Annotated in this window: 222 protein-coding genes, 13 tRNA genes, 3 pseudogenes, 1 riboswitch and 1 other annotated feature (2 of these 240 only partly in view); of the genes and pseudogenes, 106 read left to right on the top strand and 132 right to left on the bottom strand. The window is 46.5% G+C overall.

Annotated features, from left to right (window positions below; genetic code table 11):
• The 3 genes in view from murA to rlmH are tightly spaced (at most 47 nt apart) and all read left to right on the top strand, a layout consistent with a single transcriptional unit that may run on beyond the window.
• Positions 1 to 1,015 carry the 3' portion of a UDP-N-acetylglucosamine 1-carboxyvinyltransferase gene (gene murA / locus NOG13_RS03680; RefSeq protein ID WP_283110928.1) on the top strand. It extends 269 nt beyond the left edge of the window, so 1,015 of the gene's 1,284 nt are visible here — the last part of the coding sequence; its start codon lies beyond the left edge, outside the window; its stop codon occupies positions 1,013 to 1,015.
• Between the two features lie 47 nt (positions 1,016 to 1,062).
• Complete coding sequence (locus NOG13_RS03675; RefSeq protein ID WP_283110927.1) at positions 1,063 to 1,857, top strand: MBL fold metallo-hydrolase; 795 nt, start codon at positions 1,063 to 1,065, stop codon at positions 1,855 to 1,857.
• A 9-nt stretch (positions 1,858 to 1,866) separates the two neighbouring features.
• Complete coding sequence (rlmH, locus tag NOG13_RS03670; RefSeq protein ID WP_283110926.1) at positions 1,867 to 2,346, top strand: 23S rRNA (pseudouridine(1915)-N(3))-methyltransferase RlmH; 480 nt, start codon at positions 1,867 to 1,869, stop codon at positions 2,344 to 2,346.
• A gap of 44 nt (positions 2,347 to 2,390) precedes the next feature.
• Here rlmH and NOG13_RS03665 read toward each other — a convergent pair whose 3' ends face one another.
• Genes NOG13_RS03665 through asd form a run of 4 tightly spaced genes read right to left on the bottom strand, consistent with a single transcriptional unit; the run spans position 2,391 to position 5,662 of the window.
• Positions 2,391 to 2,852 carry an ACT domain-containing protein gene (locus NOG13_RS03665; protein WP_283110925.1) on the bottom strand — a complete coding sequence of 154 codons (462 nt, stop codon included), beginning with the start codon at positions 2,850 to 2,852 and terminating at the stop codon, positions 2,391 to 2,393.
• Between the two features lie 12 nt (positions 2,853 to 2,864).
• Positions 2,865 to 3,617, bottom strand: a complete 753-nt coding sequence (gene dapB, locus NOG13_RS03660) for a 4-hydroxy-tetrahydrodipicolinate reductase (RefSeq protein WP_283110924.1) — start codon at positions 3,615 to 3,617, stop codon at positions 2,865 to 2,867.
• A gap of 26 nt (positions 3,618 to 3,643) precedes the next feature.
• Positions 3,644 to 4,534 (bottom strand): 4-hydroxy-tetrahydrodipicolinate synthase, encoded by an 891-nt coding sequence (gene dapA / locus NOG13_RS03655; RefSeq protein WP_283110923.1) that lies wholly within the window; start codon positions 4,532 to 4,534, stop codon positions 3,644 to 3,646.
• Between the two features lie 48 nt (positions 4,535 to 4,582).
• A complete protein-coding gene (asd, locus tag NOG13_RS03650) occupies positions 4,583 to 5,662 on the bottom strand; it encodes an aspartate-semialdehyde dehydrogenase (RefSeq protein WP_283110922.1) in 1,080 nt (359 codons plus the stop codon).
• Between the two features lie 156 nt (positions 5,663 to 5,818).
• A riboswitch (Lysine riboswitch) is annotated at positions 5,819 to 5,993 on the bottom strand.
• 124 nt (positions 5,994 to 6,117) lie between these two features.
• Between asd and queA the strand changes: the two genes are divergently transcribed.
• From queA to NOG13_RS03615, 7 genes are all read left to right on the top strand, one after another.
• Positions 6,118 to 7,143, top strand: a complete 1,026-nt coding sequence (gene queA, locus NOG13_RS03645; RefSeq protein ID WP_283111144.1) for a tRNA preQ1(34) S-adenosylmethionine ribosyltransferase-isomerase QueA — start codon at positions 6,118 to 6,120, stop codon at positions 7,141 to 7,143.
• Positions 7,144 to 7,173: 30 nt separating this feature from the next.
• The gene (gene tgt, locus NOG13_RS03640) at positions 7,174 to 8,304 is read left to right on the top strand and encodes a tRNA guanosine(34) transglycosylase Tgt (protein ID WP_283110921.1); all 1,131 of its coding nucleotides are present in this window, start codon (positions 7,174 to 7,176) and stop codon (positions 8,302 to 8,304) included.
• Between the two features lie 64 nt (positions 8,305 to 8,368).
• Entirely contained in the window at positions 8,369 to 8,695 is a 327-nt protein-coding gene (yajC, locus tag NOG13_RS03635; RefSeq protein WP_283110920.1) for a preprotein translocase subunit YajC, read from the top strand.
• Between the two features lie 80 nt (positions 8,696 to 8,775).
• Positions 8,776 to 9,186 carry a TIGR04086 family membrane protein gene (locus NOG13_RS03630; RefSeq protein WP_283110919.1) on the top strand — a complete coding sequence of 137 codons (411 nt, stop codon included), beginning with the start codon at positions 8,776 to 8,778 and terminating at the stop codon, positions 9,184 to 9,186.
• A gap of 406 nt (positions 9,187 to 9,592) precedes the next feature.
• Positions 9,593 to 10,156, top strand: coding sequence for a stage II sporulation protein M (locus NOG13_RS03625; RefSeq protein ID WP_283110918.1), 564 nt, complete (start codon positions 9,593 to 9,595; stop codon positions 10,154 to 10,156).
• Between the two features lie 20 nt (positions 10,157 to 10,176).
• Positions 10,177 to 11,067, top strand: a complete 891-nt coding sequence (locus NOG13_RS03620; RefSeq protein ID WP_283110917.1) for a tyrosine recombinase — start codon at positions 10,177 to 10,179, stop codon at positions 11,065 to 11,067.
• Between the two features lie 12 nt (positions 11,068 to 11,079).
• Positions 11,080 to 11,919, top strand: coding sequence for a YesL family protein (locus tag NOG13_RS03615; RefSeq protein ID WP_283110916.1), 840 nt, complete (start codon positions 11,080 to 11,082; stop codon positions 11,917 to 11,919).
• A 1-nt stretch (position 11,920) separates the two neighbouring features.
• Here the strand turns inward: NOG13_RS03615 and NOG13_RS03610 are convergent, their stop codons facing one another.
• From NOG13_RS03610 to NOG13_RS03580, 7 genes are all read right to left on the bottom strand, one after another.
• Entirely contained in the window at positions 11,921 to 12,919 is a 999-nt protein-coding gene (locus tag NOG13_RS03610; protein ID WP_283110915.1) for a tyrosine recombinase XerC, read from the bottom strand.
• A gap of 93 nt (positions 12,920 to 13,012) precedes the next feature.
• Entirely contained in the window at positions 13,013 to 13,759 is a 747-nt protein-coding gene (locus tag NOG13_RS03605; RefSeq protein ID WP_283110914.1) for a DUF6873 family GME fold protein, read from the bottom strand.
• Positions 13,760 to 13,771: 12 nt separating this feature from the next.
• On the bottom strand, positions 13,772 to 14,959 hold the full coding sequence (locus NOG13_RS03600) for an ABC transporter permease (protein WP_283110913.1): 1,188 nt from the start codon (positions 14,957 to 14,959) through the stop codon (positions 13,772 to 13,774).
• Positions 14,956 to 15,990 carry an efflux RND transporter periplasmic adaptor subunit gene (locus tag NOG13_RS03595; protein ID WP_283110912.1) on the bottom strand — a complete coding sequence of 345 codons (1,035 nt, stop codon included), beginning with the start codon at positions 15,988 to 15,990 and terminating at the stop codon, positions 14,956 to 14,958. The genes NOG13_RS03600 and NOG13_RS03595 overlap by 4 nt, the downstream gene beginning before the upstream one ends.
• Before the next feature lie 277 nt (positions 15,991 to 16,267).
• Complete coding sequence (gene radA, locus NOG13_RS03590; RefSeq protein WP_283110911.1) at positions 16,268 to 17,638, bottom strand: DNA repair protein RadA; 1,371 nt, start codon at positions 17,636 to 17,638, stop codon at positions 16,268 to 16,270.
• Between the two features lie 65 nt (positions 17,639 to 17,703).
• Positions 17,704 to 18,432 (bottom strand): N-acetylmuramoyl-L-alanine amidase, encoded by a 729-nt coding sequence (locus NOG13_RS03585; RefSeq protein ID WP_283110910.1) that lies wholly within the window; start codon positions 18,430 to 18,432, stop codon positions 17,704 to 17,706.
• 100 nt (positions 18,433 to 18,532) lie between these two features.
• On the bottom strand, positions 18,533 to 19,786 hold the full coding sequence (locus NOG13_RS03580) for an acetate/propionate family kinase (RefSeq protein ID WP_283110909.1): 1,254 nt from the start codon (positions 19,784 to 19,786) through the stop codon (positions 18,533 to 18,535).
• A 60-nt stretch (positions 19,787 to 19,846) separates the two neighbouring features.
• On the opposite strand from NOG13_RS03580, the gene NOG13_RS03575 reads away from it, so the two are divergent.
• Positions 19,847 to 21,163, top strand: coding sequence for a tRNA(Met) cytidine acetate ligase (locus tag NOG13_RS03575; protein WP_283110908.1), 1,317 nt, complete (start codon positions 19,847 to 19,849; stop codon positions 21,161 to 21,163).
• A 28-nt stretch (positions 21,164 to 21,191) separates the two neighbouring features.
• On the top strand, positions 21,192 to 22,121 hold the full coding sequence (locus NOG13_RS03570; protein WP_283110907.1) for a hypothetical protein: 930 nt from the start codon (positions 21,192 to 21,194) through the stop codon (positions 22,119 to 22,121).
• A 45-nt stretch (positions 22,122 to 22,166) separates the two neighbouring features.
• On the opposite strand, the gene NOG13_RS03565 is transcribed toward NOG13_RS03570, so the two are convergent.
• The 3 genes from NOG13_RS03565 to NOG13_RS03555 all read right to left on the bottom strand — a co-directional run bounded on the left by NOG13_RS03565 (position 22,167) and on the right by NOG13_RS03555 (position 26,168).
• Positions 22,167 to 22,859 (bottom strand): redox-sensing transcriptional repressor Rex, encoded by a 693-nt coding sequence (locus NOG13_RS03565; protein ID WP_283110906.1) that lies wholly within the window; start codon positions 22,857 to 22,859, stop codon positions 22,167 to 22,169.
• A 106-nt stretch (positions 22,860 to 22,965) separates the two neighbouring features.
• Positions 22,966 to 24,174, bottom strand: coding sequence for an NADP-dependent isocitrate dehydrogenase (locus NOG13_RS03560; RefSeq protein WP_283110905.1), 1,209 nt, complete (start codon positions 24,172 to 24,174; stop codon positions 22,966 to 22,968).
• Positions 24,175 to 24,230: 56 nt separating this feature from the next.
• Positions 24,231 to 26,168, bottom strand: a complete 1,938-nt coding sequence (locus NOG13_RS03555) for an aconitate hydratase (protein ID WP_283110904.1) — start codon at positions 26,166 to 26,168, stop codon at positions 24,231 to 24,233.
• Between the two features lie 335 nt (positions 26,169 to 26,503).
• Here NOG13_RS03555 and NOG13_RS03550 point away from each other — a divergent pair, with 335 nt between their 5' ends.
• The 4 genes from NOG13_RS03550 to NOG13_RS03535 all read left to right on the top strand — a co-directional run bounded on the left by NOG13_RS03550 (position 26,504) and on the right by NOG13_RS03535 (position 31,046).
• Positions 26,504 to 27,298, top strand: coding sequence for a ClpP family protease (locus tag NOG13_RS03550; protein WP_283110903.1), 795 nt, complete (start codon positions 26,504 to 26,506; stop codon positions 27,296 to 27,298).
• A gap of 152 nt (positions 27,299 to 27,450) precedes the next feature.
• Positions 27,451 to 29,889, top strand: a complete 2,439-nt coding sequence (locus NOG13_RS03545; protein WP_283110902.1) for an FtsK/SpoIIIE family DNA translocase — start codon at positions 27,451 to 27,453, stop codon at positions 29,887 to 29,889.
• Positions 29,882 to 30,820: a ComEC/Rec2 family competence protein gene (locus tag NOG13_RS03540; protein WP_283110901.1), complete on the top strand. Its 939-nt coding sequence runs from the start codon at positions 29,882 to 29,884 to the stop codon at positions 30,818 to 30,820. The genes NOG13_RS03545 and NOG13_RS03540 overlap by 8 nt, the downstream gene beginning before the upstream one ends.
• A 19-nt stretch (positions 30,821 to 30,839) precedes the next feature.
• Positions 30,840 to 31,046, top strand: coding sequence for a hypothetical protein (locus NOG13_RS03535; protein WP_283110900.1), 207 nt, complete (start codon positions 30,840 to 30,842; stop codon positions 31,044 to 31,046).
• Between the two features lie 41 nt (positions 31,047 to 31,087).
• Here NOG13_RS03535 and NOG13_RS03530 read toward each other — a convergent pair whose 3' ends face one another.
• Positions 31,088 to 32,233: an FtsW/RodA/SpoVE family cell cycle protein gene (locus tag NOG13_RS03530; RefSeq protein ID WP_283110899.1), complete on the bottom strand. Its 1,146-nt coding sequence runs from the start codon at positions 32,231 to 32,233 to the stop codon at positions 31,088 to 31,090.
• A 135-nt stretch (positions 32,234 to 32,368) separates the two neighbouring features.
• Here NOG13_RS03530 and NOG13_RS03525 point away from each other — a divergent pair, with 135 nt between their 5' ends.
• The 5 genes from NOG13_RS03525 to upp are packed head-to-tail and all read left to right on the top strand — an operon-like array spanning position 32,369 to position 36,306.
• The gene (locus NOG13_RS03525) at positions 32,369 to 34,036 is read left to right on the top strand and encodes a formate--tetrahydrofolate ligase (protein WP_283110898.1); all 1,668 of its coding nucleotides are present in this window, start codon (positions 32,369 to 32,371) and stop codon (positions 34,034 to 34,036) included.
• A gap of 21 nt (positions 34,037 to 34,057) precedes the next feature.
• Entirely contained in the window at positions 34,058 to 34,483 is a 426-nt protein-coding gene (gene tsaE, locus NOG13_RS03520) for a tRNA (adenosine(37)-N6)-threonylcarbamoyltransferase complex ATPase subunit type 1 TsaE (protein ID WP_283110897.1), read from the top strand.
• On the top strand, positions 34,480 to 35,190 hold the full coding sequence (gene tsaB, locus NOG13_RS03515) for a tRNA (adenosine(37)-N6)-threonylcarbamoyltransferase complex dimerization subunit type 1 TsaB (RefSeq protein WP_283110896.1): 711 nt from the start codon (positions 34,480 to 34,482) through the stop codon (positions 35,188 to 35,190). The genes tsaE and tsaB overlap by 4 nt, the downstream gene beginning before the upstream one ends.
• Positions 35,187 to 35,630 (top strand): ribose 5-phosphate isomerase B, encoded by a 444-nt coding sequence (gene rpiB, locus NOG13_RS03510; protein ID WP_283110895.1) that lies wholly within the window; start codon positions 35,187 to 35,189, stop codon positions 35,628 to 35,630. The genes tsaB and rpiB overlap by 4 nt, the downstream gene beginning before the upstream one ends.
• 43 nt (positions 35,631 to 35,673) lie before the next feature.
• Entirely contained in the window at positions 35,674 to 36,306 is a 633-nt protein-coding gene (gene upp, locus NOG13_RS03505) for a uracil phosphoribosyltransferase (protein WP_283110894.1), read from the top strand.
• Positions 36,307 to 36,364: 58 nt separating this feature from the next.
• Here upp and ispE read toward each other — a convergent pair whose 3' ends face one another.
• From ispE to NOG13_RS03485, 4 genes are read right to left on the bottom strand one after another with little or no spacing between them, the layout of a single operon-like run.
• Positions 36,365 to 37,231, bottom strand: a complete 867-nt coding sequence (gene ispE, locus NOG13_RS03500; RefSeq protein ID WP_283110893.1) for a 4-(cytidine 5'-diphospho)-2-C-methyl-D-erythritol kinase — start codon at positions 37,229 to 37,231, stop codon at positions 36,365 to 36,367.
• Complete coding sequence (locus NOG13_RS03495) at positions 37,231 to 38,406, bottom strand: aminotransferase class I/II-fold pyridoxal phosphate-dependent enzyme (protein WP_283111143.1); 1,176 nt, start codon at positions 38,404 to 38,406, stop codon at positions 37,231 to 37,233. The genes ispE and NOG13_RS03495 overlap by 1 nt, the downstream gene beginning before the upstream one ends.
• A complete protein-coding gene (locus NOG13_RS03490; protein ID WP_283110892.1) occupies positions 38,402 to 38,887 on the bottom strand; it encodes an Lrp/AsnC family transcriptional regulator in 486 nt (161 codons plus the stop codon). Before NOG13_RS03490 ends, NOG13_RS03495 begins: the two co-directional genes overlap by 5 nt.
• 22 nt (positions 38,888 to 38,909) lie before the next feature.
• Positions 38,910 to 39,722 carry a histidinol-phosphatase HisJ family protein gene (locus NOG13_RS03485; protein ID WP_283110891.1) on the bottom strand — a complete coding sequence of 271 codons (813 nt, stop codon included), beginning with the start codon at positions 39,720 to 39,722 and terminating at the stop codon, positions 38,910 to 38,912.
• A gap of 240 nt (positions 39,723 to 39,962) precedes the next feature.
• On the opposite strand from NOG13_RS03485, the gene NOG13_RS03480 reads away from it, so the two are divergent.
• The 11 genes from NOG13_RS03480 to NOG13_RS03430 all read left to right on the top strand — a co-directional run bounded on the left by NOG13_RS03480 (position 39,963) and on the right by NOG13_RS03430 (position 50,497).
• Positions 39,963 to 40,232, top strand: a complete 270-nt coding sequence (locus tag NOG13_RS03480; protein ID WP_283110890.1) for an ACT domain-containing protein — start codon at positions 39,963 to 39,965, stop codon at positions 40,230 to 40,232.
• 24 nt (positions 40,233 to 40,256) lie between these two features.
• Complete coding sequence (locus tag NOG13_RS03475; RefSeq protein WP_283110889.1) at positions 40,257 to 41,615, top strand: PFL family protein; 1,359 nt, start codon at positions 40,257 to 40,259, stop codon at positions 41,613 to 41,615.
• A 149-nt stretch (positions 41,616 to 41,764) separates the two neighbouring features.
• Positions 41,765 to 42,082 carry a hypothetical protein gene (locus NOG13_RS03470; RefSeq protein WP_283110888.1) on the top strand — a complete coding sequence of 106 codons (318 nt, stop codon included), beginning with the start codon at positions 41,765 to 41,767 and terminating at the stop codon, positions 42,080 to 42,082.
• Positions 42,082 to 43,167, top strand: a complete 1,086-nt coding sequence (locus NOG13_RS03465; protein WP_283110887.1) for a V0D/AC39 family V-type ATPase subunit — start codon at positions 42,082 to 42,084, stop codon at positions 43,165 to 43,167. Before NOG13_RS03470 ends, NOG13_RS03465 begins: the two co-directional genes overlap by 1 nt.
• Positions 43,164 to 45,113 (top strand): V-type ATP synthase subunit I, encoded by a 1,950-nt coding sequence (locus NOG13_RS03460; RefSeq protein WP_283110886.1) that lies wholly within the window; start codon positions 43,164 to 43,166, stop codon positions 45,111 to 45,113. Before NOG13_RS03465 ends, NOG13_RS03460 begins: the two co-directional genes overlap by 4 nt.
• Positions 45,114 to 45,170: 57 nt before the next feature.
• Positions 45,171 to 45,620: an ATP synthase subunit C gene (locus NOG13_RS03455; protein WP_283110885.1), complete on the top strand. Its 450-nt coding sequence runs from the start codon at positions 45,171 to 45,173 to the stop codon at positions 45,618 to 45,620.
• Positions 45,621 to 45,648: 28 nt separating this feature from the next.
• The gene (locus NOG13_RS03450) at positions 45,649 to 45,957 is read left to right on the top strand and encodes a V-type ATP synthase subunit F (RefSeq protein WP_283110884.1); all 309 of its coding nucleotides are present in this window, start codon (positions 45,649 to 45,651) and stop codon (positions 45,955 to 45,957) included.
• 33 nt (positions 45,958 to 45,990) lie between these two features.
• Entirely contained in the window at positions 45,991 to 46,587 is a 597-nt protein-coding gene (locus NOG13_RS03445; RefSeq protein ID WP_283110883.1) for a V-type ATP synthase subunit E, read from the top strand.
• Positions 46,588 to 46,610: 23 nt separating this feature from the next.
• Entirely contained in the window at positions 46,611 to 48,371 is a 1,761-nt protein-coding gene (locus NOG13_RS03440) for a V-type ATP synthase subunit A (RefSeq protein WP_283110882.1), read from the top strand.
• A gap of 49 nt (positions 48,372 to 48,420) precedes the next feature.
• Complete coding sequence (locus tag NOG13_RS03435; protein WP_283110881.1) at positions 48,421 to 49,881, top strand: V-type ATP synthase subunit B; 1,461 nt, start codon at positions 48,421 to 48,423, stop codon at positions 49,879 to 49,881.
• Positions 49,874 to 50,497 (top strand): V-type ATP synthase subunit D, encoded by a 624-nt coding sequence (locus NOG13_RS03430; RefSeq protein ID WP_283110880.1) that lies wholly within the window; start codon positions 49,874 to 49,876, stop codon positions 50,495 to 50,497. Before NOG13_RS03435 ends, NOG13_RS03430 begins: the two co-directional genes overlap by 8 nt.
• Positions 50,498 to 50,663: 166 nt before the next feature.
• On the opposite strand, the gene NOG13_RS03425 is transcribed toward NOG13_RS03430, so the two are convergent.
• Positions 50,664 to 51,428 (bottom strand): helix-turn-helix transcriptional regulator, encoded by a 765-nt coding sequence (locus NOG13_RS03425; RefSeq protein ID WP_283110879.1) that lies wholly within the window; start codon positions 51,426 to 51,428, stop codon positions 50,664 to 50,666.
• A 101-nt stretch (positions 51,429 to 51,529) separates the two neighbouring features.
• Here NOG13_RS03425 and NOG13_RS03420 point away from each other — a divergent pair, with 101 nt between their 5' ends.
• The 3 genes from NOG13_RS03420 (at position 51,530) to lacZ (ending at position 59,430) form a co-directional block, all read left to right on the top strand.
• Entirely contained in the window at positions 51,530 to 52,954 is a 1,425-nt protein-coding gene (locus NOG13_RS03420) for a family 43 glycosylhydrolase (protein WP_428849325.1), read from the top strand.
• 279 nt (positions 52,955 to 53,233) lie between these two features.
• The gene (locus tag NOG13_RS03415) at positions 53,234 to 56,227 is read left to right on the top strand and encodes an ABC transporter ATP-binding protein/permease (RefSeq protein WP_283110878.1); all 2,994 of its coding nucleotides are present in this window, start codon (positions 53,234 to 53,236) and stop codon (positions 56,225 to 56,227) included.
• A gap of 143 nt (positions 56,228 to 56,370) precedes the next feature.
• On the top strand, positions 56,371 to 59,430 hold the full coding sequence (lacZ, locus tag NOG13_RS03410) for a beta-galactosidase, LacZ type (protein WP_103090659.1): 3,060 nt from the start codon (positions 56,371 to 56,373) through the stop codon (positions 59,428 to 59,430).
• Between the two features lie 303 nt (positions 59,431 to 59,733).
• Here the strand turns inward: lacZ and NOG13_RS03405 are convergent, their stop codons facing one another.
• The 13 genes from NOG13_RS03405 to glnA all read right to left on the bottom strand — a co-directional run bounded on the left by NOG13_RS03405 (position 59,734) and on the right by glnA (position 78,068).
• Complete coding sequence (locus tag NOG13_RS03405) at positions 59,734 to 60,921, bottom strand: IS256 family transposase (RefSeq protein ID WP_135661204.1); 1,188 nt, start codon at positions 60,919 to 60,921, stop codon at positions 59,734 to 59,736.
• A 239-nt stretch (positions 60,922 to 61,160) separates the two neighbouring features.
• Positions 61,161 to 62,699, bottom strand: coding sequence for a glutamine-hydrolyzing GMP synthase (gene guaA / locus NOG13_RS03400; protein ID WP_283110877.1), 1,539 nt, complete (start codon positions 62,697 to 62,699; stop codon positions 61,161 to 61,163).
• An 11-nt stretch (positions 62,700 to 62,710) separates the two neighbouring features.
• Positions 62,711 to 64,537: a glutamine--fructose-6-phosphate transaminase (isomerizing) gene (gene glmS / locus NOG13_RS03395; RefSeq protein WP_283110876.1), complete on the bottom strand. Its 1,827-nt coding sequence runs from the start codon at positions 64,535 to 64,537 to the stop codon at positions 62,711 to 62,713.
• A 70-nt stretch (positions 64,538 to 64,607) separates the two neighbouring features.
• Complete coding sequence (locus NOG13_RS03390; RefSeq protein WP_283110875.1) at positions 64,608 to 65,885, bottom strand: adenylosuccinate synthase; 1,278 nt, start codon at positions 65,883 to 65,885, stop codon at positions 64,608 to 64,610.
• Positions 65,886 to 66,000: 115 nt separating this feature from the next.
• On the bottom strand, positions 66,001 to 67,434 hold the full coding sequence (purB, locus tag NOG13_RS03385; RefSeq protein WP_283110874.1) for an adenylosuccinate lyase: 1,434 nt from the start codon (positions 67,432 to 67,434) through the stop codon (positions 66,001 to 66,003).
• A 17-nt stretch (positions 67,435 to 67,451) separates the two neighbouring features.
• Positions 67,452 to 68,909 carry an amidophosphoribosyltransferase gene (gene purF, locus NOG13_RS03380; protein WP_346347664.1) on the bottom strand — a complete coding sequence of 486 codons (1,458 nt, stop codon included), beginning with the start codon at positions 68,907 to 68,909 and terminating at the stop codon, positions 67,452 to 67,454.
• On the bottom strand, positions 68,906 to 69,613 hold the full coding sequence (gene purC, locus NOG13_RS03375; RefSeq protein WP_283110873.1) for a phosphoribosylaminoimidazolesuccinocarboxamide synthase: 708 nt from the start codon (positions 69,611 to 69,613) through the stop codon (positions 68,906 to 68,908). The genes purF and purC overlap by 4 nt, the downstream gene beginning before the upstream one ends.
• 76 nt (positions 69,614 to 69,689) lie before the next feature.
• Positions 69,690 to 72,905 (bottom strand): carbamoyl-phosphate synthase large subunit, encoded by a 3,216-nt coding sequence (gene carB, locus NOG13_RS03370; protein ID WP_283110872.1) that lies wholly within the window; start codon positions 72,903 to 72,905, stop codon positions 69,690 to 69,692.
• Positions 72,902 to 73,978, bottom strand: coding sequence for a carbamoyl phosphate synthase small subunit (locus NOG13_RS03365; RefSeq protein WP_283110871.1), 1,077 nt, complete (start codon positions 73,976 to 73,978; stop codon positions 72,902 to 72,904). The genes carB and NOG13_RS03365 overlap by 4 nt, the downstream gene beginning before the upstream one ends.
• A 49-nt stretch (positions 73,979 to 74,027) precedes the next feature.
• On the bottom strand, positions 74,028 to 75,248 hold the full coding sequence (locus NOG13_RS03360) for an LL-diaminopimelate aminotransferase (protein ID WP_283111140.1): 1,221 nt from the start codon (positions 75,246 to 75,248) through the stop codon (positions 74,028 to 74,030).
• 59 nt (positions 75,249 to 75,307) lie between these two features.
• Positions 75,308 to 76,141, bottom strand: a complete 834-nt coding sequence (gene dapF, locus NOG13_RS03355; protein WP_283110870.1) for a diaminopimelate epimerase — start codon at positions 76,139 to 76,141, stop codon at positions 75,308 to 75,310.
• A gap of 13 nt (positions 76,142 to 76,154) precedes the next feature.
• A complete protein-coding gene (locus NOG13_RS03350) occupies positions 76,155 to 76,697 on the bottom strand; it encodes an ANTAR domain-containing response regulator (RefSeq protein ID WP_283110869.1) in 543 nt (180 codons plus the stop codon).
• Between the two features lie 39 nt (positions 76,698 to 76,736).
• Positions 76,737 to 78,068, bottom strand: a complete 1,332-nt coding sequence (gene glnA / locus NOG13_RS03345; protein WP_283110868.1) for a type I glutamate--ammonia ligase — start codon at positions 78,066 to 78,068, stop codon at positions 76,737 to 76,739.
• A 291-nt stretch (positions 78,069 to 78,359) separates the two neighbouring features.
• Here glnA and gdhA point away from each other — a divergent pair, with 291 nt between their 5' ends.
• Complete coding sequence (gdhA, locus tag NOG13_RS03340) at positions 78,360 to 79,691, top strand: NADP-specific glutamate dehydrogenase (RefSeq protein WP_283110867.1); 1,332 nt, start codon at positions 78,360 to 78,362, stop codon at positions 79,689 to 79,691.
• 55 nt (positions 79,692 to 79,746) lie between these two features.
• Here the strand turns inward: gdhA and NOG13_RS03335 are convergent, their stop codons facing one another.
• The 11 genes from NOG13_RS03335 to yfmF all read right to left on the bottom strand — a co-directional run bounded on the left by NOG13_RS03335 (position 79,747) and on the right by yfmF (position 94,371).
• The gene (locus NOG13_RS03335; protein ID WP_283110866.1) at positions 79,747 to 82,434 is read right to left on the bottom strand and encodes a YfhO family protein; all 2,688 of its coding nucleotides are present in this window, start codon (positions 82,432 to 82,434) and stop codon (positions 79,747 to 79,749) included.
• An 84-nt stretch (positions 82,435 to 82,518) separates the two neighbouring features.
• On the bottom strand, positions 82,519 to 83,754 hold the full coding sequence (gene tyrS / locus NOG13_RS03330) for a tyrosine--tRNA ligase (protein WP_283110865.1): 1,236 nt from the start codon (positions 83,752 to 83,754) through the stop codon (positions 82,519 to 82,521).
• Between the two features lie 56 nt (positions 83,755 to 83,810).
• Positions 83,811 to 84,052: a binding site (T-box leader), on the bottom strand.
• Between the two features lie 30 nt (positions 84,053 to 84,082).
• Positions 84,083 to 85,768 (bottom strand): DNA repair protein RecN, encoded by a 1,686-nt coding sequence (gene recN, locus NOG13_RS03325; protein WP_283110864.1) that lies wholly within the window; start codon positions 85,766 to 85,768, stop codon positions 84,083 to 84,085.
• A gap of 4 nt (positions 85,769 to 85,772) precedes the next feature.
• Positions 85,773 to 86,222 carry an arginine repressor gene (gene argR / locus NOG13_RS03320; RefSeq protein WP_283110863.1) on the bottom strand — a complete coding sequence of 150 codons (450 nt, stop codon included), beginning with the start codon at positions 86,220 to 86,222 and terminating at the stop codon, positions 85,773 to 85,775.
• A complete protein-coding gene (locus NOG13_RS03315; RefSeq protein ID WP_283110862.1) occupies positions 86,219 to 87,082 on the bottom strand; it encodes an NAD(+)/NADH kinase in 864 nt (287 codons plus the stop codon). The genes argR and NOG13_RS03315 overlap by 4 nt, the downstream gene beginning before the upstream one ends.
• Complete coding sequence (locus NOG13_RS03310) at positions 87,079 to 87,894, bottom strand: TlyA family RNA methyltransferase (protein ID WP_283110861.1); 816 nt, start codon at positions 87,892 to 87,894, stop codon at positions 87,079 to 87,081. Before NOG13_RS03310 ends, NOG13_RS03315 begins: the two co-directional genes overlap by 4 nt.
• A complete protein-coding gene (gene dxs / locus NOG13_RS03305; RefSeq protein WP_283110860.1) occupies positions 87,875 to 89,749 on the bottom strand; it encodes a 1-deoxy-D-xylulose-5-phosphate synthase in 1,875 nt (624 codons plus the stop codon). The genes NOG13_RS03310 and dxs overlap by 20 nt, the downstream gene beginning before the upstream one ends.
• 12 nt (positions 89,750 to 89,761) lie before the next feature.
• Positions 89,762 to 90,613: a bifunctional methylenetetrahydrofolate dehydrogenase/methenyltetrahydrofolate cyclohydrolase FolD gene (gene folD / locus NOG13_RS03300; RefSeq protein WP_283111139.1), complete on the bottom strand. Its 852-nt coding sequence runs from the start codon at positions 90,611 to 90,613 to the stop codon at positions 89,762 to 89,764.
• 44 nt (positions 90,614 to 90,657) lie between these two features.
• Positions 90,658 to 91,755, bottom strand: a complete 1,098-nt coding sequence (lgt, locus tag NOG13_RS03295; RefSeq protein WP_283110859.1) for a prolipoprotein diacylglyceryl transferase — start codon at positions 91,753 to 91,755, stop codon at positions 90,658 to 90,660.
• Between the two features lie 43 nt (positions 91,756 to 91,798).
• Entirely contained in the window at positions 91,799 to 93,091 is a 1,293-nt protein-coding gene (gene yfmH / locus NOG13_RS03290) for an EF-P 5-aminopentanol modification-associated protein YfmH (RefSeq protein WP_283110858.1), read from the bottom strand.
• Entirely contained in the window at positions 93,091 to 94,371 is a 1,281-nt protein-coding gene (gene yfmF, locus NOG13_RS03285; protein ID WP_283110857.1) for an EF-P 5-aminopentanol modification-associated protein YfmF, read from the bottom strand. Before yfmF ends, yfmH begins: the two co-directional genes overlap by 1 nt.
• Before the next feature lie 289 nt (positions 94,372 to 94,660).
• Here yfmF and NOG13_RS03280 point away from each other — a divergent pair, with 289 nt between their 5' ends.
• Entirely contained in the window at positions 94,661 to 95,551 is an 891-nt protein-coding gene (locus tag NOG13_RS03280) for a DMT family transporter (protein WP_283110856.1), read from the top strand.
• A gap of 51 nt (positions 95,552 to 95,602) precedes the next feature.
• On the opposite strand, the gene NOG13_RS03275 is transcribed toward NOG13_RS03280, so the two are convergent.
• From NOG13_RS03275 to dpsA, 4 genes are read right to left on the bottom strand one after another with little or no spacing between them, the layout of a single operon-like run.
• Positions 95,603 to 96,874, bottom strand: a complete 1,272-nt coding sequence (locus tag NOG13_RS03275) for an O-acetylhomoserine aminocarboxypropyltransferase/cysteine synthase family protein (RefSeq protein WP_283110855.1) — start codon at positions 96,872 to 96,874, stop codon at positions 95,603 to 95,605.
• Between the two features lie 34 nt (positions 96,875 to 96,908).
• A complete protein-coding gene (locus tag NOG13_RS03270; RefSeq protein WP_283110854.1) occupies positions 96,909 to 97,406 on the bottom strand; it encodes a putative signal transducing protein in 498 nt (165 codons plus the stop codon).
• A 56-nt stretch (positions 97,407 to 97,462) separates the two neighbouring features.
• Positions 97,463 to 98,053: a dipicolinate synthase subunit B gene (locus NOG13_RS03265; protein ID WP_283110853.1), complete on the bottom strand. Its 591-nt coding sequence runs from the start codon at positions 98,051 to 98,053 to the stop codon at positions 97,463 to 97,465.
• A gap of 6 nt (positions 98,054 to 98,059) precedes the next feature.
• Entirely contained in the window at positions 98,060 to 98,917 is an 858-nt protein-coding gene (dpsA, locus tag NOG13_RS03260; protein WP_283110852.1) for a dipicolinate synthase subunit DpsA, read from the bottom strand.
• A gap of 205 nt (positions 98,918 to 99,122) precedes the next feature.
• Here dpsA and murC point away from each other — a divergent pair, with 205 nt between their 5' ends.
• The 4 genes and pseudogenes from murC to NOG13_RS03240 all read left to right on the top strand — a co-directional run bounded on the left by murC (position 99,123) and on the right by NOG13_RS03240 (position 101,704).
• Complete coding sequence (murC, locus tag NOG13_RS03255; protein ID WP_283110851.1) at positions 99,123 to 100,505, top strand: UDP-N-acetylmuramate--L-alanine ligase; 1,383 nt, start codon at positions 99,123 to 99,125, stop codon at positions 100,503 to 100,505.
• A gap of 45 nt (positions 100,506 to 100,550) precedes the next feature.
• The gene (locus NOG13_RS03250) at positions 100,551 to 100,784 is read left to right on the top strand and encodes a hypothetical protein (protein ID WP_283110850.1); all 234 of its coding nucleotides are present in this window, start codon (positions 100,551 to 100,553) and stop codon (positions 100,782 to 100,784) included.
• Between the two features lie 248 nt (positions 100,785 to 101,032).
• Positions 101,033 to 101,137, top strand: a pseudogene (locus NOG13_RS09530) (class I SAM-dependent methyltransferase); the annotation flags it as partial.
• Between the two features lie 252 nt (positions 101,138 to 101,389).
• The gene (locus NOG13_RS03240) at positions 101,390 to 101,704 is read left to right on the top strand and encodes a hypothetical protein (RefSeq protein ID WP_283110849.1); all 315 of its coding nucleotides are present in this window, start codon (positions 101,390 to 101,392) and stop codon (positions 101,702 to 101,704) included.
• Positions 101,705 to 101,942: 238 nt separating this feature from the next.
• On the opposite strand, the gene NOG13_RS03235 is transcribed toward NOG13_RS03240, so the two are convergent.
• The 4 genes from NOG13_RS03235 to NOG13_RS03220 form a co-directional block, all read right to left on the bottom strand.
• Positions 101,943 to 102,016: transfer RNA gene (locus NOG13_RS03235), tRNA-Cys, on the bottom strand.
• An 8-nt stretch (positions 102,017 to 102,024) separates the two neighbouring features.
• A tRNA-Gly gene (locus tag NOG13_RS03230) sits at positions 102,025 to 102,100 on the bottom strand.
• Positions 102,101 to 102,106: 6 nt separating this feature from the next.
• Positions 102,107 to 102,182 (bottom strand) — tRNA-Phe (locus NOG13_RS03225).
• Between the two features lie 6 nt (positions 102,183 to 102,188).
• Positions 102,189 to 102,265: transfer RNA gene (locus NOG13_RS03220), tRNA-Asp, on the bottom strand.
• A gap of 261 nt (positions 102,266 to 102,526) precedes the next feature.
• On the opposite strand from NOG13_RS03220, the gene NOG13_RS03215 reads away from it, so the two are divergent.
• The 35 genes and pseudogenes from NOG13_RS03215 (at position 102,527) to NOG13_RS03045 (ending at position 134,495) form a co-directional block, all read left to right on the top strand.
• Positions 102,527 to 102,697: a DUF3970 family protein gene (locus tag NOG13_RS03215; RefSeq protein WP_283110848.1), complete on the top strand. Its 171-nt coding sequence runs from the start codon at positions 102,527 to 102,529 to the stop codon at positions 102,695 to 102,697.
• Positions 102,690 to 103,484, top strand: coding sequence for a ParA family protein (locus NOG13_RS03210; RefSeq protein ID WP_283110847.1), 795 nt, complete (start codon positions 102,690 to 102,692; stop codon positions 103,482 to 103,484). The genes NOG13_RS03215 and NOG13_RS03210 overlap by 8 nt, the downstream gene beginning before the upstream one ends.
• Positions 103,481 to 104,434 (top strand): ParB/RepB/Spo0J family partition protein, encoded by a 954-nt coding sequence (locus NOG13_RS03205; RefSeq protein ID WP_283110846.1) that lies wholly within the window; start codon positions 103,481 to 103,483, stop codon positions 104,432 to 104,434. The genes NOG13_RS03210 and NOG13_RS03205 overlap by 4 nt, the downstream gene beginning before the upstream one ends.
• A gap of 391 nt (positions 104,435 to 104,825) precedes the next feature.
• Entirely contained in the window at positions 104,826 to 105,884 is a 1,059-nt protein-coding gene (locus NOG13_RS03200; RefSeq protein ID WP_283110845.1) for a DUF6017 domain-containing protein, read from the top strand.
• 12 nt (positions 105,885 to 105,896) lie between these two features.
• Complete coding sequence (locus tag NOG13_RS03195) at positions 105,897 to 106,166, top strand: septation protein SpoVG family protein (RefSeq protein WP_283110844.1); 270 nt, start codon at positions 105,897 to 105,899, stop codon at positions 106,164 to 106,166.
• Positions 106,153 to 106,767 carry an Ig-like domain-containing protein gene (locus tag NOG13_RS03190; protein ID WP_283110843.1) on the top strand — a complete coding sequence of 205 codons (615 nt, stop codon included), beginning with the start codon at positions 106,153 to 106,155 and terminating at the stop codon, positions 106,765 to 106,767. The genes NOG13_RS03195 and NOG13_RS03190 overlap by 14 nt, the downstream gene beginning before the upstream one ends.
• 52 nt (positions 106,768 to 106,819) lie before the next feature.
• A complete protein-coding gene (locus tag NOG13_RS03185; protein ID WP_283110842.1) occupies positions 106,820 to 107,713 on the top strand; it encodes a hypothetical protein in 894 nt (297 codons plus the stop codon).
• Between the two features lie 53 nt (positions 107,714 to 107,766).
• Positions 107,767 to 110,247, top strand: coding sequence for a DUF8195 domain-containing protein (locus NOG13_RS03180; protein WP_283110841.1), 2,481 nt, complete (start codon positions 107,767 to 107,769; stop codon positions 110,245 to 110,247).
• 164 nt (positions 110,248 to 110,411) lie between these two features.
• On the top strand, positions 110,412 to 110,681 hold the full coding sequence (locus NOG13_RS03175; RefSeq protein WP_283110840.1) for a hypothetical protein: 270 nt from the start codon (positions 110,412 to 110,414) through the stop codon (positions 110,679 to 110,681).
• Entirely contained in the window at positions 110,681 to 111,082 is a 402-nt protein-coding gene (locus NOG13_RS03170) for a prepilin peptidase (protein WP_283110839.1), read from the top strand. The genes NOG13_RS03175 and NOG13_RS03170 overlap by 1 nt, the downstream gene beginning before the upstream one ends.
• An 11-nt stretch (positions 111,083 to 111,093) precedes the next feature.
• Positions 111,094 to 111,819 (top strand): Flp pilus assembly protein CpaB, encoded by a 726-nt coding sequence (gene cpaB, locus NOG13_RS03165; protein ID WP_283110838.1) that lies wholly within the window; start codon positions 111,094 to 111,096, stop codon positions 111,817 to 111,819.
• Positions 111,791 to 112,474: an AAA family ATPase gene (locus tag NOG13_RS03160; RefSeq protein WP_283110837.1), complete on the top strand. Its 684-nt coding sequence runs from the start codon at positions 111,791 to 111,793 to the stop codon at positions 112,472 to 112,474. The genes cpaB and NOG13_RS03160 overlap by 29 nt, the downstream gene beginning before the upstream one ends.
• Positions 112,471 to 113,799 (top strand): ATPase, T2SS/T4P/T4SS family, encoded by a 1,329-nt coding sequence (locus NOG13_RS03155; protein ID WP_283110836.1) that lies wholly within the window; start codon positions 112,471 to 112,473, stop codon positions 113,797 to 113,799. Before NOG13_RS03160 ends, NOG13_RS03155 begins: the two co-directional genes overlap by 4 nt.
• Before the next feature lie 250 nt (positions 113,800 to 114,049).
• Positions 114,050 to 114,742: a type II secretion system F family protein gene (locus NOG13_RS03150; protein ID WP_283110835.1), complete on the top strand. Its 693-nt coding sequence runs from the start codon at positions 114,050 to 114,052 to the stop codon at positions 114,740 to 114,742.
• A gap of 12 nt (positions 114,743 to 114,754) precedes the next feature.
• Complete coding sequence (locus NOG13_RS03145; RefSeq protein ID WP_283110834.1) at positions 114,755 to 115,621, top strand: type II secretion system F family protein; 867 nt, start codon at positions 114,755 to 114,757, stop codon at positions 115,619 to 115,621.
• On the top strand, positions 115,618 to 116,037 hold the full coding sequence (locus NOG13_RS03140) for a DUF4320 family protein (protein WP_283110833.1): 420 nt from the start codon (positions 115,618 to 115,620) through the stop codon (positions 116,035 to 116,037). The genes NOG13_RS03145 and NOG13_RS03140 overlap by 4 nt, the downstream gene beginning before the upstream one ends.
• Before the next feature lie 4 nt (positions 116,038 to 116,041).
• Positions 116,042 to 116,515, top strand: coding sequence for a hypothetical protein (locus tag NOG13_RS03135; RefSeq protein ID WP_283110832.1), 474 nt, complete (start codon positions 116,042 to 116,044; stop codon positions 116,513 to 116,515).
• Between the two features lie 15 nt (positions 116,516 to 116,530).
• The gene (locus tag NOG13_RS03130) at positions 116,531 to 116,947 is read left to right on the top strand and encodes a single-stranded DNA-binding protein (protein WP_283110831.1); all 417 of its coding nucleotides are present in this window, start codon (positions 116,531 to 116,533) and stop codon (positions 116,945 to 116,947) included.
• The gene (locus tag NOG13_RS03125) at positions 116,941 to 117,198 is read left to right on the top strand and encodes a hypothetical protein (protein WP_283110830.1); all 258 of its coding nucleotides are present in this window, start codon (positions 116,941 to 116,943) and stop codon (positions 117,196 to 117,198) included. Before NOG13_RS03130 ends, NOG13_RS03125 begins: the two co-directional genes overlap by 7 nt.
• A 1-nt stretch (position 117,199) precedes the next feature.
• Positions 117,200 to 117,412: pseudogene (locus NOG13_RS09495) on the top strand (hypothetical protein); the annotation flags it as partial.
• Between the two features lie 258 nt (positions 117,413 to 117,670).
• Positions 117,671 to 119,176 carry a DUF3991 domain-containing protein gene (locus tag NOG13_RS03115; protein WP_283110828.1) on the top strand — a complete coding sequence of 502 codons (1,506 nt, stop codon included), beginning with the start codon at positions 117,671 to 117,673 and terminating at the stop codon, positions 119,174 to 119,176.
• On the top strand, positions 119,177 to 119,329 hold the full coding sequence (locus NOG13_RS03110) for a hypothetical protein (protein WP_283110827.1): 153 nt from the start codon (positions 119,177 to 119,179) through the stop codon (positions 119,327 to 119,329).
• Between the two features lie 6 nt (positions 119,330 to 119,335).
• Entirely contained in the window at positions 119,336 to 119,626 is a 291-nt protein-coding gene (locus NOG13_RS03105; protein WP_283110826.1) for a hypothetical protein, read from the top strand.
• 102 nt (positions 119,627 to 119,728) lie between these two features.
• The gene (locus NOG13_RS03100) at positions 119,729 to 121,150 is read left to right on the top strand and encodes an IS1182 family transposase (RefSeq protein ID WP_283109454.1); all 1,422 of its coding nucleotides are present in this window, start codon (positions 119,729 to 119,731) and stop codon (positions 121,148 to 121,150) included.
• A 56-nt stretch (positions 121,151 to 121,206) separates the two neighbouring features.
• The gene (locus NOG13_RS03095) at positions 121,207 to 123,363 is read left to right on the top strand and encodes a VirD4-like conjugal transfer protein, CD1115 family (RefSeq protein WP_283110825.1); all 2,157 of its coding nucleotides are present in this window, start codon (positions 121,207 to 121,209) and stop codon (positions 123,361 to 123,363) included.
• Between the two features lie 16 nt (positions 123,364 to 123,379).
• Entirely contained in the window at positions 123,380 to 125,254 is a 1,875-nt protein-coding gene (locus tag NOG13_RS03090) for a pLS20_p028 family conjugation system transmembrane protein (RefSeq protein WP_283110824.1), read from the top strand.
• Complete coding sequence (locus tag NOG13_RS03085; protein ID WP_283110823.1) at positions 125,251 to 125,568, top strand: DUF5592 family protein; 318 nt, start codon at positions 125,251 to 125,253, stop codon at positions 125,566 to 125,568. Before NOG13_RS03090 ends, NOG13_RS03085 begins: the two co-directional genes overlap by 4 nt.
• Positions 125,561 to 126,256, top strand: a complete 696-nt coding sequence (locus NOG13_RS03080; protein WP_283110822.1) for a TraC-like domain-containing protein — start codon at positions 125,561 to 125,563, stop codon at positions 126,254 to 126,256. Before NOG13_RS03085 ends, NOG13_RS03080 begins: the two co-directional genes overlap by 8 nt.
• Positions 126,257 to 126,270: 14 nt before the next feature.
• Complete coding sequence (locus NOG13_RS03075; protein ID WP_283110821.1) at positions 126,271 to 128,178, top strand: VirB4 family type IV secretion system protein; 1,908 nt, start codon at positions 126,271 to 126,273, stop codon at positions 128,176 to 128,178.
• A gap of 1 nt (position 128,179) precedes the next feature.
• The gene (locus tag NOG13_RS03070; protein ID WP_283110820.1) at positions 128,180 to 129,172 is read left to right on the top strand and encodes a hypothetical protein; all 993 of its coding nucleotides are present in this window, start codon (positions 128,180 to 128,182) and stop codon (positions 129,170 to 129,172) included.
• Positions 129,173 to 129,306: 134 nt separating this feature from the next.
• Positions 129,307 to 129,687, top strand: a complete 381-nt coding sequence (locus tag NOG13_RS03065) for a hypothetical protein (RefSeq protein ID WP_283110819.1) — start codon at positions 129,307 to 129,309, stop codon at positions 129,685 to 129,687.
• The gene (locus NOG13_RS03060) at positions 129,659 to 130,108 is read left to right on the top strand and encodes a hypothetical protein (RefSeq protein ID WP_283110818.1); all 450 of its coding nucleotides are present in this window, start codon (positions 129,659 to 129,661) and stop codon (positions 130,106 to 130,108) included. Before NOG13_RS03065 ends, NOG13_RS03060 begins: the two co-directional genes overlap by 29 nt.
• An 11-nt stretch (positions 130,109 to 130,119) precedes the next feature.
• A complete protein-coding gene (gene mobP2, locus NOG13_RS03055; protein WP_283110817.1) occupies positions 130,120 to 131,361 on the top strand; it encodes a MobP2 family relaxase in 1,242 nt (413 codons plus the stop codon).
• Positions 131,354 to 132,376, top strand: a complete 1,023-nt coding sequence (locus NOG13_RS03050; RefSeq protein ID WP_283110816.1) for a peptidoglycan DD-metalloendopeptidase family protein — start codon at positions 131,354 to 131,356, stop codon at positions 132,374 to 132,376. Before mobP2 ends, NOG13_RS03050 begins: the two co-directional genes overlap by 8 nt.
• A gap of 919 nt (positions 132,377 to 133,295) precedes the next feature.
• Positions 133,296 to 134,495 (top strand): ISL3 family transposase, encoded by a 1,200-nt coding sequence (locus NOG13_RS03045; protein ID WP_283110037.1) that lies wholly within the window; start codon positions 133,296 to 133,298, stop codon positions 134,493 to 134,495.
• A 153-nt stretch (positions 134,496 to 134,648) separates the two neighbouring features.
• Here NOG13_RS03045 and NOG13_RS09490 read toward each other — a convergent pair whose 3' ends face one another.
• The 6 genes and pseudogenes from NOG13_RS09490 to NOG13_RS03020 all read right to left on the bottom strand — a co-directional run bounded on the left by NOG13_RS09490 (position 134,649) and on the right by NOG13_RS03020 (position 139,567).
• The gene (locus NOG13_RS09490) at positions 134,649 to 135,038 is read right to left on the bottom strand and encodes a LacI family DNA-binding transcriptional regulator (protein WP_428849324.1); all 390 of its coding nucleotides are present in this window, start codon (positions 135,036 to 135,038) and stop codon (positions 134,649 to 134,651) included.
• A 119-nt stretch (positions 135,039 to 135,157) separates the two neighbouring features.
• Positions 135,158 to 135,646 (bottom strand): annotated as a pseudogene (locus NOG13_RS09485) (LacI family DNA-binding transcriptional regulator); the annotation flags it as partial.
• A gap of 183 nt (positions 135,647 to 135,829) precedes the next feature.
• Entirely contained in the window at positions 135,830 to 136,936 is a 1,107-nt protein-coding gene (locus NOG13_RS03035) for a uridine kinase family protein (protein ID WP_283110814.1), read from the bottom strand.
• Between the two features lie 183 nt (positions 136,937 to 137,119).
• Positions 137,120 to 137,560 (bottom strand): GNAT family N-acetyltransferase, encoded by a 441-nt coding sequence (locus tag NOG13_RS03030; RefSeq protein ID WP_283110813.1) that lies wholly within the window; start codon positions 137,558 to 137,560, stop codon positions 137,120 to 137,122.
• A gap of 81 nt (positions 137,561 to 137,641) precedes the next feature.
• On the bottom strand, positions 137,642 to 138,661 hold the full coding sequence (locus NOG13_RS03025; RefSeq protein WP_283110812.1) for a M42 family metallopeptidase: 1,020 nt from the start codon (positions 138,659 to 138,661) through the stop codon (positions 137,642 to 137,644).
• A 69-nt stretch (positions 138,662 to 138,730) separates the two neighbouring features.
• The gene (locus NOG13_RS03020; RefSeq protein ID WP_283110811.1) at positions 138,731 to 139,567 is read right to left on the bottom strand and encodes an EFR1 family ferrodoxin; all 837 of its coding nucleotides are present in this window, start codon (positions 139,565 to 139,567) and stop codon (positions 138,731 to 138,733) included.
• Between the two features lie 198 nt (positions 139,568 to 139,765).
• Here NOG13_RS03020 and NOG13_RS03015 point away from each other — a divergent pair, with 198 nt between their 5' ends.
• Positions 139,766 to 140,623: a patatin-like phospholipase family protein gene (locus NOG13_RS03015; RefSeq protein WP_283110810.1), complete on the top strand. Its 858-nt coding sequence runs from the start codon at positions 139,766 to 139,768 to the stop codon at positions 140,621 to 140,623.
• A 151-nt stretch (positions 140,624 to 140,774) separates the two neighbouring features.
• Here NOG13_RS03015 and NOG13_RS03010 read toward each other — a convergent pair whose 3' ends face one another.
• From NOG13_RS03010 to NOG13_RS02920, 19 genes are all read right to left on the bottom strand, one after another.
• On the bottom strand, positions 140,775 to 141,731 hold the full coding sequence (locus NOG13_RS03010; RefSeq protein WP_283110809.1) for a 2-hydroxyacid dehydrogenase: 957 nt from the start codon (positions 141,729 to 141,731) through the stop codon (positions 140,775 to 140,777).
• Positions 141,732 to 142,250: 519 nt separating this feature from the next.
• A complete protein-coding gene (locus tag NOG13_RS03005) occupies positions 142,251 to 142,499 on the bottom strand; it encodes a phage holin family protein (protein ID WP_283110808.1) in 249 nt (82 codons plus the stop codon).
• Positions 142,500 to 142,535: 36 nt separating this feature from the next.
• Complete coding sequence (locus NOG13_RS03000) at positions 142,536 to 142,814, bottom strand: hypothetical protein (RefSeq protein WP_283110807.1); 279 nt, start codon at positions 142,812 to 142,814, stop codon at positions 142,536 to 142,538.
• Between the two features lie 27 nt (positions 142,815 to 142,841).
• Positions 142,842 to 143,711: a GH25 family lysozyme gene (locus NOG13_RS02995; RefSeq protein ID WP_283110806.1), complete on the bottom strand. Its 870-nt coding sequence runs from the start codon at positions 143,709 to 143,711 to the stop codon at positions 142,842 to 142,844.
• A complete protein-coding gene (locus NOG13_RS02990) occupies positions 143,708 to 143,860 on the bottom strand; it encodes a hypothetical protein (protein WP_283110805.1) in 153 nt (50 codons plus the stop codon). The genes NOG13_RS02995 and NOG13_RS02990 overlap by 4 nt, the downstream gene beginning before the upstream one ends.
• 278 nt (positions 143,861 to 144,138) lie before the next feature.
• Positions 144,139 to 144,918, bottom strand: a complete 780-nt coding sequence (locus NOG13_RS02985) for an acetyl-CoA carboxylase carboxyltransferase subunit alpha (RefSeq protein ID WP_283110804.1) — start codon at positions 144,916 to 144,918, stop codon at positions 144,139 to 144,141.
• Positions 144,915 to 145,784 (bottom strand): acetyl-CoA carboxylase, carboxyltransferase subunit beta, encoded by an 870-nt coding sequence (accD, locus tag NOG13_RS02980; RefSeq protein ID WP_283110803.1) that lies wholly within the window; start codon positions 145,782 to 145,784, stop codon positions 144,915 to 144,917. The genes NOG13_RS02985 and accD overlap by 4 nt, the downstream gene beginning before the upstream one ends.
• On the bottom strand, positions 145,781 to 147,121 hold the full coding sequence (gene accC / locus NOG13_RS02975; protein WP_283110802.1) for an acetyl-CoA carboxylase biotin carboxylase subunit: 1,341 nt from the start codon (positions 147,119 to 147,121) through the stop codon (positions 145,781 to 145,783). Before accC ends, accD begins: the two co-directional genes overlap by 4 nt.
• Positions 147,103 to 147,549: a 3-hydroxyacyl-ACP dehydratase FabZ gene (gene fabZ, locus NOG13_RS02970; protein WP_283110801.1), complete on the bottom strand. Its 447-nt coding sequence runs from the start codon at positions 147,547 to 147,549 to the stop codon at positions 147,103 to 147,105. Before fabZ ends, accC begins: the two co-directional genes overlap by 19 nt.
• A 66-nt stretch (positions 147,550 to 147,615) precedes the next feature.
• Positions 147,616 to 148,047, bottom strand: a complete 432-nt coding sequence (accB, locus tag NOG13_RS02965) for an acetyl-CoA carboxylase biotin carboxyl carrier protein (protein WP_283111138.1) — start codon at positions 148,045 to 148,047, stop codon at positions 147,616 to 147,618.
• Positions 148,047 to 149,288, bottom strand: coding sequence for a beta-ketoacyl-ACP synthase II (fabF, locus tag NOG13_RS02960; RefSeq protein ID WP_283110800.1), 1,242 nt, complete (start codon positions 149,286 to 149,288; stop codon positions 148,047 to 148,049). The genes accB and fabF overlap by 1 nt, the downstream gene beginning before the upstream one ends.
• 41 nt (positions 149,289 to 149,329) lie before the next feature.
• Complete coding sequence (locus tag NOG13_RS02955) at positions 149,330 to 150,427, bottom strand: NAD(P)H-dependent flavin oxidoreductase (protein WP_283110799.1); 1,098 nt, start codon at positions 150,425 to 150,427, stop codon at positions 149,330 to 149,332.
• 28 nt (positions 150,428 to 150,455) lie between these two features.
• Positions 150,456 to 151,196 carry a 3-oxoacyl-[acyl-carrier-protein] reductase gene (gene fabG, locus NOG13_RS02950; protein ID WP_283110798.1) on the bottom strand — a complete coding sequence of 247 codons (741 nt, stop codon included), beginning with the start codon at positions 151,194 to 151,196 and terminating at the stop codon, positions 150,456 to 150,458.
• Positions 151,183 to 152,112, bottom strand: coding sequence for an ACP S-malonyltransferase (locus NOG13_RS02945; RefSeq protein WP_283110797.1), 930 nt, complete (start codon positions 152,110 to 152,112; stop codon positions 151,183 to 151,185). The genes fabG and NOG13_RS02945 overlap by 14 nt, the downstream gene beginning before the upstream one ends.
• Positions 152,100 to 153,047, bottom strand: coding sequence for an enoyl-[acyl-carrier-protein] reductase FabK (gene fabK, locus NOG13_RS02940; RefSeq protein WP_283110796.1), 948 nt, complete (start codon positions 153,045 to 153,047; stop codon positions 152,100 to 152,102). Before fabK ends, NOG13_RS02945 begins: the two co-directional genes overlap by 13 nt.
• Positions 153,044 to 153,271: an acyl carrier protein gene (locus tag NOG13_RS02935; RefSeq protein ID WP_283110795.1), complete on the bottom strand. Its 228-nt coding sequence runs from the start codon at positions 153,269 to 153,271 to the stop codon at positions 153,044 to 153,046. Before NOG13_RS02935 ends, fabK begins: the two co-directional genes overlap by 4 nt.
• 22 nt (positions 153,272 to 153,293) lie before the next feature.
• The gene (locus tag NOG13_RS02930) at positions 153,294 to 154,259 is read right to left on the bottom strand and encodes a beta-ketoacyl-ACP synthase III (protein ID WP_283110794.1); all 966 of its coding nucleotides are present in this window, start codon (positions 154,257 to 154,259) and stop codon (positions 153,294 to 153,296) included.
• On the bottom strand, positions 154,260 to 154,625 hold the full coding sequence (locus NOG13_RS02925; RefSeq protein WP_283110793.1) for a MarR family winged helix-turn-helix transcriptional regulator: 366 nt from the start codon (positions 154,623 to 154,625) through the stop codon (positions 154,260 to 154,262).
• Between the two features lie 393 nt (positions 154,626 to 155,018).
• Positions 155,019 to 155,366 carry a winged helix-turn-helix transcriptional regulator gene (locus NOG13_RS02920; RefSeq protein ID WP_283110792.1) on the bottom strand — a complete coding sequence of 116 codons (348 nt, stop codon included), beginning with the start codon at positions 155,364 to 155,366 and terminating at the stop codon, positions 155,019 to 155,021.
• A 100-nt stretch (positions 155,367 to 155,466) separates the two neighbouring features.
• On the opposite strand from NOG13_RS02920, the gene NOG13_RS02915 reads away from it, so the two are divergent.
• The 4 genes from NOG13_RS02915 (at position 155,467) to NOG13_RS02900 (ending at position 159,620) form a co-directional block, all read left to right on the top strand.
• Positions 155,467 to 155,784: a nitroreductase family protein gene (locus NOG13_RS02915; protein ID WP_283110791.1), complete on the top strand. Its 318-nt coding sequence runs from the start codon at positions 155,467 to 155,469 to the stop codon at positions 155,782 to 155,784.
• An 88-nt stretch (positions 155,785 to 155,872) separates the two neighbouring features.
• Complete coding sequence (locus NOG13_RS02910) at positions 155,873 to 157,060, top strand: IS256 family transposase (RefSeq protein ID WP_135661204.1); 1,188 nt, start codon at positions 155,873 to 155,875, stop codon at positions 157,058 to 157,060.
• Between the two features lie 103 nt (positions 157,061 to 157,163).
• The gene (locus tag NOG13_RS02905; RefSeq protein WP_283110790.1) at positions 157,164 to 158,321 is read left to right on the top strand and encodes a hypothetical protein; all 1,158 of its coding nucleotides are present in this window, start codon (positions 157,164 to 157,166) and stop codon (positions 158,319 to 158,321) included.
• Between the two features lie 99 nt (positions 158,322 to 158,420).
• Entirely contained in the window at positions 158,421 to 159,620 is a 1,200-nt protein-coding gene (locus NOG13_RS02900; protein WP_283110037.1) for an ISL3 family transposase, read from the top strand.
• A gap of 912 nt (positions 159,621 to 160,532) precedes the next feature.
• Here NOG13_RS02900 and NOG13_RS02895 read toward each other — a convergent pair.
• The 29 genes from NOG13_RS02895 to NOG13_RS02755 all read right to left on the bottom strand — a co-directional run bounded on the left by NOG13_RS02895 (position 160,533) and on the right by NOG13_RS02755 (position 182,528).
• Positions 160,533 to 160,606 (bottom strand) — tRNA-Cys (locus NOG13_RS02895).
• A gap of 8 nt (positions 160,607 to 160,614) precedes the next feature.
• Positions 160,615 to 160,690: transfer RNA gene (locus NOG13_RS02890), tRNA-Gly, on the bottom strand.
• Between the two features lie 6 nt (positions 160,691 to 160,696).
• Positions 160,697 to 160,772: transfer RNA gene (locus tag NOG13_RS02885), tRNA-Phe, on the bottom strand.
• A 6-nt stretch (positions 160,773 to 160,778) separates the two neighbouring features.
• A tRNA-Asp gene (locus tag NOG13_RS02880) sits at positions 160,779 to 160,855 on the bottom strand.
• Between the two features lie 3 nt (positions 160,856 to 160,858).
• Positions 160,859 to 160,935: transfer RNA gene (locus tag NOG13_RS02875), tRNA-Val, on the bottom strand.
• Positions 160,936 to 161,044: 109 nt separating this feature from the next.
• Complete coding sequence (locus NOG13_RS02870; protein WP_283110789.1) at positions 161,045 to 161,791, bottom strand: class I SAM-dependent DNA methyltransferase; 747 nt, start codon at positions 161,789 to 161,791, stop codon at positions 161,045 to 161,047.
• Positions 161,788 to 162,108 (bottom strand): YerC/YecD family TrpR-related protein, encoded by a 321-nt coding sequence (locus NOG13_RS02865; protein WP_283110788.1) that lies wholly within the window; start codon positions 162,106 to 162,108, stop codon positions 161,788 to 161,790. The genes NOG13_RS02870 and NOG13_RS02865 overlap by 4 nt, the downstream gene beginning before the upstream one ends.
• A gap of 207 nt (positions 162,109 to 162,315) precedes the next feature.
• Positions 162,316 to 162,897 (bottom strand): ribosome biogenesis GTP-binding protein YihA/YsxC, encoded by a 582-nt coding sequence (gene yihA, locus NOG13_RS02860; protein WP_283110787.1) that lies wholly within the window; start codon positions 162,895 to 162,897, stop codon positions 162,316 to 162,318.
• An 11-nt stretch (positions 162,898 to 162,908) separates the two neighbouring features.
• Positions 162,909 to 165,359 (bottom strand): endopeptidase La, encoded by a 2,451-nt coding sequence (lon, locus tag NOG13_RS02855; RefSeq protein ID WP_283110786.1) that lies wholly within the window; start codon positions 165,357 to 165,359, stop codon positions 162,909 to 162,911.
• Positions 165,360 to 165,432: 73 nt separating this feature from the next.
• Positions 165,433 to 166,746, bottom strand: a complete 1,314-nt coding sequence (gene clpX / locus NOG13_RS02850) for an ATP-dependent Clp protease ATP-binding subunit ClpX (RefSeq protein WP_283110785.1) — start codon at positions 166,744 to 166,746, stop codon at positions 165,433 to 165,435.
• 14 nt (positions 166,747 to 166,760) lie between these two features.
• Positions 166,761 to 167,348 (bottom strand): ATP-dependent Clp protease proteolytic subunit, encoded by a 588-nt coding sequence (locus NOG13_RS02845; protein WP_283110784.1) that lies wholly within the window; start codon positions 167,346 to 167,348, stop codon positions 166,761 to 166,763.
• A gap of 58 nt (positions 167,349 to 167,406) precedes the next feature.
• Positions 167,407 to 168,750 (bottom strand): trigger factor, encoded by a 1,344-nt coding sequence (gene tig / locus NOG13_RS02840; protein ID WP_283110783.1) that lies wholly within the window; start codon positions 168,748 to 168,750, stop codon positions 167,407 to 167,409.
• A 92-nt stretch (positions 168,751 to 168,842) separates the two neighbouring features.
• Positions 168,843 to 169,535 (bottom strand): metallophosphoesterase, encoded by a 693-nt coding sequence (locus NOG13_RS02835; protein ID WP_283110782.1) that lies wholly within the window; start codon positions 169,533 to 169,535, stop codon positions 168,843 to 168,845.
• Between the two features lie 4 nt (positions 169,536 to 169,539).
• Positions 169,540 to 171,042 (bottom strand): threonine synthase, encoded by a 1,503-nt coding sequence (thrC, locus tag NOG13_RS02830; protein ID WP_283110781.1) that lies wholly within the window; start codon positions 171,040 to 171,042, stop codon positions 169,540 to 169,542.
• A 96-nt stretch (positions 171,043 to 171,138) separates the two neighbouring features.
• Positions 171,139 to 171,504, bottom strand: a complete 366-nt coding sequence (locus NOG13_RS02825) for a YraN family protein (RefSeq protein WP_283110780.1) — start codon at positions 171,502 to 171,504, stop codon at positions 171,139 to 171,141.
• A complete protein-coding gene (gene rnhB, locus NOG13_RS02820; protein WP_283110779.1) occupies positions 171,497 to 172,111 on the bottom strand; it encodes a ribonuclease HII in 615 nt (204 codons plus the stop codon). Before rnhB ends, NOG13_RS02825 begins: the two co-directional genes overlap by 8 nt.
• A gap of 2 nt (positions 172,112 to 172,113) precedes the next feature.
• Positions 172,114 to 173,022, bottom strand: a complete 909-nt coding sequence (gene ylqF / locus NOG13_RS02815; RefSeq protein WP_283110778.1) for a ribosome biogenesis GTPase YlqF — start codon at positions 173,020 to 173,022, stop codon at positions 172,114 to 172,116.
• Positions 173,019 to 173,603: a signal peptidase I gene (lepB, locus tag NOG13_RS02810; protein WP_283110777.1), complete on the bottom strand. Its 585-nt coding sequence runs from the start codon at positions 173,601 to 173,603 to the stop codon at positions 173,019 to 173,021. Before lepB ends, ylqF begins: the two co-directional genes overlap by 4 nt.
• Positions 173,604 to 173,700: 97 nt before the next feature.
• Complete coding sequence (rplS, locus tag NOG13_RS02805) at positions 173,701 to 174,045, bottom strand: 50S ribosomal protein L19 (RefSeq protein WP_283110776.1); 345 nt, start codon at positions 174,043 to 174,045, stop codon at positions 173,701 to 173,703.
• A gap of 199 nt (positions 174,046 to 174,244) precedes the next feature.
• The gene (locus NOG13_RS02800; protein ID WP_283110775.1) at positions 174,245 to 175,645 is read right to left on the bottom strand and encodes an oxaloacetate decarboxylase subunit alpha; all 1,401 of its coding nucleotides are present in this window, start codon (positions 175,643 to 175,645) and stop codon (positions 174,245 to 174,247) included.
• A 12-nt stretch (positions 175,646 to 175,657) separates the two neighbouring features.
• Entirely contained in the window at positions 175,658 to 176,059 is a 402-nt protein-coding gene (locus NOG13_RS02795) for a biotin/lipoyl-containing protein (RefSeq protein ID WP_283110774.1), read from the bottom strand.
• A gap of 22 nt (positions 176,060 to 176,081) precedes the next feature.
• The gene (locus NOG13_RS02790) at positions 176,082 to 177,431 is read right to left on the bottom strand and encodes an acyl-CoA carboxylase subunit beta (RefSeq protein ID WP_283110773.1); all 1,350 of its coding nucleotides are present in this window, start codon (positions 177,429 to 177,431) and stop codon (positions 176,082 to 176,084) included.
• 15 nt (positions 177,432 to 177,446) lie between these two features.
• Positions 177,447 to 178,247, bottom strand: coding sequence for a pseudouridine synthase (locus NOG13_RS02785; RefSeq protein WP_283110772.1), 801 nt, complete (start codon positions 178,245 to 178,247; stop codon positions 177,447 to 177,449).
• Between the two features lie 30 nt (positions 178,248 to 178,277).
• Positions 178,278 to 179,414, bottom strand: coding sequence for a D-alanyl-D-alanine carboxypeptidase family protein (locus NOG13_RS02780; protein ID WP_283110771.1), 1,137 nt, complete (start codon positions 179,412 to 179,414; stop codon positions 178,278 to 178,280).
• 51 nt (positions 179,415 to 179,465) lie between these two features.
• A complete protein-coding gene (gene ytfJ, locus NOG13_RS02775; protein WP_283110770.1) occupies positions 179,466 to 179,888 on the bottom strand; it encodes a GerW family sporulation protein in 423 nt (140 codons plus the stop codon).
• 34 nt (positions 179,889 to 179,922) lie between these two features.
• Positions 179,923 to 180,525: a hypothetical protein gene (locus NOG13_RS02770; RefSeq protein WP_283110769.1), complete on the bottom strand. Its 603-nt coding sequence runs from the start codon at positions 180,523 to 180,525 to the stop codon at positions 179,923 to 179,925.
• Positions 180,522 to 181,088, bottom strand: coding sequence for an SMC-Scp complex subunit ScpB (gene scpB / locus NOG13_RS02765; protein WP_283110768.1), 567 nt, complete (start codon positions 181,086 to 181,088; stop codon positions 180,522 to 180,524). The genes NOG13_RS02770 and scpB overlap by 4 nt, the downstream gene beginning before the upstream one ends.
• A 6-nt stretch (positions 181,089 to 181,094) precedes the next feature.
• Positions 181,095 to 181,820, bottom strand: a complete 726-nt coding sequence (locus NOG13_RS02760) for a segregation and condensation protein A (RefSeq protein WP_283110767.1) — start codon at positions 181,818 to 181,820, stop codon at positions 181,095 to 181,097.
• A 15-nt stretch (positions 181,821 to 181,835) separates the two neighbouring features.
• On the bottom strand, positions 181,836 to 182,528 hold the full coding sequence (locus NOG13_RS02755; RefSeq protein ID WP_283110766.1) for a site-2 protease family protein: 693 nt from the start codon (positions 182,526 to 182,528) through the stop codon (positions 181,836 to 181,838).
• A 258-nt stretch (positions 182,529 to 182,786) separates the two neighbouring features.
• Between NOG13_RS02755 and rpmB the strand changes: the two genes are divergently transcribed.
• Positions 182,787 to 182,975, top strand: coding sequence for a 50S ribosomal protein L28 (gene rpmB, locus NOG13_RS02750; RefSeq protein WP_283110765.1), 189 nt, complete (start codon positions 182,787 to 182,789; stop codon positions 182,973 to 182,975).
• A gap of 70 nt (positions 182,976 to 183,045) precedes the next feature.
• Here rpmB and plsY read toward each other — a convergent pair whose 3' ends face one another.
• The 10 genes from plsY to hisH all read right to left on the bottom strand — a co-directional run bounded on the left by plsY (position 183,046) and on the right by hisH (position 192,263).
• Complete coding sequence (gene plsY / locus NOG13_RS02745; protein WP_283110764.1) at positions 183,046 to 183,756, bottom strand: glycerol-3-phosphate 1-O-acyltransferase PlsY; 711 nt, start codon at positions 183,754 to 183,756, stop codon at positions 183,046 to 183,048.
• 4 nt (positions 183,757 to 183,760) lie between these two features.
• Positions 183,761 to 185,092: a ribosome biogenesis GTPase Der gene (der, locus tag NOG13_RS02740; RefSeq protein ID WP_283110763.1), complete on the bottom strand. Its 1,332-nt coding sequence runs from the start codon at positions 185,090 to 185,092 to the stop codon at positions 183,761 to 183,763.
• Positions 185,093 to 185,295: 203 nt separating this feature from the next.
• On the bottom strand, positions 185,296 to 185,478 hold the full coding sequence (rpmF, locus tag NOG13_RS02735) for a 50S ribosomal protein L32 (RefSeq protein WP_283110762.1): 183 nt from the start codon (positions 185,476 to 185,478) through the stop codon (positions 185,296 to 185,298).
• A gap of 45 nt (positions 185,479 to 185,523) precedes the next feature.
• Positions 185,524 to 186,018 carry a YceD family protein gene (locus NOG13_RS02730; RefSeq protein ID WP_283110761.1) on the bottom strand — a complete coding sequence of 165 codons (495 nt, stop codon included), beginning with the start codon at positions 186,016 to 186,018 and terminating at the stop codon, positions 185,524 to 185,526.
• 132 nt (positions 186,019 to 186,150) lie between these two features.
• Positions 186,151 to 186,567: a hypothetical protein gene (locus NOG13_RS02725; protein ID WP_283110760.1), complete on the bottom strand. Its 417-nt coding sequence runs from the start codon at positions 186,565 to 186,567 to the stop codon at positions 186,151 to 186,153.
• A 69-nt stretch (positions 186,568 to 186,636) separates the two neighbouring features.
• Positions 186,637 to 187,977 (bottom strand): glucose-6-phosphate isomerase, encoded by a 1,341-nt coding sequence (locus tag NOG13_RS02720; protein ID WP_283110759.1) that lies wholly within the window; start codon positions 187,975 to 187,977, stop codon positions 186,637 to 186,639.
• Between the two features lie 122 nt (positions 187,978 to 188,099).
• Positions 188,100 to 189,248 carry a D-alanyl-D-alanine carboxypeptidase family protein gene (locus NOG13_RS02715; RefSeq protein ID WP_283110758.1) on the bottom strand — a complete coding sequence of 383 codons (1,149 nt, stop codon included), beginning with the start codon at positions 189,246 to 189,248 and terminating at the stop codon, positions 188,100 to 188,102.
• A gap of 110 nt (positions 189,249 to 189,358) precedes the next feature.
• A complete protein-coding gene (locus NOG13_RS02710) occupies positions 189,359 to 190,780 on the bottom strand; it encodes an IS1182 family transposase (RefSeq protein ID WP_283109454.1) in 1,422 nt (473 codons plus the stop codon).
• 98 nt (positions 190,781 to 190,878) lie between these two features.
• On the bottom strand, positions 190,879 to 191,640 hold the full coding sequence (gene hisF, locus NOG13_RS02705) for an imidazole glycerol phosphate synthase subunit HisF (protein WP_283110757.1): 762 nt from the start codon (positions 191,638 to 191,640) through the stop codon (positions 190,879 to 190,881).
• Positions 191,640 to 192,263 carry an imidazole glycerol phosphate synthase subunit HisH gene (gene hisH / locus NOG13_RS02700; protein ID WP_283110756.1) on the bottom strand — a complete coding sequence of 208 codons (624 nt, stop codon included), beginning with the start codon at positions 192,261 to 192,263 and terminating at the stop codon, positions 191,640 to 191,642. The genes hisF and hisH overlap by 1 nt, the downstream gene beginning before the upstream one ends.
• 151 nt (positions 192,264 to 192,414) lie before the next feature.
• On the opposite strand from hisH, the gene NOG13_RS02695 reads away from it, so the two are divergent.
• Positions 192,415 to 192,999: a manganese efflux pump MntP gene (locus tag NOG13_RS02695; RefSeq protein WP_283110755.1), complete on the top strand. Its 585-nt coding sequence runs from the start codon at positions 192,415 to 192,417 to the stop codon at positions 192,997 to 192,999.
• 64 nt (positions 193,000 to 193,063) lie between these two features.
• Here the strand turns inward: NOG13_RS02695 and NOG13_RS02690 are convergent, their stop codons facing one another.
• Together NOG13_RS02690 and NOG13_RS02685 are read right to left on the bottom strand one after the other, a co-directional pair.
• Positions 193,064 to 193,393, bottom strand: coding sequence for a DUF1540 domain-containing protein (locus NOG13_RS02690; RefSeq protein ID WP_283110754.1), 330 nt, complete (start codon positions 193,391 to 193,393; stop codon positions 193,064 to 193,066).
• A gap of 73 nt (positions 193,394 to 193,466) precedes the next feature.
• The gene (locus NOG13_RS02685; protein WP_283110753.1) at positions 193,467 to 194,108 is read right to left on the bottom strand and encodes an ECF transporter S component; all 642 of its coding nucleotides are present in this window, start codon (positions 194,106 to 194,108) and stop codon (positions 193,467 to 193,469) included.
• Positions 194,109 to 194,302: 194 nt separating this feature from the next.
• Between NOG13_RS02685 and NOG13_RS02680 the strand changes: the two genes are divergently transcribed.
• From NOG13_RS02680 to NOG13_RS02630, 11 genes are all read left to right on the top strand, one after another.
• Positions 194,303 to 195,790 (top strand): DUF6056 family protein, encoded by a 1,488-nt coding sequence (locus NOG13_RS02680; RefSeq protein ID WP_283110752.1) that lies wholly within the window; start codon positions 194,303 to 194,305, stop codon positions 195,788 to 195,790.
• A gap of 118 nt (positions 195,791 to 195,908) precedes the next feature.
• The gene (locus NOG13_RS02675; RefSeq protein ID WP_283110751.1) at positions 195,909 to 197,084 is read left to right on the top strand and encodes a hypothetical protein; all 1,176 of its coding nucleotides are present in this window, start codon (positions 195,909 to 195,911) and stop codon (positions 197,082 to 197,084) included.
• Between the two features lie 2 nt (positions 197,085 to 197,086).
• A complete protein-coding gene (locus NOG13_RS02670) occupies positions 197,087 to 198,151 on the top strand; it encodes a glycosyltransferase family 2 protein (protein WP_283110750.1) in 1,065 nt (354 codons plus the stop codon).
• 49 nt (positions 198,152 to 198,200) lie between these two features.
• Positions 198,201 to 199,391, top strand: coding sequence for a glycosyltransferase (locus NOG13_RS02665; RefSeq protein WP_283110749.1), 1,191 nt, complete (start codon positions 198,201 to 198,203; stop codon positions 199,389 to 199,391).
• Between the two features lie 119 nt (positions 199,392 to 199,510).
• The gene (mnmA, locus tag NOG13_RS02660; RefSeq protein ID WP_283110748.1) at positions 199,511 to 200,629 is read left to right on the top strand and encodes a tRNA 2-thiouridine(34) synthase MnmA; all 1,119 of its coding nucleotides are present in this window, start codon (positions 199,511 to 199,513) and stop codon (positions 200,627 to 200,629) included.
• Entirely contained in the window at positions 200,617 to 201,756 is a 1,140-nt protein-coding gene (locus NOG13_RS02655; protein WP_283110747.1) for a cysteine desulfurase family protein, read from the top strand. The genes mnmA and NOG13_RS02655 overlap by 13 nt, the downstream gene beginning before the upstream one ends.
• A 46-nt stretch (positions 201,757 to 201,802) precedes the next feature.
• Positions 201,803 to 202,729, top strand: a complete 927-nt coding sequence (locus NOG13_RS02650; RefSeq protein WP_283110746.1) for a dipeptidase — start codon at positions 201,803 to 201,805, stop codon at positions 202,727 to 202,729.
• A gap of 134 nt (positions 202,730 to 202,863) precedes the next feature.
• Positions 202,864 to 203,760 carry an EamA family transporter gene (locus NOG13_RS02645; protein ID WP_283110745.1) on the top strand — a complete coding sequence of 299 codons (897 nt, stop codon included), beginning with the start codon at positions 202,864 to 202,866 and terminating at the stop codon, positions 203,758 to 203,760.
• A gap of 160 nt (positions 203,761 to 203,920) precedes the next feature.
• A complete protein-coding gene (locus NOG13_RS02640) occupies positions 203,921 to 204,766 on the top strand; it encodes an MYG1 family protein (protein ID WP_283110744.1) in 846 nt (281 codons plus the stop codon).
• A gap of 26 nt (positions 204,767 to 204,792) precedes the next feature.
• The gene (locus NOG13_RS02635; protein WP_283110743.1) at positions 204,793 to 205,749 is read left to right on the top strand and encodes an NAD(P)H-dependent glycerol-3-phosphate dehydrogenase; all 957 of its coding nucleotides are present in this window, start codon (positions 204,793 to 204,795) and stop codon (positions 205,747 to 205,749) included.
• A 58-nt stretch (positions 205,750 to 205,807) separates the two neighbouring features.
• Positions 205,808 to 206,653, top strand: coding sequence for an Mrp/NBP35 family ATP-binding protein (locus NOG13_RS02630; protein WP_283110742.1), 846 nt, complete (start codon positions 205,808 to 205,810; stop codon positions 206,651 to 206,653).
• Between the two features lie 871 nt (positions 206,654 to 207,524).
• On the opposite strand, the gene NOG13_RS02625 is transcribed toward NOG13_RS02630, so the two are convergent.
• On the bottom strand, positions 207,525 to 208,715 hold the full coding sequence (locus NOG13_RS02625; protein WP_283110741.1) for an IS256 family transposase: 1,191 nt from the start codon (positions 208,713 to 208,715) through the stop codon (positions 207,525 to 207,527).
• Positions 208,716 to 208,834: 119 nt separating this feature from the next.
• Here NOG13_RS02625 and NOG13_RS02620 point away from each other — a divergent pair, with 119 nt between their 5' ends.
• From NOG13_RS02620 to NOG13_RS02610, 3 genes are all read left to right on the top strand, one after another.
• A complete protein-coding gene (locus tag NOG13_RS02620; RefSeq protein ID WP_283110740.1) occupies positions 208,835 to 209,209 on the top strand; it encodes an HD-GYP domain-containing protein in 375 nt (124 codons plus the stop codon).
• 234 nt (positions 209,210 to 209,443) lie between these two features.
• On the top strand, positions 209,444 to 210,649 hold the full coding sequence (locus NOG13_RS02615; RefSeq protein ID WP_283110739.1) for a ComEC/Rec2 family competence protein: 1,206 nt from the start codon (positions 209,444 to 209,446) through the stop codon (positions 210,647 to 210,649).
• A gap of 47 nt (positions 210,650 to 210,696) precedes the next feature.
• Positions 210,697 to 210,897, top strand: a complete 201-nt coding sequence (locus tag NOG13_RS02610; protein ID WP_283110738.1) for a DUF3006 domain-containing protein — start codon at positions 210,697 to 210,699, stop codon at positions 210,895 to 210,897.
• Positions 210,898 to 210,912: 15 nt separating this feature from the next.
• Here the strand turns inward: NOG13_RS02610 and NOG13_RS02605 are convergent, their stop codons facing one another.
• Positions 210,913 to 211,725, bottom strand: coding sequence for an alpha/beta fold hydrolase (locus NOG13_RS02605; RefSeq protein WP_283110737.1), 813 nt, complete (start codon positions 211,723 to 211,725; stop codon positions 210,913 to 210,915).
• Positions 211,726 to 212,003: 278 nt separating this feature from the next.
• Here NOG13_RS02605 and NOG13_RS02600 point away from each other — a divergent pair, with 278 nt between their 5' ends.
• Positions 212,004 to 213,011 carry an inorganic phosphate transporter gene (locus NOG13_RS02600; RefSeq protein WP_283110736.1) on the top strand — a complete coding sequence of 336 codons (1,008 nt, stop codon included), beginning with the start codon at positions 212,004 to 212,006 and terminating at the stop codon, positions 213,009 to 213,011.
• 139 nt (positions 213,012 to 213,150) lie between these two features.
• Here the strand turns inward: NOG13_RS02600 and NOG13_RS02595 are convergent.
• Positions 213,151 to 213,227: transfer RNA gene (locus NOG13_RS02595), tRNA-Met, on the bottom strand.
• A 376-nt stretch (positions 213,228 to 213,603) separates the two neighbouring features.
• Between NOG13_RS02595 and NOG13_RS02590 the strand changes: the two genes are divergently transcribed.
• Positions 213,604 to 214,032: an Hsp20/alpha crystallin family protein gene (locus NOG13_RS02590; RefSeq protein ID WP_283110735.1), complete on the top strand. Its 429-nt coding sequence runs from the start codon at positions 213,604 to 213,606 to the stop codon at positions 214,030 to 214,032.
• A gap of 49 nt (positions 214,033 to 214,081) precedes the next feature.
• Here NOG13_RS02590 and rd read toward each other — a convergent pair whose 3' ends face one another.
• Positions 214,082 to 214,243, bottom strand: a complete 162-nt coding sequence (gene rd / locus NOG13_RS02585; protein WP_283110734.1) for a rubredoxin — start codon at positions 214,241 to 214,243, stop codon at positions 214,082 to 214,084.
• Between the two features lie 179 nt (positions 214,244 to 214,422).
• Between rd and NOG13_RS02580 the strand changes: the two genes are divergently transcribed.
• A complete protein-coding gene (locus NOG13_RS02580) occupies positions 214,423 to 214,788 on the top strand; it encodes an ArsR/SmtB family transcription factor (RefSeq protein WP_283110733.1) in 366 nt (121 codons plus the stop codon).
• 50 nt (positions 214,789 to 214,838) lie between these two features.
• Here NOG13_RS02580 and NOG13_RS02575 read toward each other — a convergent pair whose 3' ends face one another.
• From NOG13_RS02575 to NOG13_RS02555, 5 genes are all read right to left on the bottom strand, one after another.
• Complete coding sequence (locus tag NOG13_RS02575; protein WP_283110732.1) at positions 214,839 to 217,490, bottom strand: cation-translocating P-type ATPase; 2,652 nt, start codon at positions 217,488 to 217,490, stop codon at positions 214,839 to 214,841.
• A 190-nt stretch (positions 217,491 to 217,680) separates the two neighbouring features.
• Entirely contained in the window at positions 217,681 to 218,415 is a 735-nt protein-coding gene (locus NOG13_RS02570) for a FadR/GntR family transcriptional regulator (RefSeq protein ID WP_283110731.1), read from the bottom strand.
• A 99-nt stretch (positions 218,416 to 218,514) separates the two neighbouring features.
• Positions 218,515 to 218,940: a hypothetical protein gene (locus NOG13_RS02565; RefSeq protein ID WP_283110730.1), complete on the bottom strand. Its 426-nt coding sequence runs from the start codon at positions 218,938 to 218,940 to the stop codon at positions 218,515 to 218,517.
• Positions 218,941 to 219,090: 150 nt separating this feature from the next.
• Positions 219,091 to 219,166: transfer RNA gene (locus NOG13_RS02560), tRNA-Thr, on the bottom strand.
• A 5-nt stretch (positions 219,167 to 219,171) separates the two neighbouring features.
• Positions 219,172 to 219,248, bottom strand: a tRNA-Asp gene (locus NOG13_RS02555).
• 220 nt (positions 219,249 to 219,468) lie between these two features.
• On the opposite strand from NOG13_RS02555, the gene NOG13_RS02550 reads away from it, so the two are divergent.
• Both NOG13_RS02550 and sigE read left to right on the top strand, forming a co-directional pair.
• A complete protein-coding gene (locus NOG13_RS02550) occupies positions 219,469 to 220,290 on the top strand; it encodes a sigma-E processing peptidase SpoIIGA (RefSeq protein ID WP_283110729.1) in 822 nt (273 codons plus the stop codon).
• Between the two features lie 60 nt (positions 220,291 to 220,350).
• Entirely contained in the window at positions 220,351 to 221,073 is a 723-nt protein-coding gene (gene sigE, locus NOG13_RS02545; RefSeq protein WP_283110728.1) for an RNA polymerase sporulation sigma factor SigE, read from the top strand.
• A gap of 3 nt (positions 221,074 to 221,076) precedes the next feature.
• Here sigE and NOG13_RS02540 read toward each other — a convergent pair whose 3' ends face one another.
• Together NOG13_RS02540 and NOG13_RS02535 are read right to left on the bottom strand one after the other, a co-directional pair.
• Positions 221,077 to 221,631 carry a DNA-deoxyinosine glycosylase gene (locus NOG13_RS02540; RefSeq protein ID WP_346347663.1) on the bottom strand — a complete coding sequence of 185 codons (555 nt, stop codon included), beginning with the start codon at positions 221,629 to 221,631 and terminating at the stop codon, positions 221,077 to 221,079.
• A complete protein-coding gene (locus NOG13_RS02535) occupies positions 221,571 to 222,908 on the bottom strand; it encodes a CCA tRNA nucleotidyltransferase (protein ID WP_283110726.1) in 1,338 nt (445 codons plus the stop codon). The genes NOG13_RS02540 and NOG13_RS02535 overlap by 61 nt, the downstream gene beginning before the upstream one ends.
• Before the next feature lie 126 nt (positions 222,909 to 223,034).
• Between NOG13_RS02535 and sigG the strand changes: the two genes are divergently transcribed.
• The 3 genes from sigG (at position 223,035) to NOG13_RS02520 (ending at position 227,900) form a co-directional block, all read left to right on the top strand.
• Entirely contained in the window at positions 223,035 to 223,805 is a 771-nt protein-coding gene (gene sigG, locus NOG13_RS02530; RefSeq protein ID WP_283110725.1) for an RNA polymerase sporulation sigma factor SigG, read from the top strand.
• A 97-nt stretch (positions 223,806 to 223,902) separates the two neighbouring features.
• Positions 223,903 to 224,199: a YlmC/YmxH family sporulation protein gene (locus NOG13_RS02525; RefSeq protein ID WP_283110724.1), complete on the top strand. Its 297-nt coding sequence runs from the start codon at positions 223,903 to 223,905 to the stop codon at positions 224,197 to 224,199.
• A 401-nt stretch (positions 224,200 to 224,600) separates the two neighbouring features.
• The gene (locus NOG13_RS02520; protein WP_283110723.1) at positions 224,601 to 227,900 is read left to right on the top strand and encodes a helicase-related protein; all 3,300 of its coding nucleotides are present in this window, start codon (positions 224,601 to 224,603) and stop codon (positions 227,898 to 227,900) included.
• Positions 227,901 to 227,947: 47 nt separating this feature from the next.
• Here the strand turns inward: NOG13_RS02520 and NOG13_RS02515 are convergent, their stop codons facing one another.
• Positions 227,948 to 228,493 (bottom strand): DUF6143 family protein, encoded by a 546-nt coding sequence (locus NOG13_RS02515; protein ID WP_283110722.1) that lies wholly within the window; start codon positions 228,491 to 228,493, stop codon positions 227,948 to 227,950.
• Positions 228,494 to 228,685: 192 nt separating this feature from the next.
• The gene (locus NOG13_RS02510; protein WP_283110721.1) at positions 228,686 to 229,309 is read right to left on the bottom strand and encodes a phospholipase D family nuclease; all 624 of its coding nucleotides are present in this window, start codon (positions 229,307 to 229,309) and stop codon (positions 228,686 to 228,688) included.
• A gap of 194 nt (positions 229,310 to 229,503) precedes the next feature.
• On the opposite strand from NOG13_RS02510, the gene NOG13_RS02505 reads away from it, so the two are divergent.
• Positions 229,504 to 229,588, top strand: a tRNA-Leu gene (locus tag NOG13_RS02505).
• A 157-nt stretch (positions 229,589 to 229,745) separates the two neighbouring features.
• On the opposite strand, the gene NOG13_RS02500 is transcribed toward NOG13_RS02505, so the two are convergent.
• Positions 229,746 to 230,686, bottom strand: partial view of an ISL3 family transposase gene (locus tag NOG13_RS02500; protein WP_283110037.1) — the 3' portion only. 259 nt of this gene lie beyond the right edge of the window; 941 of the gene's 1,200 nt are visible here — the last part of the coding sequence; its start codon lies off the right edge, out of view; it ends in the stop codon at positions 229,746 to 229,748.

The following is a 230,686-nucleotide window of genomic DNA, read 5'->3' as shown; positions in this document are numbered from 1 at the left end:
CCATATGCGTGGTTCTTATTATTTGATGGGCGCACTCCTCGGGCGTTTCCATCATGCAGTAGTAACGATGCCCGGTGGCTGTGACTTTGGTGTAAGGCCCATTGACCAGCACCTGAAGGGATTTGCAGCACTTGGCGCAAAATACCGTATCGAGGGCGGTATGGTCGACATTTATGCAGACAAATTAGTTGGCAACAGCATTTACCTGGATGTTGCCTCTGTTGGTGCGACCGCTAATATTATGTTGGCGGCTGTTCGCGCTGAAGGAAATACCATCATTGAAAACGCGGCAAAAGAGCCGCACATTGTCGACCTTGCAAACTTTCTGAATTCAATGGGCGCAGATATTCGCGGCGCGGGAACCGACGTAATCAAGATCTTCGGTGTTTCCAAACTGAACGGTACAAACTATTCTATTATTCCTGACCAGATAGAAGCTGGAACTTATATGGTTGCAGCAGCTGCAACCTGCGGAAACGTGCTTGTTCGCAACGTTATTCCGAAACATCTTGAGTCTATTTCAGCCAAGCTGGAAGAAATGGGCGTAACGGTTGAAGAATACGATGATTCCATTCGCGTATGCAGGAATGGAAAACTGCACAAGTGCAATATCAAGACAATGCCGCACCCGGGCTTTCCGACAGATATGCAGCCTCAAATTGCCGTGCTTCTTTCCCTCGCCGAAGGGACAAGCATCATAAACGAAAGCGTATGGGATAACCGTTTTCGTTATGTTGAAGAATTGAAGCGCATGGGTGCTCAAATTTCCGTAGATGGCAAATTAGCGATTGTGGAGGGAATTGATCACTTTGATGCAGCGCCTGTAAAAGCAACTGACTTGCGTGCAGGTGCCGCGCTTGTAATTGCCGGTCTTTGCGCACGCGGTGTTACACAGATTGAAAATATTCAACAAATTGAGCGTGGATACGAAAATATTGAAGGAAAGCTTCGCAAGCTCGGTGCAGATATACGACGTGTTCACATTCCTGAGCCTGAGGCTGCACAGGCAATCTAATAACAAAAGGATTGGTTGCTGCCAATCCTTTTTCTTTTGGGGGAAATATGGCCAGATTTTGTCCGCTTTTCAGTGGAAGCACTGGAAACAGTTATTACATAGGCTCGGCAACTGACGGAATTCTGATTGATGCCGGCCGTTCTGCAAAACAAATATTAGAAATGCTCAAAGCCTGTGACATTGACCCCGCTAAAATTAGGGCAATTTTTGTTACACATGAGCATTCCGACCATGTGTCAGGACTGCGTGTTTTAGCCTCGCGCTTAAAAATCCCCGTTTACGCTTCGTCAGGCACGCTAAATGCGCTCCAAAAAATGGGCTGCGTGAACGACAAAATCGAGTCCTTTGTAATTCCAAAAACAGGGATTGAAGCAGCTGGGATGAAGATTTCTCCGTTTCCGATTCCTCATGACAGTGCAGAATGTTCCGGCTACCGCATTGATTTACCGGATGGCAGAAAAATAGCTCTGTCCACAGACTTGGGCTATCTTTCGGAGGAGGTTCGGCGTTCTCTGGAGGGCTCAGACCTTGTTGTGCTCGAATCGAATCATGATGTAAGAATGTTGGAAAACGGACCATATCCGTATGTTTTGAAACGCCGGATTCTATCGAAAACCGGACATCTTTCCAATGACGACTGCGCTGCCGAACTGGAATATCTTGTTCGCAATGGTTCAACGCGTTTTGTACTCGCCCACTTAAGCCGGGAGAATAACACACCAGAACTTGCCTTCCAGACTTCGCTTTGTTCTCTGCGCATGTCCGGAATGAAGCAGGGAATCGACTTTGAACTGTATGTAGCTCCGATTGCAAATACGGAGACCCGTACGATTGTTTTTTGAGAAATTGCCATGATGAAGCTTCATTTGATTTGTGTCGGAAAATTAAAAGAATCTTATTGGCGCGATGCGTTCGCCGAATATGAAAAACGGTTAGGGCAATTCTGTAATTTCAGCTTGACGGAACTGCCGGAATGCCGCCTTCCGTCAGACCCTTCCGCAGCGCAGATTGCTGCTGCTTTGGAGAAAGAAGGGGAGTGGATTGAAAAAGCATCAACCGGCTCCAAGGTAATTGCTTTATGCATTGAAGGGAAACAGTTCTCTTCCGTTGAGTTTGCCGAAAAAATGGAATCTTATGGTGTTCAAGGTTATGGCTCAATTGATTTTATTATCGGGAGTTCTTTTGGGTTGAGTCAACGTGTGAAAGAAAAAGCCGATCTACGAATTTCTTTCTCTCCAATGACATTTCCGCATCAACTTGCTCGAGTTATGCTGATGGAACAGATTTACCGCGCTTTTCAAATTATCAATCACGGAAAATATCATAAATAAAGCTCAGCAGTAATCTGCTGAGCTTTTTTGTATTCAATTCAGTTTTACGCGCTGAATTTGCTTTTCAGAGCCTTCACCGTTTCCGGTGCATCCGCAGCCGTAACCAAAAGGGAAATATCAACTTCAGAAGTCGTAATCAGTCTGATATCGCAATCAACACTAGCAGCAGCTGCAAAGACTTGTGCAGCAAGCCCCGGTGCGTTCACCATATTCGGGTCATAGACGGAAATTTTGCAGTTTCCGCTGCTTACAATCGCTTTTACACGGACTTTGTCGCGAAGTTCAGATGTAAAGCTAAGTATCTTGTCAAGGTCAGCATCTGCGATTGTGAAGGACACAGAAGTGTTTGAACCTTGGGACGGCGCTAAGGAAATCATGTCAACGTCTACACCGAGCTGGCCGATTTTCTGAAATACATCAGCAACAAAGTTCAGTTCCGGTGGGCAATCTTGCAGGACAATCAGCGTGATGTCTTCTTTTACGGATACTTTTGGTGAGAGTGCCATGCAAAAGACCTCCTATTTTAATAAATCAGGCATACTGTAAAGTCCTACGCCTTGACGTGACAAAAACTTAGCCGCATTCAAGGCGCCCAAGGCAAAAATATCGCGTGACTCCGCTCTGTGCGACAATGTTATCACTTCGTGCTGACCGGCGAAAATCACATCATGTTCTCCGACAATCGTACCGCCGCGGATGGAATGAATTCCAATGTCAGCTTTGTCTCTAGGCTTACGCTGTGAATGGCGATCATAGACATAGTGCATCTCTTTGCCGAGTGCGGAAGAAATACCATCGGCAATCATAAGTGCTGTACCGCTTGGAGCATCCAATTTCCTGTTGTGGTGTTTCTCAACAATTTCGATATCAAAACTGTTTCCGAGAACCTTTGCGGCAGTTTTTGAAAGCTCAATCAGCAAATTCACACCGAGTGACATATTTCCGGAGAAAAACACCGGAATCTGTTTTGACGCAAGCTTAATTTTACTGATTTGCTCTTGCGAATAACCTGTTGTGCAAAGAACAGCAGCAACGCTCTTTTCAAGGCAGAAGTCCAACAGCGAGTCCAGTAGGGAAGGGTTTGAAAAATCAATCAGGACATCCGCCTCTTGCGTAATTTCCTTGGGTTGGCTGAAAATAGGGAAATCTGAAATCGCGGTGTTTTTGATATCAATTCCTGCTACAATTTTACAATCGTCCATGCTTTTCGCGCAGGATGTGACTGCAGCACCCATGGAGCCACAGCACCCGCTTAAAATAATTCTAAGCATACCTCTTGAAACTTCCTTTTTAATATTCAGGCAAGCAATCCGTATTTTTGAAGAGTCTGGCGAAGCTTGGCTTCATTTTCTTTACTGATTTCAGTAAGGGGAAGGCGGCATTTGCCGCAGTCCCAACCAACCATATTCATCGCAGCCTTAACCGGCATCGGGTTGACGTCGATGAACAAAGTGTTCATTACGTCGAGATACTTTAAAAACAGCTGCCTGCTTTCTTTCTCATTCCCTTGGAAATCGAGATGACAGATATCGCTCATAACTTTTGGAATTATGTTCGCACTGGTTGAGATGACGCCCTTTCCGCCGATGGAAAGAATCGGGAGCGTCAGATTGTCTTCGCCGGAATAGATGGCAAGATTCTCGCCGCACAACGCCGCGGTTTTAGCAGCCGCTGCAAGATCGCCGTTTGCCTCTTTTGTTCCCACAATATTGGGATGTTTGGAAAGCTCAAAATAGGTCTCCGGCATAATATTACATCCAGTTCTGGATGGGATATTATATAAGATAATCGGGAGGTCAACGTGGTCAGCAATGTAAGTAAAATGCTTCACAAAACCAACCTGTGACGTTTTATTGTAATACGGCGTTATCATCAGAAGGCCATCGGCGCCGACACTCTGTAGGTCTTTGGAAAGCTCCAGCGCATAAGCAGTGTTGTTGCTTCCTGAACTTGCAATTACAGGAATCTTCTTAGCGACACGCTTGACAATGAATTCAACGACCTTACAGTGCTCTTCGTGGCTCAGCACTGGTGATTCACCTGTTGTGGCGCAGGCTACAATCGCATCGGTACCATTCTGAAGATGATAATCTACGAGCTTTCCGAGCGTATCATAATTGATAGAACCGTCCGCATGCATCGGCGTAACCAGTGCCACGGCGGAACCGGTAAACAATTCTTTTTTCATGTTCATAGCCTCCCCGTAAGGAATCGGGTTTATCGTTGCAGACAGAGATTAATCGAGGTAACCTTTGGCACAGAGAAGTTCTGCCATCAGAACACCGCCGCCGGCTGCACCGCGCAGGGTGTTGTGAGAGAGACTGACAAACTTGTAGTCATACTGGGTATCCTCGCGGAGTCTGCCGATGGAAATAGCCATTCCGTTTTCAAGGTTGCGGTCAAGTCTTGCCTGCGGGCGGTCATCTTCATGGAAATAATGCAGGAACTGTTTCGGGGCACTTGGCAGTTTCAGCTTTTGAGGCTCGCCGCTGTAATTCTCCCATCTTGCAATGATTTCTTCCACCGGAATTTTCTTTTCCATCGAAACAAAGACCGCCGCCGTATGGCCGTCGGAAACGGGGACACGCAGGCACTGCGTTGTGATATCCGGCTTTACGGCGTTAACAATAATGCCGTTTTCAACATGCCCCCAAACCTTCAATGGTTCATTCTCAGATTTTCCTTCTTCACCCCCGATAAACGGAATTAGGTTGTCAACCATTTCAGGCCATGTCTTAAAAGTTTTTCCTGCACCTGAAATTGCCTGATAAGTGCATGCAAGTACTTTTGTAACGCCTAAATCAAGAAGGGGCGTAATTGCAGGCACATAACTTTGGATGGAACAGTTCGATTTTACAGCAACAAAGCCACGTTTTGTTCCAAGACGTTTGCGCTGTGTCTCAATGACAACAGCATGATCCGGGTTGATTTCAGGAATAATCATCGGAACATCGGGGTCACCACGGTGTGCACTGTTATTCGAGATAACCGGACATTCCAATTGAGCATAAGCATCTTCTAGCTCTTTCGTTTTCTGTTTATCCATATTTACGGCGCAGAAAACAAAATCTACACTCTCAGCAATCTTCTTTTTGTCTTTTTCTGCGTCATATACAACCATATTTTTAACGCGCTCGGGAAGGGGAGTGGTCATTTGCCAACGACCGCCAAGGGCCTCTTCATAAGTCTTTCCGGCGGAACGTGAACTTGCTGCAAGCACGGCAAGCTGAAACCACGGGTGGTTATCCAGCAAGGTGATGAAGCGCTGACCCACCATGCCGGTTGCACCGATCACTCCTACGCGATACTTCTTCATATTGTGAAAACCTCCTATAATATTCTATGATAATATTGGAAGAAAAATCTGACAATATTCCAAGATAATAGATAATAAAAAAGCCGGTTCTAAAACCGGTCATCATTTATGGAGAATAAATACAAATCGAACGATGCTGCAACTCTTGCAGCACATTGATTTGATAGCGCTCCATCAATAAATGATGACAGTCGGGACACTATTCGCATCACGACCAGGCAAACGCAATCCGTCAAGCGTTCCCTTCGGCAGAATTTCCTTTCACAGCCATTCCTCGACCCACGGCGGTCTCCCGGCAGCTAATCATAAATTCTGCGCCTCTATCTACGGGATTATTAAATTAAAAATATAATACCATGTGTTGCTATTAGTTGTCAATTTATTTATAATAGACTGCGGGTAAAAGGTAAATTATAAATAGGAGATTATATAGAATGGGATTAAACCTAAATGAAATGAAAACAAGCGACTTTTATTATGACCTTCCGAAAGAATTGATAGCACAAACGCCAGTGGAGCCGAGAGATTCCTCTAGGCTTCTTCTTTTGAATAAAAAGACCGGGGAAATCGAGCATAAGCATTTTCGCGATATTATCGACTACCTGAACCCCAACGACTGCCTTGTGCTGAATGACTCTCGTGTTCTGCCTGCAAGATTATTCGGTATTAAAGAAGATACCGGAGCAAAAGTAGAATTTCTTCTGCTCAATCACAAGGAAGGCGACGTGTGGGAAGTCCTTACAGGTCCGGGCAGGCGCGCAAAGCCCGGTTCACGTTTCACTTTCGGCAACGGTGAACTGAAGGCAGAAATTCTCGACATTGTCGAAGACGGTAACCGTCTTGCTCGCTTTACCTACGACGGCAACTTCTATGAAATTTTGGACAAGATTGGTCAGATGCCGCTTCCGCATTATATCAAATCGGAATTGAAGGATAAGGAGCGCTATCAGACGGTTTACTCGAAAGAAGTCGGTTCTGCCGCTGCCCCAACGGCTGGATTGCACTTTACACCTGAGCTGTTGGAAAGGATTCAGAAAAAGGGAGTCAAGCTCGCCTTTGTAACGCTTCATGTCGGCTTAGGCACCTTCCGCCCGGTAACCGTGGAAAAAATTACGGAGCATAAGATGCATTCCGAGCATTACTTTATGCCAAAAGCATCTGCGGATATTATCAATGAAACAAAGAAAAACGGCGGTAGGGTCATCTGCGTCGGAACAACAAGCTGCCGTACCCTGGAAGGTGTCGCGGCAAAAGAGGGATGTATCAAAGAGAGCGCAGGCTGGACCGATATTTTCATTTATCCCGGTTTTGAGTTTAAGGCTATGGATGGATTGATTACGAATTTCCATTTGCCGGAAAGCACGTTGATTATGCTTGTTGCAGCGCTAGCCGGGTATGATCACACGATGAATGCATATCGTGTAGCTGTTCAGGAAAGATATCGCTTTTTCAGCTTCGGCGACGCGATGTTTATTTATTGATTTTTTGGGAAATGCGGTGTTTTTGATTCCATGTATCGCTTAATAAAATTGGAAGGTAAAGCAAGGCGCGGAGAATTTGTTACTCCTCACGGAACGATTCAGACTCCTGCATTTATGAACGTAGCAACCTGTGGTGCAATTAAAGGTGCCGTTTCTGCGCTGGACCTAAAAGAACTAAAATGTCAAGTCCAGCTTTGCAACACATATCACCTTCATTTGCGCCCGGGCGACGAAATCGTGAAAAAGCTCGGTGGACTTCAGAAATTTACCCGCTGGGACGGCCCAATTTTGACCGACAGCGGCGGATTTCAGGTTTTTTCCCTTGCGAAGCTGCGTAATATCACAGAAGAAGGAGTCACCTTTGCTTCTCATATCGACGGCCACAAAATTTTCATGGGGCCCGAACAAAGCATGCAGATTCAATCAAACCTAGGCTCCACAATTGCCATGGCCTTTGACGAATGTGTCAAAAATCCCGCAGAATATGACTATGCCAAAGCCTCTTGCGAGCGCACCATACGTTGGCTTTACCGCTCCAAGAAGGAAATGGACCGTCTCAATGCTCTGCCGGACACAATCAACAAGAAACAGATGCTGTTTGGCATCAATCAGGGAAGCACATACGAGGACCTGCGAATTGACTGCATGAAACGAATTCGGGAGCTTGATTTGGACGGATACGCAATCGGCGGGCTGGCAGTAGGTGAGAGTGCAGAAGAAATGTACCGTGTGATTGAAGCGGTGGAGCCGGAAATGCCTGCGGACAAGCCCCGCTACCTGATGGGCGTAGGCACTCCCACAAACATTCTTGAGGCTGTTCGGCGCGGTGTTGACCTTTTTGACTGCGTTATGCCTACACGAAACGCCAGACATGGGCACGCCTTTACTTGGGAAGGTTGTCGCAATATGCTCAATGCAAAATATGAGCTGGATGAACTTCCTTTGGATCCACAGTGCGACTGCCCAACATGCAGAAACTTCAGCCGGGCTTACATTCACCATTTGTTTAAGAGCGGAGAAATGCTTGCAATGCGCTTATGCGTGATGCATAACATTTACTTTTACAATACTCTGCTGGAAAAGATCAGGGAAGCACTTGATGCAGGTAATTTTGAGAGCTTTTTTGCCCGCTATGTAAAAGTACTTGGACAAAGAATCTGAAATTGCTTGCGCCTGGTCAGAATTATTGGTATAATCAAAACATCATTATGGAGGTGTAAACTTAATGTCTTTTCATTATCTGGCCGCCGCAGCAGCAGATTCGTCCACAAGCATCTGGGTTGCAATAGGCTACATGGTCTTTTTCTTCATCCTTCTATATGTTCTGTTGATTCTGCCGCAGAACAAGAAGAAGAAAAAAGAAGAAAAGATGCGCAACAGCATCCAAATTGGTGACGAAATCGTGACAATCGGCGGAATCGTCGGCAAAGTCGTTGGTATTAAAGAAGACAACGAAGCGTTCATCATTGAAACCGGTACTGACCGTTCAAAGCTAAAAATTAAGAAATGGGCAGTCGGAAGCGTTCTTACAATTCATGACGACGCAGATTAATCTGCTCCAAACCTTTATGAATATCAGCCGCTCCCTAAGAATATCTATTTGTATGGATTATTGAAGGGGGCGGCTTTTTCATGAGACAATCTGGTGCTTCCGGCCAAAAAACGGTACTTCTCACTATCCGTGCTGTGGTAATCGGTTCTGTTGTAGGAGCATTGGTGTGTGCCCTTCTTCTCGCTTGCCTTGCTTTTGCCTTTGTTTCTGCGGAAAGTATTCCTCATAATTTTCTTTCAGCATTCATCATAGCTGTAACCATAATCAGTTCCTTTGTGGCTGGAATCGTAACGGTAAAATTTACAAAGCAAAGAGGCCTTCTTTGCGGAAGCGCAGCCGGGCTGCTTCTATTTTTAATTTTTTTCGTTGCCGGCGTTGCAGTTTCACAGGGTCACACCAGCGCAGAAGTGTTCATGCGGTTAATTATGATGCTGCTTTCCGGCGGAATCGGCGGTCTGCTTGCCGTTAACGGAAAATCCCGCCGAAAATAACCTTTTCCTAAAGATTATAGCGTGCTATAATAATGTTCAGCAAAACTCCCATAATCACAGGACAAAAACTGTTGGGGCTGAGTATAAGCTCAGGCTTTTTTACTCTGCTTGCACAGTGCTTGCACAGTTCGGAATATGAGATAATATTAGCCATTACGCTGATAGGGGACAGAAGGCTGTCCCTCAATTTATTCTTGCGGGAAATATCTGGATGCTCCGGCGAAAAAATTTCGTGCTGACATAGAACCGCTTTGTCCAACATACATTTTATCAGTATATTCCGGAAGGAATGAAATGTATGAGCGTCTTAGCGATTCATTTCCCGCATTACAGACCGCATTATAGAAAATATGGCAGAAAGTCCAGTTTCATGGATTTGTGCAACGACATAAAGCAGGCAATCATAATGAATAAAGCGATTTGCCTGCTAGCTCTTTTACTCCTTGCAGGCATGACAGTAGGTGCGGTTGTATCTCGGAACGCCGGTTTCCGGTCAATCAGCCGCCTCGACTTTTTATTTGCGGGCAATTTCAAAGCAAGATTGGATCAGCCGTTTGTAACAATCTTCTCTGCTTCATTTGCCTCGGCTTTTCTGTTTATTCTGGCTTGTTTTCTCTGCGGGCTTTCGATATGGGGGGCGTTTTTACTGCCTGCCATTCCATTTTTTCGAGGCTTTGGCCTTGGGCTTACGTCCGGATTTCTGTATGCAACGTACGGATGGAAGGGGTTTCTATATAATTTATCCGTAATACTTCCCGGAGCCTTTTTGTGCTGCATAGCCATTTTGCTCGCCACTCTGGAAGGAATGCGCTATTCCCGGTCACTCGCGCTTCATAAAGTTTACGCACCCGGCGGGAAGCCAATCAGAACTTATATAACCCGTTTTGCCGGATTTTTAGGGTTTGCTTGTGTTGCAGCGATTGTAGACACTCTGATGTCTGCGCTGTTTGGGGGATTTTTTTCGTTTTGATAAAGGGGGAGAGAGGGGTTATGGTAGATCATCTCTCGGAATTTGAAGATTATCTGCGAAATAAGAAGTCTGTTTCTGTAAATACGGCAGGTTCTTATCTTCGCGATCTCAAACAATTTTTGTTGTTCTGTGAAAACATTCATATTGAGCCGTATTTGATAAATAAAGAATGTATGTTAAAATATATTGAGTATCTGTCCAATCAAGGCAAATCGGATGCTACCATCCTTAGAAATATCGCTTCGCTTCGCTGTTATTTCGGTTTTCTTCTTGCATCAGGAAAAGTCACATCAAATCCTGTTGAGCAAATCGTTTTGAAGAGACCCGAAAAAAAACTTCCTCAGATATTAAGCGGAAACGAAACAGAGCTGCTGCTTTCCCAACCGGATACCAAAACTCTGAAGGGCTGCAGGGACAAGGCTATGCTGGAACTGCTTTACGCAACCGGTATCCGCGTTTCAGAGCTTATTTCCCTTAATATTGACGATTTGGACCTGAACGCTGGAATTTTACATTGCCGCGGAAACAAATCGAACCGTGAAATACCCGTTTATGCGGCCGCTGTCAACGCTGTTTCCGATTATTTGCTTCGGGTTCGCCCCAAAATATCGTCCCCAGAAAGTGGACAAGCGCTTTTTCTAAGTGTAAACAACCGAAGAATGACAAGACAGGGTTTTTGGAAAATCGTCAAACAGTATGCGAAACAAGCGAAGATTTCCAAGGAAATAACTCCTCACACTTTGAGACATTCTTTTGCTTTGCATCTGCTGGAAAACGGGGCAGACTTAAAAGATATACAAGTTATGCTTGGACATGCGGACATCTCTTCGACGCAAATCTATGTCCGCATGATGAATGATCATTTTAAGGAAGTCTATAATCATTGCCATCCAAGGGCAAAATTAAGTTAGGAGTGAAAATCAATGGGCTTGCTGTTTGGAAATTATGACAAGCCAGGGCCTGGCGTTCCAAAGAACGCTCCGCCGTTAAAACCTGTGCCGCGTTTCTTTTCAATTTTACAGCGAAAGTTTTTTGATCTGGTTAAATTAAACCTTCTTTTCTGTATACCGGTTGCTGCTGTAGCAGCGCTTTGCTACTTCGTGTCTACAATCACACCAATCGTTGCGATTGACCTGCTTCCACTGATTCTTCTTTCTCCATTCTGTGCAGGATTGACCTTTGTAACGAGAAATTACGCTAGGGAAGAGCACGCCTTTATTTTTTCGGATTTCGTGGACGCAGTAAAAAACAATTGGAAGCCATTTTTGGTAAATGGAATTCTTGTTTATGTTTTCACGAATATAATGATTGTTGCAATCAGCTATTACCACAATCTTAGCTCCCAGAACATAATTGGTACAATTGCTACAGTCCTTTGTATTGTAATATCCTATATCGTGCTCTGCAGCCAATATTATGTTCCTGTTATGATTGTCACGTTTGATTTGAAACTGACCCAAATTCTCAAAAATTCCTTGATTTTTGCGATTATTGGTCTGTTACCCAACTTTATCACAACGCTTCTTTTGGCTCTTTTGGTCGTATTATATTTCGTTTCAATTATTATGCCTCTCACAATCATTATCATGGTCTGCTTCACAATTTTCCTGGTTTTTGCCTATTGCTCTTTTCTCATTAACTTCGCAGTATATCCGCTCGTGGATAAAATGATGATTCAACCGTACCTGAAAATGCAAAAAGAAAACAAAAAAGATGAATCCGAAGATGAAGAAGTGGAATCAGACTTCGTTGACCGCATCTGATTCACTCATCGGACTTCTCGCGGCGCTTTTGCTTTACACCTGACAAGGGGTTTGACTTTGCAGCTTTAGCCATCTGTTCATTGGAAACATGTGTATAAATTTCGGTGGTCCCAAGGTTTTCGTGGCCGAGGATGTCTTTGAGAATTCGGATATCGACATGACCATGCTGATACATAAGGGTGGCTGCGGTGTGACGCAGTTTATGAACTGAGTAGCCGGGGCCGCCCAAATCGATTTGGGCAAGGTATTTTTTCACTATGTATTGCACCGTCTTAGCGCTAATTCTTTTGCGTTGACCGCTGATAAAGAGAGCTTTTTTATCAATTACTCCGTCTCTTGGCCGAACAGCAAGGTACTTTTTCAGCGCGTCGATACATGCGTCGTTCAAGTAGACCATGCGTTCTTTGTTGCCTTTGCCGGTAATTTTTATGGTTTGAGTGCTGAAATGAACATCATTTAAATCAAGATTAACAAGCTCCGATAACCGCATACCGCAGTTCAGAAAGAGCGTTATGATGCAATAATCGCGTTCGCGGTTTTTTCCATCAATTTTTGATAGTAATTCTAGGCACTGTTCCAAAGTCAAATACTTTGGCAGTGCTTTTTTTAATTTTGGCGTTTCCAGCTCCTGAACAGGATTTTTGCTCAGTTTGCCGGTTTTGTTTGTAAGGTAGTTAAAAAAGCTCCTTAGGCTTGAAACTTTTCTGGAACGAGTAGCAACGCCATTTTTTCTTTCCGTAGCAAGGAAATTCATATATTCAAAGACTTGTGTTAAATCAATTGTTTTAATGAAATCCAAGTCTATATCGTCGATCTTGATTTGTTCAAAATCAACATCTTTCGGAACAAGACCACGTTTTAGCTTCATGTATCGGAAAAAAGTTCTGAGGTCTAAATAGTACTCGGAAACAGTCTTCGGAGATTTTCCTTTGATCGTACCGATATATCCGAGAAACTCCCGAATAATCGGCGGTGCTTCTTGAAATGGATCGCAGCTCATTTTTCGCAAGATGCCTCCCCTAATTTATACAAAATATTTATTTTGTATAATCCTATTATATTTTTTCTCCCGGAGCTTGTCAAATAAAAAAATTCAAAACTCCATTAATGGGATAATTCCCCCAATGTCTGTCAACGGAATATCTGCTAAAACAACCGGTTCAATTTTTCTGGCTTCCAGAAATTTTTTGATAGATGGATAATCCGGATGATCCTGAATTCTTCCGCAAAACGCAATTTTATGTTTGCTGATTTTGCCGCACGCTCCACCGATAAAACCATACTGAAAACCTTTGAGTCTGATAAATCCCTCTGTTATTTTCAGAACTTCGATTCCAGCCTGCGCTGCCGCCCTCGCAATGCCACTGTCTGAAGTTATAATCGAATTTTCATCAACCACCGCTGCTGAACATTTTGCGTATCCCTGTTTTACGGAAATGATTCGATATTTCTTGGCTATTATGTAATCGAAAATTTCCTTCCCGATTGTTAATTGATTAACAATTGCCTTTTTGCCGAGTAACAGTGCATTCAGTCTCACATCATCTGGATATGGACTTGAAATGACGTATGGCAATTCTGTAATTCTGAAATCGTACTGCAGAAGGTTTTGCTTCAGCCTGCCTGTTCCGGCAGAAAGAAAGAGATTGCACCCACCGGCATGAAAAATATGTAAATCGGAATGACCGGCCAGCCATTCCGATTTACCCCTTTCCGGCAAGACGGGAATTGTTTGGATTCCACATTGATGCAGAGCATCAATCAATTCTGGATATGTACCGGAAACAGCGGCAAGGCTAACCTCTGTTTCCGGTAAACCTGGATTTTCAATATAATGCATTTCTCGACCCCATTACTCATGTCTCAACGCGTCAACCGGTTTCAGCCGCGAAGCCTTATAGGCAGGATATACACTAAATACCGTTCCCGAAAGGACCGCAAACGCTGCTGCCATCAACATAATATCCGGCCGCAATGAGAGTGAAGTATGAAAAACCAAAGAAAGAATCCATGAAACACCACAGCCAATAATAATACCACCAATGCTGCCGACTAGCGAAAGCAGCATCGCTTCAAAAAGGAACTCTGTCATAATGGCAAGCCGGCTGGCTCCCAACGCCTTTTTAATTCCGATTTCTTTGGTTCGCTCCGTTACGGAAACTAGCATTGTCGTCATAATGCTGAGGCTTGCTACAACAAGTGAAACGGCACCTACCGCTGAAAGAATCAGAGTTACAATGCTAAGAATCTGAAGTAATCCATCCTTTTGCTTAGCAAGATTCGTTGACACAAAACCGTCGGTAGTTCCCTTTTCAATATCCAGCCTTTTCACAATCATATTTCCGACTGCCTCAGATTCCGCCGTGCTTTTTACCTTTACTGCAATATCATCAAAATCACTTCGCTGGTTTAACATTTGAACTGTTGTGTATGGCACATAGATGAAGCTGGGGATGTAATCCCCCAAGGCATTTTCCAAGAGCCCCGTTCCGGTTTTGATAATACCGACAACCGTAAATTCCTGCATGGATCCGCCAAAATTGATATTAACCTTTTTTCCGACGATGTTGCTTCTGGAATAGGCCTTCTTTGCAAACAATTCGTCGACTAGGCAAACCTGAGCACAAATGCTGATGTCCCTTTGAGTAAAAAGCCGCCCATACACTGCCTGTAACGATACAACACTGCCGGCGTTGCTGTCGATTCCCCACAGAACCGCATCCGTTGTGATATTTCTCACGGAAACTTCTGTGCTTGTCATCATTACCGGTGTTGTCATCTCAACCTCGCGGAGCCGATTAATCATGGCAAGGTCCTGACTATCCAAGACCGCGTTTTCACTTTTTCCTGACGGCGATATAAAAATCCCGCTCAATCCAAGGCTTTCCATTTCCCCGGTAACTGCCGTTGCACCGCTTTGGCTGATGCTTGCAATAATCACTACAGACGCCACTCCGATTGTAATTCCTAGAATCGTCAGAAGTGTTCTGACCTGTTTTCTGCCAAGGTTGCGCAAAGCACATTTCAAATAATCAATCATGCTGCGCTGCCGCCTTTCGTTATCTTCGCAATGATAACTTTTTGGCCTTCTGAAACATCATCTGGGTTCATAATAACGACGTCGTTTGCCTTTAGGCCGCTTTTTACCTCAAAGCCAGTATCAAATTCCTTACCGGTAACTATGGGAACTCGTTTTACTTTTCCGTCAACAACACAGAAGACATATTCTTTGTTATCGGAGTCCTCACGAACGGCTTCATAAGGGACACATAATACTTTGTCGTTTTTTGAGGTTGTGATCTTTGCTTTTGCCGTAAACCCCGGTTTTACATCTTCTCCCGGGTTATCCACGCTTGCAATTACTTCAACTACAGTTTTCTGCCCGGTTGTCGTCATTGCCTGTTCGGCTGTATCGGCAATGCTGACGATAGATCCGCTGTACACGGAATTCTTGAATCCGACGCCCGAAATTTGAACCTTTTGCCCTTGTTTCAGGTCGGCAACCTGCGATTCGTCCACCGTAAGGCGAACGCGCATCCCCTTATCGTTTTTGATCTTCACAGCGGGAGCATTCGAGCTAATGTAGGACCCTTCGTAAGATACAGCAAGATACTCCACTGTTCCGGCGTTTGTTGCAGAAATGGTGTAAGACTTCTGAGTGTCTTCCATAGCTTGCTCAGCCGCTCCTATCGCCGAAGAAGCAGAGCTTATTCCACCGCTTTGTAAGTACTTGTAGTATTGCTCATACACACCTTGGGCCTTTGCCGCAGATGACTCCGCTGTAGCGGCAGCAGTTGCATTGGGAATAATATCCATAATAGCTTGGCCCGCAGATACGGTATCCCCCACTTTTACGTAAAGCTTTGACACGATTCCAGGCTTGATGGCGTAAATGCTGTTTCCCGGATATTCCTCCACCGTTCCTGTGCAGGTTACGGTATCCTCCACCGAACACGGTGTTACTTGGTATGCAGAGACGCGAATCATCGACTTCTCTACCGAACGGCCAGCGGCGACGATTGCTATAATTGCAGCAGCTGTAAAGGTGAAAAGCATTACATACTTTCTCATTCTCATTCCTCCAACCTCATTCCTCCGACATGCTTATTCTTTGATGGAGGAGGAAAAATATGAGCGGCTATTCCTGTTTTTACATGAATAAATTTGTTTGCCTGCTCAAAACTAAAAATGAGGTGAAGAAAAATGAGTATGATTCAGTGTGATATTGATTGCCTTTATCAAAAAGACGGTTATTGCCAGCTAGAAATGCCATCCGCCATCACGAATTATACTGGAGATGGCTGTGTGCACTGTATAAAAGTAACACCTCGATCTCAAATTGAAAATTCTACTTCACAGCAGCCTCAAACGCCTGCCTCACATCTTTAACTCCAACCAATTCTATATGCTCAAAACGGCGTCCAATGCGGCTGAGGCAATGGTAAGGTAAAATACATTTTTTAAACCCTAGGCGGTCAGCTTCACCGATTCGCGCTTCAACATTGGTAACGGAGCGCAATTCTCCAGCGAGACCAATCTCTCCAAAAGCAATCGCCTCACTGTTGATCGGCTTGTCTTTAAGGCTCGAAATAAGCGCAAGTGCTACCGCAAGATCACCTGCTGGTTCGTCGAGCCTTAAACCGCCGACAACATTTACATATGCGTCAAGGTTTGCAAAATAAAAGCCCTCACGTTTTTCCAAAACGGCCAGAAGCAGAGACATTCGGTTGTAATCAAACCCAGTAGCCATTCTTCTGGGATTCCCGTAACCGGTCGCCGTTGCAAGACCCTGAATTTCTGCAAGAATCGGTCTGGAACCTTCTATCATAGCAGTTACGCATGTTCCCGAAACACCAGTGGGACGTCCAGAAAGAAGCGCTTGTGACGGATTCTCAACTTGATGGAGCCCATCCTCTGACATATCAAAGACTCCAATCTCATTTGTGGAGCCAAAACGGTTTTTCACAGCCCGTAGGATTCGGTAAGACATCTGCCTGTCCCCTTCAAAGTAAAGAACCGTGTCAACGATATGCTCCAAAACCTTTGGACCGGCAATCACTCCGTCTTTATTGACATGTCCTACAAGGATTGCGGGAATTTCCAAAGATTTCGCCACCCGCATAATTGCGGCGGTACATTCCCGTACCTGAGAAACACTCCCCGGAGATGAATTCAGTTCAGCGAGATTCATCGTCTGAATTGAATCAATCATTACCAAGTCTGGCTTGTCCGTTTTTATTTGTTCAATAACATTTTCGATGTCCGTTTCTGTCAAAAGATAAAGATTTGAATTCTCTACCCCAAGGCGAGAGGCACGCAGCTTAATTTGTCTGGCAGATTCCTCACCGGAAACATACAGAATTTTCAGCTTTTTTCCTAAGTAGCCGCAAATCTGCAGCAGAATAGTCGATTTTCCGATTCCCGGCTCGCCGCTCACCAAAATCAAAGAACCTTTTACAATTCCTCCGCCCAAAACGCGGTCGAGCTCACTCATTCCGGTGTGGTATCTTTCCTCATCGGTGACGCTGATTTCAGAAATCGGTACCGAGTGCACAGCGGAACTCTGCCGTGAAGAGGAAGATTTTATTGAGCGAACTGGTTCACGGATTTCTTCTTGCATCGTGTTCCATTTTCCGCAATCCGGACATTTCCCCAACCATTTAGGAGATTCAAAACCGCATTCGGAACATACATAAACGCTTTTCGATTTTCCGGTCATTTTCCAGCCTCATTCCCGCCAATTTGATAACTCTATTATATTCGGCGCCAGACGGAATTACAAGGTTAGCTGGCGTTGGAGAAATAGTCCAGCACTCCGCAGTAAATACAGAAAGCCATCTTCTTTTGGTATACTTCCTGATTTAGCTTTGCGGCTTCCTGTTCATTTGAGAGAAAGCCGCACTCCACCAAGACTGCCGGAACATTTGTATTCCAAAGAAGATAGATAGAGCTTGTCGCCGGTTTTATCGTTCTAGTGTTATTCTTTTGAAGCTGCCCTACCACTTGGCAGCGAATAGCTTCGGCGATATCCTTGCTTTTTTCGTTATTTGTTGAATAAAAAACCTGTGTGCCCCAATATTGACTTTGCTCGAAAAAATTCTCGTGGATGCTGATAAAAATGCAGTTCCCCTGCGACTGAATCAGTTTCAAGCGATTATGAAGATCGCTGACTTTTCGCTCATGGACGGTATTTAGCGGTTCTGAAAGAGAAGTGTCCGTTGTTCTTGTCATAACCACACGGTACCCGGCCGCTTTAAGCAATTGCTGAAGATCTTTTGCAATTGCAAGATTGATATCCTTTTCCGCCTTTGGAGATTTTCCAACGGCTCCTCCATCTTCCCCACCATGCCCTGCGTCAATTACAATCGTCTGTGTATGTTTTTCCGCTTCTGCTGCGGCCATTTTGCTGAGATTCCTACAGGCAATGAAGGAAAGCAGCAAAAATGCGAGGCAGCAAAGGATCAATGCAGCAATTGGCACGGCATTGTGATTCTTTTCTTTCAACGGAATCACCTCGGGTAATTATATGCTCGTTTTTAATTGCTATATGCGGTATTCCTAGAGACAAAAGAAAAGGCGCCGGCCGAAGCCGACGCCCATAGATGCCGAATTTTCAGACATCTTCCGGATCAACATGAGTTCTGTCAGGAGTAGAAGCGTAGTGAAGTTTCTCAACGATCGCCTTTGTGTCACGCGCAATGACAAGCTCTTCGTTAGTGTTAATGACATACACCGGAACAACGGAATCGAAAGTGGAAATCTTTCCTTCTTTTCCGTGAATATATTCATCATTCAGAATCGGATCAATCTTTACGCCGAGATATTTCAGATAACGGCATACGCCATAACGGATTTCAGGCTGATTCTCACCCAGACCTGCGGTGAATACAATGCAGTCCACACCGTTCATGGCAGCTGCGTAAGCACCGATATATTTTGCAATCTGGTAAATCTGCATCTCATGTGCCAGAATTGCCTTCGGATCGCCTTCAATTTCCGCTTTCGTTACATCGCGGTCATCGCTGAGGCCGCAGATTCCATAAACGCCCGACTTTTTGTTGAGGATCTGATTCATTTCCTGCGGAGTGAGGCCCTCTTTTTCCATCAAGAAAGTGATAACGGAGGGGTCAAGTGCTCCGGAACGTGTGCCCATCATGAAGCCGTCGAGCGGAGTCAGGCCCATGCTCGTATCAATGACCTTGCCGTTTTGAATCGCGGCAATGGAGGAACCGTTGCCAATATGGCAGGTAATCATTTTAATGTCTTCCAGCGGCTGATGCATCAGGTGTGCACAATGGTGGCTGACATAGCGGTGGGAAGTACCGTGGAAGCCATAACGGCGAATCTTATATTTCTCGTAGTACTCATAAGGAATTGCATACAGATATGCTTTCGGAGGCATTGTTGAATGGAAAGACGTATCGAACACAACGCACTGCGGCATATCTGCGCCGAACACTTCACGGGACGCGAGAATAGCATCAACTTCCGGTCCGTTGTGCAGCGGTGCGAGCGGAATCAGGCTTTGAATCTGGCGAATCACTTCATCGTTGACCAGAACGGATTTGTCAAATATAGCACCGCCCTGCACGATTCGGTGGCCGATAGCGGAAATCTCGGAAAGGTTTGAAATAACGCCCAACTCAGGGTCTACCAAAGCCTCAGTAACAAGTTTGAACGCATCTACATGGTTTCTAATCTCAGCGTTCTTTTTCATGGAACGGCCGTCGCTGGTTTTGTATTCAATCCGAGAGCCTTCCGCTCCGATTCTTTCACAGATACCCTTTGCAATCATCTTCTCTGTGTCCATATCAATCAGCTGATATTTCAGAGATGAGCTTCCAGCGTTAATTACCAGGATTTTCATTTGTTTCCTCCTACATTGATTTGATTAACTTTCAATATATTTTTGAGATTCATAACTATTGTGAATCTGAACAGCCTATTGAAAGAGTTAACATTTGCTAGTAAAATAGAACGAGTAAAATGGAAATTGACAACGCCAAATACTATCATAATACAAGCATGGTGCAAATTCAAGGAGAATTCTCATAAAATGACGATTGCCGGTATTATTGCCGAATATAATCCGCTTCATAACGGGCATGCTTTTCTTCTTCAGGAAATGCGAAACCTCGGTGCAGATTGCGTCGCCGTTGTCATGAGCGGAAATTTTGTTCAACGCGGTGAAGCGGCAATCCTTTCAAAATGGGCCAGAACTCGAGAAGCTCTTTCTTGCGGTGCAGATCTCGTTGTGGAGCTGCCTCTTCCCTGGGCTGTTTCTGGAGCACAACACTTTTCGCTTGGCGGAGTTTTCCTTCTTTCCGCACTCGGAGTTGACATAATCGGCTTTGGAAGTGAATGCGGCGATATTGGGAAACTTTCTGAAGCCAAACAAGCTTTAGTCTCTCCCCTTCTGCATGAGCAAATGCAGAAATATCTGCAGCAAGGTATGACATTCGCTTCAGCACGTCAGAATGCTGTTGAAAATCTCTTTGGCAGCGAAACTGCACTTCTGCTTCGCAAACCAAACAATGTACTTGGCATAGAATATCTTAGCGCGATTCAACAACTTGGGGCATCTCTGAAACCTTTTACCGTAAAAAGAGTATCGCTTTTCGACTCAAGCAGTGATGAACCGGATGCTGTTGCTTCTTCCTCTCAAATTCGCAAGAAAATTGTAGATGGAAGCTCAGTTTCTCAATATATGCCGGTGCAAGCCTATCAAATTTTAAAAGAAGAAATCTCATCCGGAAGAGCACCTGCAAGCCTTTCGTTTGTGGAACGCGCGATGCTTTCTTCATTTCGGCAGATGGATCGCGTCGCTTTTTCTTCTCTTCCGGACATCAGCGAGGGACTTGAAAACAGAATTTATGCCTCCGTTCAAACTGCCGGCAGCATGAGTGATTTGCTCAAGACTGCAAAAACTAAACGATATCCGATGGCGAGAATTCGCCGAATACTTCTCTCGGCTTTTCTGGGAATTACAAAAGAAGATGCCAAAGGCCTTCCCCCATATCTAAGAATCCTTGGCATTGGAAAAAACGGCGATAAGATTCTACGTCGTGCAAAGGAACAGAAGAAACTGCCAATCATCTCGCGATTTTCAGATACGGAACAGCTTAACCCTCGAGCACGCCGAATCATGGAACTTGAAAATAAATCAACCGATTTGTACTCCCTATGTATGCCTCAAGCAGGACCGTGCGGACTAGATCGATCTACAAAAATCATTGTACTGTAATATCTGTGTACTGAAAGGGTGCATCCCATTGGAAATCGAAGAAATTGATTATAAAAATTTCGGAAAATGTGTGCGTATGACGAATGGCATTATCGATGCCATTGTAACAATAGACTACGGACCCCGCATCATTTATTTCGGTTTCTGCGGAAAAGAAAACATTTTCTATGAGGATTCGGAACGCAGCCATCGAGTGTTATGTAAAAATGCGGAGGATAAAGCCGACTCACAGAACGTGTTTTATCATTACGGAGGACACCGGCTCTGGCTCAGCTCAGAGCGTTCCGCACGAACGATTATCCCTGACAATTCTCCGGTTGTTTACAGTATTTTTTCCGACAGTGTACGTTTTGCGACACCAAAGCCGAAAAACGCAGTTTTTCAAACCGGTTTTGAGGTTTTTATCAGCGAAGACACAGCGGATATTATGGTTTCTCACACCGTTAAGAATGTTTCCAAAGAAGCTCAGCCTTGCGGCTTGTGGCCGATTACCATGCTCGAAGGAAACGATGTCGTCATTCTGCCCCAGAATGCTGACACGAGCGATGATTTTCGTCCAAACAGAGCACTGGTTCTCTGGCCCGGTACCCAGCTGCATGATGATCGAATTTTCATCGGCAACCGCTTCCTTACCATCAGAAAGGATGCTGAAAATTCTGCTCCGTTGAAAATAGGCTGCAACAATGTTTTCGGCTGGGTTGCATTTGTTGGACCACGCTACACATTCTTGAAGCGATATGTTCATGATGTGCAGGCCGTCTATCCGGATTTCGGCAGCTCATGTGAAATCGGTGTTCAAAAAGATTACACTGAGATTCAGTCTATGAGCCCAATGTATCGTGTTGAACCTGGGCAAGAAATTAAACATGTGGAGAACCTTTCCGTATATCTCACCACGGATTGTCTCAATGCAAAAGATGAGAATGCGATTGCAAAATATATGGAAAACCTAAAGTAAAAAAATCCCTGTTCACTTGATGAACAGGGATTTTTGCTTAGCCGATTAATCAGCCGACAGTTCTGTTTGATTTTTTTGTTTCTGCTCCATTTCCTGCTTCTTTGTTCTGCCGTTGCAGATACGGTAGCAAAGCGTCATCAGGCTGTCGTTTAAGTGAACATTCTCTACAATCGTATCCGGGTATTCAAGCGAAATATCATAATGGCTGAAATTCCAAAAGTTCCGAATGCCCAATTGATAAAGAACCTTGCCAAGCTCTTCCACAGCACTGCGCGGAACGCAAAGAACAGCCATCACAGGCTTCTCTTTTTTGCAAAATTTTTCCAGATTATTCACATCTTGGACCTGCAGCCCACCGATCGTCATGCCTATTTTTTGAGGTGAGTTATCGAAAATTCCAATCAAGCGGAAACCATCTGCTTCAAATGCCATGTGGTTGGCAATTGCCATTCCGAGGTTACCGGCTCCCAGCAAAATCGTTTTATAGCCACTCTGCAAACCGAGAATTTTACCGATTTCATCGCAAAGCTGGCTGACTATATAGCCATACCCCTGCTGACCGAAACCACCGAAACAGTTAAGGTCTTGCCGTATCTGCGAAGCTGTAAGCCCCAGTTTTTGCGATAGTTCCGTAGATGAGATTCTGGTGACTCCAGACTCTTTCAAATGATTTAGAAACCGATAGTAACGCGGCAATCGCCGAACAACAGACATTGAAACATTCTCATGCCTCAGCATAATCATACCTCCTAAGGGAAATGATCCATCTTTACAGCCGCGGTCCGAATCTAGTTTCGACTGAAACTGTAACTTTATTTTCTTAGTAGCAAACTGCGCAGACTTCTTACAGTGCCTGCAATCTCTTGTCAACTTCCCTCAGGAAAGTTTCCGTGTCAACTTTCTGAATATTCGGCAAAGTTGATATGGCTGCAAGGTCGCCTGTCATGACGCCTTCTTCAATCGTCTGAATGGATGCTTTCTCCAGCTTTTCCGCAAAAGCAGAGAGATCCTGAAGGCCGTCAAGTTCTCCGCGCTTCTTCAACGCTCCCGTCCAAGCAAAGAGTGTAGCCATGGAATTTGTGGAAGTGGATTCACCCCTGAGGTACTTGTAATAATGGCGCTGCACCGTTCCGTGAGCTGCTTCATACTCATAAACACCGTCCGGTGAAACAAGCACACTTGTCATCATGGCCAAACTACCGAACGCCGTAGCCACCATGTCGCTCATCACATCACCGTCGTAATTTTTGCAGGCCCAGATAAATCCGCCGTTTGAACGTACAACACGGGCAACCGCGTCATCAATCAGAGTGTAAAAATACTTGATACCCGCTTCTTCAAACTTCTCTTTATAAGTAGAATCATACAGCTCATTGAAAATATCCTTGAATCTGTGGTCATATTTTTTGGAAATTGTATCCTTTGTCGAGAACCAAAGGTCTCTCTTGACATCCAGTGCATACTGGAAGCATGATTTCGCAAAGTTTTCAATGCTCTTATCAAGATTATGCTGGCCCTGAATAATGCCGGGTGATTTGAAATCATGAATCAGAGTTCTGGTCTCACTGCCGTCGGCGTTGGTAACAACAAGCTCCGCCTTAGCTCCGGCCGGAACTTGCATCTCAACACCGCGGTAAACGTCACCGTAAGCATGGCGCGCTATAATAATCGGTTTCTTCCATCCGGGTACAAGCGGGGTGATACCCTTCACAAGAATTGGGGTACGGAATACGGTGCCGTCCAGGATGGCACGAATCGTGCCATTCGGCGATTTCCACATCTCCTTGAGGTTGTACTCCTTAACACGGTCTGCATTTGGTGTAATGGTCGCGCACTTTACAGCAACGCCGTACTTCTTTGTTGCCTCAGAAGCATCAACCGTGACTTGGTCATTTGTTTCATCGCGGTGCTTTAGGCCCAGGTCGTAATACTCTGTCTTAAGGTCGACATACGGCTCGATGAGGATTTCCTTAATCTCTTTCCAGATGACGCGCGTCATCTCATCTCCGTCCATTTCGACAAGAGGGGTGCGCATTTGAATTTTTTCCGCCATATTCATTTCCTCCGAAAAACAGTATGATTAGTGCTAGGAATACAGAACCATGTTCATTACTTGCCGGAATGTTCGCGAGTATAGTCGAGCAAACCTCCCGCAAGAACAATCTCACGCTGGCGATCACTCAGCATAGCTTTTACTTCAAACTTTGTACCCTTGGTGAGGTTATTGACAAAAATTCTGCGTTTTTCCGCAATTGCTTTGCGAATATCGGGCAGTTCCAATTCATCCATCTGGTCAACTGCGTCATAATCGCTTTCGTTTACAAAAACGAGCGGAAGGATGCCTGCATTTGCCAAATTTGCACAGTGAATTCTCGCAAAGCTCTTCACGATGACAGCTTTAATTCCCAGATAAAGCGGTACCAATGCTGCATGCTCACGGGAAGAACCTTGCCCGTAATTGGAGCCGCCGATGATAATGCCGGTTCCATGCTGTTTGCAGCGCTCAGGGAATGACTTGTCGCAGACCGAGAAGCAGAACTGAGACATATATGGAATGTTCGAGCGGAACGGAAGGATTTTTGAACCCGCCGGCATAATGTGGTCCGTTGTGATGTTGTCTCCGACTTTCAGAAGTGCTTTGGCCTTAATATTCTCAGGCAGCGGAGAGGTTTTGGGGAAGTCTTTGATATTGGGGCCGCGAAGGATCTCGACCGAATCAGCTTCCTCCGGAGGAGCCGGCGGCTCGATCATATTGTCATCAATATCAAACTTCTCAGGCATGGAAATCGGTTCTTCATGACCGAGTGTTCGCGGGTCTGTCAAAACTCCGGCGATTGCCGATGCTGCCGCTGTTTCCGGGCTGACTAGATAAATCTGAGCATCGGCGGTTCCGGAGCGTCCCAAGAAATTACGGTTGAACGTGCGCAGAGAAATGCCTCCGGAATTCGGAGACTGTCCCATACCGATGCAAGGGCCGCAGGCACATTCCAGTACACGTGCGCCTGCATCAATAATATCCGCCAAGGCACCGTTCTTAGCAAGCATATGAAATACCTGTTTGGAACCTGGTGAAATGGTGAGGCTCACATTCGGAGCAACGGTTTTGCCTTTCAGAATGGAAGCCACACGCATCATATCACGATAAGACGAGTTGGTGCAGGAACCGATGCAGACTTGGTCAATTTTTATTGGGCCAATCTCCTCAACCGATTTTACTGCATCCGGGCTGTGCGGGCAGGCAGCAAGCGGTTTCAGACTAGAGAGGTCAATATGGAGGACTTCATCATAATGAGCATCCGGATCCGGCTGAAGTTCCACCCAGTCTTTTCCGCGTCCCTGTGCTTCCAAAAAGCTCTTTGTAATTTCATCGGACGGGAAAATTGATGTTGTTGCGCCAAGTTCTGCACCCATGTTTGTAATGGTTGCACGTTCCGGAACCGAGAGAGTCTTGACGCCTTCCCCGCCGTATTCAATGATTTTGCCTACGCCGCCTTTTACAGAGAGAAGGCGAAGCACTTCCAGAATAACATCCTTTGCGCTAACCCAATCCGGAAGTTTTCCGGTCAATTCAATATAGACGATTTTGGGCATGGTGATATAGTAAGGGCCACCGCCCATCGCAACTGCAACGTCAAGTCCGCCGGCTCCCATTGCAAGCATGCCGATTCCGCCGCCCGTAGGGGTATGGCTGTCAGAGCCAATCAGGGTTTTCCCCGGGATTCCGAAGCGTTCCAGATGAACCTGATGGCAAATTCCGTTTCCGGGGCGTGAGAAATAGATGCCGTGCTTCTTTGCCTCAGACTGGATGAAACGATGGTCATCTGCATTTTCAAAGCCTGATTGCAAAGTGTTGTGGTCGATATAAGCAACAGAAAGTTCGGTTTTTACACGAGGCACGCCCATGGCTTCAAATTCGAGATAAGCCATCGTTCCAGTAGCATCCTGCGTCAGAGTCTGGTCAATTTTCAGGCCTATTTCCTGGCCGACAACCATTTCTCCGCTGACCAAGTGATTCTTAATGATTTTTTGTGCTAACGTCAAACCCATCGGGATTTATCTCTCCTATCGCTGAATTGAAAATAATATCATCACTGCAAATCTACCAAATAACAAATTCAATTATACTACAAAATTTGCTTATAGGCACTATCACGTTTGTATGACAACCTAAAACATAAACATAATTGTTATTATGTAATAAATTCATCTTATTGTCAATGTCTTAACATTCTGCCCTGAATTTTTTCAGCCCTTTTTAATTTATTGATGAATCCATGCACGGATGATATAATGTTTTGTAGCAGTTGCTTTCCATTTATTTTCCAATTCGTGTATGATATCAGCCTTCGATGGCAAAATAGAGCCATCGGGAGGTTGAGACAATGATACAGAAGGAAAATAATAACAATGAAGTGAAAAACAACACAGCTACAAATATAAAGGGAGATACACAATGCAGCAGCAACCAGAATCAGCAGGTTATTGACACCGGCTCCATCCTTACCAGTGACGGAAGACATACCATTCATTGCCTAACAATAATTGGGCAAATTGAAGGTCACACGGTTCTGCCGTCACAAGACAAGGCTACAAAATATGAACACGTAATTCCGCAGTTGGTTGCAGTTGAGGAATCTCCTGACATTGATGGTCTACTCATTATCATCAATACCGTCGGCGGCGATGTGGAGGCGGGGTTAGCCCTTGCCGAATTGATTGCCGGAATGAGCAAGCCAACGGTTTCCATCGTACTCGGTGGCGGGCACTCCATCGGTGTGCCGCTTGCGGTTTCAGCAAAACATTCATTTATCGTGCCAAGTGCAACCATGACCATTCACCCGGTTCGCATCAACGGTATGATGCTGGGTGTTCCGCAGACGATGGATTATTTCAAAAGAATGCAGGACCGCATTACGAAATTCATTACGGACCACTCTCACATCTCTCCCGAAAGAATGAAAGAGCTTATTGAAAACACCAATGAACTTGTTCTTGACATTGGTTCGATTCTCGACGGCAAACAGGCGGTAGAAGAAGGTCTGATTGATTCTCTCGGTAGCCTTTCGGATGCGATTAAGTGCTTATACAAGATGATTGACGAAAGGCGAGCGGCTGAAAAGGAAAATCAACCTTCTTCTCCCGATAACGGAACGTTGAGATTTGCCGGTAGGAATTGACAATTTGGCGGTGCAAGCCGCCGCTTACATAGAATCTGAGAATGAAAAACCAAAAGGTGGTAAAAATGGCCCAAACCAAAAAAAGAAAGACAAGCAAAACGCCATCTGCCGCACAAAAAAGAAAGACGTCAGCTCGGGCAAATGGAAATAAAATGCAGGATTTACAGGCTGTACGTCAAAAAAATCAGCGGCATGCAATTATTCAGTTTGCAGTGGCAATTCTCATGGGCTGCTTTGTTCTGATTTCCGGTGACCATATTTGGCGCTGGTGCCACAATTTATTGCTTGGTTTGTTCGGAAACTGTGCCATTCTTTGGCCGATTCTCTTGCTTTACATATCAATTATCACATCGCTTGAGAAAAGGACGGAACGGATCACCTCCAGAATCATACTCATGTCATGTACCATTATTCTGTTCTGTGCAACGGTCTATGCTTTTTCCATTTCTTCGCCAGTGACCTTAAAATCAATGCCTGAAAAGTTGATTGCTCTGTATGGCAACGATAACTCACATACTTCCTCTGGTCTTTTCGGCGGCCTGCTCGGAATTCCGCTTGTCTGCGCTTTCGGTATGCTTGGAGCACGAATTTTTTTGATTCTTGCTCTGTTTGTAGTGTTGATGATTCTGACCGGAACAACACTGGTCCAATTGTTCAAGACAATTTCAAAACCGGCGGACACCGTCGTAAACAACATCAATACTGCGCGTGAAAAGAAACGGATTGAACGCAACCGTCTCAATGCTGAAATCGACATTCCGCTTGATGATGAAATGCCTGCGCATCCTGTACATTCTCCGTCGGTTCAAAAAGAGGAAAAGCCGAAAAAGAATGCCGCAATCGAACACCTGAAAAAGGTGTTCTCGATTGGCGACGGAACAGAGATGCCATCAACCAATAAGCAAGAACCGGAAGCTGCTCCCGTCAATTATGAACCTGCACCGGACATCAGCCCGCAACTTCCTGCAAAGCATGAGATAACTCCCCCAGCAGTTTCTGCGGAGACCCCTCAGCAAGAGAAAGTTGCTTCTGTCCCAGCAGTTGAGCAGTCTGCTCCTGAACCGATCCAAGACGGGCAATATCATATTCCTCCCCTTTCCATGCTTGAGACAACAAAAGGCCCTGCTCAGGAAGATATTCAAAGTGAAATTAATTTCATCGGGAACAAGCTTGTTGAGACACTGCAAGACTTCGGGGTTAAAACTTCTTTTATAGGTTACAGCCGCGGCCCTGCAGTTACCCGCTACGAGCTTCAACCTGCAGCCGGCGTAAAAATCAGCAGGATTACCAATCTTTCAGACGACCTCTCTATGAATCTTGCCACAGCGGGAATCCGTATTGAGGCACCGATTCCCGGCAAAGCCGCTGTCGGCATTGAAGTTCCGAATAAAAAGACCACAGTCGTGCGAATGCGGGAGCTCATTGAAAGCAACAGCTTCCGATCCTCAAAAAGCTATTTGACCGTTGCTCTTGGGCGCGATATTGCCGGTGAAACCGCGATTGCCGACTTAGCCAAAATGCCCCACCTGCTGATTGCAGGTGCCACGGGTTCCGGTAAATCGGTGTGCATCAACTCCATGATTATCAGCCTACTATACAAATCCACACCGGATGATGTACGCTTTCTGATGATAGACCCGAAAGTTGTTGAACTCGGAATTTACAATGGTATTCCCCAGCTTCTCGTACCGGTCGTTACCGACCCGAGGAAAGCTGCCGGCGCGCTTAGTTGGGCTGTCACAGAAATGTTGAAACGTTACAAAACCTTTGCAGCAACCGGAGTCCGCGACCTGAAAGCCTACAACGCCTATGCTGCTGTCCACGATTACAAGGCCGAGGACGGGCAGCCATTGGAAAAGATGCCGCGCATCGTTATTATCATTGACGAGCTTGCCGACCTGATGATGGCTGCACCGAGCGAAGTGGAAGATTCCATCTGCCGTCTTGCACAGATGGCCCGTGCAGCCGGAATGCATCTTGTCATTGCAACGCAGCGGCCTTCTGTTGACGTCATTACCGGAACGATTAAAGCAAATATTCCGAGCCGAATCGCGTTCGCCGTGTCGTCTCAGGTTGACTCAAGAACAATTCTGGATATGGGCGGTGCCGAAAAGCTGCTTGGACATGGTGATATGCTGTTTTCCCCTGTCGGCTCACAGAAACCGAAACGTATTCAAGGATGTTTTGTGAGCGACAGTGAGATTGAATCCATTGTTAATTTCGTCAAGAAATCGAAGGAAGCGGAATACAGCGAAACCATCGTACAGGAAATCGAACGCAATGCGGTTGAAAAAGGCAGCGACAGCAAATCCGACGCCTTGAATGAAGATACCGACCCCATGCTTCCGGAGGCAATTAAATATGTCGTTGATTGCGGACAAGCTTCCACCTCTTCCCTGCAGCGTCGTCTGCGCCTTGGTTACGCACGTGCAGGCCGCCTAATAGACCAGATGGAGCAAATGGGTATCATCGGCCCGCAGGAGGGTTCAAAACCTCGCCAAGTTCTGATTACATACCAGCAATATCTGGAAATGACGATGCAGAAGAACGATGCTGCGGACGCCACAAAGGTCTCGGATACAAATGGGTGATAACCACATAAAAAAGCGCAGGTGGAGGCAGCTTGTTTTAATAGTACTGTTCGTACTGGCACTCCTGTCCTGTGCTCTGGCTTTTCTCTTTCCCGGGGATGCGTCTGAAAACTGGAAAAAAGTTTTTCAGTTTTTCGGCCTTGGCAGGTTCTCTGACTGTGCCGATGGCTCACCGCTTGCCGTTCATATTCTGGATGTCGGCAAGGCAGACAGCATTTTCATCGAATGTAATGGTCATTACATGCTTGTGGACGGCGGAACGGTTGACCGCGGCAAGCAGGTTTCTTCCTATCTGAAAGGCCGAGGTGTTCAGTCTTTGGACTGCGTTGTAAATACGCACCCAGACAGCGACCATATCGGAGGCCTGAAAGAAATTTTTGAAAGGTTCCGCGTTTCGCGCTACCTATCACCCTCGCTTCCTCCTGCCCTGCTTCCCAAGTCAACAGAGTATTTGGACGTACAGGCAGCACGAAAAAGGGCAAATCTGAAAGAGGAACATCCCGCGGCAGGCACTTCTTTCTCGGTTGGGCCAATGCGCGTGTCCGTTCTCGGGCCAATTGCAGCCGGAACGAACACAAACAATAATTCCATTGTTCTCAGGCTGTCCTTTGGTGAGACTAGCTTTCTTCTGATGGGCGACGCGGAAAAAGAGGAGGAAATGAGCCTGCTTGCCTCCGGTGTAGACCTTTCCGCAACAGTCCTGAAAATCGGTCACCACGGGAGTGACACATCAAGCAGTGAGGCGTTTCTGCGAGCTGTAAAACCGAAATATGCAGTCATCTCGGTCGGCGATGATTCCAATAATCTGCCAAAAGTCGCCGTTTCCAAACGATTATCGGACAATGGGATTACCGTTTACAGGACAGACCTCAACAAAACAGTCATTTTTCTCTCTGACGGAAAATCTGTATCCGTGAAAACAGAGGAATAATATATAAGGGGATTTTATGATGAAAACACTGAAAATCGAACGCATGGAAGGCAACTACGCAATCTGCACGGACAAAGCGCAAGCAAATAAACATAAGGACAAAGATAAGCAAAGATATTTCGGCATCCAGATTTCCGAACTTCCAAAAGGCGCTGCTCCCGGAGATACCATTGAAATTGATGAAGAAACCGGAACCCTCACCATCGTAAAGGCAGTAGAGAAATAAGCAAAAACTGGGTCAGGAAATCGTGTTTCCTGACCCAGTTTTTATCTGTGCAGAATCGAAATTTTTGTTGGATTCATAGGATGCATATGAACATTTTCGACAAGCCCCAGACCGAAATAGAGGCATGCTGCTGAAGAACCGCCTGCACTGAAGAACGGCAGCGTTACACCCATAACAGGAAGTAAATCCAGACACATTCCAATGTTGACAATCATTTGCGCCGCAATCATGCCGAAGAAGCCCATGCAAATGGAACTTCCGAGCAAATCGGGACTTTTGCGCGCAATTCTAAGGGTTCTCAAAAGCAGTAGAAAGAGTAGAAGAATAATCAGACAGCAGCCAATAAAACCAAGTGCTTCACCCGCTGTGGAGAAAATCATGTCGCTCTCTTTTTCGGGAACCATTCCGCTCTTTACACGAGGAGCATTATTCAGCCCTCTACCCCACAGGCCGCCGCTTCCGATGGAAATGCGGGCCTGCTTTTGCTGCCAGATAATATCCTTCAAGGAATCATCGGTCGAGTCCAGATGATATGCCCCGAGCATTCGCTGTTTTTGGTAATCCTCCAAAACATATTTCCAAGCCAGCGGCAAAGCGGCAGCGATGATGGCAAACAATGCGACGAAGTAACGAAGCTGAATCCCCGCCCCAAAAGACATGGTGAGGAACATAAGGAAGAAAATCATTCCGGCGCCGTCGTCACCCTGCAAATGCGTTAATGCCATTGGTATAAGCGCGTGACAAGCAAGAAGAAAAACATGCAGCGGAGATTTCAAAAGCCCCCGCTCTTTCAGAACGGACAAATGTTTTGAAAAAGTAACCATAAAGCCGATTTTTACCAATTCACTGGGCTGAAACGAGGTACTTCCGAGCATAATCCATGCTCTTGCGTTTACACCGCCGGTGTTTGTGACAGCTCCTCCGAACTTCACAGTATACAGCATTAAGACTACGCACAATGCGGCAATGATATACCAAATTGCTGCCAAGTCATGATAATCAATCAGTGAAATGATAATCGCTCCGGTATAGCCGATCAGAACCGCTACAATCATCGTAGAGAAATAGCTTTTTGACGGGAGCGAATGAAGCAAAATAAGGCTATAAGCTGAAATACCTATTGCAATTAGCCAATATATCTTGTCTGTTTGTTTGATGTAATTTCCCACAGATCTTAAAATCCGCATGACTTCACCTCTTCGCTTTATTATAGAAGAAATCTGATGGACATGCAAGAAATACAGCAATTCATCCGCACTTATTTCCTGAAACTTTGAATTGTGATATACTTAAAATAATTATGGATAATTGGAGGATATCGGATGTTGTCGGATATTGAAATTGCGCAGCAGGCAAAACTCAAGCCGATTACCCAAATTGCGGCAGAATTAGGGCTTCATGACGAAGATTTTGAACCGTATGGAAGATACAAGGCAAAACTGAATGACTGCCTTTATAATCGCCTCTCGTCTAAGAAAGACGCTAAGCTGATTCTTGTCACTGCCATTAACCCCACTCCCGCCGGCGAAGGAAAAACCACTGTCTCTATTGGACTTGCCGAAGCTATGGCGAAAATTGGAAAGAAAGCCGTTCTCGCTTTGAGAGAACCGTCATTGGGTCCGGTTTTCGGCATAAAAGGAGGAGCAGCCGGCGGCGGCTATGCTCAGGTTCTCCCAATGGAGGAGATTAACCTTCATTTTACCGGAGATTTTCATGCAATTACCTCTGCGAACAATCTTCTTTGCGCCCTTTTGGACAACCATATCCAACAGGGAAATTCCCTCGGAATCGACCCGCGAAGAGTTCAAATTTCTCGCTGTATGGATATGAACGACAGGCAGCTACGCGGAGTCATCGACGGCCTTGGCGGAAAAACAAGCGGTGTTCCGCGGCAGGACAGCTTCTGCATCACGGTAGCGACCGAAGTGATGGCCGCCTTCTGCCTCGCCTCCGACTTGATGGATTTAAAAGCACGCCTCGGCCGAATTCTCGTCGCATACACATTTTCGGGTGAACCGGTTTATGCAAAAGACTTGAAAGCCGAAGGCGCAATGGCCGCTCTACTGAAAGATGCCATTAAGCCGAATTTGGTGCAAACTTTGGAAGGTACTCCGGCAATCATCCATGGCGGTCCGTTCGCTAACATTGCTCATGGGTGCAATTCCGTCCGCGCAACCCGCTTCGCCATGAAGCTTGGTGATTACTGCATTACTGAAGCAGGGTTCGGTTCCGACCTCGGCGCTGAAAAGTTTATGGACATTAAATGTCGTCTCGCTGGAATCAAGCCAAGCGCTGCAGTTCTTGTAGCAACAGCACGCGCCCTAAAATATAACGGAGGAATTCCTAAGGCAGAAACCGCAAATGAGAACCTTGACGCTTTGCGAAAAGGAATCGTAAACCTCGGCGCTCACATCAACATTCTGAAGAAATTCGGCTTACCGGTCATTGTGGCAATTAACCGGTTTGAAACTGATTCGGAGCGTGAATTAAGTTTCATGGAAGAATATTGCAGAGAAAACGGCGCAGAATTTTCTCTGTGTGAAGTATTTGCAAAAGGCGGTGCAGGCGGCGTAGATCTTGCCGAAAAAGTCTGCAAATTGGCTGACAAGGTGTCTTCTTTCCACCCCATCTATCCGGATGATGCTCCGATTAAAGAAAAAATTGAAACCATCTGCCGTGAAATTTACGGCGCCGACGGGGTTGACTACTCCAGCAAAGCGGAGAAATCTTTGCTGGAAATCGAAGCTCTCGGCGGGCAGCATCTGCCGGTCTGCATTGCAAAGACCCAGTATTCCCTCTCCGATAATCCGAAATTGCTTGGAAGGCCAACCGGTTTCCGCGTAAGCATCCGTGACCTGAAACTGAACAACGGCGCTGGCTTTGTCGTTGCATACGCTGGAGACATACTAACCATGCCTGGCCTGCCGAAGCATCCCGCGGCAGAAAACATAGACGTTGACAGTAAAGGAAATATTACAGGGCTTTTCTAAGCCTTAGGTGAATGAGCGAATATGTATGAATTAATAACGAAATCACCCGCTGAGACCGAAGCTTTCGGCAAAAAACTCGGCGAATTGCTAGGGCCCGGCTCAGTGGTTGCTCTCTTTGGCGAAATGGGTGTCGGCAAAACAGCATTGACACGTGGAATCGCTGCCGGCCTTGGCATTCCGGAGGGAGTGTCCAGTCCTACCTTTGCGCTTGTCCATCAATATGATGGGCGTTTGCCTGTGTATCATTTTGACATGTACCGCGTAGAAACCTGGGATGATCTTTATTCTACGGGTTTTTTCGATTATCTTGACAGCGGCGGAGTCATCATTATTGAATGGAGCGAAAATATTGAAAACGCGATTCCCGAAAATGCCATTCGGATACATTTGAAGCGCGGGAAAAGCGAAAATGAACGCATCATTTCCTGCGAAGGAGTAGATTTATGATTATTCTTGCGGTTGATTCATCGGCTGTAGCGGCTTCCGCCGCACTTTATGAGGATGGAAAAATTCTTGGCGAATTTTATTGCAACACAGGTTTGACACATAGCCAGACATTAATGCCGATGATAAACGGCCTTCTGAAAAACAGCAGAATTCCGCTGGAACGTGTGGATTTATTTGCTGTTTCAGCCGGGCCGGGTTCCTTTACCGGAATCCGAATTGGAATTTCCACTGTAAAGGGACTTGCTTTTCCAACAAATAAACCATGCATCGGCGTTTCAACGCTCGAAGCAATGGCTTGCAACCTTTCTCACCTTGATGCAACAATCTGCGCTGTTATGGACGCAAGGTGCAAACAAGTTTACAACGCTATCTTCCGCTCTACAGGCGGAAAGCTGGAACGTCTAACAGAAGATCGGGCCATCTGCGCAGAAGATTTGGCTCACGAATGTGAAAAATATACTAAACCGTTGATTCTTGTTGGTGACGGCGCAAATTTGTGCTATAATGTCTATGGCTTTCAGGCACAAGGTGCTCGGCTCGCACCGGAACCACTGCTTTTTCAGCACGCCAGTGGAGTTGCAAAAGCAGCAATTTCTGCTTATCAGAACGGTCTGGCTGTTTCTGCTGATGCACTGATGCCCATATACCTTCGTCCCGCGCAAGCGGAACGAAATTTAAATAGAAAACGGAGGAATACATTGCTATGATTGCACTTGGAGCAGACCACGGCGGTTATAAACTAAAGGAAGCAATCAAGAAATATCTTGACGAAAACAAAATCAAATATACAGATTTTGGCACAAACGATGAAACATCGGTTGACTATGCTCCGATTGCCGCAAAGGTTGCTCATTTTGTTGCGGACGGCAAAGCGGAAAAAGGTATTCTTTGCTGCGGAACCGGAATCGGCATGAGCATTGCGGCAAACAAGGTAAAAGGCATTCGTGCCGCTGTCTGCGCTAATGCTTACTGCGCTGAAATTACGCGTCATCACAACGATTCCAATATTCTTTGCCTCGGCGGCCGGGTTATCAACGAAGAGCAAGCAGTTGAATTTACCCGCTTGTTTTTAGAGGCTCCTTTCGACGGTGGCCGTCACCAGAGACGTGTAGATGAAATTGCCGCCATTGAACGCGGAGAATTATGAGAATTAATGCAGGGAATTATAAAAATTAACGGAGGCAAAGAACATGGAAAATCAAGTCGTAGTTATGCGGCATCCGCTGATACAGCACAAATTAACCTATCTTCGTGACAAGAACACAGGCTCCAAGGAGTTTCGTCAGCTTGTCAGCGAAATCGCAATGCTGCTTTGCTATGAAGCTACTCGTGACCTTCCTTTGGAAGAAACAACAATTGAGACACCTGTTGCGAAAGCTACCACAAAAGTCATTGCAGGACGTAAACTCGCTTTTATTCCCATCTTGAGAGCCGGCCTCGGAATGGTTGACGGTGTTCTTTCGCTTGTTCCAGCAGCAAAAGTTGGCCATATTGGTCTCTACCGTGACCCTAAGACCCTGAAACCAGTGGAGTATTACAGCAAACTGCCTCATGATATTGATCAGCGCGACGTCATTGTTCTCGACCCGATGCTGGCTACCGGTGGTTCATCCATAGATGCTGTAACCATCATTAAGCGCAGCCATCCGAAGAGCATTAAGTTCATGTGCATCATCGCGGCGCCCGAAGGGATTAAAGCTTTTACGGAAGCTCATCCGGATGTGCAACTCTATTGCGCAGCAATTGACGATCACCTGAACGAGCATGGTTACATTGTCCCCGGCCTCGGAGACGCTGGCGACCGAATTTTCGGTACTCTCTAATTGCTACATTAACTAAGAAAGCGGCGATTTCTGGAATCAGGAACGCCGCTTTTGTTGTTTATGAAATAATCTCTTGCTGAGGTACAGGGTGACAGGAATAAACAAGGGAATATTTTTTTCGGAGAGATTTACAACAGGTCTCAGCTTTTTCATATTCACAGAACAGACCAAAAACAGCGGAACCGCTTCCGGACATGCATGTTCCTTCGCAACCGTACCGCAGCATTTGCCGCTTAATGTCTGTTATCTCCGGCGGAACACCCGCTTCTTCAAATGCATTTCCGAGGGCTTTGCCAAGTCTTTCAAGATCGTTGGTCTTTAGGGCCTCAAGGACCGAAGGCGTATGCCGTTCTTCGCTGTTTCCTTTTTTATCATAAGCACTGTATGCTGCTTTCGTACTGATTCCGACATCAGGCCTGCAAATGACAATATGGCAATCAACCATCGGCGGAAGCTGTTCTATGTTTTCTCCGATACCGGTAACATGAGCTGTCCCGCCTTCAATGCAAAACGGAACATCGGCGCCGGCAGAAATTGCAATCTTTCTCAACTGCTCTGCTGTCAAGTTTGTACGGTATAAGCGATTTAACAGTTTCAAAGCGGCTGCGGCGTCCGCGCTGCCTCCGCCAAGGCCAGCCTGTCTCGGAATCTTTTTCTCAATTGAAAACAGCAGTCCGTCCTTTTGCGGAACTCCTGTTGCTTGAAAAAATGCCTTTGCCGCACGAAAAACCGTATTCTCTTCCCCACACGGAACATCATTTTCATTACAGATTATCTGTAAACCACCCGACTCGCTTCGCGTGAGAGAAACCATATCAAAAAGGGAAACGCTTTGCATTACCATATCAAGAGTATGGTATCCGTCCGGTCTTCGTCCGATGATGTCCAGAGACAGGTTGATTTTAGCAGGGGCAAGTAATTCCATTATTTGCCCACTCTCTTTTTCACGAAATGTTCCATGCGAGACAGCGCTTCCATGATATGCTTTGTGGAATAGGAATAAGATACACGCACATATCCTTCCCCGCAGTCGCCGAAGGCATTGCCCGGAACAACTGCCACACGCTCCTCACGAATCAATTGCTGACAAAACTCTTCCGACGTGAGTCCCGTACTCTTGATGCACGGGAAAACATAGAATGCGCCTTCCGGCTCAAAACAGGTAAGCCCCATGTCATTCAGCCCGCTGACAATCAGGCGGCGGCGCATATCATATTGCTCACGCATTTCAATAATGTCGTTCTCGCCGTTTTTCAAGGCCTCGATTGCCCCGTATTGTGCGGTAGTCGGAGCGCTCATAATGCCATATTGATGCAGTTTTGTCATTTGCTTGATAATCGGCTCCGGAGCTCCCGCATAGCCAAGCCTCCAGCCTGTCATGGCAAATGTTTTGGAAAACCCGTTGATTGTTACCGTGCGCTCACGCATTCCGTCAAGGGAAGCAAAAGCCACATGGCGGGAGTCTCCGTATGTCAATTCACTGTAAATCTCATCGGAAATCACCATCAGGTTATGTTCTTTGACAACCTCTGCCACCGCTTCTAAGTCGCTTCGATGCATAACCGCTCCGGTTGGGTTGTTGGGGTAAGGCAGAATCAAGATTTTCGTTTTCGGCGTTATCTTCTGCCTCAGAGCATCTGCTTTCAGGCGGAAGTTATCTTCCTGCTTTGTTTCCACAATCACCGGAATACCTCCGGCCATTTGTGTCAACGGCTCGTAACAGACAAAACTCGGCTGCGGAATCAATACCTCATCGCCGGGTGTTACGAGGCAGCGAAGTGCAAGGTCAATTGCCTCGCTCCCGCCGACGGTTACCAACAGCTCCGTTTCCGGGTTATAATTAATATGATAATGCAGATTAATGAATCGACTGATGGCGGAGCGAAGTTCTATGAATCCGCGGTTGGGAGAATACCATGTTTTACCCTCTTCCAGGGAATCAATTGCCTCCTGGCGGACATGCCACGGTGTCATAAAATCGGGTTCGCCGATTGAAAGAGAGATGACATCGTCAAATTCGCTTGCAATGTCAAAGAATCTACGGATACCCGACGGCTTTAACGCCGTCACCCTAGAATTCAGGAAATGCTCATAGTCAATCACCGAAGACACTCCTTCGCTCATCCTGCTCATCGGCTGAATTCAGGATAACATTATCGTCTTTATATCTCGTAAGGATGAAATGCGTTGCCGTGGAGAGTACGGAGTCTAATGTAGAGAGCCTTCTCATGACGAACATGGCAATGTCCTGCATGCTTTTCCCGCGGACCTTTACAGCAAGGTCGTAACCCCCAGAAACCAGATACACGCTTTCGACCTCATCAAATTGCATAATGCGGTTTGCGATTTCATCAAAGCCGCGGTCACGCTTCGGGGTAACCCGCAGTTCTATCAAAGCGCTTGCTTTGTTTTTATCCACCTTTTCCCAGTTGATAATTGCTTTATAGCCGCGGATGATGCCTTCCTTCTCGTAACGGGCAATTTGCTCTGAAACTTCTTTTTCAGACATATTCAGCATAGAAGCAATCTGGCTAACCGTCAGACGTGCATTTTCGCTGAGCAAAGAAAGTAACTGATTCATAACACAACATCCTCCTTAATATTTATCCGATTGGCAGTGATTTTGGTTCATGAGAATCATAAATCATGTAGTGGCGGAAACCTGCTCTATACAAGATATCCATTCCCTGCTCGATTCCCGCGCCGACGTCAGCCCAACGGTGTGCGTCGGAACCAAGCGTGACGAGCTTTCCTCCCAGTTCGCGATATCTTTCGAGAATCGGCAAATCCGGAAGTGACGTATTCAGGCTCTGGCGAAAACCGGAGGTATTGACTTCAAGGGCTTTGCCTGTCCGAATCAGTGCTTTCAGCACCTCATCAATTCGTCCATCCCAGCGCCCCTTCTGAATGGCAATATGATGCTCGCCAACAATATAGCGCCACGGATAAGTCAAATGGGCAAGAGAGTCAAACCTTCCCCATTCGATGATTTCGAGAATCTCATCAAAATATCTTTCCAGCAGGTCGTCCACATCTTCGTATATGTAGTTCAAGCAGTAGAAATCCTGCTTCTTTCTGATATTATGGACCGATGCAAGCACAAAGTCAAATTTACAGGAATCCAAAATCTCATTTGCTGCGCTTAAGTTTTGCATCGCCTGTCCTAGTTCAATGCCGGTATATACATGAAGCCTTCCGCCAAACACGGCAGCGGCCTTTTTGGCTTCAAAATACGACTGAATCGAAGATTTATCGTACCCCTCTTCATGGAAAGCGTTACATTCACAATGGTCTGTTATCGTCAGCGCATAAAGCCCTAGCCTAACGGCGTTCTCGCACATCATCATTGCAGTATCACAGCCGTCTTTGCTGCAATTGGTATGTACATGACTGTCTGACAAATATCTGTATTTCATTGTTTCCTCCGTGTCTTTCATTTTCGAGTACCTTGATGGACGAATCTTATACTTTTTTATATACTAACATAATGCGAGAAAATAATATAGAGATAAAATTACATTTTCACGAATTTAGGTCCGATAACTTTTTTCAGCATCATTCATGCAACCTCCTTGTCAATTCCTTGACAAAAGCATCCCTAGTGCTCATAATAGTAAAGATTCATAAATTATACCGATATATTGGAGGTTCAGCCCATGCGCGCCGTAATCACAGTAATAGGAAAAGATATGGTAGGAATTCTGGCACGTGTCTCCGCAATCTGTGCTAAGAACCAGGTTAATGTGATAGAAGTGACCCAATCGGTTTTACAAGATCTTTTCGCAATGATTATGCTTGTTGATATCTCCAAATGCACGGTTCCGTTCAGCCAGCTTTCCGACGAGCTGACAAGCGTTGGCAATGAAATGAACCTTAAGGTTCATGTGATGCACGAAGATATCTTTAACTCTATGCATCGAATCTGATTCTATCTGAGGAAGTGCCGTTTTATGATAAACTCACATGACATTTTGGAAACAATCCAGATGATCGACAACGAAAATCTGGATGTACGAACCATTACGATGGGAATTTCCCTTCTGGACTGCATTGATTCCGACATAGAGAAAGCCTGCGACAAGATTTACGACAAAATTTGCCGCTATGCCGGGAAGCTGGTTGAAACGGGAGAATCCATCAGCAAAGATTTCGGAATTCCGATTATTCATAAACGTGTTTCGGTTACGCCGATTTCCATGCTAGCTGCTGCTTGCCCCGGAAAAGATCCAATACGTTTTGCCTTAACGCTCGACCGCGCGGCGCGTGCAATCGGTGTCAATTTCATTGGCGGCTATTCCGCTCTGGTGCACAAAGGCTTTTCTCCGGGAGATTACGCCCTCCTGCAAAGTATCCCGGAAGCATTGAGCCGAACGGAGTTCGTTTGCTCCTCCGTTAATGTCGGAACGACAAAAGCAGGCATCAACATGGATGCCGTAGAAAAAATGGGACACATTGTTCTTGATACTGCAAAAGCGACGAAAGACCAAAACTGCATTGGTGCTGCTAAACTTGTTGTTTTCTGCAATGCTCCGGAGGATAATCCGTTTATGGCAGGGGCCTTCCATGGCACTGGCGAGCCTGACTGTGAAATCAACGTCGGCGTTTCCGGCCCCGGTGTTGTGCGTGCTGCCTTGGCAAAAGCACCCGACTGCGACATCACGGAAGTAGCCAATATTGTAAAGAAAACGGCATTTAAGGTTACGAGGATGGGCCAGTTGGTCGCGCAGGAAGCTTCCAAGCGTCTCTCGGTTCCGTTTGGAATTGTGGACCTGTCGCTTGCACCGACTCCTGCCGTCGGCGACTCTGTCGCTCGTATTTTGGAAGAAATGGGCCTTGAAAGCTGCGGTGCCCACGGAACTACCGCTTGCTTAGCACTTCTGAACGACGCGGTGAAAAAGGGCGGTGTCATGGCTTCTTCCCATGTCGGCGGTTTGTCCGGTGCTTTTATTCCCGTCACGGAAGACGCAGGCATGATTGACGCTGCACGCCGTGGCTCGCTTTCCATCAATAAATTGGAAGCAATGACAGCTGTTTGCTCGGTCGGTCTGGATATGATTATCGTTCCCGGCGATATTACACCGGAGATTATTTCGGGAATCATCGCAGACGAAGCGGCAATCGGCATGGTAAACTCTAAGACCACCGCAGTACGACTGATTCCCGCAATTGGCAAATCAGTCGGCGAGGAGCTGAACTTCGGCGGACTTCTCGGCGGTGGGCCTGTGATGGACGTTAACCGGTATTCCCCTCTGAAATTTATTCGTCGTGGCGGTCGTCTGCCGGCACCTCTCCAAAGCCTCAAAAATTGACCATTCATTTGTTTCTCATTTTTTGGCATTATGTTGAGATTCATCCATGCCGTTTTTTGTTTTACTGGTAATTATAATCAATTGAACTTGAATTCCAGATTGGTACGAGATATAATATTATTCGCCATAATTCGGAGGTGACAAACAATATGCAGAATCTTTTGAAGCAAATCGTCGAAATGGATCAAAAAGCGCGTGAGATAACCGATTCTGCGCAGCTTAAAAAAGCGAACTCCGAAAAAGAAGTCGAGAAACTGAAAGAAGAACTTCGACGCAGTTATCTCGAAAAAGCCCGTCGCCGCATTGAAAAAAATGAGCCTCTGGAACGTGCGGCCGCAGAAAAAGAATGGAAAGAAAAAAACAGTAAGAACGAAGCCCTTCTCAAAAAAATCAATGATCTGTACGCTGCAAACGGCGACCGGTGGGTTGATGAGATAACGAAGCGCATTATTGGGGGTATTTCTTGATGTTTGCTGCCCTGTCTTCCAACGTTATTTTGGCAAAAGCGCGCACTATGTATGGCAGAAGGCTGAAAGAAGCAGATTACAGTGAACTCTTGAAATGCCGTTCTGTTGGTGAAGTGGCAGGATACCTGAAAAACCACACCGTTTATGGCAAAGCATGCGCCGGAATTGCAGAAAGCGAAGTTCACAGAGGTGAACTTGAGTCTCGGTTAAAACAAAAACTAATGGATGACTATGCATCACTTTGCAAATATGAAGCTCAAGTGGATAAAACTTTTTCTCGGAGTTTTATCCAGCATGATGAGATTCAGCTTCTTTTGGATACTGTGATGCGTCTGAATGCAAAGAATCCGGTAAAAGAAGATCATTATTTTCCTCCTTACCTTCTTCACGGCTCACAGCTTAACCTAAATGCCTTAGTACGTGCAAAAAATGTTGAGGACTTAAAAAATGTAATCCAAGGCACGCCTTATGAAGAGCTGATGGGCCCGTTTTTGGAAGATGAAAACGCTCAAATTGACTACACCGAATTGGAAAATGTTCTGTATCGTTACCATTATTCGGGACTTATGAGAACAATTTCAAAGCATTTTTTCGGAAACGCCAAGAAACAGCTTTTAAGCATTTACCAGTCTAAACTTGATCTGAGCAATTATGTCCGAATTGTCCGTATGAAGATACAGTACGGAACAGATGTTGAAACCGCAAAAAAAGCACTTCTTCCAACCGGAACTTTTTCAAAGGAAACCCTTGAAAAAATGCTGCAAGGCAATACCGAAGAAGAAATTCAAAGTGTGCTGGAACACATGGAGCTTGGACGGAAAGCGCTAAGAGTACGGCATGTATATCTTGATGAGATTCCCGACCGCATGAATTACGAACTTTGCCGGCATTATATTGATTTTTCGATTTATCCGGCCGTAGTCTTGATTTCCTACATCTTCCTGAGCCAGACAGAAATCAGCAATATCGTAACAATCATAGAGGGCAAGCGCTACGGACTCGAAGCGGAAGAAATCAAGAAGCTTCTGATTCTTGAGGGGCTCAATTTCAATAAAGTCGGCCAGACAACACAGAAAAGGGCGTGATTCCACTGGCTGTCATTAAAATTAAAGTTTTAAATGTAATTGGCAGGATGGACGAACTCAGCAAGGTTACGGAGGCTCTTGGAAGCACGCGGGTCTTCCACCCTGACAATGCTTTGTCGTTTTATTCCAATGCACCCGGTTTTTCTCCGGTCAATGACACCAATCCCTATGCAAAATCTCTTTCACAGATTCAGGACGCTCTGAAGCTGATTGAGAAAGATTCGGAAACCTCAAAGCTCCATTTTCCGGAACATGCTGTTTTGCCAGTAGAAGATTGGGAAGCATATGCGAATAATTTCTCTGGTACAATCAATGAGTATTTGGAAAAAAAGAACAAGCTGAAAGCAGAGATTGATCAATACAAAGCTGAAATCTCGAAACTGCAGCCTTTTGACGCTCTCGACGTTAATTTTGATGAATTGAGGAGCTGTCGGTATGTAAAATTTCGTTTCGGCTCCCTCCCCGAGGAAAATCTGCAAAAGTTAACGGAATCCGATCATCCGTTGGCTATTTTTATCCCAAGCAAAAATGAGCACTCTTTGTGCTGGGGAGTCTACTGTGCACCGATTGGGGAGATTCAAGAAGCAGACCGCTTCTTCTCAAGTCTTCTTTTTGAAGCTGTTCCGCTCGACGAATACAGCGGCACACTAAAATCGCGTATCAACGAGCTGTCGCAAAAAATAAAGCAGGCAAAAAAATCTCTTTCCGATATAGATGTTTCCATTAAAAATTATTGGAACCAGGAAAAGAAAACTCTGCTTGGCGTATACACTTGGCTGGTGGAAAAGCAAACATATTTTGATATTCGCCGATATGCCGCAAGATACGGCAAGAGTTTTATCTTAACCGGATGGATCCCAGCAGATAAAGAAGATATCGTACGACCTGTCTTAGACCAGCTCGAAACGGTCAAATATGCGTTCGATGACGCAGAAGACCCCGAGGTCTTGCCACATTCGCCTCCCGTTCAGTTGTCGAACAAAAAGCTTTGGAAGCCGTTCGAATTTTTCGTGCACGTGTATGGTTTCCCCTCTTACAATGAAATGGATCCTACCATCGTGATCGCTCTCACATACACGGTGTTCTTTGGCTTTATGTTTGCTGACCTTGGTCAGGGGCTGTGTGTTGCACTCGTCGGGCTGTATCTTTGGAAAAAGAGACATTCCGAACTCGGTGCAGTGATGATTCCTTGCGGAATCGCTTCTGCGATTGTGGGAACAGCGTTTGGTTCAGTTTTTGGCTTTGAAGATGCATTGAACCCATTCTATCAAACTGTTTTCGGATTAAAGACAAAACCGATTTCCGTGATGGAACAAACAAGCGATGTTGTAACTTTTTCGATTGGTCTTGGAATGTTTATGGTTCTCATAGCCATTCTGACGAATATCATCGCATGTTTGAAACGTCATCAGTATACCAATGGTTTGTTTGGCCCGAACGGTGTTGCCGGATTTGTTTTCTACGCCTCCGTAATCTTCGGTTTCGGCGGAGAAATTCTAAACAAATGGCATATCATCTCCCCCGCTTTCATCGTCTGCTGCATTGTACTTCCGTTGGTACTGATGCTGTTCCGAGAGGTACTTGGCGGACTTATGGAAGGCAAGAAAGACTGGAAACCGGATAGCTGGGTCGAGTTAATTATGCAAAGTTTCTTTGAAGTTTTTGAATTCGTTCTCAGCTATGTTACCAACACCATCAGTTTCTGCCGAATCGGCGCTTACATTCTTGTTCATGCAGGAATGATGATGGTTATTTTCACGCTTGCCGAAAACACTGGCATCTTTTCCATCTTTATTATTGCCTTTGGCAACATCTTTGTAATTGCTTTGGAAGGACTGCTTTCCGGCATTCAGGCACTTAGGCTGGAATTCTATGAAATGTTCAGCCGCTTCTATGATGGTTCCGGACGACCCTACAAGCCTGTTGTAGTGGGTCAGGCATCTTAACTTAGCGCAATTTTAAATTGCTATATTAAAAAATTATTGATTTTTGGAGGAACAAAAATGAACACTATTCTGCTTTGCGTAGGAATCCCTGTAGCTTTTCTAGTCGCATCCGTCGCTCTTGCCATTCGTGCCGTGAAGAAAGGTACGAGCAGGAAGAAAGCTGTTTTAACTCAGATCATCTCTTTTGCGGCAGTCTGCGTGATTTCGATGGCAATCCCGATGTCCGCATCTGCTGAAACAACAACAGCTGCTCCTCAGAATAGCACTTCCACTTCTCAGCAGGCAACGGATAACTCTAAGGGTATGTCTATGTTTGCTGTTGCTCTTGCTGACGCTGTTGCTTCCATCGGCGGTGCAATCGCTATTGCTACTTCCGCTCCTGCAGCAATCGGTGCAACCGGTGAAAATCCGCAGGTCTTCGGTAAAGCTCTGGTCTTCGTTGCTCTTGGCGAAGGTATTGCAATTTTCGGTCTTCTGCTCGGCATCTTGATGCTGCAAAAGATTTAACCAAACACACGGAAACGGGGAATCGGCTATGCGCTTTTATTTAATCAGCGACAATGTTGACACGCAAGTTGGGATGCGCCTTGCAGGAATTGAAGGCGTGGTAGTTCATACGGCTCAAGAGGTTCAGAAGGCATTGGATTATGCTGTAAATCAGGAAGACATTGCTGTCGTTCTGATTACGGAAACTCTTCTTTCGCTGTGCCCGACTATGGTGTATGATATCAAGCTGAATATGCGCCGTCCGTTGATTGTAGAGATTCCCGACCGCCATGGCAACGGATGCACAAAGGATACGATTACCCGTTATGTGCGTGAGGCAATTGGCGTAAAGATTTAACTTCTCTGCTCAGAGAGAAACAGGGGTGCTCAAATGGCTGATATTGATGGCAAAACGGATAAATTTTCCGCTGCAATAAATCATTACGCGGAAGAACAGCGCAGAAAAATTGAACAGGATATTCAGGAATATAAAGAAAAAGAGCTGCAAAAAGCTGAAATGAAAGTTCTGGAGGAATGCTATCAGCTCATCCAGAGTGAGCTTGCACAGATGCGAGCGAAAATTGCGCATGAAAACGCAATTCGTGAGATAGAATCCCGCCGGAAAGTTCTTCAAAGACGTAATGAGATTACTGCCGAAGTCTTTGAAAAAGTGAAGCAGAATCTCAAAGCGTTTACGGAGAAAGAAGCATATCCTGCTTTCCTTCAAAAGACAGCCGCTAATTTTGCCAAAACATTTGGGCGTCCCGGGGTTGTGATCCGTTTGAGAGCAGCAGATGCCAAATACGAATCCTTAATTCGAGACGCTTTTGGCTTTGACTGCACTTTCATGGAGGATAACTCGATTGAAATCGGCGGATTGAAAGCTTCTCACCCGGAAATGGGAATTTTTGCAGATGAAACGCTCGATACCCTTATGACGAATCAGTACGATTGGTTTGAAGCAAACTCCGGCATGGCTATCCTCTAAAACGGATTTCTGGAGATGAAGTAATGGAAACTCAAGATTTAATTTATGGAATTAACGGGCCTGTCGTGACTGTTCGTAATTCCCGCAGTTTTTCCATGATGGAAATGGTATTTGTGGGCAACGAACGTCTTGTCGGCGAAGTCATCGGTGTTTCGGATAAAGTAACAACCATTCAGGTTTACGAAGAAACAACTGGCCTTCGCCCCGGAGAACCCGTTTACGGAACTGGAAGCCCGATGAACGTAACCCTTGGCCCTGGACTTCTCGACAATATTTTTGATGGTATTGAGCGGCCGCTGAAAGAAATTGCGAATCAGACAGGACCCTTTATTTCACGCGGAAGCAGTGTTCCGCCTTTGGACGAAACGCGTGAGTGGGACGTCACCGTCATGGTTAAGGTTGGCGACCAACTAAAGGGTGGGGATCTTTATGCACAGTGCCCCGAAACACCGGTTGTTCTGCATAAATGTATGGTTCCCCCTTCCCTATCCGGTACGGTTACAAAAGTAGTTCCGGACGGAAAATACCATGTAAATGATACCATTGTCGAGTTAACGGATACCTCTGGCAAGGTGCACGCACTTTCTCTTTGCCAGAAGTGGCCGATTCGTACTCCAAGGCCTGTTTCCCAGCGCTTGCAGCCTACCGTTCCGCTGATTACCGGTCTGCGTGTTATTGATACCCTCTTCCCGATTTCAAAGGGCGGTACTGCCGCAATTCCTGGCGGATTCGGAACCGGTAAAACCGTTCTGCAGCACCAGCTTGCAAAATGGTGCGATGCTGACATCATCATTTACGTTGGCTGCGGTGAACGCGGAAACGAGATGAGCCAGGTTCTGGATGAGTTCTCCGAATTGGTTGACCCGAAATCCGGCAGGCCTCTTACCGAGCGAACAATCTTAATTGCAAATACCAGTAACATGCCTGTTGCTGCTCGTGAAGCATCCATTTATACCGGAATTACACTTGCCGAGTATTACAGGGACATGGGTTACCATGTCGCCATTATGGCAGACTCAACATCCCGTTGGGCAGAAGCGCTTCGCGAGATTTCCGGCCGTTTGGAAGAGATGCCTGCGGAAGAAGGTTTCCCGGCCTACCTGCCGAGCCGTCTTGCTGAATTCTACGAAAGAGCCGGAATGACGGAAAACCTGAATGGGACCGTCGGTTCTGTTACCATTATCGGCGCTGTCTCTCCTCAGGGTTCCGACTTCTCCGAACCGGTAACACAAAACACCAAGCGTTTTACCCGCTGCTTCTGGGCTCTGGATAAAAGTCTTGCATATGCTCGCCACTACCCTGCAATCAACTGGATGCAGAGTTACAGCGAGTATTTCACAGACCTTGATCCTTGGTTCCTTAAGAACGAGGGAAAAGAGTTCATCCAGTACCGAAAGCAGATTAGCGTAATTCTCCAACAGGAAAACAAGCTGATGGAAATTGTCAAGCTGATTGGTTCGGATGTTTTGCCGGACGACCAGAAACTGACGATTCAGATTGCGGCTGTGATACGTATCGGATTTTTGCAGCAAGATGCACTGAGTCCGATTGATTCTTATGTTCCACTGGAAAAGCAAAAGCTGATGATGAAGGTTATTCTTCATCTCTACAAAAAGTCAAAAGAACTCTTGTCCGCCGGCATTCCTATTTCAAGCATCACTCAAACCGGTTTGTTTGACAAGCTGATTCGTATGAAAAACGAAATTCCAAGTGACAAACTTGAAATGTTCGACGAATATTTGAGTGATATTGATAAGACTTTTGCCGGTATTGTTTCTGCATAATCAGTGCAAAAGCAGTTAACGAAATTCATCTTTTGGAAGGCGGTAGCACATGATTCTTGATTACATTGGAGTGAAAGAAATCAATGGCCCGTTGATTGTCCTCGACGATATAGAGAATGCCTCATATGAGGAAATTGTCGATATCCGCCTCGATGACGGCACCATGCGCCAGGGCAGAATCGTTCAAATTGACGGCAAGCGCATAGTTGTTCAGGTTTTTGAAGGAACACGCGGGATCTCGCTGACCAACACCCGGACAAGATTAATGGGCCATCCTATGGAAATGCCGCTTTCCCCGGAAATATTGGGACGAGTCTTTGATGGTTCCGGCCGTCCGATTGATGGTCTCGGAGACATTTTCCCTGTGAAAAAGGCAAATGTCAACGGAACCCCAATCAACCCTGTTTCCCGTTTATACCCGAAAAACTACATCAACACCGGCATTTCAACCATTGACACGCTTATGACCCTAATTCGCGGCCAGAAGCTGCCGATTTTTTCCGGTTCGGGTATGAAGCACAACGAGCTCGCTGTTCAGATTGCAAGGCAGGCAAAAATCAGTGACGAAGAAAACGGCAACTTTGCAATTGTGTTTGCCGCAATGGGCGTTAAAAACGACGTTGCAGATTATTTCCGCCGTTCTTTTGAAGAATCTGGAATTCTTCAAAAAGTCGTTATGTTTTTGAACCTTGCAGACGACCCGATTATCGAAAGAATTTTGACTCCGAGATGTGCCCTTACCGTTGCCGAGTATCTCGCATTTGAACTTGGCATGCACATCCTCGTAATTATGACAGACATGACATCCTATGCAGAGGCTCTTCGTGAGTTCAGTTCCTCTAAAGGCGAAATTCCGGGAAGAAAAGGTTTCCCCGGTTACCTGTATTCAGACCTTGCCTCTCTGTATGAACGTGCTGGAATGATTCGCGGCAAACCCGGTTCTGTTACACAATTGCCGATTCTCACCATGCCGAACGACGACGTTACACACCCTGTGCCTGACCTTACCGGTTACATCACAGAAGGACAGATTGTGCTGGACCGTTCGCTGGATGCCTCTGGTGTATATCCGCCTGTATCGGTTCTGCCTTCCCTTTCCCGTTTGATGAAAGACGGTATCGGTAAAGGATTTACCCGTGAGGATCACTCCGTACTGGCCAACCAGCTCTTTGCTGCATACGCAAAAGTTATGGACGCTCGTTCTCTTGCTTCTGTTATCGGTGAAGAAGAACTCTCGCCGGAAGATAAGCAGTATATTGAATTCGGCAAGCAGTTTGAAGAAAAATTTGTGGAACAGTCCCCCACTGAGAACCGTACGATCGAGCAAAGCCTTGACCTTGGCTGGGAGCTTTTGACCCTATTGCCTAAGCAAGCGCTTGACCGTGTTAGCCCCGAATTCCTTGAGAAGTACTATGAACCGGCTGTACTGCGCGTAAAGCAGAAAAACGCTGAAGCTCATAAGAATATAAACGAGGCAAAATCCGGAAGAGAGGCGGCTGCAGGTGAGTAATCAGATCGTCCCTACCAAGGGCAATCTTCTGGCAACGAAAAAATCCCTGGAGCTTTCCTTAACTGGTTTTGAGTTACTAGACCGCAAGAGAAATATTCTCGTTCGCGAAATGATGGCCTTAATTGACCGCGCGTCCAGTATTCAAGGTAAAATCGACAAGACGTATGAAGAAGCCTATGCACTTCTCCAGCGTGCTAATATTACTCTTGGAATCTGCAGCCAAATGGCACAGACTGTACCCATTGAGGATGGCTTAAATGTCGCCTACCGAAGTGTTATGGGTGTTGAGATTCCCATGGTGTCTCTTGAGAAAAAAGAGATGATTCCAGCACCATTCGGTCTCCACTCTTCTAACATATTGTTGGATCAGGCGTATGAAAAATTTACAGAAGCAAAGCAACTTACTGCTGAACTTGCCGAAGTTGAAAACAGTGTTTACCGGTTGGCTGATGCTGTAAAGAAAACTCAGAAACGTGCAAACGCACTGAAAAATATTATGATTCCGCGTTTTCAGAGCACTGTAAAATTCATTACGGATGCTTTGGAAGAGAAGGATCGCGAGGAGTTTTCACGGCTTAAAGTAATTAAAAAACAGAAAACAAATAAAACTGCTTAACAAAAAGCACACAGCGCTAAATGAGCTGTGTGCTTCTTTTATGGATTTAATCAAAGAAGTGAATATGCGAGATGTTACAATAAATCAATTTTTGCTTAGGAATCATCATTGTTCCCCCGCCAGTTTTATGTTAAAAGATATTATATATAATAGCCTTTCCTATTTCTTACTGCTTTCTAAATGCGCCAGGAGTCTTACCAACGTTCTTTTTGAACTGTCGGCAAAAGTGCTCAACATTATTGTACCCACACTCTTCGGCTACTTCTGCAACCGTTTTATCGGTATATTTCAGAAGATCCATAGCCACGCGAATACGGCATGCAATTACATCTTCAGCGCAGGAAACATCAAATGTTTCGCGGTAAATCTTCTGGAAATACCCTGGGCTTAAGTGCAGCTGTGCCGCCATTTCACTTACCTTCCATGGTAGCTCAGGATTTTTATAGATTCTTTTCCGAAGTTCAATCAGGTCATTATAATGTGCGGGATTTTTCTTCTGCCGATACTGCAACGTAGCTTCATAAAGTTTCGTAAATAAGATGCGAATCAATTGATTGATGATGTGGGTACTTTCTTGACCCGGAAAATAGTTTTCCCATGTAAGCAGACAAAATAAGCTATGACAATACTCCGGGTCCGGAATTGGAAACGGGACATTCTTGATTGGAAAAGACGATACATAAAGCTCGTCGGAATCAAATCTCAGCCAGTCGTTTTCATACCCTCCCCCAACCGCGTGGTAATATATCTTTGAACCCGGACTATACAAAATCACAGAATGCTTGGGATACTCAATCAGCTTGCCTTCCACCCAAAACACTGCCGGAGTATGAGTTAGCAGCAAAAGATAACAGTCATGGCCTTTGGGCTGGTCAAACTCAAAGGAAGACGGGTGATGTGCATTATGGTCCACATACCTGATATGATTCATAGGTGCACCTCAAAAAGCAGCGAAATTAATTAAAGTATATCAGATCTTATATGGAATGCAACTTTATCGCCATTTCTTTTAACTTGAAAGGATGAACGAAAATGATGACAGACAATCAGTGCGTTAACCCCTATCTGCCTTCTTGGGAATATGTTCCTGACGGAGAACCACATGTTTTTAATGGACGTGTCTATGTTTACGGTTCTCATGACCAATTCAACGGCTATGTTTTTTGCCAGAATGACTATGTCTGCTGGTCTGCACCCGTTGACGATTTAAGCAACTGGCGTTATGAAGGCGTCATCTACAAAAAAACACAAGACCCCTTAAATGCAGACGGCCATATGTGCCTCTATGCCCCGGATGTTACGAGGGGTCCCGACGGTAGATACTATCTCTATTATGTTTTAGATAAAGTTTCTGTTGTCTCTGTCGCTGTCTGCGATACCCCCGCCGGCAAGTATCAGTTCTACGGTTATGTACATTACAAGGACGGTACACGTCTTGGCGAACGAGCGGGCGATGAGCCTCAGTTTGATCCGGGCGTGCTGACCGAGAACGGAAAAACTTATCTCTACACCGGTTTTTGCAGCCCCTTTGACACCTCCCGGCATGGTCCCATGGCGACCGTTCTTGATTCCGATATGCTTACCGTCATTGAGGACCCGGTCTTCATTCTGCCAAGCAAGCCCTACAACAAAGAGGGCGGAGACTATGCAGGACACGAATTCTTTGAGGCTTCGTCAATCCGCAAAATAAAAGGCAAGTATTACTTTGTTTACTCCTCGATTGTGATGCATGAGCTTTGCTATGCGGTCAGTGACTACCCCACCCATGGCTTTAAGTATAAAGGGGTAATCGTAAGCAATTGCGATGCGCACATTGACACCTATAAGCCTGCGGACAAACAGATGTATTATCCCGGCAACAACCATGGCGGTATCACAGAAGCAAATGGCAACTGGTATATTTTCTATCACCGTCATACGAACGCCACAAGCTACAGCCGTCAGGGATGCATCGAGAAAATCAATATTCTGGAAGACGGCACAATTCCTCAGGTTGAAATCACATCCTGCTGCGGCATAAAACCTTTGATTGGCCGCGGTGAATATCCGACCTATATCGCTTGCAATCTGGTTCCCGGACTGCAAGAGGGCAAAAACGGATTCCGACTTCCGCCGTGGGTTGAGGGCGTATATCCGAAAATTACGCAAGACGGAAAAGACGGCGACAAGGAAATTGGTTTCATCGCAAACATGAACAACGGTGCTATCGCCGGCTTTAAGTATTTCAAATTTGAAGGAGTAAAGCGTGTTTCCATTTACACCCGAGGCTACGGAAAGGGTGTTTATGAAGTCAGAACATCTTGGGACGGCGATGTTTTAGGAGAAATCGCTGTTGATTTTACGGATGTTTGGACAAAATTCTCAGCTGACATCGCAATCCCGGACGGCGTTCATGCGCTTTATTTCACCTTTAAAGGCTCCGGTAGTTCCTCCTTCAGATCCTTTGTCCTCGAATAATTTATTTCTCCTATGTTGCCAACGGGAAAACCTGAGATTCCATGTGAATCTCAGGTTTTTAATATTTATCGGTAGCTACATTTGCTATCTCAAGAAGCAAATTTCTTGCTTGTACTTTCCTTACCTTGTTTTCTCAAACTGTCCGTATATTTTCAGTTTGTTCACAGTTTCTTCATAGATATTGCCTCAATCGCTAACTATAATCTAATAGTGTTATGCAAACACTTGCCGTATGGGGCAGGTTTCAGATACAAAAGTGGTAAGTCAGGAGGAAAGAATTTGCTAGAACTAAGGAAGATAACGAAAACTTATCCAGGCGGAGGCCAAGATGTTCAGGCTTTGAAAGGAATCGACTTGAAATTTCGCGACAGCGAATTTGTCTCGATACTCGGTCCCTCCGGCTGCGGTAAAACAACCCTTCTAAATATTATCGGAGGTCTCGATCACTATACTTCCGGCGACCTTATCATCAATGGAAGGTCCACCAAGGAGTATAAGGACAGGGATTGGGACGCTTACCGAAATCATTCAATCGGTTTTGTGTTTCAAAGCTATAATTTAATCCCGCACCAGACAATACTGTCCAATGTTGAACTTGCTCTCACGTTATCCGGTGTTCCGAAAAAGGAGCGGCACAAACGGGCAAAAGAGGCGCTGGAAAAAGTCGGCCTTGCAGATTATCTTCGGAAAAAGCCAACGGAACTATCCGGCGGACAGATGCAAAGGGTTGCCATTGCGCGCGCAATCGTGAACAATCCCGATATCATTTTAGCGGATGAACCTACCGGAGCACTGGATACTGAAACCAGCATTCAGGTTATGGATATCCTGAAAGAGATTGCCAAAGACCGCTTAGTTGTCATGGTAACCCACAATCCCGACCTGGCAGAGAAATATTCCACGCGAATCGTTAAAATGCTTGACGGCAAGATTATCAGTGACAGTATGCCGGTGACGGATGAAGAGATAAGTTTGGAAGTCGATAAGCCACGAAAAGAAGAAAAACGCAAAAAGAAGAAACCTTCTATGTCCTTTGGGACTTCCTTCGGATTGTCCCTTAGGAACCTATTCACAAAAAAAGGCAGAACAGCCTTAACCAGCTTTGCCGGTTCCATCGGCATTATCGGCATAGCATTAATCTATGCCGTTTCTCAAGGCACTACCTCATTTATTGACTCCGTGCAGGAGGAAACCCTTACTTCCTATCCATTAACAATTGAAGCACAAAACGTCGATGTATCTTCCCTGCTCAAAACTTTTATGGGAAAAGCGCAGTCTATTTCCAAGCATAAAAATGACGCTGTTTACCAAAAAGCAATGCTCTATGAAATGGTAAATGCAATGAACTCCCTCGAGACTCAAAAAAATGACCTGAAATCTTTCAAGAAATATATCGAAAAAGAACAGGCAAAGAAAGGCAGCAAGCTCAATACTGCACTAGCCGGCGTACAGTACACCTATGACGTCGAACTTCCAATCTACACCAAAAACGTAGACGGTACGATTATACGTTCGGATACGGAATCTTTGACGCTGGAGCTTATGAAAAAATATGTCGGTGTGGACATGTCCTCTATGCTAGAACTGCGCAACAAAACCGTTTTTGGCAGTACTCCTTCCATAATGTCATCATCGTCGGATTTGTGGAAAGAATTGATTCCAGGCAAAAACGGAAAACTTGTCAGTGAGACAACCCAAAAACAGTACGACTTGATTTACGGAAGCTGGCCTACAAGATATGATGAAATCGTTTTATTCGTCGACAACAACAACGAAATAGACGATATGACGTTGTATGCCTTAGGATTAAAATCGGAAGAAGAAATTAAGAAGCTCATGGAAGCGGCTGTCAATAAAACAACCGTGGACTATAAGGAACAAAAATGGTCCTATGAAGAAATCTGCAATATGGATTTCCGCACCATATTAAGCTCCGACGCCTACACCTACGATGAAAAAACCGGAACCTATACCGACCTTCGTAAATCGGAAGCTGGGCTGAAATATCTATATGACAACGCGCTGAAACTTCATGTTGTGGGAATTGTAAAGCCCAATAAAAAATCCATTGCATCCCAAAACAAAAGCTATATTGGATACACAAGCAAACTCATGGAATATATCATTCAGCATGCAAACGAATCCGACGTTGTAAAAGCTCAAAAGAAGAATTCGAATACGGATATTTTCACTGGTCTACCATTCAAGGATACCGAAGGAACCGTGTCAACAGAGAAAAAAGCAACGGATTTCAAAGAATATATTTCCTCTCTTGATACCTCCGGCAAGGCCTCTGCTTATATCAAAATCAAAAGCATTCCTTCCGATGATGCCATGGAGCAGTTTGTTTCCGGTACCCTTTCAAAAATGACCCGTGCCGATATGGAAGCTGCAATTGCACCAGCAATGGCAAAGCAGATGGGCGTCGATGAGAAAATGGTTGGTGAATATATCTCTTCCATGAGTGATGATGACCTGAAAAAGTCGCTCACTCAGGCTTTAAAAGAGCAATACCGCACGCAGTATGCCTCACAGGTGAAAAAGAAGATGAGTTCTATGACGAATGAACAGCTTGCTGCTGCTCTTGATAGGGAACTAGCGAAATATACGGACGAAATGTGCGCCAAATATTATGATGAGGTACTGCAATTTTCAGATTCCACCTATGAAGACAATCTTATAAAGCTTGGTTGCGTTGACCTTAACAGTCCTGCATCCATTAACCTGTATGCTTCTTCCTTTGCGAACAAAGATATTATTGAGGACGCTATTGCGGAATACAATAAAACCGTTGATGATATTAAGGAAATCACATATACTGATTATGTAGGGCTTTTGATGTCGTCGGTAACAACGATTATCAATGCCATCACCTATGTTTTGATTGCTTTTGTTTCGGTATCTCTGATTGTTTCATCAATAATGATTGGTGTTATCACGCTGATATCCGTTCAGGAGCGTACAAAGGAAATTGGTATCCTGCGTGCTATCGGCGCTTCAAAGAGAAACGTATCCAGTTTGTTTAACGCAGAAACCGTAATAATCGGATTTACTTCCGGCCTTCTTGGAGTTGTGATTACCTATCTGCTCTGTATCCCAATCAATTCGCTCCTGCATAACCTAACGGGTCTTGAAAATCTCAACGCAACTTTGCCGGTACCGACAGCTATCGCTCTGATAATTATCAGTATGCTTCTAACCTTGTTTGCCGGTATCATTCCATCACGCAGCGCGGCCAAGAAAGATCCGGTTGTTGCCTTAAGGTCAGAATAATCCATCCATGCGGATTCCTAGCTTGCTAATATATTTATATTGAATAACTCTATTTGGTAAATTATAATTTAATTAGCTACTTATTGCCTATAAGTATATTGTCAATCAAATCGAATATTAAAACTGTATAAGGAGGTCTATACATGCTCTGTGTAGATAAGTATTGGGAAAATCCCGATATACTTCATGTAAATTGCGAAAAACCCCATGCCTACTTCATACCCTATGAAAACGAAGCAAAAGCAAAAAAAGGCATCCGCGGAAATTCCAAATACTTCAAAAGTCTGAATGGAAGCTGGAAATTCAAGTATCATGATTCCGTACATATGGTTGAGGATGGATTTTATGCGGAAAATTTTGATGCCTCCGGCTGGGATGATCTGATAGTCCCCTCCAACTGGCAAATGCATGGTTATGACAAGCCACACTATACCAATGTAAACTACCCTTACCCTTGCGACCCACCTTATGTTCCGGACAGCAATCCGGCAGGTCTGTATATTCGTGATTTCATTATCAAAGAAGCAGATAATAAGGATTTGTATCTGGTTTTTGAAGGTGTGGATTCCTGCTTCTATGTATGGGTAAACGGCAGGTTTGTCGGATACAGCCAGGTAAGCCATATGACTTCCGAATTTAACATATCTGAGTATGTCAAGCCGGGAAACAACCGCCTGGCCGTAATGGTGCTTAAATGGTGCGATGGAAGCTACCTGGAGGATCAGGACATGTGGAGGCTTTCCGGTATTTTTAGGGAGGTATACCTTTTAGCCCGGAATAAAGCTCATATTTCCGATATATTTGTAAAAACTGAACTTAACAGCACTTATACTGAAGGCACCCTTAAATGTGAGCTGGAATTGGCCGGAAGTGCGAGTTCCGATATCAGGGTTGTCCTGAAAGACATCCACGGCGATGTCCTGTATGATAAGGCAACACCCTTTGCCAGTTCCACATCTGTAGAAATCAAGGTTCAAAATCCTGACCTCTGGTCGGCAGAGGCACCTAATTTATATGAGCTCTACTTATATCTCGAGGATGAAGTAATACTCCAAAAGGTAGGTTTTAGAGAAATCAAAGTGAAAGATTCGGCAATACTGCTGAACGGCAAAGCTATCAAATTTAAGGGTGTCAACCGTCATGATTCCCATCCTGAGCTGGGTCATACCACCCCACTATACCATATGAAAAATGACCTTCTCATCATGAAGCGCCATAACATAAATGCCATCAGAACGTCCCATTATCCTAATGATCCCAGGTTTTTGGAGCTTTGTGACGAGCTGGGCTTTTATGTGATCGATGAGGCGGATTTGGAGACTCACGGTGCCGGTTCTGCAGGAAATATCGATATGATTTCTCGAGATCCCCGCTTTGAAAAAGCCTATCTGGACAGAATGCAAAGGATGGTGGAAAGGGATAAAAACCACCCTTGCGTTTGCTTCTGGTCCCTGGGCAATGAATCCGGCTTTGGAGAAAACCATATAAAGATGGCCCAATGGGCAAAAAGCAGGGACAAATCCCGCTTAATCCACTATGAAGGAGCCACCAACGAATGGGGCAAAAACGATCTGGATAACTCCTGCATAGATGTATACAGCAGGATGTATCCTCCCATTTCCGAAATGAAAGATCTGGTGGAAAACAGGGAAAGCGAAAAACGTCCCTATATTCTTTGCGAGTACTGCCATGCCATGGGGAACGGCCCTGGGGATTTAAAAGATTATTGGGATCTTATGTACAGCAATCCCAGATACGCCGGTGGTTTTGTCTGGGAATGGACCGATCATGCGGTAAAAACCAAAACACCGGACGGAATCGAATACTATGCTTACGGTGGCGATTTCGGCGACAAGCCTAATGACGGCAATTTCTGTATGGATGGCCTGGTTTATCCGGACAGGACACCCCATACCGGCCTGCTGGAGCTGAAGAATGTCATTGCGCCGGTCCGGACGGAAGCAATAGATTTATGCAAGGGTGAAATCAAAGTCACCAACCTTTACTATTTTACAAATCTTTCGCAGCTCGTGCTGAACTGGAAAGTGGAAAAAGATGGAGAGATAATAGACCGGGGTGAGGTGGAAGACCTGGACATAGCTCCTCAGGAATCCATGACCATAACCCTTCCCTATGAGTATCCGGCTAAAGCAGACGGGCGTTACTTCCTTACCGTTTACTACACCCAGAATGTGGACACGGAATGGGCCGAAAAAGGTTATGAAGTAGCCTTCCAGCAGTTTGAGCTTCCCACAGGCAGGGTGGAGAAAGCTGTAATCAGCAAGTCGGCTATGCCCGATATCAATGTGGAAAAAACTGAAAAAGAGATCATTATCTCAGGATCGGATTTTCATTATGTCTTCGACCAGGTTCTAGGCTCCTTCACCCGTATGGAATACAACGGTGTGCCTTTGATCAACAGTACCCCGAAATTCAACGTCTGGAGAGCTCCTACCGACAATGACAGAAACATCGTGCACAAGTGGAGGGAAGAAGGCTATGACAGGCTTGGCAGCAAGATATACGGCATTCAGATCACAAGCCAGGATGACAAGCATATAACCATATGTTCGGAGTTCTCTCTTGCAGGTTATATCAAGAAGCCTGTCCTCCGTGGAAAAGCTTACTGGACTGTATATGGAAGCGGTGACATCCTGCTGGATACACAAATGGAGGTAAGGGAAGGCATTCCGTACCTACCCAGATTCGGCTTGCAAATTGTAATGCCCAAAGGTAATGAGCTGGTGGAATATTTCGGGTATGGGCCTCACGAAAGCTATATCGACAAGCATAGGAGCACATGGAAGAGCAGGTTTGAATCTACGGTGGATGGTATGCATGAAAATTACCTGATGCCGCAGGAAAACGGAAGCCATTACGCTACCGAATGGGCTGTAGTTACCAATAAGCTGGGTATGGGACTTCTCTTCATAGGTATGGACGATTTCTCCTTCAATGCGTCCCACTACACACCGGAAGATCTCACAAATGCCATGCATCCTCATGAACTGAAGAGGCGGAACGAAACCATCATCCATATAGATTATATGAACAGCGGAGTAGGTTCCAACAGCTGCGGTCCTGAACTTTTACCGCAGTACAGGCTATCGCAGAAGGAGATTAACTTCAAAGTAAGGATCAAGCCTGTATTTAAAGATGATGTCTGCTTAATTGATGAGGTAAATACTCAAATACAGGGATGATTAATCTGCTGTGTGAAAATTAGCATTCAAATATTACTCGATAACAGCCTGTATACGGTCCGGTCACTGTATACAGGCTGTTATAGCTTCGTGCTAATAAGCTAATTTACTGTTAAGAACACAGCTCCCACTATTGGTTATTTATAATTAGATATGACGAAAAAAATCTATCAGGAGCTGATAAGAAAAAAATCTTTTTGAAATACTTTTTTAGCTTCTTCATTGTCATACTTGCTTCAATATTAGAGTCATTCCATGGCTATGTCAAGAGAAGTTCGCAATTTGGGGACTCCACGAAATGAATTAAGCTGCGCTTAGCAGAAGTGTCTGAATCGATTTGGGATTCAAATATGCTCTGGAAACGGACCAGTCTTCAGCGTATTCCATGAGATATGTTGTAACCAACCGCAGATAGGAATCTTTGTTTGGGAATATCCCGACGACGTTGGTTCTGCGCCGGATTTCCTTGTTCAGCCGTTCCAGCATATTGGTCGATGAGATTTTACGGGCATCAAGCTCGGGGAATGCATAGAAAGCCAGTGAGTCCTCCAGCCCGTCTTCCAGAAGCTCGATTGCTTTGGGAAACCGCTTCCCATATTGCTCCGACAACTGTTTTGCGCGCTGTCGCGCTAATTGGACGGAAGGCGCCAGCCAGATTTCTTTCAGTTGGACCGCAAAGGATTCTTTTTCTTTCTGCGGTATATGGGCCAGAATATTTCGCATGAAATGCACTTTGCAGCGTTGCCAGGATGCGCCGGGAAAACTTTCTCGGATGGCGGCAATCAGCCCTTTGTTCGCATCGGAAACCACCAGCAGCGGTGTTTTCAAGCCGCGATCCAAAAGACTTTGAAACAACTGGGAATAGCTCTCTTTGGATTCGTCCAGCATCGGCTCCACGGCGAGAATGTCCCTGTGCCCTTGCTCGTTGACGCCGCAGACAACCATCACCGCCATGCTGACGACACGGCCATCCATACGGACTTTTTCGTACAGGGCATCCGTCCAAATGACAGGATAACGAGTATCCGTCAGAGAACGGTTGCGAAATTCCTGTACCTGTTCATTGAGCCCTTTTGTCATCTCACTGACCTGACTGCGGGAGAGGTTCTCTATCCCCAGACTGTGAGCCAACTTTTCCATCTTCCGTGTGGACACGCCCTGCACGAATGCCTCCTGAATAACCTGTACCAGCGCCGCCTCGCTGCGTTTGCGTTCAGTGACAAAGAACGGGATATATCCATGGCTGCGCAGCTTTGGCACCATGAGATACATCGTCCCTACGCGAGTATCCAGCCTCCGGGGACGATATCCGCAGCGGTAGTCACTTCGAGACGGATTGTGCGCATTCTTTTCCGCCCCCACAAGGCCGGAAACCTCCGCCTCCATCAGTTGAGCGCAGAGCCATTCCAGCATACTGAGCATCGGGTCGGGCTCCGCCATACATTTCAGTAGCAATTCCGTAAGATCTGTGTTATTCTTTCCTTGAGTCATTGGGACCAACTCCTTTTTGAATGTCTTGACACCATTCATTTTAAAGGAGTCCCAATGGCTTTTCTATACCTTCTCGAAATTGCGAACTTTATTGTACTCTATCAGTTGTTGTTAAGGTCTACTTACAGATTATTTGTTGGTTAAATGCGATTTTAGCTAGAAACTTGGCATTAAAATAACATAACAAAAAGGCCTTGTCGATGCCTAAGTATCGACAAGGCCAAATTCATGGTTTTGTTTTATTCCCACTCGATGGTGGCTGGGGGCTTGCTCGTGATGTCGTAAACAACGCGGTTCACGTTGCGAACCTCGTTGACAATACGGTCGGAAACCTTCGCAAGAACATCATAAGGGATACGCGCCCAATCCGCAGTCATAAAGTCGGACGTGGTAACTCCGCGCAAGGCGATGGTATTGTCGTAGGTACGGCCATCGCCCATAACTCCGACGCTCTTGATTCCGGTAAGAACAGCAAAATATTGGTTAATGGAACGCCCAAGGCCGGCATTTGCAATCTCTTCACGGAAGATAGCATCAGCTTCCTTCAATATTTCCAGTTTCTCGGCCGTTACCTCACCCATCACGCGGATTGCAAGGCCGGGTCCCGGGAATGGCTGACGCCAAACAAGGCTGTCGGGAATTCCGAGTTGCGTGCCGACTTTACGAACTTCATCCTTAAAAAGGTCACGCAACGGCTCAACAATGCCGGTAAATCCAATGTCATCCGGCAATCCGCCGACATTGTGGTGGCTCTTAATGGTAGCCGCATCACCGGTTCCGCTTTCTACAACGTCAGGATAAATTGTACCCTGGCAAAGATAGTCCACATGACCAATCTTTTTCGCTTCTTCTTCAAAAACACGGATAAATTCTTCACCGATGATTTTGCGCTTCTTCTCGGGTTCCGTTACACCGGCGAGTTTTGTCAGAAAACGCTCCTGTGCATTGACGCGAATCAGGTTAATATCAAACTGCTGGCGGAAGACTTTTTCAACTTCATCGCCCTCACCTTTTCTCAAAAGGCCGTGGTCAACAAAAATGCAGGTTAAGTTTTTGCCAACGGCTCGATGCACCAAAACCGCAGCGACAGAAGAATCAACGCCACCGGAAAGAGCACAGATAACTTTTTTGTCTCCGATTGTCTTTTTCAGGTTCTCAACGGAAGATGTGACAAATGAATCCATTTGCCAATCTCCACTGCAGCCGCAGATATCATACAAAAAGTTTTTCAACAGCTGCGTACCGTACTCTGTATGCTGCACTTCCGGGTGGAACTGGGTCGCATAAAGAGAACGATCCGGATTTTCCATAGCGGCGACCGGACAAGCGTCACTTGTGGCGGTTACGCTGAAACCTTCAGGAACATTGGAAATATAGTCCGTATGGCTCATCCAGCAAACAGATTCAGCCGGCATTCCGGCAAATAGACGAGAATCAGTGTTGAACTTTACGGCGGTCTTTCCATATTCCCTGACAGGGCTAGATGCTACCGTCCCGTTCAATGTCTGCGCCATCAGCTGCGCACCGTAGCATATACCTAAAACAGGGATTCCCAGCGAAAAGATTTTTTTATCACATTTGGGAGCCTGGTCGGAATAAACGCTGTTAGGGCCTCCCGAAAAAATAATTCCGCGGTAATTCCCTTCTGCTATCTTTTCTGCAGATGTCCGATATGGCTTGATTTCACAATACACATGCAAATCGCGAACTCTTCTCGCAATCAGCTGGCTGTACTGTCCGCCAAAATCGAGGACTAAAACTGCCTCATTGCTTCTCATGAAATCTCCTTTCATTCCACTGTAACAGATTTTGCAAGATTCCTTGGTTTGTCAATATCGCAACCCTTCAGATTGGCAATATTATAAGCAAACATCTGGAGAGGAATCACAGCCAAAGAGGGCAACATCATGTCGCAGATTTCCGGAATATAAAACACATATTCTGCTTCCTTCTCGATTTGCTGGTTACTGTACGTCGTAACGCCTAGGACTGTCGCTCCTCTTGCTTTAACCTCTTTTATATTGCTCATCATTTTCTCAAAAAGACGTTTTTGTGTTGCAAGTGCAATGACAAGAGTTCCGTTTTCAATCAGTGAAATCGTCCCATGCTTCAGCTCACCTGCGGCATAAGCTTCTGAGTGAATGTATGAAATCTCTTTGAGCTTAAGAGAGCCTTCCAGAGACATCGCATAGTCTATGTTTCTTCCAATAAAGAATACATCTTTCTTCTGATAGAACTGCTCAGCTACAGCGCGCACATGGGCTTTGGAATCCAGTGTTTCAGCAATTTTGTCCGGTAGTGACTGCAGTTCGGAGATATAGTACTGATAATCGGCCTCTGAAATGACGCCCATTTTTTCCGCAATATAAATTGCAAGCAGATAAATTACCGCTAATTGCGTACTGTAAGCCTTTGTCGTAGCAACCGCAATTTCAGGGCCTGCCCAAGTATACAGCACATCGTCTGACTCATTCGCAATCGAGCTGCCGACAACATTGACAATGGAAATTGTACGTGCACCAAGGCGCTTTGCCTCTCTCAGAGCAGCAAGAGTATCTGCGGTTTCGCCCGATTGACTAATAACAAGGACAAGAACATGTTCGTCGATAATCGGGTCACGATAACGGAATTCCGAAGCAACATCTACTTCAACCGGAATATGTGTAAAGCGTTCAAATACATATTTTGCTACAACACCGACATGATATGCGGAACCGCAAGCAACAATCATAATCCTGGATATGTTTTCAAGCTGTTCCTTGGTCAGGGTGATATTATCAAGTACAATTCGCCCATTTTTAATACGCGGAGATATTGTGTCATGAACCGCCTTGGGCTGTTCCATGATTTCTTTTGCCATGAAATGTTCATAGCCGCATTTCTCCGCTGCGGAAATGTCCCAGTTAATATGATCCGGAGTCTTTTCAATGACCTCCTGGTCCATATTGTAAACCGTCACGCCGTCTGCCTGAATAACCGCAATTTCATTTTCCTGCAGGCGGTAAATTTCTCTCGTGTGGCTCAGAATTGCCGGAATGTCAGATGCGATGAAATTCTCACCTTTGCCGAGGCCGACAATCAGCGGGCTTTCTTTCCTCACACCGATAATGCGGTCAGGCCAATCTTTACAAATAATTCCAAAAGCGTAAGAACCGCGTATTTTTTTCAGCGTCTTAATAACAGCTTCAAGAAGATTGCCTTTATAATTGTAGTCTAACAACTGGGCGACAACTTCAGTATCTGTTTCCGAAACAAAGTGGCAGCCCTTCTCAAGCAAATCGCTTTTCAGCTCAAGATAATTTTCAATGACTCCGTTATGAACAATTGCAAATTTGCCGGATTCACTGACATGAGGATGGGCATTCACATCGGATGGTTTTCCGTGCGTAGCCCAGCGGGTATGGCCGATTCCGATATTTCCGGTCATATCCGCCCCACCGTGAATCTTATCACTGAGAACTTTCAATCTTCCTTTGGACTTTACAACCTGAATTGACGTCCCGTCGTAAACAGCGACACCTGCGGAATCATAACCGCGATATTCAAGTTTTGCAAGGCCTTCAAGCAAAATCGGAGCAGCCTGGTCTTGGCCTACATATCCAACAATTCCACACATATAAAATGCACCTTCCAGTCTAGAAAACTGTGGCTGATTTTTCTTTTAGTAGCATGATTCTTACAGAAAATTACCGGTAAATAATATCGTCGCGCGTCGGTCCGTTAGAAACCATTCTAATCGGAACACCGATTTCCTGCTCTGCGAACTCGACATACCGCCTTGCGTTTTCCGGTAAATCTTCAAACTTCTTGATTCCGCGGATATCGCACTTCCAGCCCGGCAAAGTTTTAAGCACCGGTTTGCAGCGCTTCAAATCAACTGTCGGCGGGAAGTAATCAATCCGCTTCCCATCCAGCTCATAGGCAACACAGACCGGAATTTCATCCAGATAGCCAAGTGCATCGAGAACCGTGAAGGCAACACTGGTTGCGCCCTGTACTCGGCATCCATAGCGGGCAGCAACAAGGTCAAGCCAACCCATTCTGCGCGGTCTGCCTGTTGTTGCGCCGTATTCGCCGCCATCTCCGCCTCTCCGGCGAAGTTCCTCCGCTTCTTCTCCGAAAATCTCGCTGACAAATTCACCGGCACCGACAGCACTGGAATAAGCCTTGACGACAGCAATGATATTCTTAATCTCATACGGCGGAATACCGGTGCTCACAGAACCGTAGCCGGCAAGAGTATTGGAGGAAGTAACCATCGGATAGATGCCAAAATCAGGGTCTTTTAATGACCCGAGCTGGCCTTCCAAAAGGATATTTTTCCCTTCTTTGACCGCCTGATAGAGGAATTCAAAGGTATCTGCCACATAAGGTGCAAGAATCTCTTTGTATTCCATCAGCTTGTTGTAAAGAACATCGGCTTCGAGTTTCGGCTTATGATACAGATGCTCGAAATACACATTCTTAAGGGCAAGAACGTGGTCGATCTTTTCCCGAAGGGAAGCTTCGTCTTCAAACAGTTCACTGACTTGGAATCCGATTTTTGCAAATTTGTCGGAATAGAACGGCGCAATACCAGATTTCGTCGATCCGAACGAATGAGAGGACAAACGCGCCTCTTCGTACGTATCCTGCAAAATGTGGTAAGGCATAACAACCTGTGCGCGATTGGAAATGAGAATCTTCGGTTTCGGAACTCCTCGCTCAGTGAGTTCGTTTAGCTCCGAAATGAATTTCTCTGCGTTCAGAGCTACACCGTTTCCAATCACGTTGGTGATATGGCTGTGAAAAACGCCAGACGGAAGCTGATGAAGCGCAAACTTTCCGTAACTGTTTATAATCGTATGGCCGGCATTACAGCCGCCCTGAAAGCGAATGACAATATCGGACTTTGCTGCTTCAACGTCCGTGATTTTTCCTTTGCCTTCGTCGCCCCAGCAAGCACCGACAATTGCTGTAACCATTCAAATCAACTCCATAATGCCGCAACATTCATAAATCGGGCATCCCGCGGCTTCAGGTGCCCGTAAAACAACTTATATAATATAGCATAAATTCGGACGAAACTCAAATAAAACTCTAAACATTTATTTCTGTTTTTTCATCGGCAACATTCTGGTACTTTTTCAAAACTGGTTCAACGATTTCAAGAATAAACTCTTCCGTTTGTTCCGGCGCTCTCCCCACGAAATTCTCCGGCCGGACAATCCGGTCCAATTCTTCTCTGGAAACGCCGAAAGCTTCATCTGCCGCAATGCGGTCAAGGAGATCGTTTTTGCCGCCCTGCTCCTTCACAATCTTTGCGGCTGCCATGGAATGAACACGAATCCGCTCATGGAGCTTCTGGCGGTCCCCGCCGCGTTTGACAGCGTCCATCATGATGTTTTCCGTCGCCATAAACGGAAGTTCGCTCTCTAGGTGCTTTTGAATGACCTTCGGGTAAACGACAAGGCCGTCCGCCACATTGCTGTATAGATTGAGAATACCATCCACTGCAAGGAAGGCTTCCGGTATACTGATACGTTTATTCGCCGAATCATCGAGAGTACGCTCGAACCACTGCGTTGCCGCTGTAATGCACGGGTTCAGGCTGTCAATCATAACATACCGGGCCAGAGAGGCAATTCGCTCGCTTCGCATCGGATTGCGTTTATACGCCATCGCGGAAGAACCAATCTGGTTCTTTTCAAACGGCTCCTCCACTTCCTTCAAATGCTGAAGAAGACGAATGTCATTTGAAAATTTTGCCGCACTCTGCGCAATGCCGCTGAGAACAGCAAGCACTCTGCTGTCTTGCTTTCTCGAGTATGTCTGCCCGGATACCGCAAAGCAGCTGCTGTAACCCATTTTCTTGGCGATAATCTCATCGAGGCGGCGTACCTTTTCATGGTCCCCGTCGAAGAGTTCCAAGAAGCTCGCTTGCGTACCGGTTGTTCCCTTTGAGCCGAGCAGCTTCGCCCCGGAAAGAAGGTATTCTACGTCTTCCAAATCCATCAGCAAATCCTGAATCCAAAGCGTAGCGCGCTTTCCGACTGTCGTCGGCTGAGCCGGCTGAAAATGCGTAAAGGCCAGTGTCGGAAGGCTGCGGTATTTCATTGCAAATTTGGAAAGAATGCGAATCACGTTGACGATTTTGTCACGAATGAGGCACAAAGCCTCATTCATTATAATTAGGTCGGTATTATCCCCTACATAGCAGGAAGTTGCCCCCAGATGGATAATCGGCTCCGCTTTCGGGCACTGAACGCCAAACGCATAGACGTGAGACATCACATCATGACGGACTTCTTTTTCGCGTGCCTCTGCTACTTCGTAATTGATGTCGTCCTGATGTGCCTTCATCTCATTGATTTGCTCATCTGTAATATTCAGGCCCAGCTCCTTCTCAGCTTCAGCCAGTGCGATCCAAAGCCTGCGCCAGGTGCGGAACTTTTTATCCGGCGAAAAGAGGTATTTCATTTTTTTGTCCGCATAGCGTGACGAAAGCGGCGATTCATAGGTATCTCTTTGCAAGTATATTGCCTCCTAAATTACAGCCGTTTAATCGGCGTGCAGTAATCATAATCTTTCCGTGCAACGAGGTATTCCGGCACTTCTGCAGGGTATTTTCCGGAGAAGCACGCATCGCAATAACCGCTGCAGCGGCCTCCGAGCATTTTCGGCAGGTTCTCAAGCTTTAGAAAATCGATGGAATCTGCAAAACTCATCTTCCCGATTTCTTCAATGCTGTGCTTGCAGGCAATCAGCTCATCCTTTGACGGAATATCGGTCCCGTAATAGCACGGCCACAGGAAAGGCGGCGAACTGATGCGCAGATGCACTTCCTTTGCGCCGCATTCCTTTAGCATAGAAACAATGCGCGCACTCGTGGTTCCGCGAACAATGGAATCATCCAGCATTACAATTCGTTTTCCGCGAACCGCTGTGGAAAGGGCATTCAGCTTAATGCGCACACTGCGCTCACGCTCGGACTGATTCGGCTTGATAAAGGTGCGGCCGATATAGGAATTCTTGACAATGCCTTTCTGATATGGGATTCCGGATTCTTCACTGTAGCCAATTGCGGCGTCAATGCCGGATTCCGGAACACCGATGACCATATCCGCATCCACCGGTTTCTGCCTTGCAAGAAGTCTGCCTGCTTCCTTGCGGGCTTCGTAAACGCTGATTCCGTCAATGATACTGTCTGTCCGTGCAAAATAGATATACTCAAAGACGCAGAGAGATTTTTTCACGTTGACCGGTTCATAAATGCTTTGGAAGCCATCCGGACCGACGACAACGATCTCCCCGGGCCTTACGTCACGGACAAATTCGGCACCGCAGGCATCCAGCGCGCAGGTCTCGGAAGCAAAAACATAGGAATTGTTAATCTTGCCGATGCACAGCGGGCGGAAACCGTGCGGGTCACGCACAGCAATCAGCTTCTGCGGACTCATGATAATCATGGAGTACGCGCCGTGTATTTTCGGCATTGTACGGTGCACCGCTTCTTCAATCGATGGTGCATCAATGCGTTCCCGCGCAATCATATAAGCCACAACTTCTGTGTCGATGGTCGTCTGGAAAATGCAGCCGCGCTGCGCTAAAAGCTGATGCAGTTCATACGCATTCGTCAGGTTGCCGTTGTGGGCAATTGCCAATGTGCCCTTAATGTAACGCATGACAAGGGGCTGCGCATTCTCGCGAACACTGGCGCCGGATGTTGAGTAGCGCACATGTCCTACCGCCATCTGCCCGTTCAGCCCGTCAAGGATTTTGTGGTTAAATGCTTCCGTCACGAGGCCCATGTCTTTGGAATAGGAAATAACGCCGCGGTTATTGACCGCAATTCCGCAGCTTTCCTGGCCTCGATGCTGTAAGGCAAGTAACCCGTTGTAAGTGGCATAGGCGGGGTTGACGGTGCCATCGGAATAAATTCCGAAAACACCGCACTCTTCCCCGGGATGTTCCTCTTCCGGAATGTAACTGCTGCACCGATTCATCATGCTAAGCCTATCCTTTTCATGACCTCGTGGTATGCTTCTTCCACATGGCCGAGATCCCTGCGGAAACGGTCTTTATCGAGCTTCTCGTGAGTTTTCACATCCCAGAAGCGGCAGGTATCCGGCGAAATTTCATCTGCAAGAATAATTTTACCATGGAAACGTCCGAATTCCAACTTAAAGTCAATCAGTTCAATATTGACAGAGAGGAAGAAATCGCAGAGAATTTTGTTAATCTTCAGCGCCATGTCACTGATCTGATCAATTTCCTCTTTGGTTGCAAACCCAGCGGCGAGAATATGGGATTCATTCACCATCGGGTCTCCGAGTTCATCGCTCTTATAGCAGAATTCGAAAACAGGGCACTTCAGTTCGGCGCCTTCCTCCATGCCGAGGCGCTTTGCGAGGCTTCCTGCAGCCTTGTTGCGGACGATGACCTCAAGAGGAACAATCTCCACTTTTTTCACGAGCGTTTCCCTGTCGCTCAGCTGTTTTTCAAAATGAGTGGGAATCCCCTTGCTCTCTAGCAGCTTGAATAGATAATTCGACATTTTGTTGTTGACAATGCCTTTTCCAACGATCGTGCCTTTTTTGAGGCCATTAAAGGCAGTTGCATCATCCTTGTACTCTACAATGCAGTAATCCTTATCATCCGTCGCAAACACCTTTTTGGCTTTTCCTTCATACAGCTGTTCTTTCTTTTCCAAGGCTTTTCCCCTCCGATTAAAATATATATTTTGAAATGGGAATGCCCGGGCGCCAGTGTGGAGCCCGGGTTCCAGATCAGATGAAATTCAGGAATGTTGACACCTTTGTGATATCAACAACGGACAGATGTGTGGTTTCCACATGACGTGCACAAGTCAGAAATGCGTTTGCTGTGTCAAGTGAAGTCAAGCATGGAACGCCCGCTTCAACTGCATTTCTGCGGATGCGGTAACCATCGCGATGGTGTGCTACACCCTTAGAAGGTGTATTGATAACCAGATTGATGTCGCCGGAAAGAATATGGTCAAGGATATCCGGTGTTCCGTCTCCGATTTTGTGAAGGCGGATTGTCGGAATTCCGTGGTCGTTCAGGAATTCGGAAGTGCCTTCCGTTGCGAGAATGACCCATCCGAGGTCATAGAGGCCCTGCGCAATCGGCAGTACTTCCTCTTTATCCGAATCTTTTACGGTGATAATGACCTTGCCTTTTTTAATCATATGCACTCCGGCCCCGTAAAACGCTTTGATGAGTGCCTCGTCGTATGTCTTTGCTACGCCAAGCACTTCACCTGTGGATTTCATTTCAGGGCCGAGGCTGACATCTTGCCCGTACAGCTTTTCAAACGAGAAAACAGGCATCTTAATCGCTACGAGGTCACGCTCTTTCTGTAACCCATAGTGATACCCCATCTCAGGCAGTGTTTTGCCGAAGAACGTACCTACTGCAAGAGGAACAATTGGGATTCCGGTAACCTTGCTGATATAAGGAACCGTTCTTGAGGAACGTGGGTTTGCTTCGATGACGTACACTTTTCCGTCGCGGACAATATACTGCACGTTCAGAAGGCCGCGTACTTTCAACGCCTTTGCCAGACTGCGGGTATATTCCACAATCAGGTTCTGCATCTCTTTATCCACACCGATTGCCGGGTAGACCGAGATACTATCCCCGGAATGTACGCCTGCGCGCTCAATGTGCTGCATGATGCCCGGAATCATTGTGTCAACGCCGTCACAAACTGCATCCACTTCGACTTCGGTACCCATGATATATTTGTCCACAAGGATGGGGTGCTCCTGCGTCACACGGTTAATGATGCCGATTTGGTCGATAATATCTTGGTCGGAATAGGCAATCTGCATTCCCTGCCCGCCGAGCACGTAAGATGGGCGCACCAACACCGGGTAGCCCAGCTCATGAGCCGCGGAAATGGCTTCGTCGCAGGTGAATACCGTACGTCCGGCAGCACGCGGAATCTTGCATTGGTTCAGGATTTTATCGAACCGCTCACGGTCTTCTGCCGCGTCAATGCTGTCATAGGAACTGCCGAGAATGGGTACACCCATTTTTTCAATGGCGCCCGCAAGCTTAATGGCCGTTTGACCGCCGAACTGAACCACAGCGCCGTCCGGCTTTTCGAGCTGAACGATGTGGTAAATATCCTCCTCCGTCAGCGGCTCGAAATACAGTTTGTCTGCCACGTCGAAATCCGTACTGACGGTTTCCGGGTTGTTGTTGACGATAATCGTTTCGCAACCAAGTTCCTTCAGCGCCCATACACTGTGGACCGAGCAGAAGTCAAACTCGATTCCCTGCCCGATGCGAATCGGGCCGGAACCGATTACAAGCACCTTTTTCCGATCGGACTTCGGATCGGACTCGTTTTCTGATCCATACCTAGAATAATAGTATGGCGTTGCAGCGCTGAATTCTGCAGCGCAGGTATCAACCATTTTATAAACCGGATGGATGCCGAATTTATCCTGCATCGAGCGGAGCTCCTCCACGGAAATCCCGCTGAGTTCCGAGATGGTTTTATCCAAAAACTCGTTCTCTTTTGCTTCGCGCAGGAGCTCTTCGGTCATCGGTCCGGCTGCTATCTTCTTTTCAAGGTTGACAATGTTCTGGAATTTATGGAGGAACCAAAGGTCTATCTTTGTGATATCGTGAATTTTTTCCAGCGAAACGCCGCGGCGGATTGCTTCCGCGACCACCCAAAGACGCCGGTCATCCACGACATGCAGACGTTCGTCTAACGCCTCGTCGGATAGGCTTGAAATGGTGCTGTCCATGAGGCTGTACGTGTTTTGCTCCAGGCAGCGGATTGCCTTCATTAACGCAGCTTCAAAAGTCGGTGCAATCCCCATCACTTCGCCCGTCGCTTTCATCTGCGTTCCGAGGACACGCTTCGCGTTGATGAATTTATCAAACGGCCAGCGAGGAATTTTGACCACGCAGTAATCGAGCGTTGGCTCGAAGCAGGAATATGTCTTCTGGGTAATCGCGTTCGGAATCTCATCAAGTGTATAGCCGAGTGCAATCTTGGAAGCAACCTTCGCAATCGGATAGCCGGTTGCTTTTGAGGCAAGCGCCGAAGAACGGCTGACACGCGGATTGACTTCAATGACAACATACTCAAAGCTGTCAGGATTCAAGGCGAACTGGACATTGCAGCCACCCTCGACCTTAAGCTCTCGAATAATCTTCAACGCAGAGGTGCGGAGCATTTGGAGCTCTTTGTCCGCCAAAGTCTGGCATGGAGCCACAACGATGGAATCCCCTGTGTGAACTCCAACAGGGTCAATGTTTTCCATGTTGCAGACCGTGATGCAGTTATCGTTGTGGTCGCGCATCACTTCATATTCAATTTCTTTCCAGCCCTTGATGCTTCGCTCAATGAGCACCTGATGGACGCGGCTTCTGCTCAAACCGACCGCAGCAATTGCGCGGAGCTCTTCTTCGTTGTCGGCGAAACCGCCGCCGCTGCCGCCAAGCGTATAAGCCGGGCGCACCACGACCGGATAACCAACCATTTTTGCTGCTTTGACGCAGTCTTCAATATTTTCCGCTATCGCACTGCGTGCCACCGGTTCCCCGATTCGCGCCATGGCTTCTTTGAACAGCTCACGGTCTTCCGCCATGCGGATGGTATCGGCGTTTGTACCGATCATCTCAACATGGTGTTCCTTTAAGAAACCGGATTCCTCAAGCTCCACGGCGAGGTTCAGCGCATTTTGCCCGCCGAGTGTCGGAAGAATGCTGTCGGGCTGTTCCTTGAGAATTACTTTTTTGATTGTTTCGACCGTCAGCGGCTCAATGTAGACTTTGTCTGCAATCTGCTTGTCTGTCATAATGGTTGCCGGATTGGAATTGATGAGAATTACCTCGATGCCTTCCTCACGCAGCGCGCGGCAAGCCTGTGTTCCCGCGTAATCGAATTCCGCGGCTTGGCCGATAATGATAGGACCGGAACCAATGATGACGACTTTTTTAATCTCTTCTCTTTTCACAGAAGGCTCCCTCCCATCAAATCGAGAAAACGGTCAAACAAAAAGCCTGTATCAAGCGGGCCGGGCGAAGCTTCCGGATGGAATTGAACAGAAAAGATTTTCCCGCCTTTATAGTTCAATCCCTCAATGCTGCCATCGTTCATACTGATGAAACCGATGTCCGCGACTGAAGGATTGACAGTTTTCCCATCTACCACATATCCGTGGTTCTGGGAAGTAATATAGACCTTGCCCGTAGAAAGGTCTTTAACAGGATGATTGATGCCTCTGTGGCCGTATTTCAGTTTATATGTGTCAAAGCCATGGGCGAGTGCCATTAACTGGTGCCCAAGGCAAATTGCAAACGTAGGAATTCCGCTTTTCATAACCTGCTTTAAGACTGCAATTTCTTTTTTGCATTCTTTCGGATCGCCAGGGCCGTTGGAAAGCATAATTCCATCCGGGTTGAATGTTTGCAGTTCCTCAAAGGAGGTATCATGCGGAAAACGCTTTACTGTACAGCCGCGCTTTACGAGAGAGCGGATGATGTTGTTCTTCACGCCGTAATCAATGAGAGCAACTTTAACCGGTCCGTCCCCGTAGACAGACGTTTCCTTACAGCTTACCATTGGAACCATGGAAACCATTTGAAAAGCATGAATCTTCTTAAGCATTGCTTCACGGTCAACATGGTCCCCGTAAGCAATCATGCCGCGCATTGTCCCGCTTTCACGCAGGATTCTTGTAATGGCACGGGTATCCACACCCTGAATACCTGGGACGCCGTTTGTCTTGAGATATGTGTTGAGATCTACGTCGCTGCGGAAGTTGCTTGCAACATCAGAAATTCGATGGACAATGTATGCGGAAAGCCAGGGCTTAATGGATTCCGAGTCGTCGTAACAAATGCCGTAATTTCCAATTAACGGATAAGCCATAACAACACCCTGCCCGGCATAGGAAGGGTCGGTCAGGAGTTCGGTATAGCCGCACATGGCGCTGTTGAACACAACTTCACACAGCGTGTCGCGTTCACAACCGAACCCCTGCCCCTCAAAGCAGGCACCGTTTTCAAGCATCAGGTAAGCTTTCATCGTTCACCAACCAATCCTTTTGTCAGCGGCGCACAAAGAAGCCGCACAGTCACTTCGCGAACGTTTTTACAATTCGTTCGACAGCCTTCTGCGTATTTTCTTTTGTATTGAAGGAAGTCAGGCGGAAATAACCCTCACCGCAGGAACCGAACCCGGAGCCGGGGGTTCCGACAACGTTGGCTTTCTCAAGCAACAGATCAAAGAATTCCCAGGAAGTAAGGCCGTCCGGCACTTTCATCCAAACATAAGGCGAATTGGTTCCGCCATAGACTTCAAATCCTGCTTTTGCTAAGCCGTCCAGCATGATTTTCGCATTGTTCTGGTAATATTCGATATTTTCGCGAACGCCGCGCTTGCCTTCTTCGGAGTACACGGCTTCGGCTGCACGCTGAACGGGGTACGAAACACCGTTCATCTTCGTAGACTGACGACGGTCCCAAAGTTTGTTGAGGGAAACGCCGTCAAAGACAAGCTCTTTCGGAATCACGGAATAAGCGCAGCGGACTCCCGTAAAGCCTGCAGTCTTTGAAAAGCTGCGGAATTCAATTGCGCATTTCTTTGCGCCCTCGATTTCAAAAATGCTGTGCGGCATATCCGGATCCGTGATAAATGCCTCATAAGCAGCATCATAAAGAATCAACGACTGATTGTCTAAGGCATAATCAACCCATTTTTTTAGATTTTCCCTGTCGATTCCCATTCCGGTCGGGTTGTTCGGGAAACACAGGTATATCATATCTACTTGCTGTGTTGGAAGTTCAGGAAGGAAATGATTTTCTTTGCGGCAAGGCATATAAACAATCTTGCTGAAGCCTTTTCCTTCAATATACTCTCCGGCTCGGCCGGCCATGACGTTGGTGTCGACATAAACCGGATATACAGGGTCACAGACTGCGACCACGTTGTCTATACCAAGGATATCCCCGATGCTGCCTGTATCGCTCTTTGCTCCATCGCTTACAAAGATTTCATCGGGTGAAATGTCCACTCCCCTGCTTTGAAAATCATTTTTCGCGATTGCTTCCTTTAAAAAAAGATAGCCAGCTTCCGGACCGTAGCCGCGGAATGACGAAGCGTTGCCCATCTCGTCGGCAGCCCTCTTCATTGCATCCACGACTGCTTTCGGCAGTGGCCGTGTCACATCACCAATTCCAAGTTTTATAATTTCTGCGTCAGGATGGGAATCCTGATATTTCTTTACCCGATTTGCAATTTCGACAAACAGGTAATTTGCCGGAAGTTTTGCAAAGTTGTTGTTGATTTTCAGCAATTTTTGCACGATCCCTTCCTTAAAAATTCAAAAACACGCCTTACTAAGGCAATATTATATCAGATTTCGACGGTTCCGTCAAAAGAAAATTCAGCGGGACCCCTCATAAATACATTATTGGAAATTTCATCCCAACGGATATTCAGGTCGCCGCCAAGCAGGTGAACAAGCACTTCGCGCCCCGTCTTTTGGTTCAGCACACAGGCAACAGCAGTTGCACACGCCCCGGTTCCGCAGGCAAGCGTTTCGCCTGAGCCGCGTTCCCATACTCTCATGCTGACTTCATGCTCGCTGTGCACTTGTACGAATTCCGTGTTGACACGTTCCGGAAATGCGGGGTGATTCTCAAATTGCGGGCCTATTTTCTCAATTGGCAAGGATTTTGTATCCGGAACAAAGACAATGCAATGCGGATTCCCCATGGAAACACAGGTAACACGGTACTCCTTACCGCCTACCGTCAACGGCTGGTTAACTACCTTCTCCCCTTGGAAAGATGCAGGTATTTTCTCCGGTTCCAGAATCGGGCTTCCCATGTTGACTTCGATCTCCCCGACTTTCCCGTCTTTAACGCTCAGCTTCAGCGTTTTTACCCCGCTCAGCGTTTCAACCGTCAACACGTCTTTCTTGGCGATTCCGCGCTCGTAAACGTATTTTCCCACACAACGGATTCCGTTTCCGCACATCATCCCGCGTGAACCGTCGGCGTTATACATATCCATTTTGCAGTCGGCGATATCAGATGGCTCAATTAGAATAAGCCCGTCGGAACCAATGCCAAAATGGCGGTCACTCAGGCGAATGGACAAAGCGGACGGATCGTCCACCTTTTCTTCAAAGCAGTTAATATAAATGTAGTCGTTGCCGATACCTTGCATTTTTGTGAATTTCATTATCACCGACTCCTTATGACATTAAAATAATCATCGCGGTCTCCACCATTTTACGGCCCATATCCATGCTTTTCTTCTGAATCAGCCGGTGAGCCTGAGGTTCCGTTAGATTGTTTCTGCTGATGAGTAGATTTTTTGCCTGCTCAATAATTGCCTTCTCGTCATTGATTCCGCTTTGGAGTTTCTTTTTAACGGAAGGTGGCGTTACCTCTGCCAGATTCAAAAACATATTCACAGTCGACAGCAGATTCGTACGGTTTATGGGCATGAGCAGACTTGCATATTCAATTGTATTGCACATTCCTGCAAACTGCGGGCTTATAAGAAACAGGAAATCATAGGCTGAACCGATGATTCTCGGAAGATTGACTGCAGGCATATCCTTTAGTTTTACGCTGCTGATAACAACTCCGCCGCGATAGTGCTTTTTGGTGAAATCAATCAATTGCGCACCGCTGACAAATATCCCGCTGACATACAACCCGCTGGAATGTAAAACAGACGCTATTCTTTTTGCAAACACCGGATTGGAGTTTGCCACGACAATGCTGCTCATATAAATAACCCCGCGCGGTTGGATTCTTCCTATTGCAAACTAAAATTTGCTCAGATATCGGTTTAATTCCCATTCCGTTACCGTCGCCGAGTATTCCTTCCACTCGCGTTCCTTCGCTTCAAGATATTTCTGGAAGATGTGCTCTCCCAAAACAATCCGGACAAACGGGTCAGCTTTCATTTCGGAAATAGCCTCGTTGAGGTCTGCCGGCAGATTATCAATTCCGCTGGTTACGCGTTCTTCTTCGCTGATGCCGTAAATATTTGCCGAAACAGGCGGAATCGGCTGCAGCTTATTCTCAATTCCATCCAGTCCCGCCGCAAGAAGCAGAGCAAAGGAAAGATACGGGTTACCGGCCGGGTCCGGGCTGCGAAGTTCAATCCGCGTTGCTGGTCCGCGAGACTCCGGGATACGAATCAGGGCGCTGCGGTTGCCAGTGGTCCACGCAATGCAGCATGGGGCCTCGAATCCGGGCACAAGCCTCTTGTAAGAGTTTACAAGAGGATTCGTAATTGCACAAATACCTTTTATGTGCTTCATTACGCCGGCGATGAAACTCAATCCTTCTTGGCTCAATCCCATTTTATTTTCGGAACTGCTGAAAACATTCTGCCCGTCACGGAACAGAGACATATTGATATGAAGTCCGGAACCAGCCCTGCCGGTAATCGGCTTCGGCATAAATGTTGCACAGAGTCCGTTTGCATCGGCACAGGTTTTCACGACCAATTTGAAAGTAATAAGGTCGTCGGCTGCAGACAAGGCATCACTGTACTTGAAATCAATCTCATGCTGAGCAAACGCAACTTCGTGGTGGGAGGCCTCAATTTCAAAGCCCATTTCTTCCAAGTTCAGGCAGATATCGCGGCGGCAGCTTTCGCCCATATCTGCCGGGCCAAGGTCGAAATAGCCCGCCGTGTCATGCGTGATTGTAGTGGGGTGTCCGAACTCATCGGTATTAAAAAGGAAGAATTCACATTCGGAACCTACATTAAAGGTATAACCAAGCCGAGCGGCCCTCTCGACCTGCTTTTTCAAGACATGGCGCGGGTCTCCCTCAAATGGCTTGCCGTCAGGCAGGTAGATGTCGCAGATAAGTCTCGCAATCCGCCCATTCTGCGAGTACCAGGGGAACAGCGCAAATGTGTTGATGTCCGGGTGGAGGTACATGTCGGACTCTTCGATGCGCACGAATCCTTCGATGGAAGAGCCGTCAAACATGCACTGGTTGTTCAGTGCTTTTTCGAGCTGCCCGGGTGTAATGGTAACATTCTTCAGTGTACCCAGAATATCCGTAAACTGAAGCCGAATGAATTTTACGTCTTCTTCCTTCACAATGCGTATGATGTCTTCTCGCGTATATTTAGGCATAAAGAGCCCTCCTAAAAAAATAATAACAAGGACTTTCCACACAAAACCTCCTTGTTATTTTCACGCCTTCTGTATTGTTCTTATTCTATTCTAATTCCAAAGTCGTGTCAATCGTTTTCGCCTACCTTTCCATGATTTCCGGCCTTCGTCAAAATGAATTTTTGAATCGCCTTTCCTTCATTTTTGCAATTTTTTTCTTGTAAAATTCATTTTGATGTGATATTATGTTAGTGTTTTAGGTGATGTTATAACTTCACCTTTTAAATTTGAAGTAAACAGGGGGATACAACAATGTCTTATGTTAACGATCAACTGAATGAGTTGATTCGTAAAAACCCGAATCAGCCCGAATTCATCCAGGCTGCAAGTGTTGTCCTGAAATCTTTGGAGCCCGTTGTGGAATCAAACCCGAAATATCAAAAGGCCGGAATTTTGGAGCGCATCACGGAGCCGGATCGTCAGATTATGTTCCGTGTTGCATGGACTGACGACGCTGGCCGTGTGCAGGTAAACCGCGGCTACCGCGTACAGTTCAACAACGCCATCGGACCTTACAAGGGCGGCCTTCGCTTCCATCCGTCCGTCAACCTCAGCATCATCAAATTCCTCGGATTTGAACAGGTTTTCAAGAACTCTTTGACCGGCCTGCCAATCGGCGGAGGCAAAGGCGGTTCCGATTTTGACCCGAAGGGCAAGAGCGACCGTGAGATTATGGCTTTCTGCCAGAGCTTCATGACGGAACTTTACCGTCATATTGGTCCGGATGTTGACGTTCCTGCCGGTGATATCGGTGTTGGCGGAAGAGAAATTGGATATTTGTATGGACAGTATAAACGCATTACAAATCACTATGAAGGCGTTCTCACCGGTAAAGGAATTCCTTACGGCGGTTCTCTTGCACGCACGGAGGCAACCGGCTACGGCCTTCTGTACTTCCTCGAGGCAATGCTGAAGGCAAACGGCAAATCTCTGGAAGGCAAGACCGTTGTGATTTCCGGTGCAGGAAATGTTGCTATTTATGCCTGCGAAAAGGCTCAGCAGCTTGGTGCGAAAGTCGTTACCCTCTGTGATTCTAACGGTTGGATTTATGATCCGGATGGAATTGATCTTGCAGCAGTTAAGGAAATTAAGGAAGTCCGCCGTGCAAGAATCCGTGAATATGTGAACGATCATCCTCATGCTGAATATCATGAAGGCCACGGTGTATGGAGCGTTCCTTGCGACATTGCACTGCCCTGCGCAACACAGAATGAACTTGGCTTGGAAGACGTAAAAGAGCTTGTAAAGAACGGATGCTTCGCTGTTGCTGAAGGTGCCAACATGCCGACTACAATAGAAGCTGAAAAATATTTGCAGGAAAACGGTGTTCTGTATGCACCGGGCAAAGCTTCCAACGCAGGCGGCGTAGCCGTTTCGGCACTTGAAATGAGCCAGAACAGCCAGCGCCTCTCCTGGACATTTGAAGAAGTTGACAACAAGTTGAAGCAAATCATGAACGGAATCTTCAACAACGTTTCTTCGGCTGCAAAGGAATATGGCATGCCGAACAACTACGTTGCAGGCGCAAACATTGCAGGCTTCCTCAAGGTTGCAGATGCGATGGTCAGCCAGGGTATTGTCTGATTACAATATTTAATTACAAAAACAGCTTCCGATGTTACTATCGGAAGCTGTTTTTTTAAGCAAAGAATATGATGATCGGCATGATATAAATTACAGCGATCGTGCATACAAGCAATCCTGCGAAAAGTATCTGAAATACTGTCTGCGTTCTCTTCCAGCGGTACAGCGATCCTTTCCGACGGAAAAACTCCAGCAGAAAAGCACACACGACGCCGGCCGCAGTTAAAATCAGTCCGGGCATGAATCCTTCAGGAATATAGGTAACAGAAATCTGGTTTTGACCCTTTTCCAGCTTCACCGCCATGAACGAGTCAAAGACTCGATAGATTTCAGCAGGTTTCCCGTTTACAGATGCACGAAAGCCTTTGCTGTAACTCACAGGCAAAAACAAATATTCGCCATCTTGCTCCGCTGTGGCTGTTCCTACAATCGAATTTCCGCTTTGGCGAAGGTCAGCCTTCGGCACCGAAGCCAGTGCGGAAGAAAGCACGTCTTCTTTTAATCCGGCAACACCGAATGATTTTGCGTATACATTTTTGAGAACACCAATGTCTACAACGACGATTTCATCTGTAAACGTACCGAGGCAGACAAGGCCGTTCTGAGGTTGCGTCGGATATTCAATTTCAAGCATCTGACCATTCACGGTTATGGAAAAACTGGAATTGATATGTTCATAAAGCTGATTTGTCAGTTGGTCAAAACAATCAAAGTAAAGGGTTTGCGTACCTTCCACCGGAATCTCATAACGAATGTTTCCTTCCTCTTCCTGATTATTCAGAAGGAATTTATAATTATCATCTTTTTTGACGGTTACATTTTTCATGGATGTAGGTTGATACTGCTGAATCAGCTCCTGCTTTGAGGAGAAGACAGATTCAAACAGATACTGCTGGAGCTGAAGCCGTGTAAAGTCCGGTAAATCTTTTAATTTTGTGATGTTATTTGATTTCATAACAAAACCGAAGGGAATATCGGTATTTTTCTTCACGATGGAATAAAGTCCATTTGCATAGACCGTGTCTCCCGCATTTCCGTTACTTAGCTGCTCATCAAAAACGTCATAGGTACGAGTGAGGACATATTTGTTTCCGAGCAGCGCATCTGTCAGCTTTGTTCCCCCGTTTGAATTTACCTCCATCCAGTAGGAAGAATAGCCCAGCTTCTTCATCGCGAACATATACTGCTTGGAGGTCAAGGAAGTGTAATGGCTCAGCGAATTATAGCCCATGCTGCCTATCAAATTAACGTCAAAATACTTTTCTTCCATTTTGACCCGATACAGCGAATTATTATTGATACGATCTGCAAGGTCCATAATCGGCGTATAATACTGGGCGTTGCTGCCGGCGGAACCGATGTAAACACTCGAGTAAAACACAGCTTCCAAAACGGTAAGAACACAGAGAAAAATCGAGAACAGCAGCTTTTTGACTTGATGATAATGCATTTGGAGCATCACGATTAAGTAGACAAAGGCAACAGCCATAGCAAAAAGGAAAAGGCGCTTGAAGCTGTTTTTATCTCCCCAAAGCGTCATCGTATAAACCGTAACCGTTTTGAACTCATAGCGCAGAATTGTATATGCGCAAAAAATCACAGCAATAATTGCGACCGCAGCGGTAATCACCGACCCGGGATTATTGCGATTCAACTGCAATCCGCCGGCATTTCTGTTCAAATTCGAAATACATTCCGCCGATAAAATCAATCCGATGAAAATCGGCATGTACCCGTAACGAACCGGAAAAGACTGGTAACTCCCCGTGTGCCACATTTTGTTAACCGGTTCAAAAAAAACGGGAATCAGTGTTACCGCAAGCAAGATGAGCAGGAGCTTTACGTAGTTGTCATGGTAAATCCTGGATATAAATACCATTACCACCGCTGCAATAATAGCTCCAGTGCAAAGGATTACGGTTAATGTGGTGTCGAGATGCGTAATGAATTTGCCTGTTCTGAGGCTTGTAATGATGTCGCCTGTCCGAGCAGAAACCAAATATTCCAAAAGGGAAGGCAACCACACTACACCTGTCAGCAAACCGGTTACCAACGTGGAAAGACCGAATAACAAAATCAGATATTTCCGTTCCGCTTTATCATGGAAGAAAAACAGCCAAATACCTGCCGACAGAATCAAAAAGATAACAACCATGTAGCTTAGGTAAAAATTTACCGTAAGGATTGCAGAAAAAACGAGGATATAGCAAAGAGGCTTTTTTTCTTCGGCCAGCTTATGCAGGGAAAGCAACAGCAGCGGAAAAAGATACATCATATCCAGCCACACAATATTTTGGTAGTAAAACATCGTGTAGCCGCAGAACGCATACATAACGGAAAGCGCTGTTACTTGCGGCAAATTCAAGTTGGAATATCTTTTTCTAAAATAAACACTTGCCGTGAAAGCGCAGGTCATCATCTTCAAAAGAAGCAAGATATTGATATATTTGTAGATGCTGGCCTTGTCCACCAAAAGCACCAAAAAGGAAAACGGGCTACTGATAAAAAACAGAAAAACGCCCCAGAAATTCATGCCGCCGGCATTCTGCAGATTCAGAAACATATCTGCCTTTCCGTCCAAAATGTTCTTGAAATCCATCAGGAACGGAATAACCTGTTGATTCATGTCGCACCATGAAACGGTTCCTGTGCCGAACGGAAATAATCGAAAAACGGCATAGACGAGAAGAAGAATTGCTGCAACAAATACAGGTGGCACGGTATATTGAAGTTTTTTCGTCATTTGATGCATCTCCCTTTTGCCGTTTCACAAAAGAAAGAAGGAAGGAAGTTTTTCAAGTTAAAACTTCCTCTCCTTCTGTTAAATTTATTTCAAAATTACTTTCAAAAACACCTTTTTGCCCTTTTTGATGACAACGTATTTTTGTCCGTCTTTTTCAAAATTCTTTTCCTGAAGGGTAGCTCCGATGTCATCAATTTTCTTGCCGTCCACAACAATGCCTCCCTGCTGAACAAGGCGTTTTGCTTCACTCTTGGAAGGCGCAAGCTTCGTTTTGACAAGCAGGTCAAGAATACCCACTTCCCCATTTGCAAGGTCTTCCGAGCTGATTTCCGTAGAAGGCATATTTTCGCTATCTATTCCCTTGCTGAAAATAGCGCGCGCGGCATCACGGGCCTTTTCCGCTTCCTGCTGGCCATGAATCTGACGAGTAACTTCAAAAGCGAGAAGCTCTTTTGCCTCGTTTAATTGCTGGCCCTCCAGCTTTTCAAACTGTGCAATCTGATCCATCGGAACGAAGGTCAAGATTTTCAGGCATCTGACAACGTCTGCATCCCCGACATTCCGCCAATACTGGTAGAACTCGAACGGAGAGGTCTTCTCCGGATCAAGCCAGACTGCACCCTTTTCGGTTTTACCCATTTTTTTGCCTTCACTGTTGGTAAGAAGCGAAACCGTAAGGCCATAAGCCTCAGCGTTTTCTTTGCGGCGAATCAGTTCGACACCGCCGATGATGTTGCTCCACTGGTCATCCCCACCCAGTTCCAAACGGCAGCCGTAGCGGCGGAACAGCTCAAGGAAGTCGTAGCTTTGCATAATCATATAGTTCATTTCAAAGAAAGAGAGGCCACGTTCCAAGCGCTGTTTGTAGCACTCTGCCGCGAGCATGCGGTTCACAGAAAAGCATACACCGATGTCGCGAATAAAATCAATATAATTCAGGTTGGCAAGCCAATCGGCATTGTTGGCCATAATAGCCTTTCCATCGGAAAAATCAATCAGGTGAGACATCTGTTTCTGGAAGCAAGAAATGTTATGAGCAATTTCTTCCTTCGTCAGCATTTTTCGCATATCGGTTTTGCCGCTCGGGTCGCCCACCATACCGGTTCCGCCGCCAAAAAGCATGATTGGCCTGTGACCGGCTCTCTGAAGATGTGAAGCCACCATAATCGGGATAAAATGCCCAACATGAAGGCTGTCTGCCGTTGGGTCAAAACCAATGTAAAAAGTAGTCTTTTCATTGTTCAGAAGATTGCGGATTTTTTCTTCGTCCGTAGCCTGCGCAATCAGACCACGCTCTTTCAGTTGTTCGTACACACCCATGTTAATTCCTCCATCTCAATGCAGGGGCGCTACAAAAAAAGCCCCCTGCGAAATTTGCAGAGGGCGGATATACCGCGGTACCACCTCAGTTTACTGCAGCCTCACGACAGCAGCCTTTACGGGTACAAGACAAAATACCCTTGCGCTGTAACGCGCGCACGCGGCCGACCCTACTGGACTAAACTTTCAGGCCTGCAGCTCCAGGATGTATTTCCGCCAAGGTCCGCACCCGCTTACACCGACCGCGGGCTCTCTTTGCCGGGTTTGTTGACGTACTTTTTCCCTTCATCGCTGATTCTTTTAATATACACTCACAAGCACAAGCTTGTCAAGTGGGTTTTGCGCTGTCTCTAGCCATTTTTAGCATTTCTGCGGCGTTCTGCAAAGTCAGCGGAGTGATTTTCGTCCCGCCGATAATGCGGGCCAATTCCTGACGGCGGCCTTCGTCATCCAATTCCGTTACTTGCGTGTAGGTCTTGCCGTCTTTGACATTTTTCGCAATCAGGTATTGACTATTAGCCAACGCAGCAATCTGGGCAAGATGGGTAACACAGATTACTTGCCTGCTTTCTGAGACTTCACGGAGCTTGAGGCCGATTTTCTGCGCTGCACCGCCGCTGACGCCACTATCTACCTCATCAAAAATCAACGTTCCGACCTCATCGCGCCCGGCGAGCACAGTCTTTACCGCAAGCATAATTCGGGAAAGTTCCCCGCCGGAAGCGATTTTGGAAATCGGCTTTGCAGGCTCGCCCGCGTTCGTTGAAATCAAAAACTCTACCTTGTCACATCCCTTAGAGTTTAAAGCCCCGCGCTCCTGCTTCACTTCAAATGCTACATGAGGCATATTCAAGAACTCAAGTTCTTTCTTGACGCGGCAGCAAAAATCCTTTGCCGCTTTTTCCCTCCATTCGGATATTTCCATAGCAAGATTCTTAGCCTGCGTAACGGCTTCTTTATACTGAGACCTCAGTTTCGCAGCCAATTCATCGGACATCTGGATTTTGCTAAGCTCCGACTTGCTCTTTTCCAGGAATTTCAGCATTTCGGAAACCGAACCGCCGTATTTCAGCCCAAGGCGGTAGATTGTATCTAGCCTTGCTTCAATTGCATCCAGTTCAGTCGGGTCATATTCCAGCCTGTCATCATAGCTGCGGAGTTCTTCACGGCAGTCTTCCAAATCGTAAGCAATACTCTGCAAGCGCTCCGCAAGGGCATGGAGCTCCGGCATATACTGCTCTGCATTTCTGACGCAATCCGCAGCGGTGGAAACAGCCGAAACAGCGCCCTCGCTTTCTTCTCCGCCATCGAGATAATCCTTTGCCTGCTTAATGGAAGAAGCAATTTTTTCACTGTTCCGGAACATGGTGCGCTGGCTTTCCAGCTCTTCCTCTTCGCCTTCCCGAAGATTTGCTTCTTCAAGCTCTTTGATTTGATATGTAAGCAGGTCAATTTGGCGTGCCTTCTGCGCTTCATCCATATTCAGCGCTTCCAATTCCCGACGAACCTTTTTGGCTTCGGAAAAAGCAGCGGAATAACGTTCCATCAAATCCTGCGGAAGGCCCATGCTGTCTAAATAGGACAGATGATTTTCAGGAGAAAGCAATCCATAACTTTCATGCTGACCATGAATATTGACAAGCAGCGGGCCGATTTCTTTCAGCGTGGATACCGTTGCCGGCCTTCCGTTGATACGGCAAGCTGTTCTTCCGTCTGCGAAGATCTCACGCTGAAGCATAACGGAATTATCCTCATCGAGAATATAACCAAGTTCCTCAAGTTTTGCAAGCACGTTTTTCCCAAGATTGGTGAACACCGCACTGATAAAAGCCGACTTTGCTCCTGTGCGCACAAGATCTCGGGAAGTGCGTTCCCCAAGAATTGCGTTAATGGAATCAATCAGAATCGATTTTCCAGCACCGGTCTCGCCAGTAAGGACATTAAATCCAGAATGAAAATCGACACTGACTTTTTCGATGACCGCCACATTTTCAATGTAGAGCTGTGTCAGCATAAAATCACCTGATTATATCGTTCAATTCTTCCGCAAGAAGTTCAGCTTCCTTATCATTATGTGTAAGAATAAAAATAGTATCGTCGCCCGCGAGGGTGCCTACGACATCGTCGCGATACAAGGCATCCATCGCTGCGCACACCGCATTGGCCATTCCCGGCTGGCACTTTACGCAGACGATATTCTGCGCACTTGCAACGGAGACCGCAGAATCGGCAAAAAGAGAAAAGAACTTTCCGGAGTTCGATTTACTGTCATCTTTTGCAGGCACATAACGGTATTTTCCATCGGGAGAAAGCATTTTCAGTAGCCGAAGCTCTTTGATATCACGAGATACCGTGGCCTGTGTTACATCATATCCTGCTTCGCGAAGCAGACGAAGCAGTTCCTCTTGTGTATCGATGGAATATTTCTGAATCAACTCCAGGATTTTCTCGTGTCTCTTCTTCTTCAACCATCATTCCTCCCATCCCCGAGCTTTTCATTCACAATACTGTAAAAATTATAATCTTTCAATCTCACGATGCTCACTGTTCTTTTCGACCGGCTGAACTGAACCATCTGCCCGGGTTCAAGTTTCACGGAGATTTCGCCGTCCATGGTCAAAAATGCCTCGCCTTCGGCGCGGAAATTTGTTTGAACACTCAATTCTGCGTTCGGGCCAAAAACAACAGGCCTGGTAAGCAGAGAGTGAGAACAAACGGGAGAAAGCAAGATGCACGACAATTCAGGGTCAATAATCGGTCCTCCGGCAGAAAGCGAATACGCCGTAGACCCTGTCGGCGTGGAAACAATTAATCCGTCGCCACGATAATCACAAACGGTCCTGCCGTTAAAATCAACGCGAAAATCCGGCATCGGCGAAAGCGTTCCACGCATTATCACAGCATCATTGAGTGCCGAGCACGTTTTTTCTACGCCGTTTTCAGAGTAGTGAATATCAAGCATCATCCTGTTTTCAACGCGGTAATTGCCCTCAGCCAGATTTTTCAGCTCATCAAATTCGTCGGTTTCCAATTCGGCCAAAAAGCCAAGACGGCCGACATTGACACCAAGTATCGGTTTTTCAAATTCTGCAGCATAGCGCGCGCAGTGAATGATTGTTCCGTCACCGCCAAGCGCGACCATTAAGTCGCAGGAACGGATCATATCTTTCAAATCGTCGAAGAAACGGATACCGTATTCCGAGAAACTGTTTTGAAAACCGCGCTGCATATAAATTGCAGAACCAAATCCACGGAGACGCTCAATGAGCTTAACCGTATAATATTGAGCTTTTTCACGGCTTAAATTGGGCAATACCGCAATTTTCATGATTCTCCTCCGCCGTTCAGAACACGATGTGAACGCTGAACCAGCAGCTTTACATCGGGAATTGTTCCCACAGGTTCATCTGATTTTTTTAGGTAAAGCAAATACTCAATGTTGCCTTCCGGCCCCTTGACCGGAGAAAATGTCAGCCCGAGCACAGAAAATCCGTTATTCAGCACAAACTCGATGGTATTGTGAATCACTTCTTCATGAACAGCCGGATCGCGGACGACGCCTTTTTTGCCGACTTTTTCACGCCCTGCTTCAAACTGCGGCTTAATCAGGCAGACTGCTTCACCGCCGTCTTTCAAAAAATTTCTGGCTACCGGAAGGACAAGCTTCAACGAGATAAAGGCAACATCAACGCTGAAAAAGTCTACAAGTTCCGGCACTTGTTCTTTCGTCAGATAGCGCACGTTCGTCCGTTCCAGGTTGATAACACGGGGATCGGTGCGAAGCTTCCAAGCCAACTGGCCATACCCAACATCAATGGCATAAACCTTTTTCGCTCCGTTTTGAAGCATGCAATCGGTAAAACCACCTGTGGAGGCGCCAATGTCCATCACGATTTTCCCATTCAAATCAATGGGAAATTCCTGCATTGCTTTTTCGAGCTTCAAGCCTCCCCTGCTCACATATTTCAGCGTTTCACCTCGAAGCTCGATTTTAGCGTCAACCGGCAGCATGGTACCGGGTTTATCCTGTTTTTGCCCATTTACATAAACATTGCCGACCATAACGGCAATTTTTGCTTTTTCCCTGCTTTCTGCAAGGCCGCGTTCATATATTAAGCAGTCAAGCCTTTTTTTCTCCATTATCTGCGCACTCCGTTAGGATTAGTTTCACCATGCCTTCATCGTCCAATTCCAAAGAATGGAGAGATTCTTCCATGGTTGCCTGGGGAACGAACCCCGTGATTGCATGCAAATGATAATCGCCGGTGAATCCTGCCTGCCCAAGCAGATAATAAAAGCGCTCTCCAACACCGCCCTGTTCAATTGCTTCTTCAAAAAAGAAGATTTTCGGGGCATTCAGAACCGCATCCACCGCAGCAGGTTCAATCGGTTTGATTCGATTTAACTTTAGAATTCCGACTTGTATTCCATTTCGCTGCAGTTTTGAGAGAGCCAGACATGCATAGGAAAATAATCTGCCGTATGTTACAATGACGGCCGAAGGATTTTTGCAGCCGTAATAATCATAAGGCAGCCCGCTCGGCTGGAAATCAAACGGACGAAAAAGCTGTCCGCCGCGAGGATATCGGACCGCTGCAACACCGGTGCCATCGTAGATTGCATGGTAAAATGATGTTTTCATTTCTTCAAAATAGCACGGTGCATAAACAGTTGCATTCGGAATTGTATTTAGGAAAGCGACATCAAAAATGCCTTGGTGGGTCTGACCGTCCTCGCCGACAATTCCCGCGCGGTCAATTGCAAATACAACTTTAGTGCGTTGCAGCGCAACGTCGTGTATGAGTTGATCATATCCGCGCTGAAGGAAGGAAGAATAAACCGCAAAAATCGGAATCATACCGCCAATTGACAGGCCGGCGCAAAACGTAACAGCATGCTCTTCCGCAATTCCGGTATCGAAGAAACGTTCCGGAAACTTTTTCGCGAATTGTGTCAACCCGGTTCCCGACTGCATCGCGGCGGTAATGGCGCAAATTCTGCTATCGTGTTCGGCAAATTCGCAGATTAATTTTCCGAAAAGTTCCGAAAAGTTGATTTCGGAAGAAAAACTTTTGCCTGTTGTAACATCGAACTTTGAAACTCCGTGAAAAGCACCGGGGTTTTGCTCGGCAAATGGGTACCCTTTGCCCTTCTGTGTTATGACATGGAGCAGGACTGGGTGATTGATGCTTTTGACGTTATTAAAAACTTCAATCATCTTGTCCAAGTCATGGCCGTCAAACGGCCCATAATAGTAAAAGCCCATGTCTTCAAAAATCGTTCTGTTGTAAATCATCTGCTTGACGGCAGATTTCGCCTTTGTCAAGAGATGATGCAGAGGTTTACCGATTAGAGGCACATGGTCTAAAAATTTTTCTATTTTTCCTTTGATGCGAAAATACGAAGGCTCCGTACGAATCTTTGAAAGGTAACGTGCCATTGAGCCCACGTTGCGCGAAATAGACATTTCATTGTCGTTTAGAACGACAATGAAATTTTTCTTAAGTCTTCCGGCATTGTTCAGGCCTTCATAAGCCAAACCGCCTGTCAAAGCGCCGTCACCAATGACGGCAACCACATAGCCGTCCTCATGGTTCAATTCTTTTGCTTTAGAAAGCCCAAGGGCAGCAGATATTGAAGTACTGCTGTGTCCGCTGGTAAACGGATCATAAGTACTTTCACATCGGTTCGGAAAACCTGAGAGACCGTCTTTCTTGCGAATCAGCGAAAGACGGTCACCACGCCCCGTTAAAATCTTATGCGTATATGACTGATGCCCAACATCCCAGACAATTCGGTCTTTTTCGGAGTTGAATACCCGATGCAGTGCAACGGTCAGCTCTACTACACCCAAATTGGAAGCGAGATGTCCCCCGTTCTCTGAAACTGTCTGGATAATTTTCATCCGTATCTCTGAACACAATTGTTTCAGCTGCTCAGATGACAGCCCTTTTAAGTCCTCAGGGTATTTTACATTGTCTAAAAGGCCGCTCATTAATTAATCCTCTCAGATAACGTCCATTCCGTTCTGAATTTTTGCTGCAGTAATTGTGTTTTTCAGCAGCATAGCTCTTGTCATCGGACCTACTCCGCCCGGAACCGGCGTTATGTAGGAAGCAATGCTTTCGACATTTGCAAAATCGACGTCGCCGCAGAGTTTACCGTTTTCATCCCGATCCATTCCTACGTCAATTACAACAGCACCGGGCTTTACCATATCTGCCGTAACGAATTTTGGTTTCCCGACAGCCGCAACAAGAATATCGGCTTCCCGACAGATTTCTTTTAGCCCGCGTGTCTTGCTGTGGCAAATCGTTACGGTTCCGTTTGCGTGAAGGAGGAGCATAGCCATCGGCTTTCCGACAATATTGCTTCTGCCGATTACCACACAGCGTTTTCCTTCGGGAGAAATTCCTTCATGGTGGAGCAATTCCATAATGCCTGCAGGAGTGCATGGCAGGAAACGGCAGTTTCCTATCATAATCCTTCCCACATTTTCAGGGTGAAATGCATCGACATCCTTCAACGGGTTGATTGTCTTAATGACTTCTTCCTCATTAAGACCTGCCGGAAGCGGCAGCTGAACCAAAATACCGTTTATCGTTTTTTTGCTGTTCAGAGTCTGAACCAGCTCCAACAGTTCTTTCTGCGTCGTTGTTTCCGGCAAGGCATACTCTTCCGAATATATTCCGACCGATGCACAGTCTTTTTCTTTGTTCGTCACATAAGTGCGGGAAGCCGGGTCATTTCCGACAAGAACCACGGCAAGCCCGGGAGTAATGCCCATTGCCTTTAATTTTTCTACTTCAGCTGCAACAGACGCTTTTATTTCCTTGGAAATGGCTTTTCCGTCAATAATCTTACTCGTTGCCTGTCATTCCCTTCTGCAAGCAAAGAATTTGTCTATTCTTCCGTCGATTCTGAATCCGCAGAATCGTCAGTTTCTTGCTGCGGTTCTTTCTGATTCGCTTCATCTGTTGATTCGCTTTCTTCAGCATCATCGTCAGCGGACACAGCAGGCTTTGTCACGTCGTCGCGGATGGAACCGCCGGCCAAAACAGTTTTTGCGTCAGCAGCACTTTCAAAAATCGTGCTGGTGCCGTCGTCAAGCGGTACTTCCTCTTCTTTCTCTTCCTTTTTCTCAGGAACTACGTCAATGATGGAATTGAGTTCCATAATCTTCTTGGAGCCGCATCCGGTGAGAACCGTTCTCTTGCGGAACACAATCAGCAGCAAAATGCCTGCAAGGACGGAAGCGGCAGCAACTATCTGAGAAATTCTGAGCGGAATATACGGGGTAAGGAGGCTGTCTGTGCGAAGTCCTTCGATGAAGAAGCGGCCGATGCCGTACCAGACAATGTAAAGCAGGAAGACCTGCCCGTCATATCTGCGGAACCTTCTGCTGAAAATATGTAGCAGAACAAAACCGAGAATGCACCACAGAGATTCATAGAGGAAGCAAGGATGTACTCCGATGGATGAAAAAGCCTCCGTTGCTTCGCTCTGCATTCTCCACGGGAGGTCTGTCTCTGTGCCGAATGCCTCTTGGTTGACGAAGTTTCCCCAACGGCCGATTGACTGACCGATCAGGAAGCCGAGAGATGTAAGGTCCAAAACAGCCGGAACGCTGATCTTGCGGTGTTTTGCCATCAACCCACCGCCAAGGAGGCCGCCGATAATTCCGCCGTAGATGGCCAGACCGCCTTGCCAGATATACAGAATCGAGATGGGGTTGGACAGATACTCGGTACTTGCGTCGAACAGTACATAGTAAAGCCTTGCCCCTATGATGCCGGTAATAATTCCGACGATGACGGCGTCAATCAGCTTGTCCTCGTCCATGTGAAAGCGTTTGCAGCTCTTAAGAACATAGAAGAAAGCCACAAGAAAAGCGACCGCAATAATAATGCCATACCAGGCGAAATTATGGCCGCCTATGCTGAATGCCGTCGGGTTGATTTTCAGATCGATGCCTAACCCCGGAAATGAAACATTATACATTTACATCCACCACTCTAAAATATTTTGTCGCTCCACGCGGATATTACCGAATCGGTTTAACAATAGAAATTGCGGAATTCTCCGGATTCAACTGCACGTCAAGGCGGGCAAGAACGCTGTCCTCGTCAGCCTCCGCCACAGCATCGATATAAGAAAAGAGCTCACGGTCGGCGAAGGAAAGAGACAGCATTGTGTTTGCGATTACGCCCACATCGTTGAGAGCCATCAGATTGCGACCATAGACAGCATTCTTTGCTCTGCGGAACGCTTCTTTCCCGATTCCTTCTCGGCGGATTCGCTGAATCTCCTCTTTGATGCGTTCAGCAACCGCATCGGGGTCTGCAGACTCTCCCGAAAAAATCACCGAAGCGAAGCCTGGGCCTTCAAAATACTCATGGCTGAAAGACGCTTCATTGATAAGTCCATCATCGAGAAGGCTGCGGTAAAGAGGAGATGCCGGAGAAGCCAGTGCCTCCAGAAGAATATCAGTCGCTGCCAATTGCTGAACATTCGCTCTTCCGTTGGCAACGGATTCCTTGAAGCCGAGTTCAAACAATGGAACCGCAACAGAAAGGCTCTGTTCTATTCTCGGCTGCACAATCGTTTCCGGCTCCGGCTCGAAAATTCTCTGTACCTTTGACGGCGGAGAAGGTTTCAGCATTTTATCGCAAAGCGCAAGAACGCGCTCGGGATCAATATTACCCGCCACGCAAAGTGCCATATTATTGAGATTGTAAAAAGTATTATAGCACTTGTAAAGCAATTCGGGTGTTATTTGCGCGATGCTCTCGATCGTACCGGCAATATCAATTTTCACCGGATGGTTATGGTACAATGCTTTGAGCAGATTAAACATGACGCGCCACTGAGGGTTGTCGTCATACATCCGGATTTCCTGCCCGATGATTCCCTGTTCTTTTTGCACTGTCTTCTCTGTAAAGTATGGTGACTGTACAAAGTCCAGCAGAATCTCGAGCGCTTCATAAACATTCTCTGTGCAGGAAAAGAGATAGCATGTCATGTCAAAAGACGTGTAGGCATTTGCGCTGGCTCCGGTTTTGGCGTAGCGTGCAAATGCGTCACCGTCTTCGCTTTCAAACATTTTGTGCTCCAGGTAGTGAGCAATTCCGCTTGGCACGCACTGTGGCTCTTTGTCGCCGGTTGCCTGGAAGCAATTATCAATGGAACCATATTTTGTTCCAAACACCGCATAGGTGGAATTGTGTTTTTCTTTTGGATATAAATAAATGCGCAGACCCGACGAATGCTGAATCTCAAAATAGCGATCGCCGCATCTGTCGTTGCGTACTTCTTTAATTTTATTTTCTGTTGTCATTACTGCTTCGCCTCGATTCCCGTCAGCCGATAAACCGTATCGAGCACAACTTTATTTGCTGCCTCGACCAGTTCTTCCCGAGTTACAGCAGTAATCATGGCTGCTTCCTGCTCCGGTGTGCGGCTAGGATCTGAAAAAGTTTTGGAAAGATACCAGCCTTCCAAACTATCGAGTGAATCTGCAACGGTGTGGTAACTGTTGCACAGGCTAAGCTTTGCCGCCTGCAAATCGTCATCTGTAAAGTTGTTTTTCTTTACCTCTTCGAGTTGTTTGAGAATTTCATTCTTTGCTCGCTCAATATTTGTATTTTCCACGCCGCTCTGCACCATAAGAAGGCCCTTCATCGGGTTGAACATGGAGCTGCAGTAGTAGCAAAGGCTCATTTTCTCACGGACATTGAGGAAAAGCTTTGAATTCGGTGTTCCGCCATAGAGTGCGCTCATCAGCTTCATGGCGGGCACCATTTTATCCGGTTCTGCACACCCTGCCCGGAATCCCATGACGAGCTTTGACTGCGCAACATCCGTTGTTTCGGTCTCCTCTTTGGGGCAATCGACTGTTTTAATTACTTTACTGCAGGGTACGACCTTGAAGGCTCGTCCCACATTTAAAAATGCATCGGAGAAATCCTTAAATACAGGTTCCGGGTCACAATCGCCAAGCACAATAATTTCTGCCTGTGCACTGTGAATCATGCTCTGCCAGACCTGAGTCAGGTTTTCCCGCTTTATTGCCTGGATATCTTTTTTTGTACCGTAGCGGCCGATTCCATACGGTTCGCCGGAGCACATAATTTCTTCGCAGCGGCGGAGTGCATACAGCCGCTTGTCGTTAAATTCCGCATCCAGCGTTTCGGACATCTGGCGTTTTTCCTGCTCAAATCCGTCTTCCGGGAACATTCCATCCACAAGAAGCGGGTCAAACAGCAAGCTGCAAAGCAGACGTGAATACTCACTTGATAATTTTTCACCGCAAAGCGCATAACGATCGGCAAGGCCCGTAATGGAAATCGAAAGGACCTGCAAATCGCCTAACTTTTGTACATCTGCATCGAGCTCGGCACCATAGAGTTCGGCAAGATGCTCGTTCAGTTTTGTATAATCCGGATACTGCCGGCTTGCGCGTGTGAGCAAGAACGGCAGGATTGCATTTTCGCTGACCGTATCACGCTCCAACGGCCGGAAAAAATGTATAGATATTCGCACGGTTTTAAAACGACTGTCGCGGATACTTCTAAACCAGACGCCGTCGCAGACGGAACGCCGCTCAATTTCTGCCATTAACGATTCATCTCCAAAAGCAGTTTTCAGGTCTGAGCGCAGCCGCACCACGTCTATGCACAGAAAATTTCCGGTCTTTTTCTGCGCCGCATGGCACAGGAAGAAAGCCGACCGGCTGTGACTGCCACGCGGTTATTATACCACAATTGCAATCCATAGAAAAGATTGTATTTATGCCCTCTCCGAAAATTTACAATTTGACCGCAAACCTGCGCGATTTCTGTCGTGGATTGCGGCAATTCCGAACCCGTGATATAATAATTATACATTTTTACTCGGGGTGTATTGCTTGATAAAAATTCAGAACAAACCGCTTTGGGCAAAACTCGGGCTGTTCTTTATTACGATCGTCTGGGGAAGTGCCTTCGTTGTCGTAAAAGACGCATCAACCGAAATTTCTCCGTCTTATATTATCGCGATTCGTTTTGCGATAGCTACTGTAATTCTCAGTCTTGTCTTTCATAAAAGGCTGCTGCGAATCGGCCGCACAGAACGAATCGGCGGGTTAATTATCGGATTTCTCAATGCTCTTGCCTTTGAACTTCAGACCTACGGGGTTCAAAGGACAACCGCCGGAAACAACGCGTTTTTAACGGCGGTGTACTGCGTTTTGGTTCCGTTTTTCGCGTGGATTGTGCAAAAAAAGAAACCGAGCGTCTACAATGTTGTATCCGCTCTTCTGTGCTTTTTCGGCGTTGGGCTTCTCTCCCTAAAAAGTGGTCTAGTTATGAGTTTGGGAGACCTTCTTTCCCTGCTCTGCGGTGTTGCTTTTGCTATGCAAATCCTCGCAATTGATATTTTTACCGAGAATGGTGACCCTATACTTATTACGATTATTCAGTCCGCTGTTACCGTTGTTTTGACCCTTCCGGCAGCGTTGCTGTTTGAGCCGTTTCCAACTGCTGTCAGCTTTGATTCGATTCTTTCCCTTTTGTATGTTGCTGTTTTCAGCACAACCGTGGCATTCCTTCTGCAGAATGTATGCCAAAAATTCGTGGAGTCTTCTCAGGCTTCACTGATTATGTCACTCGAATCGGTATTCGGGACTCTTTGCGGCATTGTGTTCTTGAAGGAATCCATGACGGTTCGCACCTTCTTTGGCTGCGCAATCATCTTTGCCGCCATTTATCTTTCCGAGCGCCGTCCGTCGCGACGCAAAGCGGACAACGCACAAACATAACAAACAAAAAGCAAACGGGAGCGGAAATCCGCTCCCGTTTTTTGTCTGGTTTTAGACGCCTTTCAGGGCAGTCTCGATGTCTTCAAGAATATCCTTCGGATTCTCGATTCCTACGGAAAGGCGAATCATGTTCGGGCTGATTCCTGCTGCATCTAGCTGCTCATCAGTCAACTGACGGTGTGTTGTGCTGGCTGGGTGAAGGACGCAGGTACGCAGGTCAGCAACATGCGTTACAATGGAAGCAAGCTTTAGGCCCTCCATAAAGCGTACTGCGCCCTCGCGTCCGCCCTTTACGCCAAAGGAAATAACGCCGCTTGTTCCGTTTGGCATATATTTTTTCGCCAAAGCATGGTATTTGCTGCTTTCAAGGTCCGGGTAATTTACCCACTCGACCTTTTCGTTTTGCTCCAGGAATTTCGCTACCGCAAGGGCATTGGAGCAGTGACGTTCCATGCGAAGTGCCAGCGTTTCAAGGCCAAGGTTTAGAAGGAATGCATTCATCGGGGCAGCCTGAGCTCCAATATCGCGCATCATGTGGACGCGGGCTTTGGTAATGTAAGCAGCTTTTCCGAAGTCCTTTGCATATACCACGCCGTGATACGATTCATCCGGCTCCGTCAAATCAGGGAATTTTCCGTTATCCCAGTTGAAGTTTCCGCTGTCAACGATAACGCCACCGAGCTGCACCGCGTGCCCGTCCATATATTTCGTGGTGGAGTGAACGACAATATCTGCCCCAAATTCAAACGGACGGCAGTTAATCGGAGTCGGGAACGTATTATCTACAATCAGCGGAACGCCGTGGCTGTGAGCGACTTTCGCCAGTTTTTCAAGATCAGCAACAATTAAAGACGGGTTTGAAAGTGTTTCGGCGAAAAAGCAGCGGGTATTATCCTGAAATGCTGCGTTGAGCTCTTCCTCCGAGCTGTCCGGAGAAACAAACGTGCAGTCGACACCCATCTCACGGAGCGTTTTATTAAAGAGGTTAAAGGTTCCTCCGTAAATTGCTTCAGAACAGACGATATGATCGCCGCTGTGACAAATGTTCCAAACAGCTAGGAGCGAGGCAGCCATACCGGAAGATGTCAGCAGTGCGCCGACGCCGCCCTCGAGTGCCGCAATCTTTTTCTCTACGGCATCCAATGTCGGGTTGCCGATTCGGGTATAGAAAAATCCGTCTGCTTTCAGGTCAAAAAGATCACCCATAGCCTGAGCGGTATCGTATTTATAAGTCGTGCTTTGGACGATAGGTAAAACGCGCGGCTCCCCGTTTTTCGGCTCATATCCGGCGTGAATGCAGTTTGTGTCAATCCGATATCCCATTTTTACGACTCCTTTTTGTTATTACGAATGTATATTAGTGGAAGAAACTCCAAAACTCTGAGGCAATCGTGTCAGCAAAGAAAACCACGGCCGCTATTAAAAAGAAAAACATAATAGCAGAAATGATTCTCAGCAAAGCGCGACGACTGCGGCTCATCGGTTCTTCCTGTTCTTTGCCTGCGGCTTCTTGTTCAGGTTTTTCGGAGGTTTCTTTGTTTTCATCCTTCAAAGCGCCGATTGCCCGCATCACGTCTTTTGCATGGTCTATCTCGCCGAACGGAACGAATATGCGTGTCTGCATATAGCGGCTCTTCCCGAAAAAGACGGATGAAGCACTTCCGCCCAGGTTCTTTTCCATGTGCGGAATTCCCTCGTCGCTGAATGCTGCGGTAATTCTCTCCGCTTCCCCGCTGTCGGCCGTAAAGAGGAGGACCGGGTCATTTTCTTTCGGTATGCGAAGCTTCCTGCTGCCGCATACCGGGCACATCTGCTCATCACGGCTCAGAACCTGACATCTGTCGCAGTAAAGCATTTTCTCACTTCCTGCATGTATTATAGCATTCCGCACATATCAAAACAACAACAGATTCAAGCTCCCTCGTCATTCACGAGAAAAACAGGCCGAATCTGTTTCCCCTCCAGTGCTGCAAGGGCACACGGCAGAATCATGCTGAAATCTGCGACAAGTGAAAACGGCTTCTTTTGCGGTGCATCCTGTTTCATGGGCACAAAGTAAATGTTTTTTGTGTTAAGCAGCCTACCGAGATTCTGCGCTGACGCCGCCAGCGCATCATTGGTAGCCGGTGCCAATAGGACCGGAAGGCCAATCCGCAGACAGGATTTTGCCGCCATGGTGACAGACGTATCCGTAATCCCGTTGGCGAGCTTTCCGAGTGTATTGCCCGTGCATGGAGCAATAATAAGAATATCAACGAGTCTCTTAGGGCCGAGCGGCTCGGTATCCGGAATCGTTGTCAGAAGCTTTCGTCCGCAGATTTCTTCCACTTCTTTCACATAATCTTTGGCATTGCCAAATCTTGTGTCTGTGCTTGAGGCATTCCCCGACATAATTGGAATCAGCGGATAACCGCTCTCCGCAATTTTTCGCATCTCGTCTATAACGGTTCGGAATGTGCAGTATGAACCGCACATTGCAAAGCCAATTACCGGTTTTTCCAAACTGCTTCACTCTCCCATCATGCAGTATATCGTGTCGCGAATAATCTCTCCGGATGTTTTTGGCGCCACCAGCCCGGGCAAGGACGGAGCAAGGATGGCATGAATTCCTATTTTTTTCGCTGCTTCAAAATCCACTCCTCCCGGTGCGGAGGCAAGGTCAACAAGAAGTGAGCAGCCTCTCAAACCGGAAAGAACATGGCGGCTGAAAATCATCGCCGGAATCGTATTGAAGACAAGGTCAAAGCTCCCTTCCGGAATCTGTTCAATGCGAATAGCGTTGCAGCCCATCGACTCAATCCATGCCAAGTCTGAGGGTTTTCTCGCTGCAACGGTTACTTTGGCGCCGAGTCCGAGCAGCATCCGCGCAAGAGTTTTTCCTACATGCCCAAACCCGGCTACCAAACATCTGCTTTGGCTTACCGTTCCTACATATTCACGCATTGCTACTTCAATTGCGCCTTCGGCAGTTGGCACAGCATTCTTTACAAGGAACTCTTCCCTTGTGTAATAATCCGCTGCATCAATTTCCTGCCAGATTTCACTCGTGGAATACAGTCGTTCCATCATTCCTCCGAAGACGCGCTTTCCCTTCAACCTTTCTGCAAAGGAATCGTCAAGTGGAATGCGTTCATCGGTATATTCCGCTTTCAGATTCTGTCCGTCAAGCGTCACGGGAAGCGGAAGGATGACGGCACCGCAAACCGATGCCAGCTCATCAAACGGCACTTTTCTGACGCCCGGAGCCAACTCTACTTTATCAAATCCACATGCACAAACTTCGTATCCATCTCTGACGAGCGACTCAGCCAAATAAATCTGACGCTTGTCGCCGCCTAACACTCCGAAAGTAACTGAATTATTCATAACCGCCTCCACTGAAGCCTTCCATATTATTTCTTCAACATAATATGGGGGCATTAAGCTGCCTGTGCATCTGCAAAATGGCTGTCTATCTTATTTTCTGTTTGCATTTGTAGCAAAAGGTGATTATTATTAATATGTTTGGCAATATAATTATTGTTGGAAAATTCTGCACAAGGCTTAAGAATAGATGATGAGGAGACGTCTTATGGAAAACAATGATATCCTTTCAAAAGTGAAAAAAATACATTTTATCGGAATCGGCGGTTCCGGCATGTGCCCGATTGCCGAAATCCTTTTGCATAAAGGTTATGAACTCTCCGGCTCAGACAACGCAGAATCGGATACCCTCGCAAGAATCCGCAGCTATGGTATCCCCGTTTCTATGGGTCAGAGAGCTGAAAATATTAAAGACGCCGAATTGGTTGTCTTTTCCGCTGCAATTAAAGACGATAACCCCGAACTTGTAGCGGCCCGCCAAAAAGGGATTCCAACCGTGGAGCGTTCCGTCATGCTCGGCATGGTAACACGGCATTTTCCAAACACCATCGCCGTATCCGGAACACACGGAAAAACGACGACCACAGCGATGATAACACAGGTTCTTTTGGAGGCTGGGCTTGACCCTTCTGCAATTATCGGCGGGAAACTTCCGCTCATCGGCGGCAACGGTCGGGTCGGCAAATCCGACACCATCGTCTGCGAGGCCTGCGAGTTTGTTGATACATTTCTACAGCTGAACCCTGCCATTTCCATTATTCTGAATATCGACAACGACCACTTGGACTATTTCGGAACCGTTGAGAACGCCATTCGTTCCTTCCATCAGTTCTGCAAACAGACTACCGGAACCATTATTGTAAACGGCGATAACGCAAATGCCTTAAAAGCAGTGGAAGGAATCACGAACGCGCGTATCGTCACTTATGGATTTGCGCCTTCTAATGACTACTGCGCCGCCGATATTCAACCGACATTTCGTGCACGGGAACAGTTCACCGTTCTCAAAAAAGGCGAGAAAGCAGCCGACATATCCCTCAGTGTTCCGGGGAAGCACAACATTTACAATGCGCTGGCCGCCTTCGCCATTGGAGACCTGATGGGCATTGACGCGCAGCAGATTGCAAAGAGCCTTCATGCTTTTACGGGTGTCCACCGCAGATTTGAGCTTCTGGGTGAATTCGGCGGCGTTACGGTTGCGGACGACTTTGCCCACCACCCGACTGAGATTACGGCAACCCTTACCGCAGCGAAAGAAATGGGCTTTTCCAGCGTTTGGGCTGTTTTTCAACCGCACACCTATTCCCGCACCTATCTGCTTTTCAATGATTTTGTAAAAGCGCTGAAAATTGCGGACCACGTTGTTCTTTCCGAGATTCTCGCCGTCCGAGAGACAAATATCTATAACATTTACGCAAAAGATCTTGCAGAAAAAATCCCCGGATGCGTTTGGTTCAAGACCTTTGAGGAAATTTCGGATTATGTGATCAAAAATGCAAAGGATGGTGACCTAATCCTTACATTGGGCGGCGGCGATATCTATAAGTGCGCCAACATGATTGTAGAAAAATATAAAAAGCTCGGAAAATAATCGTGCGCCTTCATTCTCGACTCTGATGAACGGGAGGAGAATTTAATGGAATATAGGATGCTCGACGAAGTCTGTGGAATGGACGAATCCACGAAAGCCACAATCGAAGAAAGCGACCGGCTGGTTCTTTCGGCCGTGAAAGACGGAAAAGAAAAAGTGCTTGTTACATTCGTTCGGAACGACAAAAAGATTACAGCATTTAAGGCTGCTGCCGTGATTGCCGGCACCGACTATGCAATTGCCGTTACAAGCAAAAAAGACGTGACCAATAAAAAATAACATACCGCATATAAAACAACCACCGGCCAAGCCGGTGGTTGTTTTGCTAGATAAAGCCCGCGTTTCTCGTCACTAAGAAATGAAATTACAAAGGGCAGGGCGAACAAGTATGGCAAGGTCGTTGACCTTTGAGAAATTCAAAACAATTCTCCTATGACAAGTAAAGATTTAATTATATTCACGTTCGCATGTGGTGGTGCCTCCGGGCGGAATCGAACCGTCGACACGGGATTTTGGGGTATATGTCTTTGTGTTTCCCCGGGCAGAAAGTCCTAGACATCGGCACAGGAACTGATGTCCTCCCTCGGGACATGTATCATTATGGTGCAGACTGGATAGGCACCGTAATATCATCATCTTCTTCTATCTGTGAGATATGTTTTTTGTTGACAAAAGTTAGAAAAAAATAATACAAAATCAACTAAATTATGTGGTCATTTGACAATTTCTGAATTATAATTAGAGTTAATATTACTCTGATTGAGAGAGTGGATAATCAGTGTGTCGATTGTGGAAAGGGATTGTGTAAAGAATGCGCAAGTAAGTTTTCGATACCTATATGTCCGGAATGCAATCTCAAGAGGATTAAAGCGGATAAAGAACAATTGCACAAGAACCTTATTATTATGGCAACTGCTTTTGTCGGAGGATTTTGTTTATGTCCCGTACAAAATGCGGGAATGAAATTGCTAACAGGTTACATGTTTGCCGGAATCCCTTGGGGCTGGAGCATTTTAGACAAAATCACTCCAACTATGTTTCTGTGCCTTTCTTGGTTTGGCTGGATCATCTACGCAGTGCTTAAGCTTTGTTTAGCTGGGGTGGTTGGAATGTTTGTAACGCCATATAAGATTTACAAAATTGTAAAAGAGCTTTCTGAGACTAACGAAAAAGAAGAATACACAAAGCAGGTTAAGTAGTTTGAAAGCCGTTAACAAATGTCTTGCTTATGAATTGTAAAGGCAAGTCCTATCATGTAAGATAGGACTTGCCTTTTTGCAAGCAATATCCGATAAATGTATATCAAATTTATTGGCGTGATACACAGAAGGTGCTAGGACCACATTCTGTTATCATAAGTAAGCATTTAATCACATATTACGTTCTTACTTACTGAAACAAAAAAGGCCCTTACTGGGCCTTTTTTGTTATCTCTTTTGGAGGCGTCACCCAGATTCGGACTGGGGATCAGGGTTTTGCAGACCCTTGCCTTACCACTTGGCTATGACGCCAGACAAGTTGGAGCGAACGACGGGGCTCGAACCCGCTACCTCCACCTTGGCAAGGTGGCGCTCTACCAGATGAGCTACGTTCGCAAGCGGTGGTGCCTCCGGGCGGAATCGAACCACCGACACGGGGATTTTCAGTCCCCTGCTCTACCAACTGAGCTACAGAGGCATATTATGGCGACTCGGATCGGGATCGAACCGACGACCTCTAGCGTGACAGGCTAGCGTTCTAACCAGCTGAACTACCGAGCCAGGTGGTGGGAACAATAGGACTCGAACCTATGACCCCCTGCTTGTAAGGCAGGGGGTCATCCCCTATTAATTCATAGACCTATTCAATTCATGTAGCATTTGAGAACCGAATCATTAATTCGGTTCTTTTTTATATGCAATAACTCGGACAAAATGTCCGACTTGAAGGGAGGAAATACAATGACAAAAAAGGCATCAATCCTTGTGACTATCAAAAGTCCGCATTGTAAATCCAACATTTAGAAAGGAAGTCCGAGAAAAATGCTTAAACTTAGGATAACTGGTTTACCTTCCGAAATCGAAGGATTTTTGGCAAAATTCAAAAAACATTTCACCCTCCTAAATGAGACAAAAGATTACAAGAACAGCAATAGCAAATTCGTTCGAAAATATGTTGATGTGTCTTATGAGGAGGATGAAAAAAATGAGTAATATTATTGCAGTTTCACTGGAAAAAGGCGGAGTCGGAAAAACAACCACAGTTTTGAATATTGGTGCGGGATTCACCAAACTTGGATATCATGTCTTACTTGTAGATCTTGATCAACAAGGTCATCTGTCCCGTTGGCTTGGATGGCAGGAAGACGGGAAACCCGCCATCAGTGAACTGATATATCAAGAGGTAAGCAAAATCAAAACTGCTGAATATCAGCAATTTGTCCGGCACAGTGAAAGAGAGAATCTGGACTACATACCCGCAAATAAGATGCTCGGCGGGATTTACGCCATTCTCGGAGCCGATGGCGAAAGCAATACTGTCCTCCGGAGAATCTTTCATCAAGAATTTTTCGGTGCTTACGATTATATCATTTTTGACTGCCCAACTGCCGTTGATAATCTCCTGGTGTCCAATGCCCTACAATGCAGCGACAAGCTGCTGATTCCGGTACAGGCCGAGAAATTCGCATATGACGGAATACCTCTGATGCTTCAGCGGTACATGGCGATTAAGCAAACAAATGATATCCGTCCTTTCTTAGCGGGAATGTTGATTACCATGTATAATTCTCGCACAACTATGAGCAAAGAAGTTCGTGAAGCATTGATTGAAAGTTACGGTGAACTTGTGTTTCCGGAACCAATTCCAATGCTGCAAGAGGCTAGGAATAGCACCAACGACGAATCTCCTCTATGCGGCAGTTTAGTTGGAAGGAAAAATAGCCGCGTTGGTCAGGCGTATCTTGCAGCTGCTATGAGGATTGCAGGTGAGGCAAAATGAAAACACAAACAATACCTACACTTGAACAGGCTTTTTCGGGTACACTATTCGGTTCGGCTGCTATGCCTCAGAATGGAAAGACAATTGTAGAGATTTCCCCTTCAGAGTTGGAAGAGATCAAAAATCAGCCGTTTCGTGCTTACAACTCGGACAAATTGTCCGAGCTGGCAGATAGCATTCTCAAAAACGGACAGATGCAGCCGTGTATTGTCCGGAAAAAAGATGGCAAGTATATCATTCTTGCCGGACGAAACCGTAAACGAGCCTGTCAAAGGCTCGGAATAAAAGTAAAATGTATCGTGCTGGAATGCAGTGACGCAGAAGCAGACCTTATTCTTACAGATACAAATCTGTATCAGCGCCATGAATTGTTGCCGTCCGAGCTGGCGGCCGCCTATGCAATGCAAAAGGCAGCCTATGAAGCTAAAGGTGAAAGGAAAAGCACTGCCGCAATTGCTGATGCTTACGGCGAAACGGTTAAGACCGTGTATCGCTATATAAAGCTCAATGACCTTGACAAAAAACTTCTCTCCTATGTGGACGAAGGACGTATACCCGTTATGGCCGGTGTGGCACTCACAAATACCGAAGACCCGGAAGACCAACGGCGGTTAGCTGAATATATGATTAGACATCCGAAACTCAAAATTTCCGTGAAGCAGGCAGAGGGCCTTATCCATCTAGAAAAAGAACACGGCTGGTATACAAATGTTCTTGACGAATTTTTCAAAAAGAAAGCACATGAGAAAAATTCAGAAACGCTTACAACGCTTACACAGAAAACTTCGGATGAAGAAGTAAAAAAAAGCACTGATACTTATCATCGAATGACGCTCGTTAAGAGCGATGGTAGCTATTGGAGTCCCAACACCAGAGAAGAGCTAATACAGCGTCTCGCTGAATATGAAGATATGTTCCCTGATGGGCCAGACCCAACAAAATGCCATTAAGCGAAAAACTGAGAAAAGCCGAGAAATGCAGAGATTGCATTTTCTCGGCTTTATCACAATATATTGTGGTTTTGAGAGCACGAATGTTTGTTACGAAAATGATGATAATTTGTGATAATGCTCGATTTTGGGAGTTGACAATAGCAAAACACCAAAGCGGTACCAAATTATACAAAATAACAGTTTAGGCCAAAAAGGACTGAACTAATCTAACAAGGGAGTGGGAAATAAATGGAGATAGAGATTACTCTACAAAAACTTCGCAAATGGTACGAATGTTGTGTAAATATGGATGAATATGGTGAAAATGACAACCACCCCTTGCTCGATATTGTTCAATGCAAAGACGGAACCAAAATCAAAATATATGTGAATCGGACAGCAACAGGCAATGACTGTTGCTATTCTTTTATCTGATGAACAGAAAAGTGAGGAAAAGAAAATGAGTGAAATACAACACGGAAGATTCCGCCATAAAACAAACTTTGCTGCCGTATCAAATACGGCCCTTCAAGACCCTCGCCTCAGTCTCCGCGCGAAAGGTCTATACGCACTAATCCAGAGCTATATCAACATCCCAAACTATGATCTCTATAAAAGTTTCCTGCAAAAATCATCCATTGAAGGTACTAGAGCATTCGACAGTGCCTGGAACGAATTGAAGGATTGTGGCTATCTGAAACAATACCGCATCCCTGGGAGCAATCGTGGTCGGTTTGAGTACGAGTATGAACTTCTTGATACTCCAGATACTACAACTCCATCAATCGTGAATATGAACCATAAACATGAAGAAAACAAATCGGTAAAGACTCCTCCAGAGCCTGAAGACCCCACGCCAGAAGCCAATACTGACCATACCCTACAAAATGTACCCTATGGTGAGGAAGGCAGTGAACAAACTTCACCTGACCATACCCTACAAAAAGCACCGTATGCTCAGAGCACCGTATGCTCAGAGCACCCTATGCTCGAAGCACCCTATGCTAAACGTAGGTGTATAAATAATAATAAGACTAATAAGACTGATATAAATAATAAAAATATTAATAATAATCAGTCTATCAATCAGTCTTATGGAAAATCTCCCTCTGCTGACATGACTGACGGACAGACAGACGAAATACGCAAGTCACTTATGGAGCAGATAGATTATGATTACTTTGACGAAAACTATCCAGATGATCTGGATTGTGTTAAGGCACTGATTGATTGTATGGTCGAACTGCTTACTAAACCACAAAGCAAAATCAACGGCACTTTACAAAGTCGATCTTATTTCAAGTCATACATATCCAATGTGACCTCGGACGATATCCGAGGTTTTCTTGACCACATGAAAGGTCAAAGCATGGCCGGAGTCCGAAATATTTCCGCATACTGGCGAAGCGCTTTTATTAACTATCTGCGCGATGACAAATTCACGATGCAGACGATTCAAAACTGGTAAGGAGAAATTGTTATGGAAGTTACTTGCGTAAGACTGAGACTAGTCAATCAAAACCGCCTGCGAGCTATTGCAAGTATTACGCTCGACAACGAAATTAACATTGACGATATTAAAATCATCCAGGCAAAGAACCGTATGTGCATCATGTATGCGCAGAACAAGGTCGGGCAGTACATCGTTGCGCCAACGAATCCTAATACGAGCAGAAAAATTGAATCTGCCGTCTTGGAATGCTACAAGCGTAACGCACAAGAAAGCAGGGTTGATTATGCTTGGTGTTAAGAATCAGATAATCGCTCATAAAAAGACAGCAGCGGTAATCGTTGCTGTTTTTCTTTTATCTGTGATGGCTATTATTTTCACGTTGAGGCAACCAACAAGCGCAATATCATCAACAAGTCAAACATCCAGTACAGTATCTAGCCTCGTGAGTGTGACGGTTAAAGAAATACACCGGACACAAGGGACAAGCAGCATCAGTACGGACAGCACAAGTAAAAATGCACAAGCAATTCTGCTGACTTCTTCATCAGCCCAAAATCAAAAGTCGTATTCACCCTCGACCTCATCCCCTATCGATCATAACGAGGTATCAGCTTCTTCCGGCACTTCCGAACAATCCGTCAACCGGGTACAATCCATAGAAGCGCCCCACGAGGTTACATTATCCGTAGGAGAAAGCATTGGAATCAACATAAGAGTTCTTCCGGAGGATGCTGTTGACAAGGCTGTCAGTTGGGAATCAGACAATCCAGAGATCGCATTGGTTGATAATACCGGAATCGTTACCGGAATCAGCACCGGTAGCTGTCATATCACTGTATCCTCTCAGTTTGACAATAAAATACAGGCAATCATCAGTTTAACCGTGAAATCAGAATAATAATTGACTTTTTCTGACAAGGAATTATAATAGATAGAAAGAGGGGCGTTGAATGATGAAAAGTATGAAAAAAGCGAGCTATATTCTCGCAGTTGCTATAATCAGCGTGACAATTGGTCACGGAATTGCAGCATTAACGCGTGTGTCGGCAGTTCCAATGAGCACTTCGACAGAATTATCTGATGCTGGTTCCAGCGGCTTAAACAGTTTAGGTACAGTAAACACAAACGAATCAGAAGCTGTAAAGATAACAAACGATCACAATTCGAGCAGCTTTTCCATTTCCGCCGTCTCTGAATATTCACCCGGAATGGCAATAAGCAGTTCCAGAACGACATCCGTTTCCAGCGGCACTAAATCGGTTGCAACTTCTAATTTCACGACAAACAGCAGAGCATCTAGCGCAAAAGTGAGTGTAAACAACAGTGCTGCTTCGACAACTGCGAGAACTAAGAAAGACAACAGCGCCAATTCTACAAAATCGAGTACAACAAAATCCAGCAGCACTACTTCTACAAAATCGACTACAAAGAAAAACAACAGCGCTGCATCAACACAATCAAGCACAAAAGCTACCAGTAGTATAGGTAAAATCATAAATTCAGATGACTCAACTGACTTAAATGACCGAGTCGTATCTGCAAGTGATACTCATAAAGTAGAAGCACCTTATGATATAAATGCAATACGAAACGAGTTGATTTCCTATGGTGAATCAAAAGGATTGTACTATAATCCGAATCTTCAGATAGAAGACTGCGGTTATGAGTTTCCTATTGATATCTTACAGGATACGCTTGACGAATCAGATTTTATTCAAAAGGCAAAACAAGCAATTGATTCTTTGATTAAAAACAGAAAAGCTGAAGGAGCAGATTTCAATCCAGTGTTTGTAAAGAAATCAAATAAAGTAAATGATTATTGGGTATATGAATTATATAAATAATTTAAGAGGCGGAAAACCGCCTCTTTTCTTTGCTCTGGAAGGAGATTATAAGAGTGAAAAAAAGGATGTTTCTTAAATCGGTAGCCTGTCTGTTGTGTATGCTTCTTACTCTTCAGACAAGCTTTTTTCATATAAATGTGTCGGCGAAAAGCCGAACAATATCTATGTATTACGATGGGTTCAAGTGGAAGAATAATTACACCTTTACAAATCCAGTCAACGGAAAAATTATGACTTTCCGCGCTGGCGAAGATATTACGAGGTTATGGTTCAAATCATTAAATACACCAGCATACTGTGTGGAACCGGGGGCATCTATTGCTTATGGAACAACATATAGCACGGGAGATGCAACATATTGGAACCGCCTAGGACGAGATAAACAGTACGGAATAAATCTAGCACTTCTTTATGGCTATCCTAACAATAGTAGTCTTTTTAGTGACCCATATTTAGGCTTTGCGATAACTCAAATTGTCGTATGGGAGTATGTCCTTGGTTATCGCAACCCCTATACCGGCGTGTGTTCGAACCGTTCACTGATTAATAATCTGTCAGCCCCAAGTGCGTATCAAAGCAGCTATATGAATGTTTATGAAGCACTAAATAATTCTCTAATACAAGCTACTGTAATTCCATCGTTCACTTCGTCAGTATTACGGACTGCGCCTACCTATACTCTGAAATATAACGCCAACACAGGTGCATATGAGACGACATTGCATGACACAAACTCTATTGCTTCACTTGAACAAACAACCTTTTCTGCTAACGGAGTTACTTTCACCAAATTGGATAATAAAACACTTAAAATTTCAACAAAGAACATTATCAATGAAACAGCTCCGATAAATGTTAGCTGTACTAAAAAAATACCAAAGCAATCCAAGGTTGGTGTAATCACAGTATGGTCTGCGTCATCTGCTCAAAATATTGTGACGGGAAGCAATCCACCCGACCCAGTTCCAGCTTATATGCGTCTTCAAACAGAATCGACTGGAAATTTGACAATTCGAAAACAATCAGAAGACGGAATTGTGTCCGGCATCGCGTTTACCGTCTCCGGCAATGGGATAACCAGGCAGGGCACTACAAATGCCTCAGGGCTGCTTACTATAACCGGTCTTCCGGTTGGAACATATACGGTACAAGAAAGCAGCATTCCAGCCAGGTATAATCAATTATCTTCTCAAGCGGTGTCAGTACGACCGGGGCAAACGACGACGGTTAATTTTAATAACACGCTCAAAAAAGGCCGCGTGAAGTTTGTAAAGAAGGATAGCTATTCTGGCGGATACCTTTCCGGTGCTGTTTACCGGATATTTAAGTCTGATGGAACCCGTGTGGCAGATGTTACTTCAGATGCGGGCCAATGGATTTATAGCCCCTACCTTACATACGGTAACTACTACATTGAAGAAGTACAAGCCCCAACCGGCTTTGCTCTTGACAGCAGTAAACATTCATTCTCGGTATCGCAAAGTGAGCAAGTAATTCCCCTTACGCTTGAAGATCATCCTTTATCCGACGTGTATCCAACTTTTGTTGAGCCGAATGCAACATATCGAAGCGGAACGGAGATAATTGCAAGTTATCTTATCCATAACAACAGCTATGCTGAACATACTTCTGACCGTCCCCTGACCGTACACTTTACGGCAAGCTGCGTGATAAATGGAGTCACGAAGGGCATTACCACTCACCAAAACAAAGTAGTTGTCCCACGAAGCAATGAAAACCTGACTTGGTTTAAGGTTAAAATTCCAGAGGGTGCTTCAAAAGTTTCATTTGTCTGCACAATAGATACTCCATCCGGTGTCGTGGAATCAAACACGAATAACAACACTGATAAGCAAGATATTACTGTATCTGCACCAGACAACTCACAAACGCCAAACACAAAATTTGAAAACACTCCAAATTACTTCTCCAGACCGGACGAGAAAGCGGATATTCCCACCGGCAATTATGCAACCAATGTAACCCCGAATGCTGTATGGCAGCAGTGGGTGTATGAAAATGGAACCTGGAGTAAAAAAACATTTGGCCTAACGCTTGTTGCCGATCAACAGGTTGTTCCTGACGTCAACGCTTTCTCCAGATTTCAATCCGGTGGTATTTGGCACATGAAATCCGGCTATGGACTGAGCCTTATGGTGAATACAAAAGCATCACAATATGACGACACGATTCTGCCGGATTCAAGCGCGTATGTGCTACCTCAGAGCGGCAACGCTTATTTTCCCGAATTCGGGTATGAACTTGCCGATGGCAAATATAGAACTCTGCAACTCACTGCTGCAAACAAGTTGGAATTCGTAGAGAATCCATATTCCATTACTATAACCGGAGAACACGACGGGCGGCGTATTCACTACACTCCCCTATGGTATCCGGATGGAAATTACACCATAAAAACCTTCTTATATGATTGCTGGACGCCTGCCGGGATGATAAGCCTGCAAAGCACTTTGAAGCCCATTGTAATCGGCGGTGACATTTATGATGACTGGTACATCAGTCATTTGCCATGACTGGTACGTAGAACATAAATAACTAATCATCAGGGACAACTCGGACAGTTTGTCCGACTTAGCCTGAAGCCGTTATCGAAAGATAGCGGCTTTTATTATTACAGATAACGCAATCATCTGGTTACTTCCAGTTGATAATATCTTTGTAAAAGGAGTTCTTAAAAATGTTCAATGAAGTAAAAAAGAAAATTTCGGCCCTGTACCCCAATGCGCAAGGAAAATCGCCTCATAACTTCAAAAAGATTACTTCCATGCGCCGAATGTTCAAAGACAACAAAGGCAATTCTGAGCTTGTCGCAGTAATTGCCCTGATGGCTGTCGTCCTGGTTGTCGCAGCAGTCGTTTTTCTGCCTGGAATGGAAGACTTTTTCCAGAATACGGTTGCAAAAGGACTAAAAACGGCAACTGAGAACATTTTCAGTTTTGAAGGCTGATGGAAATTATCAAGCTTATTTGCTTTTTAGTGGTGATTGGATATGCGTCAGTATTGGATATAATGACGAGAATCATACCACTACGGGTATATGTTTTGCTCCTGCTGACCGGGTTGATTCAGGTTGACATTTCATCAGTTAGCGGCCTCATTCTGACAGCAATTCCTCTACTTATCGCCGCCGCTATCCGTAATGATTTCGGCGGCGGTGACGTAAAGTTTGGGGCACTATGCGGATGGATTCTGAAAGGTACAAATGGCCTGGTTGGGCTTGCGCTTGGCTCATTTTTATGTATCATTGCAGTTCCAATCATCCGACGCTTCGTTCAATGGGACAAAATTCCTCTTGTACCGTTTTTGTCGGCAGGATGCGCTTCCATCGCAACAATACTGCTGCAATAAAGGAGATTTTTATGAAGATAGTGAAAAACAGGATATTTCTCGCTCTTATCTGCGGTGTTTTCGCTGTTCTATGTGTATTCGCATACACAACGACAATTAAGAGCGAGGCAAAAACGGTGCAAGTTGTAAAATTTACTTGCGCTGTTTCAAAGGGTGAGAAAATTGCGGATAACATGGTTCAAAATGTGACGGTCGGAGCATATAACCTATCCCCTGGCATTATTACATCGAAAGATGATGTGGTTGGTAAATATGCTGATGCCGACTTTGCGAAAGGCGATCTTATCCTTTCAAACAAAATCACAGACAGCATTTCAACCGCGCCCGACCGGCTTTCTATGCTCGACGGGACTCGTGTTGCGTATTCTGTGACAATAAAAGATTTCTCCGATGCTTTATCAGACAAGCTACGGAGCGGCGACATTGTTTCTGTCATAAAGAGCGACAAATCCGGCGCTGCAATTCCACCGGAGCTCACTTATGTAGAGGTTTTGACAGTCACGGACAGTAAAGGTGTTGATAGGGATCAAACAGATACAGAAGAAGAAAAAGATACGCTAAAAACTGTTACCTTGTTAGTTACACCTTCTCAGGCCGTACAACTTACCGAATATGAAGATTCCGGTGAGATACATTTTGCCCTGGTCTATCGTGGTGACAGTAAAACAGCACAAAAATTTCTAGATAAGCAAAGCGAGGTACTAAACGATGGAGCAGCTGATAGCAGTAACCGGTAATTCTGGGAAAACGGTGTTTTCTTTTTATTTGGCTCAGATTTTATCCAAGCAGGGTAAACGGGTATTCCTCGTTTCAACAGACAGTCATCAACCCGCCTTCAAAATGCTTTTTCCTGATAGAAAGGATAACGATGGTCGTTCACTTGGCCGCCTTCTCTCCCTCGCAACTATTGCCGAAGCAAACATCTTTAACAACGCACACACTATTAATAAAAACCTCATGCTTCTCAGTTATGCTGACGGAGAAACCGCACTGACCTATCCGGAGATTGCGAAAATCAATCTCGAATCACTGTTTCAACAGCTAAGTATAATTGCCGATATTATCCTAATCGATACTTCCACCCATCAGAACAAGATTGACAAATTTGCATTATCAAAATGCTCCAAACAAATTAGTATAGCCACAGCTGATGTCAAGGGTTATTACTACCGGCAGAATCATCCCAACCACGGTTGCGCATTGCAAGTGCTTTTTGTCAACAACCCGAATAACGCTCTTGCGGATGTGCTTAGTACCTACGATTCCCCGGTAACTGTGCTTCCCTATTGTCGGGGCCTATCCGGAATCTACAATGGAATCTGTATTACCGATATCATCCCTCCACGCAAATATCGCAAAACTCTGTATCGAATTGTAGGTGAACTGTTATGAAACGCAGCTATCAGCGCCGTGGAACCGATCCGAAATACCCGGAAATTCTAGCAACAATCCAAAAAGAGCAAAACGAAATCTTTTGGAAAATTAATCAGAATGATGATAACCAAGTAAACAAAAAAGAACTTATGCTGCCATACATAAAGAAATCGCTCTCTGACCATAAAATGCAGCTTACCGGATATTCGTCAGAGGAACTTGCAGAAAAGGTATACAATGACCTTCAGCGCTATTCGGTGTTAACTGATCCGTTGGAAGACGTGTTTGTGGAAGGAATATCCATCAATTCGTGGAATGATATCCGAGTAAAATTCATCACCGGCGAATCCATCAAAATTGACGGATTCAATTCCCCACAACACGCGATCGATATCGTGAAGCGATTGCTTCAGAAGTCCAATCAGACAATCGATAACGCCGTGCCGATGGCCGAGGCGAGCATTGACAATAATATACGCATTACTGCTCTCCAAACCCCACTTGTCGATCCAGATGTCGGAGTCGCCTGCTATATTCGAAAACTAAGTAAGCGTGTGTTCCGAGAACAGGATTATCTATCCGGAGACTTTGCATCAAGAAAGGAATTGCAGTTTTTGAAGATTGCTCTTCGCAGGGGCGTTTCAATTCTAATTATCGGAAAGGTTAATACCGGTAAAACAACCTTCCAGACCTATCTTCTCTCTGAAATGCCCGACGATATGCAGATCATTACAATCGAACAGGGCGCGAGGGAAATCTACCTAATCAAGAGAGATAAAAAAGGCGTTGTCAAAAACAATGTAGTGCATCTGTTAACACGTGAAAACGCAAAATATGAAGAACAGAACATCACACAGGAAAAGCTGGTAGAAAAGGCCCTACGCCTTAATCCGGATATTCTCAGTGTCGCAGAAATGCGTAACACGGAAGCATACGCGGCGCAGGAAGGCAGTCTTGCCGGAAATGTCGTCATATCAACCACACACGCAGGAAGCCCTCAGCAGGGACATGAGCGTGTTGCTGGTCTTTGTCGAAAAAAGTACCCAACTGATTATCACACAGCTATCATGCAGGCAAGACAGGCATTTCCTCTTGTGGTACATCTTCATAAGCTGGAAGATAACAAACGGCGAATTATGAATATTTCGGAATGCGTCGTGGAGAACGATAAAGCAGAATATCGCACATTATGGGAATATCAGATTGAGGCAAACGAGCAAACGTCTTCCGGTGTACGAATCAAAGGAAAGCATATACAAGTCAACAGTATCTCGAAATCTCTCATTGAAAGAATGAAGATGTACGGAATCACACGGGAAGAAATGGAGGAAATCCAAAAGTAAGTCGGACATTTTGTCCGAGTGAAAGGAAAACATCATGTGGATTTTTTTACTAATGGCGTGTATCGCCATTTTTTTCTGTATTCAGCTCTTGTTTGGGATTTCCATTCAGGATGTTCATGATTTATTTCATAACCGTAACAGAAAAACGTCACTGAAACGTCAGGCAACCCACAAGACAAGTTGGCTTATGGGTGCTGTCACCAGAATAAAAACGATGCTTTCCGCTACAGGTCAGCGGGGAAAATTCTATATGCTGCTTCTGGCGGCGCTTCTTCTTTTTATTGGTGGTCTTCTCCTCGGCGCAGTATCAGGAAACTATTATCTCGCTCCGGTGCTCGCTTTCGGGTTAGCTGCCGTTCCGTTCGTCTATCTGCGGTTCCAGTATCTAAAGTATCAACGGCTGCTGCTTGACGAACTGGAAACTGCACTATCCGTAATCTCCGTATCGTATGAACGAACAGAGAATATTCTTCAGGCTGTGGAAGAAAACATCGACAACATACAGCCCCCAATCCGTCAGGTTTTCACGGAATTTCTTTTGAGGGTTAAGTATGTTGATCCGAATATCGAAGCGGCCATTGAAGAAATGAAAACAAAAATCAACAACTCCGTATTTTACGAATGGTGCGACGAATTAAAGCGCTGCAATGGCAACCGAAATCTGAAGCAAGGACTACGTTCTTGTGTGAGTAAACTTACAAATATTAAGGTTGTTACGAATGATTTGAATACTATCCTATACCGTTCTCAGCGAACCTATTGGGAACTTGCAGCAGCATCAATCGGTGTCCTATATTTAGGTCTGAAAGTTGTCCCGGACAGCCTGCTGATTACACTTCCGACAACGCTTACGCAAATATTGGTCGCCGTCAATGGTTTGCTGATAGCCATAACGGCGATTATTGCGTTTCTTGAAACTCACAATATAAAATACGATCTCTAGAGGAGGGAAAAAATGAAATACATCTGGCTTGCGCTGCTGGCTTTTTTCTTGTTTGCAATGCTGTACTGCATCACAGCGATCGCTTTGAAAACACCCCCGTGGAAAGCAAGTCTCGCATACAAGCACACAACTAAAAAGAAATCTTCCGGTATTTTCAGCGGTATGGTGAAATGGCTTGCTCAATATGTTCCAATCAACAGATATAAGGAAACAGAAATTCAAAGAGCACTCACCGCCGCGGGCATGAAGGAAACTCCAAAGGAATATGTGGCGGCGGCCATTATTCCGTCTGCCACCGTACTCCTGCTTGCAATACCGGTTTATATCATTAATCCCCTTCTCTCGGTTATTCCCCTCGCATTTTCAATCTACTTGTATATCCATAAATACAACATTGCCAATCGTCAATGCGACAATCGACGGAGAGAGATTGAAAAAGAACTTCCGCGATTCGTGGACTATATGGCCAGCGAACTCAAAAGCGAACGGAATGTTCTGGAACTAATTGACTCCTACAAAGCAAATTACAACAGTCCTCTCACGGAAGAACTAGCCATTACCGTATCTGACATGAGGACAGGCAACCAGGAACAGGCTCTCCACAATCTGGAGACACGCATTAATTCTTCTATGCTTAGTGAGCTAGTGCGTGGTCTGCAATCAGAAATTCGTGGGAACGACATGAAGGCTTACTTTGATAATTTGGGGTACAAAATGGCCGATGCCTGGAAAGAACGAATAAAACAAGAGGCGCTAAAGAAAGAACCTAAGCTAAACATGATGTCACTGATGCTCTTTTTATGCGCTACGATAACCGTATTCATTATCCTTGGATTTGCGGTGTATTCATCGGCGTCTCAGATAGGGGGAAGTCTGTGATACATAAACTTTTGAAAGATAAGAGGGGCGGTGTGGATCAGTATGTCAGTGCGGTCATTGCTATGCTTACGCTGCTTGCGTTATTCGTTATGATTTCGGCTGGTATGAAAGCCATGAACGCCTACAATACGTTGAATGACTTTGGAAATGAGCTTGCAGTTACGGTCGGCAACGAAGGCCGTTGTTCCGGAGAGCGAGTATCCACACGTTACAATGAATTGGTCTCTGCAACAGGTATAACGCCGAATGTTGAATATACGGCTGAATATGTTGATTCGGAAGCACGGACAGTACAGTATGGCGACACGATTACGCTTCGGCTTTCGATGCAGACATCAATATCTGCGCTGAAAATATCCATCCCGATATCCCTGTCTATCACAAAATCCGTTACTTCACAGCAGTACTGGAAGTGATACGATGAAAACGTTTCTTTATAGACTCCGAGATAAAAAGGGAAGTGCAATGGTTTTCGGCATCGTCCTCTTTATTGTGCTACTGATGCTGTCCTGCGCGCTTTTTACTTATTCGGAACTGAAAATACGAACCGCATATCTTCGTAATACCGCGCAAAGAGTTCTAGATACCTGCACAGTGACCGAAGGACGGCGAGAAATAGAATCCTTCAAAAATGGTTCCGATTACACTCCTGCGCTTGATTCTGACATATTCAAAAAAAGGCTGCAAGATGCACTTGGAACCCAAAATAGCTTGACAGGGTATCAAAATGGAAAAGAAAAGTTCAAAATCTCTGATGTTGCTCTGACTTTCACGGAACATGAAATTAAAACCACTGTGCAATTCAACATACATGAGCCGTTATATCTTTTCGGAAAGGAGGTAACTGCACTTGACATTCCAGTAACACTTTATAGCAAGTTTAACTCAAAATGAAGGGAGAAACGATAAATGTTAAAAGCATGGGGAATCGGACGACTGGTCGCCGAGCCAACACTGAAAACTGTCCGGAAAAATGACACAGATTATAATGTCTGTGAGTTTCGTCTTGCCTGCCAGCAGCGAAAAGATAAGGTAGATTTCATCAAGGTGATGGCATGGCGAGGTATGGGTGATTTCATCTTCAGGAACGTTCATAAAGGTCAGAAAATATTCGTAGAAGGATTGTTGCACATTCCAGAATACGACAAAGAAAAAGGTCGTGCCGGCGAACCGTATATCGTCGTTTACAATTTTGAATTCTGCGATAGAAAGATTAAAAATCAGGACGCTGCCGATAATGAAACCGCTGAGCACCAAGAAGCGGAGGATTTGATTGACACGTTAAGCGCAGACGATTTAGCGGAAAGAGGTAATTCAGAATGCTAAAAGAAGAAATCAGAAAATTTGCAGACGGAGTAGCCGTCGATGAAAAGGACATTGCGACTGTTATCGGATACACTGACGACGCAGTTATTTTTGAGGATGATGCTGGCCAGATGTTCTTCCTCCCTCTCGATGAACCTCAGACGTTGGAGATTGGAACCGTTGAAAGAAAAGATAATTTAGTTCCAATCGAACAGGCCAATCCACCGTTAAGTGAAAAGATACTTACGGCGGTAGAGGAAGGACGGATATAGTATGGCAAAGCGAGCTTATCAGTCCCAGTCAACCAAACTGGAGGAAATGAAGCGGACATTGCAAAGTGTTCTCGACAGTTTTCAAGAAGACCCGGAAAAAATCGCTGAACTGCTTGCCTTCAAAAGCCGGTTTTGGAATTACTCTCTGAACAATACCATTCTGATAAAGAGACAGAATCCCTTTGCAACCTTTGTTGCCAGCCTGCATGACTGGAATCAAAAGGGATATCGAATTAAGAAAGGCGAACATGGAATCAAGGTACTCTTCCCTATCAAAACAGAACTTATCCCTCTTGGTGAAATAGATGGTAAACAGCGATACCGGCGTGTCGCTGACGCCACTCCCGAAGAAATGGAAAAGATCACGAACGGCGAACTGAAAACCGTGACATATACCAGGTACGGTATCGGCACCGTATTTGACATTTCCCAAACCGATTGTCCCGCAGAGGATTACCCAAAGTTTTACGATATGGGTTATTCCTCAAAGGAACATAAAACATTATACATTGCGGTAAAAAATTTCGCCGAACAAAAAGGAATCCCCGTAAAGGAAGAGGACTTAAAGTCAATTTCTTTGCGGGGTGCTTTTTATCCAACGGAAAATGTGATTCAAATCAATGATAAGCTCGATGATACGGAACGACTTTCAACACTCACTCACGAGCTTGGCCACGCTCTGATGCACAATAATCGAGAAGCGCGTCAGCTGCCTGAGTCAGTCAGAGAGTTGGAAGCTGATTCAATATCCATCATGCTTCAACAGTATTTCGGCATTCCCCTCACTGACTCCCGTAAACGCCATTTTTCCGAGAGCTATAAAGCCTGTACGGTTCTCAAAGACTTCAAATTGGAAGACGCCTTGAAAATTGTCAATACAACATATCAAGAGCTGCGTAAGGAACTGGAACCCATGATTCCAAAATCTCATTCCTATACGAAAGTACAGCAAAAAGAAACGGAAGCTGCGTATCAAAAAGCAAAATCGGAAGTACCAGATCACAGCACCCGATTTGCTTATGCAGATCGTAAAAAAGATGTACTGGATTACATCAAGCAAAATGTTTCAATCATTACTGTCGCACAGGCAATGGGTTTTACACCAGTTCACGTAGGTCGGTATTATACGCTAAAAGAGCACGACAGCGTGATGATATATCCGGAAACGAACAGCTTCTATCGATTCTCCAATGGGCGAGGCGGCTCACCCATTGATTTTCTTATGGAGTTTGGTGAGTATTCAAAGAAAGAAGCAATTGAAAAACTGAAAAACGAGTATACAAACGGCAGATTTGACGATATTCATACTGCCCCGCGGGAGCATACCGCCCCGGCTCCGGAAAAGAAGGAATTTATCCTTCCGGAAAAAGTCAATGGCAAATACACTCGCGTAATTGCCTATCTGACGAAAACTCGCTGTCTTGACCCTGAAATTGTAAAGCAGTGCATAAGCGACGGCTTGATTTACGAGGACAACAAGCACAACGTGGTATTTGTCGGCTTGGATGAATCAGGAAAAGCAGTATATGCCACTCGCCATACTACTCTCACTGATTCAAATTTTAAGAGGGACATTGCCGGGAGTCGTCAGGATATCGGATGGATGGTAAAGTCCAAGAATGCTGAAAAATTGTACGTTTGTGAGGCTCCCATTGATGCACTGTCAATTATGACCCTGTTAAAGATGCAAGGGCGTCCATTGGAAAAAGCATCATTCCTTGCTACCGGCGGCACTTGCAAAGATGCTGCTCTGTATTCCCGTCTACGCGCCAATCCACAGATAAAGGAAGTGGTTTTGGCCAACGACAATGACGAAGCTGGGCGAAAAGCCAACGAGAAGATATTCAAGACGTTGCAAAAAGATTTTCCCGGAATCCGGGTGAAGCAGATTACGCCCAATCCCGGCAAGGACATCAATGAATGCCTCTGTAAAAAGCCAAAAAAAGGAATTAAGTACGAACAGGAGGTGGAACGGTAAATGTCTAAAGTGCGAGAAAGCAAAAACAAAGTCCTAGTTGAAGCTCTTCTGAAGCAAAAGGGAAAAAGCTACGACGAGTGGCTTGAAGAGAAACATATCGATTACATTATGGAAAACGCTGACACGTTGCTGTCAGCCTTAAAAAAGGAGTAATGTATTATGAAAACTGGAATTTCTTCTCTTCTTTTGGCGGTTAATCCGATTAAAATGGCAGTTTCTATGCCGACTCAGATTCAGCAAACCATCAACAACATTACAGTAGCTGGTCAGATAGCCGGTGGTGCGCTGGCATCAATATTCCTTGTTGTTGCCGCAGTTCAGCACATGCAAGGGAGCGAAGAATCAATTCAGAAAAGCAAAAAGAAAATTGTGGCGATCATTGTCGGTATTGCTTTGTGTGCTGGATGCACGGTTATCAAGGGGTGGATTTCTAGTCTGATGGCATTTTAATATAAGGGGCCGGATTAAATCCGGCCCCAGCCTGTCGAAAAAGTCCAGTGAAAGCTGGGCTTTTTCGTTGTAAAATGGTAAAATATAGACAGGTGATGAAAGATGCTGGAACGGGAAAAACTACGCAGAGATGCAGTGGAATTTGTGAATACAGACCTATTGGTGCCGGGAAATCATCTGCTGCGAAAGATTGACAGCGCGGTAGATTTTAGCCATATTTATGATTTTGTAGAAGATTTGTATTGTGAGGGCAACGGTCGTCCTAGTGTGGACCCGGTCGTCCTGTTTAAGATTGTTCTGATCCAGCATCTGTACGGAATTCCCTCTTTACGCCGGACGATGCAGGAAATCAATATGAATATCGCGTATCGGTGGTTTCTGGGATATACACTGAACGAGGAGCTGCCGCATTTCTCCACTGTGAGTTACAATTTTAAGCACCGGTTCACAGAGGAAACCGTGGAGCAGGTGTTTTCGTGGATTTTGCAGGAGGCAAATTACGCCGGATATTTGGAGCCGGAAGCAGTATTTGTGGATGGGACGCATATCAAAGCAAACGCCAACATCAACAAAAAGATCAAAAAGGCAGTTCCTCAGGCGGCAAAGCGATATGCCTCAGAATTAATGGAAGAGGTTAACGCTGACCGGGAAGATCATGGGAAGAAGCCATTCGACAGTACTCCGAAACCGCCGAAGGAAAAAGAAATCATGGTGTCCAAAACAGACCCGGAAAGCGGGTTGTTCCAAAAGGGAGAACACAAGAAGTGCTTTGCCTACGAAGCACATACGGCCTGCGACAAACACAATTTTGTCCTTGACGTTGAGGTGACTCCGGGAAACGTACATGACAGTGTAGCATTTGACGCGGTCTATGGCAAAGTGACTCAACGGTTTCCTGAAATTGAAACGGTGGTGGCGGACGCCGCATACAAAACGCCGCATATCTGTAAACGGGTGTTTGACGACGGGCGGGTACTTTCCACAGCATACAAGCGGCCAATGACCAAAGCAGGAAATCTGGAATGGTGGAAGTATGTATACGACGAATATTATGACTGTGTGATCTGCCCGGAATATCAGGTTCTGCATTATGCAACAACCAACCGTGAGGGATACCGGGAATACAAAAGCCGGAGTTACATCTGCGAAAAATGTCCATTCCGTTCTCGCTGCACCGAGAGTAAAAGCTGTACGAAAACCGTAACGCGGCATGTGTGGCAGGATTATGTGGAGCTTGCGGAAGATATCAGGCACACACCGAAATACAAAGAGCTTTACAAAAAACGAAAAGAAACCATTGAGCGTGTCTTCGCCGATGCAAAAGTGAAATATGGGATGCGGTACACGCTCTACCGGGGCTTAACTCAAGTGACGAATTGGGTTAAGCTTAAGTTTGCTGCCATGAATCTCAAAAAGCTGGCAATGTGGAAATGGAGGGATGGCCATCCCTCCGGGTTTTTATTGATTTTACTTTGCTTATTTTCCTATCCTGCATATTATCAAGAGAACCCATCCTTCGTTTAACCGCGTTGGATGGGTTCTTCGACAATCTGGGGCCGGATTAAATCCGGCCCCTTTTTATGAAAGGCAGAAAACGTATGGATTTCAGAATTAAAATGCAGAAATTATTATCCCGAACTCCGGTGGTCATTGCACTTGCTGTGACTGTTTTTGTATTATGGATGCTTTTCTTTAACTTTGCTGGAACAATGTTCTGTCAGTTATTTACCAGTCTTCGCAGCAGCATACAGCACGGGGGCACTCCGGAAATGATAACTACGATGCCAAATCCGTTTCATTTCAATTGGCCGCGTTTCAAGTGGTGGTATCTAATCTGCGCTGTATTTGCCGCCGCATATTCTGCTCGTTTGGCTTATCGAATTAAGGCCAATTATACTCCCCTTTCGGCCAATCAGACAAAGGGAAGTCGTAGATTTGCGACGTTACGGGAATTGAAAAGCGAATTTCGGAGCGTTCCCGAAAAAGCACAAAGGTATGACGGCACAGGTGGATTTCCGGTATCTAGGTATAACGATAGAATCTTTATCGACGACAGCCCCGTCAATAACCTAATCATAGGCACGACACGAAGCGGCAAAACTCAGGCAGAGGTAATTCCGGCCATTGATATTTACAGTCGGGCAGAAAAGCAGGCCAGCATGATTATAGCAGACCCAAAAGGAGAACTTACTGCTGCCTCAATTGCAACATTGCAAAAGCGCGGATACAACGTGCAGGTGTTCGATCTAATGAACTTCATGGGCCTGTCATATAATCCCCTTCAGCTCGTCCTTCACACTTATTTACAAGGGGACACCGCGGAAGCACAGTTACTTGCAAATACGTTATCCTATATTCTGTTCCATGATCCCAACGCCAAAGATAAGACTTGGGAGAACTGGAGCATTGCACTGACAAATGCACTGATTCTTGCTGTTACGGTTGACTGCTGCAAAAAGGCAGATGAAACCGATGACATAGAAGAAAAGAAGAAATGGTACAGTAAAGTCAACATGTATTCTGTTGCCCGGCTTTTGGTCGATCTTGGTGAAACTGATAAGGAAGGGCGTAGCTCCCTTGATAATTTCTTTCTCAGTCGCGGTTCTAATGATATAGCTCGAATACAATATTCCTCTGTTGCATTTGCAACAGGGAAAACAAAAGGCAACATTTTTGCAAATACTCTCGCGCAGTTAATAAAGTTTACGATGGAGAAAGTCGCAAGAATGATATCCATGAACACGATAAATCTTGAAAATATCGGGTTCGATACGGAAAGACCTACCGCAGTTTTTCTAGTGCTTCCGGATTACGACAAGTCCAATCATTTTTTAGCGACGATTTTCATCAGTCAACTCTATTATGTCCTTTCCAAAAAATGTGCCATGATTGGCGGCAAGTGCTATCGTGAAGTCGTATTTCTTCTGGATGAATTCGGCAACATCACACCGATTCCGGAGATGGCTCATATTCTGAACGTATGCCTTGGCCGCAATATACGCTTCGATTTGATTATCCAGGCATATTCACAGATATATCATCTATATGGTTCAGAAGACGGAAAATCAATTATCGGTGCCTGCGGCAATCAGATATATCTGCTGACAATCGAAGACGATACCGCAAAACAGTATTCTTCCTTAATTGGAAACAAAACAATAACTGCATATTCTAGGAATGCGAAAAACAACCTGTCACTTAAGAAAAACATTTCTGAACATTCCGATACAAAACCCCTTCTGGATCACAACGAATTAATGGAATTAAAGCCCGGTGAAAGCGTTGTCGTGCGTGTTACAAAGCGGACGGATCTAAAAGGACGCAGCATAACACCAAATCCAATCTTCAATCATGGAGAAACTGCTCTGAAATATAGCTATCAATATCTGAACAATGATTTCCCAAACGCATCATTTCAGAAACTCAATCTCTCCTACACCTGTAAGCACAAAGGAATAGAAATACAAGATATCCTGTACTCCCCCATCACGAAATCAGAAGAGCTGCTTGTGGAAACCTCTTTTCCGGACGATCTTCCGCTAAATAAGAGATTAACGGACGGACAGCAAAATCTGATTTTACGCTTCTTCAAAGCAGAAAACTTCGATGAAAATACAATCGACTTCTCAATGACATTGACTCAGTTTGATAGTTTCCTTCAGGATCTTTTCGACCAACAGCAGATTTCTCAGAACACCTTTGACGATATTTATACGGTACTCAAAGAGGCGAAATGAAAGAGGGAACATCTTTATGAAGATAAGGAAATCGGCCCTGTCGTTTGTTTCATTATTAGCAATCTTATTATGCTCTCCGATATCTGTTTTTGCAGATACCGTGGACGCAAAGAAAGTTCTAAATCAATATCAATTCGAATCACACAGCGTTGGAGGAGATGTTGGCCGACAAATCGGTTGGGGCATTGTGACATTTCTTCATTGGCTGGTAAATAGCCTAGAAGATGTTATCAGCAATGTTAATTCCACACTTGGAGGCTTCTTTCAGTCAGCAGACATCACGAGCCTTCAAAATGAAAAAATCAGACCTCTTATTATAGCACTGTTGGCCATTGTGATTATGGCTATCGGCATCATGTATATTATCAAGCCCCGCGACCTATCGACTATCGTTGGAAATCTGATCATTGGCATGGTGATTATGGTCAGTGTGCCAACGCTTCTTTCCACCGCATACAGTTTAACAAATGATGCAATTAATTTTCTCGGCAGCACAAACGGAATTAAAACTTCTATTTCTGACCGAATTCTCGTTGATAATATCACAGATAACACACTGTACGACAATTCAGGATTCAAGGCACTGAAATACAAAAATGTGTATGCTCAACCTAAACATGATATATCGCAGATTACGAAGATTAATCCTACTGAAACAATTAATGATCCGGATAAAATGCAGCATCCGGATGTATGGAAGAATAAATTGACTACTGATCAAAATGGTAATCAAACATTAACGGCCCTATGGGATGGCAAGGTTGGGTTTGTTGGGATTCCTGCGTTGTCTGAATATTATTACCGGTGGTCAATTGATTGGTTTGCTATTATAAGTACACTGTTCATTACAGCTTTTGCACTGATTTTCAGCAGCGTAAAAATTGCTCGTATTCTCTATGAGCTTGTCATTCAACAGACTATGACGCAGGCACTCGCACTGCTTGATATTTACAGCGCACAGCGCGTAAAAAAATGTCTGCAAATGTTAATGGCCTCATTCATTACTTTGTTTGCTGTATTCTTCATGCTCCAGGTATACATCATAGGTACAGCCTATATTAACGCAAATACGAACAACTTTGTTCTTCGGTTGATTTTAATGATTGCGCTGTCTTGGTCGGTTATCGACGGGCCGAATCTATTTGAACAAATTTTCGGTATTGACGCCGGTGTGCAAAACGCCACCCGCACACTAATAGGAATGAAAGCAGCTGGCAGTATGCTTGCCGGGGGTATCGCACTTGCGGGCGGTAAGAGTATGATGGATTCATTAAAAACAAAAGGAATCATCGGCACAGCAAAAACAGCAGTAGGAAAAATTGGTGGTGCGGTCGGTGGAGCTAGTGGTATTGTCGCCGGACTTGGGCAAGGAGCTTTTGATAACCGTTCTCGCCTAACAGCCGCCATGACTGCGGCCACAGGCGGATCTGGAGCAGCTACAAATATTTCACAAGGCACCAAGCTGACTGACAGCTCTGGCACCGGGGGTGGTGTACCCGTTATGCACGATATGGATAATGCTGAGCAGACTCAACCAGGCAGCACCGCAATCCCAGATAATTCACCCGTTATTCCTGCTGCCACAGAGGAAAAGCAGGAAGGAAACACAAGTCAACAGGATACTTGGAACCGTGAAACGCTCGGAAGCGCGCTAAAAAGTCGATATACAAGAGGTGTTCAGAATACAAGTGCTGTACGTGCAGCAAGGCGTATGTATAACTTGACATACGGTAGCAGTTTAGCTCACGGCGATAAGAAAATTCTACGCGAACAGCTCGCGCATCACAAAATGCAGGAAAATCCACAGTTAAGCCATAGACAAGCTATACGAGACGCGAAGGCGGAAATAAAGGATATCAATCGAATGAATAGGAAAGGAGTCCAAAAATGACATATATAATACCAAAGCAGCTGAAGGAAGAAATGAAGCTGATTGACCGACCTATACGTCTATGGTGGAAAGACTTCTTGGCGCTGTGCGTATTACTTGGAACATTCCTAATGTTCAAAACACTAGTACATTCCTGGCTGATTGTTCCCTATTGGATTATCGCATCAGTCAGTAGTCTTTTTCTAATCCAGCCCGCACCAGGCAATCCCAAAAAACGAAATTGGGAAGCAATTATCTTGTATATAAGCAAGGATCAATATACGCATTATTCCATCAATCATGTTCCAGATATGAAGGTGAAAAAAGATGCTTGATAAAGAAGAACGCTTGAAATTAAAGCAACAGGAACGGGAATTTGAGGAAAAAGCTCGAAAAAACCGGGAAGAACTAAAAAAACTGAAGGCCGAGCAAAAGAAAGCAAAGAAGGAGCAACGAAAGAATTCAAAGATTGCGCGTAAAGCAGAAAAAAAGAAGGCCGCTGCAAAGCCAGCAAGTACGAACAAGATACTCTCCGTGTTCCCTATCCGTGATTATTTAGAGACAGAAGGATATTTCCTAACCGATGAAAAAAAGATTATCGATCTGTTTCAAATACAGGGAAGGTCATATTATGACGCCACGGATGAAGAAATCGAGAATATGGTGCTCAGTAACGCTCGATTGCTCCAACGCCTTTCGGATGATATTAAAATCATCAGTATGAATTACCCGACCAACACGAAGCAGCAACAAGAGTATATCAGCTATATGCTGAAAAGACCTGATCTTGAGCGTTACTCAGAAATGTTGCTGGAGAAGCTTGAAACGCTGCAAGCGCTGGAGAGGGATACAACAGACCGTCAGGCTTTTCTGATGGTTTTTGCGGAAAACAAGGGCCGCTACGAGGAAATCAAACGGATACTATCAGGCGATCCCTATTTCAATGTGCGGACAATCAGTCGTGAAAAAAAAGAAAACATTATTTTCCAACTAAATAACATGAATAAGCGTGTGAAAGTGTGAAAGGCAGGATTGTAATGGGACTGACTAAAAGGAAGGAAAAAACCGAAAAAGAGCTTTTCAACCCTGTACTGATTTCCAAGATTCAGCCACAGGGAAATTTGAAGCTTAACGATGAGCGTTATATCAAAACCGGTGACGGATATGTATCCTGCATTATGGTATATTCCTATCCGGGACAGGCGGGTGATTTCTGGCTGTCAAGGCTGATGAACATCGATGGAGTTTACTCCGTCCTTGATATCGCCACGGAAAACACCATTGACGCACAGGACGACATCATTCATTCCCTAAACGAACTGGAGGTACGCTACGAAAGCGCAAAGGATGACGGCACACGGATAGAAGCAGAACAGAATTACAAGCTGCTGAAAGATATGCTCACGGCTGTCAAAACCCAGGGTGAAGTAATTAAGCTGATTCAGTGTCGACTCTTTGTTGCGGGAAGGACAAAGCAGGAAGTCGATGCCCGCGTCGGAGAAATAATTGATGTCCTGGAAAGCGAGGATTTCAGATGTGCCGTGTTCCTAAATGAGACTGATTGTATGTATAAATCGCTTTTCCAGCCTTATCACAAACAGATTATGGAACGCAACAAACGAGTTGGGAATCCGCTTCCCGCCGTATCTCTGGCCGGAGGCTATCCGTTCAACTTTGAACAGTTGGACGATGCCTTCGGCTTTCCTATTGGAGTATCTTCTACACACGGAAATATTATCTTCGACCAATTTAAAAAGACCAATGTTCGCCTTTCCTATGATGCACTGATTATCGGTAAAAAAGGAAGCGGCAAATCGACGCTGATGAAACTCATGTTCAAAAACAACGGTATCATCGGCAACCACATTCGGCTTCTTGATGTCACAGGCGAATTCACGTCTCTCGCTCAAAGTCTGGGCGGGACAATTATTACGCTGGATGGCAGCTCCGGTATTATCAATTATTTGGAAGTTTTCCGCACGGCGGAGGATGAAGCAATCAGCTTTGCAAATCATCTGTCAAAAATGAATTCACTGTATAAATATTTATGTCCATCTGCGGATGAAGCAGAACGAAATGAGTTTGAGGAATACGTCCGGAAACTGTATGAAGTCAAAGGGCTCTGGCTCAGCAATTCAACTGAGCACCAAAAGATTACTGGGTTGCCTCCTGAAGTATATCCAACGTTTGATGATCTTTTGCAGTTGATCCGGAGCGATCTGTATGAAGATTATGAGCAGGGCAAGGTCAATCGAAACCTCTCCCCTACCAAATGGCGGCGCCTCGAAAATATTGAACTTGTGTTAACCAATCTGGTACACAGTTACGGAAAAATGTTTAACGGAAAAACATCTATCCCCGACCTGTCCGGAAAACAAATTATCGTTTACAATGTGCAAAATATCAGCACTTTTAAAGCGGAAATATTCAATGCGCTGCTGTTCAATGTCATGTCATTAATGTTTGACGATATGATTCGAATCGGCGTTCCGAGTAAGCAGATGTTTGAATCTGGTACACCGGTGTTTCAGATTCCGAAACTGCTACTGCTGGTGGATGAAGCGCATAAGTTCATCAACACAAAGAATCCACTTGCCCTAGATTACATGATTGGTATTGTCCGTGAAGGCAGAAAATATTTTACGGGCCTCACTCTGGCAAGCCAGTCCATCCGTGACTTTGCTCCGGAGAATGCGGACAGTGAAGCTGTGGAGCGTTTGAAAACGCTGTTTGAGCTTACACAGTACAAATTCATCATGCAGCAGGAGGCAAACTGTAAGGAGTTGTTGCGCTCCATCTTTGGCGACCAGTTAACAGAATCTCAGCTGAAGCAAATACCGAAATTCGGGCAGGGCGAATGTTTCCTTTCGACCGGCGAAGATATTCTCCACACTTATATTCAGATTACGGAAAGCGAAAAAGCTCTGTTCAAAGGTGGTGCCTGATGTGACCGCTAAAATTAAATGGCTGAAGAAGCGGATGATTGAAAATATCAATTTCACTTATCGGATTTTTCTATCGACTACTACCATCCTGCTGGCAGTGTGTTTAACAAGTAAAATGTGGTTGCCGAGTGATGTTCCAATCCAAAACACTCCTATTGGAACAACTATCAGCACAACCGAAGGTATTGGCTTGTGTCTGCAAAGCTGGCAGTATAACCCTTCCACACATTTCATGGAGGCTGCATTCACTTATCCGAATTCAGACGATTACCAGAACGTAAAATTCTTACCGACAGCTCATACCGATATAAACAAATCAAAAGCTTTGAATGTCACGGTCGCCTATGAGCACAATGGTTATCTTGTGATTCAAATCCAAAATCTCCCGCAGAATTGGAATGTTGTATCATTGTGGATTGACAGTCAGCAAGAACAGACCGTCGATGTAATTCAGACAGATTCAGACCTCATTATCGACAACAACAGTCCAACGGAAGAATTCAATCAACAGGGTGCAAACTTCCTTTGTGATGCTCGAAAAGTTGTCCGTAACACTTCCCTGAAATCGCAATCGACATTGTACTACTCGTTGGAATCTATTGATAATGAGATTGCAGCAGTGCAAGCGAATATCTCTCAGACGAACAAAAAAATTGCTTCGGCCAATCTATCCATTCAGCAGTTGACGTCTGATATTTCTGTACTAACTGAAAATCAGAAATACCAAACTGCGGATGAGGTGAAGCAATCGAATGATACCATTCAATCCAAAAAGACACAGATAAATAATCTTAAAAATAACATTGCTCAATTCCAGTCAGATATAAAAAATTATGAGCTGAAGATTCAAAAACTCAAACAAAAATGGAACGACACAAAGAATGGCAAGTATCAAGACGCAGGCACAGGTGTTGCAAAATCTACATTAGATTCAACATCTTCTGCATCACCAAAATCGGCTGTTAGTTCATCGGAGAAAGTGATAGTCGATTAAAAAGAGGGACAAAAACTATGCACCAATCATGCACATTCTATGCACCAAAATATGCACATTTCCCTCAGTCTATGATATCACCGATTCGTCAGGCTTTGCCTGACCTATCACGCAAGTGATAGCAGAATCCCCTTATGCTCTTTACCCCTAAGAGGGCGCGCCGCAGCGCCGCCCCCTTTCGGGGTAAAACCGTCAATCCCCGTGTGGGGCCACCTAATGAAAAAAGAACGAAACAGGGTGAAAACATGAACATAATGGTTCGCGGTATTGACCCGGCGGCAGTCAAGAAAATTGACGAGCTTGCAAAGAAACAGAATATCTCTCGTAATCAATTTCTCGCATCGTTGATAAACAACTATGCTGCACTGGAGGAGTTCAAAAGTTATCAGAGTCAGTATGAAACCGTAATCAAACAATGCCTGCAAGTGATTCAGCAAAACAGTCATATCGAGGAAAGGTTATTAAGATATTTGGAGAGTGAGGACAATGAAGACACGCAAAAATCTGTATTATGATGAATCTACACTCGACTATATTCAGAAGTACAAAGATGAACATCATCTGCCAACCTTGACAGCCGCAATCGCTTCTATCGTTGACGAGCATCGCCACCGGAATGATATTGATACAACAGAAGTTGTCATTCAACATATTGCAAGAAGGGTAGCCGAACTGTTGGACGATAAGCTGACTCGAATCCGTCTCGGCGTCAACAATGCTGACCGGAACAGCGACATCATTATCATGCTCCTGAATACTCTACTCGGATATCAGGAGCTGACATCACTCATTACGGAGGATACTCCGCAGCTCCAAAGAGCAAGAGAAATCGAAAAAGAACGCATCCAAAACTTCCGGGAAAAAAAGCTCGACCGGGAAGCAAAAAAAGCGAACAAGACACCGGAAATTATTCCAGATGAATTGATTATGGAGTGAGGTGAGCAGCCTTGCCGGACAAAGTAACTCCCGGAGTTGTGTTTACATCAAAGTATGTATTCTCTGAGAAAAAGTATGCGGAATATATCAATTACATTGACCGGTCGGAAGCTGTCCGGAACGATGCCTATCCCCTGTACTCCGTGTATGCCGACTATATGGACGACCCGAAAAAGCAGCATCAATTCGACTCATGGTCGGATCACACTTCATCCTTATTTACGGCAACAAAAGACCAACTAACAATTGAAGAAAAAAAAGAGCTGAAACAACAGTTCCAAAAAGCACAGAGAAATGACAGCCCCATGTGGCAGCAAGTAATCAGTTTCACAGATGAATTTCTAGAAAAAAACGGGTTATTTGACCGTGAAACAGAAACACTTGACGAAGATAAGATACGCGAAGTAACTCGCCGTGCAATGCAGGAAGTCTTGAAAAGTGAGAACATGGATGGCTCCGCCATCTGGAGCGCGGCAATCCACTACAACACAGATAACATTCATGTTCATATTGCAATTGTCGAACCGGTTCCGACGCGCAAGCGCAAAGAATTTACTATGACGGATGAACACGGAAACAAAATAAAAATGGAACAGTTCAAAGGCAATATGAAGCCACAAACATTCGCTAAAGCAAAGTCTAAAATCGTCAACAACATTGTCGATCGTTCCCCGGAACTGACAAAAATCAATGACATCATTCGGAACAGAATTGTTGCGGAAAAGCGTAACCGTAATTCTTACCGTGACGAACAGCTGCGCGGTCTATTCTTGAATATTTACCGGCGGCTTCCTGTTCCTGAAGATAAACAACTCTGGAAATACAAGATGAATGCCCTCAGCTATATCCGGCCTGAAATTGATAACTTTACCCGGACATACATAGCCATGTACCACCGAAGTGACTTTGAAGAATTGAAGAAGGAGCTTGCAAATCAGGAGGAATTTCTGAAAAGCGTCTACGGCACAGGAAAACAAGAGCTGTATAAGAACTACGCCAAAACAAAAATCGATGATCTCTATACCCGTATGGGTAACGCTCTGCTTCGGGAATTACGGGAATTTGATAAAACCATCCAACCGAAAGAGAAAAACACGGATAAAGAAAAAGTGATACCGAGCAGAAGCTCCAGCGTAATATACAATCTCAAAAAAGCGCTGAAAAAAGAATATGGCCACATTAAAAATCAGGTTGCATACCTGGAGTTGCAGCGCGAGATTGAACACGAACAGGAGACGGTAGACCGTGCGTAAAAAGGTTATTGCAAAAATAGTAGTATGCCTCTTGCCAATAATATTCGTATTGCTAATTGCAATTATTATTTCTGTTACCTTCGCCAGCGCATTATCAGACAGTGCGACAGCAGCTACAAATTATAATTCTGATAGCATAGGATCCGGTGGGTTGTCGGAAAATGTTCTAGCTTATCAAGACGAGATAAGTACGGCCTGTGCTAAGTATGGAATATCCGATTATGTTGCTCTGGCGATGGCAGTTATGCAGCAGGAAAGCGGTGGTGTTGGAAGTGATCCTATGCAGTGCAGTGAGTGTCCGCTGAATACACGGTATCCACAAACGCCTGGAGGCATTACGGATGCGGAGTATTCCATCGATATCGGGATTGCATACCTGGCAAGTTGCCTAAAAAGCGCTGGGTGTACTTCCCCATCCGATATTCCAGGAATCAGCCTCGCTCTTCAAGGATACAACTTTGGCGGCGGCTATATTGCATGGGCGCAAGAACGCGGCGGATATTCACCTGATAACGCCGCTGAGTTTTCTTCCATAAAGGCTGCGGCAATGGCATGGAGCGGTTACGGCGATCCTGAGTATGTAAGCCATGTATTACGTTACTATACTGTTATACCCACAGGCGCTCTATTTGGGCTGCCGCTTCAAGCTGGGACTATCTCCCGTGGATGGGGTCGGGACGGTGATGAATTTCACAAGGGAATCGACTTTGCGGCTCAGTACGGCACAAAAATATACGCTGCTGAATCCGGTACAGTAACATACGCTCAGTATGGTTCTGCTCCATACGGTGGTTATGGAAATGTGGTCGTCATAAAGCATGATGATACATATACTACGCTGTATGGCCACTGCTCGAAGCTGTTGGTCAGCGCCGGACAAACCGTAAAACGTGGACAAGTTATTGCCCTGGTAGGCAGCACTGGCGATAGCACCGGAAATCACTGTCATTTTGAGGTTCGGGTCGCTGGGGATAGAGTTGATCCAGCAGCATATCTAGGAATTACGGTGAAGTAAAGGAAATAAGTCACGAGCTAATGAGCAAGAGAAAAATTTCTCTTATTTGCACTACAATAGCAATTTTTGCAAAAAAATTGTTGACATAATTGAGGTCAATGCTATAATAATATCAGTGGATAGTAAAAGCTATCTACTGTAGCTTACCAGCTACGGCAAATAAATATCCGATTCGACAAATGTTTCTCCGCTTACTGGCATGCGGAGTCAAAATAAATCGCCAGGCTCAGATGTTTCTCCGCTTACTGGCATGCGGAGCTCAAATAAATTGCCAGGCTCAGATTTTGAGGCCCTATCTTTTGATAGGGCCTCGCTTTTTAAGAAGATGTGTGAAATGAAAGAACGTCATTTTTACTTTGTGGCAGATTCTTTTTACAAAGACTTTCCAGACCCGAACCTAATGAGAAACAAAGAAGCCATAAAAAGCAGGATTGTTTGTCAGAAAAAACACCATTTAATGATTTTCTTGTCCGACTTACACAAGACATAAAGGACAAGGCCACTGAGAAAGACAATGAACTGGAACGCTGAGAGAACGAGCTTAACTCGGACATTTTGTCCGACTTAGTATTCTAGTACCCATTGCAGTAATTCATCCTCGTAGCTGATATTGTTCTTAAAATACTTTTGACATATAACAGCTTAAGCGTATAAAATAATAAATACCGTGTTAAGCACCGAGGAAAAATACGCCTACCGAGCGGCGTGACAAATTGCCGGTTTGAATCATTACATCATAGGAAAGCCCTTTGTCGTTATTCGGCAAAGAGCTTTCTTGTTATGAGGGTTTAAAGGCTCTATAATAAATGTTGGGGTGTAACGAATAGAGCCTAAGAAAAAGAGTAAAAAAAGTAGAGCATATTCGATGAAAAACCTTTAAAATGGAAATTACCACTATCCCATGTTGGAGGTCATCGATATGCTCTGTACTCATTCTACCGAAAAACTGCTTGGATTAAAAGGGGTAATCGTAAAAAATGTGAGGCAATTACCCGATAAAACGGAAATTTTCATTGAGTTGCCGAGAAAGCCGCATATTTGCCCTTGCTGTGAACATCAAACCAGCTATGTCCATGATTACCGTTGTCAAACGGTAAAGGACATTCCCGCTTTTGGTAAACACACCAGTTTAATTCTCCGCAAGCGCCGGTATCGCTGCTCTTCCTGCGGAAAGCGTTTCTTTGAACATAACTCGTTTCTGCCAAGATATCACCGCATGACAAATCGATTAGCCGCGTATATCATTTCAAAGCTTTCCGACGTACGTTCCTTTACCAGTGTAGCACGAGAAGTAAATCTTTCGGTTTCAACCATAATCCGGATTTTTGATTGTATCAACTATGGAAAGCCGCAGCAATTACCCGAAGTTGTATCAATTGATGAGTTTAAAGGCAATACAAACAATGAGAAATATCAATGCATTCTGACCGATCCGGTCCGGCACCGAATCCTTGATATTCTTCCTGCTCGTTACAACCACAAGCTGACAGAATATTTTAGCCGGATCGACCGTTCTCAAACCAAGTATTTTGTCAGCGATATGTGGAGTACATATGCTAGTATTGCTCAGACATATTTTAAAAATTCCATTTATGTCATTGACAAATATCATTACATTCGTCAGGTATTTTGGGCTTTTGAAGCTATTCGCAAGGAAGAACAGAAAAGGTTTAGCAAGACCCGAAGAATTTACTTTAAGCGCTCTCGAACCTTGCTGAACAAACGATATGAATTTCTCACTCCGGAGCAAAAACAACAGGTTAATATCATGCTTTATGCAAGCAGCCGTTTGCTGACAGCCTACTCTCTTAAAGAACAGTTTTTCAAAGTTCTTGATTCCTCCGACAGTCAGTCCGCACGGACAGCGCTATCCCATTGGATTATGACCGCACAAAACAGTGGCCTTTCAAGATTTGTTGCTTGTGGAAATACCATGGTGCGCTGGTCAAAAGGTATTCTAAATTCGTTTGATTGCCCTTACACCAATGGTTTTACCGAAGGGGTTAACAACAAGATTAAGGTACTCAAACGCAATGCCTACGGTTATCATAATTTTACCCGCTTTCGTAATCGCATTCTTCACATGTTCCATGTTTCAACGAAAAATGGAGCAGCTTAGTGCCGCTCCATCCCGTGTTTCCATTTTGGGTTACCCCAACTATTGACATAGAGCCTTCATACTTTTCTGCTAAGGAAAAAAGTTAGTTTTCTGCATAAAAAAAAGCCGAAACGGAAAACCGTTTCGGGAAGCAAAATAACAAAGAACCACCTGTTAAAATTTTGGCTTGCCGGTGGATTCTCTTACCACAAGTTCCGGCATCAACAGAAGCCTGTTGACATAATTGCCGTTCATAATTTGTTCCATCACCATGCAGACGTTTTTACCTATCGCCAGACGATCCTGCCGAATCGTAGTTAGCGTCGGTGTTGTGTAAGAAGCAAGCGGAAGATCATCAAATCCTGTAACACTAACATCTTCCGGAACGCGCAAACCCATTCGATACAATTCACGAAGGACACCGTGCGCCAGCAAATCACTTGCACAAACGATTGCCGTAGCGCCTTCCTTAATAAAATGGCCGACAAACTTGCCCGCGCAGTCAGCCATATAATCCCCGTGTGCCACCAGTTCCTCCCGCACGTGCAGGCCGCATTTTTCCATTCCAAGCCGAAAACCAGCCAGTCTCTCCTGTGAAACACGGCTAATAATTTCCCCGTTATAAGCATTGCGATATTCTTGTGCCCTAACCGAGCCAAATGCTCCACAGCGTAATAGATCCCCTGCTGGTTATCAACGCCAACACATGCAACGTTTTTATTATATACAACATTATCCAATAGAACCGTTGGGATTTCTGTTTTGCGCATCTGGGCAATAAAATCATTATGCAGCGTGAAGCCCAGCAAGAATCCGGCCGCGTAATGATTTGCCTTCATATAATTATCATAATTGTATTCGGATTCTTGATTCATGGCAAGCGGCACAATGGACACGTCCCACTTTTTAGCGGTCGCTTCCAATTTAAAACCCACAATGATATCGTAACCGAACTGCTCAATCCGTTCATAGCCCATATTTTCTATAAATACGCAAATTTTCTTCAAACCTGCGCCTGCACGGTTTTGTTTTGGAACATAGCCCATTTTCATCGCAGTATCCAAAATCAGCTGGCGGGTTTTGTCGCTAACGTCGCTGGCACCGCTGAGTCCTTTAGAAACCGTGCTAATAGACAAATGCAATTCATTAGCAATATCTTTTATAGTGGCCACCGCGTTTCACATCCATTTGAAAAATATTTACGAAATTTTCGAAACTGTTTGCATTGTATCACAGAATACCTATCCTGTCAATTATGGACATGCGGCACAACTCCCGAAACACCGTCATACAATATGTAGAAAACATAAGAATCGGGATAAAATAGTTATAGATTGGAAAATGCAACCATACCATTACACAAAATCCGCAAATCCGGACGTATCCAAGGTAAGGTCACAAATGTCAACCACATTCATCGCCGTAATATACTGCTCTTCCAGCGGAATCCATGTTTCCAAAAAATTGTGCAGAGATTGTCCGTTGCCGCGCAGGAAAATTCTCCTCTGCTGCACATTGGGCGAACAAGTCAGAAATACACGATAATCATAAAATACTCTAAAATCCGGATGCAGTGAATAACTGCCCTCCACAACAGCAAATCTTCCGGGCTGCACTGCCCGCGGCGGAAGCATTTCCCCGCTCCGGCAAGAATAAGGGCGATATTGAATCGTTTCCCCTTTGTTCAGCGGAACAAGCACTTCCTTTAAAAAGCGCGCTCGGTCGATATTTCCCGCTGGCTGTGACATCCAGTCGGCGTTTCTGTCCTGAAGCGGCAAATAAAAATCATCCATATGAAAGACACTGCAGCCGAACACCTCTGCCAAAAGATTTGCCAAAAAAGATTTTCCGCTGCCGCATCTGCCATCCAAGGCAAGAATCACCGGTTCTTTCCCCTTATGGGTTTCCAACAGCTTCATCACTGCCTTGAAAACAGGAAGATAGGCATAATAGGATGCCTTCACAACCCGATAGTGGGGATTATATGTTTCCTTATATTTGCGGCTGTGATGAACAGGCCCACCGCCAAAACGAATGTATTCATCCAGAAAGGATTTTATTTCATCTTGACCTGCACAAAGCAGTCCGTTTTGTGCCATGTTTTGCAAAAGTTCCAGTTTCTGCCGAAAACGAATTTGACTGCCAAGATGCGAGTTTGCTGTGGCTGAACACAGCAGATTCAATAGCGGAAGAAAACTTTTCATCTCTTGTCCGGGTGTAAGAAAAATCCGGCATAGGCCGTTTCCAATCGGCTCCATGTACAACTCGCTCCCCGTTTCCTGTTTGCAAGCAGGCAGAGAATAGTATTCGTTCCAGAGGGTCTCCATCCTATCAACGGGGTCATTGATAAAATGAGCGCATCCAAACTCATTTTGATACAGGAGCTTTACATAATCGACCGGCTCCATCTCGGGATATGTCCTGCTGTGCTGCAGAATAATCTCAAAAAGCTCCTCGTCCATACTAGCCTCCGTATTGTATTGCTGCAATCTCGTTATATTATAGCATATGGCGGAAATTTTATCGACTAAAGCGAAAATATAAAACTAATTTTTATTTATTTTTTACAACACAATATCAGCTGACCATAGGAGCTGTTTCCATCCGGGCATAAAATCATCCAGCTGCTTCATAGGAAGATAGTTTCATATATCCCGAAACATTTGGAGGTATTCCAAATCCTGAAACCCAAGCTGACGGTACAGCGAAACCGCCCTTTGATTGCTGCTTTCCACTTCCAACCGAAGACGTTTGGTGTTCTGCGGCAAATGTTCTTTTAAAAACTTGAAAAACGCATGTCCTAATCCATGCTCTCTATATTCCGGCTTCACATACAGTTCCTCAATCCAAACCACCATTCCGCCGGCTTCCTGTGAAAAAGTCTTTGCCAAAAGCGCATAGCCGGCAATTCTTTTGCGGTATTCCATCACATAGGCTTCGGCATATTCCTGTGACCGCATCAATTCCGTAAACGTGCCTTCAAAATGACACGGAGGAACACTGTGGCAGACAGCATCGGACGAATAAAAGTCCTTCGCCATTTTTATGTACTCCGCGCGGTCATCAGGGCTGATTCTTCGAATCATTATGTTATAATCCTGCATACACTTACACCATGTCTGTTGTATTTCTCATCTAGCCGCGCACAGTTGCGGTTGACGACTAATTCAGTCTTTTCGGATATACTGCTGAAGTAATTTAAGCGTGTTGTTCACACCGTCGATATGGGAACGCTCATATCCATGGGAGGCATATACCCCGGCTCCAATCAGCCCGTGTTTCAAATCATAACCCGCAGCCAGTGCGGCATCGGCATCGGAGCCATAATGCGGGTAAACATCCACTGCAAAATCGAGTTTTGCGCTTTCTGCGCAGCGAATCAGCTCCGTGGTAACATCGTAATCATACGGGCCTTGAGAATCTTTAACGCAGATACTCACCATGCGCTCGGTGCAGGCAAGTCCCTCACCCACACAGCCCATATCTACGCTGATAATCTCCTTCGCATCCACGGGCAGAGCACCGCAAGCACCGTGGCCGACCTCTTCATACACGGTGATAAACACATAGACCTTACGCTTGAGTGATATCTTTTTTTCGGAGATGCGTTTCGCAAGCCCCAGTAAAATTGCAACGGACAGCTTATCATCCAGAAAACGGCTTTTGATATATCCGCTTTTGGTGATAACCGTGCGCGGTTCAAAGCAGACAAAATCTCCCGTGCGGATACCAAGTGCTTCCGTATCCTGCTTGGACTTCACATCCTCATCCAACACAATTTCCATATCTTCAAAGGTTCTGCTTTGCTCAGAAAATTTTTTATTAACATGTATCGATGGGTCGTTCATCTGGAGCGTTCCTTCAAACACCTGTCCGGAGCGGGTATAGATTCTGCAATTTTCCGTTTCGCAGTTGTTCGCATTGAGCCCGCCGATGTTTGTAATGCGGAGTCTTCCGTTTTTCTTAATTTCTGCCACCATGCCGCCGAGCGTGTCAATGTGTGCAGAAAGAATCAGCGGATTTCCTTCTCCTCCCAAATCACACACAACACACCCCTTGTTGGTCAGGTACGGCTGAAACCCCAATTTTTGAAATTGCTCCATGGTGTACCGCGTCACTTCACCGGTAAACCCACTGGGACTGTCAATGGACATCAATTTTTTTAGTTGCTCCAAAATATATTCCATATTCTTTCTCCTTCGTCGATTTTATAACCATTTCTAATCATTGCCTTTCCGGCCGTTCTGTGCAAAAAGCTACTGTTCTTCCTCTGTGCCGAGTGGGCGGAAGCGGCCATCCGGTCCTTTCCAACGCAGTTTTCCAATCGTCTTGCGTCCAATCTGAATGGCCTCTTTCGGGCACTGATGAACACACCTCATGCACAGAAAGCAAGTATCGCCAAATCGAACGCCTTCGGTCGTTACTTTTATATTGTCTGCGGGACATATCTTTTCGCAATATCCGCAGCGAATGCAGTTGCCATCCGCGTAGAATTTATCCATAATCCTCCTGCGAAGCGGGGCGTAGCAAAGATGAACTACCCCGTCCGCCAGTGTTCCGATCAATTTCACGGGAATCCGTGCATTCCGAATCTCCCGCGCATGTTTCTCGCCATCGGCAATATCCGACCGAATCTTTTCAACCAGACGGTCAAGAGGTTCTATCCGGCTAAAGTCGCGGCTGCACAGCTTTTTCGCCGCAGGAGAATCTTTCTGCAAAAAGGCCAAAGCATCCGAACCGGGCATGGTGACATCCGCCCACCCGGCTACTCGGCAGCCCACCGCTTTCAAAAGTCCGGCCGCTCGATGCAGGGCATTGCCGGAATACGCCCCCGCCGTGCAAAATAAATATGCCGTGCTCATGCTGTCCGGAGGTATCTGCCTGAGATAATGTTTCATGATATCCGGAACATCACAGGCATAGACAGGAAACCCAAAAATCACAGTATCATATTGGGCGATATCATCGTTGAGCAAACGCTCAATGGACGCAGTCCTAACTTGTATTCCATCCTGCTGCAAATGATTTTTGATATATTTCGCACAATATGCTGTATTGCCGGTACCGCTGAAATATGCAACAAGAATTTTCATGCTTTCCTCCTGTCTGTCAAATAAAACGGCGCATGCAGCCGGTAATTTCAGCTTCTCCTCAACTAATAGTAATCCTCCCACTTACAAAAATCAACCTAGGAAAATCTTTTCCGCATATTGGAGAGTACTGGTATATTTCTCTAAATGTGCTATACTGAAATGGAAAATGGCGGAATGAATCAAAGGAAGTGTCGTTTCATGATTGGGGTTGTTGATGTTGGCGGAGGGCTCCGCGGCATTTACGGCGCCGGCGTTTTTGACCGATGCCTTGGCAGCGGTATTGAATTTGACTACTGCATTGGCGTTTCCGCAGGCAGTGCCAACATTGCGTCCTTTTTATCAAAACAAAAGGGCAGAAACTACAAATTCTATACGGAGTACGCTTTCCGCAGGCAGTACATGAGCCTGCACAATTTGATTCGCACAGGTTCCTATATCGATATGGATTATGTCTACGGCGTTCTCTCCTGTATGAACGGAGAAAATCCGCTGGACTTTAAAACAATTCAGCAATCCCACAGTGCGATGAAAGTTGTTGCGTTAAACGCTCTGACAGGAGAAACCACCTATTTTGACAAAAGCGATATGTCCCAAGACAACTACCATATTCTGAAAGCCTCATCCAGTATTCCCGTCATCTGCAAACCGTATTTTGTAGACGGCGTGCCGTATTACGACGGCGGAATCGCCGACCCTGTTCCCGTGCAAAAGGCGTTTGACGACGGATGCGACAAAGTTGTCCTGATTCTGACTAAACCGAAAGATTTTATTCGGAGTGCAAAAAGAGATGCTCCTTTTGCGCGGCTGCTTCGGCATCGATACCCAAAAGCCGCTGAACGTCTGATGCTGCGTTACCAAACTTACAACGACGGGGTTGCTCTGGCGAAAAAATACGAAAAACAGGGAAAACTCCTCATCATAGCACCGGATGACTGCTGCGGTATGAACACGCTGACAAAGAAAAAAACGTGTATTGACAAGCTCTACCGCAAAGGATATGAGGACGCCGGCGCTATCACGGAATTTTTGTATCCCGCGGAAAACATCTCCGCCTGATATGCCTAACATACCGAACACCCGCAAGTTTGATGCGGAATAAGCAATCATCACAGATTTGATAAACAGAAACCGCCCGCTGTAAAAAGCAGGCGGTCATTTTTGTGTCAGTTTGCTGCTCTTAGAACGGCGAACAGTGGCAAATCACATTTTAGATTTTACAAACATTTTTCGGGGTACCGGCAAGGTAGGCTGCCACATTGTCAAACTCAATTTCAGCTCGGCGCAGCATTGATTCCTCCGAAGCAAATGCCACATGAGGCGTAAGGAGAATGTTCTTCGCGTGCAGCAGCGGATAATCCTCCGGAATGGGCGGTTCCATGTCGAACACATCGACGCCCGCACCCGCAATTTTGCCGCTGTTTAAGGCTTCTGCCAGTGCTTGATTATCCACAATCGCGCCGCGTGCGCAGTTGAGGAATATTGCTCCCGGTTTCATCTGTGCAAACTGCTCTGCCCCGAACATTTTTCTTGTTTCATCCGTCAGCGGAAGGTGCAGCGATACGATATCACTGCTGCGCAGCAGTTCCTCAAGGCCCACAAAGCGGATTCCGGCGGCTTTTGCCTCCTGTGATTCATGCCGTGCAAAACCTAGCAGCTTTGCACCGAACGCACCAAACAGCTGAGCCGTACGGATTCCAATGCGGCCTGTACCGACAATACCAACCGTGCGTCCGCAGATTTCGCGCCCTGTAAGGCCCGCGGAAGTTCCGCCCGTCCTAGCGGCTTCATCTGCTTTGCGAATGTGGCGCAGAACTCCAATTGCCAACCCGACCGCCAGTTCCGCAACGGTTTCATTGGAATAGCCGGCGCAGTTGCAGACGGTGACGCCTTTCTTTTTACAAGCGGTAAGCCCCACATGGTCAATCCCCGTAAATGCGACCGCGAGCATTTTCAATTTCTCCGCCGCTTCCACCACTTCATCCGGATAAGGGTTATTGGCAATCATGACTATGTCAGAATCTTTGGAACGCTCGGCCAATTCCTTTTTATCGGTGGTTTTTGTGTCATAATAGACAAACTCATGTCCCGCCTTGGTCAGCGGAGCGGCCAAATCGCGAATCACATTCTCCGGCACACCGAGAGGCTCCAGCAGACTGATTTTCATTGCAGGCTCTCCTTTCAAATTTGTGTATTCAGGATCGCATTGCTCTGCGGTTCTTTCGTTATACAGCATCTGTGCGGCACAACGTTTCCTACCAAGCTGTTTTCGCCGCAAAATCAGATTGTTTACTTCTGAAAGTATCATAGCATTCGGGCTATGCGATGTCAATTCTTTCCTTGCTGCATCATGCATATGTTTTTTAGCTGTTATCAAAATAAACTTGAGGTGATGCACAATGGATTACTCCCGATACTATGAATTTCCTTTCCCCTCCAAGTTAAGTAAAGAAGAAGAAAAACTGAAAGCCTATTTTTTGTCTTTGCCGGACGATGACCAGCTGCGGCTTTTAAACGGCAGCAAATCCTATGAAGAATTTCTCAACAGAGTAAAACAAAACATGCCCCGACAGAATCGCTCTGCAATTTCATAATCTCTTCGCTCTCGTTTTATTATAGAAAAAGCCCTCCCGCATATGCCGGAGGGCTTTTTTATAATACCCGCGTAAAACACATATCCTGTTCGCTACTCTGCCGGTTTAGAGCTGCCGGACTCTTCTTCACCCTTTTGGGATGGATTTTTCGCTGTACCGGTAGCGGCTGCATCAACCATGCCTTCGCCCACAATGTAGGCCACAACTGAGCCGAGCGCCATAATCACACCGGTAATCTGCGAAGTGTCCGTGCCGGGACTAAACAGTGCGATAACACCCACTACCAAGCCCGAAAGAGCAACCCAGAATTTGCGCGAGGACAGTTTTGTTTTCCAATCCATAAGAACCCCTCCTTTCCGCCGGGAGAACCCCGCTGTTCATTTATGCAGTTCATCCCGCAGTTCATCAATGCGGAAATGTGCTTGTTTGGCAGACTGCTCCACAACAACAACCCGTTCTACAATGGCCTCTATTCGGGCACTGTTGGCCGCCTCCTGTTTCGCTATATTTTCCAGCTTATCATTAACCTGACGAAGGACCTCTGTGGTTTTTCCGTCCTGCCGCGCCTCGGATCTCATGGAGCGCAGCAGTGTAACCAGCAGCGAGAGAAGTGCCACCAGCGTGCTGATGAGAGCGATCCAATTTTGTATTGACAAAGTCATCCCACCTCAAGTCATCCCACCTTACGTTATATGGTAAACAAATCGCTTCAAAGGTTTTTCACCCGGCGCCGCAGTGTAAATTCCGGTTTCCATTCCGGATGTTCCGATAGCCACCAATGCAAACAGTTGTTCGTTCCCCTGCTTAGGGAACGGAACAACGGTGACAACGCCGCCTGTCCCGGCTGTAACGAACACTTGCTGCGGACAGATGGTCTTAATTGTGTAATACCCGCCGTGTGATCGGGAAACATCCATGGTTGTGTCGATTTGCACCGCTGTGTCAACAGTTGAAAAATCGTGGAACACAGTATTAAGGTCCACGTTTCCGGAGATTCCGGGCACTTTTCCCGAACTTGTAGTTTGCTGTAAGGCACAATCTGTGTCCGGCTCACCGGCATAGTCCGCAAGCCACATATACCAAGAGGCAACCGTTTCTGCGGTATAAACATTCCTCCGGTAGTCATTGTTCATATACAAAACGGCATTGAATCCGTCCGCTTTTGCCGCGCTGAGAAACGTATTAGCCATGCTGTTAATCAGCGTTTTAGACGGAGAATCGCCGTGAACCTTTTTATAGTAGTCAACGGAATCATATTCATAGTCATACGCCACAAACGATATCATGTGGCGGTATGGTTCAATCACCTGCCTGCAGATCGTCCATTCTTTCAGGGCATTCCCCTCGGAATCCGCATAGGAAAACCAGTAGACGGCCGTTTTAAGGCCCGCCCGTGCGGCACCGGTGATGTTCTCCCGAAATCGTGCATCCATCTGCGAAAGGCTTTTTCCGTAACCGGCCCGCACAATCGCGCCCTTGATACCGGAACCGGCCACTTTCTCCCAATCAATTGCCCCGTTGTGGACAGAAACATCAATCCATTTTTCACTCAATGCGGACACCCGCCTTTCGCTGAGAATCCTGTTTCAAGGAGAAACCGGGCAGTTTCAAAAGGAGTCACTTTTTCCGCCCGCACCTGCCGTTTGAAAGCAATATCCGGGGTAAGAAACACAGCAAATTTATCGTATTTTTTGCCTGTCACAATTCATTTCTCCTTTCTTTACAGCCCTCTATATACCAATATGTTGCCAACTCAACGTGCGTACCACAATCATACTGAGATAACCACACCTCCTTTTCAAACAACCGCTCCATCAGCGCTCAATTTGCCCTATGAAGGCTCATAAAAACAAAAAAATTGGACCCGGACTAAAAATTTGTCCGGATCCATTATGAAATTCATAGCTTTCGGCAGCTTTGATTCGCTGTTTGAAAAAGCGTCTCCTCACGCATGCCAAACAAAAAAGGATGCCCTCGCCTTCAGCTTCGGTTGCATCCAATTCTGCGAAATCTTTCATATCTGCGATTTAAAAGTTCTTCCGTGCTAAGTGCGCGGTTTTTATTTAAAGTGTTGATAAGCTGGATTTTTAAAAACGCACAGATTTTGGCAAATCCTATGCCTTCCGGTACAATTCTGTCAATCACATGCATAGAAAGTAAATCCTGTGCCGTAATCTTCAGATGTTTTGCTGCATCCCCCACTCGTGTGGGGTCTTTCCACAAGATACTGGCGCATCCTTCCGGAGAAATGACGGAATACACGGCGTTTTCCAGCATCCACACCTCGTCTGCAACCGCCAGCGCTAGTGCGCCGCCGCTTCCGCCTTCCCCTATCAATATTGAAATAATGGGAACTTTAAGGCCCATCATCTCCATCAAATTTTCAGCAATAGCCTGACCCTGCCCGCGTTCCTCCGCGCCCATGCCGCAGTATGCACCGGATGTATCCACAAAGCAGATAACGGGGCGGCCAAATTTTTCGGCAAGTTTCATTTGCCGAAGAGCCTTTCGATACCCTTCCGGATGAGCGGACCCGAAATTCCGCGCAATTCTTTCTTTTGTTCCGTGCCCTTTTTCAATTCCGATGACTGTTACGGGAATTCTGCCAAGGCGTCCAATTCCCGCAATAATCGCTTTATCGTCACCAAAGCGCCGGTCTCCGTGCAGTTCAACAAAGTCCAAAAACAACCTGCTGATGTAATCCTTTGCGGTTGCGCGGTTATCCGCCCTTGCCGCAAGCAGCTTTTCATAGGCATTCAAACTGACGCACCTCCCGCATGGAGCTCCAGTAATCTGGCGAGCAATTGTTTTTGTGTTTTCCGATTGGTTATCTTATCAACGAAACCTTTTTCAAGCAGAAACTCCGCCCGTTGAAATCCCGGGGGCAATTTACGCCGAATGGTCTGCTCAATGACCCTCGGTCCCGCAAAACCGATTAACGCACCGGGCTCCGCCAAAATGATATCGGCTTCCATGGCAAAACTGGCTGTGACGCCGCCGGTTGTGGGGTTGGTTAAAACTACGATGTAAAGCAGTCCGGCATCACTGTGCCTGCGGACGGCTCCGCTGGTTTTGGCCATCTGCATGAGTGACAGAATTCCCTCCTGCATACGGGCTCCGCCTGAAGCGGCGAACCCGATGACAGGCAGCCTCTGCTCTGTTGCGTATTCAAAAAGCCGAGTGATTTTTTCACCCACTGCTGTTCCCATACTGCCCATCATAAAGGCAGGCTCCATGGCAAAGATACAGCAGGGAAAACCTCCGATTCGGCAGACGCCGCAGACAACTTCATCGTTCCCGCCTGCCTTTTTGCGTGCTTGGTTCAGCTTTTGGTCATATCCCGGGAAATTTAGAATATTGGAAGACACAATATCCGCATTTTGTTCTCGAAACGTGCCTTTATCGGCAATGAGCGCAATCCGGCACCTTGCTCCAATGCGAAAATGCCCCCCGCAGCGCGGGCAAACATAGCTGTTTTCCATCACCGCATCCCGAAACAGCATCTTTCCGCAAGCAGAGCAGGTGACACACATTTCATCGGGAACGGCGGGGCCGGGTGTGCGATCCCGTTTATATTCGCCTTCCAAATCGTTCTTTGGATGTTTAAAAATACCTCTGCGAATCATACGCGCCCTCGCTGTTCAAGAAAAGATGTTGTATAGCGTCCGGTCTGAAATGCGTCCTCCTGCAGCAATTCCAGAAGAAAGTCCCCGTTATGATCCACTCCTTCAATCACAAGTTCGCACAAAGCGGCCTGCATTTTGCGGATTGCCTCTTCCCTTGTTCTCGCATGAACAATCAGTTTGCCAATCATGGAATCGTAAAACGGCGGAACCACATAATCCGGGTACAGTGCGGTATCAAACCGAACAAACGGCCCGCCCGGAATATGCATCAGTGAAATTTTTCCGCATCCCGGCCGGAAATTTTCTTTCGGATTTTCAGCGTTAATGCGGCATTCAATTGCATGTCCCCGCAAAGAAACATCCTCAGAGGTAAAATCCAGCGGCATTCCGGCCGCGATTCTAATCTGCCACTTTACCAAGTCAATCCCCGTGACCATTTCCGTTACCGGATGCTCTACCTGAAGACGGGTATTCATCTCCATAAAATAAAAGAAACCGTCGCGGTCCATCAAAAATTCAACCGTACCGGCACCCGTATATCCAACTGAGCGCATCGCCTTTTCGCACAATCTGGAAAGTTCTGACCTTTGAATAGCCGTTACCGCCGGGGAAGGACTTTCTTCCATTACCTTCTGGTTTTTCCGCTGCATGGAGCAGTCTCTTTCCCCAAGACAGACGATATGGCCGAATGTATCACACAACACCTGCATTTCGATATGTTTAACGTTAGTCATATACTTTTCCAGATACATGCCGCCGTCGCCGAACGCATTTTTTGCTTCTTCGGAAGCCTGAGAGAAGACTTTGTCAAATTCACTTTCCTCCCGGATCAAGCGGATACCACGTCCTCCGCCCCCCGCACGGGCTTTTATCAGCAGGGGGTATCCAATTTCAGCCGCCGCTTTCTTGGCTTCCTGTGGTTCTTGCACCAATCCCGAACCCGGTATCACAGGTACCGAAGCGGCACGCATGGTCCGTTTGGCCTCGTCCTTATCCCCCATCTTTGAAAGCACTTCGGGGGAAGGCCCGATAAATGTAATACCGTACTCTGCACACAGTTTAGCAAACTCGGCATTTTCCGAAAGCAGCCCATACCCCGGATGAATAGCCTGCGCGCCGCTTACAATTGCTGCAGATAAAATGGCATTCATATTTAAATAGCTGTCTTTTGCATGTGCGGGACCAATGCAGTAACATTCATCGGCAAGGCTGACATGCAGCGCATCCCGATCCGCCTGTGAATAAACAGCAACAGTGGAGATACCCATCTCCCGGCAGGCTCGGATAATCCGCACGGCAATTTCGCCGCGATTGGCTATCAGGATTTTGGAGAACAAGATAACTCGCCCCCCGTCTGAACCAAGGCAAACGAAAACTCCCCGCTGACACAGAGTTTCCCGTTTACAAACCCGGAGCCTTTGGCAAAAAAGAATGGTCCTTTCTTTTTGACAAGTTCACAGACCATTTCTATTCGGTCTCCGGGTACAATATTCCTGCGAAACCGAACTTTGTCAAGGCCTGCAAACATCGGTGTGCCGCCTGCATGTTCCGCATCCAGCAAGACACAACAGGTCTGCGCCATCATTTCACATTGTATTACGCCGGGAACAATCGGCATTCCCGGGAAATGTCCCTGCAGGAACCATTCGTCGCCCCGCACCGTATAAACCCCGTGCGCCTTTCCATCCTCGCCTTTTTCCGCTTCGTCAATTAAGAGCATGGGCGGCCTATGGGGCAATATTTTCATCAATTCTTCACGATTCATGGGCTCCTCCGTTCCGCCTTTGAGGCTGTAAAATCCCGGCAAAGCTTTCAGTCAGCTGCCGCCGGTCTACACAATTTTAAACAGCGTTTGTCCGTATTCAACCACCTGTTCGTTTTCCACGCAGACTTCAATAATCTTGCAGTCCTCTTCCGCATTGACCTCGTTCATCAGTTTCATTGCCTCAATAATGCAAAGAACATCACCTTTTTTTACATGACTGCCTTCTTTAACAAACGGTTCCCCGTCCGGAGACGGTGCCGCATAGAACACACCGACCATGGGAGATTTGATTTCCCGATAGTTTTGTTCTTCTTGCACCGGTGCGGGCTGTGCCGACGGAATGTTTGGCGCTGTGCCCGCCGCGGGAACTGCCGGAACTACGGCGGTATTCTCCTGACGTTCCAGTCTGATTTTATCCTCACCCGAGCTCAATTCCAAAGCCGTTAGGCCATTGTCTTTTAAAATCTGCGCTAATGCGCGAACCTGCTTTAGATTCATCACGCCGAACGTTCCTCCATTCCTTTTCGAAAAGCCAAACAGGCGTTATGCCCACCGAACCCGAGGGAGATGGAAAGTGCGGAAGTCGGGGCCGCGTGCACCGCGCGGTTAGGTACATAGTTTAAATCGCAGTCCGGGTCCGGCTCTTTGTATCCGATCGTGGGCGGAATGATTCCCGTATCAAGTGCAAGGACGGAAGCAACCGCTTCCACTGCACCGGCAGCACCCAGCATATGCCCCGTCATGGATTTTGTGGAACTAATGTAGGCTTTTTGTGCAAGGTCCGGCAGTGCTTTTTTAATGGCAAGCGTCTCGGTTTTGTCGTTAAGCGGTGTTCCGGTCCCATGTGCATTAATATACAGGACATCCTCCGCCCCGATTCCAGCCTCCTGCGCCGCCAGCCGAATAGCTTCTGCACCGCCGCGCGCCTGAGGATGCGGTGCGGTCGGGTGATACGCGTCGCAGGTATTGCCGTATCCGGTGATTTCCGCATAGATTTTCGCACCGCGTGAAACCGCATGTTCATATTCTTCCAGCACTAGGATTCCGGCACCTTCCCCAATGACAAATCCATCCCGTCTTTTGTCAAACGGAAGGGAACTATTGAGTGGATCATTCTTTGTGGAAAGGGCCATACAGTTGACAAACCCCGCCACGGTAAGAGGCACAACGGAAGCCTCCGTTCCGCCCGCCAAAATTGCATCTGCATAACCGTATTGAATCGCACGAAACGCCTCCCCGATTGTATGGGATGATGTGGCGCATGCAGTTACAACCGGCAGGCAAGGCCCCTGCGCATTGTATCGAATTGCGATGTTGCCGGCGGCCATATTGCTAATCATCTTGGGAATAAAATGCGGAGAAATGCGGGACGGACCCCGGGTTAGAAGTTTCTGCGTCTCTTCCACAATCGTATGGATGCCACCGATGCCGGAACCGACATAAACCCCCAGTCGGCGCGGATCAATATCGGAAAGGCCGCTGTCGCGCATTGCCTGATCGGCAGCTGCCAATGCAAACTGTGAAAACAAATCCGTTTTTCGAATCATGCTTTTTTCCATACAGCAGGCAGGGTCAAAGTTTTTTACCTCTCCCGCGATTTGCACCTTAAAATCGGTGGCGTCAAATTTAGTGATAAACCCGATACCGCACTTTCCGGCGGTCAGGCTGTTCCAGAAATCCTGCACGCAGTTTCCCACCGGAGAAACTACACCAAGTCCCGTTACGGCTACTCTTCTCATTGTTCAGACTCCTTTTCCGGCATGCGGAATATCAGCAGTTTTCATGCGTTCTGTTGTTCTCTTTGCACCGCCGCCCGATATTGGGCAGCGAGTTCTTCCATCAACCGGTGCACGGTTGTAATTTCATGAACCCTTCCTCCGTTTGCGCCAACAAACACAAAACCATTTTCTAAATTTCCCCTGCAAGCATTCACCAGTGCCGCTGTAATGCAGTAAGGTCCTTTTTCCTGCCGACATGTTGTAATGCAGTGGTACGGACAGTTTTCCGGCTTCTGCCCGCCGGCCGCCGCGCTCTTTAAAAAATTGTTTATAATCGCTCTGCCGGGCATACCAACCGGACTTTTGATAATCCCGATATCCTGCTCGCGGCAATTGACAAAAGCCTGTTTAAAGCGAATATCGGCATCACATTCCTCTGTCGCCACAAAGCGCGTTGCCATTTGAACAGCGGACGCGCCCAACCGCAGCAGGCGATGGATATCATCGCCGGTAAAAACTCCCCCTGCGGCAATAACCGGAATTTTTCTTCCCGCGGCTTTTTCATAGGGAGTAACGGCAGCAACAACCTGCGGAACCAGTTTTTCCAATTGATAATCGGGGTCGTTTATCTGCTCAGGATGAAAGCCGAGGTGTCCGCCCGCTTTAGGACCCTCCAGCACAAAAGCGTCCGGAATGCGGTGGTATTGCCGCAGCCACCATTTAGCAATCCTATCCGCCGCTCTGGCTGAGGATACAATGGGAACCAGCTTGGTTTTGCACCCCACAGGGCAAAATTCCGGAAGGCGCAGGGGCAGCCCGGCACCGGCAAAAATCAGGTCTATGTTTTCTTCCATTGCCGTACGCGCCATTTCTTCAAAATTGGTCAGTGCCACCATAATGTTGACACCCAGAACCCCATTTGTTTTGGCGCGTGCCTTTGCAATTTCTGCTTTCAGCCCCGCACGATCCTCCTGCAGTTTGCCTGTGCCGCCGCCAAGCACCCCAACACCCGCTGCGGAAATAACGCCGACTCCGCCTTCATTTGCTACCGCCGAGGCAAGACCGCTCATGGAAATTCCGATTCCCATGCCGCCCTGCACCACGGGCGCCTGTATTTTTAGTTCACCGATATGGAAATCGGTTCCGGACCAGTCTGCCATAAAAGCTCCTTTCCCGGCAGCATTGCCACTACATGCAAAGGCCGCCGTCAACCCGAATAACCTCACCGGTAATATAACCGGAGAGGTCCGAAGCTAGGAAAACTGCAAGATTTGCAACATCTTCCGGTTTTCCCATCCGCTTCATCGGAATAGCGTTCTCCATCCGCTCCCGAGCCTGCCCATTCATCTCACGCGTCATCGCCGTGTCAATCAGGCCCGGGGCAATTGCGTTGCAGGTCACATTCCGGCCCGCTAGTTCCCGCGCAACGGATTTGGTCAATCCAATCAGTCCGGCCTTGGCGGAAGAATAATTTGCCTGCCCTGCACTGCCGACCAGCCCCGAAGCCGATGAAATGTTGATAATTCTTCCCGCGCGTTTCCTTGCAAAAAGCATATAAGTTTGGCGAATCATGTGAAATGCGCCTTTTAAATTTACATTTAATACGCGTTCAAAATCCTCTTCCTTCATCTGCGGAACCAATCGGTCGATTGTAATGCCGGCATTGTTCACCAGAATATCGATTCCGTCGAAATCGGATTGAATTTTTCCGACCGTTTCCTTAACATTCTCCCAATCGGAAACATCGCATTGATACGGCAGCACCTTTCTGCCAAGCGCGCGGATTTGTTCACAAAGTTCTTCCGCCGCTTGACGGCTTCCGCAGTAAATTGCTGCGATATCCGCACCGTGAGCTGCAAATCGGAGCGCAATTTCCCTGCCGATTCCTCGGGATGCGCCCGTAATTACCGCTGTTTTACCTTTGAGCATGTTCTTCCTCCATTACAAGCCGAATTGCCTGTGTAAGGCTCTCCGGGTCCTGAACTCCGACCGTTTTCACGTTCGGAGAAATTCTGTGGATGAGCCCGCACAGCGTATGCCCCGGGCCAACCTCCACAAATGTATCAAATCCATCCGCCGTCATATTCTCTATGGTTTTCTGCCAAAGCACGGGGCTTGACGCCTGACGTGCCACTAAAGAAGCCGCATTCTTACCGTACGGTTGCGCCGTCACATTGGAATACAGCTCAACAGCGGGAGCTTTGAGCGTATAATGCTTCAGTTCCTCCGCAAGCCCTTTCGATGCCTCTGCCATAAGCGGGGAATGAAACGCCCCTGATACAGCAAGGCGGACTGTTTTTCCGCCCGCTTCGGCGACCAATTTGCGCAGGGCGGAAACAGCTTCTTTTGTACCTGCCGCCACCAGCTGACCCGGGCAATTGTAGTTTACGGGCCATGCTCCGGCCTCTTTGCAAAGCTGCTCCGCCTGCCCTGTTTCTAACCCTAAGATTGCGGCCATTGTGCCTTCTGTGCGCTGAGAACATTGTTCCATGAGTTCTGCCCTTTTTAAGACAAGACGGAACGTGTCCTCCTGAGAAAGAACACCGGTATAAGCAAGCGCTGCGATTTCTCCCAGAGAAAACCCCGCAGCACCCTGCGCAGTGACGCCGGATTCCCGCAGTGCAGCGGCGCATGCCAACTCCACCGCTAAAACGCACGGCTGCGTATTCAGCGTTTGGGAAAGTTCCTGTTTCGTTCCTTCGAAGCACTGTCGAATCGTTCCGGGGCGAATTTGGTCCGCCATTTCGAAAACTTTTCTTGCCGACGGAAAAGTTTCATACAGTTTTTTCCCCATTCCCGGGTACTGGGCACCCTGACCTGAAAAAACAAATGCTATCTGACCCATTTTGTTCCTTCCCGCAGAATCTGCTCCGCTTCCTCGAATATTTCTGAAATAATTTCCTGCGCAGACTGTTCCTTTTTCACTAGAGCCGCTGCCTGCCCTGCCATGAAACAGCCCATTTTCTCGTCGCCCTCACGGGCAGCCAGCCGCAGTGCGCCGACACCCATTTGCTCTAATTCCTCATTAGAAACGGCGGGGTCGTATTCTTTTGCCAGAAATTCGCGAGAAAAGGCATTTTTCAGGCAGCGCACCGGGTGACCCAATCGCTTTCCTGTTATGACGGTGCTGATGTCTTTTGCCTTGAGGATTCGCTTCTTGTAATTCTGGTGTACGGTACATTCATACGCCGACAAAAAACGAGTCCCCACCTGCACACCGACCGCACCAAGCATAAACGCAGCCGCTGCCCCGCGGCCGTCCGCAATTCCGCCTGCCGCAATCACCGGAATGCTGACGCAGTCGCAAATCTGAGGAACCAGCACCATGGTGGTCAAATCCCCCACGTGTCCACCGGACTCTCCGCCCTCGGCAATCACTGCAGCGGCGCCCGACCGTTCCACATGCCGCGCAACAGCGGTGGATGCTACCACCGGCAGAACACGGATGCCGGCCTTATTCCACAGTTCCATATAGCGGGAAGGGTCGCCCGCGCCGGTTGTCACAACAGGGATTTTCTCCTCTGCCACAACATGAGCAACCTTTTCCGCAAATGGACTTTTCAGCATGATATTCACTCCGAAAGGCCGGTCCGTCATGGCTTTCGCTTTTCTGATTTCTGTTCTGAGCCATTCCTCATCGGCATTCATGGCAGAGATAATTCCAAGACCTCCGGCATTTGACACCGCGGCAGCCAATGAGGCATCCGCAATCCACGCCATTCCTCCCTGAAGAATTGGGTATTGAATTCCCAAAAGATCGCAAAGCGGTGTGTGTATCATTTTTTTCCCACACTTTCTTGAATCAGTTTTACAATATCCGCAACGGTCTTAATGTTGTCGTTCAGTTCCAGAGAAACCTGAAATTCATCTTCAAACTGCATGATAAGGTCAACTGTGTCCAATGAATCAAGCTCCAACTCTTCCAGTGTGCTTTCCGGGCGGATTTCGGAAACATCAATTTCCTTGTATTCTGCCAGAATCTTTGCAACTTTTTCAAATACCATGCTGATTTCCTCCAATATCATTTTAATTTTTCTCCCAGCGGATGATGCAGGAGCCCCATGTCAGCCCCGCACCGAAAGCGCACAGGAGCAGAATATCGCCTTTTTTCAGGCGATGATTTCGGTTCAGTTCGTCCAGCAGCAGCGGAATACTGGCGGCGGATGTGTTCCCACATTCCTCGTAATTGCCCGGAAATTTCTCTTCCGGCTGATGTAAACGAGTTCGGGCAGAATCGATAATGCGGCCATTTGCCTGATGCAGCAGAAAATAATCCACATCGTCCGCAGTCAATCCGGCATCTTTTACGGCCGACTCAATCTCATTTTGCACGGTTGTAACCGCAAATTTAAAAATCTCGCGTCCGTTCATGCTGAGCAGAGATCGACTCTTTTCCGTATCGTGCCAAAAAGGGCCGGAAACGTTTCTGCCGGGAACCTGCAAATTCTCACGCTGCCCCCGAGCACCTGTCCGCACAGTCAGCAGAGAATCTCCCCGCGACAGTACCACAGCTCCCGCACCATCGCCAAACAGCACACACGTACTTCTGTCTTTCCAGTCCAGAAAGCGGGAAAGCTGCTCCGCACATACAATTAAGATGTGATTTGCCATACCGGCACGAAAGTAGGCAGCGGCGCTGTGGAGTGCGTAAAGGAAACCGCTGCAGCCCGCATTTAAGTCAAACGCCGGACAATTAGCCCCCAACTCTGCCTGCACCAAACAAGCAAGAGATGGTGAGACATCCTCTCCCTGTAAAGTCGCACACAGAATCAAATCCATATCCGCGGCGGCAAGACCGGCGTTCTCAAGGGCTTTTTGCGATGCTTCTACCGCAATTTGGCTTAAAGTTTCGTCCTTGATAAAGTGCCTTCTTCGAATACCTGTACGCGTTGTAATCCATTCGTCGCTTGTGTCCACAAACTTGGTAAAATCATCGTTTTGCACAGTGAAGGCAGGAAGGCAACTGCCCGTTCCAGTGATTGTAAAACTCATTTACCTCTCCATTTCCGAAATCTTCTTTTTGAAGAATTCATCCAGTTTGGCAATTCCCCGCGCAAGAATCTGTTTTTCTTCCTCGGAGAATTCTGAACTGACTTGACGCACCATCTGCCGGTGAAAATAGCGGTGCGCATTATCCACCTTGCGCCCTTGTTTTGTCAGGACGACATACACCATTCGGCCGTCCTCCCCGCTTTTTACCTTTTTCACATATCCCTTTTTCAACAGCTTATTGATAGCGACAGTAACAGAAGGCAGCGTAATATCCAGTTCCTGTGCAAGTTCGCTGATGGTTCTGCCCTGCTCCCGTTTTTTTTCCCACGGCCTCCAAAAGATGCAGCTCGCTGATTGAAAGATCAATCAACGTTCTTTTCAGCGTATCTTCTTCAACTTTGAGAATGGAACGGAACGTATCCACCAGAATATCGTTGAGTTCTTTTTCAAACGAATCCAGCACGAACGTTTTCCCTCTCCCCATATAATTAGTTTGTTTATCTAAGTTTATATCATGAATCAAACACTTTGTCAAGCGAAAATTTACATTTTTGCCACTTACAAATACGGAATGAATTTCTCCACTGTCTTTACTCGACTTTTTCCAACCAAAACGCCTAAAATGTCATCTCAGAAAATTCGACACAAAAAAATAGACTCCACGTTCTTCTTCATAATGCATAACTCCTGCCGATTAGGAAAAGCCTATGAAAGATAAACACTTACAAATCGGGCAACAATATCAATTATTGGCAGACATTACACGTTCTGCATCTTTTTCTGGTAAGCGATTCCCCAATCATAAATTGCCTGAATGATTGGCCGCATGGATTCCCCCAGCGCTGTCAGCTCATAGTCCACACGAGGCGGAACCTCTGCATATACCGTGCGTTTGACAATTCCGTCCTGTTCCAACTGCCGCAGCTGCATAGTTAAGGTGCGGCAAGTGATTTTCGGCATCATTTTTTTCAATTCACCGAACCGCTTTTTCCCTCCAAGCAAACGATAGAGAATGATTCCCTTCCATTTGCCGCTGATAATATTAAGTGTTGTTTCCACAGGACAGGGCTGACCCGCGCATTCCTGCGCCAAAGAATGATTTTCCATGTAATGCCCTCCTACAGTATACTAAATATAGTAATAATACTTTGTTTATATTATATATCATTATTTTGCGTACTTCAATATTTGTTTATTATATGCTAACATGAATGCAAAGAAAGGTGGTTTAAAAAATATGAATACCATGAACCAAAAAATTTTGGAGGCTTTTCGCTTCCGTTATGCCTGTAAAAAATTTGACCCATCGAAAGCAGTTTCCAAAGAAGACTTTGACACAATACTGGAAGCGGCACATCTTTCACCAAGTTCCTTCGGTTTTGAGCCATGGAAAATTGTTGTTGTACAAGACCCGGAGCTGAAAAAGAAACTTTATCCCATCGCTTGGGGTGCACAGAATAGCTTAAACGGAGCAAGCCATTTTGTCATTCTGTTGGCGCGCAAGAAAATCGATAGAGTACAATAAAGTTCGCAATTTCGAGAAGGTATAGAAAAGCCATTGGGACTCCTTTAAAATGAATGGTGTCAAGACATTCAAAAAGGAGTTGGTCCCAATGACTCAAGGAAAGAATAACACAGATCTTACGGAATTGCTACTGAAATGTATGGCGGAGCCCGACCCGATGCTCAGTATGCTGGAATGGCTCTGCGCTCAACTGATGGAGGCGGAGGTTTCCGGCCTTGTGGGGGCGGAAAAGAATGCGCACAATCCGTCTCGAAGTGACTACCGCTGCGGATATCGTCCCCGGAGGCTGGATACTCGCGTAGGGACGATGTATCTCATGGTGCCAAAGCTGCGCAGCCATGGATATATCCCGTTCTTTGTCACTGAACGCAAACGCAGCGAGGCGGCGCTGGTACAGGTTATTCAGGAGGCATTCGTGCAGGGCGTGTCCACACGGAAGATGGAAAAGTTGGCTCACAGTCTGGGGATAGAGAACCTCTCCCGCAGTCAGGTCAGTGAGATGACAAAAGGGCTCAATGAACAGGTACAGGAATTTCGCAACCGTTCTCTGACGGATACTCGTTATCCTGTCATTTGGACGGATGCCCTGTACGAAAAAGTCCGTATGGATGGCCGTGTCGTCAGCATGGCGGTGATGGTTGTCTGCGGCGTCAACGAGCAAGGGCACAGGGACATTCTCGCCGTGGAGCCGATGCTGGACGAATCCAAAGAGAGCTATTCCCAGTTGTTTCAAAGTCTTTTGGATCGCGGCTTGAAAACACCGCTGCTGGTGGTTTCCGATGCGAACAAAGGGCTGATTGCCGCCATCCGAGAAAGTTTTCCCGGCGCATCCTGGCAACGCTGCAAAGTGCATTTCATGCGAAATATTCTGGCCCATATACCGCAGAAAGAAAAAGAATCCTTTGCGGTCCAACTGAAAGAAATCTGGCTGGCGCCTTCCGTCCAATTAGCGCGACAGCGCGCAAAACAGTTGTCGGAGCAATATGGGAAGCGGTTTCCCAAAGCAATCGAGCTTCTGGAAGACGGGCTGGAGGACTCACTGGCTTTCTATGCATTCCCCGAGCTTGATGCCCGTAAAATCTCATCGACCAATATGCTGGAACGGCTGAACAAGGAAATCCGGCGCAGAACCAACGTCGTCGGGATATTCCCAAACAAAGATTCCTATCTGCGGTTGGTTACAACATATCTCATGGAATACGCTGAAGACTGGTCCGTTTCCAGAGCATATTTGAATCCCAAATCGATTCAGACACTTCTGCTAAGCGCAGCTTAATTCATTTCGTGGAGTCCCCAAATTGCGAACTTCTCTTGACATAGCCCTGTAATTCTTATAATGATATAATATAAATAAAAATACTGTCTAAGGAGCTGTTATTGTGGTGGAAAGAATTAAAAAACTCTCTAAGATGCAGAAAATTGTCTTTGCTTCTATTTGTGCAGCGATTATCCTGATTATTGCCATTTGTTCAATTACCAATTCTCATCATAATAAGATTGATTTGGCAGATGTTTATGCGATAAGAGTAGAAGGATTAGATACTCAAGGAAAAGCAAAATGCGAATTAAACAAGGAAAGCCTTAAAACTATCTTAATCGATAAGAATATTGACGCATACAGAGGTAACCTTTTCCTTGATAGTATGAAATGTAGTCTCAGCAAAACAGAGAACCTTAAAAATGGCGATAAAATACTCTTAACAATTACATACGATAATACACTGGCTGAGCAACTAAACTTGTCTTTTAAAAACACACAAAAAGAAATAGAAATATCTGGTCTGGAAAAAGGTAAAGAAGTTGACGTTTTTAGAGATTTAGAAGTCTCCTACACAGGTACTTCACCAGACGGGAAGGTATCTCTAATCAATAATTCCAATGATCCGTTTATCTCTTTAGTCACATTTGAATCTTCTCAAGATATAGTTGCAAATGGTGATAAAATTGTAGTAAAGGCTATATATCCAGAGCAAGAGGCTATATCACATAAAGCAATAGTAAAAGAATCTGAAAAAAGTTATATTGTTTCTGGCCTTCCGGAATACGTTTCAAAAGCAAATCAAATAGATTCAAAAAGGCTGTCCGATATCAAATCCATGAGTGATAAAGTCATTGAGGAAAATCTCGATATTTCAATACCCTATTTTGTCAACCACCTTTCTGATTTAAACTGTGATCCCGTGTTTACTCTTGGAGACACTTATTCTCACAAGAACATCAAGCTGCAAAAAGCGTACTTATATACTGTGAAAGATAATCCAACAGCTGGTGGGCCTATGCATAATGAAGTTATTACCTTATCAAGCGTAGATATTATTGCAAATGGGAAAACTGTTGGCACGGCCTATATACTTGTCAATATTTGTGATGTAATAATAAAAGATGGTAAATTAATCAGTACAGAGAATAATGAAAATAATTATGGTAATTACAATTCTCTTGAGGAAGCACAAGAGGCAGCGGAGGACTTTTATGGTAGTACAAATTACAATATTGAACCAATAAATATTGGCTCTATAATAAATGTTGGGGTGTAACGAATAGAGCCTAAGAAAAAGAGTAAAAAAAGTAGAGCATATTCGATGAAAAACCTTTAAAATGGAAATTACCACTATCCCATGTTGGAGGTCATCGATATGCTCTGTACTCATTCTACCGAAAAACTGCTTGGATTAAAAGGGGTAATCGTAAAAAATGTGAGGCAATTACCCGATAAAACGGAAATTTTCATTGAGTTGCCGAGAAAGCCGCATATTTGCCCTTGCTGTGAACATCAAACCAGCTATGTCCATGATTACCGTTGTCAAACGGTAAAGGACATTCCCGCTTTTGGTAAACACACCAGTTTAATTCTCCGCAAGCGCCGGTATCGCTGCTCTTCCTGCGGAAAGCGTTTCTTTGAACATAACTCGTTTCTGCCAAGATATCACCGCATGACAAATCGATTAGCCGCGTATATCATTTCAAAGCTTTCCGACGTACGTTCCTTTACCAGTGTAGCACGAGAAGTAAATCTTTCGGTTTCAACCATAATCCGGATTTTTGATTGTATCAACTATGGAAAGCCGCAGCAATTACCCGAAGTTGTATCAATTGATGAGTTTAAAGGCAATACAAACAATGAGAAATATCAATGCATTCTGACCGATCCGGTCCGGCACCGAATCCTTGATATTCTTCCTGCTCGTTACAACCACAAGCTGACAGAATATTTTAGCCGGATCGACCGTTCTCAAACCAAGTATTTTGTCAGCGATATGTGGAGTACATATGCTAGTATTGCTCAGACATATTTTAAAAATTCCATTTATGTCATTGACAAATATCATTACATTCGTCAGGTATTTTGGGCTTTTGAAGCTATTCGCAAGGAAGAACAGAAAAGGTTTAGCAAGACCCGAAGAATTTACTTTAAGCGCTCTCGAACCTTGCTGAACAAACGATATGAATTTCTCACTCCGGAGCAAAAACAACAGGTTAATATCATGCTTTATGCAAGCAGCCGTTTGCTGACAGCCTACTCTCTTAAAGAACAGTTTTTCAAAGTTCTTGATTCCTCCGACAGTCAGTCCGCACGGACAGCGCTATCCCATTGGATTATGACCGCACAAAACAGTGGCCTTTCAAGATTTGTTGCTTGTGGAAATACCATGGTGCGCTGGTCAAAAGGTATTCTAAATTCGTTTGATTGCCCTTACACCAATGGTTTTACCGAAGGGGTTAACAACAAGATTAAGGTACTCAAACGCAATGCCTACGGTTATCATAATTTTACCCGCTTTCGTAATCGCATTCTTCACATGTTCCATGTTTCAACGAAAAATGGAGCAGCTTAGTGCCGCTCCATCCCGTGTTTCCATTTTGGGTTACCCCAACTATTGACATAGAGCCTAAATATTCAATAATCTCCAGGTCAAAAATGACTCGGACATTTTGTCCGAGTCATTTAATTTATAGACGATATCAGTATCAACTAAGGTATTGCAAAATCAGACAATATGTGGTAAAATATAGTAGATAAACAAATAACCCTATTAACAACACCATTAGCTGCAAGAAGTTTCGCCGACTTCTTACACTAATCCAAACGTAGCTAAGATACGTTCAGAAGGCCAATAGGTCATTAACAGGGTTGGTTTTCTGTGGTACCTTTAGGGTATCACAGTGAACATACACTTGTCAAGAGCTTGAACGTATCGCTTACCAGGCTGCGTTCAGGCTCTTGCTTTTTGTTACCACACAAAAAGCAAGATCGTGGACGTCTAGTTCACCTTTCCACAATGTCAGCACCATTGTGTATCCTTTATTTAACCGAATTCAGTCTCTCTGGAACAGCCGGGACATTGACAACCTCGATGCCCGGGAACTCTGAGCCAATTCACTGTTGGGAAACAGGGAAAACTTTCAGAATCAGAATAAGACTGAATGAATGCTACGGCACGGCAATAAAGGGTTGGCGAACCTTGACAATAGAAAAGGAAGTAAAACAAGAGGAATACCTATTACGGAGCTTCGCATTCTGCGGCGCGCAATAGGAAATACGTGGAAAAATACACTGGGAATGACGCTGGCATTCGCTGCGCTTTCTCGGCGTATCCACAGGAAGCGGCTTGTTTGAACCCGCCTTACGATACCAGTAAGCCTAGCACACTTTCTGCTATCGTAAGTAAGTATTTAATACAACAATTAAACACTTACTTACGATAGCAGGAAAAGGCCCATCTAAGAGCCTTTTCCCATTATCATTTTGGAGGCGTCACCCAGATTCGGACTGGGGATCAGGGTTTTGCAGACCCTTGCCTTACCACTTGGCTATGACGCCAGACAAGTTGGAGCGAACGACGGGGCTCGAACCCGCTACCTCCACCTTGGCAAGGTGGCGCTCTACCAGATGAGCTACGTTCGCAAGCGGTGGTGCCTCCGGGCGGAATCGAACCACCGACACGGGGATTTTCAGTCCCCTGCTCTACCAACTGAGCTACAGAGGCATATTATGGCGACTCGGATCGGGATCGAACCGACGACCTCTAGCGTGACAGGCTAGCGTTCTAACCAGCTGAACTACCGAGCCAGGTGGTGGGAACAATAGGACTCGAACCTATGACCCCCTGCTTGTAAGGCAGGTGCTCTAACCAGCTGAGCTATGCTCCCGTCTTACTGTCGGTCGTGAGTTTTGCATCAGCGACGTTTAATATAATACTACAATCGAGTCCGTTTGTCAACCCAAAATATCAGATTTTCCGCACTTTTTCCCAGTTTTTTATCTGGGCTTAGAGGCTGCCACAATCAAGCGTTCCGTTTCCGGTTTTGGAGCTTCAAAGGAAAGATCTGCCCACACACCCTCTACTTTAAGCCCTGCTCTTTCCAGCATGGCACGCAGCTGCTGCTCGCTATAGGCCCGCTCCTGAAAATGTTCACAGCTTCGGTGGTACGTACCATCATCGAGGCGTTCAAACAAATCCAACGAAACGTTTACAACGGCGCTTTTCGGTTCACAGCGGTTCTGCCACACGCAATAAACGTTTTCCATGTCATAGATAAAGACGTTATTGGCTAGCACATTGCGATGCTTATATTCTGTGTTTGCATCGAAAACAAATAGTCCACCGGGGTTTAGAAACATTGCCATGCGGCGAAAGGATTCCTGAAGATCTGCTTCCATTGTAATGTGGTTTACGCTGTCCAGCATGCAAACAGCTGTATCAACGCCGCCGTAGAGGTCCATCTGCTGCATCTTCTGGCAGATGAACAAAATATTGTGCCCTGCCTTCGCAGCCTTTTGCTGGGCCACAGAAAGCATTTCCGGGGATGCATCAAGACCATATACATCGAAGCCACGCTCAGCCAATTCCAAGGTCAAGCTTCCTGTGCCGCATGCAAGGTCAAGGGTCAGCCCTGGTTCATGATTCATTTTCTTCAGCAGTTGAATCAAATAATCCGCACGGGCGGAATAATTTACATTTCGTGTGAGGGTATCATAGTACTTGGCAAGAGAAGAATAACTCATTTCTCCTCTCCCTTTTTTTCCTCCTCTTCCTTTTTGGCGAGGCGATCAAAAACAAGTTGATAGCCGTCACAACCATAATGGAGGGAACGGTTTACACGACTAATGGTAGCGGTGGATGCACCGGTTTCTGAAACAATATCACTGTAAACTTTTTTGTTACTCAGCATATGTGCGACCAAAAGTCTTTGTGACATAGCCTTAATTTCGGGGACTGTGCATAGGTCTTCAAAGAAAGCGTAGCATTCTTCCCTGTTCTTCAGCTGCAGAATTGCATCGAACAAAAAGTCAACGCTAGGTTCTTTTATCTTGGAATTCAAATCATCAACACTCCTTTCTAGCCTGTGCTATTTTAGCATGAAAAAGTGAAAAAGTAAAGGCACTGTGGCCCTACTTTGCACTATAATACCTATAATTTCTGATTTTGTTAGAGATGGGTTTTAGCTATTTAAACAATTTCCGCATTTTTCCTATAATACTTCCATTCGCAGGAAGACACCGCAAGCGGAACTCGCTTGCGGTGTCTTTTATTTCTCACAAACGGAAAGAATTTTCTTTTGGATTTGTTCTACTCCTTCACCGGAAATTGCTGAAAAAGGTACGAACTCGGTCCCGCACTGCGACGCAATCTTCTGAAACACAGACGTCATTTTTGCCCGCTGTGTTGCATTTAGCTTATCGCTTTTTGATGCTGCAATCAGGAATGGGATCTCCCTGCTGCGCAGAAAGGCAAGCATCGCCATATCGTCATCCGTCGGGTCGCGGCGCATGTCGATGATTTGCACCACCAAGCGGAAATCGCGTTCCTGTGCAAAATAGCCTTCAATAAGCTCCGCCCAGCGCTGTTTCTCGGCCGGGGTTACTTTTGCATACCCATAACCGGGCAAGTCGGCAAAACGGCAGAAACCTACATTATAAAAGTTTATCGTAGACGTTTTTCCGGGTGAAGAACTGACATGTGCAAGGCTTTTGCGATTGAGCAGCTTATTAATCATGGAGGACTTCCCAACATTTGACCTGCCGGAAAAAACAATTTCCGGCAGGGTACTTTGGGGAAGCCCGGCCGATGTTCCGGCCGCTGTCTCGAAAAAAGCGTTTTGAAAATTCATAGAGCTCCTCGTTACTGCGGAATCACGGACGACTGCTCAGTCGGCTTATGCTCCGGTGTTTGCACCGGAACCTTCGGCACGGTTGGCACCGTTCTCGGTTCCGCTTCTTTCTCGCTGCACATTGGTGTAGGAACCCTTGTGAGCGCAATTTTCAGTACCTGGTCAATCCTTTCAACCGGTTCAAAATGGACGTGGTCTTTGACAACGGAGTCAATCTCTTCAAGATCCGGTTCGTTGTCGGCAGGTATGATTACCGTCTTGATACCGTTGCGGTAAGCTGCCATCGACTTTTCTTTTAATCCGCCAATCGGCAGGACACGACCAAGGAGCGTAATTTCTCCCGTCATGGCGACATCATGCCGGATTGGAATATTGCACAATGCCGACGTAATCGCCGTAGCCATGGCGGTACCCGCAGACGGGCCATCCTTCGGCACGGCACCTTCCGGTGCGTGGATATGAATGTCGTACTTGGTGTAGAAGTCATGGCTGATGCCCAAAGCGGAAGCGCGGGTACGAATACAGCTGATTGCTGTTTTCGCCGACTCCTTCATGACGTCTCCCAAGGAACCTGTCAGTTCAATTTTTCCGGTGCCGTCCATAACCGCTACTTCAATCGGGAGCATCATGCCTCCGACACTCGTCCATGCGAGGCCGTTTACAAGGCCGACCATGTCGTGCTTATTAGCTGTTTCGTCCTTATATTTCTCAGGGCCAAGCAGCTCCCGAAGCTTTTCGGGGGTAACCGTTATTTTTGCGTTCTTATCTTCCACGAAGACTTTCGCGCACTTGCGGCAAATTGCTGCAATCTGACGCTCAAGATTCCGAACACCGGCCTCACGCGTGTAGGCGTCAATCAGTTTGTGAATTGCCGCAGGCGTGATTTTCAGCATTTTGGGTGTGATTCCGTGTTTCTTCAGTTGCTTCGGAATCAGATGTTCGGCAGCAATATGATATTTCTCTTCGTGCGTATAGCTCCCGAGGGTAATGACATCCATTCTGTCGTAAAGCGGCTCGGGAATTTCGCTTGCATCATTTGCGGTTGTCAGGAACATGACATTGCTCAGGTCGAAGGGCATGTCAATATAATGGTCATAGAAAGATTTGTTCTGATCCGGGTCAAGCACTTCAAGAAGTGCCGACGACGGATCACCGCGGAAATTGCTGCCCATCTTATCGATTTCGTCAAGCAGAATCAGAGGGTTGTTCGTCCCCGCCTGCTTGAGCGCGGCGATAATTCGGCCCGGCATGGAACCGATATAAGTGCGGCGGTGACCGACAATATCGGATTCGTCCCGAACGCCGCCGAGGGAAACACGGACATATTTTCTTCCGAGTGCTTCGGCAATCGAATGAGCAATGGAGGTTTTACCGACACCCGGAGGGCCTACTAAGCAAATAATCTGACCGCTGATGTCCGGTGAAAGTTTCCGGACTGCCAGAACCTCCAAAATCCTTTCCTTAACCTTTGTAAGGCCGTAATGGTCACGGTCAAGAATACGTTTTGCTCTTTTCAGATTGATGCGATCCTTCGTTGACTTGTTCCAAGGCAGTTCAAGGCAGGTATCAATATAGCTTTCGATGACGCTTGCTTCATGGGAACCTTCCGGCATCTTCATCAGGCGGTCACATTCCTTCAGGAGTTTCTCCTCCTGAAGTGGAGGCAGCTTTGCCTTTTTGATCCGCGCCTTCAAATCGTCGGCATCCTGCTGAGGACTATCGTTTTCCCCGAGTTCCTCGGAAATTGCGCGCATCTGTTCCCGAAGAAAATATTCCTTCTGGTTCTCGTCGATTTGTTCTTTTGCCCTCTGACTGATTTTCGCTTCGAGGGCAAGAATCTGGATTTCTTTCTTGAGCACCATCGAAAGTTTTTGCAGGCGGCGTACCGGATTCAGTTCCTCAAGGATTTTCTGTTTTTCCGTATAGTCAAGCGAAAGGTTTGCCGCAATATAGTCGGCAAGTTCCCCGCAATCTTTCTTTTGAATGACGCCGATAACGATATCCGGCGGAATATGGCTGTAATTCTGAATATACTCTTCAAAGAGGCTCTGCGTGTAACGAATCAATGCTTCCGAACGGGTCGTTTTGCGATATGGCGCAGTTTCTACTCTGCATAGTTCTGTGAGCAGATACGGTTCCGTCTTTGCAACGGAAATTACCTCCGCACGATACAGGCCCTCCGCAAACAGGCGGATGCCTTCATCGCTGCGGCGGATAATCTGCCTAATCTTGGCAACTACGCCAGTTTTGTATATTTGACTACCGTCCGGATCATTGTCTCCAAGATTCTTCTGCGCCACAAGAAAGATCAGTTGATCGCTCTGCATTGCACTTTCCAGTGCTTCGACCGACTTCTTGCGGCCGACATCAAACTGAAGAAGCATTCCTGGAAACATGACAAGCCCACGCAGTGCGAGAGCCGGCAGTGTAAATGTGTTCTGCAACTCAGTATTTCTGCTCATAATATCTCCTCGAAAAAAGGCTGCTGCAGAGTGGCCGGCCAAGATACCACACTACAACAGTCCCTGCTTGTCATTAAGAAGCTGTTTCTTTTCGACCTCTTTTGCCCGGAGTAGTAATCTTCAGGTTAACAGGTTTCCGATCCGAATTATAGACAATCTTTGGTTTAGCACCGTTTAAGACAGTGTCCGCAGTTATTGTTACTTTCTCAATCTTGTAATCAGACGGAACATTGTACATCAAGTCGGTAAGGAAACCTTCCACCACGGACCTGAGGCCGCGTGCACCGGTATGGCGTTCCATTGTCTTTTTGGCAATTGCTTTCAACGCATCCGGTTCAAATTCAAGTTCAACCTTATCGAGCTGGAACAGCTTTTTGTACTGGCTGATGAGACTGTTCTTCGGTTCCGTAAGGATGCGGACTAAGGCATCTTCGTCGAGAGCATCGAGAGATGCAATCACCGGAAGACGGCCAACGAGTTCCGGAATCATGCCGAACTTTACGAGGTCGTGCGGTTCAACATCTTTCATCCAGGACATGGAATCGAGCTCTTCCTTGCTGTGAACCTCTGCCCCAAACCCGATGCCCGTTTTTGCACTGCGACGTTCTATAATCTTTTCCAGACCATCAAACGCGCCGCCGCAGATAAAAAGAATATTGGTTGTATTGATTTGCAGAAATTCCTGCTGAGGATGTTTGCGACCGCCCTGCGGAGGAACATTTGAAATTGTGCCCTCAAGAATCTTGAGGAGAGCCTGCTGAACACCTTCGCCGCTGACATCACGGGTAATGGAGGGGTTTTCAGACTTCCGTGCAATTTTATCAATTTCATCAATATAGATTATGCCGCGTTCTGCTCGCTCGATATCAAAATCTGCTGCCTGAATCAATCGCAGCAATATGTTTTCGACATCTTCGCCCACATAACCGGCTTCCGTTAACGTTGTTGCATCCGCAATAGCAAACGGAACATCCAAAATCTTTGCCAGTGTTTGTGCCAGATACGTTTTGCCAACACCGGTAGGCCCGAGAAGCAGGATGTTGCTCTTGGTCAACTCAACATCGTCGTTTCCCTTGCCATAATAAATTCTTTTGTAATGATTATAAACTGCAACAGAAAGAGCAATTTTGGCTCTGTCTTGCCCAATGACATATTCGTCAAGCTTTTTCTTGATCTCATGCGGTTTGGGCAGTTCAGATACTCCGCTGTAGCTTTCCTTCCGTTGCGAGAGGTTCTTCTCGTCGTTCAAAATGGACATGCAGAGTTCTACACATTCGTCACAGATGAAGACGCCCGGCCCTGCAATCAGGCGGCGCACTTCACTCTGTGCTTTTCCACAGAACGAACAGCAGATTTCCCTTCCCCTGTTGTCTTCACTGTTTGCCACTGTATCACCTTATTTCATCGGCTGGCAATGACCTTATCAATCAAGCCATATTTCACGGCTTCTTCCGGAGTCATGAAATTGTCGCGATCTGTGTCGCGTTCAATGACTTCAATCGGCTGACCGGTGTTTTCCGCAAGGAGCTGGTTTAGCAGCTTCTTTTTGTCGGAAAGATAGTTCGCATGAATCATGATATCCGAAACCTGCGACTGTGGTACACCACCGCTCGGCTGATGGATGAGAATATCCGAGTGCGGGAGCGAATAGCGCTTGCCCTTTGTACCCGCAGCAAGGAGGAAGGCTCCCATACTGGCGGCAAGGCCCATGCAGATAGTGCAGACATCGCACTTGATATATTTCATAGTGTCGTAAATTGCGATGCCGGCTGTCACCGACCCACCCGGACTGTTAATGTAAAGGCTGATGTCCTTTGTCGGATCCTGCCCCTCCAGATAGAGGAGCTGAGCCACAACAAGGCTGGCCGTTGTGTCATTTATCTCGTCGTTGAGCATAATAATGCGGTCATTCAAAAGCCTTGAGAAAATATCATACGAACGCTCGCCGCGGTTCGTCTGTTCAATTACGTAAGGAACTAGACTGCTCATTTTGCCTTACCACCCTCACACTACATGCTTTAACAAGGATTGGCAAATCAATGCCGATTTATTCCGCACTTTCTGCCTCTTTTTTCTCGTCTGCAGAATCTTCCGTCTTCGGCGGCTCGCCCTCTGCGATGACAGCCTTATCCTTTACAAGGTTGAATGCTTTTTCGACAGCGATGTCCTTGGAAAGATCTTCAGCCGGAATGAGCTTCTTCACCTTATCGACTTCCACATGGTAGCCGTCTGCGAGCTTCTTGTACTCGTTCTCAATATCTTCTTCGGAAGGTTTAATCTCTTCCAGTTCAGCAATCTTTTCAAGAGCGAGACGGAGCTTCACCTGACGTTCTGCCTGCGGACGGAATTGTTCGCGGATAGAATCTTTATCGAGCCCAGTATATTTCATGTAGGTTTCGATGTTCATGCCCTGCGCCTGGAGGCGGTAGCTGAAGTCGCGAAGGTCCTCATCAATACGGTTCTCATACATAGCCTGCGGAATTTCAGCCTGCACCAGGCCAACCAGCTTATCAATCAACTGATTGTCAACGGCGTCATCTGCGGCAGCCTCGCGTGCATCGGTAATTCTCTTGCGAATATCGGACTTATATTCGTCAACCGTATTGAATTCACTTACGTCCTTGACGAAATCGTCATCAATTTCCGGCAGTTCTTTCTTCTTAATCTCATGGAGTTTGACTTTGAAAACAGCATCTTTGCCGGCAAGATTTTTCGCCTGATAATCCTCCGGGAATTTCACATTCACGTCAAACTCATCGCCGGTCTTGTGGCCGACGATCTGATCTTCAAAGCCCGGAATGAACTGGCCGGAGCCAAGTGTGAGGTTGTAGTTTTCGGCTTTGCCGCCTTCAAAGCGCTTACCATCGACATATCCGTCAAAATCAATTTCAACAATATCGCCGTTCTGCGCTTCGCGGTCTTCGACCGTCACCATTCTGGAGTTGCGCTCCTGTACGCGGGCGAGTTCATCCTCAACGTCTTTATCGGTAACTTCCACTTTCTTTTTCCAAGCCGTCAGGCCTTTGTAGCCCTCAATGGAAACTTCCGGCTTTGTGGTGATGGTAGCTTTGAAATCCAAGCCGTCTTTGCCAGCGGAAACAAGTTCAAAATCAACTTTATCGTCAATCATAACAAGGCCGGCTTCACGGATAGCGTTTTCCATTTCCTGCGGATAAAGCGAATTGATGGCTTCTTCGTAGAAGATCTGTTCGCCATAATATTTCTCAACAAATTTGCGAGGAGCTTTGCCTTTGCGGAAACCCGGAATTGTGATGTTTTTATTCTGTCTTTTATAGGCCTTTTCAACAGCGGCTTCAAAAGTTTCTGCGTCCACTGTGATTTCCAATTGATAGCGGTTTGTATCGACTTTATTGGATGATTTCAAACTCATTTGTTATTTCCTCCTGAATGTTTACATATTAACGGAAGACATTATACCACACGCCAAAAAAAGTTTCCACTGCCTTCCGAAATGTTTTTAATTTATTCATTTACACGAAGGGGCATAAAACCGAGGTAGTCACATGAGATAAGGTGCATCCGAACGCCTTTGTACTCCCCCATGGGAGAGCGTTTTGCTGCGGTGCTCCCGTGGATATGGCCATAATAGCAATCGGTTATCCCACGTTTCACGAGGGTATCCATAATCTCACGGCACTCCATCCCTCCGTAAGCGGGCGGATAATGGAGAAAGACAACCGGCTTTTTTCCGGTCTTCTCTGCCGCATCAATGGAAGCGTTCAGACGCCCGACCTCACGGTTCACAATTTTTTTGTCTTCCGCACTTTCCGCGTCATAAAGCCAGCCTCGCGTTCCGCAGACAGCAAGGCTTCCAACCGCTTCAGCGCTATTGTGGACGATGCTGATGCTGAAAAAACCGTTTTGTTCCAGAAAGGCCTCGATTTTTCTCCTTGTCGACCACCAATAGTCGTGGTTTCCTTTGAGAACCAGCTTACGGCCCGGCAGGCTGTTGAGAAAGCGAAAATCCTCAGTTGCTTCTTCGAGCTTCATCGCCCAAGAAATATCGCCGGCAACGACAACTGTATCTTCAGCTCCGACGACATTACGCCAATTCTTTTCTAACCGGGAAACATAGTCTTCCCATCCCTCGAAGACATCCATGGGTTTGTCGGAGCCAAGGGAAAGATGAAGATCCGCAATTGCAAAAAGGGACATGGCATTACGACCTTTTCCCAGCAATCCGCAGCACGGCATCCCGCATGCCGTCTTTGGAGCAAACTTCAGAAAAGCGCAGCGGCTTTGTCCGAAGTGCGGCAATGGATTTCGGAACCTCGGTTCCCGTCCGTTCGGAAAGCATCTCAACCGCGCGGAAAACATCGCCCGCCGCATCGGATTCCGGAGAAACAGCGCTGAGAACATCCGGTGCGAACTTGTAGGGGCTTGCCGTGGAAACGACCACAATGGGCACAGAACTGCCGTTCTTTTCCCGGTATTCGCGGGCAACACGCGCGGCAACGGCAGTATGTGGATCGCAGAGGTAATGGTCTGCTTCGTAAACGCGCTTGATTTCTTCTTTCGTTTCGCTGTCATCACAGAATCCGGCAGCAAAAACCTCCTTAATTTTTGCGAGGGTTGCGCTGTCGACCTCGTAGCGGCCTGTTTCCGAAAGCTGTTTCATCCAGCCGGAAATCTTCGCGTCGTCACGGTCTGTAACGTCGTAAAGCAGGCGTTCGAGATTGCTTGAAACGAGGATATCCATGGACGGTGAGATGGTTGTGTAGAATTTGCGGTTCCTATCATAAACGCCCGTCGTCAGGAACTCCGTCAGGACGTTGTTGGCATTGGATGCGCAAATCAGGCGATGAACCGGAAGGCCCATCTTCTTTGCATAGTAACCGGCGAGAATATCGCCGAAGTTGCCGGTTGGAACGCAGAAATCAATTTCCTGCCCAAGCGGAATGGTTCCGGACGTCACAAGGTCGCAATACGCTGAAAAATAATACACGATTTGCGGCAAAAGCCTTCCCCAGTTGATGGAATTCGCGCTCGAGAACATCATGCCGTTGGCGGCAAGCTGCTTCTGCACGTCTTCGTCAGTGAAAATTCTCTTTACGCCGGTCTGTGCGTCGTCAAAATTACCCTGAACGGCAACGACGGAAACATTGGAGCCCTCCTGCGTGCGCATCTGCCTCTCCTGCATGGCGCTGACGCCGTCCTGCGGGTAAAAGACAAGTATTTTTGTGCCTTCCACATCGCGGAAGCCTTCCAGAGCCGCCTTGCCTGTATCGCCGGAGGTTGCAACAAGAATTAAAGCATCTTTGTCAGCACGAATTTTTTTCAAAGAACGGGTCAAAAAATGAGGGAGAATTTGCAGCGCCATATCCTTAAATGCGCAAGTCGGGCCGTGCCAAAGTTCAAGAAACGAAATTCCCGACTTCAGAACAGAGACCGGCGCGGGGACTCCGCCTGAGAATTTCCGGCTATCGTATGCGCGGGAGGTACATTCTGCAATCTCCTCCGAGGTGAAATCAGTAAGATATTTTCTCATAATCAGAGCAGCCCGGGCACGGTAATCCATCTTCACCAAACCCGAAAGCTCCGCCTCGGAAATCCGAGGGAAATCTTCCGGAACAAACAGGCCGCCGTTGCTGCAGATGCCCTGTGCGATTGTCTGAGCTGCAGAAACGGAGACTCGGCTGTCCCGTGTTGACTGATACTTCAAGGCGTTTTCCCCTTTCCCTGTCGTTCCGGCACCAAGCAGCGGCACCGTGAGAACGCCGTTAGTTCCTTATATCATACAGGAAACCGGGTTCAAATGTCAAATAAACCCGGTTCCGGAAAAAGCATTTTTCAGATAGTAGACAGATATAGGTATGCCGTGTTTGGTTGAAACGGCAGCAATATCGAACCGCGGCTGAAGATTCTGCGGGTATTTTTGCAGGTAACTGAGTGCCGTGCGGATGATTTTGCGCTGTTTTGCCGCGGTTACAGCTTCCAGCGGACCAACCATGGAGGATTCTTCCCGCGTTTTTACCTCCACAAAAGCAAGGTATTCCCCATCGCGCGCTATGATATCAATTTCACCGAATCTGGAATGAAAGTTGCGCCGGAGGATTTCACAGCCGTGGCTGCGAAGGTAATCCGCTGCGAAGTCTTCTCCGGCGGTTCCGGAGGAATTATCCATTTGCCGCACTCCCAAGGATTTTCTTTAGAAATGTCTTGCGATGGACTGGGCAAGGGCCGCATTTTTTCAGCATCTCTAAATGATACGCGGTTCCGTAGCCCTTATGCTGCGCAAAACCGTATTCCGGGTAAATTTCATCGATTTGACACAGAAGCCTGTCCCTGCTTACCTTAGCAAGGATTGACGCGGCCGCGATGCTTGCGCAAAGTGCATCCCCTTTAATAATGGTACGCGTTTCCACGCCAAGGTCTGGCATGCGGTTTCCGTCCACAAGCGCAAGGTCAGGTTTTATTGTCATTGCATCGACTGCGCGCTTCATCGCAAGGAAAGTCGCTTGCAGGATGTTGATGCTGTCGATTTCTCCTTCCGTAGCGAAGCCGATTCCGTAGGAGACAGCATTCGCACAGATTTCATCAAACAGCTTTTCCCTCTTCTTGGGAGTGAGCTTCTTGGAATCGTTGATGCCTTCGATGATGCAATTATCAGGCAGAATCACCGCGGCGGCAAACACTGGACCCGCCAAAGGACCTCTGCCCGCTTCGTCGATACCACAGACTGCCTGAAAGCCTTCTTCACGCGCTGCTTTCTCGTACAAATACCAGTCCATACTTACATTCCCGCCTGTTCCAAGGTAATTCTGCCGATTTTAGCACTGCGGAATTCCTCCAGCAGCATACGTGCCGCGCGTTCGGTGTCGACCATTCCTCCGCCGGCAAGCATTCCTCGCTTCTTCCCCACAAGCTCAAGGAGTGCCGCACCGTTCAGGCCCTCGGTCTCCTCTGCTGCGATGCGGTAGCGCTTTTCTAAAATTGCCGGAGAAATCTCGCACAATGTTTCCAGAAGACGACAGGCCAAAAGTTCCGTATCCAGTACATCGTCTTTTACGGCGCCGGTAAACGCAAGGTGTTCGCCGACCTGCGGGTCGTCGAACTTCGGCCAAAGGACGCCCGGGGTATCGAGCAGCTCAATGTTCTTCCCAACAGGGAACCACTGGTTTGAACGTGTTACGCCCGGACGGTTCTCGACAGCCGCTTTGCTGCCGCGGGCAAGGCGGTTAATGAGCGAACTCTTACCAACATTCGGAATTCCCACAATCATAATGCGGATTTTCCGCCCTGCCATTCCTTTTTCTCGCCACTGAGCGATTTTATCTTTTAGGACATGCTCAACCTGCGGCAGAAGCTGATTGACATTTTTTCCGCTTTTGCTGTCTACCGCGAGCGCTCCGAAGCCCTGCTGCTGAAAATAAGCAAGCCACTTAACGGTTTCATTCGGGTCCGCTAAATCCGCTTTATTCATAACAACCACACGCGGTTTCGCGCCGATGAGCCTGCTGAGAACCGGATTGCGGCTGCTATAAGGGATGCGGGCATCAATGATTTCGACCACGGCATCCACAAGCTTCATATCTTTTGCAATCTGTTTTTCTGTTTTGGCCATATGGCCCGGAAACCACTGGATGGTTTGAGAATTTTCACTTGGTGTATTTCCTGTCATTTTCAAATCCGCTTTTTTCATTGCAGCTGAAACCCCTTAAACGGGCTGAGAATAGACTCAACTTTTCCGATAATATATTTTTCATCAATCATGCCCACTTCGCGGAAGCGGCTGTCTTCCGACACAGTGCGGTTATCACCCAGAACGAAAACACAGCCCGGCGGAACGGTCGTCGGAAATTGCGTTGTTCCGTCTTTTTGGGTAATGCCGTTTTGAATATAACCGGATTCGTCGAGCGGTTTATCGTTTATCAGAACATAGCCGGAATCGGGATCAATATCAACTTTTTCGCCCGATGTTGCAACGACACGCTTGATGATTCTTGCCTTCGGGTTCAGGTTTGTTCCTTCTGCATCAATAACGACTACATCACCGCGTGAAAAATTCCGATCGATGCAATTGACGAACACACGGTATCCGTCGTAAAAATTCGGCTGCATGGAGGGACCGTCGACAACCACATTGACACGGAAACAAAACACAAACAGAACCATCACAGCAATCAGCGCACTGATGACTGCCTCCGTCCATTCGTAGCATCCCTCGACAAAACCGTCAGTTTTACTTATTTCGTCTCTCCCTGCCGATTCCGGACGTACCACAGTGAAAACCACCTTACCCAAAATCTTACTTTAGAAACATGGATAGAAAAAAAGGGACAGTCCATGTCCCTTTTCGTCAATCGCATTCCATGCGAACTTACTGAATCTGCTCTTTGACCTTTGCAGCTTTGCCGACTCTGTTGCGGAGGTAATAAAGCTTTGCTCTGCGAACATTACCGCGGCGAATAACCTTTACATTCTTCACATTGGGAGAATGAATCGGGAAAACTCTTTCTACGCCAACGCCGTAGGAAACGCGTCTGACGGTAAATGTTTCCGCAATGCCGCTGCCTTTGCGTGCAATTACAGTGCCTTCAAAAGCCTGAATTCTTTCATGGTCACCCTCACGGATGTTTACATCGACACGAACGGTGTCACCGATGGAAAAAGAGGGCAGTTCTTTTTTTGCGCAATCCTGCGCGATTGTTTTGAGTGCGTCCATTGATAAATCTCCTTCCAATTTCTTCAGACATTCATGCCATTATTATTTATTGCGGCAGAGGACTGTCAGCTCCGGGTTCTGGAATACCGGACTCGGACCCCACCGGAAATTCCGGCTGTAATAAGATACCTTAATAGTTTAACACAATAGAAATCAGGATGCAACTGATTTTTACAAATTATGAAAATTGATTTTGTAATCAAACCGGGTGAATCGCATTGGCCGCATCGGCATGTTTGCCGTCAACGCCATACTTTTTTGCGGCGCGCTCTTTGAAGAAGTCCACCGCGACTTTCGGGAACTGGGCGTATGACAGGACATCTTCCTCCTGCTCAATCCATTCCGCACATTCTTTGCGCAGAGATTCAAGTTCCGGTTTCAAGAGGTCAGCCGGTCTGCAGGTAATGCGCTCCGCATCGCCAATAATCTTCTTGGCGAAATCGTCGCTGATCGGAACCGGCGTGGTGCCGTATTTTCCTGCGACCAAGTCTTTGAACTCGTTGGTGCACATTTTGTAGCGTTCACCGGTGATGACGTTAAGTACGGCCTGTGTGCCGACAATCTGGGAAGTCGGCGTAACGAGCGGCGGATATCCGGCGTCTTTGCGGACGCGCGGAACTTCCTGAAGCACTGCTTCCATCTTGTCTTCCTGTCCCGCCTGCTTCAACTGGGACAGAAGGTTGGAAAGCATGCCGCCCGGCACCTGGTACACAAGGGCTTTTGTGTTGGTGGCGAGCATTTTTGGGTCAAGGAGGCCGCTCTTGATGTATTTGTCGCGCAGTGTCATGAAATACTCGCGGATTTCATTGAGCAGAACTAAGTCAAGGCCGGTATCGTAGGGTGTATCGCGGAGGGCGGCAACCATAGATTCCGTCGGGGCATGGGATGTACCGAGCGCCAGCGGCGAAATGGCTGTATCGAGCCAATCAACCCCCGCTTCCACCGCTTTCAGCTGGCACATGGAAGCAAGGCCCGAAGTGGAATGCGTATGAAGCTGAAGCGGAATACTGACGGCTTCTTTGATTGCCTTGACGAGTTCATACGCGCGGTACGGCGTCAAAAGCGCCGCCATATCTTTGAGGCAGATGGAGTCGGCTCCCGCCTCTTCAATCTGCTTTGCGTAATTCACATAATATTCTGTGGTAAAAACAGGGCCTGTTGTGTAGGAAATCGCGACCTGAACATGGGCTTTTTCTTTTTTTGCCGCGTTGATTGCCACCTTCAGGTTCTTGATGTCGTTCAATGCGTCGAAGATCCTGATGATGTCAATTCCGTTTGCAACCGATTTCTGAACGAAATACTCCACAACATCGTCGGAGTAATGGCGATAGCCGAGGATATTCTGGCCGCGGAACAGCATCTGAAGCTTCGTGTTCGGGCAGTTTTTGCGGATGACGCGCAGACGCTCCCATGGGTCTTCTTTTAGAAAGCGAAGGCAGGCATCAAAGGTTGCGCCGCCCCAGCATTCAATCGAATGGTAGCCGACACGGTCCATCTTATCCAGAATCGGAAGCATGTCGGAAAGGGGCATTCGCGTTGCGAGAAGGGACTGGTGCGCGTCACGCAGAGCGACTTCGGTAATGCCGATTTTCTTTGCCATAGCCGTACCCCCTTACCGAAGTGAGACAAGCGGAGTTCCGGACTGCACGCTATCACCCTTCGAGACAAGGACTGCGGCAACTTCTGCGTCATGCGGCGCCATAATCTCGTTTTCCATCTTCATGGCTTCCAGAACAACAAGGGTATCGCCCTTCTTAACACTCTGGCCTTCCGTAACGTTTACCCCAACGATGGTTCCCGGCATCGGGCTTTCGATGGTTTCGGAACCCATCTCAACCTTCTTTGGCGCTGCCGGTGCGGCGGGTGCAGGAGCGGCTGCAGCAGCCGGTTTTTCCTGTGCGGCCGGAGCCGGTGCTGATGCTGCGGCGGGTGCTGCCGGTACAGCAGTTGAGCCTACTTCTTCGACCTGAACATCATAAACGGTTCCGTTGACCGTAACTCTCAGATTTCTCATTCTAAATTACCCCCAGTTTATTTTACAGCTGAATGTCTGCGTGTTTTTTCGGAAGAGTGGAAACGCGCTTGCTTGCTAGCATGTCCAAGCACGCAATCAGCTTATCTCTTGTATTTTCGGGTTCTACAATATCCTCAATCATACCGTCGGCAGCGGCGGAAAACGCGTCTGCCTTCGTTCTGCGATACTCGTCAATCAGCTTTTTGCGGTCGTTGACAGGGTCATCGGAACCCTTCAAACGGTCATGCCACAGAAGCGCCACAGCAGTTTCGGGAGCAACCGCAGAAATCACCGCGTCAGGCCAAGCGAATGTATAATCAGCATTTGCGCCGCGTCCAGCGGTCGCAATATAAACAGGCCCACATGCGGAACCTGTAATTACGGTGATTTTCGCTGTTGTAGCTTCGGAATAGGCGCTGGAAAGCTTGCTGGCATCTTTGAGCTCCGAGAATTTCTCCGCGTCTACAAACGTAACCACGGGAACCGAGAAAGAATCGCAGAAGCGCAGGAACCGTGCGGCCTTCGTACAGGAATCCGCGTCCAGCACACCGCTCAGACCAATAAAGCCTGTTGCCGTTCCGCCGATGCGGGCAAACCCGGTAACAGCTCCGGCGCCGAAGTGCGGGCTGAGTTCCAAGAAACTGCCGCCGTCACAAACGGATTTTACCGCGCCGCAAAGTCCGGTGTCGCTTTCGTTTGCCCCGGGCGCAAGCTCCTCCTCAAGCGGCGACGCCGCGAGGTTGTTGGAAGGAAGCATCGAAAGAAGCCGGCGCACTGTGCCAATCGCTTCTTCTTCACTTTCCGCTGCAATGTGGCAGACTCCCTGCTTTTCCGCCGTCGCCGGAGAACCGTCTTCCCCGCTGGTGGAAACCGTCAGTTCTCCCTTTGGAGACATTACAACGACGTCGGCTCCGGCAGCCACCATGGCTTCCGTACCCACACATGGGCCGAGCACTAGGGAAATCTGCGGCACAACGCCGGAAAGGTTATTCACGTCGAGCAGAATCTCGCCGCAGGCGGCAAGCATGTCCGCTCCTTCCTTCAGGCGCGCCCCGATGGAATCGTAGATTCCCACAACCGGGCAGCCTATTTTCAAAGCAAGGCGGAAAGTTTTCTTGATTTTGGAAGCCTGAGCTTTTGACATGGCCCCACCTGCAATGCTGCCGTTCTGTGAGAACACGCACACAGGTCTTCCTTCCACGGTGCCGTAGCCGGCAACCGCCTCGGCAGGGCCTTCGCCGGATTTCGCATAAGCGTCGATTTCCTGAAACGACCCTTCATCCAGCAGCGCGCTGATTCTCTGCCAGCCGACCGTATTTTTGACGCTTTCGCGCATTTGACTCATCTGTTCCTTTGAGCCGGATTGATTCATTGACAATTCCTCCATTTATCGCCGACTTTTAGCTTGTCCATTTCGACGAAATTTGCCACCAGAGCGTTTTCCTCCGCCTTCCGCAGGAGCTTTCAAACCCGCTAATGCACGAAGTGCGGCAACCTCTTCGCCGGTCAACTCTCTCCACTTTCCGGGGGGGAGCATTCCAAGGCGAATCGGGCCGAAGGCGATTCGTTTCAGGCGGGCGGTTTCCAGATTCAGTGCTTCACACATTTTGCGAATTTCACGGTTTCTGCCCTCATGCAGCACAATCTGAAGCACAGCGCGGTCCTTCTCTTCCTCTAAAACGCGGACTTCCGCCGGGGCAGTCTTTCTTCCGTCAATCACAATTCCTTCAGCCATGCGGTTTAGCTGTTCTTCCGTGATGCCCGGTTTGACAGTTACACGGTACGTTTTCGGTACATGGTGAGACGGGTGCATCATGGCGTTGGCAAATTCGCCGTCATTTGTCATAAGAAGAAGGCCTTCGGACTCGCGATCCAGTCTGCCGACTGGGTAAACCCGCATCGGAAGGTCCTTCACAAGCTCCGCAACGCATTTGCGGTTCTTTTCATCGTGCATAGTTGTGATGTATCCGCGAGGTTTATGAAGCATAATGCAAATCGGCTCCGCGCGGCGACGGATCGGCTTGCCGTCCAGTGTGACACGATCCTTTTCCGCGTCGGCTTTGTCGCCGACCTTTGCGGTCTGGCCGTTCACCTGAACTCTTCCCGCTTCAATCAGCTTTTCGGCAGCGCGGCGCGAAGCCACGCCGCATTCGGAAAGCAGTTTCTGCAGTCTGATTGGTTCGGACATATAATATAATTCCTTTCTATATTCCGGCAGTCATCCGCCGGAGAAAAGGTCCAAAATCGCCTCCCAGAGGATTTGGAACCACATCTTCTGTTTTGGTGCCTGCGGGACATCTTCCGCAGCGACGAGTTCTGTCTGCGCGACGATCTTTCCCCCGCAGGTATAGCACACTCTTCCAAGCACCTGCCCCTTTTTGGCGGGTGCATAAACGAACTGCGGAAGCTCCACCGTGCGCTTGAGCTGGTCATTGGCCCCTATGACAACGTTCTCGCCGGCTGTTCCGATAACCTGAACCGTTTCCTGAACTCCGCCCACAATCGGCAGAGAGATACTGGTTGAGGAATCATTGACGGAGCGGGAAACAAGGCAAGAAAAACCGTAATCCAAAAGCTTCTCATGGTCTTCCCAGTCATTCGGGTCGTTCAGCGTAACGGCAATCAACCGAACCCCATCTTTCTCCGCAGACGAAACAAGGCACCGGCCGGACTTCTTGGTAAAACCTGTTTTAACTCCGGTGCAGTACTGGTAAAAGCTGAGGAGTTTATTGTGATTGCCGTAGGAATGGGTCATATTCGGGTTGAGGAAATGTACCTGTATGGATTTCTGCCGCACGATGTTGGCAAACTGAGTATTTTGCAGTGCGGCACGGGTCAAGAGGGCCAAGTCGTATGCGCTCGAATAATGTTCTTTATCATCCAGACCGGACGGGGTAACATAATGGGTATCTTTCATGCCCAGCGAGGCAGCCTTTGCATTCATCATGGCCGCAAAATTTTCAATAGTCCCGCCGATGGAAAGCGCGGCCGTATTGGCCGCGTCATTACCCGAAACCATCAGCATACCAACCGCAAGATCATACAGAGTCAGCTTGTCGCCCGCACGAAGCCCCATGGATGAGCCCTCCACACGGATCATTTCCGGCGTTACGGTAATCACACGGTTATTGACTTCGGCAGCCTCCAGTGTAAGCAGAGAAGTCATAATCTTCGTTGTGCTCGCGATCGGCAGCCGGTCATGTTCATTTTTTGCGTAAACCACGCGTCCGTCATCAGCACTGACAACGATTGCCGCTTTTGCCGACACAGACGGCACCGTGTCTGCGGAAGTCTTTACGGGCCAAAGTGCCATTGCGGCAAGCACAACAAAACAGAGAACGCCTTTCCATTTCATTTCCAACACCTGCCGGCTTATATATATGCGGGCAGGTACCGACGACATGATTTATTCTTGAACAGGACTGTTCTCAGTTCCGTCAGAAGCGGTGGTGTTGTCTTTCTTTTTCTTCCCGACCATACTGCTGATGCGGTTGATGAGTTCGGGAGCCTGGTCTATGATGCGGTCAACCGGAGTAGAGCCGAGTTCAACACGCATCAGACGGATATCTCCATTGGAAACGACAAGAAACGCAACGGGCGTAATGGTGACACCTGCGCCAGTGCCGCCGCCGAAGAACTGCTTCTCCGATGTTTTCACCGGAAGGTCGGAACCGCCGGAAGCAAAACCGTAGTTGACTTTGGAAACCGGGATAATTACCGTTCCGTCGGGCGCGGTAATCGGGTCGCCGATTACCGAATTGACATCCACCATCTGCTTGATTTTTTCAAGGGTTGTGTCCATCATTCCCTCAATGGGATGTTCCGACATAATCAACACCACTTTCTTCTATTATAATAGATCTTCAAATATTATGAACTGCTTTTCCGACTTTTATCAGGCGAATGGAGCGGAAAATCGCGCGGACAGCCGCCTTCACCAAAAAGAAGGCAAGAACGCTCGCATCTGCTCTGAAAGACACCGTGCTCTTTTCCGAGCAAAAGTCCGGCAGCACGTTAACTTTACAGTCCTTGCAGCGGGCACAGCCCAGCAAAACTCCCACGCCGGAGCTCACCGCGCCGCAGACTTTTCCGTAATCCACCGCGATGGCTGAAGCGTCCTCCCCGCCGACACGGATATTCAGCCAAAAACGGTGAAAAACCGTGTGCCGGAAAACCTCCGAGGCGGCTTCGGAAGCAATTTTCGCTGCTTCTTTCAGCAAGCTGAGAAAACCGGAGAGGCCCTTTGCCTCATACAGTTTTTTCAGCCAGCTTTTTTTTTGGGGTTTTTCCTCCGCCGGTTTCTCTTTCTTCTCTTTTTTCTTCTTCGGAGGAATATGGAACCGCAAGAAAAGGTATCGGATGCACGCAGAAGCCTTCTCACGGTATTCCACCTGCACCGTAACCGGAAACGGGAGAAGCAAAGCAAAAAAACATGTTAAAGCCAGCAGAAAATACAACGCTCTCATCCGGCGTCCTCCGTGACTACTTCGGACTCTTCTTCCAGAGTTTCTCCTCTGTGCTCCACCGGAGGCAGTTCATCAAGGGAAGAAATGCCGAGGCACCGCAGGAAATCGGGGGTTGTCCCATAAATGAGCGGCCTTCCCGGAAGGTCAAGCCTGCCGCGCTCCTCCAGAAGTCCTTTGGAAATAAGGCTTCCCAGAACTGCGGAACAATCCACGCCGCGAACTTGCTCGATAAACGCTTTTGTTACCGGCTGGTTGTAAGCGACAACAGCCAGCACTTCCAGCGCTGCCTGCGAAAGCGGCATATTCCGGCGCATATCGAGTGCTTTGCGAACATATTCGGCATACTCCGGCCGCGTACACATCTGCCACCCGTCTTCCAGCCTTACCATCTGCACGCCTGTATTCTCGGAATTGAACCTATCCGCAAGATTGTTCATCAGCTTTTCGGCCGTTGACTTATTTAGCTCCAGCACTTCCGCAAGGCGCTCCAGCGAGACGGGCTCCCCGCTCGCAAACAGAATTGCTTCCGCTGCGCCTTGCATCTTGCTGATTTCCGTTTTCACTGCGGATCACTCCCTAAAAGGTTTCTTCATGGCAGGCCGATTAACAAGCGTAACGATGCTGTTGTCTTCTCCTTCAATGCGGATGCGTTTTCCCTTCACAAGCTCCAGCACAGCGAGGAAGGTTGCGACGAGTTCTGACCTCCCATGGCAGTTTTTGTAAAGGTCCGTGTATTTTGCCCTTCCCGTTTTGCGGAGGTCACGAAGAACACGGATAATCCGCGACGCAACGCTGACGATTTTGTGGGAAACAATTCCGGAGAAGGCCTCCGGCTTCGGCGGCAACAGGCGTTTCCCCCTACCCACCGCGCTGCGGTAAGCATTGAAAAGGTCTTGCAAAGCGATGGTGCCTTTATACCTCGTATCGAACTCGATTTTTTCCTGCTCTCTGGTATAAGTATCAAACGAAAGTTTTTCACCAAGAAGCTTTGCAATTCTCCGACATTCTTCATATTCCAGCAGACGGCCGCTTAATTCGCGGCTGAGCTGCTCCGCTTCCTCCTTCTTCGGAAGGAGGAACACCGTTTTCATGTAGACAAGGTGCGCCGCCATCTCGAGAAATTCACTCGAGACTTCCATGTTCCGCTCCTGCATTGCATCAATCTGCTCCATATACTGGTCAACCAGCTCGGTGATGCGGATGTCGAAAATATTCATTTTATTCTTCTTGATTAGAAGGAGGAGCAGATCAAGAGGTCCTTCAAAACTTTCCAGCTTATAACAAAGTTTTTCCATTCTGTACCTTTTTATTTACAGCATACCAAATAATTCATACGGAAGACTTCCAAGCCAGTAAACACCCATAGCGCAAATCTGATTCAGCCAAGTGAGCGGCCGATCCAGAACGCCGGTGAAAAGCACGATAAACGCAATCAAAATGATAATGTTCTGGTAACGGTAAAAATTATAAAGAGTACGGTTTGAAAGAAAAGCACCGAGGATTTTTGACCCGTCGAGCGGTGGAAGCGGAATCAAATTGAACACTGCAAGTGCGACGTTGATGTTGATATAAGCAGAAAAGAATGCCATAACAAATGCCGGAAGGCTGTGGTTTGACGCAACATAGATGCCATTCAAAATAATTGCTCCCAGCCATGCGACAATCAGATTGGAAAGAGGTCCGGCGAGCGCTACCAGAGCCGTATCGCGTTTCGGATTTCGGAAATAGCGGCTGTCAATTGGCACCGGCTTAGCCCAGCCGAAACCGAACAGTAGCAGAAACAACGCACCCACAGGGCTGAAGCTTACCAAAGGATTCAGGCTGAGGCGCCCCTGCGCTTTTGCAGTGCTGTCACCCAGCTTGTAAGCAGCCCAAGCGTGTGCCCACTCGTGAACGGGCAGAATACAGAAAATAATAAAGAGCATTGCTAAAATGGAGGCAATGACGTCGGCAATGCCAACGGATTCCCCCTGAACAAGGCTCTGGATAATCGAAAATAACATAAACATTCTCCCCTACATTGGCTTGCGACAGACCGAACAAGAAAAGCGCGAGATCTGTCCCGCTATGCTATTGATTATAATACGAGGCGGATAAAATTACAAGCAAAGGAATAATCGGGACATCTAACAGCATGCCCATTTTTCAGAAATCCTGTCCCTTCGGCCGAAGAAAAGGAAAAAAGCTTGCATTCGGGTGATAAATCTGTTAGGATATATCTGTTGCTTTGTAGAAAAGCCCTTTGAAGGAGGTGCAGATAGATGGCAAAATGTGATATTTGTGGTAAGCAAGTCGCTTTCAGCATGCAGGTTTCCCACTCTCACCGGCGTTCCGGCCGTACCTGGAAAGCGAATGTCAGACGTGTTAGGGCAATCGTTGACGGTTCTCCGAAAAGGATTTATGCCTGCACCCGCTGCCTGCGTTCCGGTAAAGTGACCCGCGCAGTCTGATTGCAAGGGCATCTGATGAAACGCTGATAAAAACAGAGCACCTGAAATTCAGGTGCTCTGTTTTTTTATTTCACGAATCCTTGTGTCTTACACTTACTTTCTTCTCGGTTCCGTTTTTGAGGCGGATGATGTTATCTTTATGCTTGTAAACTAGCAGCGCTGCAAAAACAAACGCGAATACCGTGACAACAATCATGTAAGAGGTCGGCAGCGTCCCGAAGGCGGAAGACTTCGTGGAATAATCATAGTATGTCGTGAGAAATGCAGAAATGGGGAAAGACACGGCAGCGAAGATGGAAGAAATCGAAATAATCTTTGTAGCAAGCAGCGTAACGACAAAAATAAATACCGCAAAGGCGAAAATTCGCCAGTCCAGAACGAGCATCATAGCGCCGGTTGACAGAATTCCCTTGCCCCCGCGGAAACCGAAATACAGCGGATAAATATGTCCAAGGACACAAGCAAACCCGGCAATCAGTATTCCGTACTGAATCAGGTAGGAAGGCGCCGAATTTGCATTGCAAACATACTGAAAAACCTGCCGGCCGATCAGCGAAGCCGCGGCACATTTTGCAAAATCAAAAATGGAAGTATAAATTGCCGCCTTCGCACTGACGGAACGAAGAACGTTTGTCATGCCTGCGTTTCCGCTCCCCATGGTGCGAATATCGGTGTTGCTGAATTTCTTTGTAATAATGATGGAAGAACTGATACTGCCCAGAAGATAACCGATTACCACAATTGCAATGGTAGGCAGAAGAAAAATTTGCAGATAATCCACAGTATTACCCTCCCTGTTTTTCTCCCCGTTCGCGCACGATAAAGTGAATCGGTGTTCCAACCAACCCAAACGTGTCACGAATTATGTTTTCAAGATACCGCTGATAAGAAAAGTGAAACAAATCTTTGGAATTCACAAAGAAAACAAACGTCGGCGGTTTTGTGGAAACCTGCGTCATGTAATAAATCTTGAGCCTTTTGCCCTTGTCGGTAGGCGGCTGAACGCGCAAAGTCGCCTGTGCTAGAATTTCATTGAGCGCACCGGTCGTGATGCGCGTTGCGTTTGCCTTTGCAGCCTCCTTGATAGCTTCAAACAAGCGGTCGATTCTCTGGCCTGTCTTTGCGGAAATAAAGATGATATCGGCATAGGACATGAACGAGAAATCCTGCTGCAGACGCTTGCGATAAAGGGGCAGCGTATTCTCCGTCTTTTCAACGGCATCCCACTTGTTGACGGCAATAACACAGCCTTTTCCTGCTTCATGCGCCAAGCCCGCGACTTTGGAATCCTGTTCGGTGAAGCCGACGGTGCCGTCGATCATAATAACGCACACATCACTGCGCTCAATCGCCATTTGCGCGCGTAACATGCTGTAACGCTCTATTGCGTTTTCGACGCGGCTTTTTCTCCGCATGCCGGCGGTATCAACGAAAACGAACCTTCCGTGTTTATTCTCAATTTCAATATCAATGGCATCGCGCGTCGTTCCCGCCTGATTGGAAACAATGCAGCGCTCTTCGCCGCTGATGTAATTGACAAGCGACGATTTGCCCACGTTCGGCTTGCCGATGACGGCTACTCGAATAGCATCGTCATTCTGCTTGTCCTCATTTTCCGGAGGAAGATGCTTGACGATTGCATCGAGCAGATCGCCGGTTCCGTGGCCGTGAACGGACGAAACGCAAATCGGGTCGCCGAGGCCGAGACTGTAAAATTCATAAAATTCCGCAGGAGGTTCACCGATACTGTCGCACTTATTGACGCAAAGCAGCACCGGCTTTCCGCTCTTGAGCAGCATTGACGCGATCTCTGCATCCGACGCGGTTACGCCGGCACGAATATCCGTTACAAATACAATAACATCTGCCGCATCAATTGCCAATTCTGCCTGTTCCCGAATACGGGACAAAATCTCGTCGTCAGGGTCAATCTCGATGCCGCCCGTGTCAACGATGGAAAACTCACGCCCGCTCCATTCACAGGTACCATAAACTCTATCCCGGGTAACACCGGGTGTATCATCTACAATAGAAACGCGGCTCCCAATGAGCTTGTTAAAAAGTGTGGATTTTCCCACATTCGGTCTTCCGACGATTGCTACAACCGATTTTGCCATCCGCACCACTCCCTTATATTTGCTCTTCCCAACCTTTTTACCGATATGCGGCAATGGGTAAATGGGAAAGTTTTACCGCGTAAAAACGATTATCGCATGATTTCCGGCATCCGTCAAGCAAAGCCAGAAAACGTAGAATCTTTTTTGCGCAAAAAAAGAAGAGAAGGATCTAGATCCTTCTCTGCAACCTGCCGACTGCGGAATCAGGCTTCTTTTTTGACAACTTCCCTGCCATTGTAATAGCCACAATTGCCGCATACCTTATGCGGAGCAATCAGTTCGCCGCATTTTGGGCAATTTACCAGAGTCGGCGCACTCAGCTTCCAAACGCTAGAACGCCGCTTGTTCTGCCTTGCACTTGACTGTTTTCTTTTCGGTACCGCCATGTTCAGCACCTCCTTAAAGACCCTGATTTCACAGATGGAATCATCTTAATGGATCAGATTTTTCAAAACTTCAAACCTGCTGTCAGTGTTCTGCGGCTCACAGCCGCATGGACCATCATTCAGGTTTTTACCGCATTTGGGGCAAATGCCCTTGCAGTCTTCTTTGCAAAGGAATTTTGACGGAAGCTCAAGCAAAATATCTTCCCGCATAAGTTCGTCCAAATCCAGCTGTCCATCCGGGACTTCGATGAAACGATCGTCGTCCTCGTTTTCCAGAGAACGGACAAGAGTATGCGTAAAAGAATAATGCAAGTGCCTGTCTATCTGCTTTGTGCAACGATCACACGGCACCGAAAAATCAAAAGAAGTCTCGGCTGTGAGTAACGCAAAGCCATCCTTTGCGGTGACAGAACCCTGCACCTTCACCGGGGTAACAAACGGATGAACATTATCGACCTCGGTTGAAGACAAATCCATGTCGTAATCAAACGAAACCGTACCTGTTTTTTCCGTGAAAATTTTCTTTAAATCAAGAATCATACCATAACCTCGGCGCTACAGTCTTTAATTATATCGGTTGAGTATCTTTTTGTCAATACAAGTTCCAGAAAAACCGAAATGCCAATAAGAAAACCGTGCCGGTTTTCTTCCCGGCACGGTTCCCGGTTCTAATCAGACTTCTGTGGAAATTGCTTTAATCTCGTCCGGCAAAACTTTCGGATCCGCCGATACGAGAAGAGTAATTTTAGTATCCGCAAGAATAGAGAGTTTATTCATCTTTTCAATGAAAGTGGAAAGAGCCGCAATGTCCTGCCCGATGATGCGGAGGGTTGAATCGACAAAGATGTCTGTTACGTCATAGTTGCCGGCACAGATTCCGCAGAGGAACCCGCTGAGTGCCTCAACGCCCTGAATCCCGTAGGAATCAATGTTCACAAGGCGGGCATCGTGGGAGATATCATAGGTGAGGTGGTTGCCCTTCACGATGACAACAACGTTGCCAGCAGATTTCTGGGCTGCTTCATTCGCGTGTTCCACAAGCCTTTTGGTCTTGCCGGTTCCCTTTGGGCCGATAATAAGATTGATCATATTGTTGCTCCTCCTATATTTTTATTTGTCATCAACGGCTTTCAAAAAATCAGTTTTTTAAGTCAAGTTTTATTTGTTTAAGCGGGCTTCCAATGCAGCCTTTTCGCCTTCATAACCAGGTTTTCCGAGAAGAGCAAACATATTTTTCTTGTAGCTTTCCACTCCCGGCTGGTTGAACGGATTCACGCCCAGGAGATACCCGGAAATTGCGCACGCTTTTTCAAAGAAATAGATGAGAGCACCAAGCGATTTCTCAGAAAAATCCGGTACACGGAGAACGGTGTTCGGAACGCCGCCGTCCGTATGAGCGAGTACGGTGCCTTCAAAGGCTTTTTCATTGACGTAGGACATCGTCTTGCCTGCAAGGAAGTTAAGTCCATCGGCATTATCGGGGTCTTCCTCGATAACCAGGTCTTTCACCGGTTTGTCAAACAAGACAACTGTCTCCGTCAGAATACGGCGCCCCTGCTGGATATACTGACCCATGGAGTGCAGATCGGTAGAGAAGATGCAGGATGCCGGGAACAGTCCCTTTCCATCCTTGCCTTCGCTTTCGCCGTACAGCTGTTTCCACCATTCGCACATCATCTGGAACCGAGGCTCATAGCTGACAAGGATTTCAATTTCCTTGCCTTTTCTCGAGAGGATGTTGCGAATTGCCGCATAGCGGTAGCACGCGTTTTTCGTAAGATCCGGATCCGCATATTCTTTTCTGGCTTCCGCAGCGCCATCCATCAGTGCCTGAATATCAGCACCGGCAACTGCAATTGGCAAAAGGCCGACGGCGGTAAGAACCGAATAGCGGCCGCCTACGTCATCGGGGACAACGAAGGTTTCATAGCCTTCACGCACTGCCAGTTCTTTCAGGGTGCCTTTGGCCTTATCGGTTGTGCAGTAAATGCGTTTTGCGGCTTCTGCTTTGCCATACTTCTTTTCCATGAAACTGCGGAACACACGGAATGCCACTGCCGGCTCGGTTGTAGTTCCGGATTTTGAAATAACATTGATGGAAACATCTTTGCCTTCGCAAAGCTCAAGCACTTCAGCAAGTGCTGTGGAGCTGATGCTGTTGCCGATAAAATAAATGTCCGGTGTATCCTTTTTTAGCGAATTATAGTTGTTGGATTTCAAAAATTCGATTGCCGCACGAGCTCCGAGGTAGGAACCACCGATGCCGATTACTACGAACACCTGGCTGTCGGAGCGAATCTTTTTTGCGGCTGCCTGAATACGGGCAAACTCCTGTTTATCGTAATTTTCAGGCAAATCCACCCAGCCTAGAAAATCGTTGCCGAGGCCTGTGCCGGAATGAAGGAGATCATGAGCCGCACGGACCTGGGGGGCGATTGCCTCAAATTCACTGTCATTGATAAAACTAGACAGATGCTGGTCATCAAGCTGAACAGACATTTATTTTTTCCTCCTGGCTGCCTTATTTGGTAATTCTATTGTACCTTATACCTTGATACTTTGCAAGGAAGAACCAGATTATTTATAATTCGTTCAAATTTTTACCTACCGTTTTTTCAGCCTTATACCATCAGCAGTTTTTTGAGGAGAAGACGAAAAGCCGCAGTAAAAGTAATCGGTTCTACCGATGTCTTTGCCCGTATTGTAAACTCCTGCAAGGGAGTACCGTCAAGCGAACAGCTCACTTTGCCGAGCGCCTGCCCTTTCTTGACAGGTGCGGTAATATTTTGATTGATGGTTACACTGTACTTCACATTGCCGCCTTTGCCCTTCGGAACAAGAATACTCGTGCTGGAATCGACCGTTGTTTCCACCTGTGACTGCATCCCGTTGCGCACCGGAACCGGAGCGGTCGCCTCCGGCGGAATCGACGGCTTTGTTACGGAGTAATTTGCAAAGCCATAGTCCAAAAGCGCTGCAGAGGCCGAAAAACGGGTCTTCGTATCGGAGCAGCCAAGCACAACGGCGATAAGCTGAACGCCGTCACGTTCCGCAGTTGCCGCCATGCAGCTTCCCGCTTTGCCGGTAGTGCCTGTTTTCAGGCCCGTGATTCCTTTGTATGTCTTCAGCAGTTTGTTGGTGTTGACAAGCTGGGTCTTTCCACCGCGCAGGGTGTCCATCCATGTTTTTGTGTAGTCAAAAATCTTTTTATGCTTAATCAGCTCGCGCGACATGATTGCAATGTCGTTGGCTGAAGTGAGATGACCGTCTTCATCTAGGCCGTAGCAGTTCTTGAACGTTGTATCCTTCATTCCCAGCTGCTGCGCCTTTTGGTTCATCTGGGCAACGAATTCTTCTTCACTTCCCGCCACATATTCGCCCAATGCAACCGAGCAGTCGTTTGCACTTGCAATGACCGTCGCCTTGAGGAGGTCGTCGACAGACATTGTTTCCCCTTCTTTGAGCCAAATTTGCGAGCCTCCCATTGACGCAGCGTGCTTGCTGACCGAAACCATGTCATTCAGTCCGATTTTTCCGGAATCGACCGCTTCCATGACAAGAATCAGCGTCATTATTTTTGTAATGGACGCGCAGGCACGCTTTTCGTGAGAATTTTTTTCAAACAATATCTTGCCTGTCTGTGCCTCCATCAGAATTGCAGACGGGGCCTTTACCTCTTCTGCGGAAAGTGCTGATGCTCTTATCGTCGGCAACCCCGCAATCACAACCGCAGCTGACAAAAGGCAGGCCGAAAGTTTTTGGAACCTCATACCCGGCACCTCCAGTTTCATAATAATGAGTATGCCGGACAGGGAGGTTCTATCCATAAAAAAAGAGGCTTTTGCCTCTTCCAGATTGTCGAAGAACCCATCCAACGCGGTTAAACGAAGGATGGGTTCTCTTGATAATATGCAGGATAGGAAAATAAGCAAAGTAAAATCAATAAAAACCCGGAGGGATGGCCATCCCTCCATTTCCACATTGCCAGCTTTTTGAGATTCATGGCAGCAAACTTAAGCTTAACCCAATTCGTCACTTGAGTTAAGCCCCGGTAGAGCGTGTACCGCATCCCATATTTCACTTTTGCATCGGCGAAGACACGCTCAATGGTTTCTTTTCGTTTTTTGTAAAGCTCTTTGTATTTCGGTGTGTGCCTGATATCTTCCGCAAGCTCCACATAATCCTGCCACACATGCCGCGTTACGGTTTTCGTACAGCTTTTACTCTCGGTGCAGCGAGAACGGAATGGACATTTTTCGCAGATGTAACTCCGGCTTTTGTATTCCCGGTATCCCTCACGGTTGGTTGTTGCATAATGCAGAACCTGATATTCCGGGCAGATCACACAGTCATAATATTCGTCGTATACATACTTCCACCATTCCAGATTTCCTGCTTTGGTCATTGGCCGCTTGTATGCTGTGGAAAGTACCCGCCCGTCGTCAAACACCCGTTTACAGATATGCGGCGTTTTGTATGCGGCGTCCGCCACCACCGTTTCAATTTCAGGAAACCGTTGAGTCACTTTGCCATAGACCGCGTCAAATGCTACACTGTCATGTACGTTTCCCGGAGTCACCTCAACGTCAAGGACAAAATTGTGTTTGTCGCAGGCCGTATGTGCTTCGTAGGCAAAGCACTTCTTGTGTTCTCCCTTTTGGAACAACCCGCTTTCCGGGTCTGTTTTGGACACCATGATTTCTTTTTCCTTCGGCGGTTTCGGAGTACTGTCGAATGGCTTCTTCCCATGATCTTCCCGGTCAGCGTTAACCTCTTCCATTAATTCTGAGGCATATCGCTTTGCCGCCTGAGGAACTGCCTTTTTGATCTTTTTGTTGATGTTGGCGTTTGCTTTGATATGCGTCCCATCCACAAATACTGCTTCCGGCTCCAAATATCCGGCGTAATTTGCCTCCTGCAAAATCCACGAAAACACCTGCTCCACGGTTTCCTCTGTGAACCGGTGCTTAAAATTGTAACTCACAGTGGAGAAATGCGGCAGCTCCTCGTTCAGTGTATATCCCAGAAACCACCGATACGCGATATTCATATTGATTTCCTGCATCGTCCGGCGTAAAGAGGGAATTCCGTACAGATGCTGGATCAGAACAATCTTAAACAGGACGACCGGGTCCACACTAGGACGACCGTTGCCCTCACAATACAAATCTTCTACAAAATCATAAATATGGCTAAAATCTACCGCGCTGTCAATCTTTCGCAGCAGATGATTTCCCGGCACCAATAGGTCTGTATTCACAAATTCCACTGCATCTCTGCGTAGTTTTTCCCGTTCCAGCATCTTTCATCACCTGTCTATATTTTACCATTTTACAACGAAAAAGCCCAGCTTTCACTGGACTTTTTCGACAGGCTGAAAGAGGCTTTTGCCTCTTCTTTTCAAGCCACGCGGACAGGGATTCCCTCGCTCGCGAGATATTGTTTCAATTCCGGAATCGTGATTTCGCCGAAGTGGAACAAAGACGCCGCAAGCACCGCGTCTGCCTTTCCCTTGCGGAACGCCTCAAGGAAATGTTCCAGTTTTCCGGCTCCTCCCGAAGCGATGACGGGAATTGACACGCTTTGCGAAATTGCCGCTGTCAGTTCAAGGTCGTATCCGTTTTTCTGGCCGTCGCAATCCATGCTCGTCAGCAGAATTTCTCCCGCTCCGAGACGTTCGGCTTTTTTCGCCCATTCCACTGCGTCACGCCCCGTATCGATACGGCCGCCGCTCCGATAAACCGTCCATCCGCCCTGCGCACGACGCTTCGCATCGATGGCGCAGACAACGCACTGGCTGCCGAACTTTTCCGCCGCCTCCGAAATCAATTCCGGTCGGAGAAGCGCAGCGGAATTGACCGAAACCTTATCGGCTCCCGCTCGGAGAAGCCGTGTAAAATCGTCAACCGAACGGATGCCGCCGCCCACGGTAAACGGAATGAAAATCCGTTCCGCAACGCGCCGCACCATATCTTCCATGATTCCGCGCGCTTCCGCCGTTGCGGTAATATCGAGAAACACAAGTTCATCGGCGCCTTGGCGGTCATACTCCATAGCTGCCTCTACCGGGTCGCCTGCGTCACGCAGGTTCACAAAGGAAGTTCCCTTCACGACCCGCCCACAGTCGACATCCAAACACGGGATAATCCTTTTCGCGTACATCAGGATTCCCCCTTCCCGATCAGATTTATAAAGTTGCGGAGCATCTGCAGCCCGGCTCGTCCGCTTTTTTCAGGGTGAAACTGCGTAGCATAAAGGTTGCCGTGCCTGACCGACGCATCTATGGTAACGCCGTATTCGGCGGTAGCCGTTACGTCGCTGCGGTCTGCAGCTTTCACATAATACGAATGGACGAAATAAACATACGGATGTTCTTCCAATCCCTGAAACAACCCGCTTCTATCGGAAATATTCAAAGAATTCCAACCGATATGAGGGATTTTCAAACCCGGAGCCTCCGGAATGCGGCAAATGCGCCCTTTTAGAACTCCAAGGCCCGGAACGCCGGGCGCCTCCTCGCTTTCCTCGAAGAGAAGCTGGAGACCGACACATATCCCGAGGAAAGGCCTGCCGGAATCGATATAGTCCAGCACGGGTTGCTTCAGTCCGGATTGTTTCAAACGGGTCATCGCATTGCCAAACGCGCCCACGCCGGGCAGCACGGCAGCGGAAGCCTGCGCAAGCACTTCCGGGTCTGATGTAACGACCGGCTCGCTTCCGAGAAATCGAAACGCTTTGACAACGCTCATGAGATTTCCGGCTCCGTAATCAAGAATGGCTATCACGGCACGCCCTCCTGCACTTTAGTAATTTACTAGAGTATAGCATAACATAGAACTTCCCGCATTGCAATCCGGAAAATCTCTCTTCTTAGGATTCTTGACTTTGCATTTGTCTCAAGTTATCATTGTTCTATTATGTTTTCGGAGGATTGTCATGGACTATTTTTCCATTTTCGGCATAGCGGTGGGACTTTCCATGGATGCGCTGGCCGTAAGCATTACGAACGGAGCGGTAACAAAGCGCATTACACCGCGCTTTGCCTTGAAACTTGCCTGCTTTTTCGGCTTCTTCCAAGCCGCCATGCCCACGATCGGGTGGCTGATTGGAAAGGCGGGAGAAAGCATCATCAGCGCCGTAGACCACTGGATTGCTCTTATTCTTCTCAGCTATATTGGCATTAACATGATTGTGGAAGCCCGCAAGAAAAAACAAGTCGGTGAATTTTGCAGGAGGCAGAACGATATTCCGCTGAAAACGCTGTTGGCTCTTTCCGTCGCAACAAGTATTGACGCACTTGCCACAGGAGTAATCCTTCCTTCCGCGGTAGGCGCTTCCACAGCGGCTCTGATGGCTATTTCGGTTCTTCTAATCGGTCTGATTACCTTCATAATTTGCTTTGCCGGTGTGTATATTGGAAAAAAATTCGGCACTCTGTGTGCCGGCAAGGCCGAAATAATCGGAGGAATCGTGCTAATTGGCATCGGGCTGAAAATCTTTCTTGAACATACGTTCTTTTGAGGCAAATGTTACATGAATGAAACGGGGACGCTGCACCTGCAGCATCCCCGTTTTGAATTTTTCGTCATCGAGCGTCCGTCTCAAATGTTGCGCACTCTGTTTTGATTTGACCGTTATTGACCTGTGTGGTGCGGATTTCGATATGATCCGCACTGCAAGCCCTGTCTTCATTATAAGTGCAGTTCGTTACTTCGCAGTGTACCATAAGGGAAGGATTCGGCGACCTATTGTCAACTGAATTTTTTGGATGCTTTTCGGAACGGTCCAGAAAATTTGCGCAATAGGTTTGCTTCGCGTCGACAGAGTCCGGTCCGCCTACCATAATATCCGGGCGGCAGCAAAGCCTGTTACGGTTATTGGCGCATGCGGAAACTCCGCAGTAAAGATCCGTCATACGGCTGACACCTCACTTGAAAACTGGCTTTCCGATTGGAAAACCAGTTTTAGTGTGTGCCGAAGCAATTCGATTATTCAAAATTATGTGCGAGATGTTTGCGAATCGGATAACCGATAGCATAGGCGCAAACGCCGCCGAGAAGCGCTTCCGGAATGCCGTTCGTCAGAATCACCAGTCCAAGGATTGCGGGGAGCGCACCGAGATTCTGCCCCAGTGCGGCGGCGTAGCTGCTCCCGAAAAACAGATAGATTCCGCCCAGCACAAGCAAAGTATTCATCATGCTTCCCAAAACGCCGCAGAGCGAATAGGCCAAAACATTTTTCATGCGAAGTTTTGTAAAAAGCTTAAGAGAAGCACCGGCCACAACGCCGACCAAAATCCTAGGTACAAAACAAATGACAAGGCTCCAGAAGTTGCCCTTGGAAGTGCCGACGGAATACAGCGGCGTAAAAACAAAAGCAAGAACGGGATTTGGCGGCATAAAAGTCCACACAATGAAGCTGAAGAGTCCAGCGAAAAAGCCCATCAGGGCACCTGCGCCCGTTCCCATAACGACAGCTGTAATGATGACCGGAATCATTCCGAGGGTAGCTACCATCATTCCGATTGCTGGAAGAGAGCCAAGCGGAGTGAAACAAACCACGGCTTCCAGCGCAAGCAGCAGTGAAAACTGAGCAAGCCGGATCGTGCTTTTACTGATTGATGTTCTCATACAAACACTCCTTGTTACTCAACATAGCCAGATAAGGTTGATAATTATAACATACATTTTCCGCCTTTGAAAGCGAATTCCGAAAAAAGCACTTGCTGCCTGCATATTTTACTTGTCGAGAATTTCATGGTATATTAATAACATCTCTAACATCTCTCTACTTGATTCCCAATTTCTGTTAAGAGGTCTTAAAGATGCTGAAAACAAAGCGGAAAAAACTATATGTTTTTATTCCTTATGCTGTGGCTTTGGTCCTTTTTTTCCTACTTTACAGCTATTCTTTTCCGCAAGGCGATGACTTTATATTTGCTTCCCGCGGAGGGACATTGCCGCGTATCTGGGATTATTACCTCAATTATTACGCCTATGCCGGTTCGAGAATGGCCAATGTACTCGCTTCAATTCTATTCCTTTGCGGGCTGTCTTTGTGGAAGGTGCTGACTCCGCTTGTCATTGAGGGAACGGGGCTTCTATTGTTTTACTGCGTGACCGGTCATATATTGCCGCGGGAAAATCACATGAAACAGGACTTGGCCCTTGCTGCAGCATGCGCATTTTTCCCAGGATTTGTTCCGCTGGCCTACCAATTATTTGCCGACACGTTCCTTTGGGCCGACGGTTCTTGTAATTACTTGTATCCTATGTTTTTCCTTCTGCTTGGTTTTCTGCCTTTTTGGAACACTCTTCGTAATCGGCCGCTACCGAAAATCTTAAAGATAATTTGTCCTGTGTCGCTTCTCATTTCCTGCCTGCTGCATGAGCAGACAGTTCTTGCGCTTTTTGCGTTCTGCGGCATTTGCGTGTTTATTTTTTGGAGGGAAAAGCGGTGCTCCAAATATCTCGTTTTTCAGTTTGCCATGGTTTGCGCCGCAACAATCTTCACCTTCACCTGCCCCGGTGCCTATTACCGGCTCGGCTTAGTGAATTCCGGTAAGCAAACAGATTTTCTTCACCGCTTGTTTTACAGTTTTCTCAATTACTTTTCTCAGTTCTCCAATGAGCTCTGGATTTTCGCTTCTCTGCTAGGGCTGTGCGCTGTTTTTCTGCTGCACAAATGCCCGGGAAAGTTTGCACGCCTTTTGAGCCTTTTTCTCACACTCGGATTGGTTGTGGCTCCGCTGTCTCAAGTATTCCCCATTTTGAAACTGCAGGCCAACAGTTCCTATCACGGGCCTCGAACATTAGTGCTGCTTGCCTACTGGGTATTCTTTTTTGCGGCTCTGATTCCGGCCTTTCTCCTGCCGGCACGACAATCTCCCAAAAAGCTGTATTTTCCGGCTCTCTATGGGGGAATTGTTGCTTCACAGCTAATTCCGCTTGCCATCGGAAGCGTTGGGCGCCCGCTTTTCTCCTTTTTGATTCTGACGCTGCTGCTTGTCCTCTGTACCGCAGATGAAGCTGAAAATCCGATGATTACACGGACGGAATTCTGTGCCGCTCTCTGCTCTTTCTGTATCCTCGCCGGAGCATTTCCGTCGGTAACCTCAAACTTTGCCTCTTATCAAGCCATTGAAAAACAAATTGAAAAAGCAAAACTCGGTGAAACCCGTCAAATAACCATGGATATCAATCAATTCAACACGCAATACTGCTATTACCGTTCTTTCGTGCGGGATTATGACTATGACATCAGGCAGTTTTACGGTCTTGGCAAAGATATTCAGCTGAATTTTTCAAAATAGGAAGTAGAGGGAACTTCTATCAATTTTTCACGGAAGGCTTGTTCCGAGTAGGGCAAAAAGATATAATAAGGGTATAAAGTAAGCAGATTTTTCGGACGCCCATATGAGGAGCATTGATATGAAATTCCTTTATATTGGGATTGACCCGATGGACTTTCGTCCGGATTACTTTCAGCTGCACGTCGTCGATAAATTCGACGGCGTGCGTCAGCTAGGGAATGAAGTCGACTACATCTGTCGCGATGAGGGTAAAATTTTCGAGCTAATAGGCGGTAAGAAAATTTTTATTCCGCTTATTCAGGCAGGCGACTGCGACAAGGAATATTTTCGGTACATACTTGCCTTTCTGAATGACAATGAATACGACATTGTGTACCTTAACAGCCGCTTAATCTACCCCGAAATGTGCTTGATGGCGCAAACCGTTAAAGCACAGAAATTCGGGACAAAGGTAATCTATGAACCGACTTATTGGCCGATAGATTTTTATTTTCATAAGGAAATGAACACTTACCGCGGCAATAAGCAGTACGGCTTGTTTTTGAAAAAGTTCTTTGAAATGCTCTCACAGCGACGGCGCGGCTCCGACTTTGCCCTGTGTGCCGACGCTGCTGTTGTTTTCGGGTTTCCTGCCCGTACTGTGCGGGGGATGCCCGCAATTCCCATGCCCAACGGTGTTGCGGTCAACAAAATTCATGCTAGCTTCTCGAGCGAAGCATTGGATCAGCCGGTCACCATTCTCGCGGTTGCAGACGGCCCGGGAACCTGCGGTTTTGAGCGGTTGTTTCGCGGTTTGAAAATTTACTATGAAAAGGATTTTCACGATTCAGTTACGATTGATATTGTGAGCAACGATTCCAACACAGCATTGCTTCGCCAAGCGGCTGCTGAAATCGGAATAGAAGGCTATGTGAATTTTCTCGGTGAAAAAAGTCTTGCTCAAATCAATGATCTTTGTGCGACACATACGATCGCTGTCGGCAGCCTTGACCTTTACTTAGAGGACCGAATCTATGATTCGCCGTGGATCACGAAATTTTTCTGTGCAGCGGGGATTCCTTTCCTTTACACAGGAGAAGACATCGGTTTGGATTCGAAAGTTCCCTTTGCACTAAAGCTGCCCAACCTCGATGCCCCCATCAACATGGAGCTGGTTTCGGAATTTGTGTGGCGCTGCCGCTTTTTTACAGACTTGGCTCAGCAGGAACGGCGATATGCCGAACAACACTTTGACTGGCGGATTCTTATGAAACGAATTCTTCTGTTTACCGCCACAGGAAAACTGGAGGCTTAACTGTGCCATTAATTAGCGTAATCGTTCCCGTTTACAATGTTGAAAAATATCTGGAGCGCTGCGTCAGAAGCATCCTTTCTCAGAGCTTCAGCGATTTTGAGCTTCTGCTTGTGAACGATGGTTCAACCGACAATTCTCTGGATATCGCGCGGGAATTCTGCTTTGATTCGCGCGTTCGTGTTCTAGACAAGTCCCATGGCGGTCTGGGACATACCAGAAATTACGGTGCAGCGCATGCAACGGGAAAATATCTCCTTTTTGTGGATTCTGATGACTGGATTGAGGAGGACACCCTGCGGGATTTGTCCTCATTCGCAGAGGCTTATTCCGCCGACTTGGTCGTTTTCAACTTTACCCGTGAAGATACAGAAACAGCCACCAAGAGAGATTGTATTCTTCCGTTAAATTACCCCGAATGTGGAATGGAAATTCGGGAAAAATTTCTTGCGGAACTGATTGGCCCCGACCAAGAGGACAGTCCGTGGAGCAGCGTCGAAATGCTCGGTTGTGCGTGGCGCCGCTTGTATCTTCGCAGCTGGTTTGAAGAAAATAATATTCAGTTCGGCGATGAACAGAAAATCATGCTGGAAGACCTTCCAGCCGTAATTCACGCACATTCAGCCTCGAAACGGCTACTTGCCGTGAGGGGAACTTATTATCACTACCGCTATAATCCAAATTCACTCAGCACACGCTACCGCCCCAGAAAAATGGAAATGCTGACATTGTGCTTTGAAACCGTAAAAGAAATCCTGAAGGAATACGATATCTATGAACAGTATGAGGAGCGACACTTGGCATGGTTCCTGCGTTTTGCGGCACATTCTTCCCTTGTGAACTGCTTCAATCCACAGAACCCGGCCAACTTTGCGGGCCGTTGGCGTGAAGTGCGTGGTATCCTGCAGAACCCAATTCTTCGCCGCGCTGCGAAATCGAATTACCTGCTGCATGGAAGTCGCGCTGACAGAACGATTCTCCGAATTCTTCGCCTGCGTTTCACTCCTTTGGTATATCTATTTTATAAGTTTTATGTATCCCATCTCAGAAAGCAAACCGACAAAAAATAAAAACGGGCAGGCTCAAAGCCTTTCCAATTCATATCCATAGGAGTTACGAATGTCTAAGAAAAAGATTCTGTTTCTCAATTACAGCCTTCACAGCGGCGGAATAGAAAAAAGTCTGGTTACGATTCTGTCTTTACTGGATTACGACAAATACGACGTAGACCTTCAGCTTTTTGCTAATGAAGGCCTCTTTCTCGAACGTGTTCCGAAACAAGTGAACCTTTTGGAACCGCTTTTTCCAAAGGAATATCGGCTGAATATCCGTAAGGCTTTTCCGGCTCTTATGAAAGCCGGACGACCTGGCCTTGCGTTCGGCAGACTGATGGTCTCCTTCGCCGGACTCCGCGGAACGATGGGTGAACGCCTAGGGAAAATGTGGAACATTGAACGCAGGTTCGTTCGCCCGGCCGAGAAAGAGTACGATGCGGCTATTGCATTTATGGAAGGCCAGCCGATTTATTACTGCGTTACGAAGGTCCACAGCAAGGTGAAAATCGGGTTTATCCACGGCGATTATGAGGCAATGGGACTGAACCAAAGCTACGACCGCAGTTATGTCACAAAGCTGGATGCCCTCTGCACCGTTTCCGAATCCTGCCTTGCCTCTTTGCGGCGGGTATTTCCCGAAATTGCGGACAAATGCCACGTCATTTACAACATCATCTCTGCCCGCTTTCTGCGCGAGCTTGCAGAACAGGGCGAGGGATTCCATGACGAATACGACGGGCTGCGGATTCTTTCGATTGCCCGCCTTTCTCACCAAAAGGGACTTGACATTGCCATGCCGGCCATAGCCGCTTTGAAACAAAAGGGTTTCCGGTTCCGGTGGTACATCATCGGCGTGGGGCCGGAAGAGGAAAAACTGAAGGCTATGGTTCAGGAGCTAGGCCTTGACGACAGGGTATTCTTCCTCGGGGAACGTGCGAACCCCTACCCATACCTGAAGCAATGCGATGTTTACCTACAGCCCAGCCGATTTGAAGGAAAATCCATTGCGGTGGATGAGGCGATGGCGCTTTGCCGGCCGATTCTGCTGACGAATTTTTCGACGGCTGCCGACCAGATTGACTCCGGTGTAAACGGACTGATTGTTCCCATGACTTCAGAAGGCATAGAGCAAGGGCTGACACAGCTTCTCACTGACAGCGAACTTCGCAGGTCTTTTTCCGATGCGCTTTCCAGCGGGACATATTCAAACGAATCGGAAATTCAGAAGCTCTATGCGCTGATTGAACAAGAATGACTGCTACCCCACACGGATTCCGTGCGGGGCTTTCCAATATGGAACTTGACAGAACCCGCTATAACCTTTTATCATGGTACACAGTCTTGAAATGATAGGAAGAATCGTGGAGAAGATAGATGAAGAAGAAAGTACTCGTTGGCATGAGCGGCGGAGTAGACAGCTCCGTTGCGGCTTGCCTTTTACTGGAGCAGGGTTATGACGTTGCCGGCGTCACTCTGCACCTATATGACAATGAAGACGCCGGCCTTTCAAATACACGAACCTGTTGTTCTCTTGCCGATGTCGAAGACGCCCGCAGTGTGGCAAGGCACCTTGGCATAGAACACTATGTTTTCAATTTCGGGCCTGAATTCCGCAAGGAAGTCATCGGCCGTTTTGCGGAAGGCTACCGAAAAGGCGAAACGCCAAATCCCTGCATTGAATGTAACCGCTACATCAAATTTGGGATGATGCTTGAGCGCGCAAAGCTGCTCGGTTACGACTATATTGCAACCGGACATTACGCGCAGACTGTATACAATGAAGATACCGGCAGATGGCTTTTGAAAAAAGCGGCAGACACCGCAAAAGATCAGACCTACGTTCTGTTTCCACTCTCGCAAGAGGCAATTGCACATACTCTCTTCCCGCTTGGCGGGTTGAAGAAAAGCGAGGTTCGCAAAATTGCGGAAGAACACGGGTTTGTCAATGCGGCAAAGCCGGACAGTGAAGATATCTGCTTCGTCCCGGACGGAAACTATATCGGTTTTTTGGAGAACGTAATGGGCATAAAGCCGGAACCGGGCGATTTTGTGGATACATCCGGCCATGTGCTCGGCAAGCACGGCGGCATAATCCGCTACACCATCGGCCAGCGAAAGGGATTGGGTCTCAGTTTTGACTCTCCGAGATACGTCCTTCGCAAAGATGCCGAAACCAACACCGTCGTTCTCGGCAGCAATCAAGAACTGTTTCGCGACAGCTGCTTAGTAGAAAATGTTAATCTATTTTTCGCAGAAAAGCTGACACAGCCGATAAAGGCAGGCGTGAAGATTCGTTACAGCCAGACGGAAGCGCCCGCCACGCTGTATCCTGCCCAAGGAGGAAACGTCCGAGTTCAGTTTGAGGAACCCCAGAGAGCTATAACGCCGGGTCAGGCCGCTGTGTTTTACAGCGGAGACATGGTACTCGGCGGCGGAACGATTGCAAAGCAAGACTTGGAAGAAAGAAGTTTTACGGAACCATGCCAGAATTGATTTACCTTGACCATGCGGCAACAACGCCGCTTTCGCGCTGCGCGCTAGAGGCGATGATGCCCTACCTGACAGAGGAGTTCGGGAATCCATCTTCCATTTACCAGCCCGGAAGAAAAGCACGCACCGCCCTTGACAATGCGCGGGAAAAAATAGCATCTTTGTTCGGTGCGCATCCCGATGAAATCTATTTCACCTCAGGCGGGACGGAATCTGACAACTGGGTAATTCGCGCAGCGGAAGAATTCGGTGATAAGCGCAAAAGACTCGTGGTTTCTTCCGTGGAGCACCATGCCGTTTTGAAGCCTGCGCAAGAAATGCAGCGCCGCGGATTTGAGCTTTCGCTCCTCCCCGTTGACCGCTCCTGCCGTGTACTTCCTGAAACACTGCGCAAAGAAGCCGACGAGAAAACGGCGCTTGTAAGCGTCATGATGGCGAACAATGAAGTCGGTACCATCATGCCGATTGCGGAGCTGGCATCCACAGCACATGAAGTAGGCGCATGGTTTCACACCGACGCTGTGCAGGCGGCAGGACACATTCCCATCAATGTTGAAAAACTCGGAATCGACATGATGTCGTTTTCCGCGCACAAATTCGGCGGGCCGAAAGGCATCGGAGGACTATATCTGCGGCGCGGGATTCGGGCTGGCCCGGGACAGCTTGGCGGCGGACAGGAACGCGGCCTGCGTGCCGGAACCGAAAACGTGGCCGGCGCAGTCGGAATGGCTGCCGCCCTCGAAGAATCCTGCCGGCGCATGGAGGAAAACGCATCCCGCATTGCCGCCCTGCGCGACCGTTTAATTCGCGGCGTTCTTCAAATTCCGGGTGCCATACTGACGGGCGACCCGAAGAACCGTTTGCCGGGGAATGCTTCTTTCCTGTTTGAAGGCGCGTCCGGCGAGGCAATTGTTTTTCTGCTTGACCGCAGCGGAATCTGCGCTTCCTCCGGTTCGGCCTGCTCGGCAGGAGCACTGGAGCCTTCTCATGTGCTTCTTGCCATGGGATATTCCGAAGAAGCCGCGCGCAGTTCCCTGCGTCTGACACTGGGCGAAGAAAACACGGAAGCTGACGTAACGGAAGTTTTGAAAGTCCTGCCGGGTATCATTTCGCGGCTACGTGCAGAATAGAATAATACCAAGAACCCGGCAAAATTTACATACTTGAGGGATCTTCATGAATTATTTCGATCTGCACTGCGACACGATTACGGAATGTTACAAAGCCCACCGTGAACTGGCAAAGAATAATCTGGCACTGGACCTTGAGCGTACGGCTGCCTACCAAAGCTGGGCACAGGTGTTTGCGGTCTGGACTCCGGATGAACAACGCGGTGAAGCCGCTTACAACGGTTTCCACGACGTAGCGGAATTCTTTCACGAACAGGTGCAGAAAAACAGCAGCTCCACAGTTTTCTGCCGCACACGCAAAGACCTCAAGGAAGCTGCTGCGGCGGGAAAGCGTGCAACCTTGCTTTCCATTGAAGGCGCCGGTGCGCTTGCCGGCAATCTGGAACATCTCTACGATGCAAAACAGCTCGGCGTCTGCCTCATTACACTTACTTGGAACGGACACTGTGAAGCCGGCGACGGCTGCGGCGTGCCGAACGCCGGAGGTCTGACGCCGTTCGGGTTCGACTTGATTCGTGAAATGGAAAAACTCAACATCATCATAGACGTTTCCCATCTCTCGGAAAAAGGCTTCTGGGACGTCGCACACAGGACCAGCAAGCCGTTTGTAGCTTCACACTCCGATGCGAAATCCGTCTGCCCGCATCAGCGGAACCTGACAGATGACCAGTTTCGCGTAATCATCGAGAGGAATGGACTAGTCGGCATTAACCTCTGCGGAAAATTCCTTGCTCCGCGCGACCCGAAAGCAGAAGACGTTCTTCGTCATGTAGACCATTTTCTGAACCTCGGCGGCGAATCTGTGCTTGCTGTTGGCTCCGACCTTGACGGCTGCGTGATGGCAAGCGGAATTCACGCTGTCGACGAAATGGGGATTTTGTATCACCTTTTGGAAAAAGAATTCGGCAAAGAAATCGCCGATCGAATCTTCTGGGAAAACGCTTTTCGATTCTTTACGGAACAGCTTGATTAAGTAATACTTGAAGCCAGCGCTGCCGGCCTCCGGCGGACCAGACAAGTCTGTTTACCCGGAGGCTGTTTTTATGCCCTTCCCTGCTTCTGCCGCAGGACAAAATCAGTGAATAAAATTTACAGGAGTTAAAATGTATGTGGTTTTGGCTTTCCCTTGTTGCTATTCTCTTTTGGAGCGGTTCGGATCTTTTCTCGAAAATCGGTTCCAAACCGGACGATAAATACAGCCATTGGAAAATGGTTATTGCAGTCGGCCTTATCATGGGAATCCATGCAATCGTTCAGGTATGTACGGGGACACCGTTCGGAATCCAGGATATTTTTATTTATCTTCCGGTCTCTGCGCTTTATATTCTCGCAATGATTCTCGGTTACGTTGGCCTTCGCTATGTGGTTCTGTCTGAGTCTACACCGATCTGCAATTCTTCCGGCGCCGTTGCCGCACTGCTCTGTTTCATCTTTCTGCATCAGACCATGGAGCTGCTTCAGTTTATTGCAGTGGCGCTGATTTCCATCGGCATCTTCTCTCTCTCCGTTCTTGAGAAGAAGCAGGCAGATGAAGAACGTCGGCTCCAAGGCATCGTTCCGGACAAAAAATACACCTCCAGCTTCATTGCGCTGTTCTTCCCCATTTTCTACTGTTTCATTGACGGACTTGGAACATTTAGCGATGCTCTTGTGCTGGACAAATATATTCAGGAAGACTCGGCCAACATTGCCTATGAGTTTACTTTCCTGTTCCTTGCCTTTGTTGCTCTGTTCTACCTGCTTGTCATCAAAAAGCAGAAAATAGTCTTATCCAAAGAAAAGCCGAAGTTTGTGGCCGGAATCTGCGAAACCGCAGGCCAGTTTGCATACATTTATGCGCTGGGCGACAACGCCATTGTTGCGGCTCCGCTGATTTCCTCTTACTGCGTCTTTTCCGTTCTGTGGGCAAGGCTTTTTCTCAAAGAAAAACTTACGCTGAAACAGTACCTTGCCATCTTTGCCGCTACCGCGGGAATTATTCTGCTCGGTGCCGGAGGCTTTTAACGGAATCAAGTCATTTGCTCTTTTGTTTCACTTTTCTCAGTTTCGCACGAATATTCCGGATTTTCCAGAGGAAGATGTAACAAAACTTTTCTTTCCAGAACGATTGTGCTATGATAATTGAATAAAGGTTTGGCAATTTTAGAAAAAGAGGGTCACAAGATTGGAATTAGGCAATATTGCTTTTACACACAACGGTAAATTCCACGCCGATGATGTTTTTGGGGCTGCGCTTCTGAAAATCGTCAAACCCGACATTATCATCAAGCGTGTTGCAGCCGTTCCGGAAGGCTTTACTGGCATGGCTTTTGACATCGGTCATGGGCGGTTCGACCACCACCAGGCTGATGCGGAAATCCGCGAAAACGGTGTTCCCTATGCAGCATTCGGCCTTCTCTGGCGCGAATTCGGCGAACAGCTCCTTCTGAAAGGATGCAGCCCAGAAGATGCGGCAAAAGCTGCGGCTCATTTTGACGAAAAATTCGTTCAGCCGCTCGACGAAGATGACAACACCGGCTGCGGCAACCAGCTCGCCGGGGCAATTGCATCGTTCAACCCAGTCTGGGACTCCGATGAGGATCCAGACGTCTGCTTCGCGCAAGCTGTAGAATTCGCTTCCGCCATTCTTCACAGAAAATTAGAAGGGATGTTCAGTGAATCGCGGGCCAAATCATTCGTCACAGAGGCTTTGGAAAAATCGGAAGATGGCATTGTTGTTCTGCCGCATTTTGCGCCGTGGAAAACAGTTCTCGTTCCATCCCCTGCGAAATTTGTCGTCTATCCGTCACAGCGCGGCGGATACAATGCCCAAGCGATTCCGGAAACGCTGGACGGTGAGGGTGTAAAATGTCCGTTCCCCTTAGAATGGGCCGGAAAAGAAAGTGAGGAACTTCAGGCATCTTCCGGGCTGAAAACTCTGCGGTTCTGCCACCGCGGAAGATTCCTCGCCGCTGCAGACACCTTAGAGGACGCCAAAGAAGCCTGCCGTATTGCTATGAGGACAGCATAAAAGGAAGCTGAAAGGAGACATTCAACGTGCGAATCAGTGTTATCGGGTGCGGCCGCTGGGGTACGTTTCTCGCATGGTACCTCTCGCGTATCGGCCACGAGATTACACTTTACGGGCGTCAAGGTTCCCAAAAATTTTCACAGCTTGCCGAAACACGGACAAACGGTCTTGTAACGCTGAAACCCGAAGTCTCGCTTACTTCCGATTTGGGGAATGCTGTTAAGACCGCGGAAATTCTGGTTATCTCGATTGGCGTACAAAACTTCCGCGGGCTGATGTGTGAGCTTGCGAAACATGACCTTTCCGGCAAACGGGTTGTTCTTTGCATGAAGGGACTGGAATCCGGTTCCGGAAAACGTTTGACTGAGATTTTTGAAGAATATTCTCCGGAAACACCGGTTGCTATTTGGGTCGGCCCGGGCCATGTGCAGGATTTTACCAAAGGAATCCCGAACTGCATGGTAATCGACAGCAAAAGCGAAGAACTGAAAACAGAGCTCGTGAACGCGTTTTCCAGTAACCTAATCCGCTTTTATTACGGCCATGATTTGCTCGGGAACGAAATTGGAGCAGCTTCAAAAAACGTGATTGGCATTGCCGCAGGAATGTTGGACGGGCTTAATAAAGCAGCGCTCAAGGGTGCGCTTATGTCGCGCGGGACGCGTGAAATCGCACGGCTCATTAAGGCAATGGGCGGAAATGAGATTTCTGCTTACGGTTTGGCGCATCTGGGAGATTATGAAGCAACAGTATTCTCCCCTTACAGCCACAACCGAAAATTCGGTGAATTGATGGTACGCGGCGAGCCTTACGATGAATTAGCAGAAGGAGTTGCTACGACGTCCGCTTTGCTCCTGCTCGGCAAGCGATACAACGTGGAGCTTCCTATCACCAATGCGGTCAATGCCGTTGTGAACGAGAAAAAGGACCCCGAACAAGTGCTTTCTGCCCTTTTTCTGCGCAGCCTGAAAATGGAGTTTTGAGTGACGCATGAACGCGAGAATGCAAATATGATAAATTCGTTTTATAAGGAGAATTCCGATGAGTGAAGAAACCTGTACCCATGACTGTTCTTCGTGCGGGAAGAACTGCCCTTCGCGGAAACGTAACCCCGCAGATTTTTTGGAAAAGCCGAACAAACTCAGCAAAATAGGGCACGTAATCGGCATTGTAAGCGGCAAAGGAGGCGTCGGCAAAAGCCTTGTTACCTCTATGCTTGCTGCGGCTATGAGCCGCCGCGGCTTTCATGCCGGTATTCTGGACGCTGACATCACCGGCCCGTCCATTCCGAAAATGTTTGGCCTGCATGGCAAAGTAATGGGCAACGAGAACGGAATGTACCCTGTTGCAACAAAAGGCGGCATCGACGTCGTTTCCGTCAACCTGCTTCTTAACGACGAGAATGCGCCTGTCGTCTGGCGCGGGCCGATCATTGCGAACATCGTGAAACAGTTCTGGACAGATGTTGTCTGGAAGGATGTAGATTATCTGTTCGTCGATATGCCACCAGGCACCGGTGATGTGCCGCTGACCGTATTTCAATCCATTCCGGTAGATGGCATTGTCATTGTTACTTCCCCTCAGGAGCTTGTCTCTATGATTGTGGCGAAAGCGGTCAACATGGCAAAGATGATGAATATTCCGATTATCGGCCTCATTGAAAACATGAGCTATGTAAAATGCCCTGACTGCGGGAAAGAAATTAATGTTTTTGGGAAAAGCCACCTAAACGAAACCGCCCAGAAATTCGGTTTGAAAGTTCTTGGCCGTATTCCAATTGACCCCGAAATCGCTAAGAAGTGCGATAACGGACAGGCGGAAGACGTTGCAGCTCCGTGGATTGACGCCGCCGTAGAAGCCGTTGCCTCACTTCGCGAAAAAAAATGATTCTCAATGAAAACGGTCCCCCCGGCATCAGCTGGGAGGTTCTGTGTTCTATATGGAATTTCCACTATTAGAACTCGCTAAATAGAAAATATATATGCATATTGTATAAAAGTTATCAACAATAATTAAATAATTATAGTATCTTGACTAAATTTATGCATTTATTATAATTAATTTAGCAGCGATAATATACATTGCCATGGCACGGGGCGATGGTCTATTCAAAAATATGTTTTAATAAAAAACTTTGGGAATAAGTACCATAGCTCTTATTTTGCTATTTTTTGCTAATATACTCCAGGGCTGCTCAACGTACGAATCGTCAAAGCAAAAAATCTGTATAGTTAGGAGAATTTACATGCCTGAATACGTTACAAAAGAAGATATCATTGATGATAACGGAGTATTGCTACTGAAGAAAAATAAAAAGTAAACGTTGATATCATCAAAAAATTAAAAAGATTAAGCGACTCAATAGTAATAGATGAAAATGGTGAAATTTACAATGGCAAAATTTTTGACAACGCTCAAAAAGATTCTATCACAAAAGAGATATTAAATTCCTTTGGTGCAAGAAAACATATTGCAAATAAACACATTCTTGAAACACCAAATAAGGTATTAACAAAGATATTATTTGAATCGAAAAAAGAACCCTGGTGGATATACATCAATACCTTGGCGAACTATCTTGGCTGGTTATATACACATTCCATTGATGTTGCTTTGATGTCGCTGATTATCGCTGATAAATTAGAATATAACGACAAAAAGCTGTTCCACCTCGGATTGGGTTCATTACTGCATGATGTAGGCAGGCCGTGTCAAGAAAATTTCGCAAAATCCATCTATGCCGTCAGTTTGCCAGTAGCTAGCTGGCAGAATGTTGTTGCATCAGTTCCATCTGGAATAGGTGCTCCATGTTGAGATAACGCTTCGTTCCCCATGCAGAAGCTGCCACATAACGAAGTCGTGCACAGACCAGCATCAAAGCACTATTGCCATCCGGGAAAGCACCAATTGCTTTCGTTCGGCGTTTAATCTCTCGATTGATGCGTTCGGTTACATTATTCGTACGAATTCTGGTCCAGTGCTCTGTTGGAAAGTCCATGTAAGTTAGAGTTTCATCAACACTTTCTTCGACCTTTTTAGCTGCCGCAGACAATTTCATTTCACGAAGTTTAGCTGCAACTGAAGCAGCTTTTTCGCGGGCAGCTTCTTTACTTTCCTGGGCATGAATTGCTTTGAGCATTAACGTGACTGAGCGCATTTTGTTTTTCGGTGTAACACGAAAGATATTGCGATAAAAGTGAACGGTACAACGTTGATATTTGGCATCGGGGAAGACTTCTGGAATGGTTTCTAACATTCCAAGACACTTATCTCCAATAATAAGGCGAACGCCCTTTAATCCGCGTTCTTTTAGGCCGACAAAGAAGTTTTTCCAACTTTCTTTATCTTCCTTCATACCTTCCGCAGCGCCAATGATTTCTCGATATCCATGACGGTTTACGCCAATGGCAACGAGTACAGACACATTCTGTATTTCGCCACCCCAACTGCGCTTGAGATAAATACCATCAACATAAACGTACGGATACTCCTCTAAAAGAGGACGTTGACGCCATTGTTCAATATGTCCATAGGCTTTTTTGTTAAGATTACTAATTGTTCCCGGAGACACCTTTGTACCCCAGAGAGCCTCAGTGATATCTTCCACACGGCGTACTGAAACACCTGCGAGATACATCTCAATCAGCGCTTCTTCTACAGAGCATTCCCGCCGTTTGTAGCGTTCAATAATGGCTGTCTCAAACTGGATACCCTTCAGCTTTGGAACCCTGAGTTTTACATTTCCGGATGTCGTAGAAAAGTTTCGCTCATAATGGCCGGAGCGATACCCCTTTCGGTCGCCAGAGCGTTCATATCGCTCGGCATTAACAAGCTCATCAGCTTCATGGTCGAGTAGTGCATTCAGTGTTTCTTCCACACTACTACGGACAAGATCTTTAAGATTATTCTTTATCAGGTCTTCGTTTAGTTGTATAATATTATCAGACATAGTTTATTGCCTCCTTGGTAGATTTTGTATGGTAACTTTATTTTACCGACGGCAATCGACTATGTCTACTTTTTTGCTTCAATTAATTTTGCGAAACTTATTATACGTTATCTGTAGGCATGCTGCTGCTTCCAAAATCCATGATAGAAAGGACGGAACCCTTCAACAAGACAGAACAGCTTTTGTTCTACCAACACTGTGAATTGGGCCTAAGTTCCGTTAAATCATATGGCCTTCCAAAAGAATGCACCGACATCATTTTGCAGCATCACGAGCGACTTGACGGAAGCGGATATCCAAAAGGAATCAAGGAAAATAAAATATCTCAGAGCAGCAAGATTGTAATGATTGCCGATACGATTGATGTAATAACATCTGAGCGTCCCGACGGCCAACGTGCTTATAAAATGGGGGAAGCGATAGCTATGATCAAAACAGGGACTGAATTTTCCAATGAATTAATTTCTCTGCTGGAAAACACACTGCAACAATAAGGCTTTCTAAGTTGCTATATCGTTTATAGGCTTATTGCTTATCGAATTTTCGATCAATGGTTTTATCTCGCGTCTTGATATATAAATTTAAATCCCATCGGATTGATTTCCGATGGGATTATTTTTTGCCAAGACAACGCACAAGTTTAATTTATCTGAAGAACGACACCGTCGCCCTCATTTTTCATGCAAATACTGGCATAATTCTACTATTGGCAAGGGAGGTATATTAGTGTGAAAAAGGCAGGTTTATGGATTATATCTGTACTTTGCGGATTTATGGCATTGATTGGGTTATTCTCGTTGCCGGCAAGCTGGGGGCTCTTGTTTTTTATCATCCCCGCTCTGCTTTTTAACCCAAAATTTCAAGACTTCCTAAGCAACAGGAAATTTGAAATAACAAAAACAATGGCGATTGCCGCTGTAGTGCTTCCATTGGTTACTACAATGGTGTCTGCAGCAACATCGCCTCAATCGACATCATCTACACAGTTTGCTTCTAGTATGGCGGCAACTGTTTCTTCAACCCCAAGTTCTTCTATAACAGCGTCTTCCGATTCACCTTCCACAGCAGGATCTTCCTCTAATGCAACGACTACTTCCTTAGCGTCATCCGCCGTACCGCAAGTAAACCGTTCTTCCTCCCCTGCACCGTCAAGCGGTGCAAAGCTCAAAGTCCACTACATGGATGTAGGTCAAGGTGATTCGGAATTTCTCGAACTTCCAAATAAGCAGACGATGCTGATCGACGCCGGAAATTCCGATAATGGGACTCAAATTGTAAGCTATATTAAAGCTCTGGGCTATAATAAAATCGATTATTTAATTGCGACACACCCCCATGCAGATCATATCGGCGGTATGGCAACGGTTGTAAGCAAACTGAATATCGGTAAAATTTATATGCCGAAGAAATCCACCAATACCAAGACCTACGAGAAACTTCTTGTCGCCATTCAAAATAAGGGACTTAAAATCCATACAGCAAAAGCCGGAGTCAATATTGTGAAGGTTGGTAACCTTAATATTGATATTATGGCACCTGTTTATATAACCGGCGATGACTTGAATGAATATTCCGCCGTTATCAAAGTGACCTATGGCAACAACAAATTCTTGTTTATGGGCGATGCAGGAGAAGAATCCGAAAGGCAGATTACCGCAGATGTGAAAGCAGATGTGCTCAAGGTAGGCCACCACGGCAGCAAGACTTCCACATCTCAATCATTTTTGAACAAGGTAAAGCCCAAATATGCCGTGATTGAAGTAGGTGCCGGAAACAGCTACGGCCATCCGACGAGCGCAGCACTAACGAGACTGCAAAATATCGGCGCAACAATTTATCGAACAGACAAGGATGGAACAATTGTTTTTACTTCAGACTCCAAGACGATTACGGTCAATAAAAAGGCATCCAGCATCAAACAGAACGCACCTTAACGGCCGCGAAGCATACAGAGTTAATCCGCTGACATGAGGAGGATATTATGCAATACACGATTGATCGATTCGAAGGCAATTTCGCCGTGGTTGAATTAGAGAATGAAACCTTTGTGAACATTCCTCGGTCTGCCATCCCCAGTGAAGCAAAAGAAGGGGATGTGATTACGGTTATGGTCGATAAAGGAGAAACTGAAAAGCGCGAAAAAAGGATTAAAGAACTGGAAGACAGTCTGTTTGTCGATTAAAAGGTGTTCCGATTCTTACTCGGTGAATTTGACCAGCTCTCGATTAAAAATCTCTTTTTGGTCGTAAAAAAGGAAATGCCCACACGCTTCAATCGGTACAAGCTTTGCACCGCTGATACCGTCCCGCTGAGCAATCGCCAGTTGGAACAAACATACTTCATCGTCAAGGCCATGTAAGATTAACGTTGGAACCTTGATGGATTTCATATCCTGAAACAGGCCTTCTTCCTTTATCCATGAGTTTGCAATGGCTATCGTCGCCCAGCTTGCAGCTTGCAAACCCAATTGGAATATCCAATCGGAGAAAGCATCCGTCACATATCGAAAAAATATTTTCTTGCCGAATTCACGAAGCATATTGGGTCGGTCATGATATGTATTCTGAATGATATCCAACACATCCTGCTTTTTTAATCCGTATGGAAAATATGGACGTTGAATAAGGCTAGGTGCTGCTGCCGCGAAAAGAGCGAGTTTTGACACGCCGTACCCGTTGTATCTGGCCATATAGCGGATGCAGATTGCGCCGCCGGTCGAATGGCCGCCAAGTGTAATATTCTTTAAACCCAGCGCATCGATTACAGATTTAATATCATCTGCGAGCGTGTCGTAATCGTAACCACTCCAAGGCTTATCGGACAATCCAAATCCCCGGCAATCGATGCCGATGCATCGATACCCCAATTTCGGCAATTCATTGAATTGGTATTCAAACAAATTATGATTTCCGGGCCAACCGTGAACGAATAATATGGTTTTATTTCCTTCCGGATTCAAATCTTCCACATAGATTTTTACATTCGATGCCGTTTTTACATAATAGCCCATCACAACACCCCCATAAATATCCCATACAGAGTATTCAATGGGCTGGTCTTGTATGCTATACCACCCTTTTCAACCATTCTCTATCATATTAAGCCGGCAGTATAACAGCTGCCGGCTTTTTCAATGAAAACAGGACTATTATTTTGACATCGCAAGGCATTTTTATTATGATAAGAATAAAATTTTCATATTTTTACGGTAAAATTGATTATCCCAATCTTTTCGATACTATATTAGGGCTAAAAAGGGAATCCTATCGAAAAAAAGAGAGGCTGTTTATGATGATTCTTCCCTTCGCGTTGTTCCTAGTCTGTGCGTCCATATTTGTGAACGGATGGACAGATGCTCCGAACGCAATCGCTACGGTAGTTTCCACAAAAGTCTTATCTGCGCGTACAGCCATCGCAATGGCTGCAGTCTTTAATCTGGTTGGCATTATGTGTTTCGGCTCGGCTGTTGCCAGTACCATTGCAAACTTGGTAAACGTCGGCACCGGATCTAATCCGCTGATTGTCATCTGTGCAGCACAGCTTTCTATTGTAATCTGGTCCGTATCAGCTTGGAAATTCGGCATACCGACCAGTGAAAGCCATGCGCTGATCGCCAGCCTGATGGGTGCCGGTATTGCCTACAGAGGCATTTCCGCATTTGAATGGGACCCATTCGCAAAAGTATTATGGGGAATTTTCATTTCAACTGTCGTCGGCTTCGCAGCCGCCTATCTTGTCACAAAGCTGGTTAGATTCCTTTTTCGCAACGTAAAAAGGGCCCGTGCCAACCGCATATTTTCCGTCGGGCAGATTGCATCTGCCGCACTGATGGCAACAAGCCACGGGGCGCAGGACGGTCAGAAATTCATGGGCGTTTTTGTCCTTGTCCTTTTGCTGGCAAAAGACCAGCCGGTTCCACAGACCGTTCATATTGATTTCTGGATTATGCTTCTTTGCTCACTGGTCATGGGTATCGGTACTTCGGTCGGCGGTTACCGAATTATCAAAACGATGGGCGTCGATATGGTGAAGCTGGAAAAATACCAGGGATTTTCAGCGGAGCTTGTCGCTTCTGTCTGTATGCTGGTTACGACCGTTCAGTCCGGCATCCCGCTCAGTACAACAAACACAAAAGGTTCTGCGATGATGGGCGCGGGGGCTTCCCGCAGGTTTTCTGACGTAAACTGGGGAATCGCAAAAGAAATGGTAGCCGCATGGGTACTTACGTTTCCTGCATGTATCATAATCGGATTTCTCATGACAAAATTGTTTGTCTTAATTTCAACCTTGTTTTGAAATACAGGAGCAATAGATTGGACGGTCCGATTTGATGTATATGATTGCATCAATTGAAGCCAGCTAAATCACATCGAAGAAGGGCAATACAGAAAAACAGGCTAAATTCGATAAGAATTTAGCCTGTTTCCATCATTTTTGGTTGCGGGGGTAGGATTTGAACCTACGACCTTCGGGTTATGAGCCCGACGAGCTACCGGACTGCTCCACCCCGCGATATTTCTTGCTTCTCTTCAACAGAGTGCTTTTTTAGGATAACACAGATAGTTAAGGAAGTCAATACTTTTTTCCAAAGTATTTATATTTTATCGTATTTTATTCAAATCATTCGCTAGTAAAATCGGTGTGCTTAGTTCGATTGTTACTTGTTCCCCATAAACGGCCTGCTTTCCACAAATGTTAGTCTTGGCATGGTAGTGAAACTTTTCTTATAGAGAGAATTCTTAAATTTAGCACTCTTTTAATTAGAGTGCTAAATTTAACAGTTTAGTAATAATTATTTTACAATTTATTCATAATTTCCGGATAAACTAAAGGTGCAAAAAGGAACGAAGAGTTCCAGAAATAAAAAACTTGATTGGGAGGTTTTGATATGTTTGATTTGATTCCTTTTGAGCGCAGAAGTGCAAGCCTTTTTGATGCATTTGATCGTATGTTTGACGAAGCCTTTTTCGGACTGGAAAAACAATTCGCTCCCTGCCGCACCGACATTATTGACCAAGGCGACAAATATGTGCTAAAGGCCGACATGCCCGGCTTCCGCAAAGAAGATATAAAAATCAGCATTCAAGGTGATCAACTGAACATCTCAGCAGAACGCAACGAAGACACCAGCGAGCAAGACAATAGAGGCAATTATGTACGTCGTGAAAGAAGGTACAATGCACTGAGCCGTAGCTTCGGGCTGGACGGAATTGATTCCAGCAGAATCTCTGCTAGTTATGAAAACGGCGTCCTGACGCTTGAACTTCCGAAGTTGAAAGAGGCTCTTCCTGAAGCTAAAACCATCGAAATCAAATAACCACGAAAAGGGCATCCGTGTTATGCGGATGCCCTTTTTTCTATGCAAATTATTCCCTTGGCTCGAACTCTTCTTTTCCGGCGCCGCACAGCGGGCATGTCCAGTCATCCGGTAAGTCTTCAAACTTTGTACCAGGTGCAATTCCGTTTTCGGGATCTCCCTCTTCCGGGTCATAAACATAACCGCAGACACTGCAGACATATTTTTGCATAACGTAACCTCCTTTTCATTTTGTGCAGATAAGAATATCACAATTTTTCTAACATGTAAATACTATTTCAAAAAGTTGAAATAAATTACTTCATTTCACCCAAACTTCACATTTTCTTGACCTTATCCGGCCTGTATAGATATAATATTTTCTTGAATGATAACAGAGAGGTGAGCGCCATGAGTCCACTGGTTCCTGAAGTTGATAAATGTGACTGCACGGTGATACATGAGGATATTGTGAAAAAAGTTCGTGAGAATATGCCCGATGAAGAATCCTTGATGGACCTTGCCGACCTTTTCAAAGTGTTCGCCGATTCAACGCGCGTAAAAATCCTCTGTGCGTTGTCTCTTTCCGAAATGTGTGTTTGCGATATCGCGTCGCTGCTCGGAATGACAAATTCGGCAATTTCGCATCAGCTCCGTATTCTGAAACAATCGAAGCTAATCAAAAACCGCCGTGAAGGAAAAGTTGTTTACTATTCGCTTGGCGACGAGCACGTCAACAATATTTTCTCACAGGGACTTTCGCATGTTTCCGAATAACATTCCGATAAGCAGAAGCGGCCGGGGACGCATCCCGGCCGCTTTTCTATTTATTTCTCGGAAAGCGCACTGCGTTTTGCACGCAGCCTTTGCATAAACTTGACCAATTCAACAATCGGAATGACCAGGAACGCCAGCAGCATTGCGGTAAAGTATTCGTCTGCGGAGATTTTTTCAAACCCAAACAGATTTGAAAGCGCAGGAATGAAAATCACCGCAGAAGTCAGCAACAGCGAGCCGGCCATTGCACCAATCAAAACCAGGTTCTTCGATTTGATGGTAAAGATGGAATCCCGCTGGGAACGCATGTTGAAAGAATGGAACATCTCCGCCATCGACATGGTAAGGAATGCCATAGTCATGCCGTCAGGGCTGTTTGTAAACGCCCAGACGCCCGCTTCCATAAAATGGCCGATGAAATACGCTGCAAGGGTTATGCAGGCAATCAGAACGCCTTGGTAAGCAATATCAAAGCCAACCCCTCCGGCAAAGATTCCTTCTTTCGGGTTTCTCGGCCTGCGTTTCATCAGGTCTGCCTCTTTATCTTCCATTCCGAGCGCCAGCGCTGGGATACTGTCTGTAATTAGGTTAATCCACAGCAGATGAACCGGTTTCAGAATGGTGAAACCAAGAAGCATAGAAACAAAGACCGCAAAGACTTCGCTGAGGTTGGAGGAAAGCAGAAACTGAATGGTTTTTCGGATGTTGTCATAGATTCTGCGCCCTTCTTCGACCGCTGCAACAATGGTCGAGAAATTATCATCCGCAAGGACCATATCCGCTACATTCTTGGTAACATCCGTACCGGTAATTCCCATACCGACTCCGATATCGGCATTTTTGATTGCCGGAGCATCGTTCACACCGTCCCCCGTCATGGCCGTAACCATTCCGCGGCTCTTCCATGCGTTGACGATTCGCACCTTGTGTTCCGGTTGGACTCGAGCATACACCGAATAATTCTCGACTGTTTTCTTTAATTCGTCGTCGCTGATTTCATCCAGCTCCGAGCCTGTAATCGCCTGAGATTCGTCGGAAAGAATTCCGAGCTGCGCCGCAATCGCCGCAGCCGTGTCTTTATGGTCGCCGGTAATCATATTGACACGGATACCGGCATCTCTGCACTCACGAACAGCGGCGGCGGCATCCGGACGAACGGGGTCAATCATTCCCACAAGTCCCAGAAACACCATTCCCTGCTCCAGTTCCTCCGTATCGTTGGTTTGAGGAATTTCGGCATGGTTTTTGTAGGCAGCGCCCAATACGCGCAGCGCTTGATGGGCCATACGGGAATTTTCATTCGCAATTTTGCTACGGAGTTCGTCAGTAATCGGAACTTCAGAGCCATTTACCAGCACCGATGTGCAGCGGCTCAAGATGACGTCAGGCGCGCCTTTGGTGTATTGCACATATCCATTCTCGGCCTTGTGAATCGTCGTCATCATCTTTCTGACGGAATCGAACGGAGCCTCTTTTACGCGCGGATATTTTCGCTCGAGGTCATACTTTTTCAAAGAGAGGGAATCCGCGTAGGCTACCAGCGCATTTTCCGTCGGTTCGCCTTTGATTTCTCCGTTTGGCTCCAAAATCGCATCGCTGCAGAGGGCCAACGCAGTGGCAAGTTTTTCCTTATCGTCTCCGTAATGCTCGACCACAGTCATCTTGTTCTGTGTGAGGGTTCCGGTTTTATCGGAACAAATCACCTGTGCACAGCCAAGCGTCTCCACTGCCGTGAGCTTTCGGATAATTGCATTGCGCTTCGACATGTTTGTAACCCCGATGGAGAGGACGACCGTAACAACCGCGGCAAGGCCTTCCGGAATCGCTGCGACAGCCAAACTCACGGCAACCATGAAGGTGTTGAGGACAATATCTCTGGTGATATTCCCCGCCCTCAGAAGGCTGAAAGCAAACATGAACACGCAAATGCCTACAACAAGATAAGTAAGCACTTTACTGAGCTGAGAAAGCTTTATTTGAAGCGGGGTAAGGCTCTGCTTCGCCTTCGTCAGTGCATCGGCGATTTTGCCCATTTCGGTATTCATTCCCGTCGCTACCACAACCGCTTTTCCGCGTCCGTAGACGACGGCACTCCCCATATAGGCCATGTTCTTTCTGTCGCCTAACGGGATTTCTTTTGCGCCATGAAGCGAAAGCGCATCCGAGGTTTTCTCCACCGGCACAGATTCGCCCGTCAGCGCCGATTCCTGCGTTTTTAAGTCAGCGCTTTCGATGATTCGGCAGTCGGCCGGTACGGAATCGCCCGCTTCAAGGACGACGACGTCCCCGACTACAAGGTCTTCGCTTTTCACCTGCACGAGTGTGCCATCGCGTAGGACTTTGGAAGTGGCTGCCGCCATTTCCTGTAGTGCGTCTATTGCCTTCTCTGCTTTATGTTCCTGATAAACGCCGAGCACGGCATTGATTATGACAACGGCCAGAATGATAAAAACATCTGCGAAAGATTCGTTTGCATAAGCAGATGTGACCGCAGAAATAACAGCAGCTGCGATTAATATAATCGTCATCGGTTCGCCGAGCTGCTGGAAGAAGCGTTTGATAAGAGAATCCTTCGGCGGCTCAGCCAGTTTGTTCTTGCCGGATTCTTCCAGCCTCTTCCGTGCTTGCAGTTCCGTGATACCTTCCGGCCTGCTGCCGACTGCTTTAAGCACCTCTTTTGTACTTTCGAGATGATACTTCATAAATGAACCCCTCTCTGTGAAAAACGAAAAGACCCATGCAGCGGCCTTTATGTAACCGTGCATGAGTCTCGTTAATTAAGGCAAGCCAGACTCCATTGGAGCCATGTATGTTGGCTTGACGCATATGCTTGCAGCATATGCAAACTACTCCCTCAGTTGTATTTATTATATCAAATAGCTTTTTCGGTTGTCAAGAATTGCCTTGTGGGACAGGGCATAATGCCGGATTATTAACCTTCTGAGGTTGATCCGAACATTTCATCATGGCCCGGCGGCTGATGATCAAGTGCAGGAGCATCGCATCCTGTGCTTCAGCTTGATCATGTGCAGCGATAGCATCTGCAATGTCTCGGTGAATCATGAATGCATCTTCAAGAGATTTGTTCCTAGCCATTTTCGCCGCACTCTCGACGGTGCGGTTAATGACTGAGGTAAGCCGCGGAGCGACCAGATTATTACTGCTTCTTGCAATAGCTTGGTGAAAACTGATATCTGCTTCCGTGAAATCTTCACCGGCTCTGAATTTCTTTTCCGCTTCTTCGCAAAGCCGATAAATTTCCCGTATGTCGCTTGCGGTTGCGTTACGGGCTGCCATTGCGGTAATAGCCGGTTCAACAAGAATGCGAATTTGAAGTAAGTCATAAACGAGTTTTGGGTTATCACCAAGCAGAACAAGCCCCAGCGGGTCATCACTCATTCCCATTCGGCTCGATATGTAAGTGCCCGAGCCCTGCCTCACTTCAATAATATTCCTTGAAACAAGCAGCTTCATTGCTTCACGGACCGAGCTGCGGCCCGCATTCAGTTTTTCAGAAAGAATTGTTTCATTTGGGAGCTTTTCTCCCGGCTGCATATGTTTGCTTACAATATATGCCAAAATGTCATCCGCCAATTTCTGTGGTAGATTCTGTGCTGGTTTGCCCATTCTGGAAGCACCTCAATTAGCACTCGATTATTTTCCAATTAATACCTAATTGATTATAAATTGAGACACTACAATTGTCAAATTCTTGACAAGTTTTTGTTAATCGAGTTTTCTGAGAACCGAAAAAATGATGGGATGAAACGGTGCTAAGCCGTCAAATACAAAGCGGTTATTGTCGACGGATTTTTCGCCGCAGTCAATGACTGCCGTTCTCTCGTGCAGTTTCTCTGCAAAATTCAAAATCGCTTTCGACACATGTTTCGGCAGTGCTTTTTGGATTTCCCCGGCGCTCTTTGAAATCAGATCCACATAAGCATGGATGAGAATTTCGACTGCAAGAGACATTTCCGAAATCGCAAGCGGCTTTTGGAAAGCTTCTTGATACCGCTGCAAGATATAGTTTGCCAATTCAACGGAACCATTTCCGGGTTGAGCCAGAAAATCCATCAGAGCTTCGTCAGTCGTTATTCTTGCCCAATGCTCCTGAAGTTCGATAGAAATGTTGTGAAAGCCCGTATCCAGCATATCTTTCCCGCCTTTTCACTTTCGATAACCTATTTCTTTTTTCGTCCTAGCATCTTTTGATAGCTCCACACATGCCGAATTGTCTTAAACCATAATTTTCAAAACAGTATTAAAAAATCCGCTCAGCCCTAGAGCCAAGCGGATTTTTAATGGAGCTGCTAACGCGATTCGAACGCGTGACCTCGTCCTTACCAAGGACGTGCTCTGCCAACTGAGCCATAGCAGCAACAATGGCGACTCGGATCGGGATCGAACCGACGACCTCTAGCGTGACAGGCTAGCGTTCTAACCAGCTGAACTACCGAGCCAAATGTTTTGGAATCAGCGGCAACGCTGATTATTATACTGTTTTTTAATCGAATTGTCAACGCTTTTCTTGGAAAAACACAAAATTCGTTCTATTTCTCCCTATGCCGCAATAAAAATCAAAGTGCAATTTCATTGCAAATTCCGTATCAAAACAATTTGTGACAGAAATGGCAAACACCTGGCGGTATAATGTAACACGCACGACAGGAGCGATGCGGAATGAAGCAAACAGTTTACATTGACGTTCTGATGGCGGTCAATTTCTTCCTGAACTATTTCCTTCTTCTCGCCTGCGCAAAGTTCCTTTCGTTGACCTTTAAGCGTTCTAGGCTGGCAATCGCTTCTGCAGTCGGAGCTGTCTTTTCGTTTTGCGTGCTTCTCCCGGAGTACCCCGCCGCTCTTTCCCTCACCATAAAATTTCTCATGTCCGTTATCATCGTTCTTTGTGCTTTCGGCTTCGGGGGAATTAAGCGCACCATTCGGAATACGCTTGCCTTTTATGTCATAAGTTTCGCCTTCGCGGGGGCAATGATTGCTGTATGGTATTTCTTGGCTCCCCAAGGACTAATTATCCGCAATTCAATCGTATATTTCAATATATCACCGATTCTTCTGATTGTTCTTGCCGCAGGTTGCTATGTGGTTCTCACTCTCATCGGGCGGATTACCGGACGGCGTGCCCCAAAAGAGCTTTTCTGCCGTATCACCGTGCAGTACCACGGGATTTCATGCGGGTGCAATGCACGCGTAGACACCGGGAACTCGCTTCGGGAGCCGTTTTCCAACTATCCCGTCGTGGTGATTGAACAAAGCACCATTCAGCGGCTGATTCCGCCGGAGGGCGACTTGAACTTTCGGCTTGTTCCGTTTGAGGTTGTCGGCGGCTCAGGCGTTCTGAAAGCGTTCCGCCCCGACCGGCTTACCATCCATTATAATGACCGAATCATTCAGGTTTCAAATGTTTACATAGCGGTTTCTCCTACAAGACTTGGAAGTTACGAAGCTTTGTTGAATCCTGACCTTCTGCAGACATCCGGCTAAATCTCGCCGCAGCTGGATGGAAAGATATTGCCGAACGGCACGGCAAAGGGAATGAGGAATATGAAAAAGTCAGAGCGGATACGGGAATGGTTCGCTGAATTCTGCTGCAGGCTCATCAGGCGGATTCCTGGGCACGGAATCTACTACATCAACGGTCCGGAGACACTTCCTCCACCGCTGACAAAAGTTGAAGAGGAACAGGTGATGCAGAATATTCTCAACAATGTTCCGAATGCAAGGGAACCTCTCATCACCCACAATCTTCGGCTCGTAGTCTACATTGCAAAAAAGTTTGAATCTCCTTCCGCAAACGTGGAAGATCTCATCTCCATCGGTACAATTGGCCTAATTAAGGCCGTTAACACATTCCAGCCTGAGCGCAACATCAAGCTGGCTACATACGCATCACGCTGCATTGAAAATGAAATCCTTATGTATCTGCGAAAGGCATCGCAGCTCAAAAACGAAGTATCCATTGACGACCCACTCAATGTCGACTGGGACGGCAACGAGCTTCTTCTCTCCGACATTCTCGGCAGCGACCAAAATGAAATCAACCTAGACCTTGAAGATGAAGTCGAGCAAAATCTTCTGCGCAATGCAGTTGCTCATCTTGCGCCGCGGGAAAGAGAAATCATGCAGCTCCGGTTTGGGCTAAACTGCAACCGTGAACACACCCAGAAAGAGGTTGCCGATACGCTCGGAATCTCCCAGTCTTACATATCACGGCTGGAAAAGCGGATTATTGAACGCTTGAAAAAGGAACTGGAGCGCGTCAGTTGAGCGCTATTTCGTGTATTGGAGTAAAACTCGGTAGGCTTCCAACAGCTTGTCATAAGTATAAAACCTGCAGTTTGCCGGGCTTGTGGACGGAAGTGCAACCGCCTCAACCCCTGTTCTCGGCAGGCAAAGTTTTCGGTACAGCGATGCTGCTTTCGCGCCGGTGGTAAAAACCGCTTGAATCGCTGTTTTCTTCAGGAGTCCCGCAATATCATTCGGAACGGGATCACGGATGCTCGCATCATCTGCCCCGTCAATTTTGCAACTATGCAGCACATCCCACAAGGCAATCTGATGTCGAAGCAAAAGTGCAGCCTTTTCTTCGTTTGTCTGTGGGAGCGGCTCATGGTACAAATCAGAAAGAATACGCCAAAAGCGGTTCTGCGGATGGGAATAATAAAACCCGTATTCCCGGGATTTTGGTGAAGGCATTGTGCCAAGCACCAAAACCCGGGAATTTTTATCGTATACCGGTTCAAGCGGATGAACGATTGTTCCCCTCAATGAATTCGCCCTTCCTTTTGAAGAAGCATGAGAAGCTCCTGTTTTGAATTTGCGCATTTCCCATCCAGTACCACATTCAAAAGGTACTGCAAGGTCTTTCCGACAGCTTTGCCTTCCGGAATACCGGCCTTTATCAGATCCTCGCCATTCACCGCGAGATCTTTGAGCTGAAAGCATTGCCGCTGTTCTATGATGCGCTGAAGTACGCTCGGCACCTCTGCAAGAGATTCTAAGTAAGTATCCTTGTCGGTTCCTTTGCCTTTTGCATCGGCTTCTTCCACTTTGAGGAGCAGACGCAGGTTCTGCTCGCCGAGAACATTCAATCTCTTGCGCAGAGAGCGCTCTTGCGGCAAAAGCGGAAGGTCATGATTGCTTACTAGTGTGAGCACCGTGTTCTCTGTCTTTTTATCAAACCGCAAACGCTTTAGAATCTGTTTGGCCAGTTCGGCACTTTTTTTAGGATGGCCATAGAAATGGCCAACGCCGTCAGCGCTTTGCGTAAAGCACATCGGTTTGCCAAGGTCATGCAGAAACATGGTAAGCCGCAGCACCGGTTCCGGCTCCACAGTCTCAATGCTGTGAATCGTATGTTCCCATACATCGTAGCGGTGATGAGGGTTCTTCTGGTCAAAATCAAACGCCGGCCGGATTTCCGGAATAAATTGAGCAATTACTTCTCGGTAGTTTCGCAAATTTTCCGCAGCGCTCTTGCCGCAGAGGAGCTTAACGAACTCCACACGCACACGCTCCGAAGCGATTCTGTCGATTAATCCTCGGTTCCTGACGGCACTTTCTGCCGTGTTCTTTTCGAGAGAAAAGCCCAGCGTTGAAGCAAAGCGCAGTGCCCGCAAAATGCGCAGCCCATCTTCCTTGTAACGCTTGTCCGGGTCACCGACGCAGCGGATAATTTTCCGATTCAGGTCTTCCCTGCCGCCGAAGCAATCCACGAGGCCGGTTTGGGGCCGATATGCCATGGCATTCACTGTAAAGTCGCGGCGAGCCAAATCTTCCTCGAGCTTGCCCGTAAAACTTACAAAATCCGGATGCCGACCGTCCGAATAGGCGCCGTCAACCCGAAATGTTGTTACCTCAACAGGCAAATTTCCGCTCAATATCGTAACCGTGCCATGTTTCAGGCCGGTTTTCAAAACACGCCTGTCGGCAAAAATGCGCATCGTTTCCTCAGGGTGCGCAGATGTTGTTACATCCCAATCGTTCGGGACACGGCCGAGCAAAACATCCCGGACGCAGCCTCCTACGGCATAAGCCTCATATCCATTTTCCGCAAACCGATTCAAAATGTCTTCGACTTCCTGCGGAATGGGAAAGTGCATAAAACTTCCTCTCTTTCAACTGAATTGTGTCGAAAAGATAAAACTTTATTTCATCGCATCCCCGAATGATAAATCTCCCTTATGGCAATAATGACAGCAGGACCTTAACATAAGGGGATGCGCAATATGCAATATAACAAAGTAGAAATCTGCGGCGTTAATACATCGAAACTCAAAGTCTTGACGGAAAAAGAAAAGATGGAGCTTTTGCGCAAAGCCAGAGAAGGTGACACTCAGGCCAGAGACGAACTGATTAAAGGGAATCTTCGGCTTGTTCTCAGCGTGATTCAACGCTTTACAAACAGGGGTGAAAACCTCGACGACCTGTTTCAGGTTGGCTGCATCGGGTTAATTAAGGCCATTGACCACTTTGACATCAACCAGGGGGTTCGTTTTTCCACATACGGCGTACCAATGATTATCGGAGAAATCCGCCGCTACCTGCGTGACAACAACAGCATTCGTGTGAGCCGTTCGCTTCGCGACACCGCCTACAAAGCCATGCAGGTGAAAGAAAAAATGCTTGCGACAAACAACCGTGAGCCGACCGTAGAGGAAATCGCCAAAGAACTCAACATTCCGCGCGAAGAAGTTGTGGTCGCGCTGGAATCCGTCGTAGAGCCGGTTTCTCTCTATGAACCGGTGTTTTCCGACGACGGTGATACAATTTATGTGATGGACCAAGTCGGCGACAAAAACGACGACAGCAACTGGCTCGATGAAATCGCCTTAAAAGAGGCAATTCAGAATCTGAACCCACGTGAGAAAAAAATACTCTCTATGCGTTATTTCCAAGGAAAAACACAAATGGAGGTAGCCTCGGAAATCGGAATCAGCCAAGCCCAGGTTTCTCGCCTCGAAAAGGCGGCACTCGACCGAATCAAGAAAGAAATTTGACAGTTTCATTATACCCCAATTTCCTATTTCCAGGCGAAATTATTTTGTTCTGTCAAGTTTACCCGAATCGCCCCATATAATTGAGGGGGTGATTCGGGTGAACTGCAGGATTGAGGATATGCGCCATAAAGAAGTTATCAATATCAAAGACGGTGCTCGTCTGGGGGCCGTCTCTGACCTCGAAATAGACACGACAAACGCACGGGTCTCGGCAATTGTCATTTACGGGAGGCTGCGCTGGTTCGGGCTGCTCGGGCGCGAAGACGATATTGTAATTCGCTGGCAGGATATTCAGGTAATCGGCGACGATACCATTCTTGTCAACTACAACAGCCCCATTCGCACCAAAGGACCGCCGCGCGGACTGGGAGCTTTGCTGGGATACTACAAATAATTCTTTCCGTCCATATCGAGCGGACTCATACTTAAGTGTTTCTTGTTTTCCCTTTCCGGCAAAGATTATGTGCTGCAAATGCCGCGGAGTGTTCCGGTCTTCCAAATGGAATGCACCTGCTTCATGCGAAATGGTACAGGTGCATTCCATAAATTCAGTTTTCTTTTACGGACAAACTGTGTACCAAGCAAACGCAACGCACAGAGAATTTCATGTGGATAAACCGGAGCGAATGATATTCGCTCTGCTTATTTTCTGCGCCGCAAATACAACGTCAAACCACTTTACGAAACTTTCGATACTTGGCAAACGCAAGCCGGATGGGGTATAATGAAATTTGCAACTGGGCTTACCAAATGGTTTGCCCTTTTAATTTCTAGAACAGGACAAAGGTGAAAAGATTGGATTTCCAGACTAGTTTTACTACACATGCGAATACGTTTTTACAGAAGAACGGCGGCAATCATGCCGCCGTGTTTTTCCGCGGTTTTGGATGCAGACAAATTGAAGCAATTCTTAAATTTGACGGCGCAGTGCCGCATTATGGTATCCTGAACCCAGACGGCACATTGAATATTTTGAAATTAGACAGCAAAAAAGCCGAAATTGCAGATTTCCTCCTGACCGGCAGCGGCCTTCGGGTGGGCATCTATGAACAATTGCTCGCCGCCCTTTCCGCTGTACCGGATTTTGTTACACGATATGCAGGGAAAATTATTATCGCTGAAAATAACCTCTTTGCAAAGAAATATCCGGCTGTAATACCAGCAGAGGACGCCAATGCGCTTTATCGCTATTTTCAGGGAAACGGCAAACTGCCGGATGAGCTTGCCGTTTTTCTGAATTATTACGGCGGTGTGGATTCCATTGACGAGAATCACTTTTTTACGTTTCCGCTCTCTCGCGACTTGAAAGCGGATTCCGAAGTACTTCCGCTGTTTCCGGAGCGGGAATGCAGCTTTGCGGAAGGAAGTCCGTCGGAAACGAGCATCACAGTTTCGGGCAATTCCTTCTTGGCCCTGAAAGCAGACCTGCTGGATGGAACAATGCCCGCTGTAACGGACTTCACGCTTGCTTCACGAAAAGAACCGCAAGAATACTCCTTCCCCGCATTTGCGGCAATCATGGACGAACTCGGTGTTCCGTGCAAACTATATTCTTACTCCGAATTCAACCAAAGGGACTGTGCTTCTGCGGATTTGCTTCTGCCGCTTCTTCGCAGACACTGGGGTGCAGATGCTGATTTCCGCAATCTCGAATTTTATGCTGGGACTGATGAAACATCGCAGGACACCGTAACCATTTCGCAGGGCGAAATCGTCGCGCAGATTGTCCATCAATGTGAAGCCGCAATGGAGAAGGGTCGTGACTACCACGACTTATTCATTACCGCACCGACGGGCGCGGGAAAATCGCTGCTTTTCCAGCTGCCCGCTCTTCATCTTGCAGAACAGTATAACAAAATTACCATCGTCATCACCCCGCTGATTGCATTGATGAAAGATCAAGTGAATCAGCTTGAAACCGAGCGCGGCATTAACTGCGCAACCTACATCAACTCGACGCTCTCTTACGAAGAACGCGAGAAGCGCATTGCGCAAATCCATTCCGGCGAAAAATCTATTGTGTATTTGGCACCGGAACTGCTTGTAAACGCTAAGCTGGAAACCATCACCGGCGGCAGACCGCTGGGTCTGTTCGTAATCGACGAAGCACACATCGTTACTTCATGGGGTAAAGATTTCCGTGCAGATTACTGGTACCTCGGTGATTTTCTGAAACATATGAGGCAGCAGGGCGCCCGCTTTCCTGTCTTGTGCTTAACGGCAACGGCCATTTACGGCGGCGCAGAAGACGTTGTCAACGAGACAATCTCCAGTCTGTTCCTCAGCGACCCGCTGATTTACCTTGGCAGCGTACGGCGCAGCAATATTGAGTTCGATATCCGCCATGTTCCGGTGAAAAGCGTTACCGGCGGTGTGGAAGCCTTTAAGGTGAAAAGGGCTGCCGAAATCATCAAGTCCTATGTGGAGAAGGGCGAAAAATCGCTCGTATATTGCCCGTTTACCACGCAGGTAGACGATATTTACACGGCTTTGGACCCGGCAATCCGGCAAAAAGTCAAGAAATATTACGGCACGCTGGACAAACAGACCCGCGACGAAGCGCAGAACAGCTTCCGCCGAGGCGAATGTACGGTTATGATCTGCACAAAAGCATTCGGCATGGGCATTGACGTGAAAGATATCCGGAATATCTATCATTTTGCGCCTACCGGAAGTCTGGCGGACTATGTTCAGGAAGTCGGCCGTGCAGCACGCGAAACTGGTTCCGTTGGGAATGCTTCCGCAGACTATCTGCCTACCGACATTCGCTACGTCAGAACGCTTTACAGCATCTCCGAAATGAAACAGTATCAGCTTCGCGAAATGCTGCGCAAAATCCTTTCCATCTCGAAAAGAGAAGGACAGAACAGCTTCTATCTTTCTCCCGATGCGTTTCAATATCTGTTCAGCAACCGAGAACTTGAAAACAAGGTCAAGAACGGCCTTCTTCTATTGGAAAAGGACCTCGAACAAAAAGCTGGCTACCCGCTTCTTACAGTACGGCCGCAATCCATCCTGACGGAAAGCTACGTCAATGTGCCGCGTTCTTATGTTAAGCAGTTCGACCAGGATTTTGGGCAGGAAGTCACCCATCTGGACGATGTGACAAAACGAATTCTGCCATCGCGAAACAAGCGTTACGAATCCGACACGACAGTCATCAACAGCGGAGAAATCTATAAGTTGAATATGCTTTCTATTTGGGAAAAGCATTTTCAGGGCATGAGTTATTCCCAATTCAATCACAAATTTTTCACGGGTGAATTGTTCCCTTCCACAACAATGGAGCGTTTTTCACCTCGTATCCATATTCGCGCTGATTATAAATATCCGTTCCCAGAACTTTTGGAAAGGCTGAAAGAAACCTGCACAACCATTGCCTCAGTTTTCCGAAACGCAAAAACACGGGGCGAAACGTTTACCGTAGAAGATTTCAAAAAATGGCTTGTAGAAGCCTTCGGAGAAAGGTTTGAACGCGAAGACTTTGCCGGGTTGATTCTGGACCTTTTCGTGGCAGATCTCTCGCGCAATGTTGGGTTCCGCGCCAACAGCGATCGGCAGAAATTCATCACTTCCCGAAAATCCCCGTCAGGAACAATGGTTTACCGCGTGATGAATACCGGTTACCTCAGCATGCCGAATTATTTCGTACAGCTAGCCTCGCAATGCCCGCCCGATGAAAACAATGTTTACCAAGCATATATTCCTTTGGGCAAGCCCAATAAACAGCCGGAACGGCTGCGTTTGTTCTCTTTCCTGGAATTGTTCGGGTTAGCCTCCTACCAGGTCCGCGGAAGCCAGAACATGGAGATATTTATTCGCATCAACGACATGCAGAAACTTGCCGAGATGAATGTGGATAAATACTCAAACGGCGTTCTAACGGACATCAAACGCAGACATAAGGTGGCACAGGAGATTATGATGAGCTTTATGTCCCGGGATTTGACGAGCGAGCAGCGCTGGAAAGTAATTGAAGATTATTTTTTGGGGCATGAAGAAGCTGTTCGAGCCGCTCTAAAAAGCAGCGACGATTCCGATATTTCCTCTTTATTGGAATCAATCGCTGCAACTCCATCCAAAAAATCAAAATAATACAGAAAAAACAGGCTGCCGGTTATCGGCAGCCTGTTCGTTTTTCGCTATGAGAGATTATCCTCCCACCATTCAAATGAAATGCTCGCTTCCCCTTCCAAGGCGGAGGGATCCGTTATCGAAACATAAATCAAAAAGGAACTGCACGGAGGAATAATGATTTTTCCGTTTTCCTCATCCACCAAAGTTTCTCCTGCTACACCGCTGCGGGAGAATACTTCTACTCCTTCGTCCGGCTCATGATAGACATTGGAGGCTTGCTGAATAAATGCACGGGAAATCGGAACCGGACGAATCGAAAGATTAGCCGGTGTGATAAAATCCGAATTACTGGAATTCCCCGAAGGATTGGCATCCAGCCAGCACTGCACGCGGAACGGGCTTTCGGAAACAGTTGACACCGACCATGTGTCGAGATACAAATTAACACCGGAAAGACGGGGATTGCAAAGTCTTGCCCACGCACTGGTGCCAGCGCTCAGTGTCAGGCCCTCGGCCAAACCTAGGAAATATCTTCCGCGCATTGATTCATACAATTCAATCGGAATCTCAACCGTTCTTCCCAGCTGGTTCCGGAAACCTGAGTTTGTCATAGAGTCCCTTCCTCCGGTTCAGCGGATATCCTTGCGTGATTTTCCCAAGGATATTCTTCCGCTCATATTCGTCAGTTAAATGATATGAGCAGAATTCAGGGTTTATGACAGTGGTTCATGGTGGAAACTGAAAACTACATAGAAAAGCGCCGATACACGAATCCGGAAATTGTAAATCGGCACTGTAAGCATCTACTTATAATCCGTAAATCGCGTTTTGTCGTTCCACATAGTTTCAAATTCTGCCTCAAAATCCTTTGCAGCAGTTTCATCTCGCAGAATGACAAACACTTCGTCGTTCGTCTTTTCAGCCGCCTTTGTGTAGTTAAAGCTGCCGGTTGTTGCGACTTTATCATCAACGATTGTTACTTTTAAATGCATTAAACCGGAATGTGTGTTTTCCTTAACCGGTATGCCTGCCTGAACGAGTTTCTTCAACAGTGCTTTCTGAGACTTTCCTGTCGCCTGTTCCTGATCCGTTATCACTCGGACTGTAACGCCCCTCTGATGTGCCTGTATCATTGCGTCGCCGATTTTTGTGTCTGTGAAGCTGTAAATGGCAACGTCAAGCGTTTTGTCGGCTGAATTTATGACGGATATCAGTTGGGACTGAACATCTTGGCCGGCACGCGGGAAATAATACTCCACTTTTGCCGTATCGGTGCCGGTACTCACATTCGCCGTCAGCGCGCTGAGCGCATCCGAAACAATCCCTGTTTTCGGGAGCTGAATATCTTGGCCGAACGCCATTATGACCGCTACAGCTGCTAATGCTGCAATCGTCGTAAAAATGCCGACTCTTCTTCTGTGGAACATGATTTCCTCCATTGATGATTGATTAGCTCCAGTATAACAAACAGCACAGCAAATGGCAATCCTGCAGCCTCTGCGCCGGATACGCGACATAAAAAAATTGAAATTCTCTGCGTTTTTTTATTGACAAATCGCCCTGTGGGATGATATAATATCAACGTTGTCTCCGAAAAAAAGACAAAATAAAAAAGCCATTTGCGCGAGTGCTGGAATTGGCAGACAGGCACGTTTGAGGGGCGTGTGTTGTATAACGTACGAGTTCAAGTCTCGTCTCGCGCACCAATCTTATTCCCGCATGAATACTGAAAAAACTCGGTGTTCATGCGGGTTTTCTTATATATTCATTAAAAACAGTTCTTAATAATCGGAATACAAAAGAACATTGGCTCTATGTCAATAGTTGGGGTAACCCAAAATGGAAACACGGGATGGAGCGGCACTAAGCTGCTCCATTTTTCGTTGAAACATGGAACATGTGAAGAATGCGATTACGAAAGCGGGTAAAATTATGATAACCGTAGGCATTGCGTTTGAGTACCTTAATCTTGTTGTTAACCCCTTCGGTAAAACCATTGGTGTAAGGGCAATCAAACGAATTTAGAATACCTTTTGACCAGCGCACCATGGTATTTCCACAAGCAACAAATCTTGAAAGGCCACTGTTTTGTGCGGTCATAATCCAATGGGATAGCGCTGTCCGTGCGGACTGACTGTCGGAGGAATCAAGAACTTTGAAAAACTGTTCTTTAAGAGAGTAGGCTGTCAGCAAACGGCTGCTTGCATAAAGCATGATATTAACCTGTTGTTTTTGCTCCGGAGTGAGAAATTCATATCGTTTGTTCAGCAAGGTTCGAGAGCGCTTAAAGTAAATTCTTCGGGTCTTGCTAAACCTTTTCTGTTCTTCCTTGCGAATAGCTTCAAAAGCCCAAAATACCTGACGAATGTAATGATATTTGTCAATGACATAAATGGAATTTTTAAAATATGTCTGAGCAATACTAGCATATGTACTCCACATATCGCTGACAAAATACTTGGTTTGAGAACGGTCGATCCGGCTAAAATATTCTGTCAGCTTGTGGTTGTAACGAGCAGGAAGAATATCAAGGATTCGGTGCCGGACCGGATCGGTCAGAATGCATTGATATTTCTCATTGTTTGTATTGCCTTTAAACTCATCAATTGATACAACTTCGGGTAATTGCTGCGGCTTTCCATAGTTGATACAATCAAAAATCCGGATTATGGTTGAAACCGAAAGATTTACTTCTCGTGCTACACTGGTAAAGGAACGTACGTCGGAAAGCTTTGAAATGATATACGCGGCTAATCGATTTGTCATGCGGTGATATCTTGGCAGAAACGAGTTATGTTCAAAGA

The organism is Thermocaproicibacter melissae (genome assembly GCF_024498295.1).
GTDB classification, from domain to species: Bacteria; Bacillota; Clostridia; order Oscillospirales; family Acutalibacteraceae; genus Thermocaproicibacter; species Thermocaproicibacter melissae.
The sequence above is the reverse complement of the archived record's forward strand: the minus strand, read 5'-3'. Positions and strand labels throughout refer to the sequence as shown.

What these genes read in the sequence shown, in the direction of transcription:
- NOG13_RS02715 (WP_283110758.1), bottom strand. Translation starts at nt 189,248, where the DNA reads ATGAGGTTCCAAAAACTTTCGGCCTGCCTTTTGTCAGCTGCGGTTGTG.
- NOG13_RS03095 (WP_283110825.1), top strand. Translation starts at nt 121,207, where the DNA reads ATGAAAGGCAGAAAACGTATGGATTTCAGAATTAAAATGCAGAAATTA.
- fabK (WP_283110796.1), bottom strand. Translation starts at nt 153,047, where the DNA reads ATGATACACACACCGCTTTGCGATCTTTTGGGAATTCAATACCCAATT.
- NOG13_RS02605 (WP_283110737.1), bottom strand. Translation starts at nt 211,725, where the DNA reads ATGGGCTATTATGTAAAAACGGCATCGAATGTAAAAATCTATGTGGAA.
- sigE (WP_283110728.1), top strand. Translation starts at nt 220,351, where the DNA reads ATGAAAAAGTCAGAGCGGATACGGGAATGGTTCGCTGAATTCTGCTGC.
- dpsA (WP_283110852.1), bottom strand. Translation starts at nt 98,917, where the DNA reads ATGAATAATTCAGTTACTTTCGGAGTGTTAGGCGGCGACAAGCGTCAG.
- asd (WP_283110922.1), bottom strand. Translation starts at nt 5,662, where the DNA reads ATGAAGAAGTATCGCGTAGGAGTGATCGGTGCAACCGGCATGGTGGGT.
- tsaE (WP_283110897.1), top strand. Translation starts at nt 34,058, where the DNA reads ATGTATGAATTAATAACGAAATCACCCGCTGAGACCGAAGCTTTCGGC.
- NOG13_RS03525 (WP_283110898.1), top strand. Translation starts at nt 32,369, where the DNA reads ATGTTGTCGGATATTGAAATTGCGCAGCAGGCAAAACTCAAGCCGATT.
- NOG13_RS03130 (WP_283110831.1), top strand. Translation starts at nt 116,531, where the DNA reads ATGTTAAAAGCATGGGGAATCGGACGACTGGTCGCCGAGCCAACACTG.
- fabF (WP_283110800.1), bottom strand. Translation starts at nt 149,288, where the DNA reads ATGAGAAGAGTAGCCGTAACGGGACTTGGTGTAGTTTCTCCGGTGGGA.
- fabG (WP_283110798.1), bottom strand. Translation starts at nt 151,196, where the DNA reads ATGCTCAAAGGTAAAACAGCGGTAATTACGGGCGCATCCCGAGGAATC.
- NOG13_RS03145 (WP_283110834.1), top strand. Translation starts at nt 114,755, where the DNA reads ATGAAATACATCTGGCTTGCGCTGCTGGCTTTTTTCTTGTTTGCAATG.
- NOG13_RS02625 (WP_283110741.1), bottom strand. Translation starts at nt 208,715, where the DNA reads ATGTCTGATAATATTATACAACTAAACGAAGACCTGATAAAGAATAAT.
- NOG13_RS03365 (WP_283110871.1), bottom strand. Translation starts at nt 73,978, where the DNA reads ATGAAAGCTTACCTGATGCTTGAAAACGGTGCCTGCTTTGAGGGGCAG.
- ylqF (WP_283110778.1), bottom strand. Translation starts at nt 173,022, where the DNA reads ATGAAAAAAGCGGATTTGAAAATGACAGGAAATACACCAAGTGAAAAT.
- NOG13_RS03020 (WP_283110811.1), bottom strand. Translation starts at nt 139,567, where the DNA reads ATGAAAATTCTTGTTGCATATTTCAGCGGTACCGGCAATACAGCATAT.
- NOG13_RS02665 (WP_283110749.1), top strand. Translation starts at nt 198,201, where the DNA reads ATGTCTAAGAAAAAGATTCTGTTTCTCAATTACAGCCTTCACAGCGGC.
- NOG13_RS03580 (WP_283110909.1), bottom strand. Translation starts at nt 19,786, where the DNA reads ATGAAAATCCTGGTAATTAACGCTGGAAGCTCATCTCTGAAATATCAG.
- dapB (WP_283110924.1), bottom strand. Translation starts at nt 3,617, where the DNA reads ATGCTTAGAATTATTTTAAGCGGGTGCTGTGGCTCCATGGGTGCTGCA.
- NOG13_RS02650 (WP_283110746.1), top strand. Translation starts at nt 201,803, where the DNA reads ATGAATTATTTCGATCTGCACTGCGACACGATTACGGAATGTTACAAA.
- NOG13_RS03150 (WP_283110835.1), top strand. Translation starts at nt 114,050, where the DNA reads ATGCTGCTTCTGGCGGCGCTTCTTCTTTTTATTGGTGGTCTTCTCCTC.
- NOG13_RS03275 (WP_283110855.1), bottom strand. Translation starts at nt 96,874, where the DNA reads ATGGGATATCGGATTGACACAAACTGCATTCACGCCGGATATGAGCCG.
- NOG13_RS03405 (WP_135661204.1), bottom strand. Translation starts at nt 60,921, where the DNA reads ATGACTCAAGGAAAGAATAACACAGATCTTACGGAATTGCTACTGAAA.
- NOG13_RS03350 (WP_283110869.1), bottom strand. Translation starts at nt 76,697, where the DNA reads ATGAGCAGCATTGTCGTGGCAAACTCCAATCCGGTGTTTGCAAAAAGA.
- rlmH (WP_283110926.1), top strand. Translation starts at nt 1,867, where the DNA reads ATGATGAAGCTTCATTTGATTTGTGTCGGAAAATTAAAAGAATCTTAT.
- NOG13_RS03025 (WP_283110812.1), bottom strand. Translation starts at nt 138,661, where the DNA reads ATGGAATATATTTTGGAGCAACTAAAAAAATTGATGTCCATTGACAGT.
- NOG13_RS03205 (WP_283110846.1), top strand. Translation starts at nt 103,481, where the DNA reads ATGAAAACACAAACAATACCTACACTTGAACAGGCTTTTTCGGGTACA.
- NOG13_RS03210 (WP_283110847.1), top strand. Translation starts at nt 102,690, where the DNA reads ATGAGTAATATTATTGCAGTTTCACTGGAAAAAGGCGGAGTCGGAAAA.
- NOG13_RS02760 (WP_283110767.1), bottom strand. Translation starts at nt 181,820, where the DNA reads ATGGAAAAACTTTGTTATAAGCTGGAAAGTTTTGAAGGACCTCTTGAT.
- rpmB (WP_283110765.1), top strand. Translation starts at nt 182,787, where the DNA reads ATGGCAAAATGTGATATTTGTGGTAAGCAAGTCGCTTTCAGCATGCAG.
- NOG13_RS03440 (WP_283110882.1), top strand. Translation starts at nt 46,611, where the DNA reads ATGGAAACTCAAGATTTAATTTATGGAATTAACGGGCCTGTCGTGACT.
- NOG13_RS03315 (WP_283110862.1), bottom strand. Translation starts at nt 87,082, where the DNA reads ATGAAAATTGCGGTATTGCCCAATTTAAGCCGTGAAAAAGCTCAATAT.
- NOG13_RS03450 (WP_283110884.1), top strand. Translation starts at nt 45,649, where the DNA reads ATGCGCTTTTATTTAATCAGCGACAATGTTGACACGCAAGTTGGGATG.
- NOG13_RS02645 (WP_283110745.1), top strand. Translation starts at nt 202,864, where the DNA reads ATGTGGTTTTGGCTTTCCCTTGTTGCTATTCTCTTTTGGAGCGGTTCG.
- guaA (WP_283110877.1), bottom strand. Translation starts at nt 62,699, where the DNA reads ATGAGAAGCAATGAGGCAGTTTTAGTCCTCGATTTTGGCGGACAGTAC.
- NOG13_RS02570 (WP_283110731.1), bottom strand. Translation starts at nt 218,415, where the DNA reads ATGGGCAAACCAGCACAGAATCTACCACAGAAATTGGCGGATGACATT.
- NOG13_RS02565 (WP_283110730.1), bottom strand. Translation starts at nt 218,940, where the DNA reads ATGCTGGATACGGGCTTTCACAACATTTCTATCGAACTTCAGGAGCAT.
- NOG13_RS03595 (WP_283110912.1), bottom strand. Translation starts at nt 15,990, where the DNA reads ATGAGAAAGTATGTAATGCTTTTCACCTTTACAGCTGCTGCAATTATA.
- rplS (WP_283110776.1), bottom strand. Translation starts at nt 174,045, where the DNA reads ATGGACGCACTCAAAACAATCGCGCAGGATTGCGCAAAAAAAGAACTG.
- NOG13_RS03155 (WP_283110836.1), top strand. Translation starts at nt 112,471, where the DNA reads ATGAAACGCAGCTATCAGCGCCGTGGAACCGATCCGAAATACCCGGAA.
- ytfJ (WP_283110770.1), bottom strand. Translation starts at nt 179,888, where the DNA reads ATGTCGGAACATCCCATTGAGGGAATGATGGACACAACCCTTGAAAAA.
- NOG13_RS02930 (WP_283110794.1), bottom strand. Translation starts at nt 154,259, where the DNA reads ATGAGTTTTACAATCACTGGAACGGGCAGTTGCCTTCCTGCCTTCACT.
- NOG13_RS03110 (WP_283110827.1), top strand. Translation starts at nt 119,177, where the DNA reads ATGTCTAAAGTGCGAGAAAGCAAAAACAAAGTCCTAGTTGAAGCTCTT.
- NOG13_RS03065 (WP_283110819.1), top strand. Translation starts at nt 129,307, where the DNA reads ATGCTCTTTACCCCTAAGAGGGCGCGCCGCAGCGCCGCCCCCTTTCGG.
- NOG13_RS03605 (WP_283110914.1), bottom strand. Translation starts at nt 13,759, where the DNA reads ATGCATTATATTGAAAATCCAGGTTTACCGGAAACAGAGGTTAGCCTT.
- NOG13_RS03115 (WP_283110828.1), top strand. Translation starts at nt 117,671, where the DNA reads ATGGGTTATTCCTCAAAGGAACATAAAACATTATACATTGCGGTAAAA.
- sigG (WP_283110725.1), top strand. Translation starts at nt 223,035, where the DNA reads ATGCAATATAACAAAGTAGAAATCTGCGGCGTTAATACATCGAAACTC.
- NOG13_RS03425 (WP_283110879.1), bottom strand. Translation starts at nt 51,428, where the DNA reads ATGAATCATATCAGGTATGTGGACCATAATGCACATCACCCGTCTTCC.
- yihA (WP_283110787.1), bottom strand. Translation starts at nt 162,897, where the DNA reads ATGAATTTTCAAAACGCTTTTTTCGAGACAGCGGCCGGAACATCGGCC.
- NOG13_RS02755 (WP_283110766.1), bottom strand. Translation starts at nt 182,528, where the DNA reads ATGTTATTTTCGATTATCCAGAGCCTTGTTCAGGGGGAATCCGTTGGC.
- NOG13_RS03610 (WP_283110915.1), bottom strand. Translation starts at nt 12,919, where the DNA reads ATGAGCTGCGATCCATTTCAAGAAGCACCGCCGATTATTCGGGAGTTT.
- NOG13_RS02515 (WP_283110722.1), bottom strand. Translation starts at nt 228,493, where the DNA reads ATGACAAACTCAGGTTTCCGGAACCAGCTGGGAAGAACGGTTGAGATT.
- tsaB (WP_283110896.1), top strand. Translation starts at nt 34,480, where the DNA reads ATGATTATTCTTGCGGTTGATTCATCGGCTGTAGCGGCTTCCGCCGCA.
- purF (WP_346347664.1), bottom strand. Translation starts at nt 68,909, where the DNA reads ATGATGAATCGGTGCAGCAGTTACATTCCGGAAGAGGAACATCCCGGG.
- NOG13_RS02610 (WP_283110738.1), top strand. Translation starts at nt 210,697, where the DNA reads ATGCAATACACGATTGATCGATTCGAAGGCAATTTCGCCGTGGTTGAA.
- NOG13_RS03160 (WP_283110837.1), top strand. Translation starts at nt 111,791, where the DNA reads ATGGAGCAGCTGATAGCAGTAACCGGTAATTCTGGGAAAACGGTGTTT.
- NOG13_RS02535 (WP_283110726.1), bottom strand. Translation starts at nt 222,908, where the DNA reads ATGCACTTTCCCATTCCGCAGGAAGTCGAAGACATTTTGAATCGGTTT.
- NOG13_RS03075 (WP_283110821.1), top strand. Translation starts at nt 126,271, where the DNA reads ATGGGACTGACTAAAAGGAAGGAAAAAACCGAAAAAGAGCTTTTCAAC.
- murC (WP_283110851.1), top strand. Translation starts at nt 99,123, where the DNA reads ATGGAAAACAATGATATCCTTTCAAAAGTGAAAAAAATACATTTTATC.
- NOG13_RS03555 (WP_283110904.1), bottom strand. Translation starts at nt 26,168, where the DNA reads ATGGGTTTGACGTTAGCACAAAAAATCATTAAGAATCACTTGGTCAGC.
- ispE (WP_283110893.1), bottom strand. Translation starts at nt 37,231, where the DNA reads ATGGAATTACTTGCCCCTGCTAAAATCAACCTGTCTCTGGACATCATC.
- NOG13_RS02945 (WP_283110797.1), bottom strand. Translation starts at nt 152,112, where the DNA reads ATGGGTCAGATAGCATTTGTTTTTTCAGGTCAGGGTGCCCAGTACCCG.
- NOG13_RS03125 (WP_283110830.1), top strand. Translation starts at nt 116,941, where the DNA reads ATGCTAAAAGAAGAAATCAGAAAATTTGCAGACGGAGTAGCCGTCGAT.
- NOG13_RS02845 (WP_283110784.1), bottom strand. Translation starts at nt 167,348, where the DNA reads ATGAGCAGTCTAGTTCCTTACGTAATTGAACAGACGAACCGCGGCGAG.
- NOG13_RS02870 (WP_283110789.1), bottom strand. Translation starts at nt 161,791, where the DNA reads ATGAGTTATTCTTCTCTTGCCAAGTACTATGATACCCTCACACGAAAT.
- mnmA (WP_283110748.1), top strand. Translation starts at nt 199,511, where the DNA reads ATGAAGAAGAAAGTACTCGTTGGCATGAGCGGCGGAGTAGACAGCTCC.
- NOG13_RS03200 (WP_283110845.1), top strand. Translation starts at nt 104,826, where the DNA reads ATGACTGTTGCTATTCTTTTATCTGATGAACAGAAAAGTGAGGAAAAG.
- NOG13_RS02900 (WP_283110037.1), top strand. Translation starts at nt 158,421, where the DNA reads ATGCTCTGTACTCATTCTACCGAAAAACTGCTTGGATTAAAAGGGGTA.
- NOG13_RS03105 (WP_283110826.1), top strand. Translation starts at nt 119,336, where the DNA reads ATGAAAACTGGAATTTCTTCTCTTCTTTTGGCGGTTAATCCGATTAAA.
- NOG13_RS02835 (WP_283110782.1), bottom strand. Translation starts at nt 169,535, where the DNA reads ATGTCCCTTTTTGCAATTGCGGATCTTCATCTTTCCCTTGGCTCCGAC.
- NOG13_RS02720 (WP_283110759.1), bottom strand. Translation starts at nt 187,977, where the DNA reads ATGTCTGTTCAGCTTGATGACCAGCATCTGTCTAGTTTTATCAATGAC.
- NOG13_RS02915 (WP_283110791.1), top strand. Translation starts at nt 155,467, where the DNA reads ATGAATGCAAAGAAAGGTGGTTTAAAAAATATGAATACCATGAACCAA.
- rd (WP_283110734.1), bottom strand. Translation starts at nt 214,243, where the DNA reads ATGCAAAAATATGTCTGCAGTGTCTGCGGTTATGTTTATGACCCGGAA.
- recN (WP_283110864.1), bottom strand. Translation starts at nt 85,768, where the DNA reads ATGCTGACACAGCTCTACATTGAAAATGTGGCGGTCATCGAAAAAGTC.
- NOG13_RS02935 (WP_283110795.1), bottom strand. Translation starts at nt 153,271, where the DNA reads ATGGTATTTGAAAAAGTTGCAAAGATTCTGGCAGAATACAAGGAAATT.
- NOG13_RS03475 (WP_283110889.1), top strand. Translation starts at nt 40,257, where the DNA reads ATGATAAACTCACATGACATTTTGGAAACAATCCAGATGATCGACAAC.
- glnA (WP_283110868.1), bottom strand. Translation starts at nt 78,068, where the DNA reads ATGCCTAAATATACGCGAGAAGACATCATACGCATTGTGAAGGAAGAA.
- NOG13_RS02655 (WP_283110747.1), top strand. Translation starts at nt 200,617, where the DNA reads ATGCCAGAATTGATTTACCTTGACCATGCGGCAACAACGCCGCTTTCG.
- NOG13_RS03550 (WP_283110903.1), top strand. Translation starts at nt 26,504, where the DNA reads ATGATACAGAAGGAAAATAATAACAATGAAGTGAAAAACAACACAGCT.
- NOG13_RS03615 (WP_283110916.1), top strand. Translation starts at nt 11,080, where the DNA reads ATGGGCTTGCTGTTTGGAAATTATGACAAGCCAGGGCCTGGCGTTCCA.
- NOG13_RS03480 (WP_283110890.1), top strand. Translation starts at nt 39,963, where the DNA reads ATGCGCGCCGTAATCACAGTAATAGGAAAAGATATGGTAGGAATTCTG.
- tig (WP_283110783.1), bottom strand. Translation starts at nt 168,750, where the DNA reads ATGAGTTTGAAATCATCCAATAAAGTCGATACAAACCGCTATCAATTG.
- NOG13_RS03170 (WP_283110839.1), top strand. Translation starts at nt 110,681, where the DNA reads ATGGAAATTATCAAGCTTATTTGCTTTTTAGTGGTGATTGGATATGCG.
- lon (WP_283110786.1), bottom strand. Translation starts at nt 165,359, where the DNA reads ATGAGCAGAAATACTGAGTTGCAGAACACATTTACACTGCCGGCTCTC.
- cpaB (WP_283110838.1), top strand. Translation starts at nt 111,094, where the DNA reads ATGAAGATAGTGAAAAACAGGATATTTCTCGCTCTTATCTGCGGTGTT.
- lgt (WP_283110859.1), bottom strand. Translation starts at nt 91,755, where the DNA reads ATGTATAATGTTTCATTTCCGGGGTTAGGCATCGATCTGAAAATCAAC.
- NOG13_RS02695 (WP_283110755.1), top strand. Translation starts at nt 192,415, where the DNA reads ATGGACTATTTTTCCATTTTCGGCATAGCGGTGGGACTTTCCATGGAT.
- NOG13_RS03485 (WP_283110891.1), bottom strand. Translation starts at nt 39,722, where the DNA reads ATGAAATACAGATATTTGTCAGACAGTCATGTACATACCAATTGCAGC.
- NOG13_RS02780 (WP_283110771.1), bottom strand. Translation starts at nt 179,414, where the DNA reads ATGAAATGGAAAGGCGTTCTCTGTTTTGTTGTGCTTGCCGCAATGGCA.
- NOG13_RS03620 (WP_283110917.1), top strand. Translation starts at nt 10,177, where the DNA reads ATGGTAGATCATCTCTCGGAATTTGAAGATTATCTGCGAAATAAGAAG.
- NOG13_RS03085 (WP_283110823.1), top strand. Translation starts at nt 125,251, where the DNA reads ATGACATATATAATACCAAAGCAGCTGAAGGAAGAAATGAAGCTGATT.
- tgt (WP_283110921.1), top strand. Translation starts at nt 7,174, where the DNA reads ATGTATCGCTTAATAAAATTGGAAGGTAAAGCAAGGCGCGGAGAATTT.
- NOG13_RS03540 (WP_283110901.1), top strand. Translation starts at nt 29,882, where the DNA reads ATGGGTGATAACCACATAAAAAAGCGCAGGTGGAGGCAGCTTGTTTTA.
- NOG13_RS02580 (WP_283110733.1), top strand. Translation starts at nt 214,423, where the DNA reads ATGAGTCCACTGGTTCCTGAAGTTGATAAATGTGACTGCACGGTGATA.
- NOG13_RS03455 (WP_283110885.1), top strand. Translation starts at nt 45,171, where the DNA reads ATGAACACTATTCTGCTTTGCGTAGGAATCCCTGTAGCTTTTCTAGTC.
- NOG13_RS02510 (WP_283110721.1), bottom strand. Translation starts at nt 229,309, where the DNA reads ATGTTCCACAGAAGAAGAGTCGGCATTTTTACGACGATTGCAGCATTA.
- NOG13_RS03390 (WP_283110875.1), bottom strand. Translation starts at nt 65,885, where the DNA reads ATGGTTACAGCAATTGTCGGTGCTTGCTGGGGCGACGAAGGCAAAGGA.
- yfmF (WP_283110857.1), bottom strand. Translation starts at nt 94,371, where the DNA reads ATGGCAGAAATTGAGCGGCGTTCCGTCTGCGACGGCGTCTGGTTTAGA.
- NOG13_RS03215 (WP_283110848.1), top strand. Translation starts at nt 102,527, where the DNA reads ATGCTTAAACTTAGGATAACTGGTTTACCTTCCGAAATCGAAGGATTT.
- NOG13_RS02800 (WP_283110775.1), bottom strand. Translation starts at nt 175,645, where the DNA reads ATGGCAAAGAAAATCGGCATTACCGAAGTCGCTCTGCGTGACGCGCAC.
- NOG13_RS03490 (WP_283110892.1), bottom strand. Translation starts at nt 38,887, where the DNA reads ATGAATCAGTTACTTTCTTTGCTCAGCGAAAATGCACGTCTGACGGTT.
- NOG13_RS02630 (WP_283110742.1), top strand. Translation starts at nt 205,808, where the DNA reads ATGAGTGAAGAAACCTGTACCCATGACTGTTCTTCGTGCGGGAAGAAC.
- NOG13_RS02785 (WP_283110772.1), bottom strand. Translation starts at nt 178,247, where the DNA reads ATGTCCGAACCAATCAGACTGCAGAAACTGCTTTCCGAATGCGGCGTG.
- NOG13_RS03535 (WP_283110900.1), top strand. Translation starts at nt 30,840, where the DNA reads ATGAAAACACTGAAAATCGAACGCATGGAAGGCAACTACGCAATCTGC.
- NOG13_RS03030 (WP_283110813.1), bottom strand. Translation starts at nt 137,560, where the DNA reads ATGATTCGAAGAATCAGCCCTGATGACCGCGCGGAGTACATAAAAATG.
- NOG13_RS03310 (WP_283110861.1), bottom strand. Translation starts at nt 87,894, where the DNA reads ATGGAGAAAAAAAGGCTTGACTGCTTAATATATGAACGCGGCCTTGCA.
- NOG13_RS03015 (WP_283110810.1), top strand. Translation starts at nt 139,766, where the DNA reads ATGATTGGGGTTGTTGATGTTGGCGGAGGGCTCCGCGGCATTTACGGC.
- dapA (WP_283110923.1), bottom strand. Translation starts at nt 4,534, where the DNA reads ATGAAAAAAGAATTGTTTACCGGTTCCGCCGTGGCACTGGTTACGCCG.
- NOG13_RS03675 (WP_283110927.1), top strand. Translation starts at nt 1,063, where the DNA reads ATGGCCAGATTTTGTCCGCTTTTCAGTGGAAGCACTGGAAACAGTTAT.
- radA (WP_283110911.1), bottom strand. Translation starts at nt 17,638, where the DNA reads ATGACCGGAAAATCGAAAAGCGTTTATGTATGTTCCGAATGCGGTTTT.
- NOG13_RS03185 (WP_283110842.1), top strand. Translation starts at nt 106,820, where the DNA reads ATGATGAAAAGTATGAAAAAAGCGAGCTATATTCTCGCAGTTGCTATA.
- hisF (WP_283110757.1), bottom strand. Translation starts at nt 191,640, where the DNA reads ATGTACGCGAAAAGGATTATCCCGTGTTTGGATGTCGACTGTGGGCGG.
- NOG13_RS02795 (WP_283110774.1), bottom strand. Translation starts at nt 176,059, where the DNA reads ATGAGAAATCTGAGAGTTACGGTCAACGGAACCGTTTATGATGTTCAG.
- NOG13_RS02825 (WP_283110780.1), bottom strand. Translation starts at nt 171,504, where the DNA reads ATGGATAATTCCTCCGGAACCGCCGGAGAAGACTTCGCAGCGGATTAC.
- NOG13_RS02685 (WP_283110753.1), bottom strand. Translation starts at nt 194,108, where the DNA reads ATGAGAACATCAATCAGTAAAAGCACGATCCGGCTTGCTCAGTTTTCA.
- NOG13_RS03600 (WP_283110913.1), bottom strand. Translation starts at nt 14,959, where the DNA reads ATGATTGATTATTTGAAATGTGCTTTGCGCAACCTTGGCAGAAAACAG.
- NOG13_RS02590 (WP_283110735.1), top strand. Translation starts at nt 213,604, where the DNA reads ATGTTTGATTTGATTCCTTTTGAGCGCAGAAGTGCAAGCCTTTTTGAT.
- rpmF (WP_283110762.1), bottom strand. Translation starts at nt 185,478, where the DNA reads ATGGCGGTACCGAAAAGAAAACAGTCAAGTGCAAGGCAGAACAAGCGG.
- NOG13_RS03045 (WP_283110037.1), top strand. Translation starts at nt 133,296, where the DNA reads ATGCTCTGTACTCATTCTACCGAAAAACTGCTTGGATTAAAAGGGGTA.
- NOG13_RS03005 (WP_283110808.1), bottom strand. Translation starts at nt 142,499, where the DNA reads ATGGATTGGAAAACAAAACTGTCCTCGCGCAAATTCTGGGTTGCTCTT.
- gdhA (WP_283110867.1), top strand. Translation starts at nt 78,360, where the DNA reads ATGTCTTATGTTAACGATCAACTGAATGAGTTGATTCGTAAAAACCCG.
- dapF (WP_283110870.1), bottom strand. Translation starts at nt 76,141, where the DNA reads ATGAAATTCACAAAAATGCAAGGTATCGGCAACGACTACATTTATATT.
- NOG13_RS03435 (WP_283110881.1), top strand. Translation starts at nt 48,421, where the DNA reads ATGATTCTTGATTACATTGGAGTGAAAGAAATCAATGGCCCGTTGATT.
- NOG13_RS03195 (WP_283110844.1), top strand. Translation starts at nt 105,897, where the DNA reads ATGGAAGTTACTTGCGTAAGACTGAGACTAGTCAATCAAAACCGCCTG.
- upp (WP_283110894.1), top strand. Translation starts at nt 35,674, where the DNA reads ATGGAAAATCAAGTCGTAGTTATGCGGCATCCGCTGATACAGCACAAA.
- NOG13_RS03080 (WP_283110822.1), top strand. Translation starts at nt 125,561, where the DNA reads ATGCTTGATAAAGAAGAACGCTTGAAATTAAAGCAACAGGAACGGGAA.
- tyrS (WP_283110865.1), bottom strand. Translation starts at nt 83,754, where the DNA reads ATGGGTGTGTACGAACAACTGAAAGAGCGTGGTCTGATTGCGCAGGCT.
- NOG13_RS03010 (WP_283110809.1), bottom strand. Translation starts at nt 141,731, where the DNA reads ATGAAAATCAGTCTGCTGGAGCCTCTCGGTGTGCCGGAGAATGTGATT.
- NOG13_RS09490 (WP_428849324.1), bottom strand. Translation starts at nt 135,038, where the DNA reads ATGGAAAAATGCGGCCTGCACGTGCGGGAGGAACTGGTGGCACACGGG.
- NOG13_RS02575 (WP_283110732.1), bottom strand. Translation starts at nt 217,490, where the DNA reads ATGAAGTATCATCTCGAAAGTACAAAAGAGGTGCTTAAAGCAGTCGGC.
- NOG13_RS02540 (WP_346347663.1), bottom strand. Translation starts at nt 221,631, where the DNA reads ATGCGCAAATTCAAAACAGGAGCTTCTCATGCTTCTTCAAAAGGAAGG.
- NOG13_RS03190 (WP_283110843.1), top strand. Translation starts at nt 106,153, where the DNA reads ATGCTTGGTGTTAAGAATCAGATAATCGCTCATAAAAAGACAGCAGCG.
- NOG13_RS02680 (WP_283110752.1), top strand. Translation starts at nt 194,303, where the DNA reads ATGCTGAAAACAAAGCGGAAAAAACTATATGTTTTTATTCCTTATGCT.
- NOG13_RS03090 (WP_283110824.1), top strand. Translation starts at nt 123,380, where the DNA reads ATGAAGATAAGGAAATCGGCCCTGTCGTTTGTTTCATTATTAGCAATC.
- NOG13_RS02620 (WP_283110740.1), top strand. Translation starts at nt 208,835, where the DNA reads ATGCTGCTGCTTCCAAAATCCATGATAGAAAGGACGGAACCCTTCAAC.
- NOG13_RS03445 (WP_283110883.1), top strand. Translation starts at nt 45,991, where the DNA reads ATGGCTGATATTGATGGCAAAACGGATAAATTTTCCGCTGCAATAAAT.
- NOG13_RS02955 (WP_283110799.1), bottom strand. Translation starts at nt 150,427, where the DNA reads ATGGCAGACTGGTCCGGAACCGATTTCCATATCGGTGAACTAAAAATA.
- yajC (WP_283110920.1), top strand. Translation starts at nt 8,369, where the DNA reads ATGTCTTTTCATTATCTGGCCGCCGCAGCAGCAGATTCGTCCACAAGC.
- NOG13_RS03470 (WP_283110888.1), top strand. Translation starts at nt 41,765, where the DNA reads ATGCAGAATCTTTTGAAGCAAATCGTCGAAATGGATCAAAAAGCGCGT.
- NOG13_RS03135 (WP_283110832.1), top strand. Translation starts at nt 116,042, where the DNA reads ATGAAAACGTTTCTTTATAGACTCCGAGATAAAAAGGGAAGTGCAATG.
- NOG13_RS02690 (WP_283110754.1), bottom strand. Translation starts at nt 193,393, where the DNA reads ATGACGGATCTTTACTGCGGAGTTTCCGCATGCGCCAATAACCGTAAC.
- dxs (WP_283110860.1), bottom strand. Translation starts at nt 89,749, where the DNA reads ATGAGCGGCCTTTTAGACAATGTAAAATACCCTGAGGACTTAAAAGGG.
- NOG13_RS02910 (WP_135661204.1), top strand. Translation starts at nt 155,873, where the DNA reads ATGACTCAAGGAAAGAATAACACAGATCTTACGGAATTGCTACTGAAA.
- NOG13_RS02920 (WP_283110792.1), bottom strand. Translation starts at nt 155,366, where the DNA reads ATGGAAAATCATTCTTTGGCGCAGGAATGCGCGGGTCAGCCCTGTCCT.
- NOG13_RS03060 (WP_283110818.1), top strand. Translation starts at nt 129,659, where the DNA reads ATGAAGACACGCAAAAATCTGTATTATGATGAATCTACACTCGACTAT.
- NOG13_RS02730 (WP_283110761.1), bottom strand. Translation starts at nt 186,018, where the DNA reads ATGATTCTTGATTTAAAGAAAATTTTCACGGAAAAAACAGGTACGGTT.
- NOG13_RS03625 (WP_283110918.1), top strand. Translation starts at nt 9,593, where the DNA reads ATGAATAAAGCGATTTGCCTGCTAGCTCTTTTACTCCTTGCAGGCATG.
- NOG13_RS03530 (WP_283110899.1), bottom strand. Translation starts at nt 32,233, where the DNA reads ATGCGGATTTTAAGATCTGTGGGAAATTACATCAAACAAACAGACAAG.
- lacZ (WP_103090659.1), top strand. Translation starts at nt 56,371, where the DNA reads ATGCTCTGTGTAGATAAGTATTGGGAAAATCCCGATATACTTCATGTA.
- NOG13_RS03560 (WP_283110905.1), bottom strand. Translation starts at nt 24,174, where the DNA reads ATGGCGGAAAAAATTCAAATGCGCACCCCTCTTGTCGAAATGGACGGA.
- NOG13_RS03420 (WP_428849325.1), top strand. Translation starts at nt 51,530, where the DNA reads ATGATGACAGACAATCAGTGCGTTAACCCCTATCTGCCTTCTTGGGAA.
- NOG13_RS03335 (WP_283110866.1), bottom strand. Translation starts at nt 82,434, where the DNA reads ATGACGAAAAAACTTCAATATACCGTGCCACCTGTATTTGTTGCAGCA.
- NOG13_RS03035 (WP_283110814.1), bottom strand. Translation starts at nt 136,936, where the DNA reads ATGGACGAGGAGCTTTTTGAGATTATTCTGCAGCACAGCAGGACATAT.
- NOG13_RS03630 (WP_283110919.1), top strand. Translation starts at nt 8,776, where the DNA reads ATGAGACAATCTGGTGCTTCCGGCCAAAAAACGGTACTTCTCACTATC.
- der (WP_283110763.1), bottom strand. Translation starts at nt 185,092, where the DNA reads ATGGCAAAATCGGTTGTAGCAATCGTCGGAAGACCGAATGTGGGAAAA.
- NOG13_RS02790 (WP_283110773.1), bottom strand. Translation starts at nt 177,431, where the DNA reads ATGAATCAATCCGGCTCAAAGGAACAGATGAGTCAAATGCGCGAAAGC.
- rpiB (WP_283110895.1), top strand. Translation starts at nt 35,187, where the DNA reads ATGATTGCACTTGGAGCAGACCACGGCGGTTATAAACTAAAGGAAGCA.
- fabZ (WP_283110801.1), bottom strand. Translation starts at nt 147,549, where the DNA reads ATGAATCGTGAAGAATTGATGAAAATATTGCCCCATAGGCCGCCCATG.
- NOG13_RS02600 (WP_283110736.1), top strand. Translation starts at nt 212,004, where the DNA reads ATGATGATTCTTCCCTTCGCGTTGTTCCTAGTCTGTGCGTCCATATTT.
- NOG13_RS03545 (WP_283110902.1), top strand. Translation starts at nt 27,451, where the DNA reads ATGCAGGATTTACAGGCTGTACGTCAAAAAAATCAGCGGCATGCAATT.
- NOG13_RS03665 (WP_283110925.1), bottom strand. Translation starts at nt 2,852, where the DNA reads ATGGCACTCTCACCAAAAGTATCCGTAAAAGAAGACATCACGCTGATT.
- glmS (WP_283110876.1), bottom strand. Translation starts at nt 64,537, where the DNA reads ATGTGTGGAATTGTTGGATATGTAGGCCAAGACCAGGCTGCTCCGATT.
- NOG13_RS03100 (WP_283109454.1), top strand. Translation starts at nt 119,729, where the DNA reads ATGCTGGAACGGGAAAAACTACGCAGAGATGCAGTGGAATTTGTGAAT.
- NOG13_RS02710 (WP_283109454.1), bottom strand. Translation starts at nt 190,780, where the DNA reads ATGCTGGAACGGGAAAAACTACGCAGAGATGCAGTGGAATTTGTGAAT.
- accB (WP_283111138.1), bottom strand. Translation starts at nt 148,047, where the DNA reads ATGAATCTAAAGCAGGTTCGCGCATTAGCGCAGATTTTAAAAGACAAT.
- NOG13_RS02675 (WP_283110751.1), top strand. Translation starts at nt 195,909, where the DNA reads ATGAAATTCCTTTATATTGGGATTGACCCGATGGACTTTCGTCCGGAT.
- NOG13_RS03270 (WP_283110854.1), bottom strand. Translation starts at nt 97,406, where the DNA reads ATGCTTTACTGCGACAGATGTCAGGTTCTGAGCCGTGATGAGCAGATG.
- NOG13_RS03465 (WP_283110887.1), top strand. Translation starts at nt 42,082, where the DNA reads ATGTTTGCTGCCCTGTCTTCCAACGTTATTTTGGCAAAAGCGCGCACT.
- NOG13_RS03565 (WP_283110906.1), bottom strand. Translation starts at nt 22,859, where the DNA reads ATGCTGAGGCATGAGAATGTTTCAATGTCTGTTGTTCGGCGATTGCCG.
- rnhB (WP_283110779.1), bottom strand. Translation starts at nt 172,111, where the DNA reads ATGGACTGGTATTTGTACGAGAAAGCAGCGCGTGAAGAAGGCTTTCAG.
- queA (WP_283111144.1), top strand. Translation starts at nt 6,118, where the DNA reads ATGAAAACAAGCGACTTTTATTATGACCTTCCGAAAGAATTGATAGCA.
- accD (WP_283110803.1), bottom strand. Translation starts at nt 145,784, where the DNA reads ATGATTCGCAGAGGTATTTTTAAACATCCAAAGAACGATTTGGAAGGC.
- NOG13_RS02770 (WP_283110769.1), bottom strand. Translation starts at nt 180,525, where the DNA reads ATGAGAGCGTTGTATTTTCTGCTGGCTTTAACATGTTTTTTTGCTTTG.
- NOG13_RS03175 (WP_283110840.1), top strand. Translation starts at nt 110,412, where the DNA reads ATGTTCAATGAAGTAAAAAAGAAAATTTCGGCCCTGTACCCCAATGCG.
- NOG13_RS02550 (WP_283110729.1), top strand. Translation starts at nt 219,469, where the DNA reads ATGAAGCAAACAGTTTACATTGACGTTCTGATGGCGGTCAATTTCTTC.
- yfmH (WP_283110858.1), bottom strand. Translation starts at nt 93,091, where the DNA reads ATGACAACAGAAAATAAAATTAAAGAAGTACGCAACGACAGATGCGGC.
- NOG13_RS03250 (WP_283110850.1), top strand. Translation starts at nt 100,551, where the DNA reads ATGGAATATAGGATGCTCGACGAAGTCTGTGGAATGGACGAATCCACG.
- NOG13_RS02725 (WP_283110760.1), bottom strand. Translation starts at nt 186,567, where the DNA reads ATGATCAATCTTATTATCGGCCCAAAGGGAACCGGCAAGACCAAAAGG.